At 51.3% G+C, this 230,686-nt stretch carries 201 protein-coding genes, 2 tRNA genes and 1 riboswitch (2 of these 204 only partly in view); of the genes, 84 read left to right on the top strand and 119 right to left on the bottom strand.

Annotation, left to right across the window (positions count from 1 at the left end; genetic code table 11):
- Window positions 1-590 carry the beginning of a DEAD/DEAH box helicase gene (locus tag Q7T66_RS17440; protein WP_304934369.1) on the bottom strand. 1,006 nt of this gene lie to the left of the window's left edge, so the window shows 590 of its 1,596 coding nt (coding positions 1-590); the start codon lies at window positions 588-590; its stop codon lies beyond the left edge, outside the window.
- 404 nt (window positions 591-994) lie between these two features.
- Here Q7T66_RS17440 and Q7T66_RS17435 point away from each other — a divergent pair, with 404 nt between their 5' ends.
- Both Q7T66_RS17435 and Q7T66_RS17430 read left to right on the top strand, forming a co-directional pair.
- The gene (locus tag Q7T66_RS17435) at window positions 995-1,627 is read left to right on the top strand and encodes a histidine phosphatase family protein (RefSeq protein ID WP_304934368.1); all 633 of its coding nucleotides are present in this window, start codon (window positions 995-997) and stop codon (window positions 1,625-1,627) included.
- 110 nt (window positions 1,628-1,737) lie between these two features.
- Window positions 1,738-2,094, top strand: a complete 357-nt coding sequence (locus tag Q7T66_RS17430; protein WP_304934367.1) for a hypothetical protein — start codon at window positions 1,738-1,740, stop codon at window positions 2,092-2,094.
- A 29-nt stretch (window positions 2,095-2,123) separates the two neighbouring features.
- Here Q7T66_RS17430 and Q7T66_RS17425 read toward each other — a convergent pair whose 3' ends face one another.
- Window positions 2,124-3,809 (bottom strand): methyl-accepting chemotaxis protein, encoded by a 1,686-nt coding sequence (locus Q7T66_RS17425; protein WP_304934366.1) that lies wholly within the window; start codon window positions 3,807-3,809, stop codon window positions 2,124-2,126.
- Window positions 3,810-4,137: 328 nt separating this feature from the next.
- Between Q7T66_RS17425 and Q7T66_RS17420 the strand changes: the two genes are divergently transcribed.
- The 4 genes from Q7T66_RS17420 to pdeM all read left to right on the top strand — a co-directional run bounded on the left by Q7T66_RS17420 (window position 4,138) and on the right by pdeM (window position 10,013).
- Window positions 4,138-5,187 (top strand): ligase-associated DNA damage response exonuclease, encoded by a 1,050-nt coding sequence (locus Q7T66_RS17420; RefSeq protein ID WP_304934365.1) that lies wholly within the window; start codon window positions 4,138-4,140, stop codon window positions 5,185-5,187.
- Window positions 5,180-6,799 carry an ATP-dependent DNA ligase gene (locus Q7T66_RS17415; protein ID WP_304934364.1) on the top strand — a complete coding sequence of 540 codons (1,620 nt, stop codon included), beginning with the start codon at window positions 5,180-5,182 and terminating at the stop codon, window positions 6,797-6,799. Before Q7T66_RS17420 ends, Q7T66_RS17415 begins: the two co-directional genes overlap by 8 nt.
- A 74-nt stretch (window positions 6,800-6,873) precedes the next feature.
- Complete coding sequence (locus Q7T66_RS17410; RefSeq protein ID WP_304934379.1) at window positions 6,874-9,345, top strand: ligase-associated DNA damage response DEXH box helicase; 2,472 nt, start codon at window positions 6,874-6,876, stop codon at window positions 9,343-9,345.
- The gene (gene pdeM, locus Q7T66_RS17405) at window positions 9,333-10,013 is read left to right on the top strand and encodes a ligase-associated DNA damage response endonuclease PdeM (protein ID WP_370691664.1); all 681 of its coding nucleotides are present in this window, start codon (window positions 9,333-9,335) and stop codon (window positions 10,011-10,013) included. Before Q7T66_RS17410 ends, pdeM begins: the two co-directional genes overlap by 13 nt.
- A gap of 102 nt (window positions 10,014-10,115) precedes the next feature.
- On the opposite strand, the gene Q7T66_RS17400 is transcribed toward pdeM, so the two are convergent.
- Window positions 10,116-12,521, bottom strand: coding sequence for a catalase (locus Q7T66_RS17400; RefSeq protein WP_304934363.1), 2,406 nt, complete (start codon window positions 12,519-12,521; stop codon window positions 10,116-10,118).
- Between the two features lie 355 nt (window positions 12,522-12,876).
- On the opposite strand from Q7T66_RS17400, the gene glgA reads away from it, so the two are divergent.
- The 10 genes from glgA (at window position 12,877) to Q7T66_RS17350 (ending at window position 33,947) form a co-directional block, all read left to right on the top strand.
- A complete protein-coding gene (gene glgA, locus Q7T66_RS17395) occupies window positions 12,877-14,424 on the top strand; it encodes a glycogen synthase GlgA (protein WP_304934362.1) in 1,548 nt (515 codons plus the stop codon).
- Window positions 14,425-14,527: 103 nt separating this feature from the next.
- Window positions 14,528-17,821, top strand: coding sequence for an alpha-1,4-glucan--maltose-1-phosphate maltosyltransferase (locus tag Q7T66_RS17390; protein ID WP_304934361.1), 3,294 nt, complete (start codon window positions 14,528-14,530; stop codon window positions 17,819-17,821).
- Between the two features lie 68 nt (window positions 17,822-17,889).
- On the top strand, window positions 17,890-21,246 hold the full coding sequence (gene treS, locus Q7T66_RS17385; RefSeq protein WP_304934360.1) for a maltose alpha-D-glucosyltransferase: 3,357 nt from the start codon (window positions 17,890-17,892) through the stop codon (window positions 21,244-21,246).
- Window positions 21,239-23,479: a 1,4-alpha-glucan branching protein GlgB gene (gene glgB / locus Q7T66_RS17380; protein ID WP_304934359.1), complete on the top strand. Its 2,241-nt coding sequence runs from the start codon at window positions 21,239-21,241 to the stop codon at window positions 23,477-23,479. The genes treS and glgB overlap by 8 nt, the downstream gene beginning before the upstream one ends.
- A 1-nt stretch (window position 23,480) precedes the next feature.
- The gene (gene glgX, locus Q7T66_RS17375) at window positions 23,481-25,616 is read left to right on the top strand and encodes a glycogen debranching protein GlgX (RefSeq protein ID WP_304934358.1); all 2,136 of its coding nucleotides are present in this window, start codon (window positions 23,481-23,483) and stop codon (window positions 25,614-25,616) included.
- On the top strand, window positions 25,603-27,417 hold the full coding sequence (gene treZ / locus Q7T66_RS17370) for a malto-oligosyltrehalose trehalohydrolase (protein WP_370691660.1): 1,815 nt from the start codon (window positions 25,603-25,605) through the stop codon (window positions 27,415-27,417). Before glgX ends, treZ begins: the two co-directional genes overlap by 14 nt.
- Window positions 27,414-29,564 (top strand): 4-alpha-glucanotransferase, encoded by a 2,151-nt coding sequence (malQ, locus tag Q7T66_RS17365; RefSeq protein WP_304934357.1) that lies wholly within the window; start codon window positions 27,414-27,416, stop codon window positions 29,562-29,564. Before treZ ends, malQ begins: the two co-directional genes overlap by 4 nt.
- Before the next feature lie 33 nt (window positions 29,565-29,597).
- On the top strand, window positions 29,598-32,414 hold the full coding sequence (gene treY, locus Q7T66_RS17360; protein ID WP_304934356.1) for a malto-oligosyltrehalose synthase: 2,817 nt from the start codon (window positions 29,598-29,600) through the stop codon (window positions 32,412-32,414).
- 99 nt (window positions 32,415-32,513) lie between these two features.
- Window positions 32,514-33,500, top strand: coding sequence for an ROK family protein (locus Q7T66_RS17355; protein ID WP_304934355.1), 987 nt, complete (start codon window positions 32,514-32,516; stop codon window positions 33,498-33,500).
- Window positions 33,501-33,545: 45 nt separating this feature from the next.
- The gene (locus tag Q7T66_RS17350; protein WP_304934354.1) at window positions 33,546-33,947 is read left to right on the top strand and encodes a hypothetical protein; all 402 of its coding nucleotides are present in this window, start codon (window positions 33,546-33,548) and stop codon (window positions 33,945-33,947) included.
- A gap of 38 nt (window positions 33,948-33,985) precedes the next feature.
- On the opposite strand, the gene cynS is transcribed toward Q7T66_RS17350, so the two are convergent.
- The 19 genes from cynS to nirB all read right to left on the bottom strand — a co-directional run bounded on the left by cynS (window position 33,986) and on the right by nirB (window position 56,289).
- Window positions 33,986-34,429, bottom strand: coding sequence for a cyanase (gene cynS / locus Q7T66_RS17345; RefSeq protein ID WP_304934353.1), 444 nt, complete (start codon window positions 34,427-34,429; stop codon window positions 33,986-33,988).
- A gap of 66 nt (window positions 34,430-34,495) precedes the next feature.
- Entirely contained in the window at window positions 34,496-35,359 is an 864-nt protein-coding gene (locus Q7T66_RS17340) for an ABC transporter ATP-binding protein (RefSeq protein WP_304934352.1), read from the bottom strand.
- A gap of 10 nt (window positions 35,360-35,369) precedes the next feature.
- Window positions 35,370-36,233: a nitrate ABC transporter permease gene (gene ntrB, locus Q7T66_RS17335; protein ID WP_304934351.1), complete on the bottom strand. Its 864-nt coding sequence runs from the start codon at window positions 36,231-36,233 to the stop codon at window positions 35,370-35,372.
- A complete protein-coding gene (locus Q7T66_RS17330) occupies window positions 36,233-37,612 on the bottom strand; it encodes a CmpA/NrtA family ABC transporter substrate-binding protein (protein WP_304934350.1) in 1,380 nt (459 codons plus the stop codon). Before Q7T66_RS17330 ends, ntrB (Q7T66_RS17335) begins: the two co-directional genes overlap by 1 nt.
- Before the next feature lie 216 nt (window positions 37,613-37,828).
- Entirely contained in the window at window positions 37,829-38,464 is a 636-nt protein-coding gene (locus Q7T66_RS17325; protein WP_304934349.1) for a response regulator transcription factor, read from the bottom strand.
- Complete coding sequence (locus tag Q7T66_RS17320; RefSeq protein ID WP_304934348.1) at window positions 38,461-39,657, bottom strand: PAS domain S-box protein; 1,197 nt, start codon at window positions 39,655-39,657, stop codon at window positions 38,461-38,463. The genes Q7T66_RS17325 and Q7T66_RS17320 overlap by 4 nt, the downstream gene beginning before the upstream one ends.
- Before the next feature lie 240 nt (window positions 39,658-39,897).
- A complete protein-coding gene (locus Q7T66_RS17315) occupies window positions 39,898-41,106 on the bottom strand; it encodes an HD-GYP domain-containing protein (RefSeq protein WP_304934347.1) in 1,209 nt (402 codons plus the stop codon).
- A gap of 191 nt (window positions 41,107-41,297) precedes the next feature.
- Window positions 41,298-41,376 (bottom strand) — tRNA-Ile (locus Q7T66_RS17310).
- A 16-nt stretch (window positions 41,377-41,392) separates the two neighbouring features.
- Complete coding sequence (gene rpoD / locus Q7T66_RS17305; protein WP_370691663.1) at window positions 41,393-43,861, bottom strand: RNA polymerase sigma factor RpoD; 2,469 nt, start codon at window positions 43,859-43,861, stop codon at window positions 41,393-41,395.
- 206 nt (window positions 43,862-44,067) lie between these two features.
- A complete protein-coding gene (gene dnaG, locus Q7T66_RS17300) occupies window positions 44,068-45,876 on the bottom strand; it encodes a DNA primase (protein WP_304934346.1) in 1,809 nt (602 codons plus the stop codon).
- 49 nt (window positions 45,877-45,925) lie between these two features.
- Window positions 45,926-46,375 carry a GatB/YqeY domain-containing protein gene (locus tag Q7T66_RS17295; RefSeq protein WP_304934345.1) on the bottom strand — a complete coding sequence of 150 codons (450 nt, stop codon included), beginning with the start codon at window positions 46,373-46,375 and terminating at the stop codon, window positions 45,926-45,928.
- A 149-nt stretch (window positions 46,376-46,524) separates the two neighbouring features.
- A complete protein-coding gene (rpsU, locus tag Q7T66_RS17290) occupies window positions 46,525-46,737 on the bottom strand; it encodes a 30S ribosomal protein S21 (protein ID WP_112992919.1) in 213 nt (70 codons plus the stop codon).
- Window positions 46,738-46,867: 130 nt separating this feature from the next.
- Window positions 46,868-47,290, bottom strand: a complete 423-nt coding sequence (locus Q7T66_RS17285) for a VOC family protein (RefSeq protein WP_304934344.1) — start codon at window positions 47,288-47,290, stop codon at window positions 46,868-46,870.
- Window positions 47,291-47,373: 83 nt separating this feature from the next.
- Entirely contained in the window at window positions 47,374-48,570 is a 1,197-nt protein-coding gene (locus Q7T66_RS17280; RefSeq protein WP_304934343.1) for an NAD(P)/FAD-dependent oxidoreductase, read from the bottom strand.
- A 108-nt stretch (window positions 48,571-48,678) separates the two neighbouring features.
- Complete coding sequence (gene cobA, locus Q7T66_RS17275; protein WP_304934342.1) at window positions 48,679-49,500, bottom strand: uroporphyrinogen-III C-methyltransferase; 822 nt, start codon at window positions 49,498-49,500, stop codon at window positions 48,679-48,681.
- Window positions 49,472-50,467: a DNA-binding protein YbiB gene (gene ybiB / locus Q7T66_RS17270; RefSeq protein WP_304934341.1), complete on the bottom strand. Its 996-nt coding sequence runs from the start codon at window positions 50,465-50,467 to the stop codon at window positions 49,472-49,474. The genes cobA and ybiB overlap by 29 nt, the downstream gene beginning before the upstream one ends.
- 88 nt (window positions 50,468-50,555) lie before the next feature.
- Window positions 50,556-53,393, bottom strand: a complete 2,838-nt coding sequence (locus Q7T66_RS17265) for a nitrate reductase (RefSeq protein ID WP_304934340.1) — start codon at window positions 53,391-53,393, stop codon at window positions 50,556-50,558.
- Window positions 53,390-53,743 (bottom strand): nitrite reductase small subunit NirD, encoded by a 354-nt coding sequence (nirD, locus tag Q7T66_RS17260; RefSeq protein WP_304934339.1) that lies wholly within the window; start codon window positions 53,741-53,743, stop codon window positions 53,390-53,392. Before nirD ends, Q7T66_RS17265 begins: the two co-directional genes overlap by 4 nt.
- A gap of 107 nt (window positions 53,744-53,850) precedes the next feature.
- Window positions 53,851-56,289, bottom strand: coding sequence for a nitrite reductase large subunit NirB (gene nirB, locus Q7T66_RS17255; protein WP_304934338.1), 2,439 nt, complete (start codon window positions 56,287-56,289; stop codon window positions 53,851-53,853).
- Between the two features lie 271 nt (window positions 56,290-56,560).
- Between nirB and Q7T66_RS17250 the strand changes: the two genes are divergently transcribed.
- Complete coding sequence (locus Q7T66_RS17250) at window positions 56,561-57,775, top strand: NarK/NasA family nitrate transporter (RefSeq protein ID WP_304934337.1); 1,215 nt, start codon at window positions 56,561-56,563, stop codon at window positions 57,773-57,775.
- A 69-nt stretch (window positions 57,776-57,844) separates the two neighbouring features.
- Entirely contained in the window at window positions 57,845-59,560 is a 1,716-nt protein-coding gene (locus Q7T66_RS17245) for a bifunctional protein-serine/threonine kinase/phosphatase (protein WP_304934336.1), read from the top strand.
- Between the two features lie 17 nt (window positions 59,561-59,577).
- Here Q7T66_RS17245 and Q7T66_RS17240 read toward each other — a convergent pair whose 3' ends face one another.
- The 5 genes from Q7T66_RS17240 to Q7T66_RS17220 all read right to left on the bottom strand — a co-directional run bounded on the left by Q7T66_RS17240 (window position 59,578) and on the right by Q7T66_RS17220 (window position 64,428).
- Window positions 59,578-60,180 carry a methyl-accepting chemotaxis protein gene (locus tag Q7T66_RS17240; protein WP_304934375.1) on the bottom strand — a complete coding sequence of 201 codons (603 nt, stop codon included), beginning with the start codon at window positions 60,178-60,180 and terminating at the stop codon, window positions 59,578-59,580.
- Between the two features lie 237 nt (window positions 60,181-60,417).
- Window positions 60,418-61,227, bottom strand: coding sequence for an ABC transporter ATP-binding protein (locus tag Q7T66_RS17235; protein ID WP_304934335.1), 810 nt, complete (start codon window positions 61,225-61,227; stop codon window positions 60,418-60,420).
- A gap of 86 nt (window positions 61,228-61,313) precedes the next feature.
- Entirely contained in the window at window positions 61,314-62,234 is a 921-nt protein-coding gene (gene ntrB, locus Q7T66_RS17230) for a nitrate ABC transporter permease (RefSeq protein WP_370691662.1), read from the bottom strand.
- 6 nt (window positions 62,235-62,240) lie between these two features.
- Window positions 62,241-63,464: a CmpA/NrtA family ABC transporter substrate-binding protein gene (locus tag Q7T66_RS17225; RefSeq protein WP_304934374.1), complete on the bottom strand. Its 1,224-nt coding sequence runs from the start codon at window positions 63,462-63,464 to the stop codon at window positions 62,241-62,243.
- Between the two features lie 313 nt (window positions 63,465-63,777).
- Window positions 63,778-64,428 carry an ANTAR domain-containing response regulator gene (locus Q7T66_RS17220; protein ID WP_304934333.1) on the bottom strand — a complete coding sequence of 217 codons (651 nt, stop codon included), beginning with the start codon at window positions 64,426-64,428 and terminating at the stop codon, window positions 63,778-63,780.
- Between the two features lie 139 nt (window positions 64,429-64,567).
- On the opposite strand from Q7T66_RS17220, the gene tsaD reads away from it, so the two are divergent.
- Window positions 64,568-65,596 carry a tRNA (adenosine(37)-N6)-threonylcarbamoyltransferase complex transferase subunit TsaD gene (gene tsaD, locus Q7T66_RS17215; protein ID WP_304934332.1) on the top strand — a complete coding sequence of 343 codons (1,029 nt, stop codon included), beginning with the start codon at window positions 64,568-64,570 and terminating at the stop codon, window positions 65,594-65,596.
- A 46-nt stretch (window positions 65,597-65,642) separates the two neighbouring features.
- On the opposite strand, the gene Q7T66_RS17210 is transcribed toward tsaD, so the two are convergent.
- From Q7T66_RS17210 to ybaK, 3 genes are all read right to left on the bottom strand, one after another.
- Entirely contained in the window at window positions 65,643-67,343 is a 1,701-nt protein-coding gene (locus tag Q7T66_RS17210) for a methyl-accepting chemotaxis protein (protein ID WP_304934331.1), read from the bottom strand.
- Between the two features lie 228 nt (window positions 67,344-67,571).
- The gene (gene plsY / locus Q7T66_RS17205; RefSeq protein ID WP_304934330.1) at window positions 67,572-68,177 is read right to left on the bottom strand and encodes a glycerol-3-phosphate 1-O-acyltransferase PlsY; all 606 of its coding nucleotides are present in this window, start codon (window positions 68,175-68,177) and stop codon (window positions 67,572-67,574) included.
- Window positions 68,178-68,280: 103 nt separating this feature from the next.
- Window positions 68,281-68,772: a Cys-tRNA(Pro) deacylase gene (ybaK, locus tag Q7T66_RS17200; RefSeq protein ID WP_304934329.1), complete on the bottom strand. Its 492-nt coding sequence runs from the start codon at window positions 68,770-68,772 to the stop codon at window positions 68,281-68,283.
- A 35-nt stretch (window positions 68,773-68,807) separates the two neighbouring features.
- Between ybaK and Q7T66_RS17195 the strand changes: the two genes are divergently transcribed.
- On the top strand, window positions 68,808-69,818 hold the full coding sequence (locus Q7T66_RS17195) for an endonuclease/exonuclease/phosphatase family protein (protein ID WP_304934328.1): 1,011 nt from the start codon (window positions 68,808-68,810) through the stop codon (window positions 69,816-69,818).
- 29 nt (window positions 69,819-69,847) lie between these two features.
- Here the strand turns inward: Q7T66_RS17195 and Q7T66_RS17190 are convergent, their stop codons facing one another.
- The 7 genes from Q7T66_RS17190 to Q7T66_RS17160 form a co-directional block, all read right to left on the bottom strand.
- Window positions 69,848-70,045, bottom strand: coding sequence for a hypothetical protein (locus tag Q7T66_RS17190; protein ID WP_304934327.1), 198 nt, complete (start codon window positions 70,043-70,045; stop codon window positions 69,848-69,850).
- A 238-nt stretch (window positions 70,046-70,283) separates the two neighbouring features.
- Window positions 70,284-71,285 (bottom strand): site-specific tyrosine recombinase XerD, encoded by a 1,002-nt coding sequence (gene xerD, locus Q7T66_RS17185; protein WP_304934326.1) that lies wholly within the window; start codon window positions 71,283-71,285, stop codon window positions 70,284-70,286.
- On the bottom strand, window positions 71,285-71,782 hold the full coding sequence (locus tag Q7T66_RS17180) for a methylated-DNA--[protein]-cysteine S-methyltransferase (RefSeq protein ID WP_304934325.1): 498 nt from the start codon (window positions 71,780-71,782) through the stop codon (window positions 71,285-71,287). The genes xerD and Q7T66_RS17180 overlap by 1 nt, the downstream gene beginning before the upstream one ends.
- A gap of 542 nt (window positions 71,783-72,324) precedes the next feature.
- The gene (locus tag Q7T66_RS17175) at window positions 72,325-73,827 is read right to left on the bottom strand and encodes a tripartite tricarboxylate transporter permease (protein ID WP_304934324.1); all 1,503 of its coding nucleotides are present in this window, start codon (window positions 73,825-73,827) and stop codon (window positions 72,325-72,327) included.
- Window positions 73,828-73,840: 13 nt separating this feature from the next.
- Window positions 73,841-74,302, bottom strand: a complete 462-nt coding sequence (locus Q7T66_RS17170; protein ID WP_304934323.1) for a tripartite tricarboxylate transporter TctB family protein — start codon at window positions 74,300-74,302, stop codon at window positions 73,841-73,843.
- A gap of 193 nt (window positions 74,303-74,495) precedes the next feature.
- Window positions 74,496-75,473: a tripartite tricarboxylate transporter substrate binding protein BugD gene (locus tag Q7T66_RS17165; RefSeq protein WP_304934322.1), complete on the bottom strand. Its 978-nt coding sequence runs from the start codon at window positions 75,471-75,473 to the stop codon at window positions 74,496-74,498.
- Window positions 75,474-75,906: 433 nt separating this feature from the next.
- The gene (locus tag Q7T66_RS17160; protein ID WP_304934321.1) at window positions 75,907-76,926 is read right to left on the bottom strand and encodes a DctP family TRAP transporter solute-binding subunit; all 1,020 of its coding nucleotides are present in this window, start codon (window positions 76,924-76,926) and stop codon (window positions 75,907-75,909) included.
- A gap of 211 nt (window positions 76,927-77,137) precedes the next feature.
- Between Q7T66_RS17160 and Q7T66_RS17155 the strand changes: the two genes are divergently transcribed.
- From Q7T66_RS17155 to Q7T66_RS17135, 5 genes are all read left to right on the top strand, one after another.
- Window positions 77,138-79,168 (top strand): ATP-binding protein, encoded by a 2,031-nt coding sequence (locus Q7T66_RS17155; protein WP_304934320.1) that lies wholly within the window; start codon window positions 77,138-77,140, stop codon window positions 79,166-79,168.
- A 139-nt stretch (window positions 79,169-79,307) separates the two neighbouring features.
- Complete coding sequence (locus Q7T66_RS17150) at window positions 79,308-79,898, top strand: response regulator transcription factor (protein WP_304934319.1); 591 nt, start codon at window positions 79,308-79,310, stop codon at window positions 79,896-79,898.
- A 185-nt stretch (window positions 79,899-80,083) separates the two neighbouring features.
- Complete coding sequence (locus Q7T66_RS17145; RefSeq protein ID WP_304934318.1) at window positions 80,084-80,974, top strand: AEC family transporter; 891 nt, start codon at window positions 80,084-80,086, stop codon at window positions 80,972-80,974.
- A gap of 108 nt (window positions 80,975-81,082) precedes the next feature.
- Window positions 81,083-81,568: a tRNA (adenosine(37)-N6)-threonylcarbamoyltransferase complex ATPase subunit type 1 TsaE gene (tsaE, locus tag Q7T66_RS17140; RefSeq protein ID WP_304934317.1), complete on the top strand. Its 486-nt coding sequence runs from the start codon at window positions 81,083-81,085 to the stop codon at window positions 81,566-81,568.
- The gene (locus Q7T66_RS17135) at window positions 81,532-82,833 is read left to right on the top strand and encodes an N-acetylmuramoyl-L-alanine amidase (RefSeq protein WP_304934316.1); all 1,302 of its coding nucleotides are present in this window, start codon (window positions 81,532-81,534) and stop codon (window positions 82,831-82,833) included. Before tsaE ends, Q7T66_RS17135 begins: the two co-directional genes overlap by 37 nt.
- A gap of 86 nt (window positions 82,834-82,919) precedes the next feature.
- On the opposite strand, the gene Q7T66_RS17130 is transcribed toward Q7T66_RS17135, so the two are convergent.
- Window positions 82,920-83,573 carry a VTT domain-containing protein gene (locus Q7T66_RS17130; protein ID WP_304934315.1) on the bottom strand — a complete coding sequence of 218 codons (654 nt, stop codon included), beginning with the start codon at window positions 83,571-83,573 and terminating at the stop codon, window positions 82,920-82,922.
- Between the two features lie 132 nt (window positions 83,574-83,705).
- On the opposite strand from Q7T66_RS17130, the gene mutL reads away from it, so the two are divergent.
- The 3 genes from mutL to Q7T66_RS17115 all read left to right on the top strand — a co-directional run bounded on the left by mutL (window position 83,706) and on the right by Q7T66_RS17115 (window position 86,808).
- A complete protein-coding gene (gene mutL / locus Q7T66_RS17125) occupies window positions 83,706-85,544 on the top strand; it encodes a DNA mismatch repair endonuclease MutL (protein ID WP_304934314.1) in 1,839 nt (612 codons plus the stop codon).
- A gap of 60 nt (window positions 85,545-85,604) precedes the next feature.
- Window positions 85,605-86,555 (top strand): tRNA (adenosine(37)-N6)-dimethylallyltransferase MiaA, encoded by a 951-nt coding sequence (miaA, locus tag Q7T66_RS17120; RefSeq protein ID WP_304934313.1) that lies wholly within the window; start codon window positions 85,605-85,607, stop codon window positions 86,553-86,555.
- Window positions 86,556-86,731: 176 nt separating this feature from the next.
- Window positions 86,732-86,808, top strand: a tRNA-Met gene (locus Q7T66_RS17115).
- A gap of 89 nt (window positions 86,809-86,897) precedes the next feature.
- Here Q7T66_RS17115 and Q7T66_RS17110 read toward each other — a convergent pair.
- On the bottom strand, window positions 86,898-87,071 hold the full coding sequence (locus Q7T66_RS17110) for a hypothetical protein (RefSeq protein ID WP_304934312.1): 174 nt from the start codon (window positions 87,069-87,071) through the stop codon (window positions 86,898-86,900).
- Between the two features lie 162 nt (window positions 87,072-87,233).
- Entirely contained in the window at window positions 87,234-87,752 is a 519-nt protein-coding gene (locus Q7T66_RS17105; RefSeq protein ID WP_304934311.1) for a Dps family protein, read from the bottom strand.
- Window positions 87,753-88,171: 419 nt separating this feature from the next.
- Here Q7T66_RS17105 and Q7T66_RS17100 point away from each other — a divergent pair, with 419 nt between their 5' ends.
- The 11 genes from Q7T66_RS17100 (at window position 88,172) to Q7T66_RS17050 (ending at window position 99,459) form a co-directional block, all read left to right on the top strand.
- Window positions 88,172-88,420: a hypothetical protein gene (locus tag Q7T66_RS17100; protein ID WP_304934310.1), complete on the top strand. Its 249-nt coding sequence runs from the start codon at window positions 88,172-88,174 to the stop codon at window positions 88,418-88,420.
- A 65-nt stretch (window positions 88,421-88,485) separates the two neighbouring features.
- Window positions 88,486-89,838: a tRNA (N6-isopentenyl adenosine(37)-C2)-methylthiotransferase MiaB gene (gene miaB, locus Q7T66_RS17095; RefSeq protein ID WP_304934309.1), complete on the top strand. Its 1,353-nt coding sequence runs from the start codon at window positions 88,486-88,488 to the stop codon at window positions 89,836-89,838.
- A gap of 39 nt (window positions 89,839-89,877) precedes the next feature.
- Window positions 89,878-90,942: a PhoH family protein gene (locus tag Q7T66_RS17090; protein ID WP_304934308.1), complete on the top strand. Its 1,065-nt coding sequence runs from the start codon at window positions 89,878-89,880 to the stop codon at window positions 90,940-90,942.
- Window positions 90,929-91,399 carry an rRNA maturation RNase YbeY gene (ybeY, locus tag Q7T66_RS17085; RefSeq protein ID WP_304934307.1) on the top strand — a complete coding sequence of 157 codons (471 nt, stop codon included), beginning with the start codon at window positions 90,929-90,931 and terminating at the stop codon, window positions 91,397-91,399. The genes Q7T66_RS17090 and ybeY overlap by 14 nt, the downstream gene beginning before the upstream one ends.
- A gap of 128 nt (window positions 91,400-91,527) precedes the next feature.
- Window positions 91,528-92,418, top strand: a complete 891-nt coding sequence (locus Q7T66_RS17080) for an HlyC/CorC family transporter (RefSeq protein ID WP_304934306.1) — start codon at window positions 91,528-91,530, stop codon at window positions 92,416-92,418.
- A 51-nt stretch (window positions 92,419-92,469) separates the two neighbouring features.
- A complete protein-coding gene (gene lnt / locus Q7T66_RS17075; RefSeq protein WP_304934305.1) occupies window positions 92,470-94,020 on the top strand; it encodes an apolipoprotein N-acyltransferase in 1,551 nt (516 codons plus the stop codon).
- A gap of 71 nt (window positions 94,021-94,091) precedes the next feature.
- Window positions 94,092-95,009 carry a glycine--tRNA ligase subunit alpha gene (gene glyQ / locus Q7T66_RS17070; protein WP_304934304.1) on the top strand — a complete coding sequence of 306 codons (918 nt, stop codon included), beginning with the start codon at window positions 94,092-94,094 and terminating at the stop codon, window positions 95,007-95,009.
- A 20-nt stretch (window positions 95,010-95,029) separates the two neighbouring features.
- On the top strand, window positions 95,030-97,132 hold the full coding sequence (glyS, locus tag Q7T66_RS17065) for a glycine--tRNA ligase subunit beta (RefSeq protein WP_304934373.1): 2,103 nt from the start codon (window positions 95,030-95,032) through the stop codon (window positions 97,130-97,132).
- 12 nt (window positions 97,133-97,144) lie between these two features.
- Window positions 97,145-97,729, top strand: a complete 585-nt coding sequence (gene gmhB / locus Q7T66_RS17060) for a D-glycero-beta-D-manno-heptose 1,7-bisphosphate 7-phosphatase (protein ID WP_304934303.1) — start codon at window positions 97,145-97,147, stop codon at window positions 97,727-97,729.
- Window positions 97,730-97,785: 56 nt separating this feature from the next.
- On the top strand, window positions 97,786-98,541 hold the full coding sequence (locus tag Q7T66_RS17055; RefSeq protein ID WP_304934302.1) for a 1-acyl-sn-glycerol-3-phosphate acyltransferase: 756 nt from the start codon (window positions 97,786-97,788) through the stop codon (window positions 98,539-98,541).
- 15 nt (window positions 98,542-98,556) lie between these two features.
- Window positions 98,557-99,459: a M48 family metallopeptidase gene (locus tag Q7T66_RS17050; protein WP_304934301.1), complete on the top strand. Its 903-nt coding sequence runs from the start codon at window positions 98,557-98,559 to the stop codon at window positions 99,457-99,459.
- Window positions 99,460-99,559: 100 nt separating this feature from the next.
- Here the strand turns inward: Q7T66_RS17050 and gloA are convergent, their stop codons facing one another.
- The 5 genes from gloA to Q7T66_RS17025 form a co-directional block, all read right to left on the bottom strand.
- Complete coding sequence (gene gloA / locus Q7T66_RS17045; RefSeq protein ID WP_304934300.1) at window positions 99,560-99,961, bottom strand: lactoylglutathione lyase; 402 nt, start codon at window positions 99,959-99,961, stop codon at window positions 99,560-99,562.
- Between the two features lie 88 nt (window positions 99,962-100,049).
- On the bottom strand, window positions 100,050-100,817 hold the full coding sequence (rsmA, locus tag Q7T66_RS17040) for a 16S rRNA (adenine(1518)-N(6)/adenine(1519)-N(6))-dimethyltransferase RsmA (RefSeq protein ID WP_304934299.1): 768 nt from the start codon (window positions 100,815-100,817) through the stop codon (window positions 100,050-100,052).
- 39 nt (window positions 100,818-100,856) lie between these two features.
- On the bottom strand, window positions 100,857-101,891 hold the full coding sequence (gene pdxA / locus Q7T66_RS17035) for a 4-hydroxythreonine-4-phosphate dehydrogenase PdxA (RefSeq protein ID WP_304934298.1): 1,035 nt from the start codon (window positions 101,889-101,891) through the stop codon (window positions 100,857-100,859).
- A 24-nt stretch (window positions 101,892-101,915) separates the two neighbouring features.
- Window positions 101,916-103,334 (bottom strand): peptidylprolyl isomerase, encoded by a 1,419-nt coding sequence (locus tag Q7T66_RS17030; RefSeq protein ID WP_304934297.1) that lies wholly within the window; start codon window positions 103,332-103,334, stop codon window positions 101,916-101,918.
- Window positions 103,335-103,351: 17 nt separating this feature from the next.
- A complete protein-coding gene (locus Q7T66_RS17025; protein WP_304934296.1) occupies window positions 103,352-105,577 on the bottom strand; it encodes an LPS-assembly protein LptD in 2,226 nt (741 codons plus the stop codon).
- Window positions 105,578-105,677: 100 nt separating this feature from the next.
- Here Q7T66_RS17025 and Q7T66_RS17020 point away from each other — a divergent pair, with 100 nt between their 5' ends.
- The 4 genes from Q7T66_RS17020 to Q7T66_RS17005 all read left to right on the top strand — a co-directional run bounded on the left by Q7T66_RS17020 (window position 105,678) and on the right by Q7T66_RS17005 (window position 109,988).
- Window positions 105,678-106,715, top strand: a complete 1,038-nt coding sequence (locus tag Q7T66_RS17020) for an aminoglycoside phosphotransferase family protein (protein ID WP_304934295.1) — start codon at window positions 105,678-105,680, stop codon at window positions 106,713-106,715.
- An 81-nt stretch (window positions 106,716-106,796) separates the two neighbouring features.
- Window positions 106,797-107,507: an N-acetylmuramate alpha-1-phosphate uridylyltransferase MurU gene (gene murU / locus Q7T66_RS17015; RefSeq protein ID WP_304934294.1), complete on the top strand. Its 711-nt coding sequence runs from the start codon at window positions 106,797-106,799 to the stop codon at window positions 107,505-107,507.
- Window position 107,508: 1 nt separating this feature from the next.
- Window positions 107,509-108,843, top strand: coding sequence for an aminopeptidase P N-terminal domain-containing protein (locus tag Q7T66_RS17010; protein ID WP_304934293.1), 1,335 nt, complete (start codon window positions 107,509-107,511; stop codon window positions 108,841-108,843).
- A gap of 5 nt (window positions 108,844-108,848) precedes the next feature.
- Complete coding sequence (locus Q7T66_RS17005; RefSeq protein ID WP_304934292.1) at window positions 108,849-109,988, top strand: UbiH/UbiF/VisC/COQ6 family ubiquinone biosynthesis hydroxylase; 1,140 nt, start codon at window positions 108,849-108,851, stop codon at window positions 109,986-109,988.
- Between the two features lie 197 nt (window positions 109,989-110,185).
- On the opposite strand, the gene Q7T66_RS17000 is transcribed toward Q7T66_RS17005, so the two are convergent.
- Complete coding sequence (locus Q7T66_RS17000) at window positions 110,186-110,515, bottom strand: hypothetical protein (RefSeq protein ID WP_304934291.1); 330 nt, start codon at window positions 110,513-110,515, stop codon at window positions 110,186-110,188.
- A 361-nt stretch (window positions 110,516-110,876) separates the two neighbouring features.
- Here Q7T66_RS17000 and Q7T66_RS16995 point away from each other — a divergent pair, with 361 nt between their 5' ends.
- Complete coding sequence (locus Q7T66_RS16995; protein ID WP_304934290.1) at window positions 110,877-112,205, top strand: D-amino acid dehydrogenase; 1,329 nt, start codon at window positions 110,877-110,879, stop codon at window positions 112,203-112,205.
- A 19-nt stretch (window positions 112,206-112,224) separates the two neighbouring features.
- Here Q7T66_RS16995 and Q7T66_RS16990 read toward each other — a convergent pair whose 3' ends face one another.
- The 7 genes from Q7T66_RS16990 to oxc all read right to left on the bottom strand — a co-directional run bounded on the left by Q7T66_RS16990 (window position 112,225) and on the right by oxc (window position 124,710).
- On the bottom strand, window positions 112,225-113,061 hold the full coding sequence (locus Q7T66_RS16990) for a formate dehydrogenase accessory sulfurtransferase FdhD (protein WP_304934289.1): 837 nt from the start codon (window positions 113,059-113,061) through the stop codon (window positions 112,225-112,227).
- 206 nt (window positions 113,062-113,267) lie between these two features.
- On the bottom strand, window positions 113,268-116,111 hold the full coding sequence (fdhF, locus tag Q7T66_RS16985; RefSeq protein ID WP_304934288.1) for a formate dehydrogenase subunit alpha: 2,844 nt from the start codon (window positions 116,109-116,111) through the stop codon (window positions 113,268-113,270).
- A 31-nt stretch (window positions 116,112-116,142) separates the two neighbouring features.
- The gene (locus tag Q7T66_RS16980; protein ID WP_304934287.1) at window positions 116,143-117,846 is read right to left on the bottom strand and encodes an NADH-ubiquinone oxidoreductase-F iron-sulfur binding region domain-containing protein; all 1,704 of its coding nucleotides are present in this window, start codon (window positions 117,844-117,846) and stop codon (window positions 116,143-116,145) included.
- Window positions 117,847-118,029: 183 nt separating this feature from the next.
- The gene (locus Q7T66_RS16975; RefSeq protein ID WP_304934286.1) at window positions 118,030-119,172 is read right to left on the bottom strand and encodes an ABC transporter substrate-binding protein; all 1,143 of its coding nucleotides are present in this window, start codon (window positions 119,170-119,172) and stop codon (window positions 118,030-118,032) included.
- 423 nt (window positions 119,173-119,595) lie between these two features.
- On the bottom strand, window positions 119,596-120,846 hold the full coding sequence (gene frc / locus Q7T66_RS16970) for a formyl-CoA transferase (RefSeq protein WP_304934285.1): 1,251 nt from the start codon (window positions 120,844-120,846) through the stop codon (window positions 119,596-119,598).
- A 630-nt stretch (window positions 120,847-121,476) separates the two neighbouring features.
- Window positions 121,477-122,736: a formyl-CoA transferase gene (gene frc / locus Q7T66_RS16965; protein ID WP_304934284.1), complete on the bottom strand. Its 1,260-nt coding sequence runs from the start codon at window positions 122,734-122,736 to the stop codon at window positions 121,477-121,479.
- 258 nt (window positions 122,737-122,994) lie between these two features.
- Window positions 122,995-124,710: an oxalyl-CoA decarboxylase gene (gene oxc, locus Q7T66_RS16960; protein WP_304934372.1), complete on the bottom strand. Its 1,716-nt coding sequence runs from the start codon at window positions 124,708-124,710 to the stop codon at window positions 122,995-122,997.
- 271 nt (window positions 124,711-124,981) lie between these two features.
- Here oxc and Q7T66_RS16955 point away from each other — a divergent pair, with 271 nt between their 5' ends.
- Entirely contained in the window at window positions 124,982-125,590 is a 609-nt protein-coding gene (locus Q7T66_RS16955; protein WP_304934283.1) for a Crp/Fnr family transcriptional regulator, read from the top strand.
- 2 nt (window positions 125,591-125,592) lie between these two features.
- Here the strand turns inward: Q7T66_RS16955 and Q7T66_RS16950 are convergent, their stop codons facing one another.
- The 9 genes from Q7T66_RS16950 to Q7T66_RS16910 all read right to left on the bottom strand — a co-directional run bounded on the left by Q7T66_RS16950 (window position 125,593) and on the right by Q7T66_RS16910 (window position 134,632).
- A complete protein-coding gene (locus Q7T66_RS16950; protein WP_304934282.1) occupies window positions 125,593-125,742 on the bottom strand; it encodes a hypothetical protein in 150 nt (49 codons plus the stop codon).
- Between the two features lie 192 nt (window positions 125,743-125,934).
- Window positions 125,935-127,464, bottom strand: coding sequence for a tripartite tricarboxylate transporter permease (locus Q7T66_RS16945; RefSeq protein WP_304934281.1), 1,530 nt, complete (start codon window positions 127,462-127,464; stop codon window positions 125,935-125,937).
- A 79-nt stretch (window positions 127,465-127,543) separates the two neighbouring features.
- A complete protein-coding gene (locus Q7T66_RS16940; protein ID WP_304934280.1) occupies window positions 127,544-128,065 on the bottom strand; it encodes a tripartite tricarboxylate transporter TctB family protein in 522 nt (173 codons plus the stop codon).
- A 110-nt stretch (window positions 128,066-128,175) separates the two neighbouring features.
- Complete coding sequence (locus tag Q7T66_RS16935; protein ID WP_304934279.1) at window positions 128,176-129,201, bottom strand: tripartite tricarboxylate transporter substrate binding protein; 1,026 nt, start codon at window positions 129,199-129,201, stop codon at window positions 128,176-128,178.
- 602 nt (window positions 129,202-129,803) lie between these two features.
- The gene (locus tag Q7T66_RS16930) at window positions 129,804-130,814 is read right to left on the bottom strand and encodes a 2-dehydropantoate 2-reductase (RefSeq protein ID WP_304934278.1); all 1,011 of its coding nucleotides are present in this window, start codon (window positions 130,812-130,814) and stop codon (window positions 129,804-129,806) included.
- 16 nt (window positions 130,815-130,830) lie between these two features.
- Window positions 130,831-131,598 (bottom strand): fumarylacetoacetate hydrolase family protein, encoded by a 768-nt coding sequence (locus Q7T66_RS16925; RefSeq protein ID WP_304934277.1) that lies wholly within the window; start codon window positions 131,596-131,598, stop codon window positions 130,831-130,833.
- Window positions 131,599-131,818: 220 nt separating this feature from the next.
- Window positions 131,819-132,694, bottom strand: a complete 876-nt coding sequence (gene sucD, locus Q7T66_RS16920) for a succinate--CoA ligase subunit alpha (RefSeq protein WP_304934276.1) — start codon at window positions 132,692-132,694, stop codon at window positions 131,819-131,821.
- Between the two features lie 2 nt (window positions 132,695-132,696).
- A complete protein-coding gene (gene sucC, locus Q7T66_RS16915; RefSeq protein WP_304934275.1) occupies window positions 132,697-133,863 on the bottom strand; it encodes an ADP-forming succinate--CoA ligase subunit beta in 1,167 nt (388 codons plus the stop codon).
- Window positions 133,864-134,296: 433 nt separating this feature from the next.
- Entirely contained in the window at window positions 134,297-134,632 is a 336-nt protein-coding gene (locus Q7T66_RS16910; protein WP_304934274.1) for a hypothetical protein, read from the bottom strand.
- A gap of 146 nt (window positions 134,633-134,778) precedes the next feature.
- Between Q7T66_RS16910 and Q7T66_RS16905 the strand changes: the two genes are divergently transcribed.
- On the top strand, window positions 134,779-135,750 hold the full coding sequence (locus Q7T66_RS16905) for a LysR family transcriptional regulator (RefSeq protein WP_304934273.1): 972 nt from the start codon (window positions 134,779-134,781) through the stop codon (window positions 135,748-135,750).
- Window positions 135,751-135,847: 97 nt separating this feature from the next.
- Here Q7T66_RS16905 and Q7T66_RS16900 read toward each other — a convergent pair whose 3' ends face one another.
- The 9 genes from Q7T66_RS16900 to gcl form a co-directional block, all read right to left on the bottom strand.
- A complete protein-coding gene (locus Q7T66_RS16900) occupies window positions 135,848-136,828 on the bottom strand; it encodes an NAD(P)H-quinone oxidoreductase (RefSeq protein WP_304934272.1) in 981 nt (326 codons plus the stop codon).
- 116 nt (window positions 136,829-136,944) lie between these two features.
- Entirely contained in the window at window positions 136,945-137,745 is an 801-nt protein-coding gene (locus Q7T66_RS16895) for a thiazole synthase (protein ID WP_304934271.1), read from the bottom strand.
- An 80-nt stretch (window positions 137,746-137,825) separates the two neighbouring features.
- A complete protein-coding gene (thiS, locus tag Q7T66_RS16890; protein ID WP_304934270.1) occupies window positions 137,826-138,041 on the bottom strand; it encodes a sulfur carrier protein ThiS in 216 nt (71 codons plus the stop codon).
- Entirely contained in the window at window positions 138,041-139,954 is a 1,914-nt protein-coding gene (gene thiC / locus Q7T66_RS16885; protein WP_304934269.1) for a phosphomethylpyrimidine synthase ThiC, read from the bottom strand. The genes thiS (Q7T66_RS16890) and thiC overlap by 1 nt, the downstream gene beginning before the upstream one ends.
- 129 nt (window positions 139,955-140,083) lie before the next feature.
- A riboswitch (TPP riboswitch) is annotated at window positions 140,084-140,191 on the bottom strand.
- A gap of 189 nt (window positions 140,192-140,380) precedes the next feature.
- Window positions 140,381-141,796 (bottom strand): pyruvate kinase, encoded by a 1,416-nt coding sequence (gene pyk / locus Q7T66_RS16880; protein ID WP_304934268.1) that lies wholly within the window; start codon window positions 141,794-141,796, stop codon window positions 140,381-140,383.
- A gap of 87 nt (window positions 141,797-141,883) precedes the next feature.
- Window positions 141,884-143,149 (bottom strand): glycerate kinase, encoded by a 1,266-nt coding sequence (locus Q7T66_RS16875; RefSeq protein WP_304934267.1) that lies wholly within the window; start codon window positions 143,147-143,149, stop codon window positions 141,884-141,886.
- A gap of 205 nt (window positions 143,150-143,354) precedes the next feature.
- Window positions 143,355-144,242 carry a 2-hydroxy-3-oxopropionate reductase gene (gene glxR / locus Q7T66_RS16870; RefSeq protein WP_304934266.1) on the bottom strand — a complete coding sequence of 296 codons (888 nt, stop codon included), beginning with the start codon at window positions 144,240-144,242 and terminating at the stop codon, window positions 143,355-143,357.
- Window positions 144,243-144,340: 98 nt separating this feature from the next.
- Window positions 144,341-145,120: a hydroxypyruvate isomerase gene (gene hyi, locus Q7T66_RS16865; protein ID WP_304934265.1), complete on the bottom strand. Its 780-nt coding sequence runs from the start codon at window positions 145,118-145,120 to the stop codon at window positions 144,341-144,343.
- Between the two features lies 1 nt (window position 145,121).
- Window positions 145,122-146,870, bottom strand: coding sequence for a glyoxylate carboligase (gcl, locus tag Q7T66_RS16860; RefSeq protein WP_304934264.1), 1,749 nt, complete (start codon window positions 146,868-146,870; stop codon window positions 145,122-145,124).
- Between the two features lie 107 nt (window positions 146,871-146,977).
- Between gcl and Q7T66_RS16855 the strand changes: the two genes are divergently transcribed.
- The gene (locus Q7T66_RS16855) at window positions 146,978-147,883 is read left to right on the top strand and encodes a LysR family transcriptional regulator (protein WP_304934263.1); all 906 of its coding nucleotides are present in this window, start codon (window positions 146,978-146,980) and stop codon (window positions 147,881-147,883) included.
- A gap of 120 nt (window positions 147,884-148,003) precedes the next feature.
- Here Q7T66_RS16855 and pntB read toward each other — a convergent pair whose 3' ends face one another.
- The 3 genes from pntB to panD form a co-directional block, all read right to left on the bottom strand.
- The gene (gene pntB / locus Q7T66_RS16850; protein WP_304934262.1) at window positions 148,004-149,410 is read right to left on the bottom strand and encodes a Re/Si-specific NAD(P)(+) transhydrogenase subunit beta; all 1,407 of its coding nucleotides are present in this window, start codon (window positions 149,408-149,410) and stop codon (window positions 148,004-148,006) included.
- Between the two features lie 10 nt (window positions 149,411-149,420).
- Complete coding sequence (locus tag Q7T66_RS16845; RefSeq protein WP_304934261.1) at window positions 149,421-151,019, bottom strand: Re/Si-specific NAD(P)(+) transhydrogenase subunit alpha; 1,599 nt, start codon at window positions 151,017-151,019, stop codon at window positions 149,421-149,423.
- A 127-nt stretch (window positions 151,020-151,146) separates the two neighbouring features.
- Complete coding sequence (gene panD, locus Q7T66_RS16840; protein ID WP_304934260.1) at window positions 151,147-151,506, bottom strand: aspartate 1-decarboxylase; 360 nt, start codon at window positions 151,504-151,506, stop codon at window positions 151,147-151,149.
- 390 nt (window positions 151,507-151,896) lie between these two features.
- On the opposite strand from panD, the gene Q7T66_RS16835 reads away from it, so the two are divergent.
- Both Q7T66_RS16835 and mnmA read left to right on the top strand, forming a co-directional pair.
- Window positions 151,897-152,382, top strand: a complete 486-nt coding sequence (locus tag Q7T66_RS16835) for an NUDIX hydrolase (protein WP_304934259.1) — start codon at window positions 151,897-151,899, stop codon at window positions 152,380-152,382.
- Entirely contained in the window at window positions 152,375-153,505 is a 1,131-nt protein-coding gene (gene mnmA, locus Q7T66_RS16830; protein ID WP_304934258.1) for a tRNA 2-thiouridine(34) synthase MnmA, read from the top strand. Before Q7T66_RS16835 ends, mnmA begins: the two co-directional genes overlap by 8 nt.
- Before the next feature lie 102 nt (window positions 153,506-153,607).
- On the opposite strand, the gene Q7T66_RS16825 is transcribed toward mnmA, so the two are convergent.
- From Q7T66_RS16825 to Q7T66_RS16810, 4 genes are read right to left on the bottom strand one after another with little or no spacing between them, the layout of a single operon-like run.
- Window positions 153,608-154,276 carry a GNA1162 family protein gene (locus tag Q7T66_RS16825; protein WP_304934257.1) on the bottom strand — a complete coding sequence of 223 codons (669 nt, stop codon included), beginning with the start codon at window positions 154,274-154,276 and terminating at the stop codon, window positions 153,608-153,610.
- Window positions 154,277-154,282: 6 nt separating this feature from the next.
- Window positions 154,283-154,657: a DUF4810 domain-containing protein gene (locus Q7T66_RS16820; protein WP_304934256.1), complete on the bottom strand. Its 375-nt coding sequence runs from the start codon at window positions 154,655-154,657 to the stop codon at window positions 154,283-154,285.
- On the bottom strand, window positions 154,657-154,968 hold the full coding sequence (locus tag Q7T66_RS16815; protein ID WP_304934255.1) for a hypothetical protein: 312 nt from the start codon (window positions 154,966-154,968) through the stop codon (window positions 154,657-154,659). Before Q7T66_RS16815 ends, Q7T66_RS16820 begins: the two co-directional genes overlap by 1 nt.
- A 5-nt stretch (window positions 154,969-154,973) precedes the next feature.
- Window positions 154,974-155,933: a CsgG/HfaB family protein gene (locus Q7T66_RS16810; RefSeq protein ID WP_304934254.1), complete on the bottom strand. Its 960-nt coding sequence runs from the start codon at window positions 155,931-155,933 to the stop codon at window positions 154,974-154,976.
- A 358-nt stretch (window positions 155,934-156,291) separates the two neighbouring features.
- On the opposite strand from Q7T66_RS16810, the gene Q7T66_RS16805 reads away from it, so the two are divergent.
- The 8 genes from Q7T66_RS16805 (at window position 156,292) to bfr (ending at window position 161,725) form a co-directional block, all read left to right on the top strand.
- Window positions 156,292-157,920, top strand: a complete 1,629-nt coding sequence (locus tag Q7T66_RS16805; protein WP_304934253.1) for an FMN-binding glutamate synthase family protein — start codon at window positions 156,292-156,294, stop codon at window positions 157,918-157,920.
- A 257-nt stretch (window positions 157,921-158,177) separates the two neighbouring features.
- Window positions 158,178-158,372 carry a hemin uptake protein HemP gene (hemP, locus tag Q7T66_RS16800; RefSeq protein ID WP_304934252.1) on the top strand — a complete coding sequence of 65 codons (195 nt, stop codon included), beginning with the start codon at window positions 158,178-158,180 and terminating at the stop codon, window positions 158,370-158,372.
- Window positions 158,373-158,460: 88 nt separating this feature from the next.
- On the top strand, window positions 158,461-158,781 hold the full coding sequence (locus Q7T66_RS16795; protein WP_304934251.1) for a hypothetical protein: 321 nt from the start codon (window positions 158,461-158,463) through the stop codon (window positions 158,779-158,781).
- A gap of 98 nt (window positions 158,782-158,879) precedes the next feature.
- Complete coding sequence (locus Q7T66_RS16790; RefSeq protein WP_304934250.1) at window positions 158,880-159,095, top strand: bacterioferritin-associated ferredoxin; 216 nt, start codon at window positions 158,880-158,882, stop codon at window positions 159,093-159,095.
- Window positions 159,096-159,103: 8 nt separating this feature from the next.
- Window positions 159,104-159,790 (top strand): energy transducer TonB, encoded by a 687-nt coding sequence (locus Q7T66_RS16785; RefSeq protein WP_304934249.1) that lies wholly within the window; start codon window positions 159,104-159,106, stop codon window positions 159,788-159,790.
- 13 nt (window positions 159,791-159,803) lie between these two features.
- Window positions 159,804-160,532 (top strand): MotA/TolQ/ExbB proton channel family protein, encoded by a 729-nt coding sequence (locus Q7T66_RS16780; protein WP_304934248.1) that lies wholly within the window; start codon window positions 159,804-159,806, stop codon window positions 160,530-160,532.
- Window positions 160,532-160,945 carry a biopolymer transporter ExbD gene (locus Q7T66_RS16775; RefSeq protein WP_304934247.1) on the top strand — a complete coding sequence of 138 codons (414 nt, stop codon included), beginning with the start codon at window positions 160,532-160,534 and terminating at the stop codon, window positions 160,943-160,945. The genes Q7T66_RS16780 and Q7T66_RS16775 overlap by 1 nt, the downstream gene beginning before the upstream one ends.
- 306 nt (window positions 160,946-161,251) lie before the next feature.
- On the top strand, window positions 161,252-161,725 hold the full coding sequence (gene bfr / locus Q7T66_RS16770; protein ID WP_304934246.1) for a bacterioferritin: 474 nt from the start codon (window positions 161,252-161,254) through the stop codon (window positions 161,723-161,725).
- 141 nt (window positions 161,726-161,866) lie between these two features.
- Here bfr and Q7T66_RS16765 read toward each other — a convergent pair whose 3' ends face one another.
- Complete coding sequence (locus Q7T66_RS16765) at window positions 161,867-162,475, bottom strand: glutathione S-transferase N-terminal domain-containing protein (protein ID WP_304934245.1); 609 nt, start codon at window positions 162,473-162,475, stop codon at window positions 161,867-161,869.
- 203 nt (window positions 162,476-162,678) lie between these two features.
- On the opposite strand from Q7T66_RS16765, the gene purB reads away from it, so the two are divergent.
- From purB to Q7T66_RS16740, 5 genes are all read left to right on the top strand, one after another.
- Window positions 162,679-164,046, top strand: a complete 1,368-nt coding sequence (gene purB / locus Q7T66_RS16760) for an adenylosuccinate lyase (protein WP_304934244.1) — start codon at window positions 162,679-162,681, stop codon at window positions 164,044-164,046.
- Window positions 164,047-164,198: 152 nt separating this feature from the next.
- A complete protein-coding gene (locus Q7T66_RS16755; protein WP_304934243.1) occupies window positions 164,199-164,723 on the top strand; it encodes a cytochrome b in 525 nt (174 codons plus the stop codon).
- Between the two features lie 26 nt (window positions 164,724-164,749).
- Window positions 164,750-165,325 (top strand): YceI family protein, encoded by a 576-nt coding sequence (locus tag Q7T66_RS16750; RefSeq protein ID WP_304934242.1) that lies wholly within the window; start codon window positions 164,750-164,752, stop codon window positions 165,323-165,325.
- 107 nt (window positions 165,326-165,432) lie between these two features.
- Window positions 165,433-166,002 (top strand): YceI family protein, encoded by a 570-nt coding sequence (locus tag Q7T66_RS16745; protein ID WP_304934241.1) that lies wholly within the window; start codon window positions 165,433-165,435, stop codon window positions 166,000-166,002.
- Window positions 166,003-166,101: 99 nt separating this feature from the next.
- The gene (locus Q7T66_RS16740; protein ID WP_304934240.1) at window positions 166,102-166,551 is read left to right on the top strand and encodes a MarR family winged helix-turn-helix transcriptional regulator; all 450 of its coding nucleotides are present in this window, start codon (window positions 166,102-166,104) and stop codon (window positions 166,549-166,551) included.
- Window positions 166,552-166,616: 65 nt separating this feature from the next.
- Here the strand turns inward: Q7T66_RS16740 and secF are convergent, their stop codons facing one another.
- From secF to queA, 5 genes are all read right to left on the bottom strand, one after another.
- The gene (secF, locus tag Q7T66_RS16735; RefSeq protein WP_304934239.1) at window positions 166,617-167,561 is read right to left on the bottom strand and encodes a protein translocase subunit SecF; all 945 of its coding nucleotides are present in this window, start codon (window positions 167,559-167,561) and stop codon (window positions 166,617-166,619) included.
- 143 nt (window positions 167,562-167,704) lie between these two features.
- Window positions 167,705-169,564: a protein translocase subunit SecD gene (gene secD, locus Q7T66_RS16730; protein ID WP_304934238.1), complete on the bottom strand. Its 1,860-nt coding sequence runs from the start codon at window positions 169,562-169,564 to the stop codon at window positions 167,705-167,707.
- Between the two features lie 80 nt (window positions 169,565-169,644).
- The gene (yajC, locus tag Q7T66_RS16725) at window positions 169,645-169,974 is read right to left on the bottom strand and encodes a preprotein translocase subunit YajC (protein WP_304934237.1); all 330 of its coding nucleotides are present in this window, start codon (window positions 169,972-169,974) and stop codon (window positions 169,645-169,647) included.
- 131 nt (window positions 169,975-170,105) lie between these two features.
- Window positions 170,106-171,233 (bottom strand): tRNA guanosine(34) transglycosylase Tgt, encoded by a 1,128-nt coding sequence (gene tgt, locus Q7T66_RS16720; RefSeq protein ID WP_304934236.1) that lies wholly within the window; start codon window positions 171,231-171,233, stop codon window positions 170,106-170,108.
- A complete protein-coding gene (queA, locus tag Q7T66_RS16715; RefSeq protein WP_304934235.1) occupies window positions 171,227-172,258 on the bottom strand; it encodes a tRNA preQ1(34) S-adenosylmethionine ribosyltransferase-isomerase QueA in 1,032 nt (343 codons plus the stop codon). Before queA ends, tgt begins: the two co-directional genes overlap by 7 nt.
- Before the next feature lie 215 nt (window positions 172,259-172,473).
- Between queA and recG the strand changes: the two genes are divergently transcribed.
- The 6 genes from recG to Q7T66_RS16685 all read left to right on the top strand — a co-directional run bounded on the left by recG (window position 172,474) and on the right by Q7T66_RS16685 (window position 179,693).
- Entirely contained in the window at window positions 172,474-174,594 is a 2,121-nt protein-coding gene (gene recG / locus Q7T66_RS16710; protein ID WP_304934234.1) for an ATP-dependent DNA helicase RecG, read from the top strand.
- A gap of 65 nt (window positions 174,595-174,659) precedes the next feature.
- Window positions 174,660-175,607: a LysR substrate-binding domain-containing protein gene (locus Q7T66_RS16705; RefSeq protein ID WP_304934233.1), complete on the top strand. Its 948-nt coding sequence runs from the start codon at window positions 174,660-174,662 to the stop codon at window positions 175,605-175,607.
- 56 nt (window positions 175,608-175,663) lie between these two features.
- Window positions 175,664-176,518 (top strand): 4-hydroxybenzoate octaprenyltransferase, encoded by an 855-nt coding sequence (ubiA, locus tag Q7T66_RS16700; protein ID WP_304934232.1) that lies wholly within the window; start codon window positions 175,664-175,666, stop codon window positions 176,516-176,518.
- Between the two features lie 24 nt (window positions 176,519-176,542).
- Window positions 176,543-178,018 carry a DHA2 family efflux MFS transporter permease subunit gene (locus tag Q7T66_RS16695; protein WP_304934231.1) on the top strand — a complete coding sequence of 492 codons (1,476 nt, stop codon included), beginning with the start codon at window positions 176,543-176,545 and terminating at the stop codon, window positions 178,016-178,018.
- Between the two features lie 53 nt (window positions 178,019-178,071).
- Window positions 178,072-179,040, top strand: a complete 969-nt coding sequence (locus tag Q7T66_RS16690; protein ID WP_304934230.1) for a TIGR01777 family oxidoreductase — start codon at window positions 178,072-178,074, stop codon at window positions 179,038-179,040.
- Window positions 179,041-179,282: 242 nt separating this feature from the next.
- Window positions 179,283-179,693, top strand: a complete 411-nt coding sequence (locus Q7T66_RS16685) for an RcnB family protein (RefSeq protein ID WP_304934229.1) — start codon at window positions 179,283-179,285, stop codon at window positions 179,691-179,693.
- Window positions 179,694-179,787: 94 nt separating this feature from the next.
- Here the strand turns inward: Q7T66_RS16685 and proC are convergent, their stop codons facing one another.
- Together proC and Q7T66_RS16675 are read right to left on the bottom strand one after the other, a co-directional pair.
- Window positions 179,788-180,612: a pyrroline-5-carboxylate reductase gene (proC, locus tag Q7T66_RS16680; RefSeq protein ID WP_304934228.1), complete on the bottom strand. Its 825-nt coding sequence runs from the start codon at window positions 180,610-180,612 to the stop codon at window positions 179,788-179,790.
- Window positions 180,602-181,306 carry a YggS family pyridoxal phosphate-dependent enzyme gene (locus Q7T66_RS16675; RefSeq protein ID WP_304934227.1) on the bottom strand — a complete coding sequence of 235 codons (705 nt, stop codon included), beginning with the start codon at window positions 181,304-181,306 and terminating at the stop codon, window positions 180,602-180,604. Before Q7T66_RS16675 ends, proC begins: the two co-directional genes overlap by 11 nt.
- A 132-nt stretch (window positions 181,307-181,438) precedes the next feature.
- On the opposite strand from Q7T66_RS16675, the gene Q7T66_RS16670 reads away from it, so the two are divergent.
- The 3 genes from Q7T66_RS16670 to Q7T66_RS16660 all read left to right on the top strand — a co-directional run bounded on the left by Q7T66_RS16670 (window position 181,439) and on the right by Q7T66_RS16660 (window position 184,210).
- Window positions 181,439-182,482, top strand: coding sequence for a type IV pilus twitching motility protein PilT (locus Q7T66_RS16670; protein ID WP_304934226.1), 1,044 nt, complete (start codon window positions 181,439-181,441; stop codon window positions 182,480-182,482).
- Window positions 182,483-182,567: 85 nt separating this feature from the next.
- On the top strand, window positions 182,568-183,704 hold the full coding sequence (locus Q7T66_RS16665; protein ID WP_304934225.1) for a PilT/PilU family type 4a pilus ATPase: 1,137 nt from the start codon (window positions 182,568-182,570) through the stop codon (window positions 183,702-183,704).
- Between the two features lie 14 nt (window positions 183,705-183,718).
- Window positions 183,719-184,210: a glutathione peroxidase gene (locus Q7T66_RS16660; RefSeq protein WP_304934224.1), complete on the top strand. Its 492-nt coding sequence runs from the start codon at window positions 183,719-183,721 to the stop codon at window positions 184,208-184,210.
- Window positions 184,211-184,287: 77 nt separating this feature from the next.
- On the opposite strand, the gene glcF is transcribed toward Q7T66_RS16660, so the two are convergent.
- From glcF to Q7T66_RS16645, 3 genes are all read right to left on the bottom strand, one after another.
- Window positions 184,288-185,520, bottom strand: a complete 1,233-nt coding sequence (glcF, locus tag Q7T66_RS16655) for a glycolate oxidase subunit GlcF (RefSeq protein ID WP_304934223.1) — start codon at window positions 185,518-185,520, stop codon at window positions 184,288-184,290.
- A gap of 95 nt (window positions 185,521-185,615) precedes the next feature.
- A complete protein-coding gene (glcE, locus tag Q7T66_RS16650) occupies window positions 185,616-186,668 on the bottom strand; it encodes a glycolate oxidase subunit GlcE (protein ID WP_304934222.1) in 1,053 nt (350 codons plus the stop codon).
- Between the two features lie 15 nt (window positions 186,669-186,683).
- The gene (locus Q7T66_RS16645) at window positions 186,684-188,237 is read right to left on the bottom strand and encodes an FAD-linked oxidase C-terminal domain-containing protein (RefSeq protein WP_304934221.1); all 1,554 of its coding nucleotides are present in this window, start codon (window positions 188,235-188,237) and stop codon (window positions 186,684-186,686) included.
- A 32-nt stretch (window positions 188,238-188,269) separates the two neighbouring features.
- On the opposite strand from Q7T66_RS16645, the gene Q7T66_RS16640 reads away from it, so the two are divergent.
- Window positions 188,270-188,503 carry a hypothetical protein gene (locus Q7T66_RS16640; RefSeq protein WP_304934220.1) on the top strand — a complete coding sequence of 78 codons (234 nt, stop codon included), beginning with the start codon at window positions 188,270-188,272 and terminating at the stop codon, window positions 188,501-188,503.
- On the opposite strand, the gene Q7T66_RS16635 is transcribed toward Q7T66_RS16640, so the two are convergent.
- A complete protein-coding gene (locus tag Q7T66_RS16635; protein ID WP_304934219.1) occupies window positions 188,492-189,385 on the bottom strand; it encodes a LysR substrate-binding domain-containing protein in 894 nt (297 codons plus the stop codon). The genes Q7T66_RS16640 and Q7T66_RS16635 overlap by 12 nt on opposite strands.
- Window positions 189,386-189,505: 120 nt before the next feature.
- Between Q7T66_RS16635 and Q7T66_RS16630 the strand changes: the two genes are divergently transcribed.
- The gene (locus tag Q7T66_RS16630) at window positions 189,506-190,063 is read left to right on the top strand and encodes a cob(I)yrinic acid a,c-diamide adenosyltransferase (RefSeq protein WP_304934218.1); all 558 of its coding nucleotides are present in this window, start codon (window positions 189,506-189,508) and stop codon (window positions 190,061-190,063) included.
- 345 nt (window positions 190,064-190,408) lie between these two features.
- Complete coding sequence (locus Q7T66_RS16625; RefSeq protein WP_304934217.1) at window positions 190,409-190,645, top strand: hypothetical protein; 237 nt, start codon at window positions 190,409-190,411, stop codon at window positions 190,643-190,645.
- Window positions 190,646-190,889: 244 nt separating this feature from the next.
- Here the strand turns inward: Q7T66_RS16625 and folE2 are convergent, their stop codons facing one another.
- The 4 genes from folE2 to Q7T66_RS16605 are packed head-to-tail and all read right to left on the bottom strand — an operon-like array spanning window position 190,890 to window position 194,751.
- Window positions 190,890-191,696, bottom strand: coding sequence for a GTP cyclohydrolase FolE2 (folE2, locus tag Q7T66_RS16620; protein WP_304934216.1), 807 nt, complete (start codon window positions 191,694-191,696; stop codon window positions 190,890-190,892).
- A gap of 43 nt (window positions 191,697-191,739) precedes the next feature.
- Entirely contained in the window at window positions 191,740-193,611 is a 1,872-nt protein-coding gene (gene dxs / locus Q7T66_RS16615) for a 1-deoxy-D-xylulose-5-phosphate synthase (protein ID WP_304934215.1), read from the bottom strand.
- A 1-nt stretch (window position 193,612) separates the two neighbouring features.
- Entirely contained in the window at window positions 193,613-194,503 is an 891-nt protein-coding gene (locus tag Q7T66_RS16610; protein ID WP_304934214.1) for a polyprenyl synthetase family protein, read from the bottom strand.
- Window positions 194,500-194,751: an exodeoxyribonuclease VII small subunit gene (locus tag Q7T66_RS16605; protein ID WP_304934213.1), complete on the bottom strand. Its 252-nt coding sequence runs from the start codon at window positions 194,749-194,751 to the stop codon at window positions 194,500-194,502. The genes Q7T66_RS16610 and Q7T66_RS16605 overlap by 4 nt, the downstream gene beginning before the upstream one ends.
- Before the next feature lie 365 nt (window positions 194,752-195,116).
- On the opposite strand from Q7T66_RS16605, the gene Q7T66_RS16600 reads away from it, so the two are divergent.
- The 3 genes from Q7T66_RS16600 to Q7T66_RS16590 all read left to right on the top strand — a co-directional run bounded on the left by Q7T66_RS16600 (window position 195,117) and on the right by Q7T66_RS16590 (window position 198,165).
- Window positions 195,117-196,217, top strand: a complete 1,101-nt coding sequence (locus Q7T66_RS16600; RefSeq protein WP_112992789.1) for an aromatic ring-hydroxylating dioxygenase subunit alpha — start codon at window positions 195,117-195,119, stop codon at window positions 196,215-196,217.
- Window positions 196,218-196,300: 83 nt separating this feature from the next.
- Complete coding sequence (locus tag Q7T66_RS16595; protein WP_304934212.1) at window positions 196,301-197,230, top strand: DMT family transporter; 930 nt, start codon at window positions 196,301-196,303, stop codon at window positions 197,228-197,230.
- A gap of 80 nt (window positions 197,231-197,310) precedes the next feature.
- Window positions 197,311-198,165, top strand: coding sequence for a sulfurtransferase (locus Q7T66_RS16590; RefSeq protein ID WP_304934211.1), 855 nt, complete (start codon window positions 197,311-197,313; stop codon window positions 198,163-198,165).
- A 26-nt stretch (window positions 198,166-198,191) separates the two neighbouring features.
- Here the strand turns inward: Q7T66_RS16590 and Q7T66_RS16585 are convergent, their stop codons facing one another.
- The 3 genes from Q7T66_RS16585 to polA form a co-directional block, all read right to left on the bottom strand.
- A complete protein-coding gene (locus Q7T66_RS16585; protein WP_370691661.1) occupies window positions 198,192-198,863 on the bottom strand; it encodes a ZIP family metal transporter in 672 nt (223 codons plus the stop codon).
- A gap of 235 nt (window positions 198,864-199,098) precedes the next feature.
- Window positions 199,099-199,983, bottom strand: coding sequence for a dienelactone hydrolase family protein (locus Q7T66_RS16580; RefSeq protein WP_304934209.1), 885 nt, complete (start codon window positions 199,981-199,983; stop codon window positions 199,099-199,101).
- Between the two features lie 90 nt (window positions 199,984-200,073).
- A complete protein-coding gene (polA, locus tag Q7T66_RS16575; RefSeq protein WP_304934208.1) occupies window positions 200,074-202,833 on the bottom strand; it encodes a DNA polymerase I in 2,760 nt (919 codons plus the stop codon).
- 290 nt (window positions 202,834-203,123) lie between these two features.
- Here polA and Q7T66_RS16570 point away from each other — a divergent pair, with 290 nt between their 5' ends.
- From Q7T66_RS16570 to Q7T66_RS16560, 3 genes are all read left to right on the top strand, one after another.
- Window positions 203,124-203,537, top strand: coding sequence for a DUF2782 domain-containing protein (locus Q7T66_RS16570; protein WP_304934207.1), 414 nt, complete (start codon window positions 203,124-203,126; stop codon window positions 203,535-203,537).
- A 111-nt stretch (window positions 203,538-203,648) separates the two neighbouring features.
- Window positions 203,649-204,617, top strand: coding sequence for a homoserine kinase (locus tag Q7T66_RS16565; RefSeq protein ID WP_304934206.1), 969 nt, complete (start codon window positions 203,649-203,651; stop codon window positions 204,615-204,617).
- The gene (locus Q7T66_RS16560; protein WP_304934205.1) at window positions 204,617-205,405 is read left to right on the top strand and encodes a BPSS1780 family membrane protein; all 789 of its coding nucleotides are present in this window, start codon (window positions 204,617-204,619) and stop codon (window positions 205,403-205,405) included. The genes Q7T66_RS16565 and Q7T66_RS16560 overlap by 1 nt, the downstream gene beginning before the upstream one ends.
- 83 nt (window positions 205,406-205,488) lie before the next feature.
- Here the strand turns inward: Q7T66_RS16560 and Q7T66_RS16555 are convergent, their stop codons facing one another.
- The 4 genes from Q7T66_RS16555 to thiS (Q7T66_RS16540) all read right to left on the bottom strand — a co-directional run bounded on the left by Q7T66_RS16555 (window position 205,489) and on the right by thiS (Q7T66_RS16540) (window position 209,755).
- Complete coding sequence (locus tag Q7T66_RS16555) at window positions 205,489-207,777, bottom strand: UvrD-helicase domain-containing protein (protein WP_304934204.1); 2,289 nt, start codon at window positions 207,775-207,777, stop codon at window positions 205,489-205,491.
- 230 nt (window positions 207,778-208,007) lie between these two features.
- On the bottom strand, window positions 208,008-208,619 hold the full coding sequence (gene thiE / locus Q7T66_RS16550; protein WP_304934203.1) for a thiamine phosphate synthase: 612 nt from the start codon (window positions 208,617-208,619) through the stop codon (window positions 208,008-208,010).
- Between the two features lie 48 nt (window positions 208,620-208,667).
- Window positions 208,668-209,468: a thiazole synthase gene (locus Q7T66_RS16545; RefSeq protein WP_304934202.1), complete on the bottom strand. Its 801-nt coding sequence runs from the start codon at window positions 209,466-209,468 to the stop codon at window positions 208,668-208,670.
- A gap of 83 nt (window positions 209,469-209,551) precedes the next feature.
- On the bottom strand, window positions 209,552-209,755 hold the full coding sequence (gene thiS, locus Q7T66_RS16540) for a sulfur carrier protein ThiS (RefSeq protein ID WP_304934201.1): 204 nt from the start codon (window positions 209,753-209,755) through the stop codon (window positions 209,552-209,554).
- 314 nt (window positions 209,756-210,069) lie between these two features.
- On the opposite strand from thiS (Q7T66_RS16540), the gene Q7T66_RS16535 reads away from it, so the two are divergent.
- Window positions 210,070-212,967 (top strand): valine--tRNA ligase, encoded by a 2,898-nt coding sequence (locus Q7T66_RS16535; RefSeq protein ID WP_304934200.1) that lies wholly within the window; start codon window positions 210,070-210,072, stop codon window positions 212,965-212,967.
- A gap of 172 nt (window positions 212,968-213,139) precedes the next feature.
- Here Q7T66_RS16535 and Q7T66_RS16530 read toward each other — a convergent pair whose 3' ends face one another.
- The 12 genes from Q7T66_RS16530 to tyrS form a co-directional block, all read right to left on the bottom strand.
- A complete protein-coding gene (locus Q7T66_RS16530; protein WP_304934199.1) occupies window positions 213,140-213,982 on the bottom strand; it encodes a 2-keto-4-pentenoate hydratase in 843 nt (280 codons plus the stop codon).
- 173 nt (window positions 213,983-214,155) lie between these two features.
- Window positions 214,156-214,611, bottom strand: a complete 456-nt coding sequence (locus Q7T66_RS16525; protein ID WP_304934198.1) for a YaiI/YqxD family protein — start codon at window positions 214,609-214,611, stop codon at window positions 214,156-214,158.
- A gap of 56 nt (window positions 214,612-214,667) precedes the next feature.
- Window positions 214,668-215,726, bottom strand: coding sequence for a Holliday junction branch migration DNA helicase RuvB (ruvB, locus tag Q7T66_RS16520; protein ID WP_304934197.1), 1,059 nt, complete (start codon window positions 215,724-215,726; stop codon window positions 214,668-214,670).
- A gap of 97 nt (window positions 215,727-215,823) precedes the next feature.
- Window positions 215,824-216,402, bottom strand: a complete 579-nt coding sequence (gene ruvA / locus Q7T66_RS16515; protein WP_304934196.1) for a Holliday junction branch migration protein RuvA — start codon at window positions 216,400-216,402, stop codon at window positions 215,824-215,826.
- Between the two features lie 99 nt (window positions 216,403-216,501).
- Window positions 216,502-217,044, bottom strand: a complete 543-nt coding sequence (gene ruvC / locus Q7T66_RS16510; RefSeq protein ID WP_304934195.1) for a crossover junction endodeoxyribonuclease RuvC — start codon at window positions 217,042-217,044, stop codon at window positions 216,502-216,504.
- A 54-nt stretch (window positions 217,045-217,098) separates the two neighbouring features.
- Window positions 217,099-218,676, bottom strand: a complete 1,578-nt coding sequence (gene purH, locus Q7T66_RS16505; RefSeq protein WP_304934194.1) for a bifunctional phosphoribosylaminoimidazolecarboxamide formyltransferase/IMP cyclohydrolase — start codon at window positions 218,674-218,676, stop codon at window positions 217,099-217,101.
- Window positions 218,677-218,927: 251 nt separating this feature from the next.
- Window positions 218,928-219,161: a Fis family transcriptional regulator gene (locus Q7T66_RS16500; RefSeq protein WP_112992772.1), complete on the bottom strand. Its 234-nt coding sequence runs from the start codon at window positions 219,159-219,161 to the stop codon at window positions 218,928-218,930.
- Window positions 219,162-219,247: 86 nt separating this feature from the next.
- Entirely contained in the window at window positions 219,248-220,264 is a 1,017-nt protein-coding gene (gene dusB, locus Q7T66_RS16495; protein ID WP_304934193.1) for a tRNA dihydrouridine synthase DusB, read from the bottom strand.
- A gap of 187 nt (window positions 220,265-220,451) precedes the next feature.
- On the bottom strand, window positions 220,452-221,096 hold the full coding sequence (locus Q7T66_RS16490; protein WP_304934192.1) for a histidine phosphatase family protein: 645 nt from the start codon (window positions 221,094-221,096) through the stop codon (window positions 220,452-220,454).
- Between the two features lie 12 nt (window positions 221,097-221,108).
- Window positions 221,109-221,750, bottom strand: a complete 642-nt coding sequence (locus Q7T66_RS16485; protein WP_304934191.1) for a YbhB/YbcL family Raf kinase inhibitor-like protein — start codon at window positions 221,748-221,750, stop codon at window positions 221,109-221,111.
- A gap of 76 nt (window positions 221,751-221,826) precedes the next feature.
- Window positions 221,827-222,276, bottom strand: coding sequence for a D-aminoacyl-tRNA deacylase (gene dtd, locus Q7T66_RS16480; protein ID WP_304934190.1), 450 nt, complete (start codon window positions 222,274-222,276; stop codon window positions 221,827-221,829).
- A gap of 40 nt (window positions 222,277-222,316) precedes the next feature.
- The gene (gene tyrS, locus Q7T66_RS16475; protein ID WP_304934189.1) at window positions 222,317-223,558 is read right to left on the bottom strand and encodes a tyrosine--tRNA ligase; all 1,242 of its coding nucleotides are present in this window, start codon (window positions 223,556-223,558) and stop codon (window positions 222,317-222,319) included.
- A 167-nt stretch (window positions 223,559-223,725) separates the two neighbouring features.
- On the opposite strand from tyrS, the gene Q7T66_RS16470 reads away from it, so the two are divergent.
- Complete coding sequence (locus Q7T66_RS16470) at window positions 223,726-225,096, top strand: peptidoglycan DD-metalloendopeptidase family protein (RefSeq protein WP_304934188.1); 1,371 nt, start codon at window positions 223,726-223,728, stop codon at window positions 225,094-225,096.
- A 109-nt stretch (window positions 225,097-225,205) separates the two neighbouring features.
- On the top strand, window positions 225,206-226,339 hold the full coding sequence (locus Q7T66_RS16465; RefSeq protein ID WP_304934187.1) for an anhydro-N-acetylmuramic acid kinase: 1,134 nt from the start codon (window positions 225,206-225,208) through the stop codon (window positions 226,337-226,339).
- Window positions 226,340-226,480: 141 nt separating this feature from the next.
- On the opposite strand, the gene erpA is transcribed toward Q7T66_RS16465, so the two are convergent.
- From erpA to rplM, 6 genes are all read right to left on the bottom strand, one after another.
- Complete coding sequence (gene erpA, locus Q7T66_RS16460; protein WP_304934186.1) at window positions 226,481-226,831, bottom strand: iron-sulfur cluster insertion protein ErpA; 351 nt, start codon at window positions 226,829-226,831, stop codon at window positions 226,481-226,483.
- A 52-nt stretch (window positions 226,832-226,883) separates the two neighbouring features.
- The gene (locus Q7T66_RS16455) at window positions 226,884-227,288 is read right to left on the bottom strand and encodes a polymer-forming cytoskeletal protein (protein ID WP_304934185.1); all 405 of its coding nucleotides are present in this window, start codon (window positions 227,286-227,288) and stop codon (window positions 226,884-226,886) included.
- Between the two features lie 11 nt (window positions 227,289-227,299).
- Complete coding sequence (locus Q7T66_RS16450) at window positions 227,300-228,058, bottom strand: DUF6776 family protein (RefSeq protein ID WP_304934184.1); 759 nt, start codon at window positions 228,056-228,058, stop codon at window positions 227,300-227,302.
- Between the two features lie 18 nt (window positions 228,059-228,076).
- The gene (gene argC, locus Q7T66_RS16445; RefSeq protein ID WP_304934183.1) at window positions 228,077-229,114 is read right to left on the bottom strand and encodes an N-acetyl-gamma-glutamyl-phosphate reductase; all 1,038 of its coding nucleotides are present in this window, start codon (window positions 229,112-229,114) and stop codon (window positions 228,077-228,079) included.
- Window positions 229,115-229,304: 190 nt separating this feature from the next.
- Window positions 229,305-229,697 (bottom strand): 30S ribosomal protein S9, encoded by a 393-nt coding sequence (rpsI, locus tag Q7T66_RS16440; protein WP_304934182.1) that lies wholly within the window; start codon window positions 229,695-229,697, stop codon window positions 229,305-229,307.
- 9 nt (window positions 229,698-229,706) lie between these two features.
- Window positions 229,707-230,135, bottom strand: coding sequence for a 50S ribosomal protein L13 (rplM, locus tag Q7T66_RS16435; protein WP_112992763.1), 429 nt, complete (start codon window positions 230,133-230,135; stop codon window positions 229,707-229,709).
- Window positions 230,136-230,422: 287 nt separating this feature from the next.
- Between rplM and Q7T66_RS16430 the strand changes: the two genes are divergently transcribed.
- Window positions 230,423-230,686, top strand: the 5' portion of a protein-coding gene (locus tag Q7T66_RS16430; protein ID WP_304934181.1) for an OsmC family protein. Its footprint extends 183 nt past the window's final position; 264 of the gene's 447 nt are visible here — the first part of the coding sequence; its start codon is at window positions 230,423-230,425; its stop codon lies off the right edge, out of view.

The raw sequence follows: 230,686 nt of genomic DNA, 5'->3' as shown, positions 1-230,686 counted from the left end.
AGCATCTGTACCTGGCCGAGGTTGATGTTTTTCTGTTCCACATGGTCCAGCAGGCGGCCTGGCGTGGCGATGACGATTTCAACGCCGCCCTTCAGGATCACGGTTTGCGGCTTCATGTCCATGCCGCCAAACACTACGGTCGAACGCAAAGGCGTGTGACGACAATAGGCTTTGACGTTGGCAGCGACCTGATCAGCCAGTTCACGCGTCGGTGTCAGGATCAGTGCACGCACAGGATGGCGTGCAGGTGAGGTGCTAGTACTGGCATGCGCCAGCAGCAACTGGATAATCGGCAGCGAGAAGCCGGCGGTTTTGCCGGTACCGGTTTGTGCCGCGCCCATCAAGTCTATGCCCTTGAGGACGATAGGAATTGCTTCCGCCTGAATCGGCGTCGGGTGCACATAACCCTGATCATTCAAGGCGCGCAGGATTTCCGGCGCGAGGCCCAAGTCTTCAAAGCGGATTGCAGGTGCCACATCGGCGGCAACCGTCACATGGACAGGCAAGACATCCGGCTGAATATCGGATTGAAGATTTGGCTGATCGTTTGGTTGATCATTTGGCTGAGTACTAGTCTGAATATCGGACATGATTTGTAGCAGGCCTTGCCTCAAGCGGAGGCGACATGATCGATGGCGATAGTAAGAACGAACCGCCCAACGGATCCGAAAAAGACCTGGCTCTTTCGATAAATTTGAATGTTTTCTTTGGTGATGAAACGAGGAGCATGCACAGACGCAGGACGCTATTGAAAATCGTGACCATCTAGCCCGCCATTGCCACCTCGACAGTGACAGGCTGCATTATACGCTGGAAGGGGAATTGTCGTGATTTATCAATGGCTTGAGCGTATTTAAGAGTGAAAAATGCTTGCCTGCCAACACTATAAGTAGAAAATCTATACCGCCAAAATAGTACTTGGTAGACAATTCATTATCAGGCGCTAAGCACGCCGGACAAACCAGATATGCCACTCTCTGCGAAAAGGATTTTCATGCCAACTTGTCTCTCTTTTTTTGCTGGCGAACGCTACGCATTTTGGGAAAAATTGCTCGTTTTCCAATATTTTCTGATCGTATCTATCCTTATCGCCGCGCCGGCCTCCGCTGCTTCACTGACACTATCGCAGGCATTGCAGCGCCCTGATCACGTGCTACTGATGCGCCATGCAAACGCGCCCGGGATAGGCGATCCGCCGGGTTATACCCTGGGTAACTGTCAAACCCAAAGAAATTTGGGCGAACGCGGCAAGCAGCAAGCCCAGCAAATTGGCGATTGGTTACGCGCTCAAGGTGTTCAATCAGCGCAAGTCGTTGCCAGCCCTTGGTGTCGCTGCATGGATACCGGTACAGGTTTGAACTTCGGTGCAGTCACTGCTGAACCTTCATTAGGGTCCTTTTTTAACGACTCTGCCAGTTCCACATCACAAACCCGACAACTCGAAAAATTCATTGCAAATACCTTGCCGCATAAACAAGGAAAAGCATTGATTCTGGTAACCCATCAAGTAAATATCTTGGAATACTCTGGCGAAGATGTGAGCTCGGGAGACATGATTCTTGTAAAAGTCGATCGGCAAGGCAAGGTTCTCAGCACAAGGCGTTACTCTGGATCTATAGCGCAATGACCTTGATGAACAATCCTGTGCAAATTCGATTGCCTGAATAGAGTTCGCTACCGCACCGAGTTTTCCTGTCAAAAATATAAGCTTGGCCATCATCGCTACCAGCACCGATCATGGCCAAGCACCTCTCGACCTTAAAAACAATCACAGTACTGACGCTATTCGGCGTCGCCAGCTTTGCATGCGCAGAAGTTGTTCGCTGCGAAGCCGAAACAGGTGATGTAACTTATACCGACACGGTATGTGGCGGCAATGTGCAGAATTCCGAATTTATTCTTGTTGAAAAACCGCTAGCCAAAAGCGTGACCTATCAGCAGCCGTCGAAAGCTGTACAAGCCCGCAGCAGTAACTGGTCCAACATTTATATAGCACCGCGCAAAGGAAAAGTGGATGCAGAATCGGTGCGTTCCGCGCGACTCAAAATGATTTCACTGGATGAAACACCGCGCCAGTGGGATCCGCGAAAATAAGAAAACTATTTAGTAGGCCTGCTCTTTTCTTATGCAGCCGAAGACATCTTCTGCCTGGCATTAGAAATCAACATCGGTTTGTGAGCGCGCATTTGCAAATTCAAAGGTGTGCTTGCATCTGATGTTTGAGCACTACTTCCCGCATCACCCCGTCCTGTATTAAACACCCCTATCGACTGCGTCAAATGCAGGGTCTGTTCTTCCAGACTTGCCGCTGCCATCGCTGCCTCTTCCACCAAAGCTGCGTTTTGCTGAGTCACTGCATCCATGTGCGTGATCGCCAGATTGACCTGTTCGATGCCTGTGCTTTGCTCACGACTGGCGATGGTGATGTCGTTCATGATGTCGGTCACACTTTTCACTGAATCGACGATACCGTTCATCGTCGCCATCGCATCGCTGACCAAACGATTGCCGACGCCAACTTTATCCACAGAGTCATCGATCAAGGTTTTAATTTCTTTCGCGGCACTTGCCGAGCGTTGCGCCAGACTGCGTACTTCTGCAGCGACTACTGCAAATCCTTTGCCTTGTTCGCCGGCGCGCGCGGCTTCGACTGCAGCATTCAAGGCAAGGATATTCGTTTGAAACGCGATGCCATTAATCAGGCTGATAATGTCGACTATGCGTTTGGCTGAAGTGCTGATTTCATCCATCGTGGCGCCGACTTTTTCAACAACCGCACCGCCTTTGCCAGCGATGTCGGATGCGGATTGCACCAGCTTGTTTGCCTGAAGCGCGTTGTCTGCGTTTTGCTTAACGGTGGAAGCGAACTGCTGCATGCTGGATGCGGTTTGTTCCAGGCTAGCGGCTTGCGCTTCAGTACGGCGCGACAAATCCATATTACCGGCGGCAATTTCATGGGTGGCGATAGAAATAGAATCAACGTTGCTGCGTATGTCGCTCATGACCGAACGCAGGTTCACGTTCATCTGTTGCAGTGCTTGCTGTAGTTGACCCATATCGTCATGTCTGTCGATCTTGAAGTCAGCCGTAAAATCGCTACCGGCAATGATACGCGTCTTGGCGATCAAACTATTCAATGGTCGCACGATGGAAAGGTACAAGCCCAACCACGCTAACGCAGCGATGCCTGTACCGATCAGCGTTGCGCTGAGATACCAGTAAGTCATAGTGGTTTCCGCTGCGTTTGTGGCAGCCGATCCCAGACCTAAAATAACTGCGATGACTGCACTCATGCTCAAGCCTATGCGTGCGTTCAAACTTATATTTTTGAGCGCTGCCAATTTGCCGAACAAGCCTGTCGCTACCACTGCACCACGTCTTACGGCCAGACCTTTCGCCTGCCCTGCTTTAAAACGTGCATAGACATTTGCCACGCCATCAACCTGCGCGCGACTCGGCTTGTTACGCACCGACATGTAGGCAACGATTTGATTATTTTCACGCACCGGCGTGACGTTCGCATTGACCCAATAGAACTCGCCATTCTTGCGACGATTTTTCACCAGCCCGGTCCATGGCAAACCTGACTTGAGCGTTTGCCACATATCGCCGAATGCCTGCTCCGGCATGTCGGGATGGCGAATCAGGTTATGCGGCTGGCCTATCAATTCTTCTTCGTCAAATCCGCTGGCCTCGATAAAGGCGGGATTTACATAGGTGATGCGACCCTTGATATCGGTTTTCGAAACGAGCGAAACGCCATCTCTCAGCAAGAATTCAGAATTGGATACGGGTAAATTAGTGCGCATATCAGGCTTCCAGCGAGAAGTAGTAGGAGTGGAGCTCGCGCTTGTGAACGCAGGCTTCAGTCACACTATATTTCCACATGGAAACTGATGTTTTGCGCTAGATCAAATTTGCTACTGATCGTGGAGGAAATCGCGTGTTTATTTGATCTTGTTATCTTGCAAATTTGTATGGTGATTAAGGCGTAAAGCCAAGAGCTTTCCTTTAACACATTGAACTTCGCTGGCCCTTATGTGAATGCGCGCACAGACCATATGCCGCATGCGATCTATACTTTTAAAAAATTGGCATTGCGTTTTTTGAGCGCTAAAAAAATTTGTGGGGACCACAATGGCCGATATGGTCGTAGCAAGAAAAGAAGGCTTGTATTGCGTCCCTGGCGCTTTTTATATCGACCCGTGGCGGCCGGTAGCGCGCGCAATCATTACGCACGCGCATTCGGATCACGCACGCGTTGGTCACGGACATTATCTTGCCGCAGCACCCGGCGTCGGCATTTTAAAATCTCGGCTCGGCGATATCAATATCGATCCTCTTGCCTATGGTGAAACCATCACCCACAACGGCGTAACGATTTCTTTGCATCCCGCCGGCCATGTCCTTGGCTCGGCACAAGTACGCATGGAATATCGCGGCGAAGTGTGGGTCGCGTCTGGCGATTACAAGGTCGAAGCCGACGGCACTTGCGCCGAATTCGAGCCAGTGCGTTGCGACACGTTTATCACAGAATCAACCTTTGGCTTGCCTATCTATCGCTGGCAACCGCAATCCGAAATTTTTGCCGACATCAATCAATGGTGGCGTCGCAATGCCGATAATGGTCGCTGCAGCGTGTTGTTTTGCTACTCATTCGGCAAGGCGCAACGCATCTTGCACGGCATCGATCCGAGCATCGGTCCTATTGTCTGTCACGGCGCAGTAGAACCCTTGAATCGCGTGTATCGCGATGCTGGCGTGCGCATCCCAGAGACATTGGCAGTGTCCGATATCAAAGATAAAGCCAGCTATCAACGCGCGCTCGTTATCGCACCACCATCGGCGGGCGGCTCAACGTGGATGCGGCGCTTTGGCGACTACAGCGATGCGTTTGCCAGCGGCTGGATGCAGTTACGCGGTGCGCGGCGACGACGCGCGGTTGATAGAGGCTTTGTGTTGTCTGATCATGCGGACTGGCCGGGATTGATGCAGGCAATCAAGGCGACCGAGGCACAACGCGTGATCGTCACGCACGGACAAATTCCGGTCATGGTGCGTTGGTTGAATCAGAACGGTTGGGATGCTGGCGCGTTTGAAACTGAATACGGCGACGAAGACGACGAATCCCCAACAGCTGTGGATGCGGATGCATCCAAGGAAAATCTGCAGGCGAATAATGCGTGACTTCGCACGCCTGTATGCGGAGCTCGATGAGACTACCGCAACCAATCGCAAACTCGATGCGCTGAAAAATTATTTCAGCCGCACCTCGCCGCAACATGCGGCGTGGGCAGTTTACTTTCTGGCCGGCGGCAAACCACGCCAGACCGTTCCAACAAAATTATTACGTCAGTACGCAATCGAATATGCAGCTATCGACGACTGGCTATTTGATGAGTCTTACAACGCGGTTGGCGACCTAGCAGAAACCATTTCGCTAGTTCTGCCTCCACCAACAAAGACCAGCGATGTCGGCCTCGCCGACTGGATGACCACGCGTATTGCACCCTTGCGCGGTGCGCAGCCAGAAGTAGTACGTACCGCTTTATATGAATGGTGGGATCAAACAAATTCTCGCGAACGTTTTTTATTGATGAAATTGATAGGCGGTGGGTTTCGCGTCGGCGTGTCGAAATTATTAGTGACACGCGCATTGGCTGAAGTTTCAGAAATCGACAGCAAGTTAATCTCGCAGCGCTTGATGGGTTGGACTGACAAACAAGTGCATCCGACCGCGGAGCGTTATACGCAATTGATTGCACCAATTTCAGAAGACGAACATCTGCTACGCGGCGGCCAACCCTATCCGTTTTTTCTCGCGCACCAACTCAATGTCGAGCCGCAAACCCTGGGCTCTACTGACGACTGGTTGGTCGAATGGAAATACGACGGCATACGCGCGCAACTGGTCAGGCGTACCGAGCAAAGCTGGTTGTGGTCACGCGGTGAAGATTTAATCACTGATCGTTTTCCCGAAATCTCTGCCATTCCATTACCAGAAGGCACAGTCATCGATGGTGAAATCCTGATCTGGAAAACCGACTTGCCCGCCTCATTCGCCGATTTGCAAAAACGTATAGGCCGCAAAACCATCAGCGCAAAAATGCTGGCCGAGTTGCCTGCGGTATTGGTCGCGTATGACCTGCTTGAATATGAAGGCGTTGATATACGCGCGACTCCGCAATCTTCGCGCCGCGCGATGTTGGAAAACATCGTCAGCCAAATAAATCATCCTGCCTTGAAGTTATCCCCGCTGGTCGAAGCCAGCGATTGGCAAGCCATGGCAAGCATCCGCAAAAGCTCACGCTCACGCGTGGTCGAAGGCATGATGCTGAAGCGTGCCGATGCGCATTACGGCGTCGGCCGCACCAAAGACGTTGGCGTGTGGTGGAAGTGGAAGATCGATCCCTACGCTATCGATGCGGTGCTGATTTACGCGCAGGCTGGCCATGGCCGCCGCGCGTCGCTGTATACCGATTACACATTTGCAGTGTGGGATGTCGATGCCGAAGGCAAGCGCGTATTAGTGCCATTTGCCAAAGCGTATTCTGGTTTGACGGATGCCGAAATAGCCAAGGTCGACGCGGCGATTCGCAAAACCACGGTTGAAAAATTCGGCCCTGTACGCAGCGTCAAACCAACCATGGTTTTCGAGATAGGCTTTGAAGGCATCGCAGCATCTTCGCGACACAAAGCGGGAATCGCAGTGCGCTTCCCGCGTATTTTGCGGATACGCGATGACAAATCGATAGACCAGGCCGATACGCTCGCAGCATTGAAAGACATGCTCGCGTGAAGCCGCAAAAAATTAGTTCGTCGGCAGATGTAAATGCTGCGCTTGACAAAGAGACAGGCACGAGCGAGCGACCAATTTCGCCCGCACAAACACCGCGCCAGGCGATAGATACCTGGTTCGCAAAGCGCGAATGGAAGATTTTTCCATTCCAGAAGGAAGTATGGCGCGCCGCTCTAAAAGGTGAATCCGGTTTGCTGCATGCAACGACAGGCTCAGGCAAAACATATGCGGTGTGGCTGGCTGCGTTACAGCGCGCCATGCAGCAAGATAAAAAATCCAAACGAAAAAAATCCGGCCTGCGCGTACTGTGGCTCACGCCTATGCGTGCCCTTGCCGCCGACACCACACGTGCGCTGGAAGAACCGCTCGCAGAGTTGATGCCATCCTGGAGTGTGGGCATACGCACTGGCGATACCACGTCCGGTGAACGCGCGCGACAAGCAAAGTCGCTGCCTCAAATGCTAGTCACCACGCCGGAAAGTCTGACTTTATTGCTCAGTAAAAGCGATGCGATAGATCAATTCAAATCACTCGATATGGTGATCGTCGATGAGTGGCATGAATTGATGGGCAGCAAGCGCGGTACGCAAACGCAACTTGCGCTTGCCCGCTTACGCAAATGGAATCCACAACTGGTGGTGTGGGGCTTGTCAGCGACGCTGGGCAATCTGCGGCAGGCACAGGATGCGCTACTTGGAATCGATCAGGGCACATTAGTCGAAGGCGCGATCAAGAAAAATATCCTGGTCGATACGCTGATACCGGATAAGCCATCGCGCTTTCCGTGGGGCGGTCATCTCGGCATACAGATGCTGCAACCAGTAATCGCCGAGATTGAAAAACACGCCACCACATTGGTATTCACCAACACCCGCTCGCAAGCAGAAATCTGGTATCAGAACATGCTTGCCGCGCGTCCCGATTGGGCCGGACTGATTGCGCTGCATCACGGTTCACTCGATAAAGCGGTACGAGAATGGGTAGAACAAGGTTTGAAAAATGGCCAGTTGAAAGCCGTGATTTGTACTTCCAGTCTCGATCTAGGCGTCGACTTTTTACCGGTCGAGCGCGTACTCCAAATAGGCAGTGCCAAAGGTGTTGCGCGTCTATTGCAACGTGCTGGCCGCAGCGGTCATGCGCCTGGTCGCGTATCGCGCGTGACGCTGGTACCGACCAACAGTCTGGAATTGCTGGAAGCCGCAGCCGCCAAACATGCGATTGCAAAACGCCAGGTCGAAGCGCGCGCAGTCCCTAACAAACCGCTAGACGTATTGGTCCAACATCTGGTGACGATCGCAATGGGCGGCGGCTTTAAATCCGACGAACTGTTAGCTGAAGTACGCAGCGCCTATGCCTATCGAGAACTGACAGCAGACGAATGGCAATGGGCGCTGGATTTCGTCGCACGCGGCGGCCAAAGCCTTACTGTGTATCCAGAATATCGCCGCGTACTGCCTGATGAAAACGGCATCTATCGCGTGCCCGATAGCGCGATCGCGCGACGTCATCGCATGAGCATAGGTACCATCGTGTCGGATGCCTCGGTACAAGTGAAATTCATTTCAGGCGGGCTCATAGGTTCGGTCGAAGAATCGTTTATCTCGCGCATGAAGCAAGGCGATCACTTTCTGTTCGGCGGCCGCATTCTGGAATTTATTCGGGTGCATGAAATGACCGCCTATGTGAAACGTGCGACAGGCAATCGCGGCGCAGTACCCCGCTGGCAAGGCGGCAAGATGCCTTTGTCGTCAGAACTCGCGCATGCCGTGCTGGATCGCCTGCACGAAGCTGCGCAACATCACTATGACGGACCCGAGATGCAGGCGATTGCACCCTTGCTTGACTTGCAACAACGCTGGTCGGGCTTACCTACTGCAGCTTGCCTGTTAGTGGAACTGACCACCAGCCGCGAGGGTCAACATCTATTCATGTATCCATTTGCTGGCCGCTCTGTGCATATCGGTTTGGCATCGCTGCTAGCGTATCGCTTCGGCAAGGTTCAGCCTGCAACTTTTTCTATCTCGATTAATGACTACGGATTTGAATTGCTGTCGTCAGTGGAGGTGAATTGGGCTGGATTGCTGTCAGCGCCAGAGGTTAGGGGCTTATTTTCCACTGAGCATTTATTGGAAGATGTATTGGCTAGTTTGAACGCGGCAGAATTAGCGCAAAGAAGATTTCGAGAAATTGCCCGTATCGCAGGATTGATTTTTCAAGGCTATCCCGGTCAGCCAAAAAGCAATCGGCAACTGCAAGCGTCATCAAGCTTGTTTTTTGAAGTATTTCGCAAACACGATGCCGACAATTTATTACTCACGCAAGCGCAGCGCGAAGTGCTGGAGCAAGAACTGGAGCTCACGCGATTGCGCGAAACTTTGCTGGAGTTGCAACAACGCACATTGAATTTGCATCAAACCAAACGCGTCACGCCGTTTGCCTTTCCATTGATGGTGGAACGCTTCCGCGAAAAATTGAGTACCGAAAAATTATCTGATCGCGTTGCGCGTATGGTCAAGGAACTGGAGAAGGCAGCATCGATAAAATAGAACTGAAAATTGCAGACGATTGCTTGCAGCTGTTACCGCAGCGGGCGGTATATTGGCCTGCGCACGCCGCATTGATCGTGGCAGATATCCACTTTGGAAAAGCCGCAGCATTCCGAGCGCAAGGCGTGCCTGTACCGCGCGGCACGACGACACAAAATTTGGCGGCGCTGGATGATTTGATCGTGGCCTATGATGTACAGCGCATTATTTTTCTCGGTGATTTTTTACATGCACGCGCTTCGCATGCGAGCGCAACGCTAAATGCATTGCGTAGATGGCGGGCTCGAAATATAACCATGCAACTAACGCTGGTGCGCGGCAATCACGATGCGCACGCAGGCGATCCACCAGCTGATCTCGACATCACTGTTGTGGACGAACCCTATGAACTGGATTCCTTTTCTTTCTGCCATCATCCGCACGCGCATGCGCGCGGCTATGTCGTCGCTGGCCATCTGCATCCGGTATATCGATTAACGACAGCAGGCGATTCGGTGCGACTGCCCTGCTTTGTCTTCGGCACTGCTAGCAGTGTCTTACCGTCCTTCGGTGCATTCACTGGCGGTTTCGCCATCACGCCGCAGCAAGGCGAACGCGTATTTGTTGCAACGGATGATTCGGTCTTTGAAGTACCAGGGAGCACGACAATTTTTAATTCAGGCTTGTGACCAGATGTGAGCACCCAAATTGATCCCTCCATAAAAAAGGCCTCCACTCATATTTGAGTCGAGGCCTTTTTCTTTACTGCATTAAGCTAAACACTTACTTCATCACACGACTGGAGGATCGGTTTCCCGTGCCAGTTCCTTATGCTTCGTAAGCGCATCGATAAACGCAGCGGTCGCCGCTTTTATATCCGCGTGATCAGGGCCAATGATAGACGTGTCAACTTCACCGGATGGCAGCATTAAAGGTACACCGGCTTTTTCCAGCAAGGATGTCGCCGCACCCATCACAAGTATTGGCTTGCAATGACGATATTGCTCCTTCAGGAATTCTATCGCCTGTCCATTTTTCAACAAGGCCGCAACTGAATCAGCACCATCTGGTACCACCACCGCGTCATATAGAACCGCTGGTCCGGCTTCGATAGAAATCTCAGCGTGCAAGGCTGCACCTTTTGCCGCAGCGATCTCACCTAGATTATTACTAACGAAGCGCGGCACCGCGCCAGCATCGACCAAACTTGTATATACCGCCTTCGCCATCACGCCATCAACTCCGGGTGCGATCAAGATCGCCACCCGGCGCGTTTTAATATCGGTGCCCGGATACGACATCATCGACAAGGCTGGCGATGGCTCATACGTATGTTCAGGCAAGGTAGAAATATTCGGCGCTGGCGGCGGCACTGGGAAGCCCATGCCTTCTGCAACACCGCTAGCCAGCACGTCATCCACATTAGCCAGCAAAGACACCACACGTTCGCGAATTGCTTGCGTCTGCACGCGCGTCAACTCAAAACGGAAGGCTTTAATGATATGTGTCTGCTCAACCGGCGATTGTGATTTCCAGAACAATTTTGCCTGTGAATAGTGATCGGCAAAACGTTCAGCTTTGCCTCGCACCTTGTCCGCCGTAACCGGCTCTGGATAACTGGTAAAACCTTTCATCGCACCGGCTTGGAATGGACATCCGCCGCCCAGCGAGTTTGGTTCGTAAGAGACGCGACCGCGTGCAATCGCTTGTCTATGCATGCCATCACGCTGATTGTTATGCACTTGTGCGACAGGTGCATTGATCGGGATTTCATGGAAATTTGCACCGCCCAAGCGGCTGATCTGCGTATCCAGATAAGAATGGATGCGTCCTTGCAATAAAGGATCGTTGCTGAAGTCGATGCCGGGAATAATGTGCGCAGTACAAAATGCTACCTGCTCAGTTTCTGCGAAAAAATTATCCGGGTTGCGGTTCAATACCAGCTTGCCGACCGGGATGACCGGCACCATTTCTTCAGGAACCAGTTTGGTGGAATCGAGGACATCGAACTCAAATTCCTCAGCCTGTTCTTCCGAGAAAACCTGCAGCCCCAATTCCCACTCGGGATAAGCGCCCGCTTCAATCGCTTCCCACAAATCACGTCTATGGAAATCAGAATCCGCACCGCAAATTTTGACAGCCTCATCCCAGGCCAGCGCATGCGTGCCAGCTACCGGGGTCCAATGGAATTTGCAGAATACCGATTCGCCTTCTGCATTAATCAGACGGAAGGTATGCACACCGAAACCCTGCATCATCCGGTAACTGCGAGGGATGGCGCGATCTGACATTTGCCACAACAGCATATGGGTGGATTCGGGCATCAAGGAGGCGAAATCCCAAAACGTGTCATGTGCGCTAGACGCTTGCGGCATCGCAAAATGTGGCTCTGGCTTAACCGCGTGCACCAGATCAGGAAACTTCATTGCATCCTGAATGAAGAACACAGGGATGTTATTGCCGACCAGATCCCAGTTGCCTTCATCGGTATAAAACTTCACCGCAAAGCCGCGCACATCACGTACGGTATCGGCCGAACCGCGTTCGCCAGCTACTGTAGAAAAGCGCACAAAAATCGGCGTCTGTTTGCCATCTTCCGCAAAAGGTGCGGCCTTGGTCATAGGCGTCAACGCTTTGTAGCATTCAAAATATCCGTGTGCAGCTGAACCACGTGCATGAACCACACGCTCAGGGATGCGCTCGTGATCGAAGTGCGTGATCTTTTCGCGCAGGATGAAATCTTCCATCGCAGTCGCGCCGCGCAAGCCGATCTTTAATGAATTTTGATTGTCTGCAATAGCCACACCTTGATTGGTGGTCAAGTGTTGCCCGCCTGAATCTACACGTACACGGTCCAGCGATTCAATCGTTGCATTCACACCTTGCGGCGGATTGCCCGAACCTACTTTGGCTGAAGCATTTGTTTCACTGACGGTACTCCCAGTTACTGCTGGCGAAGGTGGCTCCACCGTCGCACCTTGTGGCGGCGTATCCGCAGCATCGCCGTACTCGGCAGCCTTGTTAGGGTTATTCGGCATGGCGCTAGTGATCGCTGCAGTACCCACAACTTTCTGCAGCAAATCCGAAGGGATAGCCTTGCCGCTTACCAGTGAACCCGGCAGCTTGCCGGTTGACGGTCCAGATACGGTTGCGAGTACAGAGCCTGCACCTTCAGAAGAATTCTTTTGCGATGGCATGGTGTTCTTTCAAGAAAAATTTTTCGGAACGCACGCAAATAGGAGCGCGCAAGTTATCAAATTGATTTTCAAAGAATATTGAATGCATCTTGACTCGACTATCAGATAAGGCGCTGAAGTGATGTAAGTAAATGTGAGTTTTTCAAAAGTTCTTTCAAGAAATTTCACTTTAAAAATTTCCTCCGAAACACATTGCCGCAACAACTTTATTGCTTACAAATCATCTTTTGTTACGCATTCTTACAAACAGTAGAGGCAGTGTCTGATTATGTTTTTCTTGATTGTTAGGTACTGTGTTTTTAATCAAATAGATGTGCAGGCATACACAGCCTTCTTCAAAATCAGGGAGTATCAAATGACTCAGCCTCGTGTTCTTCTCGTTACATCGGAAGCTGTTCCACTCGTAAAAACAGGTGGCTTGGCAGACGTGATCGGAGCGCTCGCAGCGACGCTTTCTACGCATGGCGTTGACGTCAGCATATTGATGCCCGGTTATCCCGCAGCAATGAGCGGCGCGCTGGGGCTGAAGAAGTTGGATGAATTGCCGGATCTGCCTGGAGGTGGAGGTGAACTCTATCAAGGCAATATGCCGGACACCGGCGTCAAAGTTTTACTGATGCGTTCGGATCGTTTCGACAATCGCATTGCCAATCCTTACGTCGATAATACCGGCCATGAGTTTGATGACAATGCATTGGCTTTTGCCTCATTGGCACATACTGCCGTACAAATATGCGAAGGTAAGACTTCTATCCCGGTGCCGCATGTGGTGCACGCCAACGATTGGCATGCAGGCTTGATTCCTGCACTACTACACACCAAAGACATCACACATATTGGTTCTGTACTGACCATTCACAATCTTGCATTTCAAGGCAATTACGCTGCCGAGCTTGCGCCGATGTTAGGCATTCCTGCTGAGTTATTGAATAGCGATGGCATGGAATTTTGGGGCAAACTTAGCTTTCTCAAAGCCGGCGTGTCGTATGCCAATAGAGTGACAACGGTAAGTGAAACCTATGCCAAGGAAATTCTGACCGAGCGCTTCGGCTATGGTTTTCAAGACGCATTGAACAAACGCAAGCACGACTTGCATGCGATTCCTAACGGCGTCGATGTGAACACATGGAATCCTGCGACTGATCCTTTGATCAAGCGCAATTTCAGCAAAGACAATCTGAGCGGCAAAGCGGCTTGCAAGCGCGATTTGCAAAAAATATTCAACTTGCCTGTAGAGCAATTCGTCCCGTTGATGGGAATCGGCAGCCGCATTACCCATCAAAAAATGGCCGACGTCGTTCTCGCTGCATTACCCGACATCATGCTCAAGCATCCGCGTCTGCAAATTGCCTTGCTGGGTTGCGGTGAGCCACAATATGAACAGGCTTTCCTGGATATGGCGGCCCAGTATCCTGACCGTATCGGCGTGTTCATCGGTTACGACGAACGCCGTGCGCATGCCTTGCACGCTGGCGCTGATCTGCTGTTACATCCAACCCGCTTTGAACCGTTCGGCCTGACACCAATTTACTCGATGCTGTATGGCACCTTGCCTATCGCTTCTCGTGTGGGTGGCATGTGCGACACCATCACCGATGCGGGTGATGAACTGACGCCTGCAAGCGGTGCAACCGGCATTCTGTTCGATGGAGAAGAAGCAGCAGACCTGGGCCGTGCAGTGGATAGAGCCTTGAACCTGTATGCGCGTCCAAGTGCTTGGCAAGTAGTGCAACGCAATGCAATCCACGGCGACTTTTCATGGGATGGACCAGCGCGCGCATATATCGAAATGTATGCGGACATCGCGCCGCCAGCGGCTAAAGAATCTTTTCTACGCCTGTTGGCACCGAATGTCACATCAGTCGCTAACGAGCCTTCACCCCATTACAAAATGACTGCATGAAGACAGAGGCTGCACCACTAGCCTGCAATGTAATACCTGTTGAACAACGCTAGTTCGCGCCTTGTTTTCTGCAAGATCAACCTTTGATAGAAACGGTTTGAGTATGCAGAGTCTTAATACCGATGCGGATAACAATCCGCATCGCATCTATTGTGTGTCTTCCTCTTCAATCGCTGCTTTAACTGATAGCGCCCCGCTGCTGTCACGCGTTTCGGCTATGCAGTTCAGCACGATTTTATTGACTGACTGTGCCTCGCTAGCTGCACAGCCATCAGCGGAAGCCCATCTCGATCACGAAGAAACAATCACCAGCTTGTTAAGCAAGCTCGCCAAAGAATGTCATACGCACGGCTTGCGTCTGATGATCGATTTGGAGATTGATCGCTTTACAGAAAATAGTGATTTCGTTGCGCAACACACGGAACATTTTTTCATCGCGAATCGTGCGCAAACGCTACCGGACCCGCGCTTCCCGCCTCAAAAAGCCAAAAGTCATCGTGCGCAATTACGCCTCGACACTGCAGGCAGTGCACTTGCGCTCGATTATTGGAAAACCAGATTGGCTGCCTTGCTGGACGTCGGCGTCAGCGGCTTTCGTTGTCTCAGCATAGGCGATATTCCACCGTCGATATGGCAAGACTTGATTGTAGAGTTACGTAGCAAGCACGCCGGCGTGAGCTTCATGGCGTGGACGCCGGGTTGTACGCCGCAGCAGCTTGCGGCGATCCGGGATTGCGGCTTCGATGCGGTATTTTCTTCTGACGCGTGGTGGGATTATCGCGGCAGCTGGCTGACAGAAGAACATGCACGACTTGCGGCTTTGGCCAAGGTAATTGCGGCACCCGAAGATCCTGCTGGCGCGCGTTTGATAAGGGCCTTGCATATGGATGACCCGGTATCCGCACAACGCGCCTACCAGCGCGCACTACACACTGCCGCAACTATTGGCGACGGCTTGATGCTTGTGCAAGGTTTTGAATCTGGCGTGGATATCCAGTTATCCGAACTGCAGCAAGATCAAATACCGCAAGCATTATTTAATATCACCGCTGATATCAGGCAGGCCAATCGCGAGTTAGCTGAACGTGGCACACCGCCAGCCAGTCTCAAGCTCTTGTCCGTACCTGACGCAGATATTGTGTTGCTGTTACGTGCCAATGAAACTGGCGGCGTGATCACAGCGATCAATGCAGATCTGTCGCAATCGCAAAGTGTGTCTCGCATTGCGTTGCAGGAACGAGCAGCCGGCTGGGCTATCGATTTAAAAGAAGACGATGAGGCTGTGACGCTGCTTGCTGGCGAAGTACGCCACTTTAAAACACAGCCTACCAAAGCCGTCGTACTGCCAGCGACAGGCGGCAAAGCAGCCGTAGTACGCGCCGCACGTGTGCCACGCATTGCGATAGAAAACATTACACCTGGCATTGATGGCGGTCGCTTCCCGGCCAAGAAAATTGTTGCAAGTGTCATTGATATAGAAGCCGACATATTCAGCGATGGTCACGATCATCTGGCCGCGTCCGTATGGTGGCGAGCCGCTGACGAAAAAGAATGGCATGAAGTTGCCATGCACGAAGTCACCAATGATCGCTGGCGTGCGAGCATTTCCTTGAATCGCGTCGGTCGTCACTTGTTTTACGTAGAAGCATGGCGCGATAGTTTCGACACTTATCGCGACGAGTTGGACAAAAAAACACGTGCCGGGCTGGATGTGACGCTGGAAATACAAGAAGGCCGACAGCTGCTCGAAAAAGTGATCACCGGCCAGCCGGATGACAGTCTGCACACTACTGCGCTGAAAAAATTACTGAAGCTACTACCGGCAAAATCAAGAAAAAAAGTAGCGACGGATCATACGGAAACAATAGCCTTATTGTTGTCACCAGATACTGCAACGCTGATGCATGCCAGTGACCTGCGCGAGTTCTCCACACGCAGTGAGCTGGATTACAGGATTGATGTAGAGCGCAAGGCGGCAGAATTTTCCAACTGGTATGAATTGTTTCCGCGCTCGCAAAGCGGCGACGTCAATCGTCACGGTAATTTCGACGATGTAATTGCACGCATGCCTGCGGTGCGCGATATGGGTTTTGACACCCTGTACTTTCCGCCTATCCATCCGATAGGCCGCAAGAACATGAAGGGCAAAAACAACAGCCTGACGCCGGGACCGGATGATCCGGGCAGCCCGTATGCAATCGGTTCAGAAGCAGGCGGTCATGATGCGGTGCATCCTGAACTGGGTACGCTGGAAGATTTCCGCCGCATGCTGGCTGCAGCAAAAGATCATGGCTTGGAAATCGCGCTCGACTTTGCTATCCAGTGTTCGCCCGATCATCCGTGGTTGCAAGATCATCCCGAATGGTTCGCCTGGCGGCCCGACGGTTCTATCCGCTACGCAGAAAATCCACCGAAAAAATACGAAGACATTGTCAACGTCGACTTCTATGCAGAAACCGAAGACGGCAGCGCCATCCCCGATCTTTGGATCGCGCTACGCGATGTGGTTCTGATGTGGGTACGCGAGGGCGTGCGCGTGTTCCGCGTTGACAATCCGCATACCAAGCCCTTGCCGTTCTGGGAATGGATGATAGGCGACATCCGTGCGCGTGCACCGGATACGATTTTTCTGGCGGAAGCATTTACGCGACCCAAGCCCATGTATCGACTGGCGAAGGTTGGCTTCTCGCAGTCCTATACCTATTTCACCTGGCGCCATACCAAGCAGGAATTTACCGATTACCTGAACGAGTTGACTGCTGAAATTCCAGCAGGTGGGCCACGCGAATTTTTCCGTCCGCATTTCTTTGTCAACACGCCAGATATCAATCCTTACTTCCTGCAACGCTCAGGCCGCGCCGGTTTTGTAATCCGCGCCGCGCTGGCGGCAACGCTGTCCGGCTTGTGGGGTGTGTATAGCGGATTCGAACTGTGTGAAGCACAAGCGGTCACAAGTAAAGAGGAATATCTGGATTCGGAGAAATACGAAATCCGCGCGTGGGATTGGCAACGGCCCGGCAACATTGTGCGTGAAGTGACCTTGCTGAATCGAATTCGAAACGCCAACCCTGCATTGCAAACTCATTTGGGCGTGCGTTTTCATTATTCGTCCAATGAACAGATTTTGTATTTCTCAAAGTCAACCAAGGGCGAGGATGCCGATCATTTTGGCGACAACGCGATTTTGGTGGCAATCAATCTTGATCCATTTGCCGCACATGACGCCACCATCGACCTCCCGCTATGGCAGCTTGACTTACCCGATCATGCCAGCGTCGAGCTAGAGGATCTGGTGAGCGAAAACAGATTTACATGGCAAGGCAGACAGCAACAGATACATCTCGATCCGCAGCAGATGCCTTTTGCAATCTGGCGGCTGCGGTCAGGGACGCAATAATTTATTCGCGTTCATCCCTGACTCATTTATCAGCGGTGCTTAGCTGAACTGACATTAGAAAAGAAACCATGAACAAACCGCTTAACGAACCGATTATTGAATCGGACAGCAACACACCATCGCCAGGTTTTAATATCGATCCGCTGTGGTACAAGGACGCGGTCATTTACCAGTTGCATATCAAATCATTCTTCGATGCGAACAACGATGGCATAGGCGATTTCGCCGGCCTGATCGACAAGCTCGATTACATCGCGCAACTGGGCGTCAACACCATTTGGTTGCTGCCGTTTTATCCATCACCACGGCGCGACGACGGTTACGATATCGCTGCCTATATGGGGGTGCATGCCGACTACGGCACGATGGACGATGCACGCAAGTTCATCAGCGAAGCCCATGCGCGCGGCTTGCGCGTGATCACCGAACTCGTCATCAACCACACCTCAGACCAACATCCATGGTTTCAGCGCGCACGCAATGCGCCAGCCGGATCGCCTGAGCGCGACTTTTATGTATGGGCAGATGACGACGAAGCTTACGCCGGCACCCGCATCATTTTTCTCGATACTGAAAAATCCAACTGGAGCTGGGACCCGGTCGCCAATCAATATTTCTGGCATCGCTTTTATTCACATCAGCCGGATCTGAATTTCGATAATCCGGAAGTACTCAAGGCCGTGTTGGAAGTCATGGATTTCTGGCTGGAGATAGGCGTTGATGGTTTGCGCCTGGACGCTGTGCCTTATCTGATAGAACGCGACGGTACCAGCAATGAAAATCTGCCGGAAACACATGTCATTCTGAAAAAAATCCGTGCCCATCTGGAAACGCATTATCCCGATCGCATGTTGCTGGCCGAAGCGAATATGTGGCCGGAAGACGTGCAGCAATATTTCGGTGACGATGACGAATGTCATATGGCCTTCCACTTTCCGTTGATGCCGCGCATGTATATGGCGCTGGCACAGGAAGACCGCTTTCCGATCACCGATATCTTGCGGCAGACGCCGGACATTCCTGCCGATTGTCAGTGGGCGATTTTCCTGCGTAATCACGATGAACTGACGCTGGAAATGGTCACAGATCGTGAACGTGATTATTTGTGGAATCACTATGCATCTGACAAGCGCGCCCGTATCAATATGGGCATACGCCGTCGCCTCGCGCCATTGCTGGAACGTGATCGTCGTCGTGTCGAATTATTGAACAGCCTGTTACTGTCCATGCCCGGCACGCCGGTTATTTACTATGGCGATGAAATCGGCATGGGCGACAACATTCATCTAGGCGATCGCGATGGCGTACGTACGCCTATGCAATGGACACCGGATCGCAACGGTGGTTTTTCGCGTGCCAATCCAGCCAGCCTGGTGCTGCCGCCCATCATGGATCCGATGTATGGCTATCAAGCCGTCAATGTGGAATCGCAAAACGATGATCCGTATTCACTGCTGAACTGGATGCGTCGCCTGCTGCAAGTGCGCAGCAAGCATAGAGCTTTCGGACGCGGCGCACTCAAATTAATCTATCCGAACAATCGCAAAATTCTTGCTTATCTGCGCACGTACGAAGACGGCGAAGATACCGAAAATAGCGAGCAATATGAAACCATCCTGTGCGTCGCCAATGTGTCGCACGCGTCGCAAGCAGTTGAAATTGATCTGTCTGCTTTTGCCGGCAAGGTTCCGGTTGAAATGCTGGGTGGCGTCGCGTTCCCGCCTATCGGTCAATTGCCTTACTTGCTGACCTTGCCGCCTTTCGGTTTTTACTGGTTCATCCTGGCGACCGAAACCAGCATGCCTTCATGGTATGGCGCGCCTGCTATTCCACTGCCTGATTATCAGACTCTGGTATTGCCGAACGGCGCGCCGGATTTGTTGCGTGGTGCTGCGCGCGTGACTCTGGAGCGGGATACCTTGCCGCAGTATCTTGCGCTGCGCCGCTGGTATGCCAGCAAGCAAAAGAAACTGGAAGCAGTCAACATCGCGTTGGCAACTTCATTGCCGGTAGCAGAAGATGCATTGCCGCTGATGCTGACCGAATTACTCGTCACGACAGAAGACAGCACTGAACGTTATTTCCTGCCGCTGGGCGTAGTCGCGGAAGACGACAATTCCAGCCTGCCGCAACAACTCGCACTGGCAAGGGTACGTCGTGATCGACGCGTAGGGATGCTGACCGATGCTTTCTCTCTCGACTCATTTGCGATGCTGGCGTTAAAGCTGATTCAGGATCAAACCAGTATTGAATCTGCTGATGGACAGATACGCTGCAGCGCTACGCCTTTGCTGGCAAGCACTACTATTCCACCGCAAGCCGAGATACGCCGTATCTCCACCGAGCAATCGAATAGTTCGCTGGTGATAGGCGATGCGGTAGTACTGAAAGTGATACGCCATCTAACCGCGGGCATCCATCCTGAACTGGAAATTGGTCGCGTGCTGACGGAACGTGGCTACGCCAATGCGCCGGCCATGCTGGGTGATGTCACACGCATCGCCAGCGACGGTACCCCGCACACATTAATGGTGTTGCAACGCTTCGTGCATAACCAGGGCGATGGCTGGCACTGGACGCTGGACACACTCGCCCGTACTGCAAATCAGGCAGGAGAAATGAATCCGGATACGGCGCTGGATGATGAAGTTACAGCCATGCCCGACCTGCTCGACTTCGCTGGCAAGTTAGGCATGCGGCTGGCACAACTGCATGCGGTGCTTGCACAACCATCTGACGATGCGGCCTTTGCGCCGGAAAAAGCCAGCGCTGAAGATTGCGCCTCGTGGATAGCAACCACAGGCGCGCAAATCGACGCAGCTTTTGCCATATTGGAAAGCGGGTTAGCGCTGCCGGAAGATTTGGCCGCGATAGTCGCGCGCTTGTTGCAACAAAAAACAGAGCTGCACGCAGTCATCGCCAAACTGGCGAACTCTGCTGAAGGTGCCTTGCGTACTCGCATACACGGCGACTTCCATCTGGGTCAGGTACTGGTCGGTTCGGGCGATGTTTATATCGTCGATTTTGAAGGTGAACCGGCACGCACGCTGTTTCAACGTAGAGAAAAAAACAGCCCGTGGCGCGATGTTGCCGGCTTGTTGCGCTCGTATGAATATGCAGCCTGTTTCTCTGCCAACAGCGGTCCTTCCGATTTAAGCGAGGCAGCACGCGCGCGCCGGAAAAAAATCATGGACCGCTACGTACCGGAGTCGCGCGATGCTTTCCTGCATGCGTATTTGTTAGCTGCACCCGACAAGGTTGCCGCTGCTGCCCTGCTCGATCTCTTCACGCTGGAAAAAGCGGCGTATGAAGTTTGCTATGAAGCGGCGAATCGACCGACATGGCTGGCGGTTCCATTGCGCGGACTGGCACAACTTGCAGACCGTCTATTGCATATCCCATCAAAAAAGGCTGACGATGCGTGAAGCCGACATGTTGCATACAAGCCTGGAAGCATCCGTGATTGATGCGATCGTCCACGGTCGCCTGAACGATCCGTTCGCGGTACTTGGGCCACATCGCGTCAACGACAAAACCGAGCTGCGCAGCTTTCATCCGGGCGCATCGGCCGTTAGTGTCGTTGGCGGAAAGGGCCAAGTGACGCTGCAACAGATAGACCATAGCGGCGTGTTCGTTGGTGCGATTGACGATGCCATAGGCAAAGATAAAAAATACACGCTGCATGTAACCTGGAATGTGCAAGGTAGCGAGCTGGTGCAAGAAACAGAAGATCCGTACGCGTTTGATTTGTTGCTGGGTGAACTCGATTTGCATTTGCTAGCGGAAGGCCGCCATCGCGAGCTGGGGCGCTGTCTCGGTGCAATCCCAATGACGCTGGAGGGCGTGGAAGGAACGCGCTTCGCAGTATGGGCACCGAATGCACGCCGCGTATCCGTGGTCGGCGACTTCAATACATGGGATGGCCGTCGTCATCCGATGCGCTTGCGTGCCGAGGCTGGCGTGTGGGAAATTTTTATTCCGCGCATCGCTGCTGGTACACGCTATAAATATGAACTGCTGGATAACCAGGGTCATGTGCTGCCGCTGAAAGCCGACCCGGTCGCGCGTGCCAGTGAACTGCCGCCTGCGACCTGCTCCGTCGTGACCAGCAATACACCATTCCGCTGGACCGATGGCGCATGGATCAAGACGCGCAATGAACTGTTGACTTACACCGCACCGATGTCGATTTATGAAGTGCATGCAGCGTCATGGTTGCGCGTGGTGGAAGAGGACAATCGCAATCTGGATTGGCACGAACTGGGTGATCGCCTGATCCCATATGCAGTGGAGATGGGTTTCACGCATCTGGAATTCTTGCCCATCATGGAACATCCATTCGGCGGCTCCTGGGGTTATCAACCGCTGGGACAATTTTCACCCAGCTCACGCTTCGGCACACCTGCTGCGTTTGCCAATTTTGTTGATCGCTGTCACAACGCAGGACTCGGTGTGATCCTCGATTGGGTACCGGCGCATTTTCCATCTGATGCACATGGGCTGGCGCATTTTGACGGTACAGCTTTGTATGAACACGCCGATCCACGCGAAGGCTTCCATCAAGACTGGAACACACTGATTTATAACTTCGGGCGTAACGAAGTACGCGGTTTTTTAATCGCCTCTGCGCTCGAGTGGCTGGAACATTTTCATATCGATGGCTTGCGCGTCGATGCAGTGGCGTCAATGTTGTATCGCGATTACAGCCGCAAGGCCGGCGAATGGATACCGAACATTCACGGTGGGCGCGAAAATCTGGAAGCGGTTGGCTTCCTCAAAGAATTGAACGAAGCCGTTAGCGCACGCTGTCCCGGCGCATTGATGATCGCAGAAGAATCTACCGCATGGCCAGGTGTGACTGCGCCCGTCAAGGATGGTGGTCTGGGCTTTTCATACAAGTGGAATATGGGTTGGATGCACGACACCTTGCATTACATGGAGTACAACCCGCTGTATCGTCGCCATCACCACCATGAGCTGACCTTCGGTCTGGTGTACGCCTACTCGGAAAAATTCATGCTGCCGATTTCGCATGACGAAGTAGTCCACGGCAAGGGTTCGCTGTATGAAAAAATGCCAGGCGACGATTGGCAGAAACTGGCAAACCTGCGCGCCTATTTTGGTTTCATGTGGACGCATCCCGGCAAAAAATTATTGTTCATGGGTTGCGAGTTCGCACAGGTGCGCGAATGGAATCACGACGCATCGCCGGACTGGGATTTGCTAGACGATCCACGTCATCGCGGCATCCAGCATCTGGTGCGTGATCTCAATCATATCTACGTTTCTGAACCGGCCCTACATGAAAGCGATTGCGACGCAGCCGGTTTCCGCTGGTTGATAGGCGACGATGCCGACAACAGCGTGTTTGCGTACTTACGCGTCACGCCAAATGCGCCAACGCTGATCGTGGTCTGCAATATGACGCCAGTAGCGCGCACTGACTATCGCATTGGCTTGCCAGATATGGTGGGCGGCATTACGCAATCCGATACATGGGAAGAAATCCTCAACACCGATGCGGCCATTTACGGTGGCGGCAATCTAGGCAACAGCGGCCAGGTTGCAATGTCACCGCATGCTGCGAATGGACATCAACAATCCATCGCGCTGACCTTGCCGCCTTTGTCCACAATCGTATTCAGAAAGAAAAATTAAAATGGCTCAAGCATCAAAAAAAATCAGCGCAAATATCCAGACTGGATCGCCTTATCCACTCGGCGCGACGCCGGATGGATTCGGCACCAACTTTGCGATTTTTTCCGGCAATGCTGAACGCATAGAACTATGCCTGTTCGATGCAGCCGGCCGCCACGAAGTATCGCGTCACGTCTTGCCTGAATGCACCGACGAAGTCTGGCATGGTTACCTGCCAGGGGTGCAGGCCGGACAGCTGTATGGCTACCGTGCACACGGCCCGTATCAGCCGGAACAGGGACATCGTTTCAATGTTAACAAGCTGTTGCTGGATCCTTATGCCAAACGCTTGCATGGACAGTTGAAGTGGAGCGATGCGCTATACGGCTATCGGGTCGGCTCCAGCCGCGCCGATCTGACATTTGATCGACGCGACAGCGCAGCCTTCATGCCTAAAGGGGTGGTGGTCGACGACGCGTTCAACTGGGGCCGCGACACGCCGCTGCATACGCCTTGGGATCAAACTGTTTTTTACGAAGCGCATGTCAAAGGATTGACCATGCGTGCAGATGCAATTCCTGCGCACGAACGCGGTACATTCGCCGCATTGGCTGATCCGTATGTGATCGATCATCTGGTCAAACTAGGCGTGACTTCGCTGGAGCTGATGCCGATACATGCGATTGCACAGGATAGACGCCTGGTGGAAAAAGGCCTGCGCAATTATTGGGGCTACAACACGCTGTCTTACTTTGCACCGGAACCAAGCTATCTGTCCGATGGCTCGCTGAACGAGATGCGCCTGGCAATACGCCAGTTGCATCTGGCCGGCATAGAAGTGATTCTGGATGTCGTCTACAACCACACCTGCGAGGAAAGCGAACTGGGCCCGACCTTGTCTTTCCGTGGTCTCGATAACGCCAGTTACTACCGACTATTGCCGGATAATTTGCGCCACTCCATCAACGACACCGGTTGCGGCAATACCGTCAATATGTCGCATCCGCGCGTGATTCAGATGGTGATGGATTCGCTGCGCTATTGGGTAGAAGCTTTCCATGTTGACGGCTTCCGCTTCGATCTGGGTGTGACGCTGGGGCGAGAAGCAAACGGTTTCGATCCGGGCTGCGGCTTCTTCGATGCATTGCGACAAGATCCTGTGCTGGCGCGTACCAAATTGATTTCGGAACCATGGGACATCGGTCCTGGCGGCTACCAGATCGGCAATCATCCGGCTGGTTTTGCGGAATGGAACGGCCGCTTCCGCGACGACGCACGACGCTTCTGGAAAGGCGAAACCGACACCCGCAGTGCACTTGCATCACGCCTGCTTGGGTCAGCAGATTTGTTCGCGCATCACAGACGCAGCCCTTGGGCATCGGTCAACTTCATCACTGCACATGATGGTTTCACGCTGCAGGACCTAGTCAGCTACAACGACAAACACAACGAAGCCAACGGTGAAGATAATCGTGACGGCGGCAACGATAACGAAAGTTTCAACTGGGGCGCAGAAGGCCCTACCGACGATGCGGGCATACTTGCAACGCGTGAAAAAGTCAGACGCGCGATGTTGATGACGCTGTTCTTTTCCAACGGTACACCGATGCTGGTTGGCGGCGATGAATTTGCTCGTACGCAGAACGGCAACAACAATGCGTATTGCCATGACGACGAATTGTCGTGGATAGACTGGACGAATACCGACACCGATATAGGCAAGTCGTTGATCGATTTCACGGCACGCTGCATTGCTGCGCGCAAAGACCGGCCGACCTTGCACGCATCCCATTTTTATACCGGCGACAAAGAAATTTTGTCCGGCTTGAATGACACCACCTGGTTCGATGAAAGCGGCCAGCCCATGGATCAGGAAAAATGGGGATATGCAGAAGGACGTTTGCTGGCATTGCGTCGCGTCGCAAATATTCAGTCAAAAAATAAAAAGCAAACTTCCGTATGCGCCTCTTTATTGCTGATCAACGCATCTACCGAAGATAGAGAATTTATCTTGCCGGAACCAGTGTTGAACTGGAAGGTATTGATAGACGCAGCGGAAACCGAAGACGCATCCTCCAAACGCAAACCTGCAGAAAATCGCATCACCGTTGCGTCGCACAGTGCTCTGTTACTGGTAGTTGATAATGTCCAGCTCTGATGTCGAACACAGTTATATGTTTGGCGCGCAACTGCTGCGTGCCGGGCATGGTGCGAGCCATACGCGCTTTCGCTTGTGGGCGCCCAGTGCGCAATCAGCGAGTGTCGTAATCAACGATGTCGCCTATCCGCTGCAGGCGCAGGCGGATGGCTGGTATCAAGCGGAAATTGAATGTGGCGCCGGTACGCATTACAAGTTTGAAACCGCAGATGCAGAGGGCAATTTGTTGCGCTTCGCCGATCCGGCATCGCGCGCACAAGCGGGCGATATTCATGATGCCAGTATCGTGGTCGATCCACTCGCCTATCACTGGCAGTTTCCACTTTGGCATGGGCGACCTTGGAATGAAACAGTTTTATACGAACTGCATGTAGGTGTGCTCGGTGGATTTGAAGCGGTACAACATCAACTGGCTGATTTAGCCGAGTTAGGCATCACTGCAATTGAGTTGATGCCGGTGGCAGATTTCCCCGGCACGCGTAACTGGGGCTATGACGGTGTGTTGCTGTATGCACCAGATGCGTCCTACGGCACGCCGGAACAATTGAAGGCACTGGTCGATACCGCACACGGTCTGGGCATGATGGTTTTTCTGGATGTGGTGTACAACCACTTCGGACCGGACGGCAATTATCTTGGCGCTTACGCCCAACCATTTTTTCGCAACGATATACACACGCCGTGGGGTCAGGCGATTGATTTCGGCAAGCACGAAGTCCGCGAATTCTTTACCGAAAATGCACTGTACTGGTTACGCGAATATCGCTTTGACGGCTTGCGATTCGACGCTGTGCACATGATCAGTGAACAGGACTGGCTGGTCGAAATGGGTCAGCGCATACGCCAGGAAATTCACAGCGATCGCCATGTGCATCTGGTGCTGGAACATGATGGTAACGCCGCGCACTTGCTCGGCAACACACACGATGCGCCCTTCAATGCGCAATGGAATGACGATGGTCATCATGTATTGCACACGCTATTGACTGGCGAAAACGATCATTACTATCAAGATTATGCAACGCAGCCTGCCGAGAAATTGGCACGCTGCTTGGCAGAAGGATTCGTATATCAGGGCGAAGCAACATTGACACGCAATGAACCGCGCGGTGTACCCAGCGCGCATTTATCGCCGTCCGCCTTTGTTCTATTCGCGCAGAATCACGATCAGATCGGCAACCGCGCTTTTGGCGAACGATTAAGCACGCTGGCGCGTCCATCGGCATTGAAGGCTGCGACTGCATTGGTGCTGCTATCGCCACAAATCCCGTTGATGTTCATGGGCGATGAAATCGGCGCGACTCAACCGTTTTTATTTTTCACCAGTCACAACGAAGAACTAGCGCAAGCAGTGCGTGATGGACGCAGGCAAGAGTTCGTCGCCTTCGCTGCCTTCGCCGATGCGCAGCAAAGAGAAAAAATTCCGGATCCGAATGCAGTAGAAACATTCATGCAATCGAAGCCAATTGCGAGTGCGCATGCGCAGGAATGGCGCACATGGATTTCTACCCTGCTGCACGTGCGACGCACTCAGCTCTTTCACCACCTGCATGGCTGTCGCGCACTGGGCGCCTGTGTACTAGGTGATGCTGCGGTCGCCGCACGCTGGCAGTTAAATAATGGCCAAGTACTCGCCATCGCGATCAATCTAGCGCCAAGCGAGGTGAGTGTGAAACTCGACGATATAGCAAAAACCGGTGGCGCCGATTTACTGTTTGAAACCAGCGGGACGCTCGCATCGCTAGGCCGCGATTGTCTGCCGGCCGATTCCTTCATCGCATTGCTGGAGCCTGCTGCATGAATGAACAAATAAAAAACGACCCACACAATTTACCCTATTCAACGTCGCAAGAAGGCACTAGCGATGCACTATTGCGTTTAGCCCATGCCGCCGGCTTGTCTGCAGAATGGATAGACGCATTCGGTGCACGACAATACGTGTCGGCACAGACGCTGCGCGCAGTACTCAAGGCATTGCAACTGGAATGCGACACCGAGGCCGCGTGTGAAGCAAGCATCGCGCTGTTGGCGGAAGAAGACATCCAGCTCGCTGTGCCGCCGCTGGTCACCGCGCAAGTCGGACGTGAAATTATGTTCTCGCCGCTGGCACGCATACATGGGCTCGCGTATCGAATCGTTTTCGAAGAAGGCGACGAAGTACAGGGCCAACTATCGGCCGACGTGCACAGTCCAGCGCGCATGCCAGCAGTCGATCGAGTCGGCTATCATCGTTTGTATATAGATGAAACTTTTGCCGTCACGCTGGCCGTCGCACCCTTGCGCTGTTTTAGCGTGGCCGATGCGGTGGATGGTTCTGATACCGCGCCGCATTTGTGGGCGCTGGCTGCACAACTGTATTCATTGCGTCGCGATGGCGACGCCGGGCTCGGAGATTTTTCATCGCTGGAAATCCTTACGCGCTCTGCTGCGAAACGTGGCGCGTCCGCAATTGCGATCAGCCCGGTGCACGCGATGTTCAGTGCCAATCCATATCAGTACAGTCCGTACGGACCGTCGAGCCGCTTGTTCTTCAACGTCTTGCATATCGATCCTGCGGCAATCAGCGGCGAAGAGGCGCTGGCTGCAGCGATAGCGCGTTTGCAATCGGATGAAGAACGACTGCAACTGCGCGATAACGAACTGATCGATTGGCCAGCTACCGCACGCTGGCGGCTCGCGATTCTGCGCGAGCTGTTTGATCACTACGATATTCACAACGAGGGCTGGAAAGAATTTGAAGCCTTCCGTCTGGAAGGTGGTGTTGCGCTGGAAGATCACGCACGCTTTGAAGCGCTGCACGAAGAGATGCGTGCGAATGGTCTTGAAGGTAGCTGGCATAGCTGGCCGGAAGAATATCGCGATCCGCGCAGCGACAGCGTGGCGCAATTTGCTGAAGCGCACGATCCGCACATCATGTTTCACGCGTTCCTGCAATGGCAGGCCGCACGCGGTTTGCAACACGCGCAGCAAAGTGCACGCGACACCGGCATGCGCATCGGTTTGATTACCGATCTGGCAGTAGGTGCGGAAAGCGGCGGTAGCCAGGCATGGAGTCGACAGCATCAAATGTTGACCGGACTTTCAGCCGGTGCGCCACCCGACATACTCGGCCCGCGTGGCCAAAGCTGGGGACTTGCGGCTTTCTCACCGCGCGCGTTGCGACAATACGGCTATCAGGCGTATATCGAAATGCTGCGTGCCACATTTCAGTATGCAGGCGGCATACGCATTGATCATATTCTCGGGCTGGCGCGCATGTGGCTGGTGCCGGACGGCGCAAGCGGCGCGCACGGCGCGTACCTGCGTTATCCATTCGACGATCTGATACGCCTGATCGCACTGGAAAGCCATCGTTACAAGGCCATCGTCATCGGCGAAGATCTCGGCACAGTGCCAGAAGGATTTGGCGACGCTTTGGCCGAGGCCGGATTGATGGGCATACGCGTTTTGTGGTTTGAACGCGAAGGTGATTCTTTCAAACCCGCCGAGCGTTGGTCGCAACATGCAGTTGCCACCACCGATACCCACGATCTGCCGACTGTTGCCGGCTGGTGGCATGGGAATGATATTACTTGGCGCGCCAAGCTCGACCAACTGGCATCGGGCGCAAATGTAGCAGATGAATATGCGGCACGCGGACGTGAACGCGAAGAACTCGCCAGCCGTCTAAACGCGAGCGGCAATCAGCCACAAGTGGATAGCAATGAACCTCATGCACCTTTGAACCAGATTCTTCAATTCATAGGCTCCACACCCGCGCCGCTGGTCATCGTGCCGCTGGAAGATATTCTCGCGCTGGAAGAGCAGCCCAACCTGCCCAACACGATAGACACGCATCCCAATTGGCGTCGTCGTTTGCCGGGCGATGTAGCCACCATGCTGGACAGCGAAGAGATCGCCACCCGTCTTGCGATCTTGGATCGCGCGCGTGCCAGCGTCCGCTCATAGCAATTCATATTCAGCTCAAAAAGGATTAAGCAAATGAGTATTCCCCGCGCCACTGCGCGTCTGCAATTGCACAAGGACTTCACACTGGACGATGCGGTCAATGTGGTCGATTACTATGCTGCTCTCGGCATCAGCCACCTGTATGCCTCGCCCATACTCACGGCGCGCCCTGGCTCTACACATGGCTACGATATCGTCGATCCGACCCGCATCAATCCTGAATTGGGTGGCGAACCTGCATTGCGTCGCCTGGTAGAAAAACTGCGCGCTGCCGGTATGGGATTGATCATCGATATCGTACCGAATCACATGGGCGTGGGTGGTGCGGATAATCCGTGGTGGTTGCACGTGCTTGAATGGGGCAGTCACAGCCGCTACGCACGCTGGTTCGACATAGACTGGAACTCGCCCGACACTACCCTGCATGGAAAAATATTGATGCCATTTCTCGGCGATCAATATGCACAGACTTTACGCTCCGGCGATTTGCGCTTGCAGTTTGATGAAGCCAGCGGCAGCCTGTACTTCGCTTATTTCACCCATCGATTTCCGCTTGCGCCGTGGACCTACGATCGCGTATTGCGTCATGGTGGCTCGGCTTTACGCGCTGCAGCATCGGATTTTCCCGAGATTGATCCGCAACAGGAGGATGCATGCGACCGTCATGCCGAGCGTGCAAAATTGCTGCAAGCTATCGCGACGACGGATGAAGGACGTGAAGGCATAGAGCAGGCACTGGCATCGGTGGCACCAGATACGCCTGGCGGCCTGGGACGTTTGCATCGCCTGCTGGAACGACAAAACTACAAGCTCACATGGTGGCGCAATGCGGCTGAAGAAATCAACTGGCGCCGTTTTTTTGAAGTCAGCGATCTGGCTGGCGTGCGCGTCGAGCTCGACGATGTATTCGACGCGACCCATGTACTGATCTTCCGCCTTTATGCCGAAGGATTGATTGATGGCGTGCGTGTGGACCATGTTGATGGGCTCGCCGATCCCACCGCGTACTGCCAAAAACTGCGCGCCAGACTGCAAGAGCTTTCTGCGCAAAGACCAGCCAGTACACCAGACACGCATCCCTACATAATTGTCGAAAAAATCCTGACGCGCGGCGAAGCATTACGCAACGATTGGGCCATCGATGGCACTACGGGTTATGAATTCATGGATCAGGTTGGCGCCTTGTTGCATCAACCTGACGGCTTGGCGGCGCTTAATAAATTATGGATAGAAGTGGCCAGCGACAACGATACGTTTGCCATGCATGTGACCAATGCAAGGCGGCAGCTTTTGCGTGAAAATTTCGTCGGCGAATTTGCTGCCTTGACGCGCGCGGTGCATGCTGTTGCCCGCACTGAGCTGGAAACCCGCGACATTTCGCAAGCTGCCATCACACGTGTGCTGACCGAATTACTGGTCAGCTTTCCGGTCTACCGCACTTACTGGTCAGAAGATGGACGCAGCGAAGAAGATCATGCGGTTGTCGAAAAAACTGTCAACGAGGCACGCAACAATCTGGCCCCGCAAGATCTGCCGCTGCTTGAAACCTTGATCACCTTGTTCGATACCAGCAATATCGATCCGGATGCCAGTGCCGATGCACCGACACTGCGACGGCTTGCAGTACGACGCTATGAACAACTGACGCCACCGCTGGCCGCCAAGTCTGTGGAAGACACTGCTTTTTACCGCTACGGTCGCCTGCTTTCACGTAATGAAGTCGGTTCTGATCCGGATTATTTTTCTTCATCGATCGCTGATTTCCACGCCTTCAATGCGAGCCGTGCCGCGACCTTTCCCAACACCATGCTGGCGACTGCCACCCACGACCACAAGCGCGGGGAAGATGTGCGCGCACGCTTGAGTGTATTAAGTGAAACTGCAGATGAATGGGCGAAATCCGTACACCGCTGGGTACGCTTGCATACCGAGTACCGCACTAATTTGCAGGCAGAAGAAGATGCCCCCGTCATCGTCGCACCTGCACTGGATGACGAAATCATTCTCTATCAAATGATATTAGGCTCCTGGCCTTTCGAGCTGGATATAAACGACGATGATCAGGTAAACGAATATGTAGAGCGCCTCGCAGCGTGGCAGGAAAAAGCCGCGCGCGAAGCCAAACGATTATCCAGTTGGGCCTTGCCGAACAGCGATTATGAACAGGCGTGCCGGCAATTCCTGATCGCCTTGTTTGATCGTGAAAAGAATCAAATTTTTCTGCAAGAAATGGCGGCCTGGGTGGAGCGCATTACTGCTGCGAGCATAGCCAACAGCCTGACACAAACGCTGTTACGCCTGAGTTCACCCGGTGTGCCGGATTTATATCAAGGTACAGAATTCTGGGACTTCAGTCTGGTCGATCCCGACAACCGCAGGCCTGTGAACTTCACCGCGCGCGCAGCCTTGCTGGCGCAAAAAGATGAGATCACAGAGCGAATTGCAAATGGCATGAACTGGCATCAACGGCAGTTGAAACAATCCTTGATTCATAAGGTGCTGACATTCCGTACGCAGTATCCACAAATCTTTTCAGAAGGTTCGTATATTCCATTACAGGTTGAAGGGCCGCTTGCGGATCATGTGATTGCCTTCATGCGATCCTACCAGGATCGCCACATCGTCATAGCGGCCTTACGCATGAGTGTGAATATTATCAATGAAGATCTGAGCTTGAAAATGAGTAATGACTTGAATCAAACCAAGGTATTACTACCCGCTGCGCTAAGCGGAGCGCAAGTGAATTTAGTTGCAGGTAAAGTTATAGACATGGACGTAGAGCAGATTGCTCTGTTCGATCTACTTGGCGATTATCCTGTTGCCTTGATCTGTGCGCAGGCCTCGCTATAACATAAAGTTGTAGTATGAAGACATACTGTTAAGCAGACTTAAGATAACCACACATAGAGCATGCATCATTCAGCATCTCGATAAAAAGACAAGGACACCATGCACGTTGCTTACATAGGTGGGCTGGACATAGGCGGCACCAAAATAGCGGCAACAATCGCTGATTCCACCGGACCCTTGGTCCGCGTGCAAGCTCCCACAGTAAAATCCGGCAACAATCGCGCACCCGCAGAACAATGCGTTTCGCTTTTAAAAGAAGCATGCGCAAAGATCGGTGTCGCATTCGACCGGCTTAATACGGTAGGGGTGAGTTCATGCGGCCCATTTATTAAAGAACATGGATTGATTAGCCTGGTACCGCCTAATATTTGCGGTGGACTTACACACGACAGCGACCTGCCGAATAACTGGACCTCCGTTCCTCTGGAGGAGGTGTTGCGCGAGAATTTCCCCATCGTTGAAATCCGCAACGATTGCGTTGCTGCACTTGCCGCAGAACGCGCCTTCGGCAACGTGCAAGAAGAAACGGATTGCGCCTATGTCACATGGAGTACCGGCATCGGTTTTGGACTATGCGTTGATGGCAATCTATTGTGCGGGAAAAATGGCAATGCCGGCCACGCTGGCCACATGCTATTGAGCGAGCAATCAGATGCACAATGCGGCTGCGGAAATTTCGGTGATGTCGAAGCATTGATCTCGGGCAGAAATCTGGAAGCTCAATTTGGGCGCACGTCGACAGAATTATTCAATGCGGCGAAAGCCGGTGAAGCCAAGGCACAAAACATCGTCGCCGAAGCCGCAAAATGGTTCGGTCGCGCATTGTTCAACGTCACGACTACACTAGACTTGAAGGTTTTCCTGATAGGCGGCAGCGTCTGGCAACATCATGGCGGCTGGCTGGAACCCTTGGTCATGAAGGAACTGTGCTCACGTATGCCGGCGCTTACAACAGGCGTCAGATTATCCAGACCAGCTTTGGATGCTTACGTGGCCGATATCGGTGCGCTTTATCTGGTGATGCCCGATGAGTGGACGGAGGATTGGCGACAGCGACAACCCTGGCAAGGACTCCCCACTTTATAAAGTACGTAGCACGTTCTTGTTGTGCCACTGATCGCTTGCTTGAATATGAAAATATATTGGCCACGCTTGCTGCTCGCAATTTTCTTTATCACCGCGGGGATACTGCATTTTATTTTTCCCGTTCAGTATGCGAGCACCATACCGCCGTGGTTACCTTGGCATGAAGAGTTGGTCATTATTAGTGGGCTATGCGAAATCGCCGGTGGCGTGGGCGTCCTGTTTCGCTCTACAAGATTTGCTGCAGGTATAGGACTGATTTTGCTTTCGCTGGCAGTGTTGCCGGCCAATGTACAAATGCTGCTTGATGCTCAAGCAGCCAATAAAGCAAACTGGATCATCGCTCTGTTTTGGCTCCGCCTGCCCTTGCAACTATTGCTGATTACGTGGATATCGCGCGCGATACGCTACGGCGAGCAAAGAAAGCCAAAATCAACAGCACGTGATTGAGGAAATATCACTGTTGATTCTGGCATTACTGCTATTGATTACCAGGTTTTGTACGGCAGGAATTTACCCGACAACATCACATTCACGCGATCGCCTTTTGGATCAGCCTGGCGTTGGATGTCCATAGAGAAATCAATCGCGCTCATGATGCCGTCGCCGAATTCTTCACTGATCAATTCCTTGATGGTCGGGCCAAACACATTGACGATTTCGTACCAGCGATAGATCAGCGGATCGGTAGGCGCACTGCATTCCAGTGAACCTTTGTATGGCACGATTTGCAACCATGCGCATTCTTCATCCGTCAGCGCGAACAAATTTTGTGCGATCGCTGCCTGCGACTTGGTGAAGGTCATTTGACCGAGGCAGGCGGCGGTAACCCACTCTTTGCTTTCTTCAAAATTGCTGGCGATGTCTGCCCACTTCATGCCTTTGGCAACTTTGGTGTTGACGATTTTTTGGGTGACGAGATTGCGGTCCATGGTATTTCCTTCAAGAGTTAAAAATAACGAAACGATTTCGTGAGTTTTTGCGTGCGTGAATTTTGTTCACGCACATTTAATCGCGACCACGGTTTCCAACCCCGGGGTAACGGTGATCGTGTCCTGCGCTTTGTCTGAACTGGCGCTGGCTTGAATTTGTTTGGAACGATTGACGAGAAAATCGACCAGGTAATTACGGATGCGATAGAACTGTGGATCGTGATGCATGTCGGCGCGAGTGCGGTTCTTGGGCATCGTGTTGATGACGATCTCGGCGATCTGCGCATTCGGTCCGTTCGACATCAGGAAAATCTTGTCGGCCAGCAGAATTGCTTCATCCACATCATGCGTAATCATGAATACAGTCTGATGCGTTTCGGCACAGATCTTCAGCAACTCATCCTGAATCACACCACGCGTCAATGCATCTAGCGCACCGAAGGGTTCATCCAGCAACAGCATTTTTGGTTCGATAGAAAAGGCGCGGGCGATGCCAACGCGCTGCTTCATTCCACCGGATAATTCAGACGGCTTTTTCATCGCATGGACTTTGAGGCCAACCATGTCGATGAAATGCAGTGCACGTTCTTCTATGCGCGCCTTGGACCAATCCGGATGACGCGACTTGATTGCAAACGCGACGTTCGATAAAACCGACAACCACGGCATCAATGCATGCGTCTGAAACACCACGCCTCTATCCAGACTCGGGCCGCTGATTTCGCGGTTATCCATGAAGACATGGCCCGCGCTTGCGTCTTCCAATCCAGCGAGCACATTCAGGATGGTTGATTTGCCACAACCAGAATGGCCGATGATGCAGATGAACTCGCCGCGTTGAATCGAGAATGAAATGTTTTCAAAAACCGGCGGCTTGTCGGCGGCATAGCGCTTCGATAAACCTTCGACGCGTAAAAAATTATTTTCCATCGCTGTTCCCTTATTCAACGTAAGTGACCAGCCTTTGCAAGCGAGCAAAGATCAAATCCAGCAACATGCCAACCAGACCAATCATCAAGATGGCGAACATCACACTGGTCAGCGACAAGTTGTTCCATTCATTCCAGACGAAGTAGCCGATGCCGGTGCCACCGACCAGCATTTCCGCAGCGACAATCACCAACCACGCGATCCCCATCGAGATACGCATGCCGGTCAAAATGGTGGGCGCAGCTGCCGGCAAGATCACCATGAAGGCTTTGCGCAATGGGCTTACTTCCAAAGTCTTTGCGACATTCAACCAGTCACGCCGCACCGCAGAAACACCAAATGCGGTATTCATCAACATCGGCCATACCGAGCAGATGAAAATCACGAATACGCCGGAGATGGACGAATCCTTGATCGTGTATAGCGCAATCGGCATCCACGCCAAGGGCGAAACTGGTTTCAAAATTTGGATGAAAGGATCAAGCGCACGTTGCATCAATGGCGACATCCCCAGCAAGAAACCAAGTGGAATCGCCACCAGCGCAGCCAGCAAAAATCCGATCGCGACACGTGCCACCGAATATCCAAGCTGGATGCCTATGCCTTTGTCGTTAGGGCCGTTGTCATAAAAAGGCGATGCCAGTTGTTTGACGACGGTCTCGCCCATTTGCGCAGGCGTCGGGAAGCCACTGTTGCGAACCGTCGTCGCGCCCTTGCCCATCAACAGTGCGTATTCATCCTGCGCGGCCGTCGCCGCTGCACCTGCCTTGGTATTGGCAGCAGGTGGCAGCGTGGCGATGTGCCAGCTCAACAGGAACACCAGCAATATCAGCATCGATATCACGCCGGCGCGAAAACGTATGCTCTTGAACATCAGCTACTCCGCTTGATGGCGAAGCTGTTGACATATGCATCCGCTTTATTCGCATCGAACTCCTTGCCCATGACCTTGAATTTTTTGTATGCGCCATCCGGCACTGGCTGACCCAGTTCCTTCATGTACTTCTTCGCATCGGTTAACAGGAACACTTGTTCGGTCAGCGCCTTGTAATTGATATCGCCCTTGATGTAACCCCAGCGCTTCATCTGCGTCAGGATCCAGACACCCATTGAATGCCAAGGTACAGGGTCGAAATCGACGCGGGTTGGCACGTTGCGTACATTACCCAAGCCATCAGCAAATTTTCCGCTTAGCACTTGCTCAATAACGGTAGTCGGCTGATTCAGATAGGCAGCAGGCGAAATCACTTTGGCAATCAATGCACGATTGTTTGGATCGCGCGCCATTGCCGCCGAGTTCAACACGGCGCGGAACAATGCAGCGAAGGTATTCGGATTTTGTTTGATGAATTCATCCGAGGTACCGAAGGCGCAGCATGGATGACCGTTCCAGATTTCATTCGACAAGATGTGTATGAAGCCGACTTCGTCATACACCGCACGTTGATTGAATGGATCAGGTCCGAGGAAGCCATCGATATTGCCGGCGCGCAGATTGGCGACCATTTCTGGCGGTGGTGTAACGCGAATTTGCACATCGCGATCTGGATCAATACCGTTTTCAGCGAGGTAGTAACGCAGCAAATAATTGTGCATCGAATGTTCGAATGGCACGGCAAACTTGAAGCCTTTCCACTGTTGTGGATCGCGTTTGTCCTTGTGTTTGTTGTGCAGCGTGATGGCCTGGCCATTGATGTTTTGAATGGTGGCGACGCGCATAGGTACTTGATTCGAACCGACACCCATAGACATAGCCAACGGCATGGGCGACAGGAAATGACTGGCGTCGTGTTCCTTGCTCAGCATCTTGTCGCGTATCAGCGCCCAACCGGCGGTTTTATTCAGCGTGACATTCAAACCCTGCTTGCGATAGAAGCCCAGTGGATCGGCCATGATCAGCGGTGCTGCGCAAGTAATCGCGATAAAGCCGATTTTCAAATCTTTCTTTTCCAGTGGACCGGCTTTTTCTTGCGCCATCGCTTGCATCGCGCCGAACGGTATGACGGATGCAATCGCAGCCCGCGCAGTATTAATGCCGACTGCACGCAAGAAATCGCGGCGCTGATTATTGTCAGGGAACATCGCGCGCATGATCGATTCTTCCACCACGTCGTTGGTCAAATGCTCGACGTTGGTGGCGCGCTGTTGCAGCTTGCGTACTTCCTCGGCATTGTGTTCCGCTTCACTGCCATGCTGGCCGCATGAACAATTGTGCAAAGGACGATCCGGATCGAAAGATTTGAAAATGGACATGCGTGGCTCCCTGAGGTTGGTTACGCCGAACATGTTGCAAACGGCGCGCCAAGCAGGAATTTTTGTCGTAAGCCAGCGATGGCTTGTAGTGCAAGCACTACAAATTAATCTACCGGATGGAAAGGATTTGAAAGATTAGCGTGCAATAGCGATGACGCGTCATCAAGTAACGCTGAATTCAGCAGCGCTGCATTCATAATGAACTTTGCGAATTTTTCAGGGAGTGATGAGTTGATGCTTGACTGCATACATCGCAATACCGACGTCATTATTGGCGCCGGTTTTTTCCAGTATGCGGCTGCGATAAGTGCTCACCGTATTGGGACTGAGCCCTAACTGATCGGCAATATCCTTGACGCAGGTGCCGCTGGCGAGCGCCTTGAAAACTTGATATTCGCGCTGCGATAAAGTCTCGTGCGGCAGTCGCGTTGCATGCTGGCCGAGACTGGTAGCCAGTGTTTCTGCCATGCTGCTGCTGACGTACATGCCGCCTTCCGCCGCCTTGCGTATCGCGATGATGAGCTGATCGCTATCTACACTTTTGTTCAGATAACCCGAAGCGCCCAGACGATAACAACGCGCGGCGTATTGTTTCTCCGGATAGGTCGACAAGATCAACACCGGCAGGCGCGGCATTTCTTTTTTCAGTTGCTGCAGTACTTCCAGACCATCATGCACCGGGATCGCGATATCCAGCAAAACCACATCAATGGGCAATATCCGCGCTTGCCGTAATGCTTCTGCGCCATCGGCACATTCGCCGATCACATTGATATCGCCAGCATCGGCCAAAATTTGTTTGAGGCCTTCGCGCACCATGCGGTGGTCATCGCATAAAAGCAGGTTGATCATGCACTGACTCCGTGCGAATTCTCAGGATTACTCGCGGCTTCGCACTTCTGCGGTGCAAAAGGAATGTGCAGGCGCGCAAGCGTTCCCTGGCCAGGAGCACTAATAATTTCCAGACTACCGCCAAAGTGCATCGCACGTTCACGCATGCCCATGACGCCGTATGAACGACTGTTATCAAGATCGAAAGGTTGCGCGCCTACGCCGTTATCTTGCACTTCCATAGACAATGCGTTTTCATTCAGATGTATGCGAATTTGCAGTGCGCTGGCTTGCGCATGACGCGCGACGTTGCTGAGCATTTCCTGAAAGATGCGGAAGATAGCCGTCGCCAGATTACCGTCGGGTGCACGGATATCGTCAGCAACTTCGATACTTGATTCACAAGCCATCTCGGTCGTCTCTATGAATTCTTGCAACTGCCATTCGAGCGCAGCAATCAAACCCTGATGATCGAGAATGCTAGGACGCAGATCGGTAATCATGCGACCGACATTTTCTACAGCGGATTCGATCAGGCGATTCATAGTCCGGCATTTGCCCGCAACTTCTGCCCGATCGACGACGCGTTTTTCCATCCAGTTAACATCCAGCTTGAGTGCTACCAGCAAGCTGCCCAATTCATCATGTATCTCGCGCGCGATGCGGCGTCGCTCTTCTTCTCTAGCTGAGTTAGCGTAGGCAGAAAGCTCACGCATTTGCGCCAGAGCACCCGATAGCTCAGCGGTGCGTTCAATGACACGCAACTCCAGTTCACGATTAGTTCTATGTAATTGGCGCTCTTCCTGACGGCGTTGCGAAATATCGCTGAAGAGAACCACTGCGCCGCAGATTTTTCCCTGCTCGACGATCTGATGCGACGAATACTCAACCGCAAACGACGAACCATCAGCGCGCCAAAAAACTTCCTTGTCTATCTTGCAGGTACGACCGGCACGAAAGGCGCGATAAATAGGGCAATCTTCTTCGGGATAAGTGTGGCCATGTTCATGTGAATGATGCATCAAGCGATGCATGTTTTGACCCAGCACCTGATCCACCGAGTAACCCAGCATTGCTGCACCGGCCGGATTGATGAAGGTGCACTGACCCGCCAAGTCGATGCCATACACGCCATCGCTGGTCGATTCCATTAGCAACATCAGCTTGTCACGCCATAAAGCGCGCTCGGCTTCCGCTGGCAATCGGGTCTTCATATTCTTGCGCTCACTGGATAGTCACTTTGCAATGATTGATTGCGAAGGTGTTTGCAATTGACGTGCCAGTCATTGCGAAATTGGCGCGGCTATCAATTCTTGGTAGAAACTTATGCAAGAAAATGCAAATAGCGCATTTCTATCAGAGAAAAATGCTGAGGGTGGAGAAAATTTGGAAGAAGAATAGTACCGATTTGAGGGTGTAGCGCTAGAGTTTGGGTACGAAACTTGAAGGTCAATCTAAGCCGGGCCCGCCCACATGCCGTGAACATTCTTGAGCCCCAGTTTTTGCGCGTCTTCCAAACCAACAATTTTGTCGCTGCCTTCCAACTTCGCCAGATCGACCAATTCCGGCGGAATGTAGGCGTTTGATTTGACCGAGAAAAAAACTTTTACTTTTGGTGTGAGCAGCGAACTTTCCGACTGCTCCACGACGACACCGATACGTCCGGTTTTCAATTTGACCAAAGCACCGGTTGGATAAATACCTATGCACTTCACAAATGCCTGGAACACCACCGGGTCAAAATGGCCGTTCCACTCCGCCATGCGGCGCAAGGATTCCGATGGTTCCCAACCCGCCTTGTAAGCGCGATTGGAAGTAATCGCATCGTACACATCACACACCGCACCCATCCGTGAGAACAGACTGATCTGCTCGCCTACCAAGCGATGCGGATAACCGGTGCCATCGAAGCGTTCGTGATGATGCAAGCACACATCCAGCGCGGCCTCACTGACATCCGGTGACTCGGACAAAATCTTGTGACCCTCAACCGGATGCTCTTTAACTGCAACGAATTCGTCATCCGTCAGCTTGCCCGGTTTATCCAGTATCGACTGCGATACCATCATTTTTCCGACATCGTGCAATAGTCCGGCCAAACCTGCATCCCTGGTTTGTTTGTCATCCAGTCGCAATTTTTTGGCAAGTGCAATCATCAGCGCGCATACCGCGACTGAATGCATATAGGTGTAATCGTCTTTATTTTTCAGTCTGGCCAGACTGATCAGCGCATCGGGATTGCGCATGACGGAAGATGAAATTTCTTCCACGAGTGAATGCGCCCGCGCGGTATTCAACGCGTTACCCATTCGGGCTTCTTGAAACATGGTGGTGACAGCCGTCTTGCCGTCTGCGCATATTTTTTTGGCGCGTGCCATTTCGTCGTCGAATGATGCGCGGCGCGGCGCTAAAACTGGTGGAGGAACAATTTTTTGTACTGCGGGTTCAGCTTCGATATTATCAGCGGCAGGTTTCGCAATATCCAAACCCTTGGAAATATCTATCCACACTTCTTCCACACCGCTGGCCTGAATCTTTTCCAAATCCTTGGGATTGTCGAGCAAGAGCGAGGTACGCCAAAATGGTGACTCATCCCAAGTGCTGCAAAACTTCTGAATAAACATTCCGACACGGAGCTGTTCAACATTGATTCGTTTCAACATGTGCGTGCTCGCGGTGTTGTTGCCTGATCCATCCAGTTGATACCTAACTATTTGTTTGATAGTGCTTTTTTGATCAATGTCGATACTTGTGCCGACTGAATTATATTACCCCCGATTCACCCTAAAGATGCTCTGAACAAACATTTAGACGTAAAAAAAGGGTTACGAATGAACGTAACCCTTTTGTATTGTGGTGGGCCTCCCGTGAGTCGAACACGGCACCAACGGATTATGAGTCCGCTGCTCTAACCAAGCATGAGCTAGAGGCCCGTAACCTGATTAGAAATTAATTACCTTCTAAGAAGCTTTTCAGTTTATCCGAACGTGATGGATGACGCAATTTACGCAAGGCCTTGGCTTCTATTTGACGAATACGCTCACGGGTAACGTCGAATTGCTTGCCGACTTCTTCCAGCGTGTGATCTGTCGACATTTCGATACCGAAGCGCATACGCAATACTTTTGCTTCGCGTGGAGTCAATGAATCCAAAACGTCTTTCACTACGCCGCGCATCGAAGCGTGCAACGCTGCATCGGCTGGTGCCAATGTGTTGTTGTCTTCGATGAAATCGCCCAGATGTGAATCGTCGTCGTCGCCGATCGGTGTTTCCATCGAAATCGGTTCTTTCGCAATTTTCATGATCTTGCGGATTTTATCTTCCGGCATTTCCATTTTGATCGCCAAGGTTGCTGGATCTGGCTCAGCGCCGGTTTCCTGCAGAATCTGACGTGAAATACGATTCATCTTGTTGATCGTTTCGATCATGTGCACAGGAATACGAATCGTGCGCGCTTGATCGGCGATCGAACGGGTGATCGCTTGGCGTATCCACCATGTTGCATATGTCGAGAATTTAAAGCCGCGACGATATTCAAACTTGTCGACTGCCTTCATCAAACCGATATTGCCTTCCTGGATCAGATCCAGGAATTGCAAACCGCGGTTGGTGTATTTTTTCGCAATCGAAATAACCAGACGCAAGTTAGCTTCGGTCATTTCGCGTTTTGCTTTGCGTGCCTTCATTTCACCGGCAGCCATCTTTTTATTGATGGCGCGCAGATCTGGCAACGGCAATACGACACGTGCTTGCAAGTCGATCAGTTTTTGCTGCAACTCTTTAACTGTCGGCACATTACGCGCAAGGATCACGCTGTATGAATGATTAGCGTTGACTTCGCCATCGACCCATTCGAGATTGCTCTCGTTACCTGGGAAAACCTTGATGAAGTGGCCACGCGGCATGCCGCATTTATTGACGGCCACATCAAGAATCTGCTTCTCGATCTGACGGACTTCGTCAACTTGACCACGCAAGGTGTCGCACAATTTTTCAACAACTTTGGCTGTAAAGCGAATACTCAACAGTTCGTTGGAAATGATTTCCTGTGCCTTGACGTAAGGCTTGGAGTTGTAACCTTCTTTTTCGAAGGCTTTACGCATCTTGTCGAATTGCAGGGCGATCGTCGCAAACTTGGCGAGCGATTCGCGCTTCAACTGTTCCATTTGTTCTGCGGTAAAACCAGCAGCACCGGAAGCGGCAGCAGCAGGAGTTTCTTCTTCTTCCTCTTCTTCTTCCTCTTCTTCTTCCTCTTCTTCGTCATCCGAAGAGGCAGCAGGTGTCGGAGCAATCACAGGCTCGGATGCATTCATGTCGACCAGACCGTCAACGATTTCATCGATCTTGGCTTCGTCTTTTGAAATACGTTCTGCCGCTGCGATGATTTCTGCAATCGTGGTCGGGCATGCGGAGATCGCCTGGATCATGTCACGCAGGCCATCTTCAATACGTTTTGCAATACCGATCTCACCTTCGCGAGTCAGCAATTCAACCGAACCCATTTCACGCATGTACATGCGGACAGGATCAGTAGTACGACCGAAATCGGAATCGACGGTGGACAGTGCGGCTTCAGCAGCAGCTTCGGCTTCGTCATCGCTGGCAACGGTTGCAACATTGTCGGACAGCAGCAATGTCTCTGCATCCGGCGCTTGTTCGTAGACCGCGATACCCATGTCGTTGAAGGTACCGATGATGCCTTCGATCGCTTCTGGATCGATAATGTTTTCTGGCAAATGATCGTTGATCTCTGCGTAGGTCAGGAAGCCGCGTTCCTTACCGAACTTGATCAGCGTTTTCAGTTTTTGACGACGCGCTTCGAGTTCTTCTTCGCTGGCTTCTGTGTCATTCGAAAACGCATCTTTCAACAATGCTTTTTCTTTTGCCTTGCGGTCTTTGGCTTTTGCCTTGTCGACGGCTTTGAGTTCTGCGCGTTCGACTGCATTCAATGCAGCGACTTCGTCATTCTCAGGCTGGAATTCTTTTGGCTTGCGACCACGACGGCCAGGCACCTTGATCGACGGCAGGATGTAGCCGGACGTATCAATTGCGGCCAATGTGGCGGCGTCAGTAGTTTGACTGACGGTCGGCGTGATCATGACGTTAACGCCAGGACGCGACTCGACTTTCGGTTCGATTTTGGCTGACTTGCTAGTGAGCTTCACTTCAGATTTCTTATTTGTCACAGGGGCTTTCGATTGCACTAATACCGGCTTTGCAGCAACTTTGGATGAAGGTTTGGCCACCGCAGATTTCACGGCTGGCTTTGCTGCCTTTACATTGGTCGGCGCAGCTTTGCCGACGGGCTTACTAGCCACTTTTTTTGCAACAGGTTTGGTCGACTTTGCTACAGCCGTTTTGGCTTTGTTCGCAGCAAGCGTCTGATTTTTCGCGGGTTTCTTCATTGCGTTCGCCATTGGATCAACTACCAACTGGTTATGCCCTGAAATACGACAGAAGCCGCATTCACGAGCAGATTTGCGCATTCAACTCCGGCTTCCGCCCGCGCAAGTTTATTGATTTTCTTCCCGATCCCTATAACACCTGCAACTCTAAGGCGTTGAATCGAAAGCCTTTAATTATAACATATGGGGGCGCATTCCCCCTCTACACAAGAGCAAAATTAGTCTCTTTGCACTTTTTCTGCCTGCGCTTGACGCCTTAATTGTTCTTGCTGCAAGGTTAAATCGCGGTAACGCGACTGTGCCTCCTCGCTACCCAAGCCGGTTGTAATCAGCGTTTCAATTTCTGCAGCCAAGACTTTCATTTTTGTTTGCCGAATTGCACCAGCCAGTTCAAGTCGGGCCACATCAATATTCGATTCGGTATCGGCGGCTATTTCCGCAATCAATGGATCGAAATCGGAACCAGTCGAACGTAACAATTCAGCCAAAGTCGCAAAGTTTGCGTGCGCGCCCATTTCACGACTCATTTCTACCAACTGTTCCAGCATGTCGGCGCGATCTGGCGCGAAGTACGTTGCCACATTCAATGCAGCTTGATCAAGCTCGGCAGCCAACACCGGATGCGCCACCAACAGGCGCATGATCTGGCGTTCCAATCCTATAGGCGCAGTGCGCTTGCCTTTAGGCGGCGCGGCACGCACACGTGAAATCGGTTGCGCCAATTCAAACAGCGCTTCTATTTCTGCCGGCGTACTTTCTGTCACTTGCGCCAAACTGCGCACGATCTGCAAACGTAATGACGACGCGGGCAATGCTTGCAACAAAGGCTTCGCATCAAACTGCGCGCGCGCCCTGCCTTCGGGTGTGCCGAGATCGTTATCGCCGACCGCTTCTTTCAGCAGAAATTGCGACAAAGGCATCGCGTCTTGCACTTGTTTTTCAAATGCTTCGGCGCCCATCTCGCGCACAAAACTATCTGGATCGTGCTCGCTAGGCAAAAACAAAAACTTGATTACTTTATTGTCTCCGGCATACGGCAAGCTGGCTTCCAACGCGCGCCGTGCAGCACGTCGGCCTGCCTTGTCGCCATCGAAACTAAAAATTACTTGATCAGTTTGACGCAGCAGCTTTTGCACATGTATCGCTGTACATGCCGTGCCCAGTGTTGCCACCACTTGCGGGAAACCCAGTTGCGCCAGCGCCACTACGTCCATGTAGCCTTCGGTTACCAGCGCGTAACCCGCATCGCGAATTGCTTGTCGCGCCTCGAACAAACCGTACAGTTCGCTACCCTTTTGAAATAAGGGCGTTTCGGGCGAATTCAAGTATTTAGGCTCGCCATCACCCATCACGCGACCACCAAAACCGATCACCTGACCTTTGGAATTGCGAATCGGGAACATGATGCGATCACGGAATCGGTCGTAACGTTTGCGCTGTCCGCTACTCGCACCTTCTTCATCCACTTTATTGATGACCAGGCCGGATTCAACCAACGCATCCACTTCATAATCAGGGAACACTGCGCGCAAACCATCCCAACCATCAGGTGCGTAACCCATGCCGTAACGTGCGGCGATTTCGCCAGTTAATCCACGTCCGATCAAATAACTTTTTGCAGTTTCCGCATGCCGTAATTGCTGACGATAAAAGTCGCACGCGCGCGTCATCGCTTCTGACAAGGCCATGCTCTTTGCTTGCTGTTCAGCGCGTTGTGCAGGCGGCAAACGATCTTCCGCTTCCGGCACCACCATGCCGACGTTTTGCGCCAGATCCTTGACCGCTTCGACAAATCCCATGCCGGAATATTCGATCAAGAATCCGATCGCCGTGCCATGCGCACCACAACCAAAGCAGTGATAAAACTGCTTGGTCGGGCTGACCGTAAAGCTGGGGGATTTTTCGTTGTGAAACGGGCACAAGCCCATGAAATTGGCGCCGCCTTTTTTCAACTGCACGTAGCGACCCACCACATCGACGATGTCGACGCGGTTGAGCAGATCCTGAATAAACGACTGTGGAATCACGTCGGGTTCAAGCTAATAGTGAGTTGGAATTTTTGACGACTAGAGGCGATCAGCCTTTGGTCAATGCAGCTTTAACCAAGCCGGATACTGCCGTCATGTCAGCGCGACCAGCCAGCTTCGCCTTCAAAATTGCCATGACCTTGCCCATATCCTGCGGGCCGGCAGCACCAGATGCTGTGACCGCAGCGGCAACTTCGCCCTGCACTTCTGCATCGGACAACGCGCTTGGCATATAAGTGGTCAAGACTGTGAGTTCTGCTTCTTCGATATCAACCAGATCCTGACGTCCACCAGCCTGGAATTGCGAAATCGAATCCTTGCGTTGCTTGATCATTTTTTCAATGATCGCGAGTACTTGCGTGTCGTTCAACTCGATACGTTCATCGACTTCTTTTTGCTTGATCGCAGAAGTAATCAGGCGAATCGTACCGAGCTTGCCAGCTTCTTTGGCGCGCATTGCCGATTTCATGTCTTCGGTGATCTGTTCTTTCAAGCTCATACGCACTCCGGTATCTGGTAGTTAATTTTTAAAAACGACCCAATAAAATCAGATCATTAAAAACGCCAAAACCCGCTGCGGACCAACACCGGAGCGGGTTTGCAACCAACTTCTTGAACTGCACGCACATCAGGCGCGCAGCTTGGAAATTAGTAAAGCTTTTTAGGCAATTGCTGGCTGCGGATACGCTTGTAATGGCGTTTCACAGCTGCAGCGAGCTTGCGCTTACGTTCAGCAGTTGGCTTCTCGTAAAACTCGCGCGCGCGCAAATCGGTCAGCAAACCGGTTTTTTCAATAGTGCGCTTGAAGCGACGCATAGCGACTTCGAACGGCTCGTTTTCTTTAAAGCGGATAGTGGTCATGTAAGGTAAACCAATGTTGGGTAGTGAGTCGAAGAGTATAGCAGTCTTGTTCAGCAAATGGAAGACTCTTTATTTGCCGATGTTCAATTTGCCGGAAAAACCACGAAATCCGGCGGGGCCGAACGCCAGCTCAATATCCATTCAGCTTCATGCTTAATTCCGTATCCCAATAAGCGGCTTCAATTTTGTGCCCATCAAGATCGCGGACAAAACAGCCGTAATATGGCTCGCCATACAGCGGACGCGGGCCTGGCGGACCGTCGCAGGTAGCGCCAGAAGCAATCGCCGCCTCATGAAACTTGTGAACCTGCTCTTTGTTAGCGGCAATAAAGCCCATGTGGAAACCGTTACCAACACTGGCAGTTTGTCCATCATGCGGCTCACAAAGCCAGAACTCCGGATATTGGCGGCCATAAGCGACCGCGCCGGGATGTTCCATGATCGCCACGATATCCAGCGTCGCCAGCACCGCATCGTAAAACGGCCTGGCCTTGTCATACTGATTGGTACCTATCGATACGTGGGAAATGATGCTTGGATGTTCGCTGCTCATGGCCGCCTCCGTTTGAATGAGCAGCCATCATAGCGTGCACTACTGACAAGCAATGTCAGTAGTCTTCCACAGTATTTCAGTGTTTAGACAGCTTGGCCAGCCGCAACACCCGAAGCCCACGCCCATTGAAAGTTGTAGCCGCCCAGCCAACCAGTCACATCGACCGATTCGCCAATGAAATGCAAACCCGGCACTTTATTTGCCATCATGGTCTGTTGCGACAACTCGCGCGTATCGATACCGCCCAGCGTGACTTCGGCCTTGCGATAACCTTCAGAACCATTCGGAATAATGCTCCAGCTATTAATAGACGCGCCTAGCTGACGCAATTGTTTGTCTTGCATGTCGGCGACACGGGCATCGCCTTTAAAGCCATTCACGATTAACCATTCATCAGCCAAACGTGAGGGCAACCATTGCGCCAATTGATTGCCGAGATTTTTCTTGCTGCTGGATTTGCCTTCTATCAGCGCTTCGGCGATATCGACTTCCGGCACCAGATTGATAATCAAGGGCGTACCCGGCTCCCAGAAACTGGAAATTTGCAGAATCGCCGGGCCGGATAGACCTCTATGCGTAAACAGTAAGTCTTCCTTGAAGTAACCGCGCGCTTTCTTGCTTCCGGTTTCCACTTCTACGGGCAAAGCAATCCCGGCCAGCGGCACGAATGGCTGCCAGCTCACCAGATCAAATGTCAGTGGGACCAAACCGGGGCACGGCTCCACCATTTTTAAATCGAATTGTTTGGCGATGCGATAAGCAAAATCGGTCGCGCCGATTTTAGGAATAGACAAACCGCCGGTCGCAATCACCAGACTACTGGCAAGGATTTCGCCAGTGTCGGTTTCTATGCGGAATAACTCTTCGCTCTTGTTTATATTCTTGATGTTGCAAGGCATGCGCCACGCCACATTGCCGAGCGCGCATTCTGCTTTCAACATGTTGATGATGTCTTCTGCAGAATCGTCGCAAAACAACTGGCCTTTGTGCTTCTCGTGATAAGCGATGCGATAGCGTTTCATCAAGGCGAGAAAATCCTGCGGCGTGTAGCGCGACAAAGCACTTTTACAAAAATGAGGATTCTGCGACAGGAAGTTTTGTGGCGTAGCGTCGATGTTGGTGAAATTGCAGCGACCACCGCCAGAGATACGGATTTTTTCTGCGAGCTTGGCAGCGTGATCGATCAGCACCACGCTTTTACCGCGTTGCCCGGCGACGGCCGCGCACATCATGCCTGCGGCACCGGCGCCGATTACGGCAACATCAACTTGTTTTGTCATGACTTACAACCAGCAAGAAAAAGTAAGTCGTGATTGTAAGCGCAGGCGGCTTGTCGAGCTTGGCTGATTTGCACCGGCTTTCGATACCAGCGATCCTTATCCTTATCTTTAAGCGCTCCAACGCTCCAGCACTGTATCGCGCAAAGTCTTGCCCTTGAATTGATCAGTTTGACTCGCGAAATCCGTTGCACAACGCACCACATCGCCGATCACGATAATCGCTGGACTGCCGATCTTCGATTCTGCCAATGCTTGTGGCAATTCTGCCAAGGTCGTGATCAATTGTGCTTGCGCCATGCCGGTTGCTGATTGAATTACCGCGACTGGCGTGCTGCCCGCTTTGCCCCCTTCCAGCAATGCAGCTTGAATTTCTGCACTGCGCGCGACACCCATATAAATCACTAACGTCAGATTGAGTTTGGCCAGCGTATTCCAGTCGGGATTGGATTCGGCGTTTTTACCGTGACCAGTGATGAAAATCGCGCCTTGGCTCCAGTCTCTATGCGTGAGTGGAACTCCGATAGAGGCTGGCGCAGCGAGGCCGCTGCTGATGCCGTTGATCACTTCAACTTCAACGCCTTCGGCTTGCAAATGGTCGCGCTCTTCGCCGCCACGACCAAAGATAAACGGGTCGCCGCCTTTCAAGCGCACGACACATTGCCCGGCTTGCGCTTCGGACAACATCAAGCGCTCGATGAATGCTTGTGGGGTTTGTTTGCAGCCGCCCCGTTTGCCGACGTTGACGATGCGCGCAGTGGCTGGCGCATATTGCAATACTTCAGGATTGACCAGATCGTCGATCAGGATCACATCTGCCTCGGCGATCGCCTTGACCGCCTTGACTGTCAGCAGATCCGGATCGCCAGGACCCGCACCGACCAAAAATACTTTACCGAATACTTTACCGAACTGCTCCATCTTGACCACCATGTTTACTTTGTAGATGTTTAGCTACAAGCAAACAGTGTTCCACCTGCTCCAAAATGGAGATAGGTATCGGCTCATCACCGCGCAGCGCGGCTTCTATCCATTTAGCTGTAGTAACGGCATCGCGTTCTGCTGGTAGCGGCGGCAGTTCGTCAGTCGGCTCCTGTTTTTGCACCAGGATCGTGCATTCATTGTCATGTATCCAGCTTATTTGTTGTGCACGCTTGGCATTCGCTACGGTTTCGCCTTCAGTGCCGCGCATCAAAAATACTTCGCCGCGTTCTGCGGGCGCGGCCGTTGTGAAATAAGTGGTCAACATCGCAAGATATTCAGGATGCGTGTACGAAGTAAGGCGCAGAGCCGGCGTTGCAAACGGCTGCATGATTTTGACCAGCGTGTGCGTGGAATTACGCACGCCCAGAATGCGGCGCATTGCCAGCAAGCGCGACATACGTGGTGCCAAATCTTCAATTGGCATCAATACCGGCGCACGGCGCGCAAACTGCTCGGCGACTTGCTGCGCATTATGCGAAACCAGATATCCCAGCTCTTTCAAAATTTCCGCAGTCGTCACGCGACCTGGATCGCTGGTCACGCCGTGGATAAAAACAGGTGCGCCTTCGCGTGCCAGTAACAAAGCCATCAGCGGCAGCAGATTCGGCATTTGACGCGCGCCGTTGTAACTTGGGATGACGATCGGTGCGTACTCGCTAACCGGCGCAACTAAAGGCTCGAATGAAGCTTCTGCCGCATCGATAAAGCCGGCGATTTCATCCACCGATTCGCCCTTGATGCGCATTGCCAGCATGATGCCGCCCATTTCCAGATCGGACACGCGTCCATCCAGCATGGCTGCATATAATTGATTTGCGTCGTCGCGCGACAAACTGCGCGCGCCTTTGACGCCACGACCGATTTCCTTGATGAAACGGGCGGTGGCGAATGGTTCAGTATTGGAAGGATTTTGCATGCCGCAGAGGGTACACCGAAGCCCGGTTCTGCGAAAGTGCAGAACCAGAAAATGCGATGTCAAAAATATTACAGTAAAAGTTTAAAACTCAGGCTGCCTTGGCCGGCATCTGCTGACTGGAAATAATTTTTTTCAATTCAGGCACGCATGATCCGCAGTTGGTGCCGCACTTCAATTTTTGCTGCAAATCCACCAACTTCACATCAACATCACCGCGCGTGCCGACCAGACTATCGTTGATTTCCGTTTCAGATACATTGAAGCAGTTACAGACGATACGGCCTCGCGATTTAAAACTTTGTGGTGCAGTGTTCGATGGCATCAACAACAAGCGCCCCAAGCTCGCCACCGGCTGTTCATTTTCCAGATATTCCTTCAACCAGGATTCGGCAGAAATATCACCGGCCAGCGATACCGCCTGCAACTTGCCGTCAGCTATCAACATACGACGTGAATTGCCACGCTTGGTATCGTCATAGCGCAAGACTTGCGCACCAGCGATATTGAATTTCTGTTCTATCTCTGCCGTCAGCGCAGGATTCGCTGCGTAATCGTCAGCCGCACGGAACAACACGCCCACTTTATCGCGACCAAACAGCGTGCATGATGCATATGCAAACTTGCGCATCATGGGCCGCAATTCAGCTTGCAAATCGAGCAGCTTGGATTCTTCTATCCAGCCGAACACGATAAAGCGCCAAGGAAATTCCGCTTTCAAAATTTTGACGGCCGCGTGCTTCAATTCTGGTTGCTTGGAAGTCGGACAATACGCTGGCGTCGTCAAAGCATTCACACCATAAGTACCATCGCCATCGCGGCCACGTCCCGACACATATTCCTCACCCCAATGCATCCCGATGAAAACCTGACCCGCGCGCATGTCATCGCCCAATGCGACCGGGAAAATTTGCGAACCGTGTTTACTGGTGACGTGCACCAGATCGCCGTCATTCCACAGACGACGCTCCATATCGACTTTGGATAACACAACCGATGGTTCAGATGCATGCGAAAACAATTGTGCAACGGTGCCGGTGCGGCTCATGCCGTGCCATTGATCGCGCAAACGTCCGGTCGACAAATGAAACGGGAAGCGTGCACTCACCGGCTCTGCAACTGGCTGATAAACCGTATTCGCAAACTTCGCCCGGCCAGTTGCGGTCGGGAATATTCCGTCTTCATAGAGACGTTTTTTACCGGTAGTCGCGCCTTCCGGAAACGGCCATTGTTGTGGACCTTGTTCTTCCAAAATCTGGAAACTCAAACCGGTGATATCCAGATCACGACCACGAGTGGATTCGCGATGTTCGTTCCAGATTTCTTCCGTTGTTTCAAATGGGAAGATAGACGATTGTTTACCGAGTGCGCCTTCCAGCTTGCGCGCAAAATCAACCGCGATCTCCCAATCGTGTTTGCTTTCGCCCAGCTTAGGCAACACTGATTTGAAGCGCGTAATGCGACGTTCGGAATTAGTAACCGTGCCTTCTTTTTCGCTCCATGTTGACGCCGGCAACAACACGTCGGCGTAGTCGCAACTCGCGGTCGTTTTGTAGGCTTCTTGCACGATGACCAGTTCAGCATTGCGCAAGGCTTCACGAATCATCGCCTGCTCAGGCATCGATTGCGCCGGATTGGTACAGACGATCCAGATGATTTTGATGTCACCAGTTCGTACCGCCTCAAACATTTCGACAGCGCTTTTGCCAGGCGTCGCCGGTACATCAGCCACACCCCATAATTTTGCAATCTCTGCACGATGTTCCGAGTTCGCGATATCGCGATGCGCTGACAACATGGTGGCGAGTCCACCGACTTCACGGCCGCCCATTGCGTTCGGTTGACCAGTCAATGAAAACGGTCCTGCACCTGGCTTGCCGATTTGATGTGTGGCCAAATGCAGGTTGATCAACGCCGCATTTTTTGCAGTGCCGGATGACGATTGGTTCAAGCCTTGGCAATACATCGACAGCGTTGCTTTCGACTTGCCGAACATGCGTGCGGCTTGCATCAAATCTTCTTCTTTGATGCCGCAGATATCGGCCACAAATTTAGGTGTGTACTCGCGCACGGTTTGCTTCAGTTCTGCAAAACCTTCGGTATGCGCCGCGATGTAATCCAGATCGACCAGGTCTTCCCATAAACAGATATGCAACATGCCGTTGAACAGCGCGACGTCGGTGCCGGGCAGAATCGGCAAGAACAAATCCGCTTCGCGAGCGGTATCGGTGCGGCGCGGATCGGCGACGATCACTTTCAATAATGGATTGGCTTTGCGCGCGTCTTCGATGCGTCTATAGATGATCGGATGTGCATAAGCAGTGTTCGAACCAACGATAAAAATGACTTGCGCTTGATCGATATCTTCATAGCAAGGTGGCGGCGCATCGGCGCCCAGTGTTTGTTTGTAACCTGCGACCGCACTCGACATGCACAAACGCGAATTGGTATCGACGTTATTCGTGCCGATCAAACCCTTCGCCAGTTTGTTGAAGACGTAGTAATCCTCAGTCAGCAATTGGCCAGACAGATAAAAGCCAACGCTATCTGGCCCATGATCGCGGATCGTTGAAGCAAATTTATTGACGATGAAATCCATCGTCGTCGCCCAAGATCTGCGCTCACGCTCGTCGCCGCGTGCCAAACGCATTTCTGGATACAGCGCGCGCGACTGTTGTTGCAATGCCGGACGCGCGGTTAAATGCAAGGTGCTGCCTTTGGTACATAAACGGCCGAAGTTGGCCGGATGATCTGGATCGCCGCGTACGGCGATCACCTTTTCTCCGTCACTTTGAATCAAGACGCCGCAACCCACCCCGCAATAACAGCAGGTGGCTTTGGTTTCGGTCGAAGGTAAAACTGCAGACGCAACTACAGATGCACTTGCGTCGGGTTCCGACCGAGCAGCAGAAAGCAGTGATTCACTCATGCAACGGCGGCCTCGCTCACCGGTGCATTCAGTTCTACTAGATCCAGATAAACATCGCCGCCTTCAACCTTGACACTGTATTTTTGCGTGCAGCCTTCATCCGGTGCTGCGGCACAGCCATCGCCCAGACCGATGCTCCAGTTGTGCAACGGGCAGGCGACGCGCTCACCGAAGACGATGCCTTGCGACAAAGGACCACCCTTGTGCGGACAGCGATCCAGCAAGGCAAAAACCTTGTCTTCGCTATTACGGAAAATGGCAACGTTCGGCTTGTCTGCGCGATTGACGACACGGGAACCGAGGACTGGAATGTCCGTTACCTTGCAGATGACTTTCCATTGGTTTGACATACATGGCCTTGATAAAAATTGTTATAGATGTTTTCTAATGCGGTTGAGTGCTGCGTTTGTGTACTGTCTAATTTGCACTCACGCTTGAAGCGCGAGTGCAATCCTGATTAGATCGACAGTGGCTCGAACTGCCGCGTATCGACCATCGCTTTTTCAGGTTCATGCCATGGATCGGATTCACCTTCCAGCGAGAACAACAAGCGCTCGTACAAGGCCTTGCGGTTTTCCTCATCCTCCAGCACTTTCTGTTTCGCATGTTCCAGGCCTACACGTGCAAGGTAATGCACGGTTCGTTCCAGGTACCAGCCTTCTTCACGATACAACTGCAGGAATGCACCGGCGTACTCCAGCACTTCTTCATGCGTTTTCAGTTTGACAAAGAATTCTGCGACTTCGGTTTTGATACCGCCATTGCCACCTACATACAATTCCCAGCCTGAATCAACACCAATGATGCCGACGTCCTTGATGCCGGATTCTGCACAGTTACGCGGGCAACCGGACACCGCCAATTTAACCTTGTGCGGCGCATACATGCGCGCCAGTTGACGCTCAAGTTGTTGCCCCATTTTGGTCGAATCTTGGGTACCGAAACGACACCATTCAGAACCAACGCAGGTCTTCACTGTACGCAAACCTTTTGCATAAGCAAGGCCGGATGGCATACCGAGGTCGTGCCAGACTTCGCGCAAGTCTTCTTTCTTCACACCCAGCAAATCGATACGCTGACCGCCGGTAACTTTGACGGTCGGAATCTTGAACTTGTCGACCACGTCAGCAATGCGGCGCAATTCGGAAGAATTGGTTTCGCCGCCCCACATACGTGGAATCACCGAGAAGGTACCGTCTTTTTGAATGTTGGCGTGCGCGCGTTCATTGATGTAACGCGATTGCGGATCATCCTTGGCTTCACGTGGCCAGGTCGAGATTAAATAATAGTTAATGCCAGGACGGCAGCTTGAGCAACCGTTCGGTGTACGCCAGCCCATCTTTTGCTGCACTTCTGCGACCGACAACATCTTGTCTGCCTTGATCGCATCGCGCACTTCTTGATGGGTGTGATCAGTACAGCCACACATAGGTTTGGCTTTGCTCGATACCGAGTAATCGCCGCCTACCGTTGCCATGATGATTTGTTCGACCAGACCAGTACACGAACCGCAAGATGCGGATGCCTTGGTGTGCTTGCGCACGTCTTCGATCGTGAACAGGCCTTTTTCCTTGATTGCGGTAACGATGGTGCCTTTGCATACGCCGTTACAACCGCAGACTTCTGCGCTGTCCGGCATTGATGCCGCTTTGCTGAAACCTTCGTGACCGGCATCACCTGGACGCGTGGTGTTGGCTTCGCCAAACATCAATGAGTCACGGATTTCGCTGATGTCTTTGCCTTCGCGCAGCAAGCTGAAATACCAGCTGCCATCGACGGTATCGCCATACAAACAAGCGCCGACTAGTTTGTCGTCTTTCAATACCAGTTTTTTGTACACGCCGCCGATCGGATCAGACAACATGATTTCTTCTGTGCCTTCGCCACCGAGGAATTCACCAGCGGAGAACAAATCGATACCCGTTACTTTCAACTTGGTCGATGTGACCGAACCTTGGTAACGGCCGATACCGTAATTAGCCAAATGATTGGCGCAAACTTTTGCCATTTCAAACAAAGGTGCAACCAGGCCGTATGCAGTGCCGCGATGATTCACGCATTCGCCAACTGAGTAAACTTTAGGATCGTAGGTTTGCATGGTGTCGTTGACGACGATACCGCGGTTGCAATAGATACCGGTTTCTTCAGCGAGTTGTGTGTTCGGGCGAATGCCGACTGCCATCACGACCAATTGCGCCGGGATCTCTGTGCCGTCGGTGAAACGCAAACCTTTGACATGACCGTTTTCATCGCCAATGACTTCTTGTGAATTTTTACCCAGCAGGAAATTGAGGCCGCGATCTTCCAGCGACTTTTGCAGCATCTTGCCGGCGACGTTATCGAGCTGGCGTTCCATCAGGGTTTCCGGCAGATGAACCACGGTGACATTCATGCCGCGCAGCTTCAAACCGTTCGCGGCTTCCAGACCGAGCAAACCGCCACCGATGACGACTGCATCGGTGTGTACTTTTGCTGCTTCGATCATCGCGTTGGTATCGTAAATATCACGATAGGAAATAACACCCTTCAAATCCTTGCCCGGAATCGGCAACATAAAAGGATTGGAACCGGTCGCCAGCAACAGGCGATCATATTCGGCAGTGGTGCCGTCATCCGCAATCACCAGACGCTTGACGCGATCAATCTTGACGATCTTTTTGCCCAGGTGCAGTTTGATATTGTTTTCTACATACCAGTCGACATCGTTCAACATGATGTCCTGGATGGTTTGCTCACCAGCCAAAACTGGCGACAGCAAAATACGGTTGTAATTGGCATACGGCTCAGCGCCGAATACCGTGATGTCATACAAGTCAGGTGCAATCTTGCGTAGTTCTTCCAAAGTACGCACGCCTGCCATACCGTTACCGACCATCACCAGTTTCATTTTTTTCATCGCTGCATCCCACAGATTTGTTGTTCGCGAATCTAAATAAGCAAAACAGATGCCAGTTTTACTTTTTGTGCGCTTTTCTTAAAACAAGCTGTTTCTGCACCAATAGAAAGTAATTTACGCACTTAACAAGTGCAATACGCAGTTTATTTGGTGCAACACTACCGATACAATTTAAGGAGCATTAACCGCGCCCATTCGTGGGCAGGGCTTGCACTAAAGTGGCATAACACTTGCATATTTAGATGCAATCTTGTCTAACTAGTGAGCTCTCATGCAAAAATCGTCATTCTGGAAAGCGGGTCATACACCGACCCTGCTTGCATCCTTCTTTTACTTCGATTTGAGTTTTATGGTCTGGGTCATCCTCGGCCCATTGGCTGTGCAGATCGCTGGCGATCTGGCGCTGACTCCATCGCAAAAAGGGCTGATGGTTGCGACTCCTTTATTGTCAGGTGCTTTATTACGCATTGTGATGGGCGTACTGGTCGATCATTTGAAACCGAAAAAAGCCGGCATCATCGGCCAGGTCATCGTCATGAGCGGTATGTTGTGGGCATGGTTGGGCGACTTGAGCAGCTATCACACGATGCTGGCGTTCGGCGTCATCCTCGGCTTCGCCGGCGCTGCATTTGCCGTAGCGTTGCCTTTGGCTTCACGCTGGTATCCGCCGGAGCACCAAGGTACGGCGCTGGGCATTGCCGGTGCGGGTAACTCGGGTACTGCTTTCGCTGCCTTGTTTGCACCAACGCTGGCAATCATCTTCGGTTGGCAAAATGTGTTCGGCTTGTGCCTGATTCCACTAGGCGTGGCGTTTATCGTTTATCTGGTATTTACCAAAGATGCACCGAACGCGCCGCCAGCAAAATCGCTGGTTGAATATCTGCATGTATTGAAAGACAAGGATGCGTGGTGGTTCATGTTCTTCTATAGCGTGACCTTTGGCGGCTTCTCAGGTCTGGCGTCGTCGCTGACGATTTACTTCAATGGTCAATATGGTTTGTCGCCAGTGACTGCCGGCTATTTCACAGCGGCGTGCGTATTTGCAGGTTCCGCAATTCGTCCTTTGGGCGGCCGTCTGGCCGACCGTATCGGTGGCATCAAGACTTTATCGATGATGTATCTGCTGGCAGCGACTTTCATGCTAGTCGCCAGCTTCGGTTTGTCGTCAGCGATGGCTGCGGTTGCGATCTTCGTACTCGCGATGCTGGCGCTAGGTGTTGGTAATGGCGCAGTATTCCAGTTAGTACCGCAACGCTTCCGCAAGGAAATCGGCGTCATGACTGGCTTGGTCGGTATGGCCGGTGGCATCGGTGGCTTCTATCTGGCATCCAGCCTCGGTTATTCGAAACAATTGACCGGCAGCTATCAAGGTGGTTTGATTGTTTTCGCCGCATTGGCCATCGTTGCCTTGCTCGGTTTGTCCGCAGTGAAAAACCGCTGGCGTACAACATGGGGCAGCGCGTCCATGACCAACGCAAAAATCTGATCCACATATATATGCCATGCAATTACACAGCCCTATGCGCGTCATGCTTGAATCCTTGATGTCATCACCATGCCACTGAAAATCGCAGCGGGCTATGCCACGCGCGCAGGTCACCGTGAGCGCAACGAGGATTTTGTCGGCATGGTCATGCCGGACGAGCCGGAATTATCGAGCAAGGGCATGCTTGCGGCGATAGCTGATGGCGTGTCCGGCAATGAAGGTGGACGTGAAGCATCCGAGTACACGATACGCGGCTTGCTCAGTGATTATTACGCGACGTCCGATACGTGGCCGGTGACGCAATCGCTGGATCGCGTACTCAAGGCGATCAATAGTTGGGTGCAGCATCAAGGTTCAATACGCGCCGAACTCGCAGGCATGGCGACGACGCTAACCTCGCTGGTATTGCGTGGTAATTTTTATTATTTTGCGCACGTCGGCGACACACGTCTGTATCTTTTACGCAAAGGCGTGTTGACGCGACTGACTGCCGATCATGTGTGGGACAGGCCGGAAATGCAGCACGTATTAACCCGTGCTATCGGACTTGACTCACAACTGGCGATCGATCACGGCATGGGTGAATTGCATGAGGGCGATGCTTTTTTGCTCGCGACCGATGGGGTGTGGGCGTCGATCTCGGAATACGATCTGACCGATCATCTGTCGCAACTAGTGAACAAACAGCATGAAGCGGAAGCGATCGCGAATATCCTGATCGATAGTGCGCTGGCTGCTGGCGCAAAAGATAATGTCAGCGCACTAGTGGTGCGCATCGACGCATTACCCGAAACAAATTTGCGCGATGCACTTTCCGGTTCACAGCAACTGCCGGTACCACCAAAACTAAAAATCGGTCAAGTCATAGACGGCTATACCGTCGAAGAACAAATACACGCATCAACAACCACTCTACTCTATCGCGTATCAGAACCACGCGCAGGCAATCAGACTCCGCGCAAGCTTGTCCTGAAAACATTGCATCCAGATCGCGCGCAAGACATGCATGAGCGCTCCGCATTTGCACATGAAGAATGGTTGGCGAAACGTGTGGTCGCGCGATTCTTCCCGCAGATCATTACACCCGATCAGAAAACGTATCTTTACTATCTAACCACCTGGCACGAAGGCAATACGCTGCAACAACATCTGGATGCCGGTGAACACTTCACGATTCCAGATGTGATCGCGCACGGTACCAAACTGGTACGCGCGATCGGCGCGTTGCATAGACGCAGCATCATTCATAGAGACATCAAACCCGGCAATATTCATTTAGGCGACGATGGTGAGTTGCGTATTCTGGATCTTGGCGTCGCGCAATCGGGGCTGGAAGCAGAAGATGAAGCGCGCGCACCACGTGCCGGCACGCCATCTTTTCTCGCACCTGAGCAATTCCATAATGCTGCAGCATCGCGACAAACTGATTTGTACTCAACTGGCGTGACGCTGTATCTATTATTGACGCGGCATTTTCCTTACGGTGAAATCGAACCGTTCCAGACACCACGTTTTGGTGTAGCGGTAGTGCCGAGTCGTTACAGGCCCGACCTACCTTTGTGGCTGGAGAATGTCTTGCTGAAAGCAGTCGCGCGCGATCCGGCAGATCGCTTTGAAACTGCAGAAGAATTTTTACTGGCACTCGAACGAGGCGCCAGTCGACCGCTTGCTGCGATCGCACCGAAGCCATTGGCAGAACGCGATCCGGCATCTGTATGGCGCGCGGTGGCGGCGATCTCCATCGTTATCAATATTCTGCTGTTGTATCTGCTGGTGGTACGTTGAACTGCGGCTAAACCCGCTTAGGCTGCGGCACCGTTGAGTGCCGCTTTCACCAGGTTGTCGATCTCGTTCGTGATATTCGACAACACACCGGCTACCACCGAGAATTCCTTGCCGGCTACGCCCGAGCGTGCGGCAACTATGCGCGCATTAAGCGCCACCATATTTGCTTCACGCGCAATCGTTTCAATCTCGGTCATGATGCCGCGTAACTGATTACGCATTAGTCGCGCATGCTTCTTCGATTGCTCTTCGTAAATCGACGTGATCTGGTTCAAGATCGCCAGCAAAGGTGTGGTGGTCTTTACCAGTTCAGCCAATAATTCAGGCGCAGCTCTGAGCTTGTCTTCGATCGCATTCAGCGTCCGTTCGGCGATATCGATGAAGTGGCGTATATGGCGGTCACCCTCCAACCTGCCGAAATAAGCGTCTTCCAACTCGGGACAAAACACGCCCGGCAAATCACCAGAGCGCTTCAGCAAGGACGTATGTGCGCCTCGGAACAAGCCCAACGCTTCACGTCCGATTGCCGCCGCATTTTCATGACCTTGCGAGGCCAGTACCGCATACAACACTAGTCGCTGCGAAGTGAAGCGGCGGCGCCCAGACAAATTAATCAGCATCCCGAACACTTCACCCGACAGCGGCACGACAGATGCGTCTTCCTCGCTTACTACAGCTTCTATTGCACGTTCTGATGCATGTGCGTTCGTGATAGCTCTGCCGTTATGTTCGTCATTAACGGCAACCGACATTGTCGGTGCCGCAGTTTCTGTTTTACGCAAAGGTGCTTGGGTCATCATGGCCTGGTTCAGCATAAATCTCACTCAGCTTGGATGATGGGGACAAACCTTATCGGGTCAAGCCGCTTCCTTGGTCGGATGCGATTGACGATGGTATAAAAATTCCAGCACGGCGGTACGGTAGGCCGAATACTGTGGATCCTGTGCCAACGCTACACGCTCACGTGGACGAGCCAGTTTCACTTCCAGCACTTCACCGATGGTGGCCGATGGGCCGTTCGTCAGCATCACGATCTTGTCTGACAAGAGCACGGCTTCATCGACATCATGCGTCACCATCACAACCGTTGAACCGGTCGCTGCAACGATCTTCAGCAACTCATCCTGCAAGTGCGCACGAGTCAATGCATCGAGGGCGCCGAACGGTTCATCCATCAACAATACTTTCGGTTCCATCGACAAGGCGCGTGCGATACCGACACGTTGCTTCATACCGCCGGAAATTTCATTCGGACGTTTTTGTTCAGCGTGCGTCAAGCCGACCAGTGCCAATGCTGCCTTGGTGCGTGCACGCAATTTGGCTTTGCCTTCCAGCTTGCCGAACACACGTTCCACTGCGAGATACACATTCTCGAAACAGGTCAACCATGGCAACAGTGAATGGTTTTGAAACACCACTGCGCGTTCTGGCGACGGACCGGCAATTTCGCGATTTGCGCACAACAACATGCCGTCAGTAGCGTGCGTCAAACCGGCGATCAAATTGAGCAATGTCGATTTACCGCAACCTGAATGCCCGATCAGCGTGATGAACTCGCCTTTGGCAACGGTCAGATTGATGTCGGTCAGCGCATTGAAGACACCTTTCTTGGTATGAAAGGACATTGCTGCATTTTGAATATCGATGAACTTGCTGTTGTTATCCATGATGTTTTCCTTGTACTTTGTTTGTGCTTGGTTACTCGTTGCAATCTGTCGTTCGATTAAATCGAAACGTAATCAGCGCATCACAATCAATTCTTTACATCTTCGTAGGTAAAGATTCTGGCGATACCAACCAGGATCTGTTCCAGTATCAAGCCGACGATACCGATGACGACGATGGCGATGATGATGTGTGCGACGTTCAGATTGTTCCACTCATCCCACACCCAGAAGCCGATACCTACGCCGCCGGTCAACATTTCTGCAGCGACGATCACCAGCCATGCGGTACCAATTGCAAGACGTACGCCGGTCAACATGTATGGCAATACCGATGGGAATAAAATCTTGGTAACGATTTTCCACTCAGACAAATTCAATACCTTGGCAACGTTCATGTAATCCTGCGGCACACGTTGTACACCGACTGCGGTATTGATGATCATTGGCCAGATCGAGCAAATGAAGATCGACCAGATCGCAGCTGGATCAGCAGCTTTGAATACGAGCAAACCAATCGGCAACCATGCAAGCGGCGACACTGGTTTCAGCAAACTGATAATCGGATTGAACATGCCGGACAAGAATGAAAAACGTCCGATCATGAAACCCAATGGAATGCCGACCAGTGCAGCCAGACCGAAGCCGACACCGACGCGTTTCAGCGAAGCCAGAATGTTCCAGCCTATGCCCTGATCATTTGGGCCATTGCTGTAGAACGGATCGGCGAATAATTCCATCGCCGATTTCAGTGTCACTAAAGGTGAAGGAATACCGCTGTTTTTTACAGAGATGATTTCCCACACCACGATCAAGAAAAGCAAACCGAAAATCGGTGGCAACACGGTCAAAAAGAAAGGACGCAAAGAAAACTTATTACCCTTTGCTTTTGGCTTCTCAACAACGCTTGCTGATGCGGCCGCTTTTTGCATGACACTCTCCGATTTTCTGGTTTCGACCGATGCCGCACTGGTCGCGTTTTCTGCTGTATGCATGATTGCGCTCATGATGATTCCTTATGCTTTGATCTTGAATGATTCCGCGTAAGCTTTTGGATTTTTACCATCCCACACCACGCCGTCGATCAACTTCGAAGTGCGCATGACATTTTTCGGGATAGGCACATTCGCCATCGTTGCCGCTTCCTTGTACAGATCGATGCGATTGACCGATTTTGCTGTGCCCAGATAATCCGGTTCGCCTTTTGCCAAGCCCCAACGTTTGTGCTGCGTCATGAACCACATGCCGTCCGACAAGTACGGGAAGTTGGTCGCGCCTTCGTTATAGAACTTCATGTAGTTAGGGTCATCCCATGTTTTGCCCATGCCATCTTGGTAGCGGCCGAGAATACGTTGGTTGATGACGTCGACCGAAGTGTTGACATAAGACTTGGCAGCAATCGTTTCCGCCATTTTGTTTTTGTTGGACAGCGATGCATCGATCCAGCGACCGGCTTCTAATACAGCCGCAGTCAAAGCGCGTGCTGTATTTGGATTTTTCGCAACCCAATCGGATGTTGTGCCGAGTACTTTTTCTGGATGATCTTTCCAGATGTCTTGTGTCGTCGCAGCGGTGATACCGATGCCATCGACGATCGCGCGATGGTTCCACGGTTCACCAACGCAGAAGCCATCCATATTCCCAACGCGCATATTCGCAACCATTTGCGGTGGCGGCACGGTGATGACTTTAGCGTCTTTCATAGGATTGATGCCGTAGGTCGCGAGCCAGTAGTACAACCACATTGCATGCGTACCTGTTGGGAAAGTTTGCGCGAATGTGTATTCGCGTTTTTCCATTTGCATCAACTTGGCCAGGCCAGTACCGTTGACGGCGCCGGCATCTGCCAATTTTTTCGACAAGGTAATTGCTTGTCCGTTGTTGTTAAGATTCATCAGGACAGCCATGTCTTTTTTAGCGCCGCCTATGCCTTCATGCACGCCGTACACCAAGCCATACAAAACGTGCGCGGCATCGAGTTCACCATTGACCAACTTGTCGCGTACACCAGCCCATGACGATTCCTTGGTTGGAATAATCTTGATTCCGTATTTTTTATCGAAGCCCATCACTGAGGCCATGACGACCGATGCGCAATCGGTCAACGGAATGAAGCCAACTTTGACTTCTTCTTTTTCTGGCTTGTCTGAACCTGCAGCCCATACACCTTGAGTTGCCAATCCACCGAAGGCCGATGCCGTCAGGGCTGTCCCTGCTTTCAAGACTGTGCGCCGTGTCATATTGAATTTCCTGTCGTTCGTTGTCATGGTTTTCCTCAAGGGTTTCGCAATAAAAAAAAGGACGTCCGGTCAGCAAGAGCAACGCTCTTGCGACACGGACGTCCTTGTCCTGAACCATCCCGGCCATCATTGGCCAAAACAGTTTTTAATTCTTAGTACCTTCGTTGGTACTAGCTACACTTTAGCAATTGGTGTGCCAGCGCTTATTCAATGATTTGATAAAGATAATGTGCACTTGATAAGCAACTATCGCTCTTTTTTCGTGCGGCGCATTTATTTAGTGCGACAAGAAAGCGCATATTCACGCTGATGACTAACCTAACAAGTCAGCCACGTCTAATATGCGTTGCGCCAGCTCGGACAACTTCAAATTCTTGTCCATCGCCATCCGACGCAGTTTTGAATACGCCTCATCTTCGGAAATTTTATGGCGCTCCATCAGCAAACCCTTGGCGCGTTCTATCGTCTTGCGCTCAGCCAGCTTCAGTTTGGTATCAGATAACTCTGTGCGCAATTTTTGCTCAGCATTGAAGCGTGCGAGAGCCACATCCAGCACGGGCTTGATGCGTTCGGATTGCAAACCCGCGACGACATACGCCGATACGCCGGCCGCCATCGCTGCCTCCATGCTGGAGGTCGCATGATCCTCTGTAAACAATACGATAGGCCGCCGCGCATCACGCGTCGCCATCACGACGTGCTCCAGGACATCGCGTGAATCGGATTCAGCATCAATGATGATCATGTCGGGCTGCAGTTGCGCGACGCGATCAGGCAAATGCATATCAGCGGGGAAAACCGCGATGATGTTATAGCCAGCTTCCAGCAAGCCTATGCGCAGCGCACGCGAGCGTTCCGCTTGCATCAAGGCGTTTTCATCCTGCTCGTCGCCTTCAGGCGGCATGACAGTATTGACGACGACTATGCGTAGTGAGCGCACATCGGAACGTACGTCGGATCGCATGTCAGGATGTGAGTCGGGTTTTGGAGTTTCAATCATTGCAACATTCTAAAAGCAAGTGATACGGACTTGTACCAGAATAAGCTACAATCCACGCAAGAATCACACCACATGATGCATTTTTCCCGCATCTTTACGCTCCATGCTTGTTCTCGGTATCGAATCCTCCTGCGATGAAACTGGTCTCGCGCTGTATGACACTCAGCGCGGCTTGCTGGCGCACGCACTTTATTCACAGGTAAAGATGCACGAAGAGTACGGCGGCGTCGTACCGGAACTTGCATCGCGAGACCACATTCGGCGCGCGATTCCCTTGTTGGAACAGGTTTTCGCGGAGAGCGGCGTAGCACACGATGCCATCGATGCGATCGCCTACACGCAAGGGCCGGGCTTGGCTGGCGCATTATTAGTCGGCGCCTCGGTCGCTTGCGGCCTCGGCCTCGCATTGGATAAACCAGTATTGGGCGTGCATCACCTCGAAGGCCATTTGCTGTCGCCTTTGCTGGCTAGCGAACCACCGGAATTCCCTTTCATCGCATTATTGGTTTCCGGCGGTCACACGCAATTGATGCGCGTGGACGGCGTCGGGCAATACACGATGCTGGGCGAAACACTGGATGATGCAGCAGGCGAAGCATTCGACAAATCTGCAAAATTGCTAGGCCTGGGTTATCCGGGCGGACCGGCAATTTCACGGATGGCCGAGTTCGGCGATCCAACTGCATATAAATTACCGCGCCCCATGCTACATTCGAAAAATCTGGATTTTAGTTTTTCAGGATTGAAGACAGCCGTGCTGACGGTAGTAAAAAATCAAACCACGAATATCTGCGAACAAGACAAGGCGAACATTGCACGCGCCTTCGTCGATGCTATCGTCGAAGTGCTGACGGCTAAATGTGTCACCGCCCTCAAGCACACAGGTTTGAAACGTTTGGTAATTGCAGGCGGCGTTGGTGCCAATCGTCAACTACGCGAGTCACTGAATGCAGCCGCAGCGAAAAAACACTTCAAGGTGTTTTATCCCGAGCTTGAATTTTGCACCGACAATGGCGCGATGATTGCCTTCGCCGGTGCGATGCGTCTGCAGATCAATCCTGATGCGGCCAAAAAAGATTACGCCTTCAACGTCAAGCCACGCTGGCCGCTGGATAGCATCAGCGAAATCTAAAAATCACGCAGTACGATGGCCGTCACTGCGTGACTATTCGCTACACTTAAAATTCTTCCCAATCATTTGCTTCGGTGTGTCTGTCTTTCGGTATCGCAGCAGGTTTTTGAGGCGCTGACTTAACGGGCGCTTTCTTTACTGGTGATCGCGTCGCAATGTGAGGACTGACGCTGATACTTGCGCTTTTCTGCGACGTTCCCGCTTGCATACCATTGATCTTGAACACGCTCACCACGTGCGCCAGGTTATCAGCCTGCTCTTGCAAGGATGCTGCCGCAGCGGCAGCTTCTTCTACCAGTGCCGCATTCTGTTGCGTGACCTGATCCATTTGTCCAATGGCTTGATTGACTTGCTCAATACCTTCGGTCTGCTCCGCGCTGGCCGCTGTAATTTCCGACATGATGTCGGTGACGCGTCTGACGCTTTCCACGATTTCAGACATGGTAGCGCCAGCCTGATCGACCAACTTTGCACCGTTATCAACCTTGTCTACTGAATCGCCGATCAGTGTTTTGATTTCTTTAGCGGCAGCTGCCGATCGTTGTGCCAAATTGCGAACTTCTGTTGCTACGACTGCAAATCCTCGACCCTGTTCACCGGCTCGCGCCGCTTCTACTGCGGCATTCAAAGCGAGAATATTTGTTTGGAACGCGATGCCGTCAATGACGCCAATGATGTCCACGATTTTTTTCGATGAGTCGTTGATGGAACTCATGGTTTCCACCACCTTGGCAACCACCTCGCCGCCGCGTCCTGCGACCTCTGATGCCGATGCAGCCATTTGATTTGCCTGTCTTGCGTTGTCGGCATTTTGCTTGACGGTTGAGGTCAACTCTTCCATCGAAGAAGCGGTCTCTTCCAATGAGCTGGCTTGGGTCTCTGTTCTGCTCGACAAATCCATATTGCCGGATGCGATTTGGCTCGATGCGGTGGCAATGGTGTCGGTACCAAAACGGACTTCCGACACGATGCGCACCAGGCTGTCATTCATATCTTTTAACGCGCCGAATAACTGGCCGGTTTCATCCTTGCCGGATGCGTCGATATCATTATTCAAATCACCTGATGCCACTTTACGTGCAATACCGACAGCATTATTTAACGGCGTAGTAATTCCCTTGGTCAGCCACCATGCGGCAAGCACGGCCAGCAGAATTGCCACTACGCCGAGGAAAATCAGAATATTCAAACTGGTGCTATAAGTCGCATGAATATCCAGCGCCATGTTGTCGCTTTCTTTGCGCTGTTGATCGACCAACTCTTGCAGAAGTCCGGTGTAGGACTTGGCGACCGGCGTAAATTCGACTTCAAGTATTCTGTTTGCCTCAGCCGTGTTACCGGCAACCTTCTCTTTAATAATCCGATCGCGTAAGGCAATGAACGCCTTGCGCGAAGTCACGATGCCATCAAAGATTTCCTTTTCCCTGGGCGTGTTCATTAGAGGTTCGATCTTGCCCTGCAGCTCGGTGGACACTCTCGAAGACTCGGCCGTATCTGCCGCGAAGAAAGTGGTCAGCGATGGATCGCTACTCTTGGCAATCGCCATAGTTCGCCGCACGCCTGCATGAATATTTCTATACCAATCGCCGACTAATCGTTCAGTCGCAATCGGTTCATCAATCATGGCCTGCGCTGTTTTATCGATTGCGCCCAAGCGCCAAAAGCTGACAGCAAGCATGACTGCCATGAGCAAAATGATGAGAGCAAAACCGAGGCTGAGACGGGTTCCAATTTTCAAATTTTTCATGATTGCCTTAAGAGACATTAGGAACGGAATTGAGCTTACATATATGCTCAAGACACTCTAATATTTCATTTGCACAATTACAAGAAAGATCGAAGGACGTATGGAATGCTCGCGCAAAAGCGACACCGTCATGAGTTAGTCATACAACTGAGATAGAGATCGCCGCCAGGGAAGGCGGCCTCTTGTGATGCGAATGTTAAATTCGTGCGAAATGACGTAGGCAGTTCTTTATTTTTTCTTACTGCCTAGTCGGCTTTCTTTCCCTGCCAGCAAATTACCGATGTTCTTCGCGTGTCGATAAACCAGCAATACGCTCATCGCTACAACCGCCAACAAAATCGCATCCGGGCCAAACAGCAAACCGTAATAGAACGGCGCAAAAATACTGGCAATCAATGCCGCCAAAGACGAATAGCGGAATGCGTAAGCAATCACCAGCCACGTAATCAGCGTTGCCAAACCAAGCCAAACGTTCAAGGCAAGCAGTACACCCAGCGCAGTCGCCACGCCTTTGCCGCCGACGAAACGAAAAAAGATAGGCCATAGATGACCGAGGAAAACGGCAATCGCAACCAAGGCCACGCCACTTTCCTGCACACCGTATTCAGGGCCAAAATGCTTGGCCAACCAGACTGCGACAAAACCTTTCGCGCCATCGCCCAGCAAGGTCAAAATCGCGGCTTTTTTATTCCCACTGCGGAGCACATTGGTTGCGCCTGGATTCTTGGAGCCGTAGCTGCGTGGATCAGCCAGACGGAAAAACTTGCTGACAACAACTGCAAATGAAATCGAACCGATCAGATAAGCACCGATTGCGAAAAGAACTGTATTCATATCAACCTTAAGTTACTTTTTTAATTACATCTTCTGTTATGTTTGTACGCGCGCATTTTGCAGTTTATGGTTAATTGCAAAACGGCGCTCTCAACTTTTTTCTTTATTCTTCCAGCGCGCACTGCACGGCAGTTGCCGACAAAGCTTGCGTCAAAACTTGTGGCGAGATGCCGATCAGGTACCCGCGTCGCCCGCCATTGATATATATTTTTTCCAGATCAAGAATACTCTGCTCGACATACACCGGCATCGTCTTGCGTGTACCGAAAGGCGAAGTGCCGCCTATCAAAAATCCAGAATGCCGATTCGCCACTTCCGGCTTGCATGGCTCTATCGATTTACAGCCTATTTGACGTGCCAGATTTTTGGTCGAAACCTTGCGGTCACCGTGCATCAATACAATTAATGGCTTGGCCGCTTCGTCCTGCATCACCAGGGTTTTAACGACTGCGTGTTCGTCGACGCCCAACTTGCGTGCCGAAACCGTGGTGCCGCCGTGTTCTTCATATTCGTAGGGATGCTCGGAAAAAACAATGTCCTTACGGCGCAAGAACTGGGTCGCGGGCGTTTCGGAAATGTGCTCTTTTTTTGCCATGCGTGTTACGCTCATCTTAAAAATTGGAGCACATTATGCAACAAGAACTCCGCTTTGCGACCTTCAATGTCTGCAATCTGGCATTGCCAGGCGTGAAATATTACGAAGACCAGATTCCATATTCTTTAGAAGAATATGATGCAAAAATCAGCTGGATTGCACAACAGCTGGATAGACTGGATGCCGACGTCATAGGCCTGCAGGAAATCTTCTCACAAGCCGCATTAAAAGATGTGCTGGCTAAAACGCAGAAGTATCGCGATGCACGTCATATCGGCTTCGATCCTGATCCGCAGGCGGATCATCTGACGCCCAGCGTTGCTCTGATCTCTCGCCTGCCCGTCGCAGAAGGCGCAGCCACGTTCACACAGTTACCCAATAATCTTGCGGTTGCCTTGCCAGGCGTTACGCATCCCGTTACACATTTCACGCGGCCTGTATTGCACGCGAAAATAGAGGTGTCACCCAACTTGCTGGTCCATGTTTTTGTTTGCCACCTGAAATCCAAGCTACCGGATTATCGCAACGACAATCACGACGACCAACCGGATCAAGCCGGGATTGCGATGTTGCGTTCGCTGATACGACGCGGCACCGATGCGCTCGGATTACGTACGCTGCTGTCCAATTTGAACAAGGAAAAACGAGCACCGATTATTGTCATGGGCGACTTCAACGACGTTGCCAATGCAATTCCCACGCAGATGGTGATGGGCTTGGGGAAATATCCCATCAATGGCGCCGACGATCGCTTGTTTGAAAGCTATCGCATCCAGTCGCGCCGCGATGCCTTGCGCGATGTCGGTTACACGCATATGCACGACGGCAGTTATGAAACGATCGATCACATACTGGTTTCGGAGGAATTCAATCCGGCGTCGCGCGCAGCGATAGGTGAAGTCGTGGAAGTGATGTATTTGAATGACCACATGACCTTCAAACAAGCGCACGCGTCAGATCATGGTTTGGTATTGGTGCGCATCCTGCTGCATGGGAAATCCGTTACCAGCATTTCTCCATCGGACGCGGATGGCACATCGGTCTGAAGTCATTCAAGCAAAACTGAAACAGCAAATTAGGTGCTGGCAGGACCGGCAGCGCCTTTGTCTGCATCGGTATCCGTGTCGACTTCGTCGTCATCAGCGTCAGAAGCTTCTGTGCCATCGTCAGGCGCATTGCCTTTTTCGGCTTTACGCTTCAGTTTTTCTTCTTTTTTGCGTTTCTTTTCCAACTCTTTTTGACGCTTCTCGTACTGAAAATTAGGTTTGGCCAAGTGAGTGCTCTTTGAGTAGATGTTCTGTTGAAGATAGGAGGTGAGCCAGGATTAAGCTGCTACAGGGCCCATCGATGGTACGAATGCTAGCACGCCACCAACTTTCGCGGCTGAAAACAGACGGCGCCGCCGCTCTCTTGGCACTCAAGAAATCAAGAAATTACCTATTAAAATCATACAACTTCAGCCAATTTTATTGCTTTTCGCAATAACTCACTACCGGCAGAAAGTTGAAAATTTAACCACGCGGATGATGCATCTGATGCAAAAGCTTCAAGCGCTCGCGCGCCACATGGGTGTAGATCTGCGTAGTCGAAATATCAGAATGCCCGAGCAGCAACTGCACTACGCGCAAATCGGCACCATGGTTCAGCAAATGCGTGGCGAATGCGTGGCGCAAGGTATGCGGTGATAGCGGCGCATTGATTTGAGCGGCTGCCGCGTGCTTCTTGATCAGCGTCCAGAACATCTGCCGCGTCATTGGCCCACCGCGCGCAGTGACAAAAAGCGCATCGTCTATCTGCCCATCCAGGATCACAGGACGCGCTTCTTTTAGATAGCGTTCTATCCACGCTCGCGCTTCTTCGCCAAACGGCACCAGCCGCGTTTTACTACCTTTGCCAGTAATGCGCAGCACGCCTTCGTTCATGCCAACTTCTATCGATTTCAGCAGCACCAACTCCGTCACACGCAAACCGCTGGCATACATCAACTCCAGCATGGTGCGATCACGCAGACCGAGCGGTGTCGTCACATCAGGCGCTGCCAGCAAGGCATCGACTTGCGCTTCCGATAAAGTCTTGGGCGTGCGAGGCGGTTGCTTGGCCGAGCGCATTTTCAGACAAGGATCGTCGCTGATGCGATTTTGGCGCAAGGCTAACTGGTAGAAACGTTTGAGTACTGCCAAGCGACGATTCGATGAAGTGGCTTTGGTGCTTTCATGTTTCGCAAAAAAATAGGCATTCAAATCGTCGGCATGCGCAGCCAATAAGGTCTTGCCGCGCTCGGCTTGCAACCAGGCTGCGAACAAGCTCAAATCGCGTCGATAAGCATCCAGAGAATTTTTTGCCAGACCGTCTTCCAGCCACAAGGTGTCGCAGAATTCCTCAATCTGCGGCTGACTGATCAAAGCTTCGGCATTCGCTGAATTTTTACTTACTTTGGCCGTAGCGCGCGCGACCTGCTTGACTGACTTGTTGGCGGTCTTTTTTGCAGTAGCAGTTTTTATAGTAGAACTCATCAGTAGCCCGCGACTTTTTCATGCGTGAGCAGCCAGCGCTTTACGCCGACATGAAATCCGGTTTCATCATCGTGATGCGAGAAGCCACCCAGCCCACCCGCAGCAGTCACACGATGACATGGAATCACCAAGGGAAACCAATTCGCGCCGCAAGCTTGCCCAACCGCACGCGGCGCCGATTGCACGCGTCTGGCAACATCACCGTAGGTAAGTACTTTGCCGCGCGGGATTTCAGAAATAGCAGCCCAGACTTTTTGTTGAAACGGTGTGCCTATCTGTGTCAGCGGCAGATCGAATTGAAAATCGGGATCGCTCAGGTAACGCTCAACTTGCTTCGCTGCGCGCTCGGCCACGACATCGGTCGCTTCTTTCTCGTGGAAGCTGGCCGGCAAATAAACCAGTTCGCGCACAAGTCGATCTTCAGTGCGTATGCCAACGGCACCAAATGAGGTTTCGACAATCGCGGAAAAAAGGGAAGAGGAAGATGTCTGCTTCATTGCATACAGCCCAAAGACATGTGCATAAACACAGAGCATAAAACAAAAAAGGCGCATCTCGCGATGCGCCCTCAAATACATCTGCTGTACCCCAGGCGGCGTATAGCTTTGCTATCGCCACCATTATTGATACAGGTCTCCCCTACTAGTCCGACATCGATGTCGTGTGTATGTATGCTCCCCTCAAACCATTCTGTAGCGCAGACCGAGGCGCACCATTTCGGGTCAAGGCAGCAAAGCCGGACTCATTATAAAAATCAATTTCGGGGAAATCAAGCAATTATGCTTACTCGCACCTTACAACAACAAATGGCAAAGAGACGCCTTGCCGGGTAGTTGAATTTGGGGTATCGACGTCTGGCTTACTGTTTTCAAAAATATGCGGGCAATAAAAAAGGCGTGTCTTTCGACACGCCTTGAATTTTGCTTTGTGCTTCCGGCCGTTTGATGAGTTACCTCTCAACAGCTTCTGTGAAACACAGGTCTCCTCGGCCCTCTGCTACTGTCGCCAACCCTGACTGAGAAGCGACGTAACTAGCCTTTTATTCTTCTTTGAATGCTTCCTCGCGTTTTTTGCGCAACGCGGGCAACAACACAACTGCCAACGCTAACGCCGCCATTGCCAACATTGTGGCACTGATAGGACGTGTCAAAAACACCATCGGATCACTGCGCGACAACAACAATGCGCGACGCAAATATTCTTCCATCATCGGTCCGATAATAAAACCTAACAACATCGGAGCCGGCTCAGCATCGAGCTTTGCGCAAATATAACCGAACAATCCAAATAAGGCCATCAGATAAATATCAAAATCGCTGTTATTTAAACTGAACACGCCAATCGCACAGAACATCAGGATCGCTGGATACAAATGATGGTAAGGCACGGTAATCATGCGGACCCACAAACCGATCATAGGCAGATTCAACACGATCAGGAAGAAGTTACCAATCCACATCGAAGCGATCAAGCCCCAGAACAAGGTTGGTTGCTCTGTCATCACGGCAGGACCAGGCTGAATACCTTGAATGATCATCGCGCCGATCATCAACGCCATCACCGGATTCGATGGAATACCCAAAGTCAGCATAGGGATGAATGAAGTTTGCGCGCCAGCATTGTTTGCCGCTTCCGGCGCTGCTACACCTTCAATCGCACCCTTGCCGAATTGCGCAGAGTTCTTCGAAACTTTTTTCTCGATAGAGTACGCAGCAAACGATGCCAACATCGCGCCGCCACCAGGCAAGATACCCAGCGCAGAACCCAGAGCAGTACCGCGCAGAATCGGCGCGATGATGCGCTTCATGTCGTCCTTGCTCAACATCAAGCCGGAGACTTTTTTCATTACCAGCGAACGGGTTTCTTCATGCTCCAGATTGCGGATGATTTCGCCGATACCGAACATACCCATCGCGACGATCACGAAGTTAATGCCGTCTGCCAGTTCCGGCATGTCGAAAGTGTAACGTGCCGCACCGGAGTTAACGTCGGAGCCGATCAAGCCCAGCAACAAGCCAAGAATCACCATGCCGATTGCATTGAGCAACGAACCGCTAGCCAACACAACTGAAGCAACCAAACCCAATACCATCAGCGAAAAATATTCCGCAGGGCCGAACTTCAAAGCCAGATCAGCAAGCGGCGGTGCAAACAGAGCAAGCAAGATGGTCGCAACGGTACCGGCAAAGAAGGAGCCGATCGCTGCAGTTGCCAACGCCTTACCAGCATGTCCCTGTCGCGCCATCTGATAACCATCGATGGCGGTGACCACCGAGGATGATTCCCCTGGCAGGTTCACCAAAATCGCAGTTGTCGATCCCCCGTATTGTGCGCCGTAATAAATACCAGCCAGCATGATCAAGGCTGCGATTGGAGGCAAGGCAAACGTCGCCGGCAACAACATCGCGATCGTGGCAACCGGTCCGAGGCCTGGCAACACGCCAACCGCTGTACCCAGAAACACGCCGATCAGGCAATACATCAAATTCTGCAAAGACAGGGCGGTCTCGAAGCCTATCCCTAGATTAGTAAATAATTCCATTGTCAGTACCTTCTCAACCGCCAAACCATGGGCCAAAAATCGCAATCGGCAAGCCGAGCAATTTGACGAAAACGACGACCGCAAAAATTGTCATCCCTGTAGCCAGCGCAATGCCGTGCAGCACTTTAAATTTGGAGCTGGCAAACGCACTAAACAATACGATTGCAAAAATAGCCGCTACCAAACCAGCGCCACGGATCAGAAAACCGAACAGCAAAACGCCGCTCAGAATCAGGATCGTTTCCTTGACGGCAAATTTCTCGAGAGCTTCGCCTTCACGGAAGAACGAGCGCACGGTGGCGGCCAGTCCTATCAATGCAAGCAAACCACCAAGAATCGTCGGGAAGTAGGCAGGACCCATTTTGCCCGCAGTACCCATGTTGTAATCGCGGCCGATGATGATTGCGGCCAAGCCGATAAACAGAAAAATAATCCCAGTCCAGAAATCCTTGGGATGTCGAATAAATGATGGCAAGGTGCTCCCCTTCTCTTAAAACTTGATTCCACGGCACATTGAAATCAGGTGCCAGGCCAATACAAACGCTTACTTCAGATTTTGCCTGTCAATAAAATTAACGAGCCCATATTCAAAATGACGAGATGCCTGCGCATCTCGTCATTTATTAGATCCATGACTTCAACATCTCAAATTGTGATTAGTCGGCCAATTAATCAGCGTAGACGCCAGCCTTCTTGATGATCGGGCTCCATTTTGCGATTTCCGATTTCAGGAAAGCGCGCAGAGCCTCTGGCGTGGCACGATCTGCAGAAACTGGTTCTGTACCCAGATCAGCAAAACGTTGTTTGACGACAGGATCTTTCAATGCAACTTGCAGAGCTGCTTCGACTTTGTCGATCACTGGTTTTGGTGTGCCTTTAGGAGCATACAGACCGTGCCAAACAGCTACTTCAAAGCCAGGCAAACCAGCTTCGTTTGCGGTTGGAATATTTGGCAGCGAAGGAACGCGTGTTTTGGTTGTTACTGCGTATGCTTTGACTTTGCCGCCTTTGATTTGGCTGGTGGTGTTTGTCGTTTGATCGCACATGAAATCAACCTGACCGCCGAGCAAATCATTCATCGCAGGACCAGTACCTTTGTAAGGCACGGTGGTCAATTCGGTATCGATTGCCGACATGAACAACATGCCGCACAAATGGGATGCGGAACCAACGCCAGCATTTGCGTAAGTTACTTTGTTTTTATTGGCCTTAACGTAAGCAACCAGTTCTTTGAAATCCTTGGCTGGGAAATCACCACGTGCGATGAATGTCATCGGCACGTCGGTAATCAAACCGATAGGTTCAAAATCGTCGATCGCGTTGTAGCTCAGTTTGCGATACAGCGAAGGCGCTGTCGATTGACCGATGTGATGCAAGAACAAGGTGTAGCCGTCTGGCGCCGATTTGGCAACGCGTGCTGCACCGATAGTGCCGCCTGCACCACCAACGTTTTCAACGATCACTGTTTGTTTCAGCGAGGTAGTCATCGATTGCGCAACCAAACGCGCCACGGTATCAGTTGGGCCGCCTGCAGCAAACGGAACAATCATCGTGATGGTTTTATTTGGATAAGGATCGGCTGCATGAGCGAAAGCGCTAGCCAGCAATGCGAATCCTGCAACCGATTTCAAGAATTTGGTCTTCATTTGATTTGTCTCCAGATTTAATAATTATTGGAAAAACGAGGGCTGGGACATAAGCCCTTTAAACCCTATTGCCTGTGCATCCTATCAAAACCTCTAAAAAAGAGATACCAGGACATTACATGAAACAGATATTTCATGAGCGAAGCACTGCTCACCCATCTTGAATTCAATTCAATACTTACATTTTACTGACGAAACCTTTCACGAGCCTTGCGCGAACAAGACTAAACGATTTTATCTGTTACCCGCAACAAAGGTTAAATACCACGCTCAATCTGATATGGCAGAAGGTTCTGACAGCGATTTTTCCAAAGGAAAAGGACGAAAATTGCGCACCAAAAAAGCGAATTCATCATCCGCTGCTAAACAACCGGCATAATTAATAGCGTATTAAGTAATAGCGTTTTAAGGGCCGCTCAGCTTGCAAGAAAAATCAGCGCTCGGGCAAGCGCCGCGTTTCCGATTCCTTGGTCACGGCCAGCACGATCGCTTTACCGATTCTGCCTTCCAACTGCTTGCGCACTGGTTGCAAGGCATGACGCCATGCAGCATTTTCTTTGTCTGTCAAAACGTGGACTGTGGTTTTCTTGCTTTTCTTGATTGCTTCAAGCGCGGCATCGTTTTCCTGGGCGGCCAGATTATTGCCGTAGATCGTTGCCTCGCGTATTGCGTCATCAACTGTCTTGCGCAATTCGGAAGGCAAGCCATCCCAGAATTTTTTGTTCACGATGACTGCACTGCCGAGGTAGCCGTGATTCGATACCGTCACATGACTTTGTACTTCATATAATTTTCTTGCGTAAAAATTGATAGGTGTACTTTCCACGCCATCCACTATGCGGCTATGCAAGGCGAAATAAATTTCATTTCCATCCAGCATTTGCGGAATCGCGCCCAAGGCTTCCATCTGATCTTCCAGCACTGGCGAAGAGTGAATGCGCATTCTGAGTCCAGCAAAATCAGCCGGCATTTTCAATGGCTTGTTAGATGACATGATCTTGAAGCCGCCATCCCAATAAGCCAAGCCAACCATGTTTTTCGATTCCAGCTTGCGCAACATGGTCTTGCCTATCGCACCCTCGGTGACACGAGTGACTGCTTCTCTATTGGCAAACAAATAAGGCAAATCGAAGACTTCAAAATCCTGCGCGCCAAATTGCGCCAACTTGGCCAATGACGGCGCCACCATCTGCACTGCACCTAATTGCAATGCCTCAAGTTCATCGGACTCTTTATATAACTGATTATTTGGATAGACATCCACGCGTATGCGGCGGCGGCTCGCTTGCTCAACCAATTCCTTGAAACGCAATGCGGCTTGGCCCTTAGGCGTATCAATGGCGGAAACGTGACTGAATTTAATTACAGTCGTGGTTTGCGCAGATACAATTGTGGCTGCCAGCGACAATGTCAGGCTAAGCACAATCAAATGTATTTTTGTTGCTATTCTCATCGCGCAGTCAGAAGGTTCCGGATTTAATTTTGTTGGTACTATGCGCAGTCGTCCACGTCATCACAAGTGTGGATAACCACATTATCATCACAGGTAACCATGAGCGCCTGCGTCAAAATACAGCAGCATCGCTAGTCATGCAAGACCACGAACGATTTACAAAAATCTCGCCTAGCAATTTCATAACGGCGCGGATTTTATATAAACACTTATGATATCAAACCAATCCCGTTCCCCCAGCTTCGGTTTCCCCAGCCGCAAACAGGCGTGGCGCTGGCTCATCCCTTTACTGCTGGCCTTGCTGTTTTTGACCACGCTGATCTGGCTGCCTCTGCATGAAAAGCAGCAGGAAGCGAGCGAGCGTCAAGAGCAACTGATTGCCGATTCATTGTGGGTAGAACAAACCATACGCTTTCAGCTTCAGCGCAATGAAGAGAGTTTGAATCTGATGGCGTCGGAAATTATTTCCGGCTATCTGACCGGCCCGCGTTTACAAGAACGCATGGCCAATCTGATCCGTAACAATCATGAAATTCACCGCATCATCGAGCTCGATGCAGATGGCAATTTGATCACGTCGACGGACGAAACGCTGATCACAAAAAATGAACTGTCAGCAGCATCGAAAAGAGCCGATGCACGTGCACGCGCCACCAAAACTCCGATGTACAGCCAACCAGCGGCCGATATCAGCGGCCCGGTGATGTTCGATTATCACGTGCCACTGTATGTAGACGATAAATACACCGGCAGCGTCATCGCCAGTTATCTGGCATCGAGCATTCTGGATGACATGGTGCCGTGGTGGTTCGCGCAAGACAATGAAATTGCGCTAACTGATATCAACGACGTCATCATTCACAAACGCGCATCAGGCGGCGCGGGTCGCGGTGTATATACACATAGACGCGCGCTCAATCTGGCCGGCGTGTCGTTGAAGTTGAGTACCAACAGTACCAAGAGCGCGCCGAAGTTGCTGCCTAGCTTGCTGGTAGACACGGTCATTCTGTTGGCGCTTGGTTTAGCATGGAGTTTGACTGCACTGTGGCGCGATATCAATCGTCGTCTTGCGGCGGAAATGGCGTTGCGCGAGCAAATTGCATTTCGTACTGCGATGGAAAATTCCCTGATCACCGGCTTGCGCGCACGCGATCTGGATGGACTCGTGACGTATGTGAATCCGGCTTTCTCGCAGATGGTTGGCATCCCGGCCGAAGATATCGTCGGTCGTCTACCGCCCATGCCGTATTGGGCGCCCGAAGCGATAGGCGAATATCAACGTCGCTTTTCACAAGTAGTGGCCGGCACGGTGACACCGCAAGGATTTGAAACTGTTTTTCAGCATGCCGATGGTCATCGCATTCCAGTCCTGATTTTTGAATCGCCGCTAGTCGACGATACCGGCAAGCAAACAGGCTGGATGGGCTCCATCCTCGACATCTCTGATCGCAAACGTGTGGAAGATTTGAATCGTCAGCAACAAGAAAAGCTGCAAGCCAGCGCGCGCTTGGCGACCATGGGTGAGATCGCGTCCACACTGGCGCATGAATTGAATCAACCGCTGGCCGCGATCTCAAGCTACACCACCGGCGCGCTGAATATTCTGGCGCGCGAACAACCGCGTGTCGCAGAAATCAATATCGATATGCTGACGCACGCATTGGAAAAAGCCAACGCGCAAGCGCAGCGCGCCGGCCAGATTATTCGAAGTGTGCACACCTTCGTGAAGAAGCGCGAACCGATGCGCACCGCCATTACACTTTCAGAATTAATAGAAAGCGTGGCGCCGCTAGTTGAGTTGCAGGCGCAAAAATACTTTGTTTCCATCAAGGTCGATATCCCGGCAACCTTGCCGACGATACTGGCCGATCAAGTATTGCTGGAACAAGTGTTGTTGAACCTGACACGTAATGCGATTGAATCCATGCAAGGCGTGGCACTAGAAAAACGCGTACTGGGAATTGCCGCCAGCGTTGATCCAAGCAATCAGCGCAATGTCGTGGTTTCTATCAGCGATCAGGGGCACGGCATTCCACCGGAAGTGGCCGAGCGTCTGTATTCGCCGTTCTTCTCCACCAAGGCAGACGGCATGGGTATGGGCTTGAGTATTTGCCGCACGGCGATCGAATTCCACGGTGGTACGCTGACGCATGTGGACAATCCGGGTGGCGGCACAATATTCCGTTTTTCGCTCCCGGCGTTGCAAAATAAGCTGATCGACACGACAATGCGTGCAGATTGACGATGTAGAAAAGGGTTTTTTGATATTGATTGCGCAATCTTTTTTACATGCGCTTGAATAAATATCGAAGCCTAATCCGACTAGCAACAAAGAACATACAACACATTAAAGCGCTACAAGCAGGCTGACAGGATATTCAATGTTGCACATTATTGATGATGAAGAAGTAATCCGCGACTCGCTGATGTGGCTGGCGAAATCACGCGGCATCCCCGCTGCTGCTTACGATAGCGGCAAGACTTTTCTCGCCGCGCTGGACAATATGCCGCGCATCAATCTGCAAGGACAATGCGTCTTGCTGGATGTGCGTATGCCGGATATCGGTGGCATTGCGCTGTTCGATCTGCTTTCTTCGCGCAACCTGACGCAAGTCTTCCCGGTTATTTTTCTGACCGGCCACGGCGATGTGCCGATGGCAGTCGATACGCTGAAACGCGGCGCCTTTGATTTCTTTGAAAAACCCTTCAACGACAACAAGCTGATGGATCGCGTGCAAGAAGCATTAGCCGCATCCGAGCAAGCTGCCGGCAGCGCTGCGATACACACTCGCTTGTCGGCCTTGTCGGCCCGTGAGCGCGAAGTACTGGACTTGATCCTTGAAGGAAAAATGAACAAGGTGATCGCAGACAAACTGGGTATCAGCATGCGCACAGTCGAAGTCCACCGCGCACATATTTTCGACAAGATGAATGTCAAGACAGCAGTCGAACTGGCTCGTTTGTTGAAATAAAATTCAGCCTATTTTCTTGCAATGGCATGCGCGATGCGAAGACAAAAACAAGACAAAGACCAAGCGCATGCAAGTCTCATCTCTGAAATTCGCAGTCAGGTTTTATCATTAAGCGACGCTCATTTCTTCGTACTCTTCGTACTAATTGATACCAGTTTCGCACCATAGCGCATCGCTGATTACCCATGCATATCGTTAATATTCTGTTGCCTGATTTTTTGCTGATCCTGTTCGGAGCCGCGCTGTTGCGCGTCACGAATTGGGGCAGCGAATTCTGGGCCGGCATGGAAAAGATAATTTACTACGTGCTGTTTCCAGCGCTGCTGTTTTACTCCACGGCACGTTCACCGATCAACTTCGGCGCGACCGGCCAATTCCTGCAAGTCGCCATCGCTGCCTGTGTTGCCGGCATTCTGCTGGGCTGGTTGGCAAAGCCCCTATTCAAAGCGGAGCCTATGGTTTTCGAATCGGGCGTGCAAACTGCATTCCGTTTCAACTCCTACATCGCACTCGCAATTGCGGGCCGCCTCGGTGGCGAAGAAGGCACCTCACTGATGGGTATGGCGATAGGCTTTGCGGTCCCGCTGTGTAATATGGCGGCGGTGCACGCGTTGGTAAAAGACAAAGGCGGCTTGCTACTGGAACTAGTAAAGAATCCGCTGCTGGTTGCCACATTGAGCGGCGTCGCATTCAATCTGCTCGGTCTGCATTTACCTGATATCGCCAGCGCCTTCTTGTCGCGCCTTGGTAATGCGTCGATCGCGCTCGGCTTGATTATGGTCGGTGCCGGTTTGCGACTGACCGGCTTGCACGCAGCCAAAGGTATCGCCGCTTATTTTCTGATCGTCAAACTGTTCGCCGTACCGGCGATCACATATGCGCTCGGTGTATGGTTAGGCTTGTCACCTTTGCATTTGCAAATGGTCGTGATGTTTGCTGCATTGCCGACCGCATCGAGCGCCTATGTATTGGCGGTGCGCATGGGCGGCAATGGCCCGTTTGTCGCCTTCCTGATTTCTGCTGGCACCTTGATTTCGATGGCAACCTTGCCACTTTGGCTGGCACTGCTACATTAAAGAAAACAGCTGATACTAAATTTGATGGAACTACGCTTTGTCTATGACATCGTAAGAAAGTCCTTACATTTGATTAATTGACGCCGCGCACAGACGAAACGAAAAAGCATGCAACATTTCACCGCCCATTTGCACGAAGAAGCCGGCACCATTGCCTTGGGTGCGGCATTGGCGCGCGCAGTGCAGCCGGGGCTGACGATCTATCTACATGGCGATCTGGGCGCTGGCAAAACCGCGCTCACGCGCGCCATGCTGCATGCGATGGGTCACGATGGTCATGTGAAAAGCCCGACTTACACGCTGGCCGAACCGTACGCCATCGAGTTCGATGGACTAACCGTCAACGTGATCCATTTCGATTTGTATCGGATGGCGAGCGCAGAAGAATTTCTCGATGCCGGCTTCCGCGAATACTTTAATCATCAAACAATTTGCATCGTTGAATGGCCGGAAAAAGCCGAAACGGTGTTGCCTCCTCCCGACATCAATATTTCGCTCAGCGTCGCGGGCGAAGGGCGTGATGTAGAATTGCAAGCGTCGTCTGAACAAGGTGTTGAATGTCTGAACCGACTGAAATTCGCTCCAAACCTGTAGTCACGAAAGTGCGCCGCACCGTCCTTAAAGCTGGCGGTACGCTACTGATTTCTCTGCTTACTCCGCTGCACGCATTCGCTGCGCAAATTCTGGCCGTGCGCGTATGGCCGGCTGACGACTACACACGCGTCACGCTGGAAAACGACACTGATCTGAAAACGACGCACTTCATTATCAAGAATCCGGAACGCTTGGTGGTGGATGTAGAAGGTATCGATCTCGGTCCAACGCTGAAAAGCCTGGTCGCCAAGATTCAATCCAACGATCCTTACATCAAGCAAGTGCGGGTCGGCCAGAACCGTCCAAAAGTCGTGCGACTGGTATTCGATTTAAAAGAAGAAGTGAATCCACAAGTGTTTACGCTGGCACCGGTCGGCGAATACAAGCATCGACTGGTATTCGATCTGTATCCAGTCAATCCACCAGATCCAATCGCGGCCCTGATTGAAAAAGGCCAATGGTCGCTGGACGTGCCGCCCGATACGATGCCGCCGCCGACTGCAGAAGCCAGCCCGCCGTACGTCGAGCCCAAGTCCGGTCGTCCGCCACAAGTCACGCGCATGCTGACGATTGCACTCGATCCTGGTCATGGCGGCGAAGATCCAGGCGCAGTGGGACGTGGTGGCAGCTATGAAAAAAATATAGTGCTGGCCATCGCCAAACGTTTGAAAGCAAAGCTCGAACAACAACCGAACATGCGCGTGATGTTGACACGCGATGGCGACTTCTTTGTGCCGCTACAAGTGCGCGTACAAAAAGCCCGCAAGGTGCAAGCCGATCTATTCGTATCCATCCATGCGGATGCGTTTGTGCAGGCAACTGCAAATGGCTCATCGGTGTTTGCCTTGTCCGAAAAAGGCGCGACTTCAACCGCTGCGCGTTGGCTCGCCAACAAGGAAAATGCCGCCGATCTGATAGGCGGCACCAACATCAAAAATCACGACAAGCAATTGGCCAGTGTTTTACTCGATCTATCGACGACGGCACAAATCAATGACAGCATGAAGCTGGGAAAAGCCGTATTGAATGAAATCGGCGGCATCAATCGCCTGCACAAAGGCTCGGTAGAACAAGCAGGCTTTGCGGTGTTGAAGGCTCCCGATATTCCTAGCATCTTGATTGAAACCGCCTTCATTTCCAATCCGGCTGAAGAAGCCAAATTGAATGACGATGCTTATCAAGACCGGATGGCCGAGGCTGTTGCGCAAGGTATCAAAAAATACTTTGCGAAGAATCCACCGCTGGCAAAAAGCAGAATGATGTAGTGCAGACAGGTGTAAATAAAACTACCTAAAAATAAAAAACGCCGCGAAATTCGCGGCGTTTTTTATGAACCTAATCTTTAATCTTGTTACGGCATTTTTGGTTTTCTGAAACGTTGGGAGATTTTCCACAAAGCGCCCAGCACCACCGGCACCGCTGCTGCGCCCACACCAATCAACACGATGGTATTCAAGTGATCCCGAATAATAGGGATATTGCCAAACAGATAGCCGCCCACCACCAACAAGCCCACCCACAAAATCGCTCCGGTGATATTGAAGAACTGAAAGCGCACGAAAGTCATCGTCGAAATACCAGCCACGAAAGGTGCGAAGGTGCGCACGATAGGCAGAAAGCGCGCCAGGACCAACATGATGCCGCCGTGCTTTTCATAGAAAGCATGCGTTTTTCGCAAGGCATCGCGATCAAGCCAACGATAGTCATGGGTAAATACTTTTTCCCCTATGCGCCGCCCTATCCAGTAATTCACGGTATTGCCGAGTATCCCCGCTGCGATCAGCAAACCCAGCAGCAACCATAGGTTCATTGCGCCCGATGCGCAAAATGCGCCAGCGATGAAAAGCAAGGTGTCACCTGGCAAGAATGGGAAGATCACCAAACCTGTTTCACAAAAGATAATCGCAAACAGAACCAGATAAATCAGTGCGCCGTATTGCGCGATAAAGGTACCGAGATACTTGTCGACATGCAAAATCATGTCGAAAAACTGCATGAAATCCATAATTCTCCTTGGTGGCGGCAGCATGATACACCACTGCACATCTGCAATCGTGCTCGCCGCTCATGCAAACTGACCACTAGTTCGCTGATCGGTTCACTGCCGCTTGCAAGCTGGCGACGTTATAATCTGCAGATGCACGCACCAGTTCAACCAGCTCGGGCTATACAGCCACTATCCGACCAACTCATTTCGCAAATCGCCGCCGGCGAGGTAGTCGAACGTCCATCTGCTGTCGTTAAAGAGTTGCTGGAAAACGCACTTGATGCCGGCGCCACACAAATCAGCGTGCGCTTGGAACAAGGCGGCGTCAAACGCATCGCCATCACCGACAACGGCCGCGGTATCGCCCCTGAACAATTACCTTTGGCTTTGGCGCGACACGCAACGTCGAAAATCAATTCGCTGACCGAGTTGGAAAATGTCGCGACGCTGGGTTTTCGTGGTGAGGCATTGGCATCCATTGCGTCGGTTTCGCAACTGACACTGACCTCACGCACTGTCGATGCTGCGCACGCGTGGGAAATCACAGGCGTACAAAATCTGGATCAACAAAGTACCGTCGCACCATCCTCGGGCGCACCCGGCACAACCGTCGATGTACTTGATTTGTATTTCAACACGCCGGCGCGTCGCAAGTTTTTAAAGACAGAACAAACTGAATTCGGTCATTGCGCAGAAGTCGTGCGCCGTATCGCGCTATCGCGGCCAGATGTTTCGTTTTCGCTGACACATAACGGCAAGACCATCGATCATTGGGCGATCAACGATATCGCCAAACGTAGCGCACACATTCTGGGCAATGAATTTTCAGGCGCGCGTTTGCCGCTGGAAGAAAACGCGGGACCTTTGCATTTGCATGGCTTCATCGGTTTGCCGACCGCTTCCAAGGCGCGTGGCGATGCACAGTACTTTTATGTGAATGGTCGTTTCGTGCGCGACAAATTGTTGATGCATGCGGTGCGCTCGGCTTATCAAGATGTGCTGCATGGTGATCGTTATCCATCGTATGTGATCAGTCTGGATCTCGACCCCGCCTTGGTCGATGTGAATGTGCATCCATCCAAAATTGAAGTCCGCTTCCGCGATAGTCGCGCCGTGCATCAGTTTGTATTTCATGCAGTCAGCCGGGCCTTGGCACAAACCTCAGCTACCGCGTTCGGCGCCGTACCGTCACCAACACCGGCACCGTCGAGTGCATTGCCATGGTTGCGCGAGCAACAGCAAACTACCTTCGCGCCACAATTCAATTCCGCATACGGGGTTGCGCAAACGGCTGCCAACTATGGCGCGCTGTTTGCCAACGGACCGGCATCCAACGACAGCAACAGCGATGAGCCCTTGTTGCAAACCGCAAATAGCATCAACGCGCAAGCGATGTCGGATGATGAATTCCCTCTTGGGTTTGCACTTGCTCAACTACATGGGATTTTTATCCTCGCGCAAAACACCAAGGGTTTGGTGCTGGTCGATATGCATGCAGCGCACGAACGCATACTTTACGAACAGCTGAAAAATGCGCTAGACGACAATGCAATGCAAGTGCAACCGCTGCTGATCCCGGTCACCTTTTACGCCGATGGCGTAGAAGTCGGTACAGCCGAAGACAGCAAAGAAATTTTGCAGTCGCTAGGTTTCGATATCGCCGCCTTGTCACCGACGACACTCGCCGTGCGTGCCGTGCCTGCGCTGTTGAAAAATGCCGATGCACAAAGTCTGGCGCGCGATGTATTACGCGACGTGCGCGAGTACGGCGCTTCGCGCGTGCTGCTGGAACGACGTAATGAGTTGCTGGGCACGCTGGCTTGCCATACCGCAGTGCGCGCCAACCGCACTTTGACCGTACCGGAAATGAATGCGCTGCTGCGCCAGATGGAAGCAACCGAACGCGCAGACCAATGCAATCACGGTCGTCCAACCTGGGTACAACTCGGCTTGTCGGATCTGGATAAATTATTTGAGCGCGGTCGCTGAAGTGACTAGATACGTGACAGCACTCGTCTTCATCCCGCTTTTTCTGCAAGCTACAAACGCATGACGGCCGCTATTCCAAAACCACTTGTGGTTTCCATCATGGGGCCAACGGCGTCCGGCAAAACTGCCGCCGCACTGGCGATCGCAGAACAAATTCCATCCGAAATTATTTCTGTCGATTCCGCATTGGTTTATCGTGAGATGAATATCGGCACGGCCAAGCCCACCGATGATGAACGTGCACGCGTGCCGCATCACTTGATCGACATACTCGATCCGCTGGAATCATATTCGGTGATGCAGTTCCGCGAAGATACGCTGCGTCTATCCGCAGAAATTATTGCGCGCGGCAAGTTGCCTTTGCTGGTAGGCGGCACCATGCTGTATTTCAAAGGTTTGAAAGATGGACTAGACGTTTTGCCGCAAGCCGATGCCGCACTGCGCGCAGCACTGGATGCAGAAGCCGCGTTGATAGGCTCGCCAGCCATGCATGCGAAACTGGAAAAGCTTGATCCCGCTACTTTTGCGCGTTTGAAACCAAACGACTCGCAGCGCATACAACGCGCATTGGAAATCATCGCCCTCACTGGCAGACCTATGTCGGAACTATTGGCGCAAGCACCGAAAAGCGAACTGCCTTTCGACCTGCTGCCGATTGCGCTGGAACCATCGGATCGCAGCGTTCTGCATGCGCGCATCGCCACGCGTTTCGACGCCATGCTGCATGACGGCGGCTTGATCAATGAAGTCAAAGCACTACGCGCACGCGGCGACCTGCATCTCGGCTTGCCATCCATGCGTTGCGTAGGCTATCGCCAAAGTTGGGAATATCTGGACGGCGACTACGGCTTGGCAGAATTGCGCGAAAAAGGCATAGTCGCCACCCGCCAACTCGCCAAAAGGCAACTGACTTGGCTACGCAGCATGCCGGATCGGCACGTCATCGACTGTCTTGCGCCTGATGCGGCAAACAGCATTTTGCACAAAATTGCCTGCGTAAATCGGTCATAGATCCATTCAACGATTGAAGCTGCTTCACACCGAAACGGCCAAGCCATTGCAACTTTCGCAATGATTTTGAATGCTGAAACGGGTAAAAAACCGGATGATTTAAACCGATAAATTACCCTTCCCCGCAATTTCATATTGACTTAGGCTGCCGAAAACGTCATAATTTTCGGCTGTTTGGTGATATAGCTCAGTTGGTTAGAGCACAGCACTCATAATGCTGGGGTCGGTGGTTCAAATCCACCTATCACCACCAAAAACAAGCTGGAGAAGTACAAAACCCGCATTAGCCTAGGCTGATGCGGGTTTTTTGTTGGCTGACGATCACGCCGCCATAACCGAAAATCAGGAAGAAGGATCCTTGCCACGCGTGCGAGAGACACCTGTCAGAATCCCAATGCCGAGCAAAATAACCGAAGCGATCGCCACATATAAAATCGCTACGCCAGCGGTAATCAATGCCCATGCCACACCGCCAAGGAAAATGGCAAAACCTATTAAATAGATTACAAAAGACATAAGTACCTCCATGGGTCCAACACAGCAAACCTGAACGAATCAGAATTGATACAGAATCAAATTATCGATTCTTGCATCTCAGCATCATCTGAACATACTAGTGAAGCTTGCTCCGTGCGTTGGGAAACATAAGAGGTACTTTTAATTCTTTTACTGCGCGGATTATTCTTCCAGCAAGCTACGCAACATCCATGCGGTTTTTTCATGCACGTCCAGACGTTGCGTCAACAGATCTGCGGTTGGCTCATCGCTAGCCTTGTCCACTGTGTCAAACAGCGCGCGCGCTGTGCGAGCAGTCGCTTCATGCGCATTGACCAGATGACTGACCATATCCATCGCTTTTGGCACGCCGTCGATTTCCTTGATGGAAGCCAGTTTGACGAATTCCTTGTAGGTACCTGGCGCTGGGTAGCCCAATGCGCGGATACGTTCTGCAATCAGATCCAGCGCATTCCATTGCTCGGTGTATTGCGCCATGAACATGGTGTGCAGGCTGGTGAACATCGGTCCTTTGACGTTCCAGTGGAAATTGTGTGTCATCAGATACAGCGTGTAACTATCGGCCAGCAGACCTGACAGGCCTTGCGCGATCTTGGCACGGTCTTTTTCCGAAATGCCAATGTCGATTTTCGCCACTAACTGCGGCTTTTTCGCTACTGCTTGAGGTTTTTTCGTTGCCATGTAGATCCCCTAAAAAGTTGAACAGTAATGTTACCGCTAATTCTTGCATCATGTGCAATGCCAAACAAACATGACGACTAGATCAAACATGTTTTACCGGTAAAGGTGAAATGCCCGGCATGTTATGATGGCGCTGCAAAAAATCATATGATTTTCAGTCGGCACAGGTCGACGCATTACAGTTTTTTCAGCAGTAAATTATTCATGCGTATTTGACCGCGAGGGGACATGTTCATTCGTACACGAAAACGTAACAATCACTCGCATCTTCAACTGTCATCCTGATCGTCTATCTCTTGCACAGAATGGAATTCACTATGTGGACACAACGCTTTTTAGTTGCTTGCGTTTTTGCTGTCGCTGCAATGTCTGCACAAGCATTCGATAGGCCCTTTCCGCCTACAGTAAAGCGTGGTCTCATGACGCCGGCCGCTTCGCCGACGATCATTATTGATGAAAAAACACGCACCATGACAGCTGGCGCACGCATTTGGAATCAGAACAACACGATAGACATGCCAGCGGCTTTACGCGGTAGCAAAATACCTGTGAACTACACCGAGATTACAAGCGGTGAAATAGATCGCGTGTGGATATTGACTGCGGAAGAGGCAAAACAAGCGCCACCTAAGCCTGTTGTGCCACCGACCATATTGCCCGCTCGGTGATCTGCACCTGCGCCGAAGTTTCAATAGATTAATCACGTAAAAATTAAGCAAAAGTTAAGCAAGAAATGCAAAAAAAGATCTACATCAAAACCTTCGGTTGCCAGATGAACGAGTACGACTCGGACAAGATGGCTGACGTCCTCAATGCGTCCGATGGTTTGATCAAAACAGATACGCCAGAAGATGCAGATGTCATTCTGCTTAACACCTGTTCGGTGCGTGAAAAAGCGCAGGAAAAAGTTTTTTCTGACCTCGGCCGTTTGCGTGAATTAAAGTTACTCAAACCCGATCTGATGATAGGCGTCGGCGGTTGCGTCGCGTCGCAAGAGGGTGATGCGATCGTCAAGCGCGCACCTTACGTTGATCTGGTATTCGGTCCGCAAACCCTGCATCGTTTGCCCGAAATGTTGAAACAGCGCCGCGCTACCGGTCGCTCGCAAGTTGATATCAGTTTCCCCGAGATTGAAAAATTCGATCATATGCCACCTGCCAAGGTTGATGGCGCAAGTGCGTTTGTTTCGATCATGGAAGGTTGCAGCAAATATTGCAGCTACTGCGTCGTGCCCTACACTCGCGGTGAAGAAGTCTCGCGCAACTTTGACGACGTGCTGGCAGAAGTCGCAGGCCTAGAAGCACAAGGCGTGAAAGAAATCACGCTGCTGGGCCAAAACGTTAATGCCTATCGCGGCAAGATGAGTCGTGACGCAGCCGATGGCGAGATCGCCGACTTCGCCTTGCTACTTGAATATATTGGAGAGATGGAAGGCATAGAGCGCATCCGCTTCGTCACCAGCCATCCAAAAGAATTTACGCAACGTCTGATCGATGCTTACGCAAAAGTGCCTAAGCTAGTTGATCATTTATACCTGCCCGCGCAACACGGCTCGGATCGCATCCTGGCAGCAATGAAGCGCGGCTACACCTCTCTCGAATACAAATCGATTTTGCGTCGCTTGCGCGAAGTACGGCCGAACATTTCGATCTCTTCCGATTTCATCGTTGGCTTCCCTGGCGAAACCGATGCTGATTTTGAAGCGATGATGAAGTTGATCAATGACGTTGATTACGACAACAGCTACAGCTTTATTTTCAGCCCGCGTCCAGGTACGCCTGCGGCAAACCTGGAAGACGACACGCCGCATGAAGTCAAACTCGAACGTCTGCAAAAATTGCAAGCGGTGATCGATCAAAACACGCGTCGTTACAGCAACGAGATGGTCGGCACCGTACAACGCATATTGGTAGAAGGCCCATCCAAAAAAGATGAGAATGAGTTGCAAGGTCGTACCGAAAATAATCGCGTGGTAAATTTTGATTCAGGGCCACAAGGCAATATTCTTATAGGCCAGATGATCGACGTCAACATTACGCAATCGTTCGCTTACACACTGCGCGGCGAAATCATCGTCAAGCAATAATCTTCGTATTCACATCACATAAAACTTACTCAGCCAAAATTGAAAACAAAAACTGTCGTTCAACCTTTGTACTTCGTCCCCGAGCCGCTGGATAACAAACGCCTCGCGCATCTGTGCGGCCCTATGGATGAAAACCTGCGACAAATTTCTGCGGCACTGGATGTCACGATTTTTCGTCGCGGCGAAAAATTCATTGTCAGCGGTGGCAACGGCGCACGCGCAGTCGAAATCCTCGATCAGTTTTATCAGCAGGCAGATAAAGTCGTGCCGCTGGAAGAAGTGCAACTCGCATTGGTTGAACAACGCGCTGCGTTGGCTGAGCCAGAACTCATCCTGCCAAACGCAAAGAAAACGACAAAAAAGAAAGCCGTCGAATCCATTACCGATGCGCCAGTTTTAAAAACCCGTCGCCACGATTTGCGCGGCCGCACGCCGCATCAGTTGCAGTATCTGAAGGCCATCATGGACCACGACATCACGTTTGGTGTCGGTCCCGCTGGCACCGGCAAAACCTATCTGGCAGTAGCGTGTGCGGTCGATGCGCTGGAGCGTGATGCAGTCAAACGCATTATCCTGACGCGCCCTGCAGTAGAGGCTGGCGAGCGTTTGGGCTTTTTACCTGGCGACCTATCGCAAAAAATCGATCCATATTTGCGCCCTCTTTATGACGCGCTGTATGACTTGCTCGGTTATGACCGCACGCAAAAAATGTTTGAAAAACAAGCGATCGAAATTGCCCCTCTGGCCTATATGCGTGGTCGCACTTTGAACCACGCTTTTGTGATTCTGGATGAAGCGCAAAACACCACGCCAGAACAAATGAAAATGTTTTTGACGCGTATCGGTTTCGGCAGCAAAGCCGTCATCACCGGCGACATCACGCAAATCGATTTGCAGCAAAATCAGAAGAGCGGTTTAGTCGAAGCAATCGATGTCTTGGGTGAAGTCCGCGGATTGGCTTTCACCCGTTTCAGCAGCGCCGACGTCGTGCGTCACCCATTGGTTGCGCGCATCGTCGATGCCTACGATGAAGCCAAGCAACCGAAGAAACCTGCACTCGCCAAAAAAGCTACTAAAACAGCTAATAAAAATGCAGCAAAATAAACTTTCTCTATCTGTCCAATATCCCGACCCGCGTGTGCAGGAAGTCCTTACTCGCCCGCTGTTGCGCCGCTGGGTTAAGGCAGCACTGTTAGCCCCAGCGCAAATCACTTTGCGCTTCGTCGACGCCGACGAGGGCAAGACCTTGAACCGCAATTTTCGCGGCAAGGATTACGCAACGAATGTACTGACCTTCGCTTATAACGAAGGCGAAGACGACAGCTTCGACGAGAATGAAGCGACGCAAGCTGACATCATTCTGTGCACCGACGTCTTGCAGCGCGAAGCCGCAGAACAGAATAAATCGCTGGAGTTTCATGCCGCGCATCTGGTGATCCACGGCGTCTTGCACGCGCAAGGGTATGACCACGAATCGGATGAAGAAGCCGAAGAAATGGAAAGCATGGAAATTGAAATGCTGGCAACACTCGGCTTTCCCAATCCTTATATCGAATCTTGATTTTGTGAGCATCGAGTCAAGCGACAAAAGTAAAAGCTAGTCTATCAGTGCCTAGATTTTTGGAATTTTGAATATTTGTTGTATCCTGACCCCTGTTGAAACCACCACCAGCAACGGCTTTTCGCCTTATGCAAGACATTCCCCCCCAAGATAAATCCAGTGATGCCAAACCGCATCGCTCTCTATTCGAACGCCTGACCGCACTGATCGCGCCCGAACCGGACAGCCGCGACGAGTTGCTGACCATCCTGCAGGACGCCCATGAACGCAATTTAATCGATGCCGATGCATTGGCCATGATCGAAGGTGTGTTTCAGGTTTCCGAATTGTCAGCGCGCGACATCATGGTGCCGCGCTCACAAATGGATGTGGTCGACATCAGCAGACCTATCGCGGAATGGATGCCTATGGTGCTGGAAACGGCGCACTCGCGTTTCCCTGCAGTCGAAGGCGAACGCGACAATGTAGTCGGCATTTTGATGGCCAAGGATTTGCTGCGCTACTACGCTGAAGAATCTTTCGACGTGCGTCAAATGTTGCGTAGCGCCGTCTTCATCCCAGAATCAAAACGCCTGAACGTATTGCTCAGCGAGTTCCGCGCCAAACACAATCATATGGCGCTCGTCGTCGATGAATATGGCGGTGTGGCGGGCTTGATCACCATCGAAGACGTGCTGGAACAAATCGTCGGCGACATCGAAGATGAATACGATTTCGATGAAGAAGAAGACAACATCCTCGCCATCAAGGCAGGTGAACACGGCCCGCGTTGGCGTGTCAAGGCGCTGACTGAAATCACACAATTCAATGAAGAACTGGATACAGAACTCTTCAACGAGGACGTCGATACGTTGGGTGGTTTTGTCACCGATCATCTGGCACGCATGCCGCACAAAGGTGAAATCGTCGACATCGACAATCTGCGCTTTGAAGTGTTGCGCGCCGATGCACGCCAGATCCATGTCTTGCTGGTGGAAAAACTACCAGCGGTCGCTGGTGACCAAGCGCTTGATAGCTAACATCGTGACGCGATTGGCATTTTTCCGCGTCACCATTCTTTGCTCACGCACGTGAGCGCACTTTTCTCTTTTCGTTTTACTCCAGCACAGGCAAGTTTGATTGCCTTGTGCGCCGGTGCGCTGAATGTTTTTGCATTCGCGCCGCTTGGCTGGTGGCCGCTGCAAATCTTTACGCTCGCGTTGCTATTTCATTTGATATTACAAGCGCCGTCCATCAAATCCGCAGTCTTCACAGGCTGGGCCTACGGTTTCGGCTGGTCGGCCTGCGGCGTGTATTGGCTATACATCAGCATGCATCAATACGGCGGCATGCCAGCTGCGATGGCTGCTTTGGCGGTGGCATTACTGGCGATGTTATTGGGTGCGTTTTTCGCGGCAGCAACTGGGGTTGGCGCGTGGTTTCAACAGCGACTAAAAGCATCCCGCACTATCTTGCTGTTGCTGGTTTTTCCGGCTTTATGGATGTTGTCCGAATGGTTGCGCGGCTGGGTGCTAACGGGATTTCCATGGGTTGCATCGGGTTACGCACACACAGCAAGTCCGCTCGCCGGCTACGCGCCGCTGATAGGCGTGTACGGCTTGGGTTGGCTGGCCGCAGTGTTGGCCGCTTGCATGGTTTTAATCCCCGCGAAAAAATCTTCAATTATCTTGCTCGTTGTCATACTTGCCAGCGGTGTTGGTTTGAAATCCATCCACTGGACCAAGCCACAAGGCGAGCCCATTTCTGTGCGTTTGTTGCAAGGCAATGTGCCGCAAGAAATCAAGTTTGATGATGAGCAAACAGATGTAACGCTCACTCTGTATGAAGACATGATGCGCGCGGCACCGGCCGATTTGATCGCCACGCCGGAAACCGCCTTACCGCTTTTAGCGCATCAATTGCCGACAGATTATTTGCCGCGTCTGGCAGAGTTCGCAACCGCAACCAACAGTCATCTGGCTATCGGTATCGCAGTCAGTGACGGCCCGCAGCAATATGCGAATAGCGTGATCGGCATTGCGCCTACCAGCGCTAGCCGCACACCGCCAAAACTGTATCGCTACGACAAACATCATCTGGTACCGTTCGGCGAATTCGTTCCGTTTGGCTTCCGCTGGTTTGTCGACATGATGCATATCCCGCTGGGTGACTTTACGCGCGGTGCAGCATTGCAAGCGCCATTCGCAGTTAAGGATCAATCAGTCTTGCCGAATATTTGTTATGAAGATTTATTCGGGGAAGAAATCGCCGGCCAATTGCGTGCCGCCGATGCCGCCGGCAAGCCAGTGGCGACCATGCTGCTGAACGTTTCCAACATCGCGTGGTTCGGCGATTCCATCGCCTTGCCGCAGCATTTGCAGATATCGCAAATGCGCGCCATCGAAACCGGCCGCACCATGCTGCGCTCGACGAATACCGGCACTACCGCGGTGATAGATCCAAGCGGCAAAATCGTCGCGCAACTCAAGCCCTTCGAGCGCGGCGTATTGACCTCATCGGCGCAAGGTTACAGCGGCATCACGCCGTATGTTTTTCTCGGCAATGCATTCATCGTATTGCTGGCTTTTGCGCTACTGATCGCCGCTTGGTATCTCACGCGCAGAAACCCTAATCACCCCTAAAACCCGGTAAAATCTGGGGTTTCGGCAAACCTGCCCTTACCCGTCTCGGGTAATGCAAAAATTCAAACAAGATGCTCACATTTCAACAAATCATTCTCACGCTGCAAAAGTACTGGGATGCGCAAGGTTGCGCACTGCTACAGCCCTACGATATGGAAGTCGGCGCTGGCACTTCACACACCGCAACCTTCCTGCGCGCCATTGGTCCTGAACCTTGGAAAGCCGCCTACGTACAGCCATCGCGTCGCCCAAAAGATGGCCGCTATGGCGAGAACCCGAATCGCTTGCAGCACTACTACCAATTTCAGGTGGTGTTGAAACCGGCACCGGCGAATATTCTTGAACTGTATCTGGGCTCGCTGGAAGCATTGGGTTTCGACTTGAAGCAAAACGATATTCGCTTCGTCGAAGACGATTGGGAAAATCCAACCTTGGGCGCATGGGGCCTGGGCTGGGAAGTTTGGTTGAACGGTATGGAAGTCACGCAGTTCACTTACTTCCAGCAAGTCGGCGGTATCAACTGCAAACCGATTACCGGCGAAATCACTTACGGTCTGGAACGCCTCGCGATGTATTTGCAAGGCGTCGACAATGTCTACGATTTGAAGTGGACAGAAGGTTTGTCTTACGGCGACGTCTACAAGCAAAACGAGATCGAGCAATCGACTTACAACTTCGAGCATAGCGATGCCGATTTCCTGTTCGTCGCTTTCACAGCGCATGAAAAGCAGGCGCTCAATCTAATCGAAAATAAATTGGCATTGCCGGCTTACGAGCAAGTGTTGAAGGCTGCCCACACGTTCAATTTGCTTGATGCGCGCGGTGCGATTTCTGTCACTGAGCGTGCTGCCTATATCGGCCGCATACGCAATCTGGCGCGCAGCGTCGCCAAGAGCTATTTTGACAGCCGCGCCCGCCTCGGCTTTCCTATGGCCAAGCCTGAACACGCCGCCGAAGTGCTGGCACAAATCGAAAAAGAAACAGTATGAGTAACAATGTAACCACAAGCGTGGACACCAAAAATTTATTAGTTGAACTCTTCGTCGAAGAATTGCCACCTAAGGCACTGAAAAAAATCGGCGAGGCTTTCGCACAAAATCTGCAAGCATCGTTGAAAGCACAAGGCTTGCTTTCCAACGATAGCGTATTGACGCACTTCGCATCACCACGCCGACTAGGTGTGCATCTGACGCAAGTAAAAGTGCAAGCAGATGACAAGCAAGTCATGCAAAAACTAATGCCTGCAAGCGTAGGCTTGACCGCGGATGGCGCAGCAACACCAGCACTGTTGAAAAAACTGGCCGCATTAGGCGCGAATGAATCTGCAGTCGCAGACTTGAAACGCGAATCTGATGGCAAAGCCGAAGTACTATTTTTCAACAGCATCGTCACCGGCGTTACCTTGCCTGACGGTTTGCAAAAAGCCATGGATGACACCCTGGGCAAGTTGCCTATTCCTAAAGTCATGGGCTATCAATTGGCCGACGGCTGGAACACGGTCAACTTCGTGCGCCCTGCGCACGGTCTGGTCGCGTTGTATGGCGCTGACGTCGTACCGCTTTCTGTGCTGGGTCTGAGTGCGGGCAACATCACGCGCGGCCATCGCTTCGAAGCCGGTCTCGATCCGCTGTATATCCGTGATGCAGACAGCTACGCAAAACAACTCGTCACTGAAGGCGCAGTCATCGCCAGTTTCGCAGAACGCCGTGCAGAAATCGTGCGCCAACTCGCTGCTGCCGCGAGTGAAGCGGGCAGCAATCTGACACCGATTCAAGATGAAGACTTGCTCGATGAAGTCACCGGTCTGGTCGAGCGTCCGAATGTCTTGATAGGCCAGTTCGAAGAAACCTTCCTGGAAGTACCACAGGAATGTTTAATCCTGACGATGAAGGCGAATCAAAAATACTTTCCTTTGCTCGATAGCAAAGGCAATTTGAGCAACAAATTTTTGATCGTATCCAACATTCGTCCCGCTGATCCGAGCACAGTCATAGGCGGCAATGAACGTGTTGTACGTCCGCGCTTGGCCGATGCAAAATTCTTCTTCGATCAAGATCGCAAAAAAACTTTAGCGTCGCGCGTTGTCGGTCTGGATAAAGTCGTTTATCACAACAAGCTTGGCACACAAGGCGAACGCATTGCGCGTGTGCGTGCGATTGCGCAAGCCATCGCCACCAAGCTCGGCATAGATCCACAACAAGCAGACGTCGCAGCACAATTGGCTAAAGCCGATTTGCTGACCGACATGGTCGGCGAATTCCCTGAATTGCAAGGCATCATGGGCCGCTACTACGCGCTGCATGATGGTTTGCCCGCAGACGTAGCCGATGCAATTGAAGATCACTACAAACCACGCTTTGCCGGCGACACATTGCCGCGTAATTCGGTCGGCATGGTGGTCGCGTTGGCAGACAAATTGGAAACCCTGGTTGGCTTGTTCAGCATCGGACAAATTCCAACCGGCGACAAAGATCCATTTGCCTTGCGTCGTCATGCGCTTGGTGTGATTCGCATGCTGATCGAAGGCAAACTCGATATCGGTATCAATGAATTGATCACCGCTGCAGAAAAACCGTTCAATGGACTCAGCGCTGAACATCGCACCGCTTTGCTGACATTTATCTTTGATCGTCTTGCCAATGCATTGCGCGAACAAGGTTATAGCGCACAGGAAATCGATGCAGTACTCGCCTTGCAACCGCAACGTCTGGCTGATATCGCGAGTCGCCTTGCAGCGGTACGCGTATTCGCTGCATTGCCGGAAGCACCTGCACTGGCCGCTGCCAACAAACGCGTCGGCAATATTCTGAAAAAAGTTGAAGGTGAAGTAGCAGCGAAAGTTAATACAGCGCTGCTGCAAGAAGCCGCCGAAATCGCTTTGAATCAAACATTGAACAACGTCAAACCGCAAGCCGATGCAGCATTTGCACGCGGCGATTACAGCGCGTCTCTGCAAGCGTTGGCGGCATTGAAAACGTCGGTCGATGCATTTTTTGACGGCGTGATGGTGAATGCTGAAGATCCGGCGCTACGCAATAATCGTCTGGGCTTGCTGGCTACCTTGCATCAAGCGATGAACCAAGTGGCCGACCTGTCCAGGTTGGCGAGCTAATCAAGGACCGTCATGCCATCCATTCCGAAACCCGAAGCGACGAAGCTGATTATTCTTGATCGTGATGGCGTGATCAATCAAGACTCGGATACCTTCATCAAAACACCTGATGAATGGATTCCGATTCCCGGTTCGCTGGAGGCGATTGCTCGTTTGAATCAAGCTGACTATCGGGTGGTGGTCGCGACCAATCAGTCCGGTATCGCGCGCGGCATGTTCAACATCATGGCGCTGAATGCAATTCATCAAAAAATGCATGCAGCAGCGCAATCGGTAGGCGCAGAAATTGATGCCGTATTCTTTTGCCCGCATTCAGCCGACGATAGTTGCGATTGCCGCAAGCCACAGCCTGGCATGTTGCATACGATCGCCAAGCGCTTCGATGTCAGCTTGCGCGGCTTGCCTATGATCGGTGATTCATTACGTGATCTGCAGGCGGGCTTTGTGGTCGGTTGCGCACCTTATCTAGTACTCACCGGCAAAGGCGAAAAAACATTGGCAAAAGGTGGGCTGCCACCAGGCACTACCAGTTATCCCAATCTTGCCGCCGTCGTTGATCATTTATTAAAAGCGCCCGCGCTCAATTACGCTGTTTAATTAAATAGCTTCATCCAAATAGCTACCTTTAGTCTTGCACTTAATCTGGAGTTGTAATGTCACGTGCCATTTTGTTTTTGCGTTCGCTGTTGTTTGCATTGATCATGCTGGTCGTCACCTTGATTTGGGCACCCGTATGTTTTCTGGCAGCGCCACTGTCGTATAACAAACGGTATTTCATTACCTCGCGCTGGAACGTCTTCATCATCTGGCTGGCAAAAGTTCTGTGCGGCATTCGCTATGAGATCAAGGGCTACGAAAATCTGCCAGATCAACCTGTGATTTTGTTATCGAAACATCAGTCAGCCTGGGAAACCATTTTTCTGTTGTGCAAAATGTCGCGGCCTTTGGTATTCGTCTTCAAGAAGTCACTGCTCTACGTTCCGTTTTTCGGCTGGGCGCTTGGTTTGTTGCGCATGATTCCTATCGATCGCAGCAGCGGCAAGGATGCATTTGCCCAAGTCGTAGTGCAAGGCAGAAGACGTCTGGCGGATGGTCAATGGATCATCATGTTCCCTGAAGGTACACGCATCCCAGTCGGTCAAAGCGGTCGCTACAAAGGGGGCGGTGCAAGATTGGCGGTGGAAACCAATACCGTCGTCGTGCCTATCGCTTTGAATCCAGGCAAATGCTGGCCAAAAAATTCCTTCCTCAAGCATCCGGGATTGGTGACCGTATCTATCGGCAAACCAATTTCACCAGAAGGATTGAATGCCGTTGATTTGATGCAGCAAGTCGAAAATTGGATAGAATCAGAAATGCGTGTGATTTCACCCGATGACTATCGCGCTGAGTCATCGCAAAAACCTTAACGGAACTGCATATCCTTGAAGCTGCTTCGTCACACATCGCCTGATCCGCAACAGCTTGCGCTGCAGCTTGATTTCTTTTCGTCCGATTTTTCATCACAACCGAAAATAGATCATCCTGCCCCCAAGCATTCGCCAGGGTCATCCTTGCCTTTAAGTGCACTGCCTAGCAACGACGTTGCGAAGCCAGTGCCGAATGGCAAGCGTCGCGTGCATGTAGGCGAACATACTCTCGATTACACATTGGTACGTTCGAAGCGTCGCTCTATCGGCTTCATGATAGATGACGATGGCTTGCGCATCACTGCGCCTAAGTGGGTAACGCTGACCGAAATTGAAAATGCAATTTGCGAAAAGCAGCGCTGGATTTTTACCAAACTGAACGAGCGACGTGAACGTTCTGCACGACGCTTGCAACCGCAAATGGAATGGCGTGATGGCGGCACCTTGCCCTATCTCGGCAATGAAATCACCTTGCGCATACTCGCGACGCAGAGCGCCGGCATTTTGTATGACGCAGCGACCAAGGAATTGACCGTCTGCCTGCCGTCTGATGCAGCAGAACAGCAATTGAAAGATCGCGTGCAAGGCTGGCTACAACTGGAAGCCAAACGCATCTTTGCTGAACGCCTGCCCATCTACGCTGAGAAACTTGGTGTCAGTTATCAGTCGTTCGCATTGTCATCGGCGATGACGCAGTGGGGCTCATGTACAGCAGATGGAAAGATTCGATTGAACTGGCGCCTGATTCACTTTGCATTGCCATTGATTGACTATGTGATTGCGCATGAGCTGTCGCATTTGCGCGAGATGAATCACAGCCCGCAATTCTGGGCTACGGTGCAATCAGTATTTCCTGAATTTGCAGCAGCGAAAAAAGCCTTGCGCGATCATGCGCCGGAGACGCTGCCTATCTTTTGAACGATGCTGGCATCGCAGCATCGCTTCAAGCATTACTTCAAATCGTGATTTACACCAGACTTTTAGCTAGTACTGAAGGCATTTGCGCGACCTCAGTATCTTAGTGCGGCGGCTCGTCGTCTTTACGCTCAATGAACTCGATTTTGTAGCCGTCTGGATCAGTAACGAAAGCGATCACTGTCGTGCCGCCTTTGACCGGCCCCGCTTCACGCGTGACATTGCCACCAGATGCTTTCACATCGGCACATGCCTTGTAAGCATCGTCGACTGAAATGGCGATATGGCCATAAGCCGTGCCCATGTCATAACTGTGCTCGCCGTAGTTATAAGTCAGTTCCAGTTCAGCGTGATCCGGATTGCTGCCGTAGCCTAGAAACGCGAGCGTGTATTTGTACTCAGGATTTTCGGTCTGACGCAGCACTTTCATGCCGAGTATCTTGGTATAAAAATCGATGGACCGCTGCAAGTCGCCGACGCGAAGCATGGTGTGAAGAATGCGCATGAAGATCTCCGCAATACGAATTGAATGAAGCGTATATTTTATGCTGATCGCGTATTTCTTGCCGACAGCATGGTCTTGCTAAATTCGCCTACAGACGATTCGCCAGTGCAACGTACTGTGCGAGTGGAATGGTTTCAGCGCGCAGTTGCGGATCGATGCCAACTTCGATCAAATCATTTTCAGTGAACATCCCAGCCAGACAATTGCGTATCACTTTGCGACGTTGCGAAAATGCTTTCAGCACGACTTGTTCCAACTTTTCCTGATCGCAATGCAAGGGATGCTCGAGCGGAATCATGCGCACAATTGCTGACTCCACGCGCGGTGGCGGATCGAAAGCAGTCGGCGGCACGATGAACATCAACTCCATTTTGTATCGCCATTGCAGCATCACTGACAGCCGTCCATAAGTCTTGCTACCTGGTTCTGCCACCATGCGTTCCACCACTTCTTTTTGCAGCATGAAGTGTTGGTCTTGAACGTACGGTGCTATCTCGGCAAGGTGAAACAATAAAGGGCTGGAAATGTTGTACGGCAGATTGCCGACCACACGCAACTTGCTACCGATAGGTACTGGAATACTGGAGAAATCAAATTGCAGTGCATCTGCAGAATGGATGATGAGTTTTTTTGGATCGAAGGTTTTTTTCAAACGCTCGACCAGATCTCTATCCAGTTCCACGACATGCATTTGTTCCACACCTTGCAGTAGCAAGCGCGTCATTGCAGCGAGACCAGGGCCGATCTCGACCATCGTGTCCTGCGGTTGCGGATTGATCGCCAGGATGATGTTATTTAGAACACCATCGTCGGTCAAAAAATTCTGGCCGAAGCGTTTACGCGGGATATGTTTCATTGATTGTATGGTTCTAGCTGAAGTGAATCAGCGGTTTATTTATTTGGTAGAAGCGGTGGACGCTGCGGCCATTTGTGCAGCAACGCGTATCGCTTCCAGCATGCTGCCATGATCAGCTAGCCCAAGGCCTGCGGCCGCCAGATCGAGCGCAGTGCCGTGATCGACCGAGGTGCGAATGATCGGCAAGCCCAAGGTGATATTCACGCCCAGACCGAAGCTCGCGTATTTCAATACCGGCAAGCCTTGATCGTGATACATCGCGAGTACGCAATCGGCATTGGCCAATAATTTTTGTTGAAACAAGGTGTCAGCCGGATAAGGGCCGCTCACATCGTAGCCCTTGATCTGCGCTGCTTGTAACGCAGGCGTGATCACGTCAATTTCTTCTCGTCCCAGATAGCCGCCTTCGCCTGCATGCGGATTGAGGCCGGTAACCAATATACGAGGCTTGACGATGCCGAATTTTTTCTGCAAATCTGCATACACGATATCGATGATGTCAGACAGACTTGCAAACGTAATCGCGGCCGCAACATCTTTCAATGCCAGATGTGTCGTTGCCAGCGCGACGCGCAAAGGCTGTGGCGTCGCATTGGTCGCGAGCATCATCACAACTTGTTTGGTGCTAGTTTTATCGGCGAGGTATTCGGTATGACCAGTGAAAGGTACGCCGGCATCGTTGATCGTACTTTTTTGCAGCGGCGCAGTGACGATCGCATCGAACCAGCCTTGCACTGCGCCACCAATTGCAATGTCCAGCGTCTGCAGCACATAACGTCCATTGCGCACATCCAGCTCGCCGGGCACTACGTGCGCCGCGAGCGGGCAATCGATTACTGCAATTTGATCGCGCGGAAACGAAGGCAAGCCACTGTTGCGCACTGCCTGCAAAGACAATGCCGATAAATGAATATCTGGATTAATCGACGCAGCGATCATGGATAAAAACGCTGCATCGCCTATCAATACGCTTTTTACATCCGCACGTAATTCCCACGCGGCACGAATTGAAATCTCCGGACCAATACCTGCCGGTTCACCACACGTAATCGCAATTGTTGGTCGCTTACTCACAGTGCGTGCAAACCTTGGCAGACATTATTTTTCTTCCGTACGATATTCAACGTAAGCACGATCACGCACCTGGCGCAACCAATCTTGCGTTGCCTCTTCTTGTTTCTGTTCGCGAATAGCTTGACGTGCAACCGCGCGTTGGCGCTCTTGCGAAACATCATCAGCTTTGCGTTCTTTGACCAAAATCAAATGATAGCCAAACGGCGATTGAATCGGTTCGCTGACTTGACCAATAGGCAATGCATCCATTGCGCGCTCAAACTCAGGAACGGTATCGCCAGGATAAATCCAGCCGAGGTCGCCGCCTTTTGATGCCGAAAAATCATTTGAATACAAACGCGCCAGCTCTTCAAACGTTGCTGCTTTATTGTCGAGACGCTGTTTCAGCTCGGTGAGTTTGCGACGTGCGTCCGCTTCGGTAACGACTTGATTCACCTTGATCAGAATGTGGCTCGCATGCGTTTGTTTGACGGTTGCAGCGGCCGCTGTATTACTAGGAGCAGCACCAGCACGCATCACACTTTGTGTACGCTTGCCCAACAGTTTCAACACATGAAAACCATTGCCGCTTTTGACCAAAGGAGCGACCTGTCCTTGCTGTAAATTGCCCACTGCATCGATAAACAATTGCGGCAAACGATCCTGAGTACGCCAGCCGATCTCGCCACCAGTCAGGCCATCTGTACCATCAGAATATGCCGCCGCCAGTTTTGCGAAGTCGCCACCCGCATTCAATTGAGCGATAACTTCTTCAGCACGCCGTTTGCTTTCTGCAAGCTGCTGTGGCGATGCGTTTTCAGGAACGCGAATCAGGATTTGTCCGATGTTGTATTCCTGTGGTGCCGCAGCGGTAGCAGAACCCTCTTGCGCGCCCATGTAGGCATCTATTTCAGCATCGGATATCTGGATTTTGTTATCGACTTCGCGCTCACGCAAACGCTGCAAGATCATCTCGTTGCGAATCTCGCTACGGAATTGTGAGTACACCATGCCATCTTGTTCCAGCCGTTGGCGAAACTCAGGCATCGTTAATTTGTTTTGCTCGGCAATACGTGCAACAGCGCGATCCAGCGATGCATCATCCACTTTGATACCCGACTCTTTAGCCTGCTGTAATTGCGCGCGTTCAACGATCATCCGCTCCAACAATTGACGCTGCAATTGCTGAATCGGCGGCATTTGACCACCTTGACTTTTCAGACGGGTCTCGATGACTTTCAAGCGCTCTAGAAATTCATAGCGCGTGATCACTTCGTTATTCACTACCACCAGAATCGCGTCTGACAAGCGGGGTTGCACAGCAGGAGTGGATGCATTAGCTGGCGCCATGTTTTGCGCAATAGCCGTTGTCATCAAACCGCAAGCCAGACTGAATAAAATCAATCCGCTCTTGGCATATCGAACTGGACTTTGATTGGTAAATAAAGAAGAAAAAATATTCATGATTTTTACGTACAAACTTAATAAGTGACGTTAGAAGGTTTATTGATGACTTGATAGCCAGGAATACTGGTGCGCAATGCTTCCATAGGATCAGAGCCGAGTTTGGTCAGGCCGCTTAACTCAAGCTGGAAGAAGAGCGAGGATGTCGATTTGCCGGTTGCAGTCGGAATTCGTTGGCCCACAACACGGAAAATCCAGCAATCTGCCTTGTATTCCAGTCCGATCAAACCTTCGGATACTTTGCTATCCGGTAAAGAATAATTCACACGGCCCACGCCATACCAGCGATCTGCAATCGGCCATTGTCCCGACACATCAACCTGCTTCAATTCATTAGGCACGTCGCGACGATAGGTCAGATTCAATACCTTCTTCGGTTCCGGCCGCCAGCTCACGCCTGCATTGGCACGACTGACACTTTTTTGTGTAGCGCTGTACTGCAAATTACCTTCGGTACTAAGAGTGTTAGACACACGCAAAGTGCCTGAAGCCAACCAATCAGAACTGGTTTCGTCATTTGGCGCACAGGTGGTTTGTCCACTAATTGGCAAACACACGCGCTGATCATCGAAATACAATCTTTGCGCTACCGCTACACGCAAGCGCTCGGCACCGCTCGATTCAATGTAGCGTGAGACCATCGCAAACGTCAGCTGGTTCGCATCGCTGATACGATCATTACCGATGAAACGATTTTCACTGAAAATCTGCGAAAAACTCAAATCAGCCAGTGCGCTATCAAATACAGGAAATTGACTCTGATCTTTGTAGGGAGTGCGTACATAGAACAGGCGCGGCTCTAATGTTTGCGTCGCTGCATCACCAAAAATAGACGTCTCTCGTTCAAACACCAAACCGCCATCCAGCGAGAAAGTCGGCAACGAACGGCTGTAAGTCGAGCTGATGTTGGTTAATGGATCCTGCACATTGTAAGTAGCCGCATTCAAAGACACCTTAGGTGTCAAGAAATAACCGGGACGGACAATAGGATAAGAAACACTAGGATTAACCACGTAGCGCTCACCGCGTACCAGATCTGGATGCCAAAAGCGCGTCGCTTCACCCACTGCGTTCCAGTCGAAACCATTTACATCCTGACGTCCACCTTGCAAGGTAAATTGCGGCAAGCGATCGTAAGGGCGCGTGATTGGCGACAGCGGATCTTGCAATACTTGATAGCTGGATGCCCTTGCAGTCGCACTCCAGAAACTTTCGCCATAACTGAAATACAAATCTCGTAACAATAGGCGTTCTGTACTCGTTGCTAGATTCCGCGAAAAATCACTAGGGTAATTGTCGTCAGAAGCGCCTTTTACATTCCAGCCGAATGAGGCTTGCGGCGTAATGCGTTGATTGTGTATAGATGCATAGGAATACCGATTAGTCTGTGTCTGCGCATCGTTAGCCAAAAACTCAATCTTGGTTTCACCCGCGTAATTAGTATCAAGATAGCGCGCGTCCGCACCCAATTGAAAACCACGGCGTTCGATATACCTTGGCGTCAGTGTCAAATCGCGATTAGGCGCGATATTGAAATAATACGGAACGGCGACTTCAAAACCACCGGTGCTGGTGGTCCCAATGCTCGGTGCCAGCACGCCGGATTTACGCGCATCGGACAATGGGAAAGACATATACGGAGTACCGATAATCGGCACGCCCTTGAAATAAATCAAGGTAGCACCAGCCGTGCCAATATCACGGCCGTTATCCAGATTCATCGTATTCGACTTCAGATACCAGTCAGGATCCGGACCTTCGCACGTACTGTAAGTACCTTGCGTAATTAGTGCCCTATCTTCAGCTTCGAAATCAATACGGTCAGCTTTGCCTTGCGCATTGTTGGCTTTCATATGGTAGGTCGGGTTCAAGACATAACCCTGACCTTCATCGATCTTGAAGCGCATTTTGTCGCCGGTGTAACGATCCCCAAAACGGTTCATCTTCACGTTGCCACTGGCTTCGACTTCGTCTTCTTCTATCCAGTAAGTTGCATGGTCGGCAGTGAGCGTGGTGCCGCCGCGGACAATCTCAACATCGCGCTCCAGCACGATTTCGCGATCTGGACGCCCGGTCATTTGCTCGGAACTGACCTGTGTTTCCTCTGCCTCTGGCGCTTTTTCTTTGGTCGGCTTGACACTGATTTGCGCAGAAGCGAATGTCGACGTAAAGACAGCCGCGAACACGGCGGTGATCTTGGTCAGGGAACGTTGAGAAGGACGGGAAGAGAAAAGCCAGGTCATGAAAATAAAGTTTTGGATACCATCTCTGGCGATTTTTCGAATGTAATCCCTTATTATATGGGAACTCACTACTCACAAACCGAATTCCTAGGCTCGCTTCATGTCTTTACATACTGCATCTGATTCTTCCAGCGATCCACGTCTGGCCGCACTTCAAAAATGGCTAGCTTCCGTGACGGCTTACGAACTCCAGCTATCGTCACTCAGACCGGCGTCTTCCGATGCCAGTTTTCGCCGCTATTTTCGCATCGATGGCGCCGATGGCAACAGTTACATCGTCATGGATGCCCCGCCACCGCAGGAAGACGTAAGCCCTTTTATCCATGTTGCCGAGGTTTTTGGCGCTACCGGGGTTTCAGTGCCAAGCATTCTGGCACAGGATATTGATCAGGGGTTTTTATTATTGTCGGATCTGGGATCGACCACATATCTGCAATTGTTAAATCCGGACACCGCGCACAAGCTATACATCGATGCGATTGATGCATTGGTGCAAATTCAAGTCCACAGCACGCCTGCCGTGTTGCCGGAATATGACCGCGCGCTGCTCTTGCGTGAATTGATGCTTTTCCCGGAGTGGTATATCGGCAAGCACCTCGGCCTGACCATGACGGAGAAGCAAACCGCCACGCTGAACAAAATATTCGATGCGCTGCTCTCGAACAATCTGGCGCAAGCCCAAGTTTATGTCCACCGTGATTACCATTCGCGCAATCTGATGGTGCTGCAAAATGGCAATCCCGGCATCCTCGATTTTCAGGATGCGGTGTATGGGCCGATCACCTACGATCTGGCATCGCTGTTGCGCGACGCTTATATCCAATGGGATGAAGAAGTCGTGCTTGACTGGGCGATTCGTTATTGGGAGCGCGCAAAACGCGCCGGCCTGCCAGTCAACCCAGACATCGATTCTTTCTATCGCGATTTTGAATACATGGGCTTGCAACGCCACCTGAAAGTACTCGGCATTTTCGCTCGCCTGTATCACCGCGATGGTAAAGACGCCTACGTGAAAGATCTGCCGCTAGTGATGGAGTACACCCGCAAGGCGGCGCATCGTTACAAGGAACTCGCGCCGCTGGTTAGATTGCTGGATGAGTTGGAAGATAAAGCGCCGCAAGTCGGCTATACGTTTTAATCGACTCAAGAAAATCAGTCGCGGCATGTAGCTAGGCCATAGACAAGAAATTTATTCATTTATACAAAGAATGCGACAACCATGAAAGCGATGATTTTCGCTGCCGGACGTGGCGAAAGAATGCGCCCCTTAACCGACACTTGCCCCAAGCCTTTGCTGAAGGTGCGCGGTCGTCCACTGATCGTCTGGCACATCCTGAATCTGGTGCGCGCGGGTATCACAGATATCGTTATCAACCATGCCCATCTCGGCCACATGATCGAGGAAACGCTGGGCAACGGTGAGCAGTTCGGCGCCAAAATTGCTTACTCGGCAGAAGGCACCGCGCTGGAAACTGCAGGCGGTATTGCAAAAGCGCGCCACTTGCTCGGCGACGAACCTTTTCTGGCTCTTGCAGCCGACATCTACTGCCCCCACTTTAATTTTGAACAAGTAATAGGCGTGCTGGAAGATAACGATGTCTGGGGTCATCCACACCCGCTGGATAAACGCGATGTTGCGTGGTTATACCTGGTTAAAAATCCCGCGCACAATCCAAACGGCGACTTTGCATTGAACAGTTTTTCCATCATTAACGAAGGCGAACCGCGACTGACCTTTTCCGGCATAGGCGTGTATCGCCCTTCGATTTTTGATGCCATCACTGCTGGCGAATCTGTCAAACTGGTTTCGATCTTGCGTGAATACGCAGCGCGCGGCCAAGTTGGTGGCGAGCTGTATCGCGGCGATTGGACCGACGTCGGCACCGCAGAGCGACTGGCTGAACTGAATGCACCTTTGACAGGAAAATGAAATGAAAACCTACGCTGCCAGACGCGCATCATTGATCGCTCAAATGCAGGCCAAAGGCGGCGGCATCGCCATCATCCCGACCGCGCCAGAAGTCATGCGCAATCGCGACGCCGATTATCCGTATCGCCACGACAGTTATTTTTATTACCTGTCCGGTTTTACCGAACCAGAGTCCGTCATTGTGTTGCTGGCTGGCGAAAAAAGTCAGTCCATTTTATTTTGTCGTGAAAAGAATCTGGAACGCGAAATCTGGGATGGTTTTCGTTACGGCCCGGAGGCTGCACGCAGCACATTCGGTTTTGACGCGGCTTATCCGATTGAAGCCATCGATACAGAATTACCGAAATTGATGGCGAATGCCCAAGGCTTGTTTTATGCGCTAGGCAGTGACAGCAAGCTTGATGGACAAGTGCAACGCTGGTTGCAAACCGTGCGCTCGCAAGCGCGCGCTGGCGTCACACCACCAAGTGCTGCCTACGATTTACAAGTGCTGCTGGATGAAATGCGCTTGAGCAAAGACGCGGGCGAAATCGACATCATGCAACGCTCTGCTGATATAGCCGCCGCAGCACATCGACGCGCCATGCGTATGGCGCGTCCGGGATTGCGCGAATACCATCTGGAAGCAGAAATCCTGCACGAGTTCCGCAACAACGGTTCGCAATTTCCCGCATATGGCTCCATCGTCGCCACGGGCGCTAATGCTTGCGTATTGCATTACAGAGCCAGTGACGCAGAGTTAAAGGATGGTGACCTTGTGTTGATTGATGCCGGCTGCGAACTCGATAGCTACGCATCCGACATCACGCGCGCTTTTCCGGTCAACGGCAAATTCTCAGGCCCGCAAAAAGAACTCTATGAAATCGTGCTCGCGTCGCAATACGCAGCGATAGAAGAAACACGCCCAGGCAAACGTTTCATGGATGGTCACGACGCTGCCGTCAAAGTCCTCGCGCAAGGCATGCTAGATACCGGACTGCTAGACAAAAATAAAGTCGGCTCATTAAGTGACGTGATCGAAAACCGCGCATACAGCCAGTTCTACATGCATCGCACCGGCCATTGGCTGGGTATGGATGTCCATGATGTTGGCGAGTATCGCGATGCTGCACCAAGCGGTTCAGAAAAACCATGGCGCACTTTGCAAGCCGGCATGGTGCTGACGGTCGAACCAGGCATCTATGTTCGTCCCGCAGAAGGCGTCCCCGAGCAATACTGGAATATCGGCATACGCATCGAGGATGATGCGCTGGTGACCGCTGATGGTTGCCACATCCTGAGTGCTGCCGCGCCAAAAACTGTGGCCGATATCGAAGCCTTGATGAAGCACGACTAAGCAAAATGCAAACCGATTTCGACATAGCCATTTGCGGCGCAGGCCCGGTCGGATTGACGCTTGCCGCCTTGCTGGTCAAGCATGGTGTTCGGTCTGAACGCATCGCATTGATCGATGCAAAAACTATCGAGCAAACCTCGCGCGATCCACGTTCGATCGCATTGTCATATGGCAGTCGTCAGATTTTTGAAGCGATCAATTCGTGGCCGATCGCAGCAACCCAGATCAATCAAATTCACGTCTCACGTCGCGGCCATTTTGGTCGAACGTTGATCGAACGCGAAGAATACGATTTGCCAGCGCTAGGTTATGTCACACGCTACGGCGCCATGGTAACGGCATTGAATGCGCACGCATCGAGTATCGGCATTAACTTGATACGTCCGGCAAGCGTGACTAACCTGGTCGAAAACGATGAAGCGGTGACGCTCACATTTGCCGATCATCCAGACATCACTGCAAAAATCGTGGTGCAGGCGGAAGGTGGGATTTTTACAGAACAAGTAAAAAAATCCGTGCATAGGGATTACGGCCAGACTGCGATTGTCGCGCATGTCACTGTCAGCTCACCGATTCCGCATCGCGCCTTCGAGCGTTTTACCGATGAAGGACCATTGGCATTGCTACCGCAAGAAGATGGTTATGCCTTGGTCTGGTGTGTGAAAGCGGAAACCGCACAAGCTTTGCTTGCATTGAACGATGCAGAATTTTTAGCGCAGCTAGGCACAGCTTTTGGCTCGCGCATAGGACATTTTACCGCAACGACCTCGCGCAATACCTTCCCGCTAGGTTTGAATGCACAAGCAGCATCGTCAGCAAGAACAGTGGCTATCGGCAATGCTGCACAAACCCTGCATCCGGTTGCAGGGCAGGGGCTTAATCTTGGCTTGCGTGATGCCAGCGTATTAGCAAGATTGTTGGCAAAGCAAATGGATGCAAACGCGCTGCAGGAATTTTCCGCCAGTCGTACCTCGGATCGCAATGCCACCATTCATTTGACCGACATCATGGCAAGGATTTTTGCGAGCGCACCTGCAGGTGGAATCTCGCAAGCTATTTTGGGATTTTCTTTGGGCCTGGTCGATGGCATAAAACCAGCGAAAAAATTATTGGCTGAACAGATGATGTTTGGAAGGCGGTCATAACAATCATCTAAAACGTTTCAGCGTATCGCCCAAACTCTATTCAAACTTTCAACAAAAAAACCGCCTCCAGTAATGGAGACGGCTTTTTATTTATGGCTTTACTAGCTGCAGGCTTTGGGTCACACCCACTTGCAAGATATAAATTCCACAAGCATTTAACAACAGCGATTTACTCAGCTGTTACGCAACAGAGTAAATCAAGCACCTACTTCTGCACGCTGGAATTCTGCCCAATTGATCTTCGCTGCTTTTTTGGCACCGTTCTCGGTCAATGTTTCAAAACAACGAGCTTTGGTTGTTTGAATCGCGTCGATCAGGAAATCTGCGTCATACACTTTCAGCAAATGCGACTGATGCGTTTCCATGTATTTTTTGATGCGGTCACGCTCGCAAGGCAAGCTTTGCAGCGCATGAAAGACATCGCTGTCCCAGTGCCAGCTCAAGCCGAGTTCGTAAAATGCTGCGTTATATGCAGCCAAGTGGCATTCAATCGCGTTGCCTATTGGACATTGTTCAAGTTCGACCATTGCACTTCTCCTTGGGTATGTGCACGTCATTGCGGAAACCAGTCCGCGATACCTTTTGCAGACTTCAGATGCATCGTAAGCCCTATAAATGATTAGGTATAGTTAAAGTATTTAATAATAATCATTAGTTATAGATAATGGTTAGAATGCTGAAAAACCTGATTTTTTGCGATCACGCGTCGTCTGAAAAATGAAATGTCGCGCTTTATCGTGATTCTTGACAGTCGTCATAGGCAATTTCTGGCGGGACAAAGTATTGTTCTGCCTCAAGCTAAACGCTAGGCAGCACCTCCTACCTTGTCGCGTTCAAGTGCTGACATGTATTAAAAAACTTCGGAAATATTTCGGGATTGATTGCGTCATGAAAGTCATCGTTTTAGGTTCGGGCATTATCGGCACGGCGTCCGCCTGGTTCCTGAACAAGGCGGGTCATGACGTCACCGTTATCGATCGTCAGCCTGGCGCCGCGCTGGAAACCAGCTTCGCCAATGGCTGCCAGATCTCTGTATCGCACGCGACGCCGTGGGCGAATAAAACAGCACCGATGACGATTTTCAAATCACTAGGCAAGGAAGATGCGCCTTTGCTGTATCGCTTCCGTGCCGAATGGTTGCAGTGGAAATGGGGCATGAATTTTCTGCGTGAATGCACACCTGCGCGCACTGTGCATAACATCCACCAGATTGTTGCGATCGCTGAATACAGTCGTCAGACTTTGCAAGCCGTGCGCGCCGAAGTCGATATTGATTACGACTGCCTGACGCGCGGCATTTTGCATTTTTATACCAAGCAAAAAGACTTTGACGAATCACTCATATCGGCTTCTGTGATGCGCGATCTTGGTTGCCCTCGCGTACCGATGAGCGCTGATGAAGCGATCAAACTCGAACCTGCATTGGCGCAGATACGCGGGCAAATTGTAGGCGCAGATTTCACTGAAACTGACGAGTCTGGCGACATCTACAAATTTACAACTGCACTGGCAAACAAAGCGCAGGAACGCGGTGTGGATTTTCAATTCAACACAACAGTCACGCGTCTGATTACTGACGGCGCAGGGGCCAGTGCACGCATCACAGCAGTCGAAGTCATCGATGCGCAAGGCTTTCATCAAACCCTGCATGCGGATGCCTTTGTGATGGCGATGGGAAGTTTTTCTGTACCTATTTTGAAACCGCTAGGTATAGATTTGATGATCTATCCAGGCAAAGGCTATTCCGCGACTTATCCGATTTTGAATCCAGAATTGGCGCCTACCGTGTCGCTGATCGATGATGGTTATAAGTTGGTGTTGTCACGTTTGGGCGAGAAGCTGCGCGTGGCAGGGACTTGTGAATTCAACGGCTATACGAGGGAGTTAAATCCAACACGTTGCGCGGCGATTACACGCCGCACGCGTGAATTATTTCCCGACGCCTGTGACTATGACAGTCCCGCTTATTGGGCTGGCTTGCGGCCATTGACGCCGTCCAATGTGCCGTACATAGGCAAGACGAAATTCAATAATCTATTTTTGAACACCGGACATGGTTCGCTGGGTTGGACCATGGGCTGCGGCTCGGGACGCGCGATTGCCGACATTGTTTCGGGCCTGCAGCCTGAAGTGAATTTTGCATTTACAGGGATGGAACCGCGCAAGAATAGCGCCGCGTTATTGATGCCTGCAAGTCCAAGCAAGCACACTGCTTAACAATAAAACTCGACTGAAATTACGGCGTTGTAGCAAGCGCCACATCATCAAAGATGATGCGATCTACGCCGCTCAGCAGTAAAAAATGTTTGCCGCTGCAACGTGCGATCAAAGACATATTCAACCGCTCCGCCACCATATGGCCCATCTGCGTTGCGCCTGAACGTGACAGCAAGAACGGGATGCCCATTTGCGCGCCCTTCATCACCATTTCAGAAGTCAAACGGCCGGTCGTATAAAAAATCTTGTCTTCGCCACGTATGCCATCGAACCACATCTTGCCGGCGATCGCATCGACCGCATTGTGACGACCCACATCTTCAACAAAATAAATCAACTCGCCTTCAGCTGAAAACAAGGCACAGCCATGTACTGAGCCCGCTTGCTTGTACACCGAACGATGGGTACGTATCGTATCGATGACTTTGTATAAAATGGATTGCGTCATGCGTGCATCTGGCGGTAGAGAAATCGAATCGACCGCATCCATCAAGCCGCCGAATACTGTGCCTTCACCGCCACCCGTTGTCACGGTGCGCGTGGCCGTGCGCTCTTCTATATTTTCAATGCCGTTACGCGTCACTACGGCAACCGCATCGACATCCCAATCGACTTGCACCGACAAGATGTCTTCGATGTTCTTGATGAAACGTTGATTGCGTAAATAGCCAAGCGTCAGTGATTCCGGCGCGCCACCCAAAGTCATCAAGGTCACCAGCTCACGCTTGTCTACATAGATCGTCAACGGCTGTTCAGCCGGGATCGCAATCGTCGAGGCACGGCCGCGCTCATCCATGACTTCTACCTCATGCGTGAGCTTGCGAACTGCATTGGATAAGGCCGGACGAACAGTCATATTGGAGAGAATAGAATCTTGAACAATCAGCGAACCAGCGAGAAATTATTTATTTCTGAATCGCGAAAACCAGCGATATAAAACATGCCGCAATTATGCCATCACACGGCTGATCTAGACGCAACGCAGACGCCAAAAATAAAAACCGGCACTTGCTGCAAGAGCAAGTGCCGGTTTCAGTACAAACAACTAAAGACTGAATCGTCTTAGTTAGTCGTTGCCATGCTGTTCGTCAAATTAACCAATGCCTGACCACCACCGTAGCTGGTTTGTACTGGTGCAGTGCCGCCCATCGTGATGCGGATTGCGCAGTATTTGAACTCTGGAATCTTGCCGAACGGATCCAGCGCAGAGTTCGTCAAACGGTTAATTGCAGCTTCGTAGTAGCAGAACGGCACAAACACCGCACCACGTGGCGAACTATCATCAGCACGCGCATACAGAGTAACTTCACCGCGACGTGACTCCAGCGTGATCAAATCGCCAGGCTTGCCGCCCATTGCAATCAAATCCAGTGGATGGATCAACGCGATTGGATCTGGTTCGATCGAATCGAGTACGGTTGCACGGCGCGTCATACTACCTGTGTGCCAATGTTCCAGCTGACGACCAGTGATCAAGACCATTGGGTACTCAGTATCTGGACGCTCATCCGCAGGAATGATATCCGCAGGGACGAAGCGAGCACGGCCACTTTCACGTGGGAATTCATCCATAAACACGACTGGGTCACCTGGATCGCCTTCTTTCAGGCAAGGATAGGTAACTGCATCTTCGCGCTCCAGACGTTCCCAGGTAATACCGGCAATGCTAGGCATGGTGTGACGCATTTCGTCGAATACTTCCGACACATGCTTGTAGTTCCAGTCGCAACCAAGGCGCTTCGCCATTTGCTGAATGATCCACAAATCTTGCTTGGCTTCACCCGGTGGATTGATCGCTTGGCGACCCATCTGCACGGTACGATCCGTATTCGTGAAGGTTCCGTTTTTCTCTGGGAAAGCACTTGCCGGCAAGATCACGTCAGCCAGATAAGCGGTTTCAGTCAAGAAAATATCTTGCACTACCAAATGATCCAACGCTGCCAACGCTTCACGCGCATGGTTCGCATCCGGATCCGACATCGCAGGATTTTCACCTTGAACATACAGACCGCGGATTTTACCGTCGGTAATTGCGTGCATGATTTCAACCACGGTCAGACCTGGTTCAGGATCAAGCAAATCGATCGACATATTCCATGCTTTTGCAAAGCTCGCACGGATCTTAGGATCGGTAACGCTTTGATAATCCGGATAAACCATAGGGATCAAACCAGCATCGGATGCACCTTGCACGTTGTTTTGACCACGCAATGGATGCAAGCCAGTACCTGGACGGCCAATCTGGCCCGTCATCAGCGACAGCGCAATCAAGCAACGCGCGTTATCGGTACCGTGAATATGCTGCGATACGCCCATGCCCCACAAGATCATCGATGCCTTGGAGGTCGCATACAGACGTGCAACGTAACGCAATGTCTCTGCATCGATGCCACAAATAGGCGCCATCAATTCAGGTGTGTAGCCTTCAACGTTTTTGCGCAGCTCTTCGTAACCAATGGTACGGCTTTCGATAAATTCTTTATCGACCAGACCTTCGGTAACGATCACGTTCATCATCGCATTCAACATCGCGACGTCGGTATCCGCCTTGAACTGCATGAAGCGATGCGCAATACGCGACATATCTGTACGACGTGGATCACAGACGATCAACTTGGTACCGTTGCTGACTGCATTCTTGATCCAGGTCGCAGCAACCGGATGGTTCACGGTTGGATTCGCACCAATGATGATGACCACTTCTGCCTTGGTCACGTCCATCACTGGATTCGATACTGCACCTGAACCGATACCTTCGAGCAGCGCGACAACTGACGATGCGTGGCACAAACGTGTGCAGTGATCGACGTTATTGCTACCGAAACCGGTACGCACCAATTTTTGGAACAGGTACGCTTCTTCGTTACTACCTTTGGCTGAACCGAAACCGGCCAGTGAACGTTTGCCGTGGGTATCGCGAATCTTCGCGAAGGTGCCGCCGGCAACTTCTAACGCTTCTTCCCATGTCGCTTCGCGGAATACTTCCATCACGCGATCCGGATCCATGATGGCATCGCCACGTTTAGGCGCATCAGCACGACGGATCAAAGGTTTGGTCAAGCGGTGTGGATGGTTTGCATAATCGAAACCGTAACGACCTTTAACGCACAGACGTTCGCGGTTAGCCGGACCATCACGACCTTCAACGAAAAGAATCTTGTTGTCTTTGATGTTGTAAGTCAGTTGGCAACCAACGCCGCAGTATGGGCAAACAGATTCAACTTTTTTGTCCGGCACACTCATCGCGACATCACGCGCTGGCATCAAGGCGCCAGTCGGGCAAGCCTGTACGCATTCACCGCAAGCGACGCAAGTCGATGCACCCATAGGGTCATCCATATCGAACACGATTTGTGCATGATCGCCACGGAAGGCCAGACCGATAACGTCGTTCTCTTGTTCGTCGCGGCAAGCACGTACGCAACGCGTACATTGAATACACGCGTCCAAATTAACGGTCATCGCTGGATGCGAAAAATCGGGAGCTACGCGTGCACGTGCTTCGAAACGTGGCTTGCCGACTTCCATTTTCGCGGCCCACTCGTCTACTTCGTTGTGACGTGTGTAGTCGGTTTCTGGCATGTCGGACTGCAACAGTTCCAGCACCAGTTTTTGCGATTTCACTGCGCGTTCGCTTTCGGTATTTACTTTCATACCGTTAGTCGGATTGCGGCAGCATGAAGGAGCCAGGACGCGTTCGCCATTGATTTCGACGACGCATGCACGGCAGTTACCTGCAGTGTCCATGCCTTCTTTATAGCAAAGATGCGGGATCTCGATGCCTTCGCGCTTGGCGATGGTCAACAGCGTATCGGTTGCGCGGCCGGTTACTTCACGACCGTTCAATTCAAACGTTACTGTCGGCACTTCGAGTTGTGCCATTTCGCTTCTGGTAATTGCGTTCATTATCTTTTCACCTTAATCCGGGGCTACGTGCTTAAGCCAACTCATGCGGGAAGTACTTGACGACACAGTCGATCGGGTTAGGCGCAGCCTGACCCAAACCACAAATCGACGAGTCGCGCATGACCAACGAGAGATCTTCCAGCAAACCAACATCCCACTTCGGTTTCTTGATCAATTCTGCTGCTTTCGCAGTACCGACACGGCACGGTGTGCATTGACCACACGATTCGTGTTTGAAGAAGTCCATCATGTTGCGTGCTGCTTGAACTGCTGTGTCTTTATCCGACATCACGATGACAGCCGCGGAACCGATGAAGCATCCGTATGGTTGCAAGGTGTCGAAGTCGAGTGGAATGTCGTTCATCGATGCTGGCAAGATACCGCCCGATGCGCCACCTGGCAGATAGCCGTAGAAGGTCTGACCTTCCAGCATGCCGCCGCAATGTTCGTCGATCAATTCCTGAATCGTGATACCGGCTGGCGCCAATTTTACGCCAGGATTTTTCACGCGACCGGATACCGAATACGAACGCAAACCTTTGCGACCGTGACGGCCGTGCGATGTAAACCACTCGCCGCCTTTTTCCAGAATGTCGCGTACCCAGTACAGCGTTTCAAAGTTGTGTTCCAGCGTAGGACGGCCGAACAAACCAACTTGCGCAACGTAAGGTGGGCGCAAACGTGGCATGCCGCGTTTGCCTTCTATCGATTCGATCATCGCGGATTCTTCACCGCAGATATACGCGCCAGCGCCACGACGCAGGAAAATTTCCGGCATGTTGGCGATAGGTGGATTGGCTTTCAATTTCGCCAATTCCGCTTCCAGCATGGTGCGGCAACCGTGGTATTCGTCACGCAGGTAAATATAGATAGTTTGGATGTCGACAGCCCATGCTGCGATCAGCATGCCTTCGAGGAAACGATGCGGATCTTTTTCGAGATAGACGCGATCCTTGAATGTACCTGGTTCGCCTTCATCGATATTGACTGCCATCAAACGTGGGCCTTTTTCGCCACGTACGATGCGCCATTTGCGACCTGATGGGAAACCCGCACCGCCCAGACCGCGCAGACCCGAATCTTCCATCGTCTTGATGACTGATTCAACATCACGTTCACCGGAAACACATTTTTTCAACAGATCGTAACCACCAGCACTTTGGTAGCCAGCGAAGTTGACGATGTCGCCAGGTGCTTGGGTGATTTGTTTGCTTTCTACAGTTGCTTGCACTGCTTCGCACGTTGCGTGGATCACTGGATTTTGACCAACGACGGCAACTGGCGCCTGCTCGCAACGACCAACGCAAGGTGCTGCAATGACGCGCACTTCTTTGCCCAGAATTTTTGGCAACTTAGCCAGCAAATCACGTGCGCCCGCCATTTCGCAAGACAAGCCGTCGCATACGCGAACGGTCAATGCTTGTGGCGCTACTTCGCCTTCTTTAACGATGTCAAAGTGGTGATAGAAGCTGGCAACTTCGTATACTTCAGTTTGTGCCAAACGCATTTCTTGCGCCAGCGCAGCCAGATGGCTGGAAGCCAAATGACCGAATTTATCTTGAATTTTATGCAGATGTTCGATCAGCAAATCAGCCTGACGGGATTCATCACCCAACAGTGCGCGCACTTCTTCCAGTGCGACTGGATCGACGCGACGGCCTTTAGGCGCTTGACGCTTGCGCTCTTTCGTATTCACTACTTCTTGCACTGCAATTGGGATGACTTTGTGGTTCATGATAGTTCCTAATCAACTTACAAACACCGGACCGTATCCGGGTTTTATCAACGTGCGCTTTATGCATTACTGACTGCAGAGATTTACATTTCTCTGCAGTCAGTTACTGCCAATATCTGTGCTGCTTGCTATCTCTATCTGCTGCTCATGCTCACTACTAATTTCAACTATAGATTGACGATTTCAACGTACATATCGCCCATCTTTGCCTATCAAGGTCAGCTCAACAAAATTGCTGCCCGTGTGATCCTTGTCGCTATAGGTAACTGACAAACCACCCATATCTACGCGCTGCATTGATTCCAATCCACGCACAAAACTATCGCGCGTCAGATTACGTCCAGCACGGCGTAAACCTTCAACCATCACTTTCGCGGACAAATAACCTTCTAGTCCTGCGTAAGAAACCGTTGCGCCACTTGCCTTCGCTGCTGCTTGAAACTCTTTACCCAAGCCGCTGGAAGACAAATTCGGCGGTGGTGTTACTTGCGACAAAATCAAACCTGCTGCGTCCGGCCCAAGATCCTTGATGAAATCCTGCGACGAATTATTCGACAGCGTCATGATCTGCATCCGGCCACCGTGCGCGCGTATCGCCTTGATCACATCCACCGTATTCGAACCAGAACTCACAATCACTAATGCATCCGGCTTTGCGTTTACCAGCTTGAGCGCAACCTCATTTACATTCGGTTTGATACGCGGAAAAATCTCAATAAAAGCCGGCTTCAATTTGTACTCAGCCATGCCTTTATTAAATCCGTTGAACCCATCAAGCCCTAATGCATCGTCTTTCTCGTACGTCAACAAACCAATGTTTTTAAATCCCAGCGTATTGAAATGCTCGATCGCTTTGACTACTTCATCCTGATACTTGGCCCGCACATTAAATACCCAGCGATTAAGCGGGGTGTGCAAACTTTCAGCTCCGGTGCTCGGCGCAATCAAAGGCACTTTGGTCGCTGCCAATTCCGGCAATATCGCCAGAGTGTGCGGCGTACCGCGACTCTGAAACAATGCAAAAACTTTGTCCTTCTCTATCAGTGTTTTGGCATTCGCCAAGGCCTTTTCAGGCAAGTACTGATCATCCAGCGTACGTATTTCAATCTTGCGGCCGTTTACTCCGCCTTGCTTGTTGACCGCCGCTATATAAGCATGCGCGCCTTCATTCATTTCTTTAACCGTCCCGGCCACTGTGCCGGTCAGACCGATGGTTTGGCCGATCAAGATCGTGCTATCTGTAACACCGTCTTCAGCATGAACTGCTTGAAAAACACCCGCCATTAACAGAATAGCTGGCAGTACTTGTCTCCACCCCTTAACCATCAATTGTCTCCTCAGAAAACTATAAATATGCTTTTTTTAGCATAACTTAGACTTCTTCAGGTGAGCGTATCTTATCGACGCGCCCCCACCCTCGGCATTGACCGGGATCAATTTTCCACATGATCTTAAGTACATATGTGAAGTTGAACTCTAAAATCTCAAATAAAATCCGTCTTTTACCCGCATTTTCACAGTAAAAAGAATCATTCTCATTTGAATGGCCATTTTTTTTAGCTACCTGAATGCTATCTTAATTCGCCTTGACTGCCTATCCATACGAATTACAATCATTATGTTAAATTAAGCATATATACCGGAGCAAATGCGGTATCGCCTTACATCATCCGGCGCACCACTACCGATCCGCCAATAAAAAAGCCCCTACCTTCACAGGTAGGGGCTTTTTTACAGACTGGTCGATATTTAAGAAATTACGCCGTCTTTACGCAAGTCAGCGATTTGCTCCGCACTGTAACCAAGTTGGCCAAGCACTTCTTCTGTGTGCTCACCAAGCAATGGCGAACGAGTCACGTCGGTAGGGCTGTCCGACAATTTGATCGGGTTACCGACTGTCAGGTATTTTCCGCGGACTGGATGATCAACTTCAACGATCGTACCGGTCTCACGCAGCGATGGCTCTTCAGCGATCTCTTTCATCGACAAGATCGGGCCGCAAGGGATGTCGAACTTGTTGAGGATGTCCATAGCTTCGAACTTGGTCTTGGTCTTGGTCCACTCTTCAACTGTTGCGAAGATGTTTTTCAAGTGCGGCAGACGCGATGCTGGTGTTGCGTATTCTAGATCTGTCAGCCACTCTTCTTTACCAATCACTTTGCAGATTGGCGCCCAAACTGCACCTTGAGTGATGAAGTAAATGTATGCGTTAGGATCTGTTTCCCAGCCTTTGCATTTCAGGATCGAGCCTGGTTGGCCGCCACCTGATGCATTGCCTGCGCGCGGTACGGAATCACCGAACGGAGTATCCGGATATTGCGGATATTCCTTCATGACGCCAGTGCGTTCCAGACGTTGTTGATCGCGCAGCTTGACGCGGCACAGATTCAACACAGCATCTTGCATAGGTGCTAAAACTTTTTGGCCACGGCCGCTTGAATGACGTTGCAACAATGCGGCGAGAATACCAAGCGCCAAATGGAGGCCGGTACCGCTGTCGCCGATTTGCGCGCCAGTTACCATTGGTGGGCCGTCGTCAAAACCTGTAGTCGATGCAGAACCGCCTGCGCATTGCGCGACGTTTTCATATACTTTGCAATGTTCGTACGGGCCAGGGCCAAAGCCTTTGACTGACGCGACGATCATTTTTGGATTGAGTTCGTTAATACGTTCCCATGTGAAGCCCATACGATCCAACGCGCCTGGTGCGAAGTTCTCTACCAGCACATCGCATTCCTTGATCAGGGTTTCGAGCACTTGTTTACCCTTAGGATTTTTAGTGTCGAGCGTGATCGAACGCTTGTTGTGGTTGAGCATCGTGAAGTAGAGACTGTCTGCTTCAGGGATGTCACGCAATTGTCCACGTGTGGCATCGCCTTCGCCTGCGCGCTCTACCTTGATTACGTCTGCACCGAACCAAGCCAGCAGTTGGGTACATGTCGGGCCTGATTGCACGTGTGTGAAATCAAGGATGCGATAGCCGCTTAATGCCTTACTCATCAACTACTCCTATCTTGTACAAAAAAGCGCGAGCAGACAAATGTCTGCGCGCGCCATGTTCAATTAATTGCGCATGGGTTGAGCTCTGGTATCTGGAGCATGTCATCCGGCAGCTTCACCATGAACGACTATGCACTTATTCACCTGACCAGTACCAGATTATTACGGTGTTCTTTACTTCCTTGCACTTGCAAGGCATCGAGAAAAATCAGTCTCAGGATTACCAGAGGCGTCACTGAAATATGCGCTTTTGCGCATGCTGATTCAAGTGGCCGTATCATATCGATCAGCTTGCGTTTCTATCATTGACCCCGGTCAATTTTCATCGCATGACATCGCTCGTCGCCCTAGACAGAGCAAGCAATTCCGTGCTGCATGGCAGCATTCATATGCACGCCGTGCCCGTGCTACGGATTATAAAGTAATACTACATCGCGTCAGAATATGACGAGTAACAAGAGCATCATTTATAGAATACTGCTTCATTTTATTTCACGACTAAATTGCGACAAAGAAACGGTATCAATCCAAACTAAACCGAGAGAATCCCGCACCGCAAAAAATGAACAGACATAAAAAACGGCGCCCGAAGGCGCCGTTTTTACAAGCTAGATACAGCTCGCTGTTTTATTACACTGCTTTTGCAGTGTGCAATGCAGCGATTTGCTCTGTGGTGTAACCCAAGCCAGCCAAAACTTCATCTGTGTGCTCGCCCAGCAATGGGGAAGCAACGATGTTTGGTGTCATGTCGGAGAATTTGATTGGGCTACCAACGGTCAGGTATTTATCACCACGGCCTTTGTGCTCAACTTCAACGATCGAACCGCTCTTACGCAGGGATTCGTCATTTGCCAATTCTTTCATCGACAGCACTGGTGCGCATGGGATGTCAAATTTACGCAAGTAATCAACTGCTTCGAACTTGGTTTTGTCTTTGAGCCATTCTTCGATAGTCGCGAAAATATCGAAAATCTTGTCTTGGCGTGCGTCAGGTGTGTTGTACGCTGGATCATCGATCCACTCTTCACGACCCAATGCTTTACAGATTGGTGGCCATGCGTGATCTTGCACGGTGAAGTAGATGTACGCGTTAGGATCGGTTTCCCAACCTTTACATTTCAGAACCCAACCTGGTTGACCGCCACCACCTGCGTTACCACCACGTGGTACTACGTCGGTGAATGTGCCGTGTGGATATTGTGGGTACTCTTTCAAGAAGCCCAGTTTGTCCAAACGTTGTTGATCGCGCAGTTTGACGCGGCACAGATTCAAAACAGCATCTTGCATCGACACAGCAACTTTTTGGCCTTTGCCAGTTTTTTGACGACCCATGATGGCTGTCAAGATACCGATTGCCAAATGCATACCTGTGTTGGAATCACCCAAAGCAGCTGCAGAAACTGTTGGTGGGCCGTCCCAGAAACCGGTTGTTGAAGCAGCACCGCCGGCGCATTGCGCCACGTTTTCGTAGACTTTCAAGTCTTCGTAGTGGTGACCATCGCTGAAACCTTTAACCGATGCCAAGATCATGCCTGGGTTCAGTTCTTGGATACGTGCCCAAGAAAAGCCCATACGATCCAAAGCGCCTGGACCGAAGTTTTCGACCATGACGTCGGAGTCCTTGATCATTTTTTCCAAAACTTCTTTACCTTGTGGAGTTTTGGTATCAAGTGTCAACGAACGCTTGTTGCTGTTCAACATTGTGAAATACAGAGCATCAGCATCAGGGATGTCGCGCAATTGGCTACGTGTTACGTCGCCTGAACCTGGACGTTCAACTTTGATCACATCAGCGCCGAACCAAGCCAGCAACTGTGTACATGCTGGACCAGCTTGTACGTGTGTGAAATCGATAATCTTAATACCTGCTAATGGTAAATTTTGACTCATGATCGGTAGATTTCCTTATCAATCGTTTAACTTGATTCCTGAAGCCAACATACTTGTGCCTCAGGAAGTAAAAAACCACCCTGACCTACAGGTGGAATTGCGCCATTTCTACATGGCTATATTCCAATACAACTTGGAGTTCTGAACATACTAGTCTAGTGCCGCAGCCTGAACAGTGTCAAGTGCATGGCACGACCGAAAACTAATCGATCGTGCCACCAAGTTTGATCACGACTGGCGTCCTGATCTCACTCGGTATTACTTCTTCTTGCCAATCGTCGAAACGATGTTCAGATTACCGATACGGCCCGATTCAACACCAGCTGCTGGATCGATGATTGCATCGATGATGGTTGGCTTGCCCGATTTGAGAGCAGCTTCCAACGCTTTAGCCAGTTGTTCTGGAGTTTCAGCGCGTACGCCTTCGCCACCCAGAGAAACGCTGAATTGATCGTACTTGGTGTTCGGGTTGAACAACATGCATGAGAATTGGTGCTCTGGATTTGCTTCATCACCGCGGTAGATACCACCGTTGTTCATGATGATGACAACGACTGGCAGGTTGTAACGGGTGATTGTTTCGTATTCCATTGCGCTGAAACCGAATGCGCTATCGCCGCAAATTGCAACGACTGGCTTGCCGGTTTCAACAGCTGCTGCAACAGCCGAACCCATACCGATACCCATCACGCCCCATGTACCTGTATCTACACGCTTACGTGGCAAGTATTGATCGATGACCATACGTGCGTTGTCGAGGGTGTTTGCACCTTCGTTAACCAATGTGATATCTGGGTAGTTTTTCAACACGTCACGGATTGCGCCGAGCGAGTTGAAGTAGTTCATGACTGGTGTTGCTGTCGACAATTTGCTCGACAGTTTGCCTTTGGTGGTCGTAACGCGTTCAGCGATAGCGCCCATCCATTCTGTTGGCTTGGTCATGCCTTTGAGGCCAGCGCGCAATGCGTTGACGCACGAAGCGACGTCACCAACCAATGGTGCAGCGATAGGTACGTTGCTGTCCATTTCGTTAGCTTGGATGTCGATTTGTACGAATTTCTTCGCGACGCCCCAAGTTTTGCCTTTGCCGTGTGCCAGCAACCAGTTCAAACGTGCACCGATCAGGATAACAACGTCGGACTCTTGCAATACCATCGAACGAGCAGCAGCTGCGCATTGTGCGTGTGTATCGGAGATCAGACCTTTTGCCATCGACATAGGTGTGAATGGGATGCCTGTTTCTTCAACCAGCGCTTTGATATCTGCGTCGCATTGAGCGTATGCAGCGCCTTTACCGAGCAAGATCAATGGCTTTTTAGCGTTTTTGATCAGGTCAACAGCGCGAGCAACAGCCGATGGGCCTGGGATTTGTTCTGGAGCTGGATCAACTGGAACGAACAGAGTTTTCGCGCCTTCTTCTGCGCTCATTACTGTGCTGAACAAACGTGCTGGGATGTCCAGATACACGCCGCCTGGACGACCCGACAATGCGGTACGGATAGCGCGAACAACTGCAACACCGATGTCTTCAGTACGGTTGATACGGAACGAAGCTTTGCAATGTGGACGAGCGATGTTCAACTGATCCATCTCTTCGTAATCGCCTTGTTGCAGATCGACGATTTCACGCTCGGACGAACCCGAGATCAAGATCATTGGGAAGCAGTTTGTGGTGGCGTTAGCCAGTGCAGTCAAACCATTCAAGAAGCCTGGAGCGGAAACGGTCACGCAAACACCAGGTTTTTTGGTCAAGTAACCAGCAACCGATGCTGCATAACCTGCATTTTGTTCGTTGCGGAAGCTGAAGAACTTGTTACCACGTGCTTGCCACATACGGCCGATTTCCGTAACTGGAATACCGAGCAGACCGTAGATGTTGGTGATGCCGTTCATTTCCAACGATTCCATTAAAAGATGGAAGCCGTCGGTCAGCTCTACGCCTTCTGGTATTACTGCTGCTGTCGCATTACTCATGATGAATTCTCTTTCGATTAAGGTCGAGCAACGTTGCTCAGTGCCATTCAATGCCGCACTTTTGACGGCCATTATTACTTGCAAGGCACCTCTCAAAATCAGATCGGTCTGATTTTGAGAGATACCCTTAGTCATACGCTTTTGCGCATACCTATTCAAGTGGGCGTATCATATCGATCTGTCCGCGCTTCTATCATTGACCCCGGTCAATTTTCATCGCATGATATTGGCCCTACTCACCCTTCTGTCTCTTATATCTTTTACCCCGTAAATGCCGACTGTTGATAACCATCCAGAACGAAATGTAATTCGCGTCCAGCTCAAGCAAAATGTTGTCTTAAAAGAAATGACAGATGCTGAATGGGCCGAGCTGGAACCGCATCTAGTCGTTGTGGATTGCCCTAAGGGCGACTTCCTGCTGCATCAAGGCGTACATGAGATGGAGCAATATTTCATTCTTGACGGAATTCTCAAGCGCGTCGTCACCAACCAACAAGCCAAGGAAATGATTCTACGCTTTGCGGACGAACGCAGCATGGAAACAAGTTATGCAGCATGGCGCCTTAAGACACCAACACCTTACAGTATTATCTGCGTGACAAAAGCGCGCGTTGTGAAATTGCCTTTGTTGCAATGGATCGCATTCATGGAAAAACATGATCACGTCAAACAGGCATTTGAATATGACGTAATGCATTTGATGAGTGAAATCATGGCTCATACCATTACGCTTCATTTGCTGGACGCACCTGGCCGCGTGCAACGCTTCATACGCAAACATCAAGATCTGTTTGACCGCATCCCCAAGAAAGAACTGGCGTCCTATCTTAATCTGTCACCAGAGACATTGAGCCGCTTGAAACATCAAGGGAAGATCTGACCTTAATCAAAAGAGGTCAGCCCCAGAGATGGTTTTGATAAAACCAGGCCCACGTGATCTGTAACAAGCAGGCATTCCACGCTTACTCCCGCCTTCAATAATCTCGCTTCGATTTTTTCTTCGAGCACAGCTCTATCTATTTCTTCGCTCATCGCTATATCGATTCCAACAATAAAAGTTGGAACGCGTATTCGTCTGCCCGTGCACCACCTAGTTTTTATTTCAAATGCCCAAAATGAAAATGCCCCACAAGGTGCAAACCTTGCGGGGCATAGGATCATATCTGTTATTAAAACCAGATCTTTAGGCGCTCCGTTAGGAGCACCATGATCAAATCACATCAATTATTCTGCTTCGCGATGTTCAGCGAATTCATCCTTTTTAGGAGGACGAACCAGTGCGATCACTTTAGAGATCAGCGGCCAGAACAACATGAGCAACGCCAGAGTGGTGATCGTGCCAACCAAACCGTTGGAGAACATCACCGATACGTCACCTTGCGAAGACAACATCGCTTGGCGGAACGAATCTTCTGCATTACGACCAAGAACCAGAGCGAGAACCAGCGGAGCTAATGGATAGTCCAGTTTCTTGAAGATATAACCAACTGCACCGAACACTAACATCAACCAGATATCAAACATTGCATTGCCGACGGTGTAAGCACCGATAGCACAGATCACAACGATAACTGGAGCAATGATCGAGAACGGGATGCGCAGGATCGAAGCAAACAGTGGAACGGTAGTCAGAACAACGACCAGACCAACCAAGTTACCCAGATACATACTAGCGATCAGGCCCCAAACGAAGTCATGTTGTTCAGTGAACAGCAATGGACCAGGTTGCAGACCCCAGATCAACAGACCGCCAAGCAGAACAGCCGCTGTTGGCGAACCTGGGATACCGAGAGCAAGCATAGGCAACAGCGCTGCAGTACCAGCAGCATGCGCTGCAGTTTCTGGAGCAACCACACCCTCAAGTTCACCAGTACCGAACTTAGGACCGTTCTTCGACATTTTCTTGGCCAGACCGTAAGCCATGAATGATGCTGGTGTCGCACCGCCTGGAGTAACGCCCATCCAGATACCAACCATTGCGCTACGCAATGATGTGACCCAGTACTGCGGCAGTTTTTTCCAAGTTGCAAACACGATTTTTGGATCGATTTTTGCTGACTTACCGGAGAAAGCCAGGCCTTCTTCCATCGACAACAGAATCTCACCGATACCGAACAGACCGATAACCGCGATCAGGAAGTCGAAACCACGCATCAACTCTTCGAAACCGAAGGTCATACGTAATTGACCAGTAACCGTATCCATACCTACCGATGCCAATGCAAAACCGAGTGCCATCGAAGCGAGAATTTTCAGCGGCGAACCTTTACCCATACCGACGAAGCTACAGAAGGTGAGCAAATAAACCGCGAAGAACTCTGGTGCGCCGAAACGCAATGCGAATTTAGCAACCAGCGGTGCCAGGAAGGTGATCATGACAACAGCAATAAACGCGCCGATAAACGACGAAGTGAAAGCACCGGTCAATGCTGCACCAGCCTCACCTTTTTGCGCCATTGGATAGCCGTCAAACGTGGTCGCAACTGACCACGGTTCACCAGGAATATTGAACAGGATTGAAGTAATCGCGCCCCCGAACAATGCACCCCAGTACAGGCAAGACAACATGATAATCGCTGAAGTCGGCGACATCGTAAATGTAAGTGGCAACAGAATTGCCACGCCGTTTGCGCCACCCAAACCAGGCAACACGCCGATCAGCACACCCAGGGTGATACCGATGACCATCAACAACAGGTTCATTGGGGTCAAGATGACCGCAAACCCGTGAAATAATGAATTAATTTCGTCCATTTTACTTAAAACTCCTTGAATTCCAATCTGACTCGATAAAAACCAGCATGCGAAATCTCGCGATTCGCGCTACAAAGTTTTAATAACCGAGGAAGCTCAAAAGATCGATCGACCCTTTAAACAGGGGGACTTTGAACCAGATCTCAAACATCGAGAAAAACACGATATTGACGCCAAGACCGGCAATAACTGCCTTGATTGGCGAAAATTTACCCAGAAGAATCATGAATAACGTGATGTACACAGTCGACGCGACATAGATACCGAATATCTCGATCGCACCAACGTATACCAAGGCTGGAATAAAAACCTGCATGACGCGGGTCAGCTGTTCACCATCAACAAAAATTTCTGTGTTCTTGTTTTTCCCAAACAGGGACATACACAATGTGCCCAAGCCTGAGATACAAATCAAAACACCAATACCGAAAGGAAAGTAGCCTGAACCTGGGCCGTCAGTGGTCCATGTTGCGCCCAACTTCCAGCTTGCTACAACAACCGTAATACCCAGCGCCAATAGGATGGCGGCAACCACCGCATCGACAATATTGGTGGCTACGCCAGTGCGAACGCCATCGCCGGATTCCGAATTCTGATCCATGAGGAATGCTCCTGAAAATTTTTACATTGAGTTGGGGCGCGCGAGATGACTGGCATTACCGAACACGTCGGTAATGCAGTCTCTCTTCTTATTTGCCCCGGATTAGTCTATTACTTCTTAGCCATGAAGCCAGCTTCTTGCATCAGAGTCGCGTGTTGCTTCTCTGCTGTTTCCAGCCATGCTTTGAAGTCATTGCCAGTTTTGAAGCTGGTGTTGAAAGCGCCTTTTTCCATGTAGTCTTTCCACTCTGGTGTTGCACGAATTTTCGTGAACAGATCAACGTAGTAAGCCAATTGGTCAGGGGTTACACCTGCTGGCATAAAGATGCCGCGCAACATGGTGTAGTCGGTAGGGATACCCGCTTCTTTGCAAGTTGGAATGTCATTCCAGGATTGAGTTTCGGTGATTTTTGCTTTGTAAGGCATACGTTCGGAATCGAATACGCATTGCGCTTTCAATTTACCAGCACGCCATTGCGAAACGGCTTCAATTGGATTGTTCACGGTTGAATCGATGTGATTACCAACCAATTGAACAGCAACTTCACCGCCGCCTTTGTATGGAATGTAGATGAACTTGGTGCCAGTAGCTTTTTCCAGGCCAGCAGTAATGATTTGATCTTCCTGCTTGGAACCGGTGCCGCCCATTTTCATTTTGGATGGGCCTGCAGCTTTAACAGCGTCGATATATTCTTTAGCCGACTTGTATGGCTTTTCAGCATTCGTCCACAGAACGAATTGATCCAAAGCCAACATTGCAACTGGAGTCATTTCTTTCCAGTTGAATGGAACACCAGTTGCCATAGGCGTAGTGAACAAGTTCGACAATGTGATGATGATTTTGTGTGGATCGCCTTTGGAACCTTTAACGTCCAGGAAACCTTCAGCGCCTGCGCCGCCAGAACGGTTAACGACGATCAGTGGTTCTTTCATCAATTTGTTTTTGATGATGACGCCTTGAATCAGACGTGCCATTTGATCAGCGCCACCGCCAGTACCGGCAGGTACGACGAATTCAACTGGTTTGGTTGGTTCCCATGCTGCAAAGGCTGGGGTTGCAGTCAGGGCGACTGCTGCAAATGCGCCGGCGGTTGCCTTTGCGATACCGCTTGAGTGCGAAAAGAATTCCTTGATCATTGCTGTCTCCTAATTATTAATAATTTTGACTACTTTTTTTTACTACTTGCCGCGTCGAGGTGCCTTGTGAGCACTAGCATCGTGCGACTACGATGCCTTCAAACATAACTTATAGTTACTTTTATTTTCAAAGATAGTGTGTCTTTTCTTTGAAAACTCTCTTGACCGGCGTCAAGTTTACGGGACTCCGGCCACGGTTTGATCTGACTGTGCGATGTTTCGTTTGATTAACTCTTAGCAAGTTATTGCGCTGCATTTACGAGCTCCATTTCTCGTATTTGCCAACTCAACGATCAAATTGCTGCGACGTGCCAATTTTATATGCGGCTATCATCGAACAACTTATCTTCTCAAATCTGAAACATCACTACTTCTATATTGCGTATTTGTTCCGCTTTGCGTGAGTGTGCCACCCTTGCAAAGCAAATTGGGAAAAACTTTGCCTAAATTGGCATACGTATTTATACGTAGTCCGCGATCTTCAAAATAAAAATATAGTGACGGGTTTTAGCTCGTACACAACTTAATATTCATTTCCAGCAAACACATTTCAAAAAAAAAGCCCATGAAAATATTTTCATGGGCTTTGCATAACTAATTGATTACGCGACTTTTTGCAGCTTGACCTGACCGGACTCTTCGTCCATGGTTTTTGCCAGCAATTTAACTAGCGCGTAGACCGTATCGATATGCGGTGTTGGCGTTTCGGTCAAACGACCCAGCTCAACAACTGAACCGACCAATGCATCGATCTCTGGATCGCGACCGGCCTCAACGTCTTGCAGCATCGATGTTTTGTGCTTGCCAACTTTTTCTGCACCGGCGATACGCTTGTCCAGTGTGACGCGAAACTCGATACCGAGTTTGTTCGCGACGGTTTGCGCTTCGGTCATCATTGCTGCAGCCAGTTCACGCGACAGCGGGAATTGGCAGATGTCTTGCAATGTCGAATGCGACAAGGCGCTGATTGGATTGAAGGTCAGATTTCCCCACAATTTCAACCACATTTCCGAACGGATGTTTTCCAACACTGGCGACTTGAAGCCGGCGTTTGTGAAACATTCGGAAACGCGAGTTGCGCGTTCGCTGATCGAACCATCGAGTTCACCGATAGGGAAACGATCGCCTTCGATGTGCTTGATGACGCCTGGTGCGATCAATTCGGATGCTGGATAAACCACGCAACCAAGTACGCGATCCGCAGGGATCATGTCGGTGATGATGCCGGTTGGATCAACGCTGTGTACGCGGCTACCAGCCAACTTGCCACCGTGTTTGTGGAAGTACCAGAATGGAATACCGTTTTGCATCGTAACGATGACGGTTTCCGGTCCGATCAATTTTGGTAAATCTTTGGCGATTGCTTCCAGTTGATGCGCTTTCATCGCCAACACGATGATGTCTTGAGGACCCGCTTTGTCGTAGTCGTTAGTTGCCTTGACGTTCGACGCGACATGCTCGGAACCATCATGCATGATCAGCTTGGCGCCGTTCTTGCTGATCGCTTCCAGATTCGCACCGCGCACGATGAACGTGACGTCTTCACCAGCCAAAGCCAGTTTTACGCCAACGTAACCACCGATCGCGCCTGCTCCGATAACTGCAATTTTCATACTTACCTCGCGACTATTATTTAAAATCGTTTGTGAGTTTGCCGATGCCGGCAATCTCGATCTCGATGACACTGTTCGGCTTCATCGAGCCGACACCAACAGAGGTGCCGCACAAAATGATGTCGCCAGGGTTCAGCGTCATGTCGGCGGAAATCAGACTCACCAATTGCTGGACCGAAAAGCGCATGTCGCTGATCGGATAGTCTTGACGGATATCGCCATTCAGAATTGTTTTGACGACCAGTGTGGTCGGGTCGATGCCAGTTGCCACTACAGGGCCGAATGGGCAGAAAGTATCCAAACCTTTTGCGCGGACCCATTGTGCGAACGATGCATCGCGGTTCAAGATGTCAGCAACAGTTACGTCGTTCGCGACGGTGTAACCGAAGACGTAATCCAAAGCATCTGCTTCTGAAACGCGCTTGGCTGTTTTGCCGATGACGATACCGAGCTCACCTTCGAAGACAATTTTTTCGTCTGTAGGTGGCTTCTCGATTGTTTCGCCTGGATTCAAATACGAGTTTGGCGATTTGATCAAATACAAAGGTTCTGCAGGATCTGCCAGATTCAATTTTTTCGCCAACGCGTGGAAGTTGTTCCACATCGCAATGATTTTGGTTGGCTCGGTTGGCATCAACACTTTGACGTCATTGAGTTTCAAGACGGTGTCGGTTTTGACAGGTTTGGCGTACATATCGCCTGTGTAGACTTGAATACTTTCGCCTTCAAGCGTACCGAATTGTGTATTACCTGCGTGACTAAAACGGATCCAATGCTGTGTCATTTGCGGCTCTTTTCTTTAAATTTCAAAACTTGTACTGTTACTCAATGACGGAGCTACGCGAACCAGCATCGAAGCTGCAATTACTCGCGATCACATCCGGCGTGCGCAATAGGCGCAGCAGCATGGTGTAACTATCTCCACAAAAAACACTGGGTATTCTCTGTAGGGATAACACTCCCCTCGCAAGAGGAGTGTCAAACCTGCTTCGCTTACTTAACTATTACAGAACCGATTTCAGTAAACGGCCCATTTCAGCTGGGTTGCGTGTGACTTTGATGCCGCACGCTTCCATCACTGCCAACTTCTCTTGCGCTGTACCTTTGCCACCGGAAATAATCGCACCGGCATGACCCATGCGCTTGCCTTCTGGAGCGGTAACACCAGCGATGAAACCGATAACTGGTTTCTTCATGTTGTCTTTGATCCAGCGTGCGCAGGTTTCTTCTGCATCGCCGCCGATTTCGCCAACCATGATGACAGCGTCGGTATCAGGATCGTCATTGAACATGCGCAGGATATCGATGTGTTTCAGACCCGAAACTGGATCGCCGCCGATGCCGACCACGGTCGATTGACCGAGACCGAATTCAGCCAATTGGCCCGCTGCTTCATAAGTCAGGGTACCTGAACGCGAAACGACGCCGATACGGCCCTTCTTGTGAATGTGGCCTGGCATGATGCCGATCTTGATTTCGTCTGGCGTAATCAAGCCTGGGCAGTTCGGTCCGAGCAGCAAGGTTTTTTTGCCTTCCATGCGTGCTTTGGTACGAATCATGTCGCGCACCGGAATACCTTCAGTGATGCAAATAACCAGATCGATGCCAGCATCAACTGCTTCGTCGATTGCTGCTGCAGCAAATGGAGGCGGAACATAAATAACCGAAACGGTTGCGCCTGTTTCTGCTTTTGCTTCAGCGACGGATGCGTAAATAGGTACGCCTTCAAACGATTCGCCAGGTTTCTTTGGGTTCACGCCAGCAACGAAACAGTTTTTACCGTTTGCGTATTCGATACACATTCTGGTGTGGAACTGACCGGTTTTGCCGGTGATGCCTTGGGTGATGACTTTGGTATCTTTATTGATCAGGATTGACATGCTTATTTCCCCTGTGCTGCGTTGACGACTTTTTCAGCCGCTTCAGCCATGTTGTTTGCCGTGATGATAGGAAGACCTGATTCAGCCAAGATCTTCTTGCCCAGTTCTTCGTTGGTACCCGCCATGCGGACTACCAGTGGAACTGTCAAATCAACTTGTTTCGCTGCTGCGATCACGCCTTGTGCGATCACGTCGCACTTCATGATGCCGCCGAAGATGTTGACCAGAATCGCTTTGATGTCCGGGTTTTTCAACATGATCTTGAACGCTTCGGTCACTTTCTCAGTCGTGGCACCGCCGCCGACGTCGAGGAAGTTGGCTGGCGAACCGCCGTACAACTTGATGACGTCCATCGTAGCCATTGCCAAGCCAGCACCGTTCACCAGGCAGCCGATGTTGCCATCGAGCGAGATGTAGGTCAGGTCAAATTTAGATGCTTCGATTTCAGCTGGATCTTCTTCGTCCAGATCGCGCATTTCAACGATTTCTGGATGACGGTACAGCGCGTTCGAATCGAAATTGAATTTCGCGTCGAGTGCAACGATACGTTCGTCGCCAGTGACGATCAACGGATTGATCTCAGCCAGCGATGCATCGGTTTCGTCGAATGCTTTGTACAAGCCTTGCATGAATGCGCGCGCTTGTGCGACTGAGCCTTCAGGCACGCCGATTTTGCGGGCGATGTCATCAGCCTCGCTATCGAGCAAACCTTTGACTGGATCGATGAATACCTTGTGGATTTTTTCAGGAGTATGTTCAGCGACGTGCTCGATGTCCATGCCGCCTTCGCTGGATGCCATCAAGGCAACGCGTTGGCTACCACGATCAACGACCATACCGACGTACAGTTCTTTCTTGATGTCAGCGCCTTCTTCGATCAGCAAGCGTTTGACCAAACGACCTTCAGGGCCGGTTTGATGTGTCACCAGCGTCATGCCGAGAATGTCGTTCGCGTATTGACGAACTTCGTCCAGCGATTTTGCCACTTTAACGCCGCCGCCTTTACCGCGACCGCCAGCATGAATCTGTGCTTTGACAACCCAGACTTTGCCGCCAAGAGTTTCAGCCGCTTTGACAGCTTCGTCTACGGAAAAACATGGAACGCCTTTTGGTGTCGTAACACCGTACTTACGCAGTATTTCTTTTCCTTGATACTCGTGGATATTCATGATCGTCCTTGTTGATAACCAATTTTTTTTGCAGCAATTCGCTACGATAAAATTATTTTTTGCATTAAATCCACGCAAAAACCACAGGTGTTTCCAGTAAAAAGACTGTTATTTTAACAGTTGCCAAATCGAATAGAAACGGTGACCGGGATTGTGCGAGAAGCGTCTCCCGAACTCCTTGACCAAGGTTAAGATTCGATACTTGCCGACAGTTAAATCAACTTACTTATTCAGAAATTGACTTACAGGCCGACGCCAGTGTAAACGACACTGGGGCAGCGATTCAAAAATCGCCTTTGGATACAACAAATTGAGTGAGCTCCCTCCTGTACGCGGCATAACATCGAACCGATCAGTTGATGTACGCAGTACAGTTGACTTGCATCAGAGCACAATTGCATCAGGTCATGATGAATCGCGCTGATGCCCGTGCTCAAACGCCGACTTCGCCCCGTTGGATTTCCGCCCAATTTACCGGACGGGTCACGCGGGTGCCACACGCTGTCATATTTTCATAGCAGCGTACTTTGGCAGCTTGTATTGCTTCGATCAGGAAATCAGCTTCGTACACTTTGAGAAGATGCGCTTGGCAAGTTTCCAGATAATGTTGAAGACGTTTGTGGCCTCCTGAGATGACAGCGAGATCGTCGCCTGTATTTGCATCCCAGTACCAGCTCAGACCAAGTTCATAGAACGCCGCGTTATAGGCGTTACGGTGCAGATCGGCTGCATCATCTGCAGAATATTGATCGAACGCGGCTGTGAACATGGTAAGTCTCCTGTCTATATTTTTTTAATCATTTGGTGTGTTTTTCCAAACTTGAGTTGCATCTTAGGGCGAAAAAATGATTAGGCATAGTTAAAGTATTTAATCATAATGATTCCCTCTGACTTATACATGGATGATCCCGCCCCATGAAGAACGCAACACTCAGGCAATTAAAGGTTTTTGAGACCGTCGCACGGCATTTGAGCTTCTCGCGCGCAGCAGAAGAACTGCATCTGACGCAGCCGGCTGTTTCCACTCAGGTCAAGAAGCTGGAAGAGCATGCCGGCCTGGCTCTGTTCGAGCAACTGGGCAAAAAGATCTATTTGACGCCCGGTGGCTCTGAACTGTTGAACCACAGCCGCGCCATCATTCAGCAGTTTCAGGAAGCCGAAGATGCGATGACGCAGTTCAAGGGCATCACAGGCGGCAAGCTGAACGTCGCTGTGATCAGCGCCGGCGATTACTTCTTCCCGCGGTTACTAGTTGAATTCGCGCGCAGCCATCAGGGCGTGACGCTGAATCTGTCCGTGCATAATCGCGAAGGTTTGTTGAGTCAGATGACCAATAACCTGACCGACATTGCGATCATGGTGCGACCACCGATTGATATGGATACGATCAACGAAGCGTTTGCACCGCATCCTTACGTGATTGTGGCGGCTCCTGACCATCCACTCGTTTCCAAGAAAAATATCCCCATGAGCATGCTGTTACGCGAGCCATTCGTCGTCAGAGAAAGAGGTTCGGATACATGGCATTCGATGGAAGATGGATTTGGCGAGCGCATCAACGACATCAATATCGCGATGGAAATCAAGAGTACGGAAACCATCAAGCAGGCCGTGATCGCCGGTATGGGTATTAGCTTTTTATCCGCGCATACAATCAGCCTGGAATTGCAAGCCGGCAGTCTGGCCGTGCTGGATGTTGAAGGTTTCCCTGTGATGTTGAACTGGTATGTCGTACATCGCAAAAACAAACGTCTGCCGCCAGTCGCGCAAGCCTTCAAAAAATTCTTGTTGGAAGAAGGTCCAGAGCTGATCGAACGCATCATTCGCTACAACCCGAAACCGGTACGGCAGTTGAACGATGCGCCGGTCAAATCCAAGCGCAAGTAAAAGTAATCCAGCGTAGGAATAAAAAAATCCCGATTGCCTGCGAAGACAATCGGGATTTTTATTCGCACTAATTTCTATCGAGCTATTTCGTTTTGGCTTACACGATTTTCAAAACGATCTTGCCGATGTGCGTGCTGCTTTCCATCAAGGTATGCGCTTGCGCTGCATCTTCCAATGCGAAGGTTTGAAACACAACAGGTTTGATCTTGCCCGATTCAATCAGCGGCCACACCTTAGTGCGCAATTGGTCGGCAATCGCTGCTTTGAATGCAACAGGACGTGCACGCAGGGTAGAACCTGTGATCGTCAAGCGACGCAGCATGACTTGACCGAGACTGACAGTCGCTTTATTGCCGCCAGCCAGCGCGATGAATACCAAGCGACCATCATCAGCCAGGCAATTGATTTCACGCGGTACATAATCGCCACCGATGATGTCGAGAATCACATCCACGCCTTTGCCATTGGTCGCGGTTTTGACGACTTCGACAAAATCTTCAGTCTTGTAATTGATGCCAATCTCGGCACCGAGTACTTCGCAAGCGCGACATTTGTCATCGCTACCAGCAGTGGCAAATACACGGTGACCGAGTGCGGTTGCAATCTGTATCGCTGTGACGCCGATGCCTGAGGTGCCGCCTTGCACCAACAAGGTTTCGTTACCAGTCAAACCGACGCGATCGAATACATTGCTCCAGACCGTGAAAAATGTTTCCGGCAAAGATGCGGCTTCCACCACGTCCAGCCCTTTTGGAATTGGCAAACATTGCTCGATAGGCGCTGTGCAGTATTCTGCGTAGCCGCCGCCTTGTGCCAATGCGCACACCATATCGCCCAATTTGAAACCGCTGTCAGCGAGATCGCCACCGACCACTTCGCCGGCGATTTCCAGACCTGGAATATCGGATGCGCCTTTTGGTACTGCGTAGCTGCCCAGGCGCTGCCACACGTCAGGACGATTGATACCAGCGGCGTGCACCTTGATCAGCAATTCGCCAGCCTTAGGCTCAGGCATAGGGCGCTCGCAGAGTTGCAATACATCTGCAGGGCCGGGCTGGGTGATTTCGATCGCGCGCATGGTAATCCTTTATTGTGAAGACATTGAAGGCAGCAAGGATATTCGATAATCACGTCCTCTGCCAGACCGCATGGCGAATTGCAGTCCCATTAATTCCTGGCTTCGCCTGCAATCCTCTACTTAACCACGCGTCCGGCCATAGGCGAAGACGGCGATGCTGAGAAACGTTTTGCAATGCGTCCAGCTAGGTAAGCATTGCGACCAGCATCGATACCGAGCTTCATCGCATGTGCCATACGCACCGGATCTTGTGCGCCAGCAATCGCGGTATTCATCAAGACGCCATCGCAGCCGAGTTCCATTGCAATCGCGGCATCCGATGCGGTACCAACGCCGGCATCGACGATAACCGGCACTTTGGATTGTTCGATGATCAGTGACAGATTCCACGGATTCAAAATACCCATGCCGGAACCGATCAAGGAAGCGAGCGGCATGATGGCGGCGCAACCTATGTCTTCCAGCATGCGCGCTTGAATCGGATCATCGCTGCAATACACCATGACGTCGAAACCATCTTTGACCAAAGTCTCTGCGGCTTTCAAGGTTTCCGGCATGTTCGGGAATAAAGTTTTTTCATCGCCCAGCACTTCGAGTTTGCAGAGCTTATGACCACCGAGAATTTCACGACCAAGTTGCAAGGTATAGACCGCATCAGCGGCGTTGTAGCAACCGGCCGAGTTTGGCAACAAAGTGAATTCTGATGGCGGCAATACATCGAGCAAGCTCGGTGTATTTGGATCTTGTCCAATATTCACGCGACGAATTGCGACGGTGACGATTTGCGCACCACTGGCAAGACTAGCTTCACGCGTTTCAGTTAGGTCTTTATATTTGCCGCTGCCGACCAGCAAGCGTGAACGGTACGTGGTGCCAGCGATGACGAATGGTTCGTCAGTAAGTGTTGATGTGCTCATAAGTAATCCTGTTTCGATGATTCACTAGATACGTAAAAACACACAGGGCAGCTTGTGACTCCCCTGTGTGCATTCAATGCTCAGCCGCCGCCAATCGCGCGCACGACATCAACGCAATCGGCAGCCTTTAACTTTCGTTTTAACCACAGACTGCGCGCTACGATTTCGCGATTGATGGCGACCGCAACTGCCTTACCGGATAGAGACAAGTCAGCGATCAACTCTTCCACGTTTTTATGCGCTTCGAGTTGATGTTTAAGGCCATTGAGTTCTATCTCTATTTCAATCTTGCGCATTACTGTTTTTGATAGATTTCCGAACCGCTTTTCACGAACTCAATAGCCTTCACTTCCATGCCTTTTTTTAGCGCCTGGATTTCTGTGATGCCTTGTTGCGCTGCGTACTCGCGTACTTCTTGCGTGATTTTCATCGAGCAGAAATGCGGACCGCACATCGAACAGAAGTGTGCGACTTTGGCGGAATCTTTAGGCAATGTTTCATCATGAAATTCACGCGCCTTGTCGGGGTCAAGACCGATGTTAAATTGATCGTCCCAACGGAATTCGAAACGCGCCTTCGACAATGCGTTGTCGCGTATCTGCGCACCGATATGACCTTTGGCTAAATCAGCTGCATGTGCCGCGATCTTGTACGTGATGATGCCGTCCTTGACGTCAACCTTGTTTGGTAAACCCAGATGTTCTTTCGGCGTGACGTAGCAAAGCATCGCCGTGCCGTACCAACCGATTTGCGCAGCACCAATGCCGGAGGTAATGTGGTCGTAGCCTGGCGCGATGTCAGTCGTCAAAGGTCCTAGCGTATAAAACGGCGCTTCGTGGCACTGCTCCAATTGCAGGTCCATGTTTTCCTTGATCAAATGCATAGGCACATGGCCTGGGCCTTCGATCATTACTTGCACGTCGTGCTTCCATGCGATCTGCGTCAGCTCGCCCAAGGTTTTCAATTCACCGAGTTGCGCTTCATCGTTGGCATCGTAGATCGAACCCGGACGCAAACCATCGCCAAGGCTGAACGACACGTCATAGGCTTTCATGATTTGACAGATGTCTTCGAAGTGCTCGTACAAGAACGATTCCTTGTGATGCGCGAGGCACCATTTCGCCATGATGGAACCGCCGCGCGACACGATACCGGTCAGGCGTTTTGCCGTCATCGGTACGTAACGCAGCAACACGCCGGCGTGGATCGTGAAGTAATCAACGCCCTGCTCTGCTTGCTCAATCAGCGTGTCGCGGAAGATTTCCCAAGTCAGGTCTTCAGCTTTGCCGTTAACCTTTTCTAGCGCTTGATAAATCGGCACGGTACCAATCGGCACTGGCGAATTGCGGATGATCCATTCTCGTGTTTCATGTATGTGCTTACCCGTCGACAGATCCATCACGTTATCGCCGCCCCAACGGATTGCCCACGTCATTTTTTCTACTTCTTCACCGATAGAAGAAGTGACTGCCGAGTTGCCGATGTTAGCGTTGATCTTCACCAGGAAATTGCGACCGATAATCATCGGTTCGATTTCAGGATGATTGATGTTGGCGGGAATGATGGCGCGACCGCGGGCGATTTCGCTGCGCACGAATTCGGCAGTGATCTCTTGCGGAATCGATGCACCGAACGATTGACCTGGATGTTGACGACCCATCAGTTCGGCGAGCTTTTCACCTTTTGGTCCTGAGTGTTTTAACTCTTCCAGATAAGCGCGACGATTCATGTTTTCACGAATCGCAACGTATTCCATTTCTGGCGTGATGATTCCCTGACGTGCGTAATGCATCTGCGATACATTTTTGCCAGCGAGTGCACGACGTGGTTTGCGGTGCAGGTTAAAACGCAATTCCGCCAACTGCGGATCGTTCAAGCGTGCTATGCCGTATTCGGATGTTGGGCCCGCCAGTTCTTCTGTGTCATTGCGTTCGAGTATCCACGGCAAACGCGGTGTGTCAAGACCAGAGCGGATATCGATCTTTACGTTTGGATCGGTGTATGGACCCGACGTATCGTAGACATAGATCGCCGGATTTTTTTCAAAGCCGAACGAGGCAGCAGTATCGGATTGCGTGATCCTGCGCATAGGCACCTGTATATCAGGGCGCGAACCTTGAATATAAACTTTGGTGGAATTTGGTAAGGCTAGTATCGCTGCTTCATCTACCGTGGCGGTAGCGGACAGGAATTTCGGATTGGCATTCATTTTGGCTCCTTGGCTAACTTCAAATTGGCTTGGAGCCAGCTCAGGAGGTTTCGAGAACCTGCATCATATTCAGCTTGGGCATCGACGAAAATACAATTCGAATGCTGGATGCTAAATACTGAATGCAACACACGTTCTCGGTAGCTTCCCTTCGCTGGCATTATCCAGATCAGGTTCAAGGGTTTTTCTCACCCGGCAAATGCGGAACGCATCTGCCTAGGACCCCTAGCTTTTTACTTCTACAACAGGTCTGTCAAACTACAGCGCAAGTCTATGTAAGAACAATGTAGTCTCAATTGACCTCAGTCAAACTTTTACATCTGACATGAATGAGTTCTAAATAACTTAGCAACTCATTCATGTCAGCTCTGAAAAACGGCAGATGCCGTCTTTCAGAAACTGATTACTTCAAACTTCTACATCGGATTACTTAATCGTTGCGATGTGCAACAGATTGGTCGTACCCGATTCACCGAAAGGCAGGCCAGCCGAGATCGCAATGTATTCGCCTTTTTTCGCGAAGCCTTCACGCACAGCTGCTGTCGTTGCTTCAGCGACCATTTCATCTACTGAATGGACATCCTTGCCGACGATCGAGTGTATGCCCCAAACCCATGCCAGACGACGCGCAGTTTTGAGTTCCGGCGTGATGCTCAGGATCGATGTGTTTGGACGAACACGCGCTGCGCTCATGCTGGTGCTGCCGGACTTGGTGTAAGTCACGGTGCAAGCTGCTTTCAATGACAAGGTAGTGTCGAGCAAGGCGATGCAGATCGCATCTTCCGGCGTCGCACGTGGCGCAACTTGTTGCGCATCAATCAGATTGCGGTAAACCGGATCGGATTCCACTTCCTTGATGATGGCATCCATCATTTGCACTGCACGAACCGGATTTTTGCCGCTGGCTGATTCAGCCGACAACATGACCGCATCGGCGCCTTCATAAATCGCGTTGGCGACGTCAGAAGCTTCTGCACGGGTTGGCATTGGCGACTCGGTCATCGATTCCAGCATATGGGTGGCAACGATGGTTGGACGGCCGTATTTGCGCGAAACGCGGATGATTTCTTTCTGCGCACGTGGAACTTGCGAGATCGGCAGTTCAACACCCAAATCACCACGCGCAACCATGACGGAATCGGATGCTTTGCAGATTGCATCGAGGTCCAGCATCGCAGCTGGCTTCTCGATTTTCGATTGAATCAAAGCACGATCGCCGATGATCTTGCGTGCATCTTCAATGTCGGAAACTTGTTGCACGAAGGACAGAGCAACCCAATCAACGCCCAGTGACAAAGCGAATTCCAGATCAATCAGATCTTTCGGTGTCATGGCAGGAATAGGCAAGATTGCGTCAGGAACGTTGACACCTTTGCGGTTCGAAATCTTGCCGCCGGTGGTCACGCGGGTGACGATGCGTTCGCCCGAGTTGCTTTCGATCGTGACGCGAATTTTGCCGTCATCGAACAACAAATTCTGACCAGCTGCAACGGCAGCAAACAATTCAGGATGCGGCAGGTACACACGCGTTGCGTCGCCTGGTGTTTCGTCGCGGTCGAGCACGAATTGCGAGCCTTCCGTCAGTACTGCGGAATCGCCGGTGAACGTGCCCAGACGGATCTTCGGACCTTGCAAGTCAGCCAGAATCGAAACAGGACGGCCGTACTTGGTTTCCAGGCCACGAACGATTTCGTGACGTGCGCGGTGATCTTCGTGCGAACCGTGGCTGAAGTTGAAGCGGAACATATCCACGCCAGCTTCAAACAACGCGCTGATGGTTTCTACATCACCACTTGCTGGGCCCAGGGTAGCAACGATTTTTGCTTTGCGATTACGTCTCATGACAGTCTTCTTCTTAAATGAAAATTAAAAAATCGATACCGCTATGCGTGCACTCACAACACAGCGGAAAAAAATTACACATTAAAATTACAAAATCAGAATGGCGCGGAAATCGTTAACGTTCGTGCGAGTCGGACCACTGACGATCAGATCGTCCAACGCACTGAAGAAACCGTAACCGTCATTATTTTCCAGCATCGCTTTCGCGTTATGTCCTGCTGCTGTAGCGCGTGCGATCGAATCCGGTTGGTAGATCGCGCCGGCGTTATCTTCCGAGCCGTCGATACCATCGGTATCGCATGCTAATGCGTAGATATCCGGCGCGCCGTTCAATGCAACAGCCAGGCTCAACAAGAATTCTGCATTGCGACCGCCACGACCTTTGCCGCGCACTGTCACTGTGGTTTCGCCACCGGACAAAATAACGCAAGGTTTGGCGAATGGTTGACCATACTTCGCGACTTGTTTTGCCAAGGCTGCGTGGACCAAACCGACATCACGCGATTCACCTTCCAGATCATTCGACAGAATGTATGGAGTGATACCAGCTGCGCGTGCTTTTTCTGCGGCAGCTTCCAGCGCGTGTTGCGCGGTTGCGATTACGTGATGTTCGTTACGTGCGAAGCGTGCGTCGCCTGGTTTTGGTGTTTCGCCAGCGCCGGACTCGAGATGTTTCAGAATATTGTCTGGAATCTCGATCTTGTATTTTTTCAAGATCGCGAGCGATTCTGCGCAAGTGGTTGGATCAGGCAAAGTTGGACCGCTGGCGATTACGCCAGGATCATCACCAGGAACATCGGAGATCAGCAATGTGATGACACGCGCTGGTGCGCATGCCAAACCAAGACGACCGCCTTTGATCGATGAAAGATGCTTGCGCACGCAATTCATTTCCGAAATGGTTGCGCCGCTTTTCAGCAGGGCTTTGTTCAACGCTTGTTTTTGTTCGAGTGAAATGCCTTCACCCGGCAAGCTCAGCAGCGCTGAACCACCACCGGTGATCAGACACAACACGAGGTCGTCTTCGGTCAAACCTTTGACCAGTTCGAGCATGCGACCGGCAGCTTGACGACCTGCTTCATCCGGGACTGGATGCGCGGCTTCGACGACTTCAATTTGCTTGCAGTCGGCACCGTGGCCATAACGCGTGACGATCAAACCTTCTACTTTGCCTGGCCATGTATCTTCAACTACTTTGGCCATTGCAGCGGCGCCTTTACCGGCACCGATCACCAATGTGCGACCTTTGACCGATTGCTTAGGCAAGTAGGCGGGCATGCACTTCTGTGCGCTCACGGCTTCTACCGCTGTTGCATACAGGTCGTTTAAAAATTGACGTGGGGCTATCGACATGTGGCGAGAATATTCCTAAGAATTGGGGAAGTGCGTATTCAATCTGTGAGGCAAATCTTGTGATTCAAAAACTTTTAATTCAAATCTTGTGATGCGAACTACTCGATTCATTACTTGATTCACTGCGCGTAAAAACCGCGAGAATCAAACCGACATTGCACGAAGGTGCAATGTCGGTCGACTTACTCATGCTATCGAAACGAAATTACGCTTTGGCGATTTCGTGGTTCGACATGATTTCAATCGCGCGGCACAGTGCCGAGTGATCGAGACCGCTCATACCATTGGCTGCACATGCATTCATCAGCTCTTGTGTAGCAGCTGTGTTTGGCAAGGAAACGCCCATCGCTTTTGCGCCTTGCAATGCAAGGTTCAAATCTTTTTGATGCAACTCGATACGGAAGCCTGGATTGAACGTACGTTTGATCATGCGTTCGCCATGTACTTCCAAGATACGCGAGTTAGCAAAACCGCCCATCAATGCTTGACGAACTTTCGCTGGATCTGCGCCGGCTTTCGAAGCGAACAACAGTGCTTCGGAAACAGCTTGAATGTTCAACGCAACGATGATTTGGTTAGCCACTTTAGTGGTTTGACCATCGCCGTTACCGCCGACCAGAGTGATGTTTTTGCCCATCAATTCGAACAATGGTTTGACGGTTGCAAATGCTGCTTCCGAACCACCGATCATGATAGTCAACGAAGCGGCTTTAGCACCAACTTCACCACCGGATACTGGTGCATCCAGGTATTCGCAACCCAGAGCATTGATTTTTTTAGCGAATTCTTTAGTAGCGATAGGCGAGATCGAGCTCATGTCGACCACGATTTTGCCTTTGGACAAGCCAGCAGCAACGCCGTTTTCAGCGAACAGAACTGCATCAACGTGCGGGGTGTCTGGCACCATCGTGATGATGATGTCTGCATTTTTTGCGACTTCAGCGCCCGATGCGCAAACAGTTGCGCCGCCATCGACTAATTCTTGTGCCGGTGCTTTTTGATCATGCAAAAACAGTTGGTGACCACCCTTTTGCAGGTTCAGCGCCATTGGTGCGCCCATGATTCCCAAACCGATAAATCCAACCTTTGCCATGACTGACTCCTGTTTTTAAGTAAGTGTAATTAAACGATCTCTGTAAAAAGACCAAGCGGCCCGATATCGGACCGCTCAGCATTTCTTCGAGGCGTTGATTATAGGCCGTGCGCTGCGCGCCAGCCCAAACCTTCAACCGTACCGGCTTTAGGTTTGTATTCGCAACCGATCCAACCTTGGTAGCCGATTTCATCCAGGAACTTGAACAGGTAGGTGTAGTTGATTTCACCTGTGCCTGGTTCAAAACGACCTGGATTATCTGCCAGCTGCAGATGAGGAATAACCGCGAGGTTGTTCTTCATCGTGTTCGCCAATTCACCTTCCATGCGTTGCATGTGATAGATGTCGTATTGGAAGAACAGGTTGTCCGAACCAACTTTGGCAATGATGTCCAAAGTTTGTTTGGTGCCGGTCAAGAAGAAGCCAGGGATATCAAATGTGTTGATCGCTTCGATCAACAATGGGATACCTTCAGCTTTCAATTTAGCAGCTGCATATTTCAAGTTGGCAACCAGAGTTGCTTCTGCTTGTTCATGCGTTACGCCCGCAGGCACGATACCGGACAGGATATTGACCTGTTTGGTGCCGAGCACTTTGACGTACTCAATTGCTTTGTCGACGCCAGCTTTGAATTCTTCTACACGATCAGGATGGCAAGCGATACCGCGCTCACCACCAGCCCAGTTACCGGCTGGCAGATTGTGCAACACCATTTCCAGATTGTTTTCTTTCAATTTCGCAGCGACGTCAGCCGCTGGGAAATCGTATGGAAACAAGAACTCAACGCCTTTGAAGCCATTCTTTGCAGCTTGTTCAAAGCGGTCCATGAATGGAACCTCGTTGAACAGCATCGTCAGATTAGCAGCAAGTTTCGTCATCTTAAGCACCCTTAACGTCGAGGATTTCTTCGAACTCATTAATCGCGTTGATTTCTGTACCCATCGCGATATTGGTTACGCGCTCAAGGATGATTTCAACAATGACTGGCACTTTGAATTCTTTGATCCACTCTTGCGCTTTGCGCAGAGCTGGCTGGATGTCTTCTGGGTTGTAGACGCGAATTGCTTTGCAGCCCAAACCTTCAGTAACTTTAACGTGATCAACACCGTACGAAGCGTTTTCGGTCGAGTTGATGTTGTCGAATGCCAGCGAAACACAGTAGTCCATCGTGAACATACGTTGTGCTTGACGGATCAGACCCAGGTACGAGTTGTTAACCAACACGTGGATGTATGGCAGGTTGAACTGCGCGCCGGCTGCCAATTCTTCGAGCAGGAATTGGAAGTCGTAATCGCCTGTGATTGCAACGATTTCGCTGGTTGGATCTGCAGCCCGGACACCCAGAGCAGCCGGGATAGTCCAGCCCAATGGGCCTGCTTGACCGCAGTTGATCCAGTTACGTTCTTTGTACACGTGCAGGAATTGACCCGCAGCGATTTGCGACAAACCAATGTTCGAAACATAGCGCGCTGTTTTGCCGAACACGGTGTTCATTTCTTGGTAAACACGTTGTGGTTTGATAGGCGTTACGTCGAAATCCGTTTTACGCAACATGGTGCGTTTGCGTTCTTGGCACTCGGCCAACCATGCATCACGGTTTTTCAGTTTGCCAGCAGCTTTCAATTCTTTCGCTACTTCGATCATCAATTTCAGTGCTGCGCCAGCGTCGGAAGTGATGCCGAGGTCTGGGCCAAACACGCGACCGATTTGTGTCGGTTCGATGTCGATGTGTACGAATTTACGGTCTTTGGTGAAAACGTCGATCGAACCGGTGAAACGGTTAGCCCAACGGTTACCGATACCAAACGCAAAGTCCGAAGCCAACATCGTCGCGTTACCGTAACGGTGCGAAGTTTGCAGACCAACCATACCGACCATCAGTGGATGATCATCAGGTACCGTGCCCCAGCCCATCAGGGTTGGCACCACAGGAACGTTAACCAGTTCAGCGAATTCAAGCATCAATGGTGTTGCGTCTGCATTGATCACGCCACCGCCGGAAATCAGCAATGGACGCTCTGCAGCGTTCAACATGTTGATTGCAGCGACGATTTGTTTACGGGTCGCTGCTGGTTTGTAAACTGGCAATGGCTCATACAGATCTGGATCGAATTCGATTTCAGCAACTTGCACGTCGAACGGCAAATCGATCAGCACTGGGCCTGGACGGCCTGAACGCATGATGTGGAAAGCTTGTTGGAACACTTGTGGAACCAATGCTGGCTCACGAACCATGACAGACCATTTGGTCACTGGTTTCGAGATCGATTCGATATCAACAGCTTGGAAATCTTCTTTGTGCAAACGTGCACGTGGCGCTTGACCAGTGACGCACAAAATTGGAATCGAGTCAGCGATTGCCGAGTACAGACCGGTGATCATGTCTGTGCCGCCAGGACCTGAAGTCGCGAGAGCAACACCGATGTTGCCTGCTTTGGCGCGGGTGTAACCCTCAGCCATATGGGTTGCGCCTTCTACGTGGCGAGCCAAAATGTGTTTGATCGTGCCTTGCTTTTGCATGGCGGAGTAAAACGGATTGATAGCTGCGCCTGGTACGCCGAACGCCTGATCAATGCCTTCTTTCTGCATTACCCAAACTGCTGCTTGGGCTGCTGTCATCTTTGCCATTACTGTATCTCCATTGAAATGAAATTTTCCTGATGTGTATAGTAATTCTAATGCTTTAATTTTAGAATAGGACTATTAATTAACCAATTAAATACTTAAAGTATCGAATGGATAAGCTTAAACAGATTGAAGCCTTCGTGATGGCGGTTGAGCACAATAGCTTTGCCGCCGCCGCACTGGCCTTGCAAGTAACACCTGTGATGGTGGGGCGTCGTATTGATTCTTTAGAGAAACGACTCGGCGTGCGCCTGCTGCATCGCTCTACACGTAGGCTAGCTCTGACAGAAGAAGGTTCCGTCTATCTCGAACATTGTCGCAAAATGCTGGGCGAACTGGATCAAGCGGAAAGCGCGCTCTCAGCGGGGAACAACAAAGTCACCGGCCATTTGATCATTTCCGCCCCTGCGTCTTTCGGTCGGCAACACGTCGCGCCATACGCTCAAGAATTTCTGGAGCAACATCCCGGACTCAAAATGTCATTCAACCTGACCGATCGCGTCGTCGATCTGGTGCAAGAAGGGTATGACATGGGTATTCGTATCGGTGGCAACATCGAGCCGAATTTCGTTGCCATTAAACTTGCCGCGAATAAACGTGTGGTGTGCGGTACGCGCGAATATTTCAAAAAGCACGGCAAACCAAAAACGCTGGACGACCTCGCTAATCATAATTGCCTATCCTTCAATCTTCAAGGTGGTCAGCAACGCGGCTGGTATTTCAAGTACCGCGGCAAAACCGTTTCAGTGCGTGCGCAAGGCAGTCTGGACTGCAATGACGGTGAATTGCTGCATCGCTGGATGACAGAAGGCCTAGGCATCGCATGGCGCTCTGTGTGGGAGATTCAAAGCCAGTTGGAGAGCGGCATGCTGGAAACCGTACTCGATGATTACGCGATTCCTGAATACGACATCATGGCCGTTTATCCGCAGCAAAGTAATGTGCCAGCCAAAGTACGTTTGTTTATCTCTCACTTGAAAGCCATGTACAACCAACCGGGATATTGGAGTAGATAATCGGAGAAGGTAAGTAGTCACTAGCGCCCTGCACTATTCAGCGCAATATCTGACTGATTAATTCGCACTCAATAAAAAAGCCCGCTTACGCGGGCTTTTTTTTTCAAACTACTTATCAGCTTATGCTTTGAGAGTTGCCAGGACTTCGTCCAGCATCTTCTTCGCATCGCCAAACAACATACGGTTGTTTTCTTTGTAGAAGAGTGGATTGTCGACGCCAGCGTAACCGGAAGCCATCGAACGTTTCATGACGATCGATGTTTCTGCTTTCCAAACCTCAAGCACTGGCATACCAGCGATAGGGCTGTCCGGATCTTCTTGCGCATCCGGGTTCACGATATCGTTTGCGCCGATGACCATGACGACGTCGGTATCAGGGAAGTCTTCGTTGATTTCGTCCATTTCCATCACGATGTCGTAAGGTACTTTCGCTTCGGCCAACAACACGTTCATGTGGCCAGGCATACGACCAGCAACTGGATGGATCGCGAAACGTACTTTGGTACCTTTGGCACGCAAGAACTTGGTGATTTCGTTAACCGTGTGCTGCGCTTGCGCCACTGCCATGCCGTAACCCGGCACGATGACGACGCTTTTCGCTTCACGCAACAGTTCTGCAGTTTCTTGAGCTGTGACTGGAGTGGCTTCACCAACTTGTTCTTTCACAGCGCCGCCAGCTTTCGGTGCGCCTCCGCCAAAACCGCCGGCGATCACGCTGAAGAAGTTACGGTTCATCGCCTGGCACATGATGTACGACAGAATCGCACCTGAGGAACCAACCAACGCGCCGGTCACGATCAACAAATCATTGCCGAGCATGAAGCCGGTAGCCGAAGCCGCCCAGCCGGAATAGCTATTCAGCATCGATACGACGACCGGCATATCAGCACCACCGATTGCCATCACCATGTGCACGCCGAACAGCAGCGCGATCACAGTCATGATAATCAACGGCATCATGCCGCTAGCAACGTCAGGAGCTTTTGCGAAGGCGATACCAAACCAGATCACCAGCAACAGGCCGATCAAGTTGATGACGTGACGGCCAGGCAACAACAATGGCTTGCCGCCAATTTTGCCGTTCAGTTTGCCGAATGCGATCAACGAACCAGAGAAGGTCACTGCACCGATAAAGATACCGACGTAGATTTCAACATGATGAATCGCTTTTTCAGCGCCTACCAGCTGGATCGACGGATCGATATAGCTGGCAAAACCAACCAGCGCTGCGGCCAGACCGACGAAACTGTGCATCAATGCGACCAGTTCCGGCATTTCGGTCATTTTGACCTTTTTGGCGGCGTACAGACCAATCGAACCACCGACGACCAGCGCGGCGATGATCCAGGCATAGCCTTCTGATGAAACACGTGGTCCAAAGATGGTGGCAAGGACAGCGATGCCCATACCGATCATGCCGTACAGATTACCGCGGCGTGATGTTTCTGGATGCGACAAGCCACCCAGGCTGAGGATAAAAAGAATGGTTGCTCCGATGTAGGAGACAGTGGCCAGATTTGCAGACATTGTGGTCTCCTTAATTCTTACGGAACATATCAAGCATGCGACGGGTAACAGCAAACCCACCGAACATGTTGATTGCGGTCAACGCGATAGCAGCAGCAGCGAGGCACTTGATCAGCAGCTCGGGACGCGTGATGCCATCAACCAATGGTGGCGCTACCTGTACCAGCGCACCGATCACGATGATCGACGAGATGGAGTTGGTAACGCTCATCAGAGGCGTATGCAATGCCGGTGTCACATTCCAGACCACCATGTAACCAATGAAGCAACCCAATACGAACACGGTCAAGTGACCGAGGAACGCAGTTGGCGCGCCATAGCCAATCAGACCAAACAGCAACACAGCGAATGCAAACATGGTCGCTACGCGAGTAGGCGATGACACTTTGCCGCTAGGGCCATGACCATGCGCTGGCGCTGGAGCAACCGCTGGTTTAGCAGCCTGAACAGCCACTTGTTTCAGCGGCGGAGGCGGCCAGGTGATATTGCCGTCCTTGATGACTGTCAGCCCACGAATGGCTTCGTCTTCCATATTGACGTTGATGGTGCCGTCAGCCGTCTTTTTACCTTCGGCGTCTTTGCACAGCTCTTCGGTCAGACGCAGCAGGTTGTTTGAGTACAGAGTACTCGCCTGCTTAGGCAGACGGCTTGGCAGATCGGTGTAACCGACGATGGTCACGCCGTGCTTCACCACGACCTTGCCAGGTTCGGTCAGTTCGCAATTGCCGCCCTGCTCGGCCGCCATATCGACGATCACGCTGCCTGGTTTCATGGACTGAACCATTTCGGCAGTAATCAGTTTTGGAGCCGGCTTGCCCGGGATCAGCGCGGTGGTGATGATAATGTCGCATTCCTTGGCTTGCTGGGCGTACATCTCACGCTGCGCAGCCTGGAAACCTTCGGACATGACTTTGGCATAGCCACCGCCGCCCGAACCTTCTTCGTCATAATCGACCTTCACGAATTCGCCGCCCAGCGATACCACTTGATCGGCCACTTCGGCACGGGTATCGTTGGCACGTACGATGGCGCCCAGGCTGGCAGCCGTACCGATCGCAGCCAAACCGGCTACGCCAGCACCTGCGATAAAGACCTTGGCCGGAGGAACCTTGCCTGCAGCCGTGATCTGGCCGTTGAAGAAACGACCGAAAGCATTGGCAGCCTCGATGACGGCGCGATAGCCGCTGACACCGGCGGTAGAGGTCAAAGCATCCATCTTCTGCGCGCGCGACAGTGTGCGCGGCAGTGAATCCAGCGCCAAAACGGTGACGCGCTTGGCGGCAAGCTGCTGCATCAATTCAGGATTCTGTGCCGGCCAGATGAAGCCGATCAGGGTGCTGCCTTCGCGAATCAGACCGATTTCCTCGGCACTTGGAGCGCGCACCTTGAAGACGATATCGGAACCGGACCACAAGTTGGCAGCGCCTTGCACGATCTGTGCACCGGCAGCGCGGTAAGTATCGTCGCTGAAATTGGCGTCGTCACCGGCGCCGGATTCTACGCTAACGGAAAAGCCGAGTTTGATCAGCTTTTCAACGACTTCTGGCACAGTCGCCACCCGTTTTTCCCCGGGGAATGACTCCCGCGGCACTCCTATAACTAAAGACATAATGCATCTCTCTTAGTTTGTTTAAATTCTTGGCCTACCAACGACATATAAACACGCACACGAATAACCCGGTTCAAGCGGCACTGATGGCGCGACCGGGATTTTCTAGCGATAACGTTGGGTAGTATTAATCTTTCATTCCGGCGAAATGATTGTCTTCATCGACGAAAACAATCTTCGGAACATAGGTCGCGATTTCTTCATCGCTCATAGGACCATAGGTGCAAATAATCATCAAATCGCCAAGGTGCGCACGACGTGCAGCGGCTCCGTTCAACGAGATCTCGCCACTGCCTCTTACGCCTTGAATCGCATAAGTCGAGAAGCGCTCACCATTATTAATGTTGTAAAGCTCAATTCTTTCGCCAACCTTGATGTCGGCAGCATCCAGCAAATCCGCATCGATCCCGCATGAACCTTCATAGTGCAGGTCAGCCTGAGTCACCTTTGCGCGGTGAATTTTAGCTCTGAGCATAACGCGTTGCATGTTTCTTCCATTCCGTATTCAAGCTTTTGCCTCAACGCCAAGACGTGGCGAAGGCAAATCAATTATTGATGTATTTTCCCAAAACCAGCGGTTTCCACCGGCCTAAGCAGGATGTTTGTCATTCCGTAACTGATTTTTCACAGCTGCAGAAGAGTTCGCGCCGATCCATCGGGCGATCACGCTACCCGGCTTCAGCAAGGTACACGCGCTTTTCGTCGGCTTCCGTGAGAGCAACGAACCAATAAGCATAAAGCTAAATGTCAACCTTAGCAAAGGCAAAGATGCGCAATCTTGACCTTACTCATTTTTTACAACATTTTCTGCGGAGGAAACATTGCGGGCAACTTCCTCTTGTACACGCTAGAATAGCGGGCTATTCCGAGAGCCAATATGTCCGAAATCTGGAAACCCTCTGTTACTGTTGCTGCCATCATCGAGCGTGATGGACTTTTCCTGTTGGTCGAGGAAGAAACCAGCGAAGGCGTCCGCTTTAACCAGCCGGCCGGCCATCTCGATCCTCATGAATCGCTGGAGCAGGCTGTCGTCCGCGAAACCCTGGAAGAAACCGCCCACGATTTCACCCCTACCGCGCTGGTCGGCATGTATATGTCGCGCTATGTTTCTGCGCGCACCGGCCACGACGTGACCTATTTAAGCTTCAGCTTTTGCGGCGAAGTCGGCGCCAAGCACGATCAACCGCTGGACGTTGGCATTTTGCGCGCCGTCTGGATGAGCTACGACGAATTGGTCGCTTGCAAAAACACGCACCGTAGCCCTTCTGTATTAGCCCGCGTCGACGACTATATTGCAGGAAAGCGTGCGCCACTGTCGCTGCTGCAAACAGATCCGGCGGTCTACGAGGTGCTCGGTGGCTAATGGTTCGGCAAAGAAACGTGTCGTCATCGGCATGTCAGGCGGCGTCGATTCGTCAGTCTCTGCGTGGCTATTAAAAGAACAAGGCTATGAAGTCATCGGCCTGTTCATGAAGAACTGGGAAGATGACGACGATTCCGAATACTGTTCGACCCGTCAGGATTGGATAGACGCAGTCAGCGTAGCCGACGTCGTTGGTGTCGATATCGAAGCGGTCAATTTTGCCTCTGAATATAAAGACCGCGTATTCGCCGAATTCCTGCGCGAATATCAGGCTGGCCGCACGCCGAATCCGGATGTGCTGTGCAACGCCGAAATCAAATTCAAAGCCTTCCTTGATCACGCTATGCATTTAGGCGCTGACATGATTGCGACCGGTCACTATGCGCGCGTACGCGAAGTGGCGTCGGGACCAAACGTCGGTCAAACACAATTATTGAAAGCAGTCGACGCCAGCAAGGATCAAAGCTATTTTTTGCATCGTTTGAATCAGGCGCAGCTGTCTAAAACTTTATTCCCGCTAGGCGAAATCCGCAAAACCGAAGTGCGCAAGATCGCCGAGCAACTGAAACTGCCAAACGCCACGAAGAAGGATTCAACCGGCATCTGCTTCATCGGCGAGCGACCGTTCCGTGATTTCCTGAATCGTTATTTGTCATATCAGCCCGGTCCGATGAAAACGCCAGACGGCGCCATCGTCGGCGAACACGTGGGCTTGAGCTTTTATACCTTGGGACAACGCAAAGGCATAGGCTTGGGCGGCATGAAGACGCACAAGAATACCGACGGTAATAGCGATCCCTGGTACGTCGCCCGCAAAGACGTTGCGACCAACACACTATATATAGTCCAAGGCCACGATCATCCCTGGTTACTGTCGTCCGAGTTAAGCGCAGGCCAAATGAGTTGGGTCGCCGGCACAGCTCCAGACATGGAAGAGCTGTCAGCAAAAACGCGTTACCGACAAGCCGATGTCGCCTGCACGCAGCACACTAGCAGCGACAGCTTTTCACTCAACTTTGAGATCCCGCAATGGGCAGTCACACCAGGACAATCTGCTGTTTTATACGATGGCGATGTGTGTCTTGGCGGTGGCATCATCAATGCATCTACACCGATAGCTTGAACAAAATAAAAAAGCCGGGCAGATGTTTTTCATCTGCCCGGCTTTTTTTATTTGTATCTGATGATCGCGTCAACTAGAACAAACCATTCATCGATTCACGCATTAAAAATCAGCCTGATCTTTTTGATATAAATCGACATACGGTCCCGCTGGCAATCCCCTACCTTTAGTATGAATCGCCTGCATATTCGCCTGTTGAGCGAGTGGCACATAGTTCGGCGCCGCTTTGGCGATTGCAGCCACCACAGCCTGCGCAATCAAGCCAGCAATACCGCCACCAGAATTATTATTCTGTGGCTGATACACCAGTTTTTGCGAGTTTTGCCATAAGGTTTGGCCGCTAACTGTGCTCTTCAATACGTACTTTAATTCAACTGTGACGGTTGTAGAGAAGACGACGTACTGCGCGTCCCAACGCTCAATCGTGACGTACATCACAGAATCCGAGCCAAACATTTGTCCGAGCTTTTGCGTATCGCCAACGTGCACCATATTGGCATCACCCAAGCCGTCATCTTCCATCATGCGCTTGACCAAGTGCACGGGGAAAACATAATAGCCACGTTCGGCCAGCGGCCGCGAAATCGTCGACAGAAAATAATCTGGCGCATTCACTTCAACGCTGCGATTAATCACTGGCACAACAAGAATGGAGCGCGGCACTTCAGTACGCAAAGCGGTGTAGTCGCTCTTCTTTTGCATCTGAGTAGCGCAACCACTGATGCTCAAAACAAAGAAACACACCATCCATATTTTAAAGTTTCGTGACATGTTCGATTACTCCTTGGATGCCGTGGTTTTCTTGACCGGATTCGAAGCAATGCGAATCAGGTTATTCATCAAGTAAGTTGATTCCGGCCATTTCGCTTTTTCTTTTTCAAACTGCGTTATCGCATCTTTCGATTTCCCCTCTTGCAGCAGCAAGAAACCATATTCAGCATATAGGCCAGGGGCGACAGGTTTTGCTGTGGCTTCTGAATCACTAATCACGCTCACCAGCTCAGCCTCGTAATCGCCTGATTTTGTTGAGTCTTTGTAATACGAATAAAGCGAGTTTTCGTAATTACCCCAGCTGTATTTAGCCGGCGCGGTTGTAACGCAACCGGTAAGTGCCAACAACACTCCCAAACAAAGAACGGAAGAGACGCGCATTATTTGACTCCTGTATTGATGGTGACCGTGCGTGACTCGCCATTACTGATGACTGTTTTTTCGGTATGAATGGTGGCACCTGCTTGCTTGATCACGATCTGATGAATACCCTCTTCAAGTATCAAAACATTAGGTTCGCCATTGAATTGCGCGGCAGCGCCCATCACAAGTCCATCCACGATCAAAGTGGAGTCGGCAGGCGCTCCCTTGATTACCAGCGTAGGACGCGGCGAACCGGTTTTGACTGTCGTATCAGGCAAGGCACAGGCACTTAACAACAGTGCGAAGACGATGGAAATATATTTTTTCATGATGCTCATTCCTTGTTTTCAGCAACGAAAATTGTCGTGCCTTTGGCTGCGTTTGCAGTACCCGATACCAGCTCACCAATCGCACCTTCATTGGTTTCGTTATCGCCAAACAAACTGGTCACGCGGATCTTGCCTATCAATGTCGGCGGCAAGGTAATCGCAAATCCGGTTTGATTGCTTTTAACCGTTTCACCTTGCTGCATCACCGCCAGCACATCGCCAGCTTTCAAGCCTTGGCGTGCGCCTCCCGAAATGAATATCTGTCTTCCGGTTACCTTCAAAATATCGGTGCGCCATGGCCGCTCTTCCAGCTTGGCGATCAAGGAATTTTGCACATCGGAGATAGCCGCACCGATGGCTCTGTCATTCAAGGTACCGTCATAATCTGCCTTGCTGCCGAACCCTGCGACTTCGCCGGATTCAGTAGAAGCTTCGCCGGTTCCTGTTGCTGTAAAAAACAGATAGCCAGTTCTGGCATCGACTAAACGGATTTCTACTTTTGCACGGGCCGTCTGAATTTTTGTGGAACTGAGGAAGCCGGATTTCCCGCTGGTGCTGCGGCCAAACTCGGTAACCGATCCGAGGATCAGCGTATCGACACCAATCAGATTTCCTTCTTTCAGCAACGCTTGTTCGCTCTTGATTTTTTCCAGATCCGATCGCTCAAACGTCATAAATTTATTGGAACTGATGAGCCGATTGTTCAGCATGTCTGAAGCTTGTTTGCCCAGCGGGTCCTGATTGCTATCGATCTGAAATGTTTTTCCATAGCGCGTTTCATTCGTGAAACGACCAATCGCAATTTTTCGCTTCAGCGTTTTCACCTGCGGTGCACTTACTTGTTTTTGCGCTTCGATCTGTTGCGCTCGACTAACCGGCGCTTCGACTGGTTGCGGCGGCGGTGACGTTACTGCACAAGCACCCAATATCAGCGGCGCGACGAGAAAAACCCACTTTGTATGCATATGGAACCCAGGATGTAGATGGAAGTGAAAATGAAGGACGAACTTTTTTAATTGAAATGAATGCTTGAGGCTTCTGCTATTTTTTATGCTTATCGAATGGCAGCATCCATGTTTACTAGCTGTGTTACTTGCTACATGTTTGCTGTGATACCGATCTCCCCAGATCGCTATCACGCAAGTTATTTTCTGCCTTGGCAGCTTATCCGCACAATTACTTTGCTGCAATGCCGCTTTTATGGGATAGACATTTAGCGCCAGTCATGCTGCGCAAAATTACCCAGAGGAAAAATCTCGCATGCCGTTGTACACTGCTCCACGAATACTCTGCGCGTAGACGGAGATTCTGCCTGGAGAAAAAATGCGTGATTTCCCTGTACGTTATCTGGCACTGATAGTGGCCGGATTTGTTTTCGCTTTATCTCTGATGTTGGCGATGTTGCTGAATGTCGGTTGGTGGTTGGTGATTTTGTCGGGAGCACTGACTGCGGTTGGTATTGCCGATATGACGCAGACCAAACGCTCCTTGCTGCGTAACTATCCCATCCTTGCGCATTTTCGCTATCTGCTCGAATCGGTCCGGCCTGAAATTCGCCAGTACTTTCTCGAAGAAGACACCGCACCGAATCCTTTTTCGCGCAATCAACGTTCATTGGTTTATCAACGCGCAAAGCAGGCTGTTGACAAGCGTCCGTTCGGCACGCAAATGGATGTCTATCAAAGCGATTACGAATGGATCAATCATTCGATCATGCCGGCAAAAGTTGGCTCGCACGATTTCCGCATCACGATAGGCGCGGACCGCGCGCAACCGTATTTGGCCAGCATCTTTAATATTTCGGCGATGAGTTTCGGCGCCTTGTCAGCGAATGCCATACGCGCCTTGAATCAAGGCGCGGAAAAAGGCCGCTTCATGCATGACACTGGCGAAGGCAGCATCAGCCGCTATCACCGGCCTGAGAAGGACACCGAAGCCGGCGGCGATCTGGTGTGGGAAATCGGCTCAGGCTATTTTGGTTGTCGCACTGAACACGGTAGTTTTTCTCCCGAAAAATTTGCCATCAACGCTGCGCTGCCGCAAGTCAAAATGATAGAGGTGAAGCTCTCACAAGGAGCCAAACCTGGTCACGGTGGCGTGCTGCCCGGCGCAAAAGTGTCGATAGAGATCGCCAATGCGCGCGGCGTGCCGCAAGGTATGGATTGCATTTCACCGTCATCGCATTCGGCCTTTGATTCACCGATTAGTTTGCTGCAATTTATTGAGCAGTTGCGCGAACTTTCCGGCGGCAAGCCGACCGGCTTCAAATTGGCGATAGGTCATCCTTGGGAATTTTTCAGCATCGTGAAAGCGATGCTGAAAACTGGCATCACGCCCGACTTCATCGTTATCGATGGTGGCGAAGGCGGTACCGGTGCGGCGCCCGTCGAGTTCACTGATCACGTCGGCGTGCCATTACAAGAGGCTCTCTTACTCGTACATAACACGCTGGTCGGCGCCAAGTTGCGCGACAAAGTGAAGATAGGTGCATCGGGCAAAATCGTCACCGCATTCGACATTGTGCGCACGCTTGCACTTGGTGCAGACTGGTGCAACTCGGCGCGCGGATTCATGTTTGCTTTGGGTTGCATTCAATCGCAAAGCTGCCATACAGATCGCTGCCCGACCGGGATTGCGACGCAAGATCCTATGCGACAGCACGCGTTGGTGGTTCCAGACAAAGCCGAGCGCGTTGCCAACTTCCATCAAAACACATTGAAAGCGCTGGCCGAATTGATTGCTGCCGCTGGCTTGAATCATCCGACTGAATTGAAACCACATCATCTGGTGCGCCGCGTATCAGCCAATCAAGTCAAGTTGGCGTCGGCCTTGCTGCCTTATCTGGAATCCGGCCAGTTACTAAGTGAATTTAGTCCCGAAACAGAATTGCCGGAAGTGTTCGCCACTTACTGGCCGATTGCGCAGGCAGAATCGTTTAGTCCTATTCGCTAAGCTCTCCGCATATTGCTTAATATATAGAAGCCAAGCCTGTCGAATATCGACCAGCTTGGCTTTTTGTCATTTTTTGCACTCCACGTCTCAAAAGTTAGCGAAACATAGCCTCTAGCCAACTTTTATCCTGACCGGAGTCAAATATCCACAAAATATTTATCCTCCAAGTCCAATCCAGCTCAAAAGAACTTGCAATTCCATCCCAAATCGCTAATAATCTAAACACGAATTGTTCTCATTTAGATAAAAGGTTGATCATGGCGATCTCAACACAACGTGAAGCACAGGCACATGCTCCCCTCGCGGCACGTAAGAATGAGGTAACGGAGCCAATAACGCGCATCAGCAGTCGCGATTTGTTTCGACAAATGCGAGAAGTAGAAATCGCACATGAAGGCCGCATCTATCGCCTTCGTTTGACGCAGTTGAATAAATTAATTTTGACGGCATAACAAGTAACAGAAACATCGATTCGCAAGCCAGCCACGCGCAACGTTCAACGTTACGCCAGCAAGCCAAACCAACCGACAGGAGAGTTTGATGGCAATCGAAAAAATGGATCAAGCATTACAGGAACCAAACGCAGCTCCGGCGCAACCAGAATTGCTCGTTTCAGCCGTACTGCATTTGATGTCGCATTACACCGCGAACAATCAGGAAAGCGCGTCGTGCATCAAACTGGCCTCGGTCATCGAGCGACATTTGAAAGCACTAGCCGACTTGCCAGGTTTGGCGCCGGTGTTACGAGCGACCTGCCAGCAGTTGTCTGAGCAGTGGGGTGTCGTGGTGGAACGTGCGATGCCGCAACCAGAGAAATTTAAATTGTTCACGCGTTTGGTAGCCGGGCAACGCGTTAATTGATATGAAACCGGCAGCAAAAAGAGCAGTAGGCAGCAAGAAAATTTTAAACCTAGCGTTTTGTTTTTTTTCAACTACAAAGAAAGTGGCAAGAGGTTTCGATGATTGTCTGTGTTTGCAACAACATTTCCGAGAGGAAAATTCGCCAGGCCGTTGATAACGGCGCTACATCTATGGCCGAATTGCGCAATAATCTCGAGGTAGGAACCTGCTGTGGTAAATGTCATTCCTGTGCAAAGCGCGTATTGCGTGAATGCCTGGCAGATGCACGTCCAACTCAACCTATAATGTTTCATCCAAACGCAATGGCAGCATAAGCAATTCTATGAACGCAATATCGATTCAGTCGTCAACACCGCGTCTTCCGCCTTACGTTTCACAAGCTCTTAGAAAATACGCGCCACTCATCATCATCATCGCACTACACATTGCATTCTTCTATGCCTTGCGTAGCGGTCTGGTGCATCAAGTTGCCAAGGCATTGCCGCGCGAAATTTTCGCGAACTTCATTACTGAAGAGCCAGCGCCTCAACCAAAACCGCAACCTGCTGAACCGAAAACGGTTCCGGTCGTGAAGAAGCAAGTAACACGACCAACACCGCGCCCGGTGGTAGCTGAAGCACCATCACCTCAAGCAATTACAGAAGCGCCTTCGCCTCCGCAAGAATCAAAAGAGCCTCCTGCAGTTGCAGCGCCGGCCGCGCCATCTGCGCCTTCCGTTCCTGCCACACCTAAACTGATTTCTGGCGTGTCGTACATCAATGCTCCGCGTCCGGTTTATCCGCCGCTAGACGCGCGCATGGGCAATGAGGGTACAGTGACTTTGCGCGTATTGATCAATGAAAAAGGTCGCGCTGATAAAGTAGAAGTTCAAAAATCTTCGGGCTCTTTGCGTATGGACGATGCAGCACGGGAAGCCGTGATGCGCGCACTGTTCAAGCCCTATCTGGAAGACGGGAGACCTACTCCAGCGTATGCCATCGTGCCAATTAATTTCACATTAAATAGATAAAGAAGGAATCATCATGGAAGTCAGTCCGTACGGTTTAGAAAGTTTGTGGGCGCAAGGTGACTTTGTCACTAAAGGCGTTGCCGTTTTGCTGGTCGCAATGTCGATCGCATCGTGGTACGTTATCGCGACCAAAGCACTGCAATTGATGCAGTATCGTCGCGCAGGCAATGCCGCTGGTCACGAATTCTGGGACGCAACCAGCCTCGAACAAGGCACAGCCACATTGGGCACAGGCAATCCATTCGCATCGATCGCAGAAGCTGGTGTCAACGCCATGCGTCACCACGAAGCACACAAAGGTCATCTGCACGATCAGTTGTCAGTCAGCGACTGGATCACCCTGTCCTTGCGTCAAGCAATTGATGAAACATCGGCCAAGCTGCAAACCGGCATGGCTGTGTTGGCATCGGTAGGTTCGACTGCACCATTCGTCGGTCTGTTCGGCACCGTCTGGGGCATCTATCACGCGCTGGTCGCAATCGGTACTTCAGGTCAAGCCAGTATCGACAAAGTCGCTGGTCCAGTTGGTGAAGCGCTGATCATGACTGCACTCGGTTTGGCTGTCGCGATTCCTGCAACCTTCGGCTATAACGCGTTGGTTCGCGGTAATAAATCGACGATCGCAAAAATGAATAAATTCGGTTTCGATCTGCATGCATTGTTTGTCACTGGTGCTCGCGCCAAAGATGGCAACGCTGACAATGCAACCGGTTCCAAGCTGGTTGCTGTCGGAGGTAAATAATGTCTATGGGCTCCCTGTCGGATGAAGATGACTTCAATCCGGAGATCAACACCACGCCGCTAGTCGACGTGATGCTGGTCTTGCTGATTATCTTCATCATGACCATCCCGGTAATGAATCACGCCGTCAAGCTCGACCTGCCACGTGCAGCGAATCAGCCTAACGAAGTGAAACCTGAAACCATCAATGTATCGATTGATGCCGCTGGTCAGATCTACTGGAACAATGAAGTGCTGGATGAAACCCAATTAGGTTTGCGTATTGCAGACGCTTCGAAGGTGACACCACAACCTGAATTGCACTTGCGCGCAGAACGTACAACACCGTACGAAAAAGTTGCGCAAGTGATGGCAGCTGCGCAATCGGGCGGCTTGACCAAGATGGGATTTGTTACAGAAGCACCGAAGAAATAAAGTAAATCGGCAAGTTTAAAACCTTGCTGGAAATTACAAAAAAGCGCGCTCAGCCAACAGCTGCAGCGCGCTTTTTCTTTGCCTGAAATTCCCACCTCTGCTTGCTCGCCGATCCGCGCAAACCCACGCCCAGCTTCATTTCTGCAATCGAAACACGAATGATTCCAGCTAACGAAATGAAGGTCAAATGATAGAAAATGCACTTTCCTGCGCTATCATGTGCACCTCTTGCTAGCCGAACCAGTTGACCAAGCATCGTCACCTGCCAGCCAGCCCCTTTATTCATACATCACTTTTGAGGCTCCCATGAAAGGTGACAGCAAAATCATCAAGCTGCTCAACGCGCAGCTTACCAACGAACTCAGCGCCATCAATCAATACTTTCTGCATGCACGCATGTACAAGCATTGGGGCTTTGAAAAAATCGCCAAGAAAGAATACGAAGAATCGATAGGCGAAATGAAACACGCCGACAAATTGATCGATCGCATTCTGATGCTGGACGGCCTGCCTAATCTGCAAGCACTGCACAAGCTGATGATCGGCGAGAACACGCCAGAAATGCTGAACTGCGATTTGAATCTGGAACGTGCCGCACAAAAAACCGTCAAAGAAGGCATCGCAGCCTGCGAAGAAGTTGGTGATTATGTTTCGCGCGAATTGTTCCAGTACATCCTGGACGACACCGAAGAACACATCGACTGGCTGGAAACGCAACTCGATTTGATCGAAAAAGTCGGCATCCAAAATTATCTGCAAACGCAAATGGCTGGCGAATAATTCGATATTTCAAAAGCAGCAATCGAACAGATTGCCGTTAGCTTGATTTGATCGGAAATAAAAAAGGGACGCAGATGCGTCCCTTTTCTTTTGTGTTGCGGCTAAGTGAAGCTTGATTAAAACTTCACCAGCAAAGCTAAATTACTTAGGCGCAGTTTCCTTGAACGATGGCCGTTCGGATAATTTTTCCATCAGCTTTTCCAAATTCGGATATTCAGCGCGCCAAGAGATTTCGGGGAAACGGAAAGTCAGCCACTCCAATGTACAACCGACCGCTACATCCGCCAGCGTGTACTGATTGCCGGCACAGAACGCCGTATCCTTCAAGCCAACCGACATTGCTTTCAAGCCGCCATGAACCTTCGCGGTTTGTCTATCGATCCAACCTTGGCTGCGCTGTTCCGCAGGACGCAAGGTATGCTCCAGGCGCAGCAGCATCGCGGCATCGCACACGCCATCAGCCAGCGCTTCCCAGCATTTAACTTCGGCGCGCTCACGACCGTTCGCTGGAATCAGTTTGCCGACAGGCGTCAGGGTATCAAGGTATTCAACAATGACGCGTGAATCGAACATCGCGCCGCCGTCTTCCATCACCAGGCAAGGCACTTTGCCAAGTGGATTGGATTCCTGAATCAGGGTATCGGCTGCCCAAACATTCTCCAAGGCAAAATCGTACTCAATTCTTTTTTCCAACATCACAACACGTACTTTGCGTACGTAAGGGCTGGCGAGAGAACCAATCAGTTTCATAGATGCTTTACGTCGAAAATTGGAAGGCGATTATAACATCGGCATATTGCGGAAACCGTCTGTTTGCGCACAGATTATCCGGCTCTATTTTGCACCTGCGGCGAGTGGTAAAATGTCGAATTCCGTATTTGCGCCGAATCTTCAGCAACTTGCATTTTCGGCAGCTATTTTCATTCACGTCATTGCGCTCGTCGCCCCTCATCATGCCTCTTTCTACGCTCTCCGCCCTCTCACCACTGGATGGCCGTTACGCCAGCAAAACCGATCAACTGCGCCCGATTCTGTCCGAATCCGGCTTCATGCATCATCGCGTCAAAGTAGAAATCTCATGGCTGCAAGCTTTGTCGGAAGCCGGCTTTGCGGAGATCAAACCATTTTCGGCAAGTGCAAATGCATTGCTGAATAAATTGACGACCGACTTCACTGAAGCCGACGCAGAAAAAATCAAGGCAATTGAAGCCGTCACAAATCACGACGTCAAAGCTGTCGAATACTGGCTCAAAGATCAAGTCAAAGACGTGCCGGAACTGGTTGCTGCAACCGAGTTCATCCACTTCGCATGTACGTCAGAAGATATCAACAATACTTCGCACGGCATGATGTTGAAAGCTGCACGCGACAGCGTATTGCTGCCAGCATTGCAAGCACTGGTTGCCAAACTGACGCAACTGGCGCATGACAACGCAGCGCTGCCGATGATGTCGCGTACCCACGGTCAACCAGCAAGCCCGACCACACTCGGCAAAGAAATGGCTAACGTCGTTGCACGTTTACAGCGCGCGATCATACGCATCGCTGAAGTAGAAATTCTCGGCAAGATGAATGGTGCCGTCGGCAACTTCAATGCGCATTTGTCGGCTTACCCGAACACTGACTGGCAGGCGTTTTCAAAAGAAGTAATTGAAAATCGTCTGGGCCTGACTTTCAATCCATACACTATTCAAATCGAACCGCATGACTACATGGCGGAATTGTTCGATGCGATCGCCCGCACCAACACTATCCTGCTGGATTTGAATCGCGATATCTGGGGCTACATCTCGCTCGGCTATTTCAAGCAATCCACCAAGGCTGGCGAAATCGGTTCGTCGACGATGCCACACAAGGTCAACCCGATCGACTTCGAAAACTCCGAAGGCAATCTCGGCATGGCCAACGCAGTGTTGAAACATATGGCTGAGAAATTACCAGTCTCGCGCTGGCAGCGTGACCTGACCGATTCGACCGTGTTGCGCAACATCGGTGTCGGCTTCGGTTATGCCTTGCTGGCCTATGACAGCTGCCTGCGCGGCTTGAACAAGCTGGAAGTCAATCCCGCACGTCTGGCTGCAGATCTGGATGAAACCTGGGAAGTATTGGCAGAACCGGTACAGACCGTGATGCGTCGCTACGGTATCGAAAATCCGTACGAACAATTGAAGGATCTCACCCGCGGGAAAGGCATTTCAAAAGAAGGCCTGCAGGAATTCATCGTTACCCTGGCGATTCCGCAAGAAGCCAAGGATTTGTTACTGGCGATGACGCCGGCAAATTACATTGGCTACGCAGAAAAACTCGCCAAAGAAATCTGATTTCGCATCACGTTTGGTTTTGAAGTCACGCTGAACGCAATCTGATTTCAACTTAAAGAAGTCTGATTGCACTGCTAAATAAGCTTTGCCAGCAGACTTCTTTTTATTTTGCTATATTAGTTCTAATTCGGACTATTTATCAAAATAAAACTATGCGCCGCTACACGCTCACCGCAATTGCATTGCACTGGCTGATGGCGATCCTGATCATCGCGACCTTTTTTCTCGGGCTGACGATGGTCGATATTCCCGGCCTCACTCCGACCAAACTCAAATATTTTTCCTGGCATAAATGGCTGGGCGTCACCGTCTTCGCGCTCGCCTGTATTCGCATACTTTGGCGCATGACGCATGCCGCGCCGCCTTATGTTGCGAGCATGCCGAATTGGCAGAAAAAAGCATCGCATGCCTCGCACGCTTTGATGTACGTGCTGATCTTTGCGGTGCCTCTATCCGGTTATTTCTACAGTCTGGCGGCTGGCGTGCCTGTGATGTATCTTGGGATTATCCCACTGCCTGTTTTGATCGCACCTGATCCGGAATTGAAAGCACTGCTGAAGCAAGTCCATTACGCATTCAATGTTGTATTGCTAGGCGTCTTCTGCCTGCACGTTCTCGCTGCACTCAAGCATCAATTTATAGACCGGGACCGCACGCTGCAACGCATGCTTCCGTGACCTTCACATATTCGAAAGGATTACCCATGTTATTACGTTCTACTTCTGGCGGTATGCGTCGTTGGCTCGCAGTTGCCGCCATCTGCGTCGCCGTACCAGCTATCGCTGCCACCGCTTTGAAAACTGATCCAGCAAAAAGCGCCGTCACGATCACCTTCAAACAATTGAACGTCCCTGTTGATGCCAAGTTCAAGAAATTCACTGCGGCTATTACCTATGACGCTGCAAAGCCGGAAACATCCAAAGCCAATGTCGATATCGACGTCACCAGTTTCGATCTGGGCGATGCCGATTACAACAAGGAAGTGATGAAGAAGGAATGGTTTAACGCTGCGCAATTCCCTAAGGCCAGTTTCGTTTCCAGCCAGATCAAACCAGGTGCCGCAGGCAAACTCGACGTCACCGGCAAGCTCACCATCAAAGGTAAAACGACCGATGTCAGCTTCCCTTTGACGGTGAAAAAAGATGGCGTCAATCAAGTATTTGAAGGCGTGTTGCCGATCAAACGTTTGACCTACAACATAGGCGAAGGCGAATGGAAAGACACCAGCATGGTGGCCGATGAAGTAACGATCAAGTTTCGCGTCGTAGCGGCGCAATAGCAGTACAAAATCGGAGAACCGATTGCAGTAAAAACTTGCGGCACCACTTTATAGTTTGTATCGACACTCGGCATTAATGCCGTATTAAAACCCACAGGAGTTATTCAATGAAATCAAAAATTGCACTTATCTGTTTGCTGGCTGCCAGCGCGACCTCGGCATTTGCACAAACCTACACAATCGATCCTAGCCACACCTACCCAAGCTTTGAAGCCGATCACATGGGTATCTCTTTTTGGCGCGGCAAGTTTGATAAAACCAGCGGCAATGTCGTACTGGATCGTGCAGCAAAAACCGGTTCGCTGGATATCACCATCGATGCCAGCTCTATCGATTTCGGTCATGCAAAAATGAATGAACATGCAAAAGGCAAAGACATGTTCAACGTCGAGAAATTTCCTACGGCTACCTACAAAAGCAAATCGATCAAATTCGACGGTGACAAACCGGTTTCAGTTGATGGCGAGCTGACATTGCTGGGCGTAACAAAACCTGTGACGCTGGCAATCAACAAATTCAAATGTATTCAACATCCAATGTTGAAACGTGAAGTGTGTGGCGCGGACGTATCGGCGACATTCAATCGCGCTGATTTTGGCCTGACCTACGGCATGGCTTATGGCTTCTCACCTGAAGTCAAATTGGCGATCCAGGTTGAAGCAGTTAAAGCAGACTAAGCGTATTTGATGTCCATAAAAAGCCGACGTCACAATGCGTCGGCTTTTTATTTTGTACTTTAGTTTTATTGCCTTTCTATTTATTCACTCAGGAATTTCATGACTGAACGCTATGTCCGCAGCATCCGTTTATTGGCCGAATGCTTCCATGCATTTGAACGCCAATCCGGTGCCAACATCCGTTGCAGAACGGGACTAACGCCATCGCAGTTCGACATTGTGGCGACGCTGGGCAATACACCCGGCATGACCTTCAAAGAGCTGGGCGAAAGAACCTTGATCACCAAAGGTACACTGACCGGCGTGATCGACCGCCTGCAAGAAAAAGGCTTGGTCGAACGCGTTACGCAAATCGAAGACAGACGCAGCACTTTAGTAAAACTGACCAAGCAAGGCGAAGCAGAATTCAAACGCGTATTCGCGCCGCAAATCGCATTCGGAAAACAATCCTTCGTCAATTATGATGAACAGGATTTCGATGCGCTGGACAAGGAATTGACCAAGTTGCATGCCAATCTGACTGGCTCCCAACCCAAGGCCAAGTACTGAAGCAGCAAAGAACATAGACAATAAAAAAGCCGGCAATTGCCGGCTTTTTTATTTGCATGAAGTGCTTACACTACCGCGCCATCATGCTCATCTTTTTCCTTGATCGGCTTGATCAAGTCTTCACGTCTGACGCCCAGCCACATTGCCAAAGCTGCCGCAACGAATACCGAAGAATAGATGCCGAAGCAGATACCAATCGTCAACGCGAGCGCAAAGTAATGCAGGGTCGGGCCGCCGAGGAATAACATCGACAACACCATCAATTGTGTCGAGCCGTGAGTAATCAAGGTACGAGAGATCGTGCTGGTGATCGCGTGATTCATGACAGCCGGAACTTCCAGCTTGCCGAACTTGCGATCACGGAAGGTTTCGCGCACACGATCGAAGACAATCACGGATTCATTCACTGAATAACCAAGCACGGCCAACACTGCGGCAAGCACGGTCAATGAAAATTCCCATTGGAAGAATGCGAAGAAACCGAGAATGATCACGACGTCATGCAAGTTCGCGAAAATTGCAGAGACCGCATATTTCCATTCGAAGCGAAACGCCAGATAAATCATGATGCCAAGCACCAGCATACCAAGCGCCATCAAACCATCATGTGTCAGCTCTTCACCAACTTGCGGCCCAACAAACTCCACGCGTTTCAACACGACAGTGCTGTCCTGTGCCGTCAATGCACCCATCACGCGCGAACTAACCTGTCCCGTATCGGCGTTCGGCTGTACTGGCAAACGAATCAATACATCTTGCGCAGTGCCGAAGCTTTGGACCTGGATGTCGGTATAACCGAGATCACCGATCTTGGTGCGTACACCTTCAATATCGGCCGCCTTCGGATACGCGACTTCCATCACGGTGCCGCCGGTAAATTCGATAGACAGATGCAAACCCTTGTGGAACAGGAAGAACACTGCGGCGACAAATGTCAGCACCGAAATCACGTTGAAAATCAACGCATGACGCATGAACGGAATATCTTTTTTGATGCGGAAAAACTCCATCACTACCTCTCTTGGCAACCGCTGCAACTTGTCGCGCTCATCGCGATGATCGTGTTGCGGGCGGTATGTCTAAATACGAATCTTGCTGAATACAACAGGCACATAAAAGAAACCGCAGCGTAATGAAACGCTGCTGTTCAACATCAGTCGGCCGCTTTCCAGACTTGGCCGATCGACACCGATGTCAATTTCTTCTTGCGTCCGTACCAGAGATTAACGAAGCCGCGCGATACAAATACGGCCGAGAATATCGAGGTCAGAATACCCAGGCAATGCACCACCGCAAAACCACGCACTGCACCTGAACCGAAAATCAACAGGGCCAGACCAGCAATCAGCGTCGTCACGTTGGAATCGAGAATGGTTGCCCATGCACGTTCAAAGCCTATCGAAATCGCTGTCTGCGGCGAATGCCCCGCTCGCAACTCTTCTCGAATACGTTCATTGATCAGCACGTTGGCATCGATCGCCATACCCAGCGTCAGTGCAATCGCCGCGATACCCGGCAACGTTAATGTCGCCTGCAACATCGATAGCAATGCGATCAACAGCATGACGTTGACCGACAGCGCAAACACACTGAAGAAACCAAACATGCGGTAATAGACAATCATGAAGATGGCAATCGCGATGAAACCGTACAGCGTCGCGTGGAAACCCTTGCTGATGTTCTCAGCACCGAGTTGCGGTCCGATCGTACGTTCTTCGATGATTTCCATCGGCGCTGCCAATGAACCAGCGCGCAACAGCAAGGCCAGATCGCTGGACGCTTCGGAAGAACCCATGCCGGTGATCTGGAAACGTGCACCAAGCTCATCACGAATAGTCGCAACGCTCAGCACTTCGCCCTTGTTCTTTTCAAATAAAACAATCGCCATCGATTTGCCGACGCGTGAGCGCGTTGCTTCACGCATGCGACGACCACCATCACCATTCAAATCAATGCTGACGGATGGTTGGTGATTTGAGTCGAAGCTGGCCGATGCGCTGGAGATGTATTCACCAGTGATGATCGTATCCTTGTACAAGACCACAGGCGCGTTCTTGCCAACCTTGAACAGTTCGGAACCGAATGGAATTGCAGAAGTTTCTTCAGTACCGCGTGTCACTGTTTCATCGACCAAGCGAATTTCCAGTGTCGCAGTTTTACCGATGATGTCCTTGGCGCGCGAAACGTCTTGCACACCAGGCAATTGCACCACGATACGATCTGCACCCTGACGCTGTATCAATGGCTCGGCAACACCGAGTTCATTGACGCGCTTCGACAAGGTGGTGATATTTTGCTGAACCGCATCTTCAACTGTTTGCTTCAATGCAGTCGGCTGCAAAGAACCGACCAGTTTCAAATCTTCGCCAGTGCCGCTATCGGTCAATGCCAGTTCGCGTAATTCGTCGCTCAGTGCGGTACGTGCCTTGGCGCGAGTGTCGGCATCACGGAAGGCGATTTCGATGTTGTCACCACTACGCGTAATACCGGAGTGACGTACATTCTTGTCACGCAAAATCGCGCGCGCACTCGATTGCAAGCCAACGACGCGCTTGTCCATCACCGCCTTGGTATCAACCTGCATCAAGAAGTGGACACCACCGCGCAAATCGAGACCGAGATACATAGGCGCAGCGTGCAGACTTTGCAGCCATGCCGGTGTGTTCGGCAACAGATTGAATGCAACCAGATAGGTAGGGTCAGCAGGATCGAGATTCAGATCTTTTTCCAGCAGGGCTTTGGCCTTGAACTGGATATCCGTGTTCGGGAAACGGACGCGTACGGTGCCTTGCGTGCCTATCGTTTCATACACGATGCCGTCGGATTGAAGACCTTCTTTTTTCAAGGCTTGCTCAACCTGAGCAATCAGGGAGCTTTCGACTTTGATCGTGGCTTTGGCGCTACTGATTTGCACCGCGGGCGATTCGCCAAAGAAATTCGGGATCGTGTACAGCACGCCTATCAGCAATGCGACGGCGATCGTAATGTACTTCCAGAGAGGATAGCGATTCATATTGATTCAGGGTTCGGGTGGAACGTCAGACAAAAATCAACCCCACATCCGGCTAGCGGAGGTGGGGCGTTTAACCCAGATTACAGCGACTTGATCGTGCCTTTAGGCAGCAAGGTTGTGACTGCGCTTTTTTGCAAAATCACTTCTGTACCATCTTGCACTTCGATCGAAACGTACACATCAGAAACCTTGATAACTTTGCCGAGCATGCCGCCGGATGTTACTACTTCATCACCGCGTGTCACTGCTTCGACCATCGCTTTGTGTTCTTTTTGACGTTTCATTTGTGGGCGAATCATCAAGAAGTACAGCGCGACAAACATCAAGAGAATTGGTACGAATTGCGTCAAGCTGCCCATGATGCCACCAGCGGCTGGCGCTGCTGCTGCGTATGCGTTGGAAATAAACACTGAATGCTCCAGGTTGTTGTAAGGGATAAATAACAGTCGGTTATTTTAGCACTGGAAGAATGCTTTCCAGCGCTCTATGACAATTAGCAAATCAAAGACCGAAAACCAGCGATCTTGCAGCCCGGCAAAAACTACGCGCCGCGCGCCCGATCAGAGTGAAATTGCGACACAAACAGCTGGAAACGCCCTTCGCTAATGGCTTCCCGCATTTCGCGCATCAGATCCAGGTAATAGTGCAAGTTATGAATCGTATTCAAACGCGCACCGAGAATTTCGCCGGTTCGATGTAAATGATGCAAGTAAGCGCGCGAAAAGTTGCGGCATGCGTAACAGCCACAGGTTTCATCCAGCGGCTGCTTATCATCTTTATAACGCGCATTCTTGATTTTGATGTCGCCAAAACGCGTGAACAGCCAGCCATTGCGCGCATTACGCGTCGGCATTACGCAATCAAACATATCGATGCCGTTGGACACGCCCTGTACCAGATCTTCCGGCGTACCGACGCCCATCAAATAATGCGGCTTGTTGGCTGGCAAGCGCGGACCGACGTGCTCCAGCACGCGCAGCATGTCTTCCTTCGGTTCGCCGACTGACAGACCGCCGATCGCAACGCCGTGGAAGTCGATCTCTTCCAAACCCGCCAAAGATTCGTCACGCAGATGCTCGAACATGCCACCCTGCACAATGCCAAACAAGGCATTCGGATTTTCTTCGCGATTGAATTCATAGAGTGAACGCTTGGCCCAACGCAAGGACATGCGCATCGACTTCGCCGCTTCATCCGCCGTTGCCGGACGACCATCGATTTCATACGGTGTGCATTCATCGAACTGCATCACGATGTCTGAATTCAACACGCGTTGAATCTGCATCGACACTTCCGGCGACAGGAATAATTTATCGCCATTGATAGGCGAAGAAAAATGCACGCCCTCTTCCGTAATCTTGCGCATTTCGCCGAGCGAAAATACCTGGAAACCACCTGAGTCAGTCAGGATAGGTTTGTCCCAACCCATGAACTCATGCAGGCCGCCGAACTTGGCAACGATGTCGTTCCCTGGACGCAGCCACAGATGGAAGGTATTACCGAGAATGATTTGTGCATCGATCTCTTTCAATTCCAGCGGCGACATCGCCTTGACCGAACCGTAAGTGCCAACCGGCATGAAGATCGGCGTTTCGATCACGCCATGATTGACGGTCAGCTGGCCGCGTCGCGCTTTGCCATCGGTATTAAGTAATTTGAAATTCAGCATGGTGGCATTCTGGTTAAAAACATCGCATCGCCGTAACTGAAGAAGCGATAGCGTTGTGAAATGGCGTGTTGATAGGCGGCGCGGATTACATCGTACCCGGCAAAGGCCGAGACCAGCATCAACAGCGTGGATTTTGGCAAATGGAAATTGGTAATCAGGCGCGTCACTGTTTTGAATGTGTAGCCGGGCGTGATGAACAAACGCGTATCGGCGCTGCCTGCTTGCAGATTGCCGCTTTGCGATGCCGATTCCAGAGCACGCATGCTGGTGGTGCCGACTGCCACAACATTGTGACCCGCAGCTTGCGTCGCACGAACAGCGTCGACCGTTTCTTGCGAGATGGTGTACCACTCGCTATGCATATTGTGCTCGGCCAAATTTTCATTACGCACAGGCTGAAAAGTACCTGCGCCTACATGCAAAGTCACATACGCAAACTGCACGCCTTTGGCCTTCAAGGTATCGAGCAAGGCTTGATCGAAATGCAAACCCGCAGTTGGTGCTGCAACCGCGCCCGGCGTTTTGGCGTACACAGTTTGATAACGTGTCTCGTCATACGAATCGGCGGCATGCTCGATATACGGCGGCAACGGCAAACGGCCGTGCGCTTCTATCAATTCAAATACATCACCGGGAAATTGCAACTCGTAGAATTCACCAGCGCGTTCACCGACGATCACATCGAAGGCATCGGCTAAACGAATTTTCATTCCCGGCAGGGGCGATTTCGATGCGCGTATTTGCGCATGCACATGACGTGAGTCAATCACGCGCTCAACTAACACTTCAACCTTGCCGCCGGTTTCCTTGACACCAAAGAAACGCGCCTTCAAAACACGCGTGTCATTAAACACCAGCAGATCGCCAGGACTGAGCAAATCAACGATATCGGAAAAGGCGCGGTCCACTATCTTCTCTGGAGCTGGCGCTACATGCAGCAAACGCGAAGCGCTACGCTCAGCCAAAGGCGTTTGCGCAATCAATTCTTGCGGTAATTCGAAATCAAAATCGGAAAGGGTATACATGCGGCTAATAATTAAATTGAAAACATCGTGAAGACATCGGTTTTACTGTCCGAGGTGTGACGCAGACAAATTTAATCTGTTTGTATGCAATCGCGCGGCAGAACTGCTATGGTTGCAAAGCTTGCCGAATCGGCACCTTCATGTGAAGCATCGCCAGACATGAAGTCTTCGCAAAACCCGCTATTTTACGCCCTGCCGCCCATTTTCGGCCCGATATGCCTGTACCAAAGAAAAAGCCCGCATCTGTTGCCAAAAAAACTGCAAAATCGACGAAGTCGGCGGCACCCACACGCGCGGAAAAAATCGATGACAAGCTGATCAAACTCGGATTGCGTTCCGACATGGACAAGGTATTGCATTTGCCCTTGCGCTATGAAGATGAAACCGAGATCAAGAGCATCAGCGAAGCCGGTTTCATCTTCGGCCGTGCTGTGCAGGTGGAAGGCGTCGTCACCTCATGCGAAGTCGCCTTCCGTCCACGCCGCCAATTGGTGGTGACGATTTCGGATGAGTCCGGCCAACTCGTGATGCGTTTCCTGAATTTTTACGGCAGCCAGATCAAGCAAATGGCCGAAGGCAATCGTGTACGTGCACGCGGCGAAGTGCGACACGGCTTCTTCGGCGCAGAGATGGTGCATCCATCGTACAAGATGGTGATAGAAGGTGCGCCGCTGCCATCGGCTTTGACGCCAGTTTATCCAGCAGGCGAAGGCTTGTCGCAAACCGTGCTGCGCAAAACCATCATCGATGCAATGGCGCGCATAGCATGGCGCGATACTTTGTCAGAACAATTACGCACTTCGCTTGAGCTGATGCAGTTCGAGCCGGCCGTTCGCATGCTGCACAATCCGCCGCCAGATACAGACGAAAGTGCATTGGCCGATCGTTCGCATGCTGCGTGGGTGCGCATGAAGTTCGATGAATTGCTGGCACAGCAATTGTCGATGAAGCGCGCACAAATCGCGCGCCGCGAAAAAGGTGCGGCGGTATTGCCTACCATTGGTAAATTATCCAAGGCGTTCTTGAAGCAGTTACCGTTTTCACTGACAGGTGCGCAGCAACGCGTGCTGGAAGAAATCCGCGCTGACCTGAAGCAATCATTCCCTATGCAACGTCTGCTGCAAGGCGACGTCGGCAGCGGCAAAACAGTGGTTGCCGCCATCGCCGCTGCGCAAGCTATCGACAGCGGTTTTCAAGCGGTGTTGATGGCGCCTACCGAAATTTTGGCAGACCAGCATTTCCGCAAGATTGCAGGCTGGATGGAACCTCTCGGCGTCAACGTTGCATGGCTGACCGGCAGTCTGAAGAAGAAAGAAAAACTGGAAGCCAAGGCGCGTATCGAATCAGGTGAAGCGCAACTAATCATCGGCACGCATGCATTGATCCAAGAAGACGTACTGTTTTCAAAACTCGGCTTGGTCATCGTTGATGAACAACATCGCTTCGGCGTCGGCCAGCGTCTCGTCTTACGTAACAAAGGTTTGGACAACAACCTCGCATTAAAAAATCAAAAAATCCCGCATCAACTGATGATGTCGGCGACACCGATTCCACGCACATTGGCGATGACTTACTACGCCGATCTGGAAGTGTCCGTCATCGACGAACTACCGCCAGGCCGCACACCTATCGTCACCCGCGTGATCGATCAAAACCGGCGCGATGAAGTGATAGAGCGCGTGCACGCGGCCGCGCTGGAAGGCCGGCAAGTGTATTGGGTCTGTCCCTTGATTGAAGAATCAGAAGCGCTGCAATTGCAAACCGCCACCGACACCCACCAAACTTTGGTTGAAGCATTGCCCGACTTGCAGGTTGGCTTGGTGCACGGCCGAATGAAGTCGGCAGAAAAGCAAGATGTGATGGACGCTTTCACAAGGGGTGAAATCAATGTTTTGGTTGCCACCACCGTCATCGAAGTCGGCGTCGATGTCCCGAACGCATCGCTGATGGTGATCGAACATGCTGAACGCTTCGGCCTGTCGCAATTGCATCAATTACGCGGACGTGTTGGACGCGGCTCGGCCGCCAGTGTTTGCCTGTTGCTGTATCAAGGACCGCTGGGGATGATTGCCAAACAACGACTGCGCATCATGCGCGAATCGACAGACGGTTTTGAAATTGCGCGCAAGGATCTGGAAATACGCGGCCCCGGCGAATTCCTGGGCGCACGTCAATCCGGTCAAGCCATGTTGCGTTTTGCCGATCTGGAAACCGATCAATGGCTGGTTGATAAAGCACGCGATGTCGCACAAACTTTATTACGAGATGATCCTGCAACTGTAGAAGCGCATCTCGCCCGATGGCTGGGCGCGCGCGAAGATTACCTGAAAGTGTAGTCAGGCTAGCGGGTATAGAATGGGCAATCCAGTTCGCCGCTTACTTCAGTATCACTGAAAAAAACATGACACTCACCGAACTCAAATACATCGTCGCCGTCGCACGCGAAAAACACTTTGGCCATGCGGCCGAAGCCTGCTTCGTCGCACAACCGACCTTATCCGTCGCCATCAAAAAACTGGAAGACGAATTGGGCGTGACGCTATTCGAACGTGGCGGCAGCGAAATTTCGATGACACCGTTAGGCGTGCTAATCGTTGCGCAAGCTGAGCGTGTGCTTGAACAAACCGCCGCCATCAAGGAAATCGCCAAACAAAATAAAGACCCACTGGTCGGACCTTTCCGCCTCGGCATCATTTACACCATCGCGCCTTATTTATTGCCGCCGCTGGTGAAAGCGATGATAGATCGCGTACCGCAAATGCCACTGGTGCTGCAGGAAAATTTCACCGTCAAATTGCTGGAGCAATTGCGGCAAGGTGAAATCGACGCTGCGATTGTTGCCCTGCCTTTCCCCGATCAAGGCTTGCTAGTACAACCGGTGTACGACGAACCATTTGTCGTCGCGGTACCCAAGCTGCATCCGTGGGCTGAACGGAAAAGTGTCTCGACCGACGATTTGAAATCGGAAACCATGCTCTTGCTCGGCAATGGCCATTGCTTCCGCGATCAAGTGCTGGAAGTCTGTCCAGAAATGTCGCGCTTCTCGACCAGCGGCGATGGCATCGCACGCACCTTCGAAGGTTCATCACTGGAAACCATACGCCACATGGTCGCATCAGGCATCGGCATTACCGTCTTGCCGCAAGCATCGGTGCCAGACATGAATGCGACGGACGGCATGCTGCGTTACATCCCGTTTGTGCAACCAGGTCCATCACGCCGCGTGGTGCTGGTATGGCGTAAAAGTTTTACGCGTGGCGTTGCGATAGAGGCGGTGAGACAAGCATTGTTGTCTTGCGAATTGCCTGGCGTGACGATGCTGCCGAATGAGCCATCGTCGGAAGCGTGATGCGCTTCAGCATAGCCATCACTGCCGTAGAACCAAACCATTAACAGCGTCACACAATGAATCGCCTTCAACTGTATTTCCGCCTGATCCGCCTCGATAAACCTATCGGTATATTGCTGCTACTTTGGCCCACCTTGTGGGCATTGTGGTTCGCCTCGGATGGCAAGCCGGATTGGGCATTGGTCGCCATCTTCACATTAGGTACTGTGCTGATGCGCTCGGCTGGTTGCGCCATCAATGATTACGCAGATCGCGATTTTGACAAGCATGTACAACGCACAGTCGACAGGCCGATCACCAGCGGCAAGATCAAACCCAAGGAAGCGCTACTCGTTGCATTGGTGCTGACCTTGATCGCGTTTGCATTGATCCTGCCGCTGAATACATTGACTAAACAGTTGTCGATTGCGGCGGTGATTATTGCTGCCAGCTATCCCTACTTCAAACGATTTTTTGCAATTCCGCAAGCGTATCTCGGGATTGCATTTGGCTTCGGCATCCCTATGGGATTTGCGGCAGTGCAAGGCGCTATTCCCGCTGCCGCATGGTGGTTGCTGGTCGCGAATATTTTCTGGGCGGTCGCTTACGATACTGAATATGCGATGGTGGATAGAGAAGACGATTTGAAGATAGGCATGAAAACATCTGCCATTACTTTCGGCCGATACGATGTCGCAGCAGTGATGTTTTGTTATGCGGCGACCTTGCTCATTATCTTTATCGTCGGCTGGCAATTCGGCTTGCGTGCGTGGTTTGTTGCAGGCTTGTTAATCGCCGGTGCTTGCGCAATTTATCACTACACCTTGATACGCGATCGTGAACGCAGCGGATGCTTTGCTGCATTCCGACATAACAATTGGCTAGGCGCGGCAATCTTCGGCGGCGTCGCACTCGATTATTTGTTGCGCTAAAATTTAAGCTGCAATTCCGACACTATGTCAGCGCCTCAAACCATAACGAATCCGGAAGTCGATCCCAAGGTCAAACGATATCTGCCTTGGGTAGTCGCCATCGCGCTCTTCATGGAGCAGCTCGATTCGACCATCATCAACACCGCAATTCCTTCGATGGCGGCCAGCCTCAACGTCACACCCTTGAGTTTGAAAGCGGTCGTCAGCGGCTACATTTTGAGCCTGGCTGTTTCGATCCCTATCAGCGGCTGGATGGCAGATCGCTTTGGCACCAGACGAGTCTTCGCCACCGCCGTCGGCTTGTTCACGTTTTCTTCCATTCTGTGTGGTTTGTCCTTCAACGTGCCAATGCTGATTGCGGCGCGCATGTTGCAGGGATTCAGCGCCGCGATGATGATGCCGGTTGGCCGCCTGACGGTCATACGCACTTTTCCAAAATCGGAATTACTGGCAGCGATGAACTTCGTCATCATTCCTGCATTGATAGGTCCTTTGCTCGGTCCGACCATAGGTGGGCTGATTGTGTATTGGTTGCCGTGGCAGGCGATTTTTTTTGTGAACGTACCGATAGGATTGATCGCGCAATGGTTGATCCATAAACACATGCCTGACTATCGATCAGATGTGCCGCGACCGCTGGATGTGATCGGCTTCGCACTATTCGGATCGGGAGTTGCCTTGCTATCGTGGATACTGGAAATCTTCGGCGAACACTATCTCGATACCACGTCGACCGCGATCCTGTTCCTGCTATCGCTGGGTCTGCTGGCGGCTTATGTCTTGCACGCGCGACATGCAATTTATCCGCTACTGCAACTTGCGCTGTTTAAAACGCGGACCTTCCGCATCTCTGTTGCAGGCGGTTTTATCACGCGCTTGGGTGTAGGCGGTTTGCCTTTCCTGTTGCCACTGCTTTACCAAATTGGTTTGGGTCTGCCTGCATGGCAATCCGGCTTGCTGCTGATGCCAACAGCCGCCGCCGCAATGGTGATGAAGTTGATCTCCGTCAGAGTCTTGCGACGCTTCGGCTATCGCAAGGTATTGATCGTGAATACAGTGATGATAGGTATCACCATCTGCATGTTTTCCATCATCACGCCAAGCACGCCGATCTGGGCAATTTTGTTGCTGGCACTGTCGCAAGGATTTTTCAATTCGTTGCAGTTTTCCAGCATGAATTCGATGGCTTATGCGGATATCAAGGCAGAGGATTCCAGCATGGCCAGTACCATCGCCAGCTCGATGCAACAGATGTCCATGAGTTTTGGATTAGCCTTTGGCTCGATTATCGCAGCCTGGTATCTTGGTGATCTGCCGCAGTCTGATCGCACGGCGGTCATCAGCGCACTGCATCACGCTTTTCTGACGCTGGGTGGATTAACAGTTCTGTCGTCACTATCGTTCTGGACACTGCGCGCTAATGATGGCGAAGCAGTCAGCAAGGGAATAGTTGTACAAAAAGTGGCAGAAGTCACAGGCACAAATACGCCACCTGTGTAACCTACTCCAACTGATTCAATCACAAAAAGATGTGCGATTAACGGAAAGTGAAAATGCAAATGACATCCGACCTATCTTTTAGCGACACATCTGAATGCGTATTGGTGACCGGAGCAAGTGGTTTTATTGGCAGTTTGCTGGTAAAAGCTTTAGTCAAAAATCGCCAGCGCGTCATCGTACTCACCCGACATCCAGAAAAAGCCGCACTGCAGTTTGATAAAAATGTCAGCTGCATCGCGAACATGAACGGGCTGTCGACAGAACAACAGATAGACGTCGTCGTCAACCTTGCTGGTGCTCGTATACTCGGATGGCGCTGGACTGCTGCGCGCAAAGAAGTACTGCGTCAAAGTCGCATAGATACGACAAAAAATGTCATAGCCTGGATTGCACGAGCGACTCACAAACCCAGACTTTTTCTATCCGCATCGGCAATCGGTTATTACGGCATCCAAGCCAAAGGCGATGCAGGCTTGTTGAAAGAAGACAGTGCACCGCAAGCGATATTCATGTCACAGCTTTGTCAGGAATGGGAAGCTGCCGCGCAGGCCGCAACGCAATATGGCGTGAAAGTAATCTGCATGCGCTTCGGGCTGGTGTTGGGAAAAGGAGGCGCATTGCCGATGATGTTGCTGCCGATACGAATGGGCGTGGGCGGGCGTCTCGGCGATGGTCAGCAATGGCTGTCGTGGATACATGTGGAAGATCTGCTGCGTGGCATCGCGCATCTCTGGCAAAGTAACGCCACGGATGCAATCGAGACATATAACTTCACTGCGCCACAAACAGTTACGCAAGAAGTCTTCAGCCAAACAGCGGCAAGAGTTCTGCATAGGCCATCTATTTTTCCAACACCTGCGATCTTGATGCAACTGCTACTGGGTGAACAGGCAGATTTACTGCTTGAAGGTCAACGCGTGACACCAGCAGGACTGCAAGCAAGTGGCTTTGAATTTGTTTATCCCGACTTGCAAAGTGCGCTCGAAAATCTGACGCAGGCAAACAAAAATAATCCTGAATAAGTTAGGTGACTGTAAATCACCCATCGCCAAAGATTTAATAAAATTACATCACCGTCCCATCGCTGCGGGCAAAGCTAGCCGATACATCTGGTAACACGCCTTACTTTTCAGCGCTGGTTTCCCGATTCAACTTCGCATTTAATGAACTTATCGTTCAGGCAAATTGATGAGCCAATCTTGGCGACGAAAACAAGCATCAAATTTTGCAACTGAACATCTGAACAACACAGCAAGGAGTAAATATGAACAACAAAATATTAGCTACCGCGATGATGGCAATCTTCATGACTGCAGGTAGTGCTGCGTTTGCAGACAACGATTATCACAGAAATGATAGAGGCGGCAACTCGCACAGCCAACGTGATCGCGGCCATGGTCACGACAACGATAGGCATGATAATCGCGGCAACAAGCATTCCTCGCATCATGACAATGGTCGCCATAATGGACGCGGTGCGGGTCCGCATCATAATTACTACAAAGGTGGTTATGTCTCGCGTGAGTATCGCCAGCGCCAATACGTAGTGAATGACTGGCATGGTCGTCATTTGCATGCGCCGCCGCGTGGATATCAATGGGTGCAAACCGGACCGGACTATGTGTTGATTGCGATATCAACCGGCCTCATCGCGCAGATTGTTCTCAGTAACTAATGAGACGCTAATTTGGTGCGCATGAAGTGAGGTAAAACTTGCTTCGCTGGCCGAATGTCTTGACGGACATTCGGCCAGTATTTATTTGGACGCTTCAATCCCGCCCGAACTCTTCACCCAACGCTTGTCCACGCGCCGCTGCTGCTTTCATCGCAGTGATGATGGATTGCTTGACGCCGTTTTCTTCCATGCTGGTCAATGCGGCGTAAGTGGTGCCGCCTTTGGAAGTGACGCGTTCGCGCAATACCGAAATTGGATCAGCCGACTGCGCCGCCAATTGTGCCGCGCCTACAAAAGTAGAAATCGCCAAGGCATTACCCTGCTCTGCGGTCAGGCCCATTTCTTGAGCGGCTTGTTGCATCGCTTCGATAAAATAAAACACATAGGCTGGACCGCTACCGGATACGGCCGTCACCGAGTCGATCAGTTTTTCGTCATCCAGCCAGACTGTGTCGCCGACTGCCGACATGATTGCATCCGCTGCTGCTCGTTGCTCGGTGCTGACACCTGCACTCGCCACCATGCCAGTCACTCCTTTACCGATCAGCGCTGGCGTATTCGGCATCGTGCGTACGATAGCGTTATGCCCTCCCAACCAGCGTGACAAATCAACTGCGCGAATACCGGCAGCAATCGACAACACCAATTGCGCTTTAACGTGCGGCAGCAATTGCGCAACCACGTCTTTCATCTGCTGCGGTTTGACTGCCAGCACAATCACATCACTCGCGACAACCGCAGCGTCGATTTGCGCAGCGGTGGTCACGCCAAACTGTTGCTGTAATTTTGTCAGTGACTCGGTGTTTATATCGACGACATGGATATTGTTCGCAGCAGTCAATTTACCTGCCAAACCGCCGATCAAAGCCGCTGCCATATTGCCGCCACCGACGAAGGTGATTTTCAAATTATTTTGCATATTCCCTAGTTCCAAAAATGGCGGAACCTATCCGCACGATTGTTGCGCCCTCGGCGATGGCGGCCGTCATGTCAGCCGACATCCCCATGGACAAAGTATCCAGTTCCAAACCGGCCGCGCATAACTGATCGAACAAAGCATGCAATTGCCGGAACGGTGCCCTTTGTTGTTCCTCATCACCTGCCGCTTCGGGGATTGCCATCAAGCCGCGCAGACGTAATCGCGGCAAAACAGAAATCGCTTTGGCCACTGCCAACGCATCAGCTGGCAGCACGCCACTTTTGCTGGCTTCACCGCTGATATTGACTTGCAGGCAGATATTCAAGGGCGGCAAATCATCCGGTCTTTGTTCGGATAAGCGTTGCGCGATTTTTTCTCTATCGACCGAATGTACCCAGTCAAAATTTTCCGCAATTGGTCGCGTCTTGTTGCTCTGGATGGGCCCGATAAAGTGCCATTCCAGCGCCAAATCGGTGCGCGTAGTGCGGATAGTGTTTATTTTATCCAACGCTTCTTGCAGATAATTTTCGCCAAAAGCGGTCTGCCCAGCCTCGGCCGCTACGATCACTGCATCAGCGTCGAAGGTCTTGGATACCGCCAGCAGGTCAATGCCGTGGACGTCGCGTTGCGCGCTGTCCGCAGCGTCGGTAATCCGCTGACGCACAGCTTGCAAGTTTTGGCGTATTACAGACATAATCAAAGTTCTTTAAGGCATTATTTAACATTCGCAATACTTTCAGTACCGCGATCGCTTGTCGGATGGTTTTGCTCTACCTTTTGCAGCACCTCTTGCTACACCTTTACTTTGCAGGCTCAGGGATTATAAATGGACATTTCAGAACTACTCGCGTTCTCGGTCAAGAATAAAGCTTCGGATTTACATTTATCAGCTGGCCTGCCGCCTATGATCCGCGTGCACGGTGACGTACGCCGCATCAATTTGCCGCCGCTGGAGCACAAAGATGTGCACGGCATGATCTATGACATCATGAATGATGGCCAGCGCAAAGCGTATGAAGAAAATCTCGAGATCGATTTTTCTTTCGCGATCCCTGGTCTGGCGCGCTTCCGCGTCAATGCATTCAACCAGGACCGTGGCGCCGCTGCCGTGCTGCGTACCATTCCTTCCAAGATCCTGAGTCTGGAGGATTTGAATGCGCCTAAGATTTTCGCCGAACTGTCTTTAAAACCGCGCGGCCTGGTGCTGGTCACTGGCCCTACCGGCTCCGGCAAATCGACCACGCTGGCAGCGATGGTGAATCACGTTAATGAAAACGAATACGCGCACATTCTGACGATCGAAGATCCTATCGAATTCGTGCACGATTCGAAAAAGTGCCTGATCAATCAACGCGAAGTCGGTCCGCATACACACTCTTTCAGCAACGCTCTGCGTTCAGCGCTGCGCGAAGATCCAGACGTCGTACTGGTCGGCGAGTTGCGCGATCTGGAAACCATCCGCTTGGCATTGTCCGCTGCGGAAACCGGTCATTTGGTATTCGGCACTCTGCATACATCTTCCGCCGCAAAAACCATCGATCGTATTATTGACGTTTTCCCAGGCGATGAAAAAGAAATGGTACGCGCGATGTTGTCCGAATCGCTGCAAGCCGTCATCTCGCAAACTTTGTTGAAAACGAAAGATGGCAGCGGCCGTATCGCCGCACATGAAATCATGCTCGGCACGCCGGCGATTCGTAACTTGATTCGTGAAGCGAAGATCGCGCAGATGTACTCAGCGATCCAGACCGGCTCCAACGTCGGCATGCAAACGCTGGACAGCAATCTGACTGAGTTGGTGAAGCGCAATGTCATTTCGAATGCAGCGGCACGTTCTGCAGCGAAGACGCCTGACAACTTCCCGGGCTAAGTTTTTAACCAATTCAAAATCATTTTCTGAATATTCGGCATGGCGCAATTAGTCATGTCGTCAAATTCTTGAACCAAGGAAGATCATGGAACGCGATCAGGCTACCAAATTCATGTACGACTTGCTGCGCCTGATGCTCAGCAAGAACGGCTCCGATCTTTTTATCACGGCTGATTTTCCGCCTGCGTTCAAGATCGACGGCAAGATGACGCAAGTGTCGAATCAACCGCTGAATGCCACGCATACCGTCGAGCTGGCGCGCGCGATCATGGGCGACAAGCAAGCGGCAGAATTTGAAGCGACTAAAGAATCCAACTTCGCCATCAGTCCGGGCGGCATCGGCCGCTTCCGCGTCTCGGCTTTTGTGCAGCAAGGTAAAGTCGGCATGGTGCTGCGTACCATCACCACTGCGATTCCAAAAATTGAAGATCTGGGTGTGCCAGATACCTTGAAAGATATCGTGATGACCAAGCGCGGCCTGGTCATCATGGTCGGCGCGACCGGTTCAGGCAAGTCGACTACGCTGGCGGCGATGCTAGGTTATCGCAACGAGAACAGCTACGGTCACATCATCACGATTGAAGATCCGGTCGAGTACGTACATCCACATAAAAATTGCGTCATCACGCAACGCGAAATCGGCATCGATACCGACGGTTGGGGTATCGCGCTGAAGAACACTTTGCGTCAAGCACCGGATGTGATTTTCATCGGTGAAATCCGCGATCGTGAAACCATGGATTACGCGATCGCCTTTGCAGAAACAGGCCATTTGTGTCTGGCCACCATGCACGCCAACAGTTCGAATCAGGCGCTGGACCGCATCGTCAACTTCTTCCCTGAAGAACGTCGTCAGCAATTGCTGATGGATCTTTCACTGAATTTGAAAGCGATGATTTCGCAACGCTTGATTCCTTTGAAAGATACCAAAGGTCGCTGTGTCGCGGTTGAGATCATGCTGAACTCACCGCTGATTTCTGATTTGATCTTCAAGGGCGACGTCCATGAAATCAAGGAGATCATGAAGAAGTCGCGCGAACTCGGCATGCAGACTTTCGATCAAGCGCTGTTCGATTTGTATGAAGCTGGCAAGATCACTTACGAAGATGCGTTGCGCAATGCCGATTCAGTCAATGATCTGCGCCTGTCGATCAAACTGCACGGCAAAGATGCGCAAACCCGCGATCTGAGCAAAGGTACTGAACATTTGGGTATTGTTTAAAGATGAGTGCCGCGATGAAAGCGCCCGACGCCTACGGCTTCCAGGCCACCAGCCTGACCGGCGCAGCGATTGATCTTGCACAGTATCGTGGCAAGGTCTTGTTGATCGTCAATACCGCGAGCCAATGCGCATTCACTTCGCAATACAAAGCACTGGAAGAAGTCTATAAAAAATTGAATGGCGCAGGCTTGGAAGTGCTGGGATTTCCCTGCGATCAATTCGGGAATCAAGAACCCGGCAATGAAGAAGAGATAGGCGAATTCTGCGAACGCAATTACGGCGTGACCTTTCCACTTTTTACCAAAATAGATGTGAACGGCGAACGTGCCGCACCACTGTTCAAGTACTTGAAGCATGCGGCACCCGGCTTGCTGGGTAGCGAAATGATCAAATGGAATTTCACTAAATTTTTGGTCAAGAAAGACGGCACAGTTTACAAACGCTATGCGCCACAAACCAATCCACAAAGTTTGCTCAGCGATATCAACAAGCTACTGGCTGAGTAAGCGACCGGCGAATGGAATCTTGAATAAAAAACGCCGGCATTGCCGGCGTTTTTTATTCAGTGCTTATTAAGACTTGATCAATGTGCGGTGCTCAAAGCCTTGTCGATCAACTCTATCCAGTGCTTGACCGGTGTATCGGTTCCAGACTGTATATGCGTCAGGCAACCAATATTTGCAGAGACGATCATGTCCGGTTTGGTCGCTTCCAGATGTGCGACTTTCTTGTCACGCAACTGATACGACAACTCTGGTTGCAATACCGAATAAGTCCCGGCTGAACCGCAGCACAAATGGCTGTCTGCACACAGTTGCACATCAACGCCAACTGCACGCAATACGCCTTCAACCTTGCCGCGTATCTGCTGCCCATGCTGCAATGTGCATGGCGGATGATAGGCGACGCGCTTGCTGATTTTTCCGTTCAACTTGCTTTGCAATTCAGCTTCGAACGCTGGCAAGATTTCACTTAAATCTTTCGTCAACGCAGAAATCTGTAATGCTTTTTCTGCGTAAGCCGCATCGTGCGCCAACAAATGTCCGTAATCTTTTACTGTCGTACCACAGCCCGATGCGGTCATCACAATCGCTTCTGCGCCAGCTTGTACCAGCGGCCACCATGCATCGATATTGCGACGCATATCATTCAAGGCACCATCATGATCATTCAAGTGATGACGAATCGCGCCACAGCAACCTGCCTTGGGCGCAACCACCAATTGCACACCAAGCGCGTCGAATACGCGTGCAGTGGCTGCATTGATATTTGGCGACATAGTCGGTTGCACACAACCATCCAGCAACAGCATTTTTCGCGCATGTTGATGCGTCGGCCATACGCCGGCGTCTTCCTTGCGCGGCACTTTATTTTGCAATGATTTTGGCAGCAAAGGACGCACCATCTGTCCGGCTTTCATTGCGGGCGTGAACAACCATTTACGCGGTAGAACTTCTCGCAATGCCACGCGTTTTAAATTCGTTGCAAACGAATAAGGCACCTGGTCCTCCACCACTTTGCGGCCGATATCGATCAGGCGTCCGTACTGCACGCCGGATGGACAAGTGGTTTCGCAATTGCGGCAAGTCAGGCAACGATCCAGATGCAATTGTGTTTTTGCCGTTGGTTTCTTGCCTTCCAATACTTGCTTGATCAAATAAATACGGCCGCGCGGGCCATCAAGCTCATCGCCTAGCAACTGATAGGTCGGGCAGGTTGCCGTACAAAATCCGCAATGGACGCAGCTTCGCAGAATGGCATCTGCCTCTTGGCCTTCGCGCGTGTCCTTAATGAAATCGGCTAAATTGGTTTGCATGGTATTTCTCTGAAAATCTTTATGGCGTTAGCATTTGCAAATCTGCGAACATTGCGCGCATCACGTCTAACGAAATGGAGCTTGTTCAGCAATGCCTAGTACTTTGCATACATGCGACCTGGATTGAAAATACCATCAGGGTCAAATGCGTTTTTCATGTTTTGATGAATCTTGCCGACTGCTGGTGCCAGCGGTTGAAACACGCCAACACTTTTATCGCCGCCGCGAAACAAGGTCGCATGTCCGCCAGCCTTCACCGCTGCCGCACGAATGTCTATAGCAGGCGCATCCGAACGCAACCAACGCTGCGCGCCGCCCCACTCTATCAATTGCTGGCCTAATGCAATCGGTGGTGCTGTCGATGGCACAGACAAGCGCCACAACACGGATGACTGCGTGAAGAATTCATTACTCTGTTCGCGCATCGCAAGCCAGAAATTATCGCCATCGATTTCTTCGCCACCTATGGTTTGCTGCGCCGCTGCGATCGCTGCTTTCGCACCAGACAAACGCAACACCAACGCACCCTCACACCATGCGCTGGCAGAAATTGGCAAGGGCTGACCGCCCCATTCATTCAAGCGGCGAATTGCTTCGTCTTCATTCATCTGCAAACGTAAACTGGTTTCTGCATATGGTTTAGGCAAAACCTTCAACGACACTTCCAGCAACAAACCCAGCGTGCCCAGCGAACCTGCCAACAAACGTGAGACGTCGTAACCTGCAACGTTCTTCATTACTTGTCCGCCGAAATGCAAAACTTCGCCTTTGCTATCCATCAGCACCGCGCCGAGGACAAAGTCGCGAACTGAACCAACCGCAGCACGGCGTGGGCCGGCCAAACCGCAAGCCACCATGCCGCCCACGGTCGCACCGGGACCGAAATGTGGCGGCTCGAACGCGAAGATCTGATTCTGCTCAGCCAATACTTTTTCCACTTCGGCTAATGGCGTTCCTGCACGTACCGTGATCACCAACTCGGTTGGATCGTAAGCAATGATGCCGTGATAAGCGCGCGTATCGAGTACCTCGCCGATTGGCGATTGACCGTACCAATCCTTGCTGCCGCCACCACGCACGCATAGCGCTTGCTTGTCGCGACCAGCGGCGAGTATGCGTTCTTTAAACTGTTCGATTACTTGTTCCATGCGTGACCTGAAAAATTAAAAGCGCGGCAGATTGGCAAACTTCAGCATGCCGCGTTTGACGTGCATCTTGCCGTACTCGGCACAGCGTTGCAGCGTTGGAATTGCCTTGTTCGGATTCAGCAAAGAGACTGGATCGAAGGCGCGTTTGACGCTAAGGAAGGCATCCATCTCTGCACGTGAAAACTGCACGCACATCTGATTGATTTTTTCCAAACCGACGCCGTGTTCGCCGGTGATGGTGCCGCCTTCGGCCACACACATTTCCAGAATCTCGGCGCCAAATAATTCAGCCTTGTGAAATTCACCTTCAGTATTGGCATCGAATAAAATCAGTGGATGCAAATTGCCGTCGCCGGCATGAAATACGTTCGCACAACGCAAGCCGTATTTGATTTCCATACGCGCAATGCCAGTCAGCACATCGGCCAGGCTACGGCGTGGAATCGTACCGTCGATGCAGTAATAATCTGGGGAAATACGACCGGCTGCCGGGAACGCATTCTTGCGTCCTGACCAAAACCGCAGGCGTTCTGCTTCATCGCGCGAGACTGCAATGGCGGTAGCGCCCGAGTGTTTCAACACTTCGGTCATGCGCGCGATTTCTTCTTCAACTTCTTCTGGAATGCCATCGGATTCGCACAGTAAAATCGCTTCGGCATTCATGTCGTAACCGGCTTTGACGAAGGGTTCGACCATGCGCGTGGATGTCTTGTCCATCATCTCCAGCCCGGCTGGAATAATACCTGCCGCGATCACGCTGGCCACCGCATTGCCGCCTTTGACCACATCATCGAACGAAGCCAAAATAACGCGCGCCAATTTTGGTTTGGGAATGAGCTTGACCGTCACTTCAGTCACCACGCCAAGCATGCCTTCCGAACCTACAAATACCGAAAGCAAATCCAGGCCAGGCGCATCGAGTGCGGCGCTACCGAGTTCGATGACGTCGCCTTCTATAGTGACAACGCGCACGCGCATCACGTTGTGGACGGTCAAACCATATTTAAGACAATGCACGCCGCCAGAATTTTCGGCAACGTTGCCGCCTATCGTGCAGGCAATTTGCGAAGAAGGATCGGGCGCGTAATACAAACCCAGCGGCGCGACCGCTTCGGAAATCGCCAGGTTGCGTACGCCGGGCTGCACCACGGCAGTTCGCGCATACGCATCAACCTTGACGATCTTATTCATCCTTGCGGTCGACAATACCATGCCGTCGGCAATCGGCAAGGCACCGCCGGACAAACCGGTGCCCGCACCGCGCGGCACGATTTGCACTTTTAATTCATGACATATTTTGAGAATCGCAACGACCTGTTCTTCGGTGTTGGGCAAAGCCACCACCATAGGCAACTGCGCATACGCAGCGAGGCCATCGCATTCATAGGGACGCGTATCTTCTTCGTTGAAAAGAACGCAATGTTCAGGCAGCACGGCACGCAATGCATCGACCACCCGGCGCTGATGCGCGGGAGTGAAAGCCGGTGCGGAAGGCGCCGAAGTTGCGGGCGGCACCGCGGGTGTGGTGAGAGCAGGCGCCGAAACCGGTGCTGCCGAAGTCGTATTCATCATCAATGCTGCATCCAATACTCTATCGAATCATGCTGATCGTGGTGCTGATCTGGCTACTTGCTTTGCTGATTCACAGTGTAGCGAATGCGGGTCCAAGCGGGCGGTTTGAACGCGCTAATTTGACTGAAAGCTTTCCCAGTCAAAGTGAAAAATATTCAACTGATATAAGAGCACGCGTTAAAAAGCGCACATTTGCCGCCAAGATGACGACAACGTGCGCTTTTTTAGAAGGTGTGGCTGAAACTACAAGTTTACGGAAGTGACATGCTGAAACGCTTTCGCATCCAATCCAGCAACAAACCAACCTCAGGTCGATCGCGCACATTTCGTTCGTAGACCAAATAATACGCATGCTGCGGCGTGGTCAATTGGACGTCGAATAGCGGCACGATATCGCCGCTGGCGATCATGTCGGCGGCGAAATGTTGTCGCGTCAACGCTACGCCGTAGCCGTGTCTGACCGCTTCCAGCAACAAACCCAAATCATCGATACGCAAACCAGCCGCCGGCTCAGGCCAATCCAGACCCGCGACTTCAAACCATGGCTGCCACGGCTCCAGCGCCGAGCGCAGCAATTGCACTTTCTGCAAATCTGCCGGAGAACTGATGCCACCGACTTGCTTAAGATAAGCAGGACTAACTACTGGGAAAGCTGGTTCTTCAAATAATTTTTCGGTCACGATATCCGGATACTTGCCGGCACCGAAACGAACTTCGATATCGGTTTCCGACAAACTCATGTCGTATAGCGGCACCGACAAATACGTTTCGATCGTGATGTCCGGATGCTCGCTCATGAACTCATGCAGGTTCGGCAAAAACAGATAACGCGCAAACGTAGGCGGCACCGTCACCTTGACCTTCAAAGGCCCACTCATGTGCCGATGCGGCAATGGGAAGTCTGCCAGCGAACTCAACGCACCGCGCACCACATCCAGATAGCGCCGCCCGAAATCGGTCAGGCTGACGCTGCGGCCATCGCGCAAAAACAGGCGCTCGCCGACGAAATCTTCCAGCAGACGAATACGATGTGAAAACGCCGAAGGCGTGATGCACAACTCTTCCGCCGCAACCGCAAACGAACCATGGCGCGCCGCTGCCTCAAAAGCAGAAAGAGCATGTACAGGTGGGAGTCTAATTGCCATTACGTCCATTAATCGTCGGTTGCGAAGCAGTGATTTTACCGGGTTCACTGCGCTGCGACGACTAGATCGTTTTGTCGTATCCTCGCTACTCCACTCCACTTCTGACTTTTCACACTTCCCATGGGCAATCGACTATCAAAAATCGCCACACGCACTGGCGATAACGGCACTACAGGACTTGGCGACGGCAGCCGCGTCGACAAAGACGCTTTGCGCGTACACGCAATGGGCGACGTCGACGAATTGAATTCGCATCTAGGTTTGTTGCTGTGCGAAGACATGCCGCCCGCGTTGCGCGAAGAACTGATTTCGATTCAGCACGACTTGTTCGATATGGGCGGCGAGTTGTGTATTCCCGGCTATACGATGATTCACGATGCGCAGGTTGCGCGGCTGGATGCCTTGCTGGCGAAGTACAACGCTGATTTGCCGTCGCTGCAGGAATTTATCCTGCCCGCTGGTTCACGCGCGGCATCGCAGGCGCATGTTTGTCGCACGATCTGCCGGCGTGCTGAGCGCGCGATTGTCAGCCTTGGGAAAGCTGAAAAGATGAATGACAATCCACGTCAATATATGAATCGGTTGTCGGATTTGTTGTTTGTTTTAGCGAGGGTGTTGAATCGGTTTGCTGGTGGGGGGGATGTTTTGTGGGAGAAGGAAAGGGTTAGGGATATTTGAGTTTGCTCGTTATTCGATAATTAATAACGTCGTTTCTTCGTGGTTAGTTGCCGGGGGTAGCCCGGCTGCTACTTACTTTTCTTGCTTCGCCAAGAAAAGTAAGCAAAAGAAGGCGACCGCGAAGCCGCTGGCCCTTCGGGCTTCCCGTTTGTTCAAATCAAAAAATGGGAAGCGAACGAAACTCGCTACGCTCAGACAGCGTTCACTTCTTTTTCCATTTTCTGCTCCGCACAAACGGCAGCGTCAGAGCGGGTGAAGTCAACAGCAACGGCATTGTCGCGCGCCAACTCAAAATAAATCTCTAATTAAAATAGATAAACCTGTTGCTCTTATTTTTATCGGAGCATGTTTAGCGATCGGGATCTGGGCAACGATCAAGGCAGTGAAGACGATTGCGCAAACAGAGGCTTCCTAATCGTCGGGCTGCTCAATCCAGATGTATTTTTTGCTTTGGTTTTGGTTTTGGTTTTGGTTTTGGTTTTGGTTTTGGTTTTGGTTTTGGTTTTGCAGTTGACCTTAACCGCATGTGACGTTGCCAAGGCAAGCGGTCGTCAGGCGGATAAAGAGTGCAAACCTGTTTGAGCGCAGCGAGTTTGTTTGTGCTCCCGGCTGATGACCGTTTGACTTGGGTACCCGCGCAGCGGGCAACGGCTTCTGCGTCGCCTTCTTTTGCTTACTTTTCTTGGCGAAGCAAGAAAAGTGAGTAGCCGCCGGGCTACCCCCGGCAACTCACCACGAAGAGCAAACCGCATCAACATCTCAAGCCGAACAAATAAAAAAGCCGTTCAGCGCAACACTGAACGGCTTTTTTAAAACTAGGCGAAATTTATTTCACCCGCTTATCACTCTCAATCAACGCATAAGCCGAGTGATTATGAATCGACTCAAAATTTTCCGCTTCCAGCGTATAAGCCAAAACACGTTCTTCGTTGTTCAGCATCACCGCAACATCCCGCACCAAATCTTCAACAAATTTCGGATTGTCGTAAGCACGTTCCGTCACGTACTTTTCATCAGGACGTTTCAGCAAACCATACAATTCGCACGATGCTTGCGCTTCGATTTTTGCAATCAATTCTTCCACGACCAGATCGCCATCCAACACCGCGTGCACAGTAATATGCGAACGCTGATTGTGCGCGCCGTAGGCTGAAATCTTTTTCGAACATGGACACAAGCTGGTCACTGGTACCAAAACTTTCAGCGTGATTTCCAGCGCGCCATTTTTGATTTCGCCGGTCAGGCCGACTTCGTAATCCATCAGACTTTGCACGCCAGATACCGGTGCGGTCTTGTTGATGAAATACGGGAATGCTACTTCTATACGGCCAGCATTTGCTTCCAGCAAAACCAGCATGTCGCGCATCAGTTTGCTGAATGCTGGCACGTCAAGCGGGCCGCGCAAATCTTCCAGTAAGGCGATGAAACGCGACATGTGCGTGCCTTTTTGTTCTTCAGCAAGGTGCACATACATATTCCACGTACCAACCGATGGCTGTGTGCCAGCAGATGTTTTTACCGTCAGTGGATAGCGCACACCTTTGACACCGACGCGCTGAATGGCAATGTGACGAGTGTCTGGAGTGGCTTGTACATCCGGCATAGCGCTCAAGCTGAGATCGCGAGTATTCATTTTGAAACCTGTCCTGTCGGCGCGAAGCCGAAATAAGTGCTGCTTACTGCTTATTGTTGACGACCAGTCTTGGTTCGTCTTTTGAAAAACGTTGCCGAATTGAAGCAGCAATCCCTTTTGCATCTAGGCCACACGCAGCCAACAACTGCGCTGCGTCGCCATGATCGATAAATTGATCCGGCAAGCCCAGATTCAATAGCGGCTTGACGATACCTTCGGCTGCCATCGCTTCCGCGACTGCTGCGCCCGCGCCGCCCATGATCGCGCCTTCTTCCACTGTCACAAACGCATCGTGCGTTGCAGCCAGGCGTTTGAGTAATTCGACATCCAGTGGTTTGACGAAACGCATATTCGCCACAGTTGCGTCCAGCTCTTCACCAGCTTTCAGACTAGGCGCCACCATCGTGCCGAATGCGAGGATCGCGATGTTTTTACCTTCCCGACGGATTTCGCCAGTACCGAGCGGAATCGTTTCCAGCGTGTTCGCTACCTTGGCGCCGATACCGCCGCCGCGCGGATACCGCACTGCAGCAGGGCCATTGTATTGGAAACCGGTGGAGAGCATCTGACGGCACTCATTTTCGTCCGAAGCAGCCATCACGACCATATTCGGGATGCAGCGCAAATAGGCAATATCGTAATTGCCAGCATGGGTTGCGCCATCGGCACCGACCAAGCCGGCTCTATCCAGCGCAAAAGTCACATCCAGATTCTGCAATGCAACGTCGTGAATCAATTGATCGTAACCGCGTTGCAGGAAGGTCGAATAAATTGCAACAACCGGCTTCAAACCTTCGCACGCCATACCAGCCGCGAATGTCACTGCATGCTGTTCTGCAATGCCGACATCGTAATAGCGATCCGGAAAGCGCTGCTCGAACTCGACCATGCCTGAGCCTTCGCGCATCGCCGGTGTAATGCCGATCAAACGTTTGTCGGCAGCAGCCATATCGCAGAGCCAGTCGCCGAAGACGCTGGTGTAGGTTACTTTTTTCGCCGCAACTGGTTTGATACCTTCCGCGGGATCAAATTTGCCTGGGCCGTGATACAGCACAGGATCAACCTCAGCCAATTTGTAGCCCTGACCTTTTTTCGTCACGACGTGCAGGAATTGCGGGCCCTTCAAATTCTTCAAATTCTGCAAGGTCGGGATCAGCGAATCAAGATCATGACCATCGATAGGACCGATGTAATTGAAACCGAATTCTTCAAACATCGTGGCCGGCACGATCATGCCTTTTGCATGTTCTTCAAAACGTTTTGCGAGTTCGCGCACTGGCGCTGGCAAAACGGTCTTGCCGACATTTTTTGCCGCTGCATAAAACTGGCCAGACATCAGACGCGCCAGATAACGATTCAATGCGCCGACCGGTGGCGAGATCGACATATCGTTGTCATTCAACACAACCAGCAAATTAATGTCGTCGTGAATACCCGCGTTGTTCATTGCCTCAAACGCCATACCGGCAGTCATCGCGCCATCACCAATCACAGCGATCGCGTGTCTGTCTTCGCCCTTGGTTTTAGCGGCCAGCGCCATACCCAAAGCGGCGGAAATCGATGTCGATGAATGCGCAGTACCGAAGGTGTCGTAAGGACTTTCATCACGACGCGGGAAACCAGAAATACCTTCGCGCTGACGCAAGGAATGCATCTGATCACGACGTCCGGTCAATATCTTGTGCGGATAAGTTTGATGGCCGACATCCCACACGATGCGATCTTCCGGCGTGTTGAATACGTTATGCAGCGCAATCGTCAGTTCTACCGTGCCAAGATTGGACGATAGATGACCGCCAGTTTGCGCGACGGATTCAATGACGAACGCACGCAACTCGTCCGCGAGCTGCTTGAGCTGCGGTCGCGAGAGGTGCCGAATCTCGGCAGGATCATTTATTGTTTCAAGCAAATTCATACTAGGCCTTCCGCTGCACGATCAAGTCTGCGAGTTCTCGCAAGCGTCGTGCTTTGTCTCCGAACTGTTCCAGCGCACGATAAGCATCGGCACGCAATTTTTCTGCCAAGGCCTGCGATTGTTCCAGGCCCAAAATAGATACATAAGTCGGCTTGTTATCCGCGGCATCCTTGCCTGCGGTTTTACCCAGCGTTGCCGAATCTGCCGTCGCATCCAGCACATCATCAACCACTTGAAATGCCAAACCAATCGCGCTGGAATACTGATCCAGCGCAGCTATTTCATTTTCAGAAAGCGACTTGCCAGCGAGTGCGCCCAGCAATACCGACACGCGCAACAATGCACCGGTTTTCAACGTGTGCATCTGCTCCAATTCTTCCAGCGACAGAGTCAAACCTACACTAGCCAAATCGATCGCCTGACCACCGCACATACCGAGTGAGCCGGATGCTTTTGCCAGCAAGCGCAGCATCGCAAGTTGACGCGTCGCGTCGAGTCCGCCGTCTGCCAATATCTCAAACGCTTGCGACTGCAACGCATCGCCGACCAGCAGCGCGCACGCTTCGTCGTACTTCACATGCACAGTCGGTTTGCCACGACGCAGCGCATCGTCATCCATGCACGGCATGTCGTCATGTACTAGCGAATACGCGTGGATCATTTCAACTGCAGCCGCGGCGCGCGCCAGTTCGGCGGCATCCGCATCGAACAACGCGCCAGCAGCGTGAACCAACAAAGGCCGCACGCGCTTGCCACCATCCAGCACTGCGTAATGCATCGCTTCATGCAAACGCACAGGCTTTTGTGTCACTGGCGGCAAAAACTTCACCAGTGCCACTTCCATTTCAACCTGAATTGATTTCATCCAGCCGCCAAACAATTGCTCCGTCATTCATCCGCCTCAATACGTTCGGCGTTAAACGGTTTCAGCATGTCGCCTTCCAGCACTTTGACTTGCTGGTCTACTTTTTCCAATTGGGCTGCGCAATATTTCACCAGCTCCGAACCGCGCTTGTAGGCCGCAACGGATGCTTCCAGCGGCAACTCGCCCGCCTCCATGCGTGCGACTAATTCATCAAGTTCTGCCATCGCTTCTTCAAACGAAGACGGCAACGCAGCAGAGGATAGTTTTTTGGACATAAGGTCTGAAAAAAGGTTTAGCCCGTTATTTTAGAGCAATCCATACAAGACGGCGGATAAACGCAGCTTATGCGGCTGTTTCTGGCCTTAAAAACTGCTGTTTTTGGAGAAAACGGCTATTTTAGGTCTCAAAGCTCCTTAATTACCAAGGTAAGACACGTGCTTTTCCAAAATGGCTCGCGAGAATATTTTCTTTTTTGACAAGCATATAAATCTGCCTTCAAAACCGCGCCGCAACCCTGAACCCGATGAAGACTCTCGGGTATAATCGTCGGTTCTGTCCAAAATTGCCTCTTTATCTCGTTTGATCTAAGGTTTTTGCGGGTTCTTTCCTCTGGTTGGTGCAAATTAATTTGGGGGTGGAGATGTCCGATCTGGCTAATCTCGCCAAACTCGCGCGTTCAAACGCGCAACTTCCAGTCAACGTCTATTTTGACGAAGCACTGTTGAAGCAGGAAATTCAGCAATTGTTCCGCGATGGTCCGCGTTATGCGGGGCATGAATTGATGGTGCCGAATGTCGGCGACTTTGCCACGCTCGCGTGGGAAAACGAAGGCCGCATGCTGGTACGCAATCCGCAAGGTATTGAATTGCTGTCCAACGTCTGCCGTCATCGCCAGGCGAAAATGTTCAATGGCCGCGGCCATGCGAACAACATCGTCTGCCCGCTGCATCGCTGGACTTACGATCTCAAGGGTGAATTGATAGGCGCGCCACATTTCGGCGAAACGCCTTGCCTGAACCTGTCCAACACACCGCTGCAAAACTGGAATGGTTTGCTGTTCGAACGCAATGGCGTCGACGTCGCAAAAATTCTGGGCAATTTAGGCGTCACCAAAGATCTGGATTTCAGCGGCTACATGCTGGATCACGTCGAAGTGCACGAGTGCGACTACAACTGGAAAACCTTCATCGAAGTGTATCTGGAGGATTACCACGTTGAGCCTTTCCATCCAGGTCTCGGCAGCTTCGTCAGTTGCGACGATTTGAAGTGGGAATTCGGCGATCAATACAGCGTGCAAACCGTAGGCGTACACAACGCATTGGCCAAGCATGGTTCGCCGACTTATCAAAAGTGGCAAGAACAAATCTTGCAATTCCGCGGCGGCGTAGCGCCACCGTACGGCGCAATCTGGCTGACGCTGTATCCGAACATCATGGTCGAGTGGTATCCGCACGTTCTTGTGGTGTCGACAGTCTGGCCTAACGGTCCGCAAAAAACACGCAACGTTGTCGAGTTTTACTACCCGGAAGAAATCGTCCATTTCGAACGCGACTTCATCGCGGCAGAACGCGCGGCGTATATGGAAACCTGCGAAGAAGATGACGAAATCGCTTTACGCATGGATGCCGGTCGAAAAATTCTGATGGATAGAGGCGTCAACGAAGTAGGTCCGTATCAATCGCCGATGGAAGATGGCATGCAGCACTTCCACGAATGGTATCGCCGTCAGCTCGACGTCTAAACCGATCACAATTCGGGCGCGTGCATTCGTGCATGCGCCCTGAATATCTTCATTTTTATATCTTCACTTTAGTATCGCCACTCATGCAATCACTCTGGATGCTGTTCGCCACTTTCGCCTTTGCCATCATGGGCGTGTGCGTCAAGCTGGCGTCCGAAACATATACCGTTGCGGAAATCCTGATGTACCGTGGCCTGGTTGGCGTGGTCTTCATTTACGCTCTAATTCTGCGCCAGAACGGCAGCCTGAAAACCACTTTCATCTGGCAACATTTGTGGCGCTGTTTCGTCGGCACGGTCGCCGTGTGGTTATGGTTTTATGCGATCAGCCTGTTGCCGCTAGCGACTGCGATGACGCTCAATTACATGGCGCCGATCTGGATTTCCGGCATTCTGTTTTTTGCTGCGTGGCGCGCCGGCAAGCGGCGTTTTGAATGGGGCTTGGTCACCGCGATCATTGCCAGTTTCGTCGGTGTGACTTTGCTGTTGCGGCCGTCGATACATGACGATCAGTGGTTGGGCGGTTTTATCGGACTGTGTTCGGGTGCGCTATCGGCACTGGCGTATTTGCAGGTACGGCATCTGGGACAACTCGGCGAACCGGAATCACGCGTGGTGTTTTATTTTTCTGCGACTGGCTTGTTTGCGGGTTTTCTCGGCTGCCTATTTGGACCAGGTTTGCACGAAGAACCGGTCAGCATCTTGCGCGCGCATTCTGCTTACGGTATCTCCTTATTACTCGGCATCGGTGTACTCGCAGCAATGGCGCAGATGGCAATGACGCGCGCCTATCGTTTAGGCAACACGCTGGTCACTGCCAACCTGCAATACACCGGCATCGTCTTCTCAAGCTTGTGGGGCATACTGATCTGGAACGATGTGCTGGGCATTTATGGCTGGCTCGGTATCGCTATCATTCTGGTCAGCGGCGTCGTCGCAACGTTTTACAATATTCGCAATACGAGTACGTCGAAAACTGTGGCGCCGGTTGATCCGATTGCTACGGAACTGTAAATAAAACTGTAAAGCACGAATTCAATCCTGCATGTCAGCAAGCTGATGAGCAGGCGCATGATCCACACCAAGGAGAACGCATGACTTTCACTACCCTGATTTCCGCCGCTGAACTGGCGCAACACGTGTTTGATCATGACTGGGTCGTCATCGATTGCCGTCACGATCTGGCCAAGCCGGATGCAGGCCAACAAGCTTTCGCAGAAGGACATATTCCGAATGCACAATTCGCCCATCTGGATGATGATTTAGCGGGCGAAAAAGTTGGTGCTGACGGCAAATTTCATGGACGTCATCCATTGCCGGATCGCGCTGCCTTCATTGCAACTTTGCAGCAATGGGGCATCGGTGAGAACACCCAAGTCGTTGCGTATGACGCACACGGCGGCATGTTCGCCGCGCGCTTGTGGTGGATGTTAAAGTGGGTTGGGCACGACGCTGTTGCAGTGCTGGATGGTGGCTTGCCGGCATGGGTAGCGCACGGCATGTTTGTATCGACGGAAGCTTCGTCGCGTACGCTGGGCACATTGAAAGATAAGCCCGCATTAGTAGCATCGATCAATGCTGACGAGCTTTTGAAAAGCTTGAATGACGGACGCCGCACCATCATCGATGCGCGTGCACCAGATAGATTCCGCGGTGAGAATGAAACGCTGGATCCTGTGGGTGGCCATATTCCTGGCGCGAAGAATCGCTTCTTCAAAGATAATCTGCAAGCCGATGGTCGCTTCAAATCTGCCGATCAATTACGCACCGAGTTTAGTGATCTGATCAAGAATCCGGAAGCCACCGTCATGCAATGCGGCTCAGGCGTTACGGCTTGCCATAACGTACTGGCACTGGAAATTGCGGGATTGACCGGAACTGCGTTGTATCCGGGTTCATGGAGTGAATGGTGCAGCGATCCGACACGGCCGGTTGCACAAACTGTCTAAACGATAGCGTCAGCAGCGCACACGGTTTAATGTGCGTGCGAATGACCCGTCAAGAATAAAACGATGCCGACGCCAAGTGCGATCAACAGCACTTGCGGTATGGTTTCACGCATGGATGCACGACGCTGCATTTGCGGCATCAAATCGCTGACCGCGATGTAGATAAATCCGGAAGACGCGAATACCAACACGTAGGGTATCCATGACTGCGCGCTGTCTAATAACAGGTAGCCAACCACGCCGCCCACGATCGCCATCAAACCAGAAATAATGTTGTACACATAAGCGCGGGTACGCGTAAAACCTGCGTTCAGCAAGACGATGAAGTCGCCGATTTCTTGCGGAATTTCATGCGCGATAATTGCCAGGCCGGTCATGATGCCGAGATGCGGATCAGCCAGAAAAGCTGCCGCAATCAAAATGCCATCCGTAAAATTATGCAGACTGTCACCGACCAAAATCATCCAGCCAGACGCACCCGCTTCGTGTGCATCATGGCCGTGATGGTGACCGTGACCATCATGTTCGTGATGATGCGAGTGACGCAGGATCGCCATTTTTTCCAGCAGGAAGAAAGCCAGCAATCCACCTAGCAGCACCGCGAATAATGTGTGCGCATCCGCTTCCGATTCAAACGCTTCCGGCAAGGCGTGCAACAAGGATGTCGCCAGCAAAATCCCGACCGACAGGCTGACCATGCGGTCGACCAGTTTCGACAGCAGCGAAAAGGAAAACAGCGCCGCAGCGGAAATGCTAAATACACCAGAGATGGCGGTGGTCAACAGGATGGAAACGAGCGTGGAATTAATTTTGAATCTCAATAGATGCAACAAGGTTGCAAATTAGAACATATCTCACTCATTTCAGCAAATGAAAAGCGCGGCACGCCTTTGAGAGGACATGCCGCGCTTTTAACTTTCGGGTTCAAATCAATCAGGCAACGCCGTTCGCTTTCAGCCATGCGAGGCATCGAGTCCAGCCGTCTTTGGCATCTGCCTCGACATAACTAGGACGGTAGTCTGCATGGAAGGCATGGCCGGAATTTTTAAACACGACGAACTCTGATTTGCTACTGCCTTTGGCTAGCGCGTCCTTCATTTCCACCACCGTGGTGACAGGGATGCCGCCATCTTGTGCGCCATACAAACCGAGTATCGGAGTCTTGAGTTTGGCCGCGATATCGACCGGATGCGTAGGTGTCGCAGCGGTGCTGTTGCCGACCAAACGGCCGTACCAGGCGACGCCCGCTTTGACTTTAGGATTGTGCGCCGAGTACATCCACGTAATGCGTCCGCCCCAGCAAAAACCAGTGATGCCTAATTTGGCGGTGTTGCCGCCATTTGCCTTGGCCCATGCGACGACCGCATCCAGATCGGTCATGACTTGTGCATCAGGCACTTTCATAATGACTTCCTTCTGCAATTCGGCAACCGTTTTGTATGCGCCAGGATCACCTTGGCGCACAAACAGACTCGGTGCCAAAGCGAGGTAACCCAGCTTCGCAAAACGGCGCGCGACGTCAGCGATATATTCATGCACACCAAAAATTTCGGAGATCACCAGAATCACCGGCAGATTGGTTTTGCCTTCCGGTTGTGCGCGATACACAGGCACCGCCTGCCCGTTGACCATTACTGTCACTTCACCAGCGGTTAATCCGGCAGCATCGGTCTTGACGACGCTCTGCGCACACACTGGCAATACTGCCGCGGCGAAACCAGTACCCAGCGCAGTCTTGATGAAGCCGCGTCTATCGACACCATCGGACAAAGGTGTTTTTGCAACCAGGCTGTCGAAATCTTCTTTCATATTTTCCATGTCTATCCTCCAGTGAATAAAACGGTTGGACCTTACAACTTAAGAAACGTTTTCTGCAACAGAACATAGGCAGTCAATGTTGCAAAAAAATTAGTGTGCCTCGTCCCAGTTCTTGCCTACACCCACTTCCGCGATCAGCGGCACTTTCAATTGCGCGACGTTGCGCATCAACTCCGGCAATTTTTCACGAACCAAGGCCAGCTCGGTTTCCGGCACTTCCAGCACCAGTTCATCGTGTACTTGCATGATCATTTTTGACTGCAGCTTTTCAGATTCTAACCAACATTGCACCGCAATCATTGCCAACTTAATCAAGTCGGCCGCAGTGCCTTGCATAGGCGCATTAATCGCTGCACGTTCTGCACCCTGACGACGCGGACCATTCGGTGAGTTGATTTCCGGCAGCCACAGACGACGACCGAAAACCGTTTGCACATAACCGCGTGCTTTCGCTTCCAGACGCGTTTCATCCATATAGCGTTTGACGCCGGAGAAACGATAAAAATATTTTTCGATATAGCTTTGCGCCGCTGAGCGTTCGATACCGAGATTGCCTGCCAGACCGAATGCGCTCATGCCGTAAATCAAACCGAAGTTGATAACTTTCGCGTAGCGACGTTGTTCGCTGTTGACCTCAGTAGCGCTAACACTAAAAATTTCAGCCGCAGTCGCGCGGTGAATATCTTCGCCTTCTGCAAACGCGCGCAACATGTTTTCATCGCCAGAAATGTGCGCCATGATGCGCAATTCGATTTGCGAATAATCTGCAGAGACGATCACGCTGCCAGGCGGCGCGATAAAGGCTTCGCGTATACGGCGACCTTCTGCATTACGAATAGGTATGTTTTGCAGATTAGGTTCATTCGAAGATAAACGACCAGTAACCGCAACCGCTTGCGCGTAATTGGTATGCACACGGCCAGTGGTCGCATCAATCATTTTCGGCAACTTGTCGGTATAGGTCGACTTCAGTTTTGACAAGCCACGGTACTCAAGCAAGACCTTAGGCAAGGGATAATCCTCAGCCAGTTTTTGCAGTACTTCTTCATCTGTCGATGGCGCGCCTGATGGTGTTTTCTTGACGACAGGCAGCTTCAATTTTTCAAAGAAAATTTCACCGATTTGTTTAGGCGAATTCAAGTTGAAAGGCTGACCTGCCAACTCGTAAGCAGCTTGTTCAATTTCCAGCATGCGCTTGCCAAGTTCATTCGATTGCGTCGCCAGCAAAGCAGGATCGATCAACACGCCATTGCGTTCAATTTTTTGCAACACAACTGCGGTCGGCAACTCGACCTCTTCGTAAATATAGATCAAGCCTTTATCACCACTCACATGCGGGAACATGCGTTGATGCAGTTGCAAAGTGATGTCGGCATCTTCCGCTGCGTATTCAGTCGCGCGGCCGATTTCGACTTGATCAAAACAAAGTTGCGAAGCGCCCTTGCCGCACACATCTTGAAACGTAATCGTCTTGCGATTCAAATGCCGTAAAGCGAGGCTGTCCATATCGTGACTGCGATGCGATTCGAACACATAGGATTCAAGCAAGGTGTCGTGCTGGATGCCGCGCAGATGAACGCCGTGATTAGCGAAAATATGGCTGTCGTATTTCAGGTTTTGTCCGACCTTGGCTTTGCTGTCATCTTCGAGCCAAGCCCGCAATTTTTCCAAAACAAAATCGCGCGACAATTGTTCAGGCGCATCTTGATAGCGATGCGCAACCGGGATGTAGGCTGCAACGCCTGGTTCGCAACACAAAGAGATGCCCACCAATTGCGCTTGCATAGGCTCCAGCGAAGTGGTTTCTGTATCAACTGCAGTCAAGGTCGCAGCATTGATTTTAGTCAACCAACGATCCAGATCAGCTTCGGTCAAAACGGTCTCGTAATGCTTTTCAACTTCCGGCAAATCTTCGCCAAACAATGCGCCTTGCGGGGCAATGCCGGTGGTAGCGGACGGCGCACTGCTTGCCGGCTCAGTCGCGTCAGCACTACCGGTCAACTCACGCAACCAGCTTTTGAAACCATTGCGTTTGAAGAAGGCAATCATCGCCTCTACGTCTTCCGGTTTTTGCTGCAGTGATTCTTCTATCGACTTCATGTGTGCCGACAGATCGCAATCCGTTTTAACCGTGATCAATACTTTTGCTTGCGGCAACCAATCCAGTGCACGACGTAGATTGTCACCGACCACGCCTTTGATCTCTGCCGCATGTTCGACGATACCGTCCAGCGTGCCGTATTGCGTCATCCATTTGACGGCCGTTTTCGGACCGACTTTCTCGACGCCCGGCACGTTATCGACGGTGTCACCGATCAAGGTCAGGTAGTCCACGATGCGCTCTGGTGGCACACCGAACTTGGCGATAACGCCTTCACGATCGAGCACTTCATTGCTCATCGTATTCACCAGCGTCACATGGTCATTGACGAGTTGCGCCAGATCCTTGTCGCCGGTCGAAATCACACTGTTCATGCCGTACTTGACCGCTTCGACCGACAAGGTAGCGATCACGTCATCCGCTTCTATCCCTTCCACCATCAAAATCGGCCAGCCCATCGCGCGTACTGCTTCATGGATGGGCTCAATCTGGCGTGCAAGATCCTCCGGCATCGAGGCGCGCTGCGCCTTGTATTCGGCGTACAGATCGTCGCGGAAAGTCTTGCCTTTGGCGTCGAATACGCACGCCATATACGCGCTCGGATAATCCTTGCGCAAGCGGCGCAGCATATTGATCATGCCGTAGATGGCACCGGTGGGCGCGCCTTCGGGCCCGCGCAAATCCGGCAGCGCATGGAAAGCGCGATACAAATAGCTGGAGCCGTCGACTAATAACAGAGTTTTATTCATAGGGATTCAATCAGGAAAGCGGCCGGCTGAGGGGCAAAAGCACTCATGGCAAACGGCTACGATTATGGCAGAGTTTGACCTGTCGATTACTTCGATTCCAGCATCAGATTCAACGCCGAGCGCGCAGAGCAAAGTCGCACAAAGATTGGCATTATGGAAAGCCCTTCGAAAAGCCCCATCAAACGCGTGCACACAGTGAAACACAAACTGAACTATTTTCTGCAGGGATGAGCCGGTTTGCTACAATGAACCATATTGGTTTCCTTTCAACGACGGCTCATCCATACATCATGCGCACATCCAAATTCTGGTCCTTCATTACGATTTCCGCAGTGACAATTGCAACACCTTTGATTGTCAGCGCGCAATCGACGCCACCAAGCAAGGATTTCGCACCAGCACCGCCGCAAACGCAGCGTCTGGAAGAAGGCGAAGCACCGGCGGTCACGATCCGTCAGCCTGATACGCAAAAGAAAATTACCGAGAAAAAATCTCAGGGCAAAGTCACTGAAGTCAAAGTGCAAACCGGCAGAACCACGTATTACGCAAAACCGAACGATACCGCTGGCGCGATGCGCGGCGACGGTCAAAGCGATACCAATCGCCCAGTGCAATTTGAAGTAGGCACCTTCGGCGGACCAAAAACCGCTCCTGCACCTGATCCGGTACAAACATTGGCGCCAGCACCTGCACCAGTAAAATAATCAAGCCGCAACAAGTTCTGTCGGCAATCGCCAGATAACGCACTCCGGTGCGTTATTTTTTGTTTTTTGATGACACGTATTTTTATTGAATACGCATTTTTATATATCCTCATGGCAGTTTTTACTCCGGTCAGCCTCGATGACCTTTCCTCGTGGATCACGCAATTTGATCTGGGCAAAGCGCTCGCGATCAAAGGCATTTCATCAGGCATCGAGAACACCAACTTTTTCATCACGACCGAGCGCGGCGAATATGTGCTGACGGTGTTTGAAAAACTCACGTTTGAACAACTTCCGTTCTACCTGAACCTGATGCGTCATCTGGCTGAAGGCGGCGTGTCTGTTCCCGCGCCTATCGCCAATCGCAAGGGTTCCATCATTAATGAATTGCATGGCAAGCCAGCGTCGATCGTGACCAAGCTGGAAGGCCACTGCGAACTGGCACCGAAACCTGTGCATTGCGCCGCCGTCGGCGCGATGCTGGCCTGCATGCACATGGCAGCAGAAGATTTTGAAATACGCCAACCGAATCTGCGCGGGACTGAGTGGTGGAATGAAACCACGCCAGTCGTCATGCCTTACCTGACAAACAGCAACAAACAGTTGCTGACAACGGAAATGGCTTTTCAGAATACGTTTGCCGCATCGGATGCGTTCAAGGAATTGCCTAACGGCCCTATCCATGCCGACCTGTTCCGCAACAATGTGATGTTTGATGGCGATCAGTTAAGCGGCTTTTTCGACTTCTATTTCGCCGGTTGCGACACCTGGCTATTCGACGTGGCAGTGACGGTCAACGACTGGTGCATCGATATCGAAAGCGGCGAACTGGATCAAGCGCGCGCGCGCGCGATGCTGGATGCGTATCACGAGATACGGCCATTTACAGAAGAAGAACAAATCGCTTGGCAAGCGATGTTGCGTGCCGGCGCATTACGTTTTTGGCTGTCGCGCTTATATGATTTCCATATGCCACGCGATGCGGAAATGCTGACACCGCACGATCCGGAGCATTTTGAACGGATACTGCGTTTGCGTATCGAACACGCAGCACCTGCACTTTTTACTACGGCGGGATGATGGAAAAATTACCTGCAAAAACCGGTTGGCTTTGGGTAACGGAAGGCTTTGCGCTATTCCGCAAGCAACCAGCTGAATTATCAACACTATTCTTTGGCTACATGTTTTTGATGCTGGCACTCGGCATCATTCCTGTCATCGGTCAGTTAATGCCACTGATATTGGTGCCGCTGTTCTCGATGAGCTTCATGCATGCATGCTTGCAAATCGAAGCAGGCAAAAAGGTCTATCCAAATCTATTGCTAGTCGGTTTCCGCTCACCGTTCGTGCGTAATCTGATCAAGCTCGGCTCACTGTATTTGCTGGCGGCGATCATTGCGATCGGCGCGTCTGCTTTAGTTGACGGCGGCGTATTCGTGCAGGCGATTACCGGTCAAATCGCGATTGATGCAGAGACGGTACGCAATTCAAACATGACACTGGCAATGATGTTTTCTGCGCTTGTGTACATACCGGCCGCGATGGCGTTCTGGTATGCAGCACCGCTGATTGCATGGCAGGAAATGGGCGTAGGCAAAGCGATTTTCTACAGCTTCTTCGCGGTACGTCGTGCCAGTAAAGCATTTTTGATTTATGGCTTGGCGTGGGTCACGATAGGCATGATTTTGCCAGTGATCGTGAGTTCGATTTTCGGCATGTTGTTGAACTCGCCGAATGCTTCGATCTTCATTTTGCTGCCGATTTCTCTGGTACTAACCGTCATTATGTATTGCTCGTTTTATCCGAGCTACACACATCTGTTTGGACCAGCGCCAGATCCGTTACCGGCAAAAATTTCAGCGGATTAAAAGCAGAGGGAAATCAAGCAGACGTCCCGTCGTACTCAAAAAATCCTGCGCTGAATTGCAATTCAGCGCAGGATTTTTGGTTTTTAGCCGGGCACTTTATCAAGCTTGGCAATACTCAAGTCCAGCAACTTCATGCCGTGTTTACCGAAATTGATATGCGCACGCGCGCTGCCGCCGCTGCCTTCGATATTCACGATCACGCCTTCGCCAAACTTTGCATGCGCAACCGATTCACCTATGCGCCAGCCGATATCGGTCTTGGTAATCGCTTGTGCGATCTTGTTGGAGCCTGCACCCAAGGCGTCTTCCCATGCAGCTTTTGGATGCGCGTACCAATGATGTTGTTGTTGCTGCACTTTTGGTGATAACCACTTCAATGACTCTTCCGGCATTTCATCAAAGAAGCGCGACTTCATGTTGTAACGTGTCTGTCCGTGCAACATGCGCGTCTGCGAAAAGCTGATGTACAAACGACGTTTGGCACGCGTGATCGCAACGTACATCAAGCGACGCTCTTCTTCGACGCCGCCCTCTTCCTTCTGCGAATTTTCGTGTGGGAACAAACCTTCTTCGAGGCCGGTGATGAACACCGCATCGAACTCCAATCCCTTGGCGGAATGCACCGTCATCAATTGCAAAGCGTCCTGCCCAGCCTGCGCCTGATTGTCGCCCGCTTCCAACGAGGCATGCGACAGGAAAGCGGAAAGCGGCGACATCACGGCAGGCAATGGTGCATCGGCATCCAGCACTTCGATGCCATCTTGCGTTGTGATTGCCGGGCCAGCCATCTGCTCGCTTTTCGGTCCAAGCAAGGCCGGCGCATCGTGACCGAAACCTTCTTCAGAAACAAACAGCGTCGCCGCGCTGACGATCTGTTCGAGATTCTCGACGCGATCGGCGCCTTCTCTTTCATTTTGATAATGCGTAATCAAACCGCTGGCATCGAGCACGACCTGCACCATTTCCGGCAAAGGCAGATGCTGACTTTCAAAACGCGCGCCTTCTATCATTTTGATAAAAGCGCCCAAGGAAGAACCGGCCTTGCCAGTAACATATGGCACCGCAGCGTACAGAGAAATATCGTACTGCTTGGCGGCGTCCTGCAATTGTTCAAGCGAACGTGCACCTATGCCGCGCGTTGGGAAATTCACCACGCGCAAGAAAGCGGAATCGTTATGCAGGTTATCCATCAACTGCAGATACGCGATCGCATGCTTGACTTCCGCGCGCTCGAAAAAGCGCTGGCCGCCATACACGCGATATGGAATGCCGGCGGAAAAAAGCGCATGTTCAATTACACGCGATTGCGCATTCGAGCGATACAGCACAGCGATTTCGCTACGCGTGCCACCTTCTGCGATCAGGCTTTTTGTTTCTTCGATAATCCATTGCGCTTCCTGCAAATCGCTGGTGGATTCATAAATCCGCACTTGCTCGCCATGACCTGCATCGGTGTGCAAATTCTTGCCCAGGCGTTTGGTGTTATTCGCGATCAGTGTGTTGGCGGTATCGAGAATGTGACCGTGCGAGCGATAGTTTTGCTCCAGCTTGATCAGGTTCTCTACCTTGTACTCGCGCTCGAACGCCGACATATTGCCGACGTTCGCACCACGGAATGCGTAAATACTTTGATCGTCATCACCCACTGCAAATACCGCACCTTGCGTCCCGGCCATCAGCTTCAGCCAGTTGTACTGCAAGTTATTTGTATCCTGGAATTCGTCGACAAGAATATGTTTGAAGCGCGATTGATAATGTTCACGCAGCGGTTGATTACGACTCAACAATTCATAGGTGCGCAATAACAATTCGGCGAAATCAACCACACCTTCACGCTGGCATTGTTGATCGTAAATTTCATATAGCTCGACCAGCTTGCGGTTGAAGTCGTCAAACGCTTCGACATCCTTCGCGCGCAAACCCTGATCCTTCGCGCCATTGATGAAGTACATCAAAGTGCGAGGCGGATATTTTTCATCGTCGATGTTGTTCGCTTTCAGCAAGCGCTTGATCATCGATAACTGATCTTGTGAGTCCAGAATCTGAAAAGTCTGCGGCAAGGCTGCATCGCGATAATGTGCGCGCAACAAGCGATTACACAATCCGTGAAATGTCCCTATCCACATGCCGCGCGTATTGATCGGCATCATCGCCGACAAACGCGTCATCATTTCTTTCGCGGCCTTGTTGGTAAAGGTCACCGCGAGGATGCCGCCAGGCGACACTTGTCCGGTCTGGATCAGCCATGCGATACGCGTCGTCAATACGCGAGTTTTACCGGAACCAGCACCAGCCAGAATCAGCGCCGGTTGTGCTGGCAACGTGACAGCCGCGAGTTGTTCGGGATTGAGATTGTGAAGAAGATTTTGCATCTATCGATTATACCGGCACAGGGTCACGATACAGCGCCGAATACAAATTGAATACGCACAGAATACAAACGCATACACAGCAATTCGCCATCTATTGCCGAATGACATGTCTGTATGAAATTTACCAATGCTGCGGGCAAAAAAATGCCTGCATTTCATTCAACAATAATGTCGATGAAAGCAGGCACTTTGATTACTTGGCTGCAGATTCAAATCTGCACGGCCAGGATTTACTTGGCAAACAGATTCACAAAATCACGCGCTGCTGCTTGCGGATCACCGGCCAGATAAATACTGCTGATTGCTGCAACCATATCCGCGCCATTTTTGACCAGCGGCGCAGAGTTTTCTTTGGTCATGCCACCAATGACGCAGCTAGGCACTTTGCCTTGCGCTTTCCAGTCGGCGACGATATTTGGATCTGTCGTCACCGGATATTTTTTTACTTTCGACGGATAGAAACCGCCGAATGCAACATAGCTTGCGCCGGCTGCTTGTGCCGCATGCGCCATGTCCAGACTGCCGTAGCAGGATGCGCCAAGAATCTTGTTAGCGCCGATAGCCTTGCGTACTTCCGCCACTGCCATATCGGTACCGCCGACATGAATGCCGTCGGCGTCGAGTTCCATGCACAGCTCGATGTAGTCGTTGATGATGAATGGGCATTGGTAGCTGCGCGCCAACTCTTGCAGGCATTCGGCTTGTTCGCGACGCAAAGCTGCGTCTGCAGTTTTGTGACGATATTGCAGCAGCGAGACGCCGCCTTTCAATGCGAGTTCAGTGATTTCCAATAACTTGCGGGTGTCGTCCCAATCCGGGGTAACGAGATACAAACCTTGCATGTTGTTCTTCCTGACTATTCTGTAAAACGACTGTAATATTTTTGAGTGTTACTTGACCACGCGTCCGGCCATAGGCGAAGACGGCGATGCAGAGAAACGTTTAGCGATGCGACCTGCCAGATAAGCGTTGCGACCAGCATCGATACCGAGCTTCATCGCATGCGCCATACGAACTGGATCTTGAGCACCAGCAATCGCGGTATTCATCAAGACGCCATCGCAGCCGAGTTCCATTGCAATCGTGGCATCGGATGCGGTACCAACACCAGCATCAACAATGACCGGGACTTTGGATTGTTCAATGATCAGCGACAGATTCCACGGGTTCAAGATGCCCATGCCGGAACCAATCAATGAAGCCAGCGGCATGATCGCTGCGCAACCTATGTCTTCCAGCATGCGCGCTTGAATCGGATCGTCGCTGCAATACACCATGACATCAAAGCCGTCTTTGACCAAAGTCTCAGCTGCTTTCAAAGTTTCGGGCATGTTCGGGAACAGTGTCTTTTCGTCGCCCAGCACTTCGAGTTTGCAAAGTTTGTGGCCGCCGAGAATTTCACGACCCAGTTGCAAGGTATAAACGGCATCGGCGGCGTTGTAACAACCGGCCGAGTTTGGCAACAAAGTAAATTCGGATGGCGGCAAGACGTCGAGCAAGCTCGGTGCATTTGGATCTTGGCCGATGTTCACGCGGCGAATCGCGACGGTAACGATTTGCGCACCGCTTGCCAGACTGGCTTCACGTGTTTCAGTCAAGTCTTTGTATTTGCCGCTGCCGACCAGCAAGCGCGAACGGTAAGTGGTGCCAGCGATGACGAATGGTTCGTCGGTGAAAGTTGATGTGCTCATGGATAGTCCTGTTTCGGTATTCGATATGGTCATTGCAACGCGTTGCACTGAAGCTGCGGGCTGCAGAAATATTCAAGTGAAGTTCAGCCGCCGCCTATCGCACGCACGACATCGACTTGGTCGGCCGCTTGCAACTGCTTCTGCTGCCACTGGCTGCGCGGCACGATTTGACGATTGATTGCGACTGCGACCGCCTTGCCGGACAAGGATAGTTTTTCAATCAAGACTTCAACATTCTGATTTGGCTCAATCTCGTAAGCTGCGCCGTTTAATTCGATCTGGATCATTGCTTTACTATTTTCACTGAGGGCGCAGCGCCGATTTCGCTCTGAATTTTTTTCAAACTCAGATCATGAAATCGTGTTCTGCCGCAGGATCAACATCAGCAATCGCGGTCTTCAAGACCTTGCTGTTCGTCTGTCATTGCCGTTAATTTTCTCGATCAAGCAAATTGCGCCAGACAAAAAGAGCGTCATTGCTTAAAAATCAAGATCGATATCACCAACGAAGACCAGAATTCTACCCGCATTTGCCCTATCAGCGGCAATGCGGAGCGCTTCGTCACTTATAATGCTTGATTCGATTCAATTCTTTCAAAATCATGGAATTAGCAAAATCTTTCGATCCAGCCGACATTGAAGCTTTCTGGCGCACCGAATGGGAAAAACGCGGTTATTACGCCGCGACCACCGATGCCGGCAAACCCGCATTCAGCATCCAGTTGCCACCGCCTAACGTCACCGGCACTTTGCATCTGGGTCACGGCTTCAACCAAACCATCATGGACGGCCTGACGCGCTATCACCGGATGCGCGGCTTCAATACCGCATGGATTCCAGGCACCGATCACGCCGGTATCGCCACGCAAATCGTGGTCGAACGCCAACTCGACGCGCAAAAAATTACACGCCACGATCTGGGTCGCGAAAAATTCATAGCAAAAGTCTGGGAGTGGAAAGAAAAATCCGGCTCCACCATCACCGGTCAAATGCGTCGCCTCGGTACCTCGCCCGACTGGAGCCGCGAATACTTCACGATGGATGAACCACGCTCAAAAGTCGTGACTGAAGTTTTCGTACGTCTGGTTGAACAAGGCTTGATCTATCGCGGCAAACGTCTGGTCAACTGGGACCCGGTGCTCGGTACTGCTGTCTCGGATCTGGAAGTCGTGTCGGAAGAAGAAGACGGCCACATGTGGAACATTCGCTATCCATTGGCGGACGGCTCAAAACACAAGTTCCCGATTGCCTTCGACGAAGAAGGCAAAGCCACCGAATGGGAAGAGCGCGACTTCATCGTCGTCGCCACCACACGTCCGGAAACCATGTTGGGCGACGTCGCGGTTGCCGTTGATCCTAGCGATGAACGCTATCAACATCTGGTTGGGAAATTATTGCATCTGCCTTTGTGCGATCGCACGATTCCGATCATTGCCGATGACTACGTCGACAAGAATTTCGGCACCGGCTGCGTAAAAATCACGCCGGCGCATGACTTCAACGATTACGCGGTTGGCCAACGCCACAACCTCGACAAGATCAGCATCCTCACGCTCGATGCGAAGATCAATGAATTTGCACCGCTCGCTTATCAAGGCATGGACCGTTACGTCGCGCGCAAGCAAATCGTCGCCGATCTCGATGCACTCGGCTTGCTGGAACTGGTCAAGCCGCACAAATTGATGGTGCCACGCGGCGATCGTACGAATGCCGTGATCGAACCGATGCTGACCGATCAATGGTTTGTCGCAATGAGCAAACCCGCGCCAGAAGGCACGCATTTCCCGGGCAAATCGATCACTGAAGTCGCGCTGGAAAAAGTCGCCAGCGGCGAGGTAAAAATGCTGCCGGAGAACTGGACCAACACCTACAACCAGTGGCTGAACAATATTCAAGACTGGTGTATTTCGCGCCAATTGTGGTGGGGTCATCAAATCCCGGCATGGTATGACAGCGAAGGAAAAGTCTACGTTGGCCGCAATGAAGAAGAAGCGAAAGCCAAGGCTGCCGCAGCGGGTTACAACGGTGTACTGACGCGTGATGAAGACGTGCTCGACACATGGTTCTCTTCCGCACTGGTGCCGTTTTCTACACTTGGCTGGCCAGAAGAAACACCGGATTTCAAAACCTTCTTGCCATCTTCCGTACTGGTAACCGGTTTCGACATCATCTTCTTCTGGGTCGCGCGCATGGTCATGATGACCACGCATTTCACCGGCAAAGTCCCGTTCAACACGGTGTATGTGCACGGCTTGATCCGCGACAGCAGTGGACAAAAAATGTCGAAGTCGAAAGGTAACACGCTCGATCCTATCGATCTGATCGATGGCATCAGTCTGGATGATCTGGTAGCGAAACGCACAGTTGGCCTGATGAATCCTAAGCAGGCTGCGACCATCGAGAAAGCCACGCGCAAGGAATTTCCGGCTGGCATCGCTGCGTACGGCACCGACGCATTGCGCTTCACAATGGCCAGCTACGCATCACTGGGTCGCAACATCAATTTCGATCTGGCACGCGCTGAAGGCTATCGAAATTTCTGCAACAAATTGTGGAACGCTACACGCTTTGTACTGATGAATTGCGAAGGCCACGATTGCGGCTTTCGCGACGCGCCTTGCGCTGCCGGTGATTGCGATCCGGGCGGTTACACCGACTTCTCGCAAGCAGATCGCTGGATCGTTTCAAAACTGCAGCGTACTGAAGCAGACATCGCCAAAGGTTTTGCCGACTACCGTTTCGACAATATCGCATCGTCGCTGTATCAATTCATCTGGGATGAATATTGCGACTGGTATCTGGAAGTGGCGAAGGTACAAATCCAGACCGGCAGCGAAGCGCAACAACGCGCAACACGTCGTACTTTATTGCGCGTACTGGAAACCATCTTGCGTCTGGCCCATCCAGTGATTCCATTCATCACTGAACAATTGTGGCAAACCGTCGCGCCAATCACTGGATACAAAATGAATCCAGCGGGCGATTCAATCATGATGCAGCCGTATCCGGAATCACAAGACGGCAAGATCGATGAGGAAGCCGAAGCGTGGATGCATGAGTTGAAAGCGATGACCGATGCATGTCGCAATCTGCGTGGCGAAATGCAATTGTCACCGGCCTTGCGTGTACCGCTGGCAATGGAAGCCACCGATGCTGCGCAAACAGCACGTCTGAAATCGTTTGCGCCCTATCTGCAAGCTCTGGCCAAACTGTCGGAAGTGATTGTCGCCGACACACTGCCAGAATCGCCGGCACCGGTTTCCATCGTCGGCACTGCGAAGCTGATGTTGAAAGTGGAGATCGATGTCGCCGCAGAACGCGAACGTTTAGGCAAAGAAATCACCCGCCTCGACGGTGAAATCACCAAGGCCAACAGCAAGCTCAGCAATGAAAGTTTTGTCGCGCGCGCACCGGCACAAGTGGTGGCACAAGAAAAAGAACGCGTGGCTAACTTCTCCGCAACTCTGGAAAAATTGCGCGAGCAATTCGCCAAACTATAAGCGAGAAAATTACCGCTGCATGCGTAGGATATTTTTCGAAAGCAAAAATGTCTGCACAAAAAACGCCTGACTTCATCACGAAGTCAGGCGTTTTTTATTTTCACACTGCTTAAAAATGCATCAGCGATTACAAGATCGCTATCAAATGTTTATTAATGAGTATTAACGAATTTTAAATAAACGAGAGTGTCATTCCAGGCAAAGCCACACCTGAAAATGCGGTAGACCATGTTTGTCCCGGCTTGACCGGATAAGCATCCGTCAGCGTGCCTGTAGTAATGATTTCACCGGCGGCCAGCGGCTCAAACTGCGGCTGCGTCTTCAGGGTTTCGTGCAGGTTCAGCAAAGCATGCAGCGGACTGTCCAGCACATTGCTGCCAAATCCCGCGCTATGCAGCGTGAACTCCGCGCCCTCGCTATACGATAAGGAAACGCTGGCCGCGGTCAGAATATCCGCCAGATGACGGCGCGTAGCCGATGACAATACGTGCGGCTCGCCGATAATCAGGCTGCCATGCAAACCAAACGCGGCGACGGCGTCAGCCGCTTCAAATTTCCAGTTCGGAAATGGGCAGGCAACCAGCTCAAAACCATGCGCCATCCATTCTATGCAATCCGCAATATCGTCCAGCGTCGCGTTTTTCTTGGGCGCTTTGGCGAGCTTGAAAACGATCTCCGGTTCGATGCGCGGCTGCACCGAACCCGTCAAATCCTGCACGCCATGATTGCCGTCTGCATAACGCACGGTGTCGTCATACATATGCGACCAGATCGGTCCGGTGATCGGTTCGCGCTCGCCATAATTCGGCCAGATTTTACGATTCGTAAAACCGATCTTGCGGCCTATAGCCGTCTCACCCTGGGCGGTGCGGATATCGACTATGCACTTTGCAATGTCATAGCCATCGGCAATCGACAGAGGTGTTTCCTTGCTAATACAGGGGATTTGTTGCGAACTCGCTCGGGCGGCCAATAACTGGTGCGCGTAGCGGTTGGCTTGGGTAGACATCAACATGGCAGACTCGCGCAGAAGTGGGTTGAAGCAATGGATTGCTTTCGACGCAACATTCTTACACAAGGTTCACATCCTGCAAAGATGCAAACTATGCACCTCAGATGAAAATTATTAATGCAAAAAAATTAATTGATTCATGCGCAAGATTTGCGCAATTGCATTTTGACAAGTGATCAGCCCGGCTTGCGCAAGCGCGCCAAAAACCGATCCAGTTGATTCGCAAAAGCGCGGATATCGCTCTGGCTAAATGCTGCCGGGCCGCCGGTATCGACGCCGCTGCTGCGCAATTCATCCATGAAGGTGCGCATCGTCAGGAATTGCTCGATATTGTCTTTGGTATAAAACTCGCCACGCGGATTAAGCGGATGACCGCCTTTTTCCAGCACGTCGGCGGCCAAAGGAATATCTGCGGTGATAACGATATCGCCAGCTTCTACCAGGCGCACTATTTCATTATCGGCAACATCGAATCCGGCCGGCACTTGTATAGCCTTGATGAAACGTGAGGGCGGCGTGCGCAATAATTTATTTGCGACCAGCGTGACTTGCACTTCGAGGCGATCGGCAACGCGGAACAAGACGTCCTTGATGACATTCGGACAGGCGTCGGCATCAACCCAGATTTGCATGAAATTCTTTCAGATGAAATGTCGCGCTTCAATTCTGCCCGCGCGGAGGGGCGAGCTTATTGACCGCCCCACAACTCGCCATTAGGGCCGGTTTGCGGCGCCGTGACGCCAAAGTGAGCGTACGCCACTGGCGTTGCAATGCGACCGCGTGGTGTGCGCTGCAAGAAGCCTTGCTGAATCAAGTACGGCTCCAGCACGTCTTCGATGGTGTCGCGTTCTTCGCCGATTGCTGCCGCCAGATTGTCGAGGCCAACCGGACCGCCATTGAATTTGAATAGCACCGCTTCCAGCAATTTTCTATCCATTACATCGAAGCCTACCGGATCGACGTCCAGCATCACCAGCGCGGCATCGGCCATCGCTTTGGTGATTTCGCCATTGCCTTTGACTTCGGCGTAATCGCGCACGCGACGCAGCAAGCGATTCGCGATACGCGGCGTACCGCGACTGCGCTTGGCGATTTCAAATGCACCTTCTTCATCAATCGGCGCATTCAACAGCGACGAACTGCGCGTAACGATTTTGGTCAATTCGAGCGGCGTATAAAACTCGAGGCGCGCGACGATGCCGAAGCGATCGCGCAAAGGATTGGTCAACATGCCGGCACGCGTCGTTGCACCGACCAGCGTGAACGGTTGCAAGTCGAGCCGCACCGAACGCGCCGCAGGACCTTCACCGATCATGATGTCGATCTGATAGTCCTCGAGCGCAGGATAAAGAATTTCTTCAACCACTGGCGACAGGCGATGAATCTCGTCAATGAACAAAACATCATTGGCTTCTAGATTGGTCAGCAGCGCAGCCAGATCGCCAGCACGTTCCAGCACCGGGCCGGAAGTCTGACGCAGATTGACGCCCATTTCGCGCGCGATGATATGCGCCAGTGTGGTTTTGCCCAAACCCGGTGGGCCGAACAATAAAGTGTGGTCCAGCGCTTCGCGTCTTTGCTTGGCAGCGGTGATGAAAATTTCCAGCTGACCACGGATTTTTTCCTGGCCTACATATTCGTCCAGGTGTTTGGGACGCAGCGCGCGCTCGATCGCCTCTTCATTTGCAGAAGCGGGCGTGGCGGCAATAATGCGTTGTTCACTGAAGTCGTCGGTTTGAATACTCATAGTCGCATTGTAGCGTGTGGGCTGCCGGATTTAATACGGGACATTGATACGGTTAGTTGGCAAGTCGTGTTTATGCTGGATTGCATCCCAAGCCCGCTCAAGCTTTCGACAAGGCCTTCAACGCCAGCTTGATGCCGTCGGAAACGCCGGTACCGGTCGGCACCTGTTTCATCGCCAGCATGGCTTCCTTGTCGGAGTAACCGAGCGCCAGCAACGCATTCAAAATATCCGACGTTGCATCGCTGTGGATTGCACCACCGGCGGCGCCTAGGTCTGCGCCAAGTTTGCCCTTCAATTCCAGCAACAAACGCTCAGCTGTTTTCTTGCCGATGCCTGGAATCTTAGTCAAGCGGCCAGCTTCCTGCATCGTGATCGCGTGCGATAAATCGGCGACCGACATGCCGGACAAAATTGACAATGCGGTGCGGGCACCGATGCCGGTGATCTTGACCAGTTGCTTGAATACGGTGCGCTCTTCCGCATTGCCAAAACCAAACAGGATGTGCGCATCTTCACGCACGGTGAGGTGCGTCAACAAGACAACTTTTTCGCCGAGGCCGGGCAAGTTATAGAACGTACTCATCGGCACATTCACTTCGTAACCGACGCCATTGCAATCGACCAGCAATTGCGGCGGATTTTTTTCAAGCAGGATTCCGGAGAGACGACCTATCATTGCGATGACCTTGAGTAGAAATGAGTGGATGCTTGGTGCTGCTTGATTACTATTTTTTAATGCAGGATTTGCGAAAATCGTGGGCTGGCAACTTGTGGCTTATCCAACCAAGCGACCGCCGCGCACGCGCAAACCTTTTTTCGCCAAATCCGGTGCCAATGCGCCCAACACAGCCAATGCCTCGCCGCTGTGTGCATGGCAGATCGCCACACCCAAAGCATCGGCCGCATCGGTGCCGGGCAAGCCGGATAATTTCAACAGCCGCTGCACCATATCCTGCACCTGTGCTTTTTGCGCCTTGCCTTGCCCAACCACCGCTTGCTTGACCTGCAATGCCGTGTACTCGGCGACCAATAAGTCAGCGCCCACTAATGCGCAAATCGCAGCGCCACGTGCCTGACCCAGTAACAAAGTGGATTGCGGATTGACGTTGACGAATACTTTTTCTATCGCCGCACAATCGGGATTGTAGGTCGCAATGACTTCGGTCACGCTGAGAAGAATTGTTTTGAGGCGCTGCGGCAAATCGGCATCTGGCGTTTTGATCGTGCCCGATGCGATATAGGTGAGCTTGTTGCCATGCTTCTCGATCACACCGAAACCGGTCGTACGCAAGCCGGGATCGATGCCGAGAATTTTCATATTGGATATGTGGGCAGAGTTAAAAGTGATGCAACGTTAGCCGCGTCACTTTTATTAGTGACGGAAATGACGGATGCCGGTCAACAGCATCACGATGCCATGTTCATCGGCAGCATCAACAACTTCCTGATCGCGCATCGAACCACCCGGATGGATCACCGAAGTTGCGCCGGCTTCCACCACCACATCCAGACCATCACGGAATGGGAAGAAAGCATCCGATGCGACGGCGGTGCCGACCAGTGACAAGCCAGCATTCTGTGCCTTGATCGATGCGATACGTGCTGAATCAATACGACTCATTTGACCTGCACCCACGCCCATCGTCATGCCGTTTGCACAGAACACAATTGCATTCGATTTAACGAACTTGGCAACGCGCCAGGCAAACATCAAGTCTTGCAATTGCTGCGGCGTTGGCTGCTTTTTGCTGACGATTTTCAGTTCAGGCAACAAGACATTTTTTGCGTCTGGCGATTGCACCAGCAAGCCGCCGCCTACGCGTTTGAAGTCGTTGCTATTGACTGCAGCATTACCATTACTCGGGAGTGGAATTTCCAGTAAACGGACGTTTTGCTTGGCCGCAAATATTTTCTTCGCCTGCTCGGTAAACGATGGTGCGATCAACACTTCAACAAATTGTTTGGCAACTGCTTCTGCCGCGTTGCCATCGACTTCGCGATTGAAGGCGATGATGCCGCCGAAGGCTGAGGTTGGATCAGTTTGCAATGCTTTGCTGTACGCCTCGAATGGCGTAATGCCGATTGCGACGCCGCAAGGATTGGCATGCTTGATGATGACGCATGCTGATTCGTCAAAAGTCTTCACGCATTCCCACGCGGCATCCGCGTCGGCGATATTGTTGTACGACAGTTCCTTGCCTTGCAATTGCGTGTAGTTCGCCAATGCGCCAACTTGCGGATTGCTCTCGCGATAGAAGGCTGCGGACTGATGCGGGTTTTCACCGTAACGCATTTCCTGCACTTTATCGAAATGCAGATTCAAGGTTGTTGGGTAGGCACTGCGTGTTGCGTGCTTTTTGTCGTCGCCCAGCGAGGTGAAATAATTCGTGATCGCGCCATCGTACTGCGCAGTATGTGCGAATACTTTTTTCGCCAAAGTGAATTTGGTCTCGAAAGTGACTTCGCCTTTGTTTGCATGCAACTCGCGCAACACTTGTGCGTAGTCGGATGGATCGCAAATGACGGTGACGTCTTTATGATTTTTCGCTGACGAACGCAACATCGCAGGGCCACCGATATCGATATTTTCAATCGCGTCTTCCAGTGAACATTCCGCACGTGCAATCGTTTGTTGAAACGGATACAGATTCACGACCACCATGTCGATGGTTGGAATGCCATGCGTTTCCAAAGCCGCTACGTGCTCAGGAAAATCGCGGCGCGCCAAAATGCCGCCATGTACTTTCGGATGCAAAGTCTTTACGCGACCGTCGAGCATTTCCGGGAAGCCGGTGTAATCCGCGACTTCGGTAACCTTGATGCCGTTTTCAGCAAGCAATTTTGCAGTGCCGCCGGTGGAAAGAATGTTGACGCCCATCTCGGACAATGCACGCGCAAAATCGAGCACGCCAGTCTTGTCGGAAACGGAAATAAGAGCTTGTTTGATCATGATGGAAGTATCTGAAGTAATTTAATAAGATAAAGGCGCAATGTGATGCGCTCATACGCGGATCTTGGCGGTCTGTAGCCTTACGCCCTTAGCTTATTTGCTTCCTGCAAAATATCGAGAAGCAAAAAATTACAGCGGGGGTTTTACGACGATTGCTTGAAACAAATTAAAACATTTTTTGCGGCGATTTTTAAAGCGAAATCTACAGCGGATATTTATAACTTTAATTGCAACTTCATTTATAACCGCATTTACAACATATCGTGCTGCTGCAATTTCTTGCGCAGCGTATTACGGTTAATCCCTAGCATATCGGCAGCGTGCGACTGATTGCCTTCGGCGCGCTCCATCACGGCTTCGAGTATCGGTTTCTCGACAGTGAAAACCACCATCTCGTAAACGTTCGATGGCATTTGCTCGCCCAAGTCCTTGAAATATTTTTCCAGGCTTTTCTTGACGACGTCTTGGATATTATCTTTGCTCATGTGCTCGGTTGTTTGCGCGTTTTTATAATCGTTTTTATAATTTTCGGAATCGTATGCATCACCTCAATGCCACTACGACCCGCTTATCAAGCGGCCAACTTTTCTTCAGTCGGACGATATTGTAACCGTTCGCCGTGCGTCAGCTGCAAATCAAAAAAGCTATCCACGGCGGCCAATTGTTGTTCGCAGTCTTCCAGACGATTCATCTGCTGACGGAATTCTTCACCGCCTATCAATTCACGCACATACCAGCCTATATGTTTGCGCGCGGTACGCACACCCAAATACTCACCGTAAAAAGCATAATGCGCACGCAGATGTTCATCCATCAAAGCACGCACTTCAGAAATCATGGGCGCCGGCAAATACGTGCCTGTGCGCAAATAATGAACGATCTCGCGAAAGATCCACGGCCGGCCCTGTGCAGCACGACCGATCATGATCGCATCGGCGCCGGTAGTTTCCAGCACAAACTTGGCTTTCTCCGGCGTCGTGATATCACCATTCGCGACTACGGGAATTGATACTGCCGCTTTGACCGCCTTGATCATCTCGTACTCTGCCTCGCCACTGTAACCATCGGCGCGCGTACGTCCATGCAAGGTCAACATCGCGATGCCGCTTTGTTCAGCGATGCGTGCAATGTTCAACGCGTTCTTGTGCGCTCTATCCCAGCCAGTACGAAATTTTAGCGTGACGGGAACATCGACAGCTGCCACTACCGTTTCGAGTATCTCGGCTACCAGCGATTCATGTTGCAACAAGGCAGAACCGCACCAGCTGTTACACACTTTTTTCACTGGACAACCCATATTGATGTCGATGATTTGCGCACCGCGATCCACATTAAATTTTGCACACTCCGCCAACATTGCAGGATCGGCACCGGCGATTTGCACCGCCTTAGGCTCGACTTCGCCATCGTGATTTGTTCTACGCGTGGATTTATCAGTCGCCCACAAACGTGGATTGGACGCGGCCATTTCCGACACCGCATACCCAGCACCCAACTGCTTGCACAACTGGCGAAACGGTCTATCCGTCACCCCAGCCATCGGGGCGACAAATACATTGTTCGGTAGGGAATAAGGGCCGATGTTCACGAGACGGGCTGGCAAATAAGCAAAGCGCTATTTTATCTGCATCCGCCAGCAGGGCTGGCGTGTTTTGGCGCAAATGCAATCAAACGAGATGAAAAACGACAAACATTGCGTTCGGTTTTGAGCAGAACTTAAGCAGAAACACTTTTTGTTATCAATCTGCTTACATCAAACGCTTCACTCCCAAGACTTAAGCCAGATTGTCACTTTCATCCAAGGCAGCGTGCGAAAGATGCGCGACATCCGCCCATTTCAGTATCTGGAATTTTGTGCCATCCCACGTCACGCGATTAATGCTGGCATTCAGCACATCAAAATCGCGCGGGTGTTCGTAACCCATGTTGTTGGCGCGACGATAAACGGAATCGAGGACGCCACCGTGCGTCACGATCGCGACCTTACGATAATCACTGGCCAGAGCCGTGATCGCATCGACCGCACGATTGGAAAATTCGCGCAAAGTCTCTGCATGAAATTCGCCCTGCGGATAACGCGCATCGATATCGCGTCTTTGCCACGCTGCGTAATCTTCTGGGAAACGAGATTTAACTTCTGGATGAATCAAGCCTTCGAACGCGCCGAAACAACGTTCGCGCAAACCTTTATCTGATTGAATCGTCATACCGCGTGGAATCGCAATGCCTTGCGCGGTGCCAAAAGCACGCTTCAAATCGCTGGAAAAAATCGCATCCAGCGGCTCGTTCAGCAAGGCGCGGCCAAGCGCAGCGGCTTGACGTACGCCTTCGCGATTCAAATCGATATCGGTATGTCCTTGCAGACGCTTCTCGACGTTCCAATCGGTTTCGCCGTGGCGAATCAACAATATTTCAGTCATGTTCTCATTGTATTAAATCGACACTTCCGGATTCAATGTATAGCGCCCAGACCAGCTGGCTTGCTCCAGTATGTGTCCGGCAATTGCGTCGCGAACTTGCGCGCCAGTGAACTTGCCATCGACCGCGACATTCGCAACATCCAGCGCGTACAAGGTGAATACATAGCGATGAACGATGGCATCATTCCACGGCGGGCACGGACCATCGTAACCGAAATAATCGCCAGCCATTTGCGCATCTTGCGCAAACCAGCCGGTGTAATCGTTCAATCCGTGGCGAACGCCAGCAATAGACGAGTCGGCAATTGCGGGGCCCGATTTGCCGCGTGGCGTCACGCTGGCACAAAATTCAGCGGCAGCTATTTGCGTAGTATTCGCAGGCAAATCGATTAAGACCCAATGGAAAAAATCAACCCGCAGCAAATCTGCCGGAACAGTTTTTCCTTCTTGATTAACATCGTCACCACGTGACGGCACATCCGGGTCATGCACAATCAGGGCGAATGATTTGGTACCGGCAGGTATATCGCTCCAGGCCAGATGCGGATTTTTATTATTCGATAGCGCAACATGCGTCGCCGGATCGATCACGCAAAATGCGTATTCACCAGGAATCGCGGCACCGTCTTTGAAAGAATCACTACATAGCTTCATCATGTATCCCGCTCTCAGTTTGTGATTTACTTGAAACAAGTTTGAAGACGATTATTACGCACAATGCCACGTCATTTCAAATCGTCGGCTTGACCTGCAACCAGAATGTCACTGGGCCATCATTCGTCAATGAAACTTGCATGTCGGCGCCAAACTGACCAGTCGCCACACACGCATGCTTGCTCCCGGCTTGCGCGACAAAATAATCAAACAAGGCACGTGCCAATTCAGGTGCAGCCGCAGGCGTAAATGACGGACGCGTACCGGATTGCGTATTCGCAGCCAAAGTAAATTGCGGCACCAATAACAAGCCGCCAGCAACATCCGTTACGCTGCGATTCATCTTGCCGGCATCGTCAGAAAATACCCGATATGACAGCAACTTGTTCAGCAATGCATCCGCTTCTTTTTCTGTATCACCACGCTCGGCACACACCAGCACCATCAAACCCGCGGCTATCGCGCCAACTGTCGCCCCGTCCACCACCACACTGGCATGCATCACACGCTGCAACAAGGCAATCATGCGGCGACTTTATAAAAATTTATAGCAACCGACAATCGGATCACGACAACGTAACGCGCGCAAATTTACGCTTGCCAACTTGCACGACAACCGTACCTGCATCGACTTTCAAACCCTTGTCGCTAATCACCGTGCCATCGATGCGCACGCCACCTTGCTCAACCATACGCAGTGCTTCTGAAGTCGAGGGGCACAGATTTGCCTGCTTCAATAATTGTCCGATACCCATGGGCGCGCCGCTCAATGCGACTTCAGGAATTTCATCCGGAATGCCGCCTTTGGAGCGATTGACGAAATCAGCCAGCGCATCTTCTGCCGCTTGCGCTGTATGGAAGCGCGCGACGATTTCTTGTGCCAGCAACACTTTGACATCGCGCGGATTGCGACCACCTTCGATTTCTTTTTTGAACTGTGCAATTTCGGCAAGGCTGCGGAAGGACAACAGCTCGTAATAACGCCACATCATCACATCGGAAATACTCATCAGCTTGGCAAACATCGTATTGCCCGGCTCGGTGATGCCGATGTAATTGCCTTTGGACTTGGACATCTTTTCAACACCGTCCAGACCTTCCAGCAAAGGCATGGTCAAAATACATTGCTGCTCTTGGCCGTAACTTTTTTGCAATTCGCGACCGACCAATAAATTGAATTTTTGATCAGTGCCGCCCAATTCGAGGTCCGATTTCAGTGCAACTGAATCGTAACCTTGCATCAATGGATACAAAAATTCATGCAAGGAAATCGGCGTATTCGACTGAAAGCGCTTGGTGAAATCCTCACGCTCCAGAATCCGCGCCACCGTGTATTTTGCCGACAGCTCGATCATGCCGCGCGCGCCCAAAGGATCGCACCACTCGGAGTTGTAACGAATTTCGGTGCGAGCCGGGTCAAGCACCAGACTGGCTTGCGCAAAATAGGTTTTGGCGTTTTCGCTGATTTGCTCTTTCGTCAACGGCGGGCGCGTGATGTTGCGGCCGGACGGATCGCCGATCATGGACGTGAAGTCGCCGATCAAAAAAATCACTTGATGGCCTAAATCTTGCAACTGACGCATCTTGTTTAATACGACGGTATGACCCAGGTGCAAATCTGGTGCAGTCGGATCCAAGCCGAGTTTGATACGTAACGGTTTGCCGCTCTGTTCAGAGCGCGCCAGTTTTTGCGCAAATTCGGATTCGATTAACAATTCTTCAACGCCGCGCTTGGCGACAGTCAAGGCATTTTGCACCGCGTCGGAGAGTGGCAATTGCACGGGTTTGTTGCTAGAAGAAACGTCCATATCGCGAATTTAATTTTGTAAAGTTTGTAAGAAACGGGAGTAAGAAAAGCGGAAGTAGGTACAATGCTTTTTTATTTTATTTTCAGAGACTTCTATCATTGCCGTGCATCAACGAATCACAGCATGTGTAAGAGAAACTGAACAAACGGCAGATTTTAACGTATTGCATGTTCACATTAAATAAATTACTGAGCGCAAGCTCCAGCAGCAAAAAACTTCTTCTCGGCTCATCTCGCAAAACACGCGTTGTCTCTGGCTCCGCTCTCTTGCTCGCAGTATGTGCATTTGGTGCGGCAGGCGTTGCACCAATGGCTCCCGACGCAGATGATTTGCCGATCAAATCCATCACGCAAGAACTGGCGTTGCCGCAACTGGCCGACCAGATCGCCGCGCTCGAAAACAGTCAGCAAAACTATATCAGCGAAGAGCGTGTACGTTCTGGCGACACGCTGGCAACTTTGCTGGATCGTTTGGGCGTTGACGACGATGCCGCAACAAACTTCATCAAGTCGGATCCGATTGCACGCAACGTGATGCAATTAAAAGCCGGCAAGCGCGTACAAGCGCAAGCCAGTGAAGATGGCGAATTGAATTGGTTGAGCAGCACGATTTCCAGTGGTCGTAATGAAGCTGTGCGTAACATCGTGATCACCCGCGAAGGCAACACGTTCAAAGCGGTCGAAGCACCAGTTGCAATGGAACGCCGCATCGAAATGCGCTCGGGCACAATCAAGTCGTCCTTGTTTGCAGCAACCGATGCCGCACAAATCCCTGACAACATCGCGTCGCAAATCGTCGATATGTTTTCTACCGATATCGACTTTGGCTCGGACCTGCGCCGCGGTGATCGCTTCAATATCGTTTATGAAACTTTCTGGCAAAACGGCGAATACGTACAAGCTGGTCGCGTATTGGCTGGCGAATTCATGAACGGCCCTGCAACTTATCAATCGGTCTGGTTCGAAGATCCAAGCAGCGCGCAAAGCGGTGGCTATTACGGCTTTGATGGCAAATCCTTGAAGAAGGCTTTCCTCAAATCGCCACTGGAATTCACACGTATTTCATCCGGCTTCTCGGTCCGCAAGCATCCGATTTCCGGCTTATGGAAAGCGCATAAAGGCGTGGACTTCGCGGCAGCAACCGGCACCCCGATTCGTGCGGCCGGCGATGGCACTATCGATTTCGCTGGCAAGCAAGGCGGCTACGGCAATATGGTCGTGATCAAACACTGGTCAAATTATTCGACCGCGTATGCGCACATGAGCGGCTTCGCAACCAATCTGCGCAAAGGTGCGAAAGTCAGCCAAGGCCAGGTCATTGGTTACGTCGGTACGACAGGCTGGTCGACCGGACCGCATTTGCATTACGAGTTCCGCGTCAACAATGAAGCGCGTAATCCGATGACGGTTGATATCCCGAATGCACAACCTTTGGCCGCTTCGCAAATGCAACGCTTCCGTGCAGTTGCCGGCGATATGTCACATCGCTTTGCGCTGTTGACACCAGAAAACAATAACGTGCGTCTGGCAGCTAAATAAGCGATTCGGATTTAATAATACGGAATTCGATTCAAGAAGTACGCAGTAAAAACCGTTCGTTCAGCGCAGAGTGACTTAAAATCACTTAACACTGACGAACGGTTTTTTTATGTCCACTCCACAAACTTCTCTTTTCATCGGATTGATGTCCGGCACCAGCCTCGACGGCGTCGATGGCATCCTGATTTCATTCTCCATCGATGGCACACCACAGCAAACGCTGGGGTCGGCTTATGTCGAATTTCCAGAGGCATTGCGCGCAGATTTAATGGCGTTGCAAACTGCTGGCCAGGATGAAATCCACCGTGAAGCGCTCGCAGCCCATCAGCTCGCCGAATACTATGCGGAATGCGTAGGCACTTTGCTGCGCGAAGCGAAGGTCGCTACCAGCGATGTAGTGGCGATAGGCGTACACGGCCAAACCATACGTCATCGTCCCGAAGTCGGTTATACACGCCAAACGAATAATCCCGCCTTGCTGGCCGAATGGACCGGCATTGATGTCGTCGCAGATTTTCGCAGTCGTGATATTGCGGCGGGTGGCCAAGGCGCACCTTTAGTACCGGCATTTCATCGCGCATTATTTAGCAGCAGCAATGAAAATCGTGTCGTCGTGAATATAGGCGGCATCTGCAATATCAGCGTGCTGCCACATCAGGCCGACGCGCCTGTAATCGGCTTCGACACCGGTCCTGGTAATGTCTTGATGGATGCGTGGATCGCGCAACACAACGGGCTTGCTTATGACGCGAATGGTAACTGGGCAAAAACCGGGAAATTGCATCCGGAATTATTGAAGGCGTTGCGTGATGAAGCATTCTTCAATGCGCCACCACCAAAAAGTACCGGACGTGATTTATTTCATCCTGCTTGGCTGGCGCAAAAGCTGGCGAACTTCCCCGGCATTCAAAGCGCTGATGCACAAGCGACGCTGGCCGTGTTCACCGCCACTACCTTGAGCGATGCGATCAAACTCCATGCGCCGCAAACCCAGGCCGTGTATGTCTGCGGTGGTGGTGCGCATAACAGCTATCTGATGACGCTGATTCACTTTGCATTGAAACTGCATAATCCGACGATACGAGTGGAATCGACCGAGGCCTTGGGCGTCGCACCGAATCAAGTCGAAGCACTGGCTTTTGCATGGTTGGCGCAACGCTTTTATATGCGTGAACCGGGCAATCTACCTTCGGTTACCGGCGCGCGTGGCTTGAGAGTTTTGGGAGCGTTGTATCCGGCATGATGCCGATTCAAATCTGGACTGAACTCATCGTCATAAAATCAGAAGATGAATTGCAGAGAGGAATTCAGGTATAAAAAAGCGCAGATTAATCTGCGCTTTTTTATTTCAACCGAAACGTTTAACGAGAATGTCGTAACGTAATCAGGCCGAGAAAGATGAGCCGCAACCGCAAGTGGTTGTTGCATTCGGATTTTTGATGACGAATTGCGCGCCTTCGAGGTCGTCTTTGTAATCGATTTCTGCGCCAACCAGATACTGGTAGCTCATCGAGTCGATCAACAATTGCACGCCGTTCTTTTCCATCGTGGTGTCGTCTTCGTTGACGATTTCATCGAAGGTGAAACCATACTGGAAGCCTGAGCAACCGCCCCCCTGCACGAAGACGCGCAGTTTCAGATCCGGATTGCCTTCATCTTCGATCAGTTCGGCAACCTTGGCTGCAGCGCTGTCGCTGAAAAGGATAGGGGATGGCATTTCGACAATTGCATTCATTTCAGACTCCTGCTGGAAAACGGTACTTCACATTATAGACCCGCGCCAGACTTTACGTATTATTGGCTGCAAGTATGGGTACGGCGAGTTTCAAAATTGGCTCATCTATCGTGTCGTGGGTCAATTTGCCCGACACCACGGCGCCACCGTGCATTTCCAAAGCTTTGTAGTGCACATCACCAGTTATGCGGGCTTTCGGCTGCAATTCAAGCAATTCTGATGAAAATACCGGTCCGATAATCGTGCCATTAACGAGTAAATGCGCAACGCGTACTTCGCCCTCGACTTTGGCGTGCTCGGAAATGACCAGCATGCTGGTTTCATCTTCGTCGGCAATCACATCGCCCTTTACGTGGCCGTCTATGCGCAAACCACCCTTGAAATGAACATTGCCCGCGATAATTGTCGCAGCACCAATCAGGCTATCAATCGTACTTTTAGTTTTACGGCTAAACATGATGACGCTCCTTACAAATTTGCAGACTGTTGCGCACGCATCGCGCCTCGCTCAAGCACCTTGATCTGTGCCGATTTAACGGTCGCGCCTTCTGGCAGGGTAAGTACCCCTTCTACGCGCTGGTAATGCTTGAACGAAAGCTTGAATTTATCGGTAGCATCCGATTTTGGGAAGGTCATCATAGCACTTTTACCCTCCTGCACCAGCGTCAGAATAAGCTGATAATTCCCCGTAAAATCAGAAACTTGCTTGCCACCTTGCATTAATAACAAGCGATAACGCAACTGCCCCGGCTCCGCCATTTCCACCTTGAAACGGCGGATCGAAATGCCGTCCGCACCTGTATTCGTCGGCAACAGACTTTCAAAGAAAGACAGATCGTCCTTGAGCTTGCTGTTTTCCGACTCTAGCGTCTTGATTTGACGGTTCAACTGCGCTTGCAAAGAACGCTCTATATTCAACTGGCTTTCCGCCGCATTGACCGTAGTTTGAAAACGATCGCGCTCTTCACTCACTTCTTTCACTTGCGATTGCAGTGCAGCTAGCTGCTCAACAGTTGCCGCTGGTTTGAAGCCGGTAAAGCTGCGCCCCAAATCATAAGTCCACATTGCGATCGCACCGCTCAAACCCAGCACGACGGCAATCAACAGCACGCGCAAAGGCCACGGCAGATGATTCTTGATCGTCATGCGCGCAGGCGAGACCGACCATCGCTGCCAAAAGAGTTTGCGCCGCAGGGATTTAAAAACCGGTTTTGGCTTGTTGGCCATGACGTCAGTTACTTGTCATCACGGCAGAATAGGCACATGCATCAAACCGGTCGTTTCATCCAGACCGAACATCAGATTCATACATTGGACAGCTTGGCCGGATGCGCCTTTGACCAGATTATCCTGCACTACCAGCACGATAACGGTGTCACCATCATTCGGTCTATGCAATGCAATTCGCAACATATTCGAGGCGCGCGTGGAGCGAGTTTCTGGATGCGAGCCAAATGGCATTACATCAACGAAAGGCTCGTCCTTATATGCATTTTCAAACAATGCCTGCAGCGCCGCGTTATCAATTTCTTTAGTCAAGCGAGCATAAATCGTTGAATGCATGCCACGTATCATCGGCACCAGATGCGGCGTAAAAATCAAACCAACTTTATCCTTGGTCAGTTTGCTCAAACGCTCCAATGTTTCTGGCGAATGACGATGACCTGACACGCCATAAGCTTTGAAGTTATCGCCCGCTTCAGAAAACAACATGGCCACTTCTGCCTTGCGACCAGCTCCAGACACACCAGATTTGCAATCGGCGATCAAATGCGATGCATCGATCACGCCGGCGCTCAACAAAGGCGCCAAGCCGAGCTGCATGGTGGTTGGGTAGCAACCTGGATTGCCAACGATGCGCGCCTTACGGATCGCATCGCGATTCAATTCAACCAAACCGTACGCCGCTTCTTTCAATAGATCGGGGCAGGTGTGCGGTATTTTGTACCACTTCTCAAACGAGGCAATATCCTGCAAACGGAAGTCGGCAGCCAGATCGATGACCTTGACGCCAGCCGCCAGCAATTCCGGCGCTTGGGCCATTGCCACGCCATGCGGAGTGGCAAAAAAGACGACGTCGCATTCGGTTAATTGTGCTTTGTCCGGCGATGAAAACACCAGATCCACGCGCCCACGTAACGATGGGAACATATCGGCGACAGGCAAACCATCTTCTTTACGCGAGGTAATGGCAGTCAATTTGACTTCAGGGTGCGTCGCCAAAATACGCAGCAACTCAACACCCGTATAACCCGTACCACCGACGATACCAACCTTGATCATATTTCTTCCTGGCAAAAAATTACTTCGTTTTATTTTAACAGGCGATGCTACATCCTTGCTTCAGCCAAACGGCGAAAAGATGTAACACCTCAACTAATGCAGCTTTACGAACCGAGCACAGATGAAAAAAGCCGCCAAGCGTGAACCTGGCGGCTTTTCTGACGCGCAAACAACGCGCGCAGGAGGCAGATTAACGCTTCGAGAATTGTTTTGCGCGACGAGCTTTGCGCAGACCAACTTTTTTACGTTCAACTTCGCGAGCATCACGAGTAACAAAACCTGCTTTCGACAGTTCTGGTTTCAATGTTGCATCGTAGTCGATCAGTGCACGAGTGATACCGTGACGCACAGCGCCCGCTTGACCTGATTCGCCACCGCCGTTGACGTTAACCATGATGTCGAAAGTTTCGACATTGTTGGTCAATTCCAAAGGTTGACGAATCACCATCAAACCGGTTTCGCGCGAAAAATATTCATTCGCTGGCTTGCCGTTGACGACGATTTGGCCTGAGCCGGTTTTGATGAAGACGCGAGCCACTGCACTCTTGCGACGGCCGGTTCCGTAATTGTAGTTACCGATCATGTCTATTCCTTAGAGTTCAAGTGCTTTAGGTTGCTGCGCAGCGTGCGGATGAGTTTCCTCAGCGTACACTTTGAGCTTCTTAATCATCGCGTAGCCGAGTGGGCCTTTAGGCAACATGCCTTTGACCGCTTTCTCAAGCGCACGACCAGGAAAACGCTCTTGCATTTTCTTGAAGTTGGTTTCATAGATACCGCCTGGGTAACCCGAGTGGCGATAGTATGTTTTTTCTGTTGCTTTGGTACCGGTCACGCGCAGTTTGCCTGCGTTGACGACGACAATGAAGTCGCCTGTATCGACGTGAGGGGTAAATTCCGGTTTGTGTTTGCCGCGCAGTCGGAGTGCCACTTCGCTGGCAACACGTCCGAGGACTTTGTCCGTCGCGTCAATCACGAACCAATCGCGCTGGACTTCGTGTCCTTTAGCGGAGAAGGTTTTCATGATGACTTCCTAAATAATTAAATCGCTCAAATGGTGGTTACGTGCAGTAGTGCCACGTACTCGGCCTTGTTATCTCTTCCTGAGCAAACGAAAGAACCGCAGATTATAGTCTTTTCAAGGACTTAGCGTCAAACTTAATCACTATAACTCGCTGATTAGTGACGCGGACCTGGATGAATTTGATGATTTCTGTGGCAAATCTGTCTTGGATTGGCATTTTCGACGTTTATTTCATCCGCTCCGAACAGTTACAATGTCACAACTAACCGTAACTTGAAGAGAAAACCATGGAATGCACAGTACGTTGGACCGGCTTATCCGGCATGACTTTTTTGGCTGAAACCGGCTCCGGCCACGTCGTCGCAATGGATGGCGCGCCTGAAGGCGGCGGTCGTAATCTGGCACCACGCCCGATGGAGGTTGTTTTGCTCGGCACTGGTGGCTGCACCGCCTACGATGTCGTTGTGATTTTGCGCAAAAGCGGCCAGGACGTGCGCGGCTGCGAAGTGACACTAAAATCAGAGCGCGCTGAAACCGATCCGAAAGTATTT

The organism is Herminiimonas sp., assembly GCF_030655415.1.
The sequence above is the reverse complement of the archived record's forward strand: the minus strand, read 5'-3'. Positions and strand labels throughout refer to the sequence as shown.

Coding starts and splice junctions, on each gene's coding strand:
- Q7T66_RS16595 (WP_304934212.1), top strand. CDS start 196,301: ATGCAATCACTCTGGATGCTGTTCGCCACTTTCGCCTTTGCCATCATG.
- Q7T66_RS17130 (WP_304934315.1), bottom strand. CDS start 83,573: ATGGATTTCATGCAGTTTTTCGACATGATTTTGCATGTCGACAAGTAT.
- recG (WP_304934234.1), top strand. CDS start 172,474: ATGCCTGTACCAAAGAAAAAGCCCGCATCTGTTGCCAAAAAAACTGCA.
- Q7T66_RS16530 (WP_304934199.1), bottom strand. CDS start 213,982: ATGTTGATGTCTACCCAAGCCAACCGCTACGCGCACCAGTTATTGGCC.
- Q7T66_RS16825 (WP_304934257.1), bottom strand. CDS start 154,276: ATGTCACGAAACTTTAAAATATGGATGGTGTGTTTCTTTGTTTTGAGC.
- glgA (WP_304934362.1), top strand. CDS start 12,877: ATGACTCAGCCTCGTGTTCTTCTCGTTACATCGGAAGCTGTTCCACTC.
- Q7T66_RS16455 (WP_304934185.1), bottom strand. CDS start 227,288: ATGTTTAGCCGTAAAACTAAAAGTACGATTGATAGCCTGATTGGTGCT.
- Q7T66_RS16705 (WP_304934233.1), top strand. CDS start 174,660: ATGACACTCACCGAACTCAAATACATCGTCGCCGTCGCACGCGAAAAA.
- secD (WP_304934238.1), bottom strand. CDS start 169,564: ATGAATCGCTATCCTCTCTGGAAGTACATTACGATCGCCGTCGCATTG.
- secF (WP_304934239.1), bottom strand. CDS start 167,561: ATGGAGTTTTTCCGCATCAAAAAAGATATTCCGTTCATGCGTCATGCG.
- Q7T66_RS17030 (WP_304934297.1), bottom strand. CDS start 103,334: ATGAATATTTTTTCTTCTTTATTTACCAATCAAAGTCCAGTTCGATAT.
- Q7T66_RS16940 (WP_304934280.1), bottom strand. CDS start 128,065: ATGGATCAGAATTCGGAATCCGGCGATGGCGTTCGCACTGGCGTAGCC.
- rplM (WP_112992763.1), bottom strand. CDS start 230,135: ATGAAAACCTTCTCCGCTAAAGGACACGAAGTCCAGCGCGATTGGTTC.
- pyk (WP_304934268.1), bottom strand. CDS start 141,796: ATGAGACGTAATCGCAAAGCAAAAATCGTTGCTACCCTGGGCCCAGCA.
- rsmA (WP_304934299.1), bottom strand. CDS start 100,817: ATGAAACATATCCCGCGTAAACGCTTCGGCCAGAATTTTTTGACCGAC.
- Q7T66_RS16765 (WP_304934245.1), bottom strand. CDS start 162,475: ATGAAACTGATTGGTTCTCTCGCCAGCCCTTACGTACGCAAAGTACGT.
- Q7T66_RS16665 (WP_304934225.1), top strand. CDS start 182,568: ATGGAACGCGATCAGGCTACCAAATTCATGTACGACTTGCTGCGCCTG.
- tsaD (WP_304934332.1), top strand. CDS start 64,568: ATGCTTGTTCTCGGTATCGAATCCTCCTGCGATGAAACTGGTCTCGCG.
- Q7T66_RS17025 (WP_304934296.1), bottom strand. CDS start 105,577: ATGACCTGGCTTTTCTCTTCCCGTCCTTCTCAACGTTCCCTGACCAAG.
- ybaK (WP_304934329.1), bottom strand. CDS start 68,772: ATGGCAAAAAAAGAGCACATTTCCGAAACGCCCGCGACCCAGTTCTTG.
- gmhB (WP_304934303.1), top strand. CDS start 97,145: ATGCCATCCATTCCGAAACCCGAAGCGACGAAGCTGATTATTCTTGAT.
- Q7T66_RS17320 (WP_304934348.1), bottom strand. CDS start 39,657: ATGAAGACCCGATTGCCAGCGGAAGCCGAGCGCGCTTTATGGCGTGAC.
- Q7T66_RS16450 (WP_304934184.1), bottom strand. CDS start 228,058: ATGGCCAACAAGCCAAAACCGGTTTTTAAATCCCTGCGGCGCAAACTC.
- Q7T66_RS17325 (WP_304934349.1), bottom strand. CDS start 38,464: ATGATCAACCTGCTTTTATGCGATGACCACCGCATGGTGCGCGAAGGC.
- Q7T66_RS16580 (WP_304934209.1), bottom strand. CDS start 199,983: ATGGAAAATATGAAAGAAGATTTCGACAGCCTGGTTGCAAAAACACCT.
- Q7T66_RS16640 (WP_304934220.1), top strand. CDS start 188,270: ATGCTGATCGTGGTGCTGATCTGGCTACTTGCTTTGCTGATTCACAGT.
- Q7T66_RS17250 (WP_304934337.1), top strand. CDS start 56,561: ATGCAAAAATCGTCATTCTGGAAAGCGGGTCATACACCGACCCTGCTT.
- Q7T66_RS16820 (WP_304934256.1), bottom strand. CDS start 154,657: ATGCGCGTCTCTTCCGTTCTTTGTTTGGGAGTGTTGTTGGCACTTACC.
- Q7T66_RS16910 (WP_304934274.1), bottom strand. CDS start 134,632: ATGTTCACAGCCGCGTTCGATCAATATTCTGCAGATGATGCAGCCGAT.
- queA (WP_304934235.1), bottom strand. CDS start 172,258: ATGTATACCCTTTCCGATTTTGATTTCGAATTACCGCAAGAATTGATT.
- Q7T66_RS16815 (WP_304934255.1), bottom strand. CDS start 154,968: ATGAAAAAATATATTTCCATCGTCTTCGCACTGTTGTTAAGTGCCTGT.
- Q7T66_RS16845 (WP_304934261.1), bottom strand. CDS start 151,019: ATGTCTTTAGTTATAGGAGTGCCGCGGGAGTCATTCCCCGGGGAAAAA.
- Q7T66_RS16835 (WP_304934259.1), top strand. CDS start 151,897: ATGTCCGAAATCTGGAAACCCTCTGTTACTGTTGCTGCCATCATCGAG.
- thiS (WP_304934270.1), bottom strand. CDS start 138,041: ATGCGCAAGATTGAAATAGAGATAGAACTCAATGGCCTTAAACATCAA.
- Q7T66_RS17175 (WP_304934324.1), bottom strand. CDS start 73,827: ATGGAATTATTTACTAATCTAGGGATAGGCTTCGAGACCGCCCTGTCT.
- frc (WP_304934285.1), bottom strand. CDS start 120,846: ATGAGTAAGGCATTAAGCGGCTATCGCATCCTTGATTTCACACACGTG.
- Q7T66_RS16610 (WP_304934214.1), bottom strand. CDS start 194,503: ATGACGGAGCAATTGTTTGGCGGCTGGATGAAATCAATTCAGGTTGAA.
- folE2 (WP_304934216.1), bottom strand. CDS start 191,696: ATGAATACTCGCGATCTCAGCTTGAGCGCTATGCCGGATGTACAAGCC.
- ybiB (WP_304934341.1), bottom strand. CDS start 50,467: ATGCAAAATCCTTCCAATACTGAACCATTCGCCACCGCCCGTTTCATC.
- argC (WP_304934183.1), bottom strand. CDS start 229,114: ATGATCAAGGTTGGTATCGTCGGTGGTACGGGTTATACGGGTGTTGAG.
- Q7T66_RS17390 (WP_304934361.1), top strand. CDS start 14,528: ATGCAGAGTCTTAATACCGATGCGGATAACAATCCGCATCGCATCTAT.
- Q7T66_RS17155 (WP_304934320.1), top strand. CDS start 77,138: ATGATATCAAACCAATCCCGTTCCCCCAGCTTCGGTTTCCCCAGCCGC.
- Q7T66_RS17135 (WP_304934316.1), top strand. CDS start 81,532: ATGTCTGAACCGACTGAAATTCGCTCCAAACCTGTAGTCACGAAAGTG.
- Q7T66_RS16675 (WP_304934227.1), bottom strand. CDS start 181,306: ATGTCTGTAATACGCCAAAACTTGCAAGCTGTGCGTCAGCGGATTACC.
- rpoD (WP_370691663.1), bottom strand. CDS start 43,861: ATGGCGAACGCAATGAAGAAACCCGCGAAAAATCAGACGCTTGCTGCG.
- bfr (WP_304934246.1), top strand. CDS start 161,252: ATGAAAGGTGACAGCAAAATCATCAAGCTGCTCAACGCGCAGCTTACC.
- Q7T66_RS16555 (WP_304934204.1), bottom strand. CDS start 207,777: ATGCAAAATCTTCTTCACAATCTCAATCCCGAACAACTCGCGGCTGTC.
- Q7T66_RS16790 (WP_304934250.1), top strand. CDS start 158,880: ATGATTGTCTGTGTTTGCAACAACATTTCCGAGAGGAAAATTCGCCAG.
- Q7T66_RS17100 (WP_304934310.1), top strand. CDS start 88,172: ATGACGCCGGCCGCTTCGCCGACGATCATTATTGATGAAAAAACACGC.
- Q7T66_RS16570 (WP_304934207.1), top strand. CDS start 203,124: ATGCGCACATCCAAATTCTGGTCCTTCATTACGATTTCCGCAGTGACA.
- Q7T66_RS17225 (WP_304934374.1), bottom strand. CDS start 63,464: ATGACACGGCGCACAGTCTTGAAAGCAGGGACAGCCCTGACGGCATCG.
- Q7T66_RS17420 (WP_304934365.1), top strand. CDS start 4,138: ATGGCCGATATGGTCGTAGCAAGAAAAGAAGGCTTGTATTGCGTCCCT.
- rpsI (WP_304934182.1), bottom strand. CDS start 229,697: ATGATCGGTAACTACAATTACGGAACCGGCCGTCGCAAGAGTGCAGTG.
- Q7T66_RS17105 (WP_304934311.1), bottom strand. CDS start 87,752: ATGGCAACGAAAAAACCTCAAGCAGTAGCGAAAAAGCCGCAGTTAGTG.
- malQ (WP_304934357.1), top strand. CDS start 27,414: ATGAATGAACAAATAAAAAACGACCCACACAATTTACCCTATTCAACG.
- Q7T66_RS16805 (WP_304934253.1), top strand. CDS start 156,292: ATGCGTGATTTCCCTGTACGTTATCTGGCACTGATAGTGGCCGGATTT.
- Q7T66_RS16525 (WP_304934198.1), bottom strand. CDS start 214,611: ATGCAAATCTGGGTTGATGCCGACGCCTGTCCGAATGTCATCAAGGAC.
- Q7T66_RS16485 (WP_304934191.1), bottom strand. CDS start 221,750: ATGAAGCTATGTAGTGATTCTTTCAAAGACGGTGCCGCGATTCCTGGT.
- cynS (WP_304934353.1), bottom strand. CDS start 34,429: ATGGACCGCAATCTCGTCACCCAAAAAATCGTCAACACCAAAGTTGCC.
- Q7T66_RS17350 (WP_304934354.1), top strand. CDS start 33,546: ATGAAAATATATTGGCCACGCTTGCTGCTCGCAATTTTCTTTATCACC.
- pntB (WP_304934262.1), bottom strand. CDS start 149,410: ATGTCTGCAAATCTGGCCACTGTCTCCTACATCGGAGCAACCATTCTT.
- Q7T66_RS16930 (WP_304934278.1), bottom strand. CDS start 130,814: ATGAAAATTGCAGTTATCGGAGCAGGCGCGATCGGTGGTTACGTTGGC.
- Q7T66_RS16750 (WP_304934242.1), top strand. CDS start 164,750: ATGTTATTACGTTCTACTTCTGGCGGTATGCGTCGTTGGCTCGCAGTT.
- cobA (WP_304934342.1), bottom strand. CDS start 49,500: ATGGTGGTCAAGATGGAGCAGTTCGGTAAAGTATTCGGTAAAGTATTT.
- ntrB (WP_304934351.1), bottom strand. CDS start 36,233: ATGTTCAAGAGCATACGTTTTCGCGCCGGCGTGATATCGATGCTGATA.
- Q7T66_RS16465 (WP_304934187.1), top strand. CDS start 225,206: ATGTCCACTCCACAAACTTCTCTTTTCATCGGATTGATGTCCGGCACC.
- Q7T66_RS17005 (WP_304934292.1), top strand. CDS start 108,849: ATGCAAACCGATTTCGACATAGCCATTTGCGGCGCAGGCCCGGTCGGA.
- glyQ (WP_304934304.1), top strand. CDS start 94,092: ATGCTCACATTTCAACAAATCATTCTCACGCTGCAAAAGTACTGGGAT.
- Q7T66_RS17355 (WP_304934355.1), top strand. CDS start 32,514: ATGCACGTTGCTTACATAGGTGGGCTGGACATAGGCGGCACCAAAATA.
- Q7T66_RS17285 (WP_304934344.1), bottom strand. CDS start 47,290: ATGAGCAGCGAACATCCAAGCATCATTTCCCACGTATCGATAGGTACC.
- fdhF (WP_304934288.1), bottom strand. CDS start 116,111: ATGAACGCAATTACCAGAAGCGAAATGGCACAACTCGAAGTGCCGACA.
- Q7T66_RS17425 (WP_304934366.1), bottom strand. CDS start 3,809: ATGCGCACTAATTTACCCGTATCCAATTCTGAATTCTTGCTGAGAGAT.
- Q7T66_RS16630 (WP_304934218.1), top strand. CDS start 189,506: ATGGGCAATCGACTATCAAAAATCGCCACACGCACTGGCGATAACGGC.
- Q7T66_RS16585 (WP_370691661.1), bottom strand. CDS start 198,863: ATGGTCAGCCTGTCGGTCGGGATTTTGCTGGCGACATCCTTGTTGCAC.
- Q7T66_RS16470 (WP_304934188.1), top strand. CDS start 223,726: ATGTTCACATTAAATAAATTACTGAGCGCAAGCTCCAGCAGCAAAAAA.
- Q7T66_RS17010 (WP_304934293.1), top strand. CDS start 107,509: ATGAAAACCTACGCTGCCAGACGCGCATCATTGATCGCTCAAATGCAG.
- thiC (WP_304934269.1), bottom strand. CDS start 139,954: ATGAATGCCAATCCGAAATTCCTGTCCGCTACCGCCACGGTAGATGAA.
- Q7T66_RS16490 (WP_304934192.1), bottom strand. CDS start 221,096: ATGACTGAAATATTGTTGATTCGCCACGGCGAAACCGATTGGAACGTC.
- Q7T66_RS17330 (WP_304934350.1), bottom strand. CDS start 37,612: ATGTCCATTTTCAAATCTTTCGATCCGGATCGTCCTTTGCACAATTGT.
- Q7T66_RS17055 (WP_304934302.1), top strand. CDS start 97,786: ATGTCACGTGCCATTTTGTTTTTGCGTTCGCTGTTGTTTGCATTGATC.
- murU (WP_304934294.1), top strand. CDS start 106,797: ATGAAAGCGATGATTTTCGCTGCCGGACGTGGCGAAAGAATGCGCCCC.
- nirD (WP_304934339.1), bottom strand. CDS start 53,743: ATGTCAAACCAATGGAAAGTCATCTGCAAGGTAACGGACATTCCAGTC.
- treS (WP_304934360.1), top strand. CDS start 17,890: ATGAACAAACCGCTTAACGAACCGATTATTGAATCGGACAGCAACACA.
- Q7T66_RS17280 (WP_304934343.1), bottom strand. CDS start 48,570: ATGACAAAACAAGTTGATGTTGCCGTAATCGGCGCCGGTGCCGCAGGC.
- Q7T66_RS16745 (WP_304934241.1), top strand. CDS start 165,433: ATGAAATCAAAAATTGCACTTATCTGTTTGCTGGCTGCCAGCGCGACC.
- Q7T66_RS17195 (WP_304934328.1), top strand. CDS start 68,808: ATGCAACAAGAACTCCGCTTTGCGACCTTCAATGTCTGCAATCTGGCA.
- Q7T66_RS17180 (WP_304934325.1), bottom strand. CDS start 71,782: ATGAAGCAGACATCTTCCTCTTCCCTTTTTTCCGCGATTGTCGAAACC.
- glcF (WP_304934223.1), bottom strand. CDS start 185,520: ATGCAAACCAATTTAGCCGATTTCATTAAGGACACGCGCGAAGGCCAA.
- mutL (WP_304934314.1), top strand. CDS start 83,706: ATGCACGCACCAGTTCAACCAGCTCGGGCTATACAGCCACTATCCGAC.
- dtd (WP_304934190.1), bottom strand. CDS start 222,276: ATGATTGCCTTGTTGCAGCGTGTGATGCATGCCAGTGTGGTGGTGGAC.
- Q7T66_RS17245 (WP_304934336.1), top strand. CDS start 57,845: ATGCCACTGAAAATCGCAGCGGGCTATGCCACGCGCGCAGGTCACCGT.
- erpA (WP_304934186.1), bottom strand. CDS start 226,831: ATGAATGCAATTGTCGAAATGCCATCCCCTATCCTTTTCAGCGACAGC.
- Q7T66_RS16980 (WP_304934287.1), bottom strand. CDS start 117,846: ATGAACCACAAAGTCATCCCAATTGCAGTGCAAGAAGTAGTGAATACG.
- glgB (WP_304934359.1), top strand. CDS start 21,239: ATGCGTGAAGCCGACATGTTGCATACAAGCCTGGAAGCATCCGTGATT.
- Q7T66_RS16535 (WP_304934200.1), top strand. CDS start 210,070: ATGGAATTAGCAAAATCTTTCGATCCAGCCGACATTGAAGCTTTCTGG.
- glcE (WP_304934222.1), bottom strand. CDS start 186,668: ATGGAACAAGTAATCGAACAGTTTAAAGAACGCATACTCGCCGCTGGT.
- Q7T66_RS16900 (WP_304934272.1), bottom strand. CDS start 136,828: ATGCGCGCGATCGAAATCACCCAGCCCGGCCCTGCAGATGTATTGCAA.
- Q7T66_RS16605 (WP_304934213.1), bottom strand. CDS start 194,751: ATGTCCAAAAAACTATCCTCTGCTGCGTTGCCGTCTTCGTTTGAAGAA.
- dxs (WP_304934215.1), bottom strand. CDS start 193,611: ATGAATTTGCTTGAAACAATAAATGATCCTGCCGAGATTCGGCACCTC.
- purB (WP_304934244.1), top strand. CDS start 162,679: ATGCCTCTTTCTACGCTCTCCGCCCTCTCACCACTGGATGGCCGTTAC.
- Q7T66_RS17400 (WP_304934363.1), bottom strand. CDS start 12,521: ATGCCATCGCAAAAGAATTCTTCTGAAGGTGCAGGCTCTGTACTCGCA.
- treY (WP_304934356.1), top strand. CDS start 29,598: ATGAGTATTCCCCGCGCCACTGCGCGTCTGCAATTGCACAAGGACTTC.
- ubiA (WP_304934232.1), top strand. CDS start 175,664: ATGAATCGCCTTCAACTGTATTTCCGCCTGATCCGCCTCGATAAACCT.
- Q7T66_RS17210 (WP_304934331.1), bottom strand. CDS start 67,343: ATGAAAAATTTGAAAATTGGAACCCGTCTCAGCCTCGGTTTTGCTCTC.
- Q7T66_RS17340 (WP_304934352.1), bottom strand. CDS start 35,359: ATGGAAAATAATTTTTTACGCGTCGAAGGTTTATCGAAGCGCTATGCC.
- Q7T66_RS16775 (WP_304934247.1), top strand. CDS start 160,532: ATGTCTATGGGCTCCCTGTCGGATGAAGATGACTTCAATCCGGAGATC.
- tgt (WP_304934236.1), bottom strand. CDS start 171,233: ATGCTGAATTTCAAATTACTTAATACCGATGGCAAAGCGCGACGCGGC.
- Q7T66_RS17435 (WP_304934368.1), top strand. CDS start 995: ATGCCAACTTGTCTCTCTTTTTTTGCTGGCGAACGCTACGCATTTTGG.
- Q7T66_RS16645 (WP_304934221.1), bottom strand. CDS start 188,237: ATGAATACGACTTCGGCAGCACCGGTTTCGGCGCCTGCTCTCACCACA.
- Q7T66_RS16690 (WP_304934230.1), top strand. CDS start 178,072: ATGCAAATGACATCCGACCTATCTTTTAGCGACACATCTGAATGCGTA.
- Q7T66_RS16975 (WP_304934286.1), bottom strand. CDS start 119,172: ATGGTTAAGGGGTGGAGACAAGTACTGCCAGCTATTCTGTTAATGGCG.
- Q7T66_RS16560 (WP_304934205.1), top strand. CDS start 204,617: ATGGAAAAATTACCTGCAAAAACCGGTTGGCTTTGGGTAACGGAAGGC.
- Q7T66_RS17415 (WP_304934364.1), top strand. CDS start 5,180: ATGCGTGACTTCGCACGCCTGTATGCGGAGCTCGATGAGACTACCGCA.
- Q7T66_RS17235 (WP_304934335.1), bottom strand. CDS start 61,227: ATGGATAACAACAGCAAGTTCATCGATATTCAAAATGCAGCAATGTCC.
- treZ (WP_370691660.1), top strand. CDS start 25,603: ATGTCCAGCTCTGATGTCGAACACAGTTATATGTTTGGCGCGCAACTG.
- Q7T66_RS16670 (WP_304934226.1), top strand. CDS start 181,439: ATGGACATTTCAGAACTACTCGCGTTCTCGGTCAAGAATAAAGCTTCG.
- miaA (WP_304934313.1), top strand. CDS start 85,605: ATGACGGCCGCTATTCCAAAACCACTTGTGGTTTCCATCATGGGGCCA.
- Q7T66_RS17240 (WP_304934375.1), bottom strand. CDS start 60,180: ATGCTGATTAATTTGTCTGGGCGCCGCCGCTTCACTTCGCAGCGACTA.
- Q7T66_RS16875 (WP_304934267.1), bottom strand. CDS start 143,149: ATGTCGATAGCCCCACGTCAATTTTTAAACGACCTGTATGCAACAGCG.
- Q7T66_RS17160 (WP_304934321.1), bottom strand. CDS start 76,926: ATGAGAATAGCAACAAAAATACATTTGATTGTGCTTAGCCTGACATTG.
- Q7T66_RS16990 (WP_304934289.1), bottom strand. CDS start 113,061: ATGACTGTTCGTCCGGCCTTATCCAATGCAGTTCGCAAGCTCACGCAT.
- Q7T66_RS16740 (WP_304934240.1), top strand. CDS start 166,102: ATGACTGAACGCTATGTCCGCAGCATCCGTTTATTGGCCGAATGCTTC.
- panD (WP_304934260.1), bottom strand. CDS start 151,506: ATGCAACGCGTTATGCTCAGAGCTAAAATTCACCGCGCAAAGGTGACT.
- Q7T66_RS17145 (WP_304934318.1), top strand. CDS start 80,084: ATGCATATCGTTAATATTCTGTTGCCTGATTTTTTGCTGATCCTGTTC.
- Q7T66_RS16785 (WP_304934249.1), top strand. CDS start 159,104: ATGAACGCAATATCGATTCAGTCGTCAACACCGCGTCTTCCGCCTTAC.
- Q7T66_RS16795 (WP_304934251.1), top strand. CDS start 158,461: ATGGCAATCGAAAAAATGGATCAAGCATTACAGGAACCAAACGCAGCT.
- tyrS (WP_304934189.1), bottom strand. CDS start 223,558: ATGGACGTTTCTTCTAGCAACAAACCCGTGCAATTGCCACTCTCCGAC.
- sucD (WP_304934276.1), bottom strand. CDS start 132,694: ATGTCAATCCTGATCAATAAAGATACCAAAGTCATCACCCAAGGCATC.
- Q7T66_RS16995 (WP_304934290.1), top strand. CDS start 110,877: ATGAAAGTCATCGTTTTAGGTTCGGGCATTATCGGCACGGCGTCCGCC.
- rpsU (WP_112992919.1), bottom strand. CDS start 46,737: ATGACCACTATCCGCTTTAAAGAAAACGAGCCGTTCGAAGTCGCTATG.
- Q7T66_RS16945 (WP_304934281.1), bottom strand. CDS start 127,464: ATGGACGAAATTAATTCATTATTTCACGGGTTTGCGGTCATCTTGACC.
- glgX (WP_304934358.1), top strand. CDS start 23,481: ATGGCTCAAGCATCAAAAAAAATCAGCGCAAATATCCAGACTGGATCG.
- tsaE (WP_304934317.1), top strand. CDS start 81,083: ATGCAACATTTCACCGCCCATTTGCACGAAGAAGCCGGCACCATTGCC.
- Q7T66_RS16625 (WP_304934217.1), top strand. CDS start 190,409: ATGTTTAGCGATCGGGATCTGGGCAACGATCAAGGCAGTGAAGACGAT.
- ybeY (WP_304934307.1), top strand. CDS start 90,929: ATGCAGCAAAATAAACTTTCTCTATCTGTCCAATATCCCGACCCGCGT.
- Q7T66_RS16565 (WP_304934206.1), top strand. CDS start 203,649: ATGGCAGTTTTTACTCCGGTCAGCCTCGATGACCTTTCCTCGTGGATC.
- Q7T66_RS16950 (WP_304934282.1), bottom strand. CDS start 125,742: ATGAGCGAAGAAATAGATAGAGCTGTGCTCGAAGAAAAAATCGAAGCG.
- Q7T66_RS17110 (WP_304934312.1), bottom strand. CDS start 87,071: ATGTCTTTTGTAATCTATTTAATAGGTTTTGCCATTTTCCTTGGCGGT.
- Q7T66_RS17000 (WP_304934291.1), bottom strand. CDS start 110,515: ATGGTCGAACTTGAACAATGTCCAATAGGCAACGCGATTGAATGCCAC.
- Q7T66_RS17295 (WP_304934345.1), bottom strand. CDS start 46,375: ATGAGCTTGAAAGAACAGATCACCGAAGACATGAAATCGGCAATGCGC.
- miaB (WP_304934309.1), top strand. CDS start 88,486: ATGCAAAAAAAGATCTACATCAAAACCTTCGGTTGCCAGATGAACGAG.
- Q7T66_RS16635 (WP_304934219.1), bottom strand. CDS start 189,385: ATGGCAATTAGACTCCCACCTGTACATGCTCTTTCTGCTTTTGAGGCA.
- Q7T66_RS16600 (WP_112992789.1), top strand. CDS start 195,117: ATGTCCGATCTGGCTAATCTCGCCAAACTCGCGCGTTCAAACGCGCAA.
- Q7T66_RS16935 (WP_304934279.1), bottom strand. CDS start 129,201: ATGATCAAGGAATTCTTTTCGCACTCAAGCGGTATCGCAAAGGCAACC.
- Q7T66_RS16780 (WP_304934248.1), top strand. CDS start 159,804: ATGGAAGTCAGTCCGTACGGTTTAGAAAGTTTGTGGGCGCAAGGTGAC.
- Q7T66_RS16895 (WP_304934271.1), bottom strand. CDS start 137,745: ATGAGCACATCAACACTTACTGACGAACCATTCGTCATCGCTGGCACC.
- gloA (WP_304934300.1), bottom strand. CDS start 99,961: ATGCGCATTCTTCACACCATGCTTCGCGTCGGCGACTTGCAGCGGTCC.
- proC (WP_304934228.1), bottom strand. CDS start 180,612: ATGCAAAATAATTTGAAAATCACCTTCGTCGGTGGCGGCAATATGGCA.
- Q7T66_RS16810 (WP_304934254.1), bottom strand. CDS start 155,933: ATGCATACAAAGTGGGTTTTTCTCGTCGCGCCGCTGATATTGGGTGCT.
- hemP (WP_304934252.1), top strand. CDS start 158,178: ATGGCGATCTCAACACAACGTGAAGCACAGGCACATGCTCCCCTCGCG.
- thiE (WP_304934203.1), bottom strand. CDS start 208,619: ATGCAAGGTTTGTATCTCGTTACCCCGGATTGGGACGACACCCGCAAG.
- Q7T66_RS16955 (WP_304934283.1), top strand. CDS start 124,982: ATGCCGACTGTTGATAACCATCCAGAACGAAATGTAATTCGCGTCCAG.
- Q7T66_RS17165 (WP_304934322.1), bottom strand. CDS start 75,473: ATGAAGACCAAATTCTTGAAATCGGTTGCAGGATTCGCATTGCTGGCT.
- Q7T66_RS17315 (WP_304934347.1), bottom strand. CDS start 41,106: ATGTTGAAACGAATCAATGTTGAACAGCTCCGTGTCGGAATGTTTATT.
- Q7T66_RS16755 (WP_304934243.1), top strand. CDS start 164,199: ATGCGCCGCTACACGCTCACCGCAATTGCATTGCACTGGCTGATGGCG.
- Q7T66_RS16500 (WP_112992772.1), bottom strand. CDS start 219,161: ATGAGCAAAGATAATATCCAAGACGTCGTCAAGAAAAGCCTGGAAAAA.
- Q7T66_RS17150 (WP_304934319.1), top strand. CDS start 79,308: ATGTTGCACATTATTGATGATGAAGAAGTAATCCGCGACTCGCTGATG.
- ruvB (WP_304934197.1), bottom strand. CDS start 215,726: ATGAGTATTCAAACCGACGACTTCAGTGAACAACGCATTATTGCCGCC.
- Q7T66_RS16695 (WP_304934231.1), top strand. CDS start 176,543: ATGTCAGCGCCTCAAACCATAACGAATCCGGAAGTCGATCCCAAGGTC.
- Q7T66_RS17265 (WP_304934340.1), bottom strand. CDS start 53,393: ATGAGTGAATCACTGCTTTCTGCTGCTCGGTCGGAACCCGACGCAAGT.
- ruvA (WP_304934196.1), bottom strand. CDS start 216,402: ATGATAGGTCGTCTCTCCGGAATCCTGCTTGAAAAAAATCCGCCGCAA.
- Q7T66_RS16545 (WP_304934202.1), bottom strand. CDS start 209,468: ATGAGCACATCAACTTTCACCGACGAACCATTCGTCATCGCTGGCACC.
- Q7T66_RS17080 (WP_304934306.1), top strand. CDS start 91,528: ATGCAAGACATTCCCCCCCAAGATAAATCCAGTGATGCCAAACCGCAT.
- nirB (WP_304934338.1), bottom strand. CDS start 56,289: ATGAAAAAAATGAAACTGGTGATGGTCGGTAACGGTATGGCAGGCGTG.
- polA (WP_304934208.1), bottom strand. CDS start 202,833: ATGAATAAAACTCTGTTATTAGTCGACGGCTCCAGCTATTTGTATCGC.
- Q7T66_RS16905 (WP_304934273.1), top strand. CDS start 134,779: ATGAAGAACGCAACACTCAGGCAATTAAAGGTTTTTGAGACCGTCGCA.
- Q7T66_RS17020 (WP_304934295.1), top strand. CDS start 105,678: ATGTCTTTACATACTGCATCTGATTCTTCCAGCGATCCACGTCTGGCC.
- plsY (WP_304934330.1), bottom strand. CDS start 68,177: ATGAATACAGTTCTTTTCGCAATCGGTGCTTATCTGATCGGTTCGATT.
- Q7T66_RS16590 (WP_304934211.1), top strand. CDS start 197,311: ATGACTTTCACTACCCTGATTTCCGCCGCTGAACTGGCGCAACACGTG.
- Q7T66_RS16685 (WP_304934229.1), top strand. CDS start 179,283: ATGAACAACAAAATATTAGCTACCGCGATGATGGCAATCTTCATGACT.
- Q7T66_RS16660 (WP_304934224.1), top strand. CDS start 183,719: ATGAAAGCGCCCGACGCCTACGGCTTCCAGGCCACCAGCCTGACCGGC.
- xerD (WP_304934326.1), bottom strand. CDS start 71,285: ATGAGTTCTACTATAAAAACTGCTACTGCAAAAAAGACCGCCAACAAG.
- oxc (WP_304934372.1), bottom strand. CDS start 124,710: ATGAGTAATGCGACAGCAGCAGTAATACCAGAAGGCGTAGAGCTGACC.
- frc (WP_304934284.1), bottom strand. CDS start 122,736: ATGAGTCAAAATTTACCATTAGCAGGTATTAAGATTATCGATTTCACA.
- hyi (WP_304934265.1), bottom strand. CDS start 145,120: ATGACGAAACTTGCTGCTAATCTGACGATGCTGTTCAACGAGGTTCCA.
- Q7T66_RS17220 (WP_304934333.1), bottom strand. CDS start 64,428: ATGCGATCCGACGTACGTTCCGATGTGCGCTCACTACGCATAGTCGTC.
- purH (WP_304934194.1), bottom strand. CDS start 218,676: ATGATCAAACAAGCTCTTATTTCCGTTTCCGACAAGACTGGCGTGCTC.
- Q7T66_RS16925 (WP_304934277.1), bottom strand. CDS start 131,598: ATGACACAGCATTGGATCCGTTTTAGTCACGCAGGTAATACACAATTC.
- Q7T66_RS17430 (WP_304934367.1), top strand. CDS start 1,738: ATGGCCAAGCACCTCTCGACCTTAAAAACAATCACAGTACTGACGCTA.
- glxR (WP_304934266.1), bottom strand. CDS start 144,242: ATGGCAAAGGTTGGATTTATCGGTTTGGGAATCATGGGCGCACCAATG.
- ruvC (WP_304934195.1), bottom strand. CDS start 217,044: ATGAAAATTCTCGGCATCGATCCCGGCTTGCGTACGACCGGTTTCGGT.
- sucC (WP_304934275.1), bottom strand. CDS start 133,863: ATGAATATCCACGAGTATCAAGGAAAAGAAATACTGCGTAAGTACGGT.
- Q7T66_RS16855 (WP_304934263.1), top strand. CDS start 146,978: ATGGATAAGCTTAAACAGATTGAAGCCTTCGTGATGGCGGTTGAGCAC.
- gcl (WP_304934264.1), bottom strand. CDS start 146,870: ATGGCAAAGATGACAGCAGCCCAAGCAGCAGTTTGGGTAATGCAGAAA.
- thiS (WP_304934201.1), bottom strand. CDS start 209,755: ATGATCCAGATCGAATTAAACGGCGCAGCTTACGAGATTGAGCCAAAT.